The sequence below is a fragment of the Altererythrobacter ishigakiensis genome (assembly GCF_001663155.1).
Lineage (GTDB): Bacteria > Pseudomonadota > Alphaproteobacteria > Sphingomonadales > Sphingomonadaceae > Erythrobacter > Erythrobacter ishigakiensis.
Window position 1 is genome coordinate 1,140,001 of the sequence record NZ_CP015963.1, and the last position, 227,594, is coordinate 1,367,594.

Sequence of the window (227,594 nt, forward strand, 5' to 3'; positions counted from 1 at the left end):
AGGTAGAGCGTCAGATGTATGCCGATGGGGGTAGAGCACTGGATGGGCTAGGGCTGCGCGAGCGGTACCAAACCTAACCAAACTCCGAATACCATCGAGTCTTGTCTGGCAGACAGACGGCGGGTGCTAAGGTCCGTCGTCAAAAGGGAAACAGCCCTAACCTACAGCTAAGGTCCCCAAGTCATATCTAAGTGGGAAAGCATGTGGGAATCCCAAAACAACCAGGAGGTTGGCTTAGAAGCAGCCATCCTTTAAAGAAAGCGTAACAGCTCACTGGTCTAAATAAGGGTTCCTGCGGCGAAGATGTAACGGGGCTAAAGATATGCACCGAAGCTTAGGGTTGCAGTTTACTGCAGCGGTAGCGGAGCGTTCCGTAAGTGGTTGAAGCCGAAGGGTAACCGACGGTGGACATATCGGAAGTGCGAATGCTGACATGAGTAGCGATAAAGAGGGTGAGATGCCCTCTCGCCGAAAGACCAAGGGTTCCTGCGCAACGCTAATCGGCGCAGGGTTAGCCGGCCCCTAAGACGAGCCCGAAGGGGGTAGTCGATGGGAACCACGTAAATATTCGTGGGCCTGGAGATGTGTGACGGATGGCGGAAGTAGTGTGTCCTTATTGGATTGGGCATGCTGCCAAGTTGTTCCTGGAAATAGCCTCTCCGTATAGACCGTACCCGAAACCGACACAGGTGGTCAGGTAGAGTATACCAAGGCGCTTGAGAGAAGTATCCTGAAGGAACTCGGCAAATTGCCTCCGTACCTTCGGAAGAAGGAGGCCCTGGATCGAGGCAACTCTTTTCAGGGGGCACAGGCCAGGGGGTAGCGACTGTTTAGCAAAAACACAGGACTCTGCTAAGTCGGCTTCAAGACGACGTATAGGGTCTGACGCCTGCCCGGTGCTTGAAGGTTAAGAGGAGGAGTGCAAGCTCCGAATTGAAGCCCAAGTAAACGGCGGCCGTAACTATAACGGTCCTAAGGTAGCGAAATTCCTTGTCGGGTAAGTTCCGACCTGCACGAATGGCGTAACGACTTCCCCACTGTCTCCAGGATATGCTCAGCGAAATTGAATTCTCCGTGAAGATGCGGAGTACCCGCGGTTAGACGGAAAGACCCCGTGCACCTTTACTGCAGCTTCAGAGTGGCATTAGGAAAGAGTTGTGTAGCATAGGTGGGAGGCTTTGAAACTTGGGCGCCAGTCCGAGTGGAGCCATAGGTGAAATACCACCCTGCTGTTTTCTGATGTCTAACCAACTACCGTTATCCGGTAGTGGGACCCTCTGTGGCGGGTAGTTTGACTGGGGCGGTCGCCTCCTAAAGAGTAACGGAGGCGCGCGATGGTAGGCTCAGGCCGGTTGGAAACCGGCTGCGAGAGTGCAATGGCATAAGCCTGCCTGACTGCGAGACTGACGAGTCGAGCAGAGACGAAAGTCGGTCATAGTGATCCGGTGGTCCCTCGTGGAAGGGCCATCGCTCAACGGATAAAAGGTACGCCGGGGATAACAGGCTGATGATTCCCAAGAGCTCATATCGACGGAATCGTTTGGCACCTCGATGTCGGCTCATCACATCCTGGGGCTGGAGCAGGTCCCAAGGGTTTGGCTGTTCGCCAATTAAAGTGGTACGTGAGCTGGGTTCAGAACGTCGCGAGACAGTTTGGTCCCTATCTGCCGTGGGCGTCGATACTTGAAAGGAGTTGCCCCTAGTACGAGAGGACCGGGGTGAACATGCCTCTGGTGTACCAGTCATCCTGCCAAGGGTGCCGCTGGGTAGCTATGCATGGACGGGATAACCGCTGAAAGCATCTAAGCGGGAAGCCTCCCTTAAGATAAGGTATCTTCGAACCGTCATAGACCATGACGTTGATAGGCTGGGTGTGGAAGCGCAGTAATGCGTGGAGCTAACCAGTCCTAATAGTTCTGATCGCGCTTGAGAGTCTGCACTGTCAATGACAGGCCTGAAAAGGTCGGTCTCGGCAGGAGGAAATCTCTTCGGCCAGATCAAGCCCACTCTCTCAAACCCTGAGAGAACAAGGTGCATCGATTTAAACCCGCTTTCGCTGGCTCCATTGCTTGGTGGCCATAGCGCCTGTGACCCACCCGATCCCATCTCGAACTCGGCCGTGAAACCAGGTAGCGCCGATGGTACTAACGCTTAAGCGTTGGAAGAGTAGGTCGTCGCCAGGCATTGCAGCCAGCGATTGCGCGGTATGAAACCCATTCACAAGTCGAAGGGCTGACCCACTAGGGCGGCCCTTTTGGCGTCTTTAGCGACGCCGAAAATGCACGGTGACGCGGGGTGGAGCAGTCCGGTAGCTCGTCAGGCTCATAACCTGAAGGTCGTTGGTTCAAATCCAACCCCCGCAACCAGCAATACATTCCCAAGAATTCGTCTCTCCAGTGCTGGATGTCACATCGGTGGTCTCTGGACGTCGCTGTGTGATTAATACAAGATGAAGACAAGAGATCGGGTAGGGAGAGCTCTCAAAATGGAACGCATCCTTGGATTAGTTGCAACTATACTACCGTTGGTATTTGCCTTCGCTTTTCTGGTTCCAGTGATCGATCAGGGCATGCAGAAGACTGGTTTAGCGGCTCCATTTGGGCTTTCGACGTTGGGCTTTGCCTTGCTCATCGGAGGTGGGTGGGGTCTTTTTGCACAAATCAAGGGCCGCTGGATATGAGAGATCCGTCGCCAACCATTCCTGCTGACCTTTCAGGCCTTTCCGCAGCCCAACTACGTCGGCTCGAGAACAAGATCGCACGCAAGTACTCCGGGAAATTACCGTGGGTCGCTGTGTTCTGGGCTTTTGGTAATCTCGCTGTCTGGCTCAGCCTTTGGCCGGCGGTGTTTCTTGATCTCCTGCCGCTGTGGCTGGCCTTCCCTATCGCTACTGTTAATATGGCTTTGGTCTATCTTCCCACGCATGAGGCGCAGCACGACATTATTGCACGTCCCGGCACCAAACTACGCTGGCTGAACGAATTGGTTGGTCATGCCACGACCTGGATGTTGATCTATCCTTTCCAGGTTCTCCGCATCACGCACCTCGACCATCATCGACATACAAACGACCCAGAGCTGGATGTTGACATCACCAGCAAGGCGATCGGCCCTTGGCATGCCATCTGGCGGATCATCGAGGAGAGACAGCCCAATGCGAAGCGCAATCGCGACTATGCAGCGAGCCTCGCGCGGGCAGGGCGAATGGATCTTGCAGTACTGGCTTTGATGTACAAACTCACCTTCATCGCGTTCCTTGGCGTGATGGCCTGGAATGGGTATGCGCTCGAGGTGCTGTTCCTTTGGTGGCTGCCCTATCACATTGCGATGACCTACGTGATCTTCTTCCTTTCGTGGGCGCCGCACCATCCGGGTACGCATGTTGGTCGGTATGAAAACACCCGCAGTTGGAGATCAAAGCTTGGTAACATAGGGTCGATGGGTATGCAGTTTCACATCGTTCACCATTTGCATCCCTATATTCCATTACACCTGACCCCGGCGGCCTATCGCGAGATGCGTCCAATTCTTGAGGCGCGAGGGTGCAGGCTGGGTGAGATCTGAATAGGCCAGCCTTCGGAGTTGATGGTCCAAACCTCACCAGAGCAACCATCTTTGGGTTGCAATTCACGGGGAAATCGCTAATTGCGCGCGATCCCTAAAGGGAAACCCTGTGGGAGGCGTGCAAAGTACGCTGTCTGACCACTTAACATGAAGATGCGCTCGCGGGAGCTCCGCGTTTGCATCTGACAGTGTGAAAGGAGGCCATTCATGGCCAAGAAGATTGAAGGCTATATCAAGCTGCAAGTGCCTGCGGGCATTGCAAACCCATCACCCCCAATCGGCCCGGCTCTGGGTCAGCGCGGTGTGAATATCATGGAATTCTGTAAGGCGTTCAACGCCGCGACGGACACCCTTGAAAAGGGCGCGCCGATCCCGACAACGATCACCGTTTACGCAGACCGTTCGTTCAGCTTCGTCACGAAGACACCGCCTGCATCTTACCTGCTGAAAAAGGCAGCGAAGATCAAAAAGGGTTCAGGAGAGCCGAACAAGAACAAGGTTGGCAAGATCAGCCGCAGCCAGCTGAAAGAAATCGCCGAAACCAAGATGGCCGATCTCAACGCAAACGACATCGACCAGGCAATCAAGATCATCGAAGGCTCCGCACATGCGATGGGCCTCGAAGTGGTGGAGGGCTAAGGACATGGCAAAGCTGACAAAGAAGCAGAAGCAAGTCGCTGAACTCGACAGCGAGAAGCTTTACACGGTTGACGAAGCTATTGCGACGCTCCGCGCGCACAAGGCGAAGTTTGACGAGACTGTTGAAGTTGCCATGAATCTGGGTGTTGACCCACGTCACGCTGACCAGATGGTTCGCGGAATGGTTTCTCTTCCTGGCGGTACCGGCAAGGACGTCAAGGTCGCTGTGTTCGCCAAGGGCGACAATGCCGACAAGGCTGTAGCTGCCGGCGCAGACAAGGTTGGTGCAGAAGACCTGATGGAAGACATGCAGGCCGGCAACCTTGACTATGACCGCGTCATCGCAACTCCTGACATGATGGGGGTTGTGGGCCGTTTGGGTAAGGTTCTGGGTCCAAAGGGCCTGATGCCGAACCCAAAGCTGGGCACGGTTACACCGAACGTTGAGCAAGCGGTCAAAGATGCAAAGGGCGGCCAGATTGAATTCCGTGTCGAAAAGATGGGTATCATCCACTCAGGCATCGGCAAGCTGTCGTTCAAGGATGAGGATCTGAAAGTGAACTTCAAAGCACTGACCGATGCGATCGTTAAAGCGAAACCGTCTGGCGCCAAGGGCAAGTATGTGAAGAAGGTTTCTCTGACCTCCACAATGGGCCCGGGTCTGAAAGTTGACTTAGCTGAGGTTGAAGGAGCCTAGGCGCCTCACTCGGGAATCAATTCAAAAAGAGGGCCGGACGGAGCGATCCTTCCGGCCCTTTTATTTTGGCGCGAGCTAAAACCAGGCGCGCACTCCTATCAGTAGCTTGAACCCGTCGGAATCTTCACCTTCTGCGCGTGCAAGATCGGCTGTCTCGCCCAGTTTTGCTTCATACTCTACGCCAACATAAGGTGCGAACTCCGGCACAAACTCATAGCGTAGCCGCAGGCCCGGCTCGATCTTGGTAAGGCCAGCACCAATCTCACGCTCGGGAATATCTTGCGCTGACATTTCTAGCTCTACGCGCGGCTGCAAAATCAGTTGCTGAGTAATCTTCTGGTTGTATTCGCCTTCGATCCTTGCTGTCAGATCGCCTCGGTCCGACAGGAACAGCGCGCCATCTACATGAAACATGTATGGCGCGAGACCCTGAACGCCGACTACCAGATGCGAGCGCGTCTCGGGTTCGGGATCGAAACGGACACCGGCTTGCAGATCGAAGAACGGCCCAATTGCGCGGCTGTAGAGTGCCTGGACTTCAGCATCCTCCAGTTCGCCGCCAAACTCCCCTTCGCCTTCGGTCTTGAGGACGAAGCGATTGATGTCACCGCCATACCAGGCCTGCGCGTCCCAGACGTAGCCGGTCTCACCCCCTTCGGCAGGAAAACGCGCTTCGAGACGTTCGATTATGACCATTCCGGTCTTCATCGCACCGTTTTCTCGAGCGAGCTGCGCGCGGCTTGGAGCCATCGCAGCTTCCCCCCAGATAGCGTCAGCCGCGTGGCGCGGACCTTCTAACGCGCGGGGGGGAACTGCGCTTTCCGGCGCCGCCCCAGGTGCGGATTTGTCTTGCGCTTGCGTATGACCCGAGTGATCCATCTGACCGTGTCCGGAATGGTCCCCACCTTGAGCGCTATGATCTTGAGAATCATGGCCGGAATGGTCCATCGCCTGCTCTTTCGGCGGGCACTTCTCGGGCGGCAAATGCCCCATCGCGCAATGATCGACCTCTGCCTTGTCAGGCTCGGTCTGATGTGGCGTGTGTTCGCTATGGGCGCCATGGTGCTGATGCGCGGAATGATCTTGTGCCATGGCTGGCACTGCGATGAGTGTTGCACTCGCCAGGATGAGCCACCGCATTATGCGTTTCCTCCCGTTGGGAAGGGGCGAACGGTGACGACCCGCATCATCCCCGCGTGCATGTGGTAAAGCAGGTGACAGTGGAAAGCCCAATCGCCCGGTTCGTTCGCGGTCAGGTCAAACGTCGCGGTACCGCCAGGCTGCACCACCATCGTATGCTTTAGGGGCTGGTGCATGTGGTCTGCGCCATTGACCATCTCGAAAAAGTGGCCGTGTAAGTGGATCGGGTGCGCCATCATCGTCTGGTTGACCAGCTTCACTCTGACACGCTCGTCAAAGCCGAAGCGGATCGGGTCATCGGTAACGGCGGTGAACTTCTTGCCGTCGAAGCTCCACATATAACGCTCCATATTGCCCGTGAGATGGATCTCCATCTCGCGCTCAACTTCGCGATGTGGGTTCATCTGCGCCGCCTTGAGATCGGTGTAGCGCAGCACACGATGCGGAACCTTGTCGAGTCCTAGGCCCGGAAAATCCATCCGGTCCATCGGCATTGGTGCGACCATGTCCAATCCCGGGCCGACTTTCACGTCGTCCGGTAATTTTGAGGTGTCCCGCATGCTGTGATCCATGCCGGCGCCGCCATGCGCGCTATGATCCATCATACCCATATCAACCATGGCCAGTGTGGGCGTCTCGCGCAGTGGTGGCGGTGTCGCGATGTGCCCAGTATGGCTGGTTAGGCTGGCGACGCCCATCCCGCTGCGGTCCATCGCTTCGGCTACGATCGGATGGCTTCCGTCCTGTGGCTCGACGATCACGTCATAGGTTTCGGCAACTCCGATCTGGAACTCATCAACCTCGACCGGATCCACCGGTTGTCCGTCTGCTTCGATCACAGTCATTGGCAAGCCGGGAATACGGACATTGAAAAACGTCATCGCGCTGCCGTTGATAACGCGAAGGCGAATGCGCTCACCGCGATTGAAGTCAAGCTGCAAATTGTCCGCAGGGCCATGACCGTTGATCATGTAGGTGTAAGTTGAACCTGTCACGTCAGAGATATCGCGCGGGTTCATCCGCATTTCGCCCCACATGCGCCGCATTTGGCCAGACATTTCACCTTCGGTCGCAGTCATCATGCTGCGGTTGAAATAGTGTTCCCCTACCTTAAGCTTGCGCATGATCTCATGCGGATGAATGGGTGTGAATTCGCTCAACAGGACGACATAGTCGCGGTCATAGCGCGGGTCAGGCTCGTCGCTTTCAATGATGATCGGGCCGTAATGGCCCGCCTGTTCCTGAAGCCCCGAATGGCTGTGCCACCAATAAGTGCCCGCTTGGCGGATAGGGAATTCATAGGTGAATGTCTCACCCGGCTTGATCCCTGGAAAGCTGACGCCTGGTACGCCGTCAAACTGGAATGGCAGGAGAAGACCGTGCCAGTGGATTGAGCTGTCCTCTTCAAGTTTGTTGGTAACGTGCAGTCGCACATTCTGGCCTTCGGTGAGGCGGATCAATGGGCCGGGAACTGTGCCATTGACCGCAAAGGCGTGGCCCGTACGGCCGCCAGTCATGAAATGGTGGTCGGCGATTGTGAGGTTGATGTCTTCACCAGAAAGTTCGCCAAACCCGTTACGCGCGTGAGGCAATGACGTGCCCTTGGCCCACGCGGGAACGGGGAGCGATGCGGCGGCGGCTAGGCCAACCGTGCTGGTGATCAGGCGGCGGCGATTAATAAGAGATGTCATGTTTGTAGATAAGCTTGCTTGAACCGATTGGTTTCAGCCAGTATATACCCCCCATGGGTATATCAAGTGATTTAGGCTGCTCTTCTGATGCAGCTACCGCAAAGATCAGTCGTCTGAACCGCATTGCCGGCCAGGTTCGCGGCGTCGCACGTATGATCGAAGATGACCGGTATTGCATGGACATTCTGCATCAGATCCAGGCGATAAAGTCAGCTCTCGCCAAGGTAGAGACGCAGGTCTTGAAGGATCACGCCGCGTGCTGCGTCTCCGAGGCGATTGCCAGCGGCGACGAAGCTGAGCAACGCCAGAAGTTTTCCGAGCTGGTCGATCTGCTTGAGCGGACAAGAAAATAAGGTAATTCAGATGACAACCAGTAAGACAGCAACGCTTCACCGGATGGTGATGCCCGACCATTTGTGTCCGTCAGGGCTCAAGGCGAAATGGCTGCTTGAGAGCAAGGGTTACAAGGTGGATGATCATCACCTTAAGACCCGTGCAGAAACAGATGCATTCAAGGAAAAGCACGGTGTCGCCACTACGCCGCAGGCATGGATCGATGGTGAGCGGATCGGTGGTTGCACCGATTTGCGCGCGCATTTCGGTAAGCGTGTCCTTCAGAAAGGCGAGACAACCTATCGCCCGGTGATCGCCCTATTCTCGATGATGGCATTCATGGCACTGGCTGCATCCTGGCTTGCAACTCAACAGCCGGTTTCAATCCTGACCGTTGAATGGTTCGTCAGCTTTTCAATGTGCGGCCTCGCCTATTTGAAGCTGCGCGATGTCGAGAGCTTTTCGACCATGTTCTTGAATTATGATCTGCTCGCCCGCCGCTGGGTACCTTACGGTTACATCTATCCTTTTGCCGAGGGGCTCGCCGGCGTGTTGATGACCGCGCATGTACTCAATTGGTTGTCCATTCCGGTCGCCCTGTTCATTGGCTCCATTGGTGCAATAAGCGTTTTCAAGGCCGTCTACATCGATAGGCGTGAACTGAAATGTGCCTGCGTAGGAGGAGATAGCAATGTACCCTTGGGATTTGTCTCGCTGACCGAAAATCTATTCATGATAGGCATGGCGCTGTGGATGTTGGCGAAACCGAGCCTTGTCGGCTGATCGATTATATTCCGCCCGGAGTGAAATCGAAGCCCTCTTCGCCCAATGCCTCGCATAGAGTGTCAACGGCGCTTTTCAGGTCGTCCTTGCTAGTCGAACGCACCACGAAATTCGCGCCGACGCGACCTTCCCGAAAGAAGGGGTAGCTGCCGATCTGAATGTTCTCATGCGCACTCTCAACTTCGCGCAGCACTTCGGCGACTTCGCTTTCGGCGGTCCAGCAGCCGACCGTTTCGCTTAACAGTGGCGCGCCGCCTTCAAGCTGGCCGGTCAATGCATCAAGCATGCCTGCTGTTATATGCGGAACACCCGCCATCAAATGGATGTTGCCTAACTTGATGCCTGGGGCGCCTGACATGCGATTTGGAATGAGATCGGCGCCCTCTGGAACGCGTGCCATGCGCAAGCGCGCCTCTGTTAATTCCATATCGCGGCTGGCGTAATATTTCTCCAGCATTGCGCGCGCTTCAGGATGAACAATGACCGGAACACCCAGCGCCTTGGCCACGGCATCAACGGTTATGTCATCGTGCGTTGGACCGATGCCGCCAGTCGTGAAGAGATAGTCGCAGCTTGTGCGTAGCGCGTTCACCGCTTCAACGATCCGGTCAATAATGTCCGGCACAACCCGCACCTCGGCCAGCCGGATACCCTGCACCTGCAGCCAGCTGGCCACCTGCGCGATGTTCTTGTCATGCGTACGGCCTGACAGGATCTCGTCGCCAATAACGACAAGCCCTGCGGTCCAGATCTTTTCCGATGCGGTCATGCGCTTCGCGTTAGCCAAGCAGTGCGCGCGATGGAAGAACGATTATTCCGCCGCTTCCAATTGTTCGTCGGAAGCGCGCGCATTTGCACCCGCTTTCGTAAAGGTGAGCAGGCCGTCCCTGATATCGCCTTTTCGCATGATCTTGCGATCGAAAATGTACTCTTGATTGAGGCGCCAGGGGTACGCAGTCGCACTTTTGGGCATGATATGCTTGCCGCGCTGAATATAGCCGGAGGAGAAATCGAACAGGTCGTCCTCTTCCAGTTTGGCCTCGGCTTCCGGTGTGAGCACCGGTGTTGCCAGATCGCTTCCGGTTGCTTTCATTTCATTCAGTACGCGGCAGACAAACTCGGAATTGATGTCCGCCCGCAAAGTCCAGCTAGCGTTCAGATAGCCGAATACCACCGCAAGATTGGGCAGGTTCGAGAACATTACCCCTTTGTAATAATAACGCCCATCGAACTTGACCGGCTCTCCAGCCATACTGATTGCAATCTTGCCAGCGATAGCAAGGCTGAGTCCGGTCGCTGTGACAATGATATCGGCGTCGATGAGCTCGCCAGACTTGAGCCGGACCCCGCCAGCTTCAAACTTGTCGATATGCCCGGTGACCACCGAAGCCTTCTTGGCCTTGATCGCTTCGAACAGATCGTCGTCCGGAACAAGGCAAAGCCGCTGTTCCCATGGATTATAAGGCGGGGTGAAGTCCTTCAGGTCGAAGTCGTCGCCCATTGTCTTGGTGATCCGCTTATGCAGCGCGTCCTTCACCTTTTGCGGCTTGTTGCGCGCCGTCTTGAAGGTGAAGTCCTGCATCTTGATATTCTTGAAACGCGTGATTGCGTAAGCTACCTTTTCAGGAAGAATTTTGCGCAGGAAGTTTGCGATCGCGTCTTTCGCTGGGCGTGAGAACATCCATGTTGGCGTACGCTGCAACATTGTCACATGCGCGGCCTTTTCAGCCATTGACGGCACGATTGTTACCGCGGTTGCTCCGGACCCCACCACCACAACTTTCTTGCCGGTGTAGTCGAGATCCTCAGGCCAGAACTGCGGATGAATTACTTGTCCGCCGAATTCACTGAAATCAAAGCCGGCATCATATGGATTGTCATAATCGTAATAACCCGAGCCCAGATAAAGGAAGTTGGCCGTCAGTAGCTTTCTCTCGCCGTCTTCCAGTTCCACCGTTACGTGCCAACGAGCTTCGTCCGGGCGAAAGTCGGCAGAGATTACCTTGTGACCAAAACGGATATGGTCACGAATTCCGCGTTCATCAGCGATCCGGTTAAGATACTCGAGAATGGCAGGGCCATCGGCTATAGATTTTTCATGCTTCCAAGGCTCGAACACGAAGCCAAGTGTGTGCATGTCGCTGTCAGAGCGAATTCCGGGATACTTGAACAGGTCCCAGGTTCCACCGATATCTGCGCGGCGTTCAACTATGCCGTAGGTGTGGTTGGGGCACAACTCTTCCAAATGCGCCGCCATGCCAATGCCTGAAATGCCTGCGCCGACGATTAGAACGTCAAAATCTGGCGGTGTTGCGAGCATCGATTTCTCTCCCTTGCTTACATCCGTGTAAGCGATTCTGTGGGAACAATGCGTGAGCGAATGGCATTTTGCAACTGACTGCATTGAGAGGATCAGGTAAACCGCGCGCCCTATGCGAAATCATATTCCTTCCATTTCACTTTTGATCTCCACAGCCATGGCAACACCATTGGCCGCGCAAGAGGCTGAAACTACAGCCGAAGATGGTACGATTGTTGTGATCGGGGAAGGTTTGGAAACTGCCCCCTCTGTCGTTGCTTATTCTTCGACTGAGATCGAGCGCGAAGCAATTATTTCTGCCCCATCGGGCCGTATTGAGGATGCTCTTGCAAACGTGGCGGGGTTTCAACAGTTTCGCCGGTCCGATAGCCGATCTTCAAATCCCAGCGCGCAGGGTGTCACACTCCGGGCCTTGGGCGGCAATGCAACAAGCCGCGCCCTGGTATTGCTTGACGGTGTTCCCATCGCTGATCCCTTCTTCGGCTACATTCCGCTGAGTTCTGTCAATACCGATCAGCTTTCCCGGATTCGTGTTACGCGCGGGGGTGGCTCGGGACCTTTCGGCGCCGGCGCGCTCGCTGGCACGATCGAGCTGGAAAGTGCCGATGCAAACACGCTTGGTGGCTTCAGGGGAAGTGTGCTGGGAAATAACCGGGGCGAGACGGAAGCAACAGCAAGTTTGGCGAAGAACTTGGGGTCGGGATTTGGCGTTGTCAGCGGGCGTTGGGACCGTGGAAAAGGCTTTTTCACAACCCCCGCAGATCAGCGCGTGCCAGCAAGCGCGCGTGCGGCATTTGACAGCTGGTCTTTGGCTGTGCGTGGCGCTGCGCCGCTTTCCGATACAGTTGAACTTCAAGTGCGCGGGGCGGCTTTTCGCGATGAACGTACATTGCGTTTTGAAGGCGCCGATTCATCGAGTGAAGGGCAAGATGCAAGCATACGGATAGTGGGGCGTGGTGACTGGCAGTTTGATGCTCTCGCCTATCTTCAGGCGCGAAATTTTTCAAACGTGGTTATTAGCTCGACCCGCTTTGTGCGCGTGCTCGATCAACGCAATACGCCCTCGACCGGGCTGGGGGGCAAATTTGAACTTCGCCCACCGGTGGGCCAGGATCATACGTTGCGACTTGGCATTGATTATCGCCATGCGGATGGGGAGCTTCAGGAAGAAGCCTACAGCGCGTTCACTGGCGCATTGCGTGAGCGCCGCAGGGCGGGCGGGACCAACACAAACCTTGGGCTGTTTGTTGAAGATGATTGGCAGATTGATTCACTCACGCTGACCGGCGGGCTGCGCGCTGATCGTACCCGGATCAGCGGCGGTTTCTATCGCGCTGTTGATGCCAGCGGAGCATTGGTCAGCGAAACAATTGCGGATGACCGAAGTGATTGGGCGTTGTCCTGGCGCGCAGGAGCGGCATATGAAGTCAGCGATGCTCTGACGGTACGCGCGGCAGCATATACCGGCATGCGTTTGCCGACACTCAACGAGTTGTACCGACCTTTCGTGGTCTTCCCAGTGGTGACTCAGGCCAACGCGGCATTGGAGAATGAGCGGCTGAGAGGGTTCGAGGCGGGCTTCGACCTCTCGGCCACAGAAGACTTTCGCGTGTCTGTGACCGCATTCGACAATCGGGTGAAGAACGCAATCGCCAATGTCACTTTGGAGCCCAATTTGCGGCAGCGGCAAAATCTGCCTGCGATTGACGCGCAAGGTGTCGAAACCGTTATCAAGGCGCGGATCGGAGAATTCAGTTTCGATGGATCGCTAGCATACACCGACGCGACCATCGATGGAAAAGCAACTTCGTTGGCCCTTGATGGTAATCGTCCGCCGCAAACACCCCGTTGGGCCGCTTCAGCTACTTTGGGCTGGGCGCCGAGCCCGGATTGGGACCTTGCTTTAATACTGCGCCATGTGAGTACGCAGTTCGAATCCGATCTGGAAACTGATCCCCTTGAATCAGCGACGACCCTTGGAGCGTTTGCTCAGATTCCGCTTGGAGATGGCTTCAATTTCGTATTGAGGGGTGAGAATCTGACAGAGGAGCGGATCGTGACCCGGAATTCTGGTGGTGCGATTGATTTGGGCGTCCCGCGAACTGTTTGGGCAGGTTTCCGTTACGGATTCTGATATGTAGGCACCCAATATGCAGACGGGTGGATGCGACGCGATGTTGCATTTTTGCATCTCTGCTGCAGTCCATAACTACGCGCCTGCGCGCTACTCTTGTTATATGATTCAACTGATTGGTATTCTCCCCGCACAATAATAAGGTTCTTTGGGAGAGGAGACCTATGTCACGTAAACTAACCGCGCTCGCTGCGGGCCTGTTGGCTACAACCTTCATGGCCGCACCTGCTTACGCCCAGAATGCTGATGCACGCGCGCAGGCCGATGATACCATTGATGATAACGTCATCATCGTGACGGCAACACGCCGGGCCGAAGATGTTCAGGATATTCCGATCGCCGTTACCGCGGTCAGCCCAGCACAGCTTGAGAAGCAGGGCGTGGTGAACGTCCAAGAGATCACGCAAGTCTCCCCAAGTTTCTCGACTTCGCAAGCGCAGAACTCGTCCGGTACGGTAGTGCTTCGTATTCGCGGTGTGGGTACAACTTCTAACAACATCGGTTTCGAAAGCGCCGTCGGCGTATTTATTGATGGGGCATATCAGTCGCGAGCTGGCATCGCTCTGAGCGAATTTGTTGACGTAGAGCGCGTCGAGGTGCTGCGTGGTCCGCAGGGAACTTTGTTTGGTCGCAATACGTCCGCAGGTGCATTGAATATCACCAATAAGCGCCCAGAACTGGGCGAGTTTGGTGGCTTTGTGAACGCCACTTACGGCAACTTCGATCATATGAATCTGCAAGGCGCAGTGAACATTCCCTTGACCGAAGACACGGTCGCGCTCCGTTTGACCGGTGCATGGCGTGAGCGTGACGGTTTTGTGGATTGGGTAGATGCCAGTGGAGCCAAATTTGGTGAAGGCAACGATGCGGACCAGTATCTTCTCCGTGGCCAGATCGGCTGGGAGACCGATAGTGGACTTCGTGGGCGCCTGATCGGTGACTATTCCAAGTCGGAAGGTGTGTGCTGTTCAGCAGTCGAAGTTCTGCAATCCTCTGTTGAAACTGCTGGTGCGTTCAGTCTGGTAGGGCTTGGCGCCCGTGGCGGCATGGCAGGTCCTGACGTAGCTTTGGACCCATTTGATACTGCTAGCGCCCAAAAAGCGACAGATAATCAAATAGCGTCGATAAATACGCCTCACCTCAACAACACTGATCAATGGGGGGTTACGGCGGAAGTTGAATATCCACTCAGCGATGCCATCGACATGATCTACATCGGTTCATATCGGAAATATGAGTCTGCCGAGAGCTATGATTCCGACTTTTCGGCGATCGATATCTTCGATGTAGCGCCTGGTGGCGGCACCGAAATTAAGACCATGACACACGAGCTTCGCTTGCAGGGCGACGCAGGGCGTCTGCAGTGGATGATTGGTGGCTATTATTCTGATGAATCGATCGATCAGGAGGTCAATTTCCGCTTAGGCAATGACTATGACGGACTGGTCGGTGCACTTTTCGGTGGCGCGTTTGGACCTGCACCTTTGGCGCTTCTCTCAGGCGGTGTCGACGCGTCGGTCGTGACTGCCACAAATGCTTATTCGCAAGACTCTAAGAGTTGGTCGATCTTTACCCACAATACATTCGAGATAACCGACGATCTCAGCCTTACCCTTGGCGCTCGCTGGTCAGATGAAAGCAAGGACGGCAGCTTTACGCAGCCGGCTATCAACAATCCGCTTTGCCCAGCAATTCTGGGATCGATTGGTGCTGGTAACGTGCCGGGTTCGCTGGTGAACACGGTCTTCGTGCTTGGTTGTTTCCCGTTTGTGGCACCTGCGGTCGGTTCGGATGCCAATCCTTTCCCTCTTCCACGTACGTTCGATGGGAAGTTTAAGGACGATGAGCTGATCTATACCGCGAAGCTCGGTTATGATTTTGGTGATTTGAACACCTACGCGAGTTTTACGCACGGCTATAAGGCAGGTGGCTTCAACCTTGACTCGACGGCTGCCGCTGGCGGGGCTGATCCGCGCTTCGCTTCAGAGGAAGTCGATGCATGGGAAATCGGCATGAAGGGTCGTTTCATGGATGGTGCGATCACCGCAAACTTGGCGCTATTCCACCAGGAATTCTCGAACTTCCAAGTGCTTGAGTTTACCGGCGCGCAATTCCAGACCTTCAACGTTCCAAAGGCAGTGTCCCAAGGTTTCGAGCTCGAATCTCAAATTCGTCCGACCGATGGCCTCACCATTAATGCCGGTTTGACCTACGTCGATGCCGAGTATCCGGGCGACTGTGCCGACACAAGTGATGCTCTGCGAGTGCAGAACCTGTGCGGTAACTCGCTGACCAATGCACCAAAGATCGTGGCGATCATGGGCGCAACCTATGATGGCGAGATCGGGGATAGCCTATCGTTCTTCCTCAATGGTCAAATTCGGACCGAGAGCGATCGCCGAACTTCTACGCAAGCGCGTGGTGTTCCAACTACAGCTGCAGACCTAGGTAACACTCCGCTCAGCCCGTTCGATGTCCAAGATAGCAATGTGAAGATCAACCTGCGCGCAGGGATCGGCAGCATCGATGAGAGTTGGACGCTCGAGGGATGGGTGACCAACCTGACCAACGAAGTCACCCGCGGTGTTACATTCAACACTGTTCTTCGTGGAAGCTCGCGTTCTGCCTTTACGCAACAGCCACGTATGTACGGTATGACAGTGCGGACCAAGTTCTAAGTCGCATAGTCGGACGGCAAAAAGAAGGGGCGGTTCGCTATCACAGCGAGCCGCCCCTCTTCTTTTCTCATTGATGTAGCGGCTACATACCCCGAGCGATCACCATCTTCATGACTTCGTTCGAGCCGCCGAAGATCCGCGTGATGCGGCTGTCACGGTACATACGCGCGATCGGGTAGTCATTGATAAAACCTGCACCACCGTGGAACTGCAGGCATTTGTCGACCACTTCGCCTTGCAGCTCGGTCACCCAGTATTTCGCCATGCAGGCGGTATCAACGCTCAGCTCTTTCTTGAGGTGTTTCGCGATGCAATCATTGACGAAGACCCGCGCGGCAGTCGCGCGAGCTTTAAGATCCGCCATGACAAACTGCGTGTTCTGGAAATCCCAGATCGTCTGCCCGAAAGCCTTGCGGTTCTTGACGAAATCCATCGTTGTCTCAAGCGCTTTCTCAATGCCGGTCATTGCGCCCATGGCAATGATCAGACGCTCTTGAGGCAGCTCACCCATCAGCTGGTAGAAGCCTTTGCCTTCGACCCCACCCAGTACGTTCTCAGCCGGCACGAACACATCGTCAAAGAACAGCTCTGATGTATCGGCAGCATCAAGCCCGATCTTGTCCAGCTTCTTGCCGCGCTGGAAGCCTTCTGCGCCCTCGGTTTCAAGCAGCATGAGCGAAATGCCCTTGGCGCGCTCATTGGGATCAGTCTTGGCGACGACAATGATGAAGTCGGCAGTCTGACCGTTTGAAATATAGGTCTTCGCGCCGTTGATCTTGTATCCGTTGCCGTCTTTCAGTGCCGTCGTGGTGATGCTCTGCAAGTCGGAGCCAACACCTGGTTCAGTCATCGCAATCGCGCTGACCAGTTCGCCAGTGACGAGTTTGGGCAGATACTTTTTCTTCTGCTCTTCAGTGCCATGGCGCACGAGATAGGGCAGGATGACCGTGTTATGCAGCGACGCAGCAAAGCCTTCAACGCCGTGCTTTGCCTGCTGATCGATCACGACCATGTCGTGGCGGAAGTCACCGCCGTGACCGCCATATTCTTCCGGCACAGACACGCCGAGCAAGCCAGCTTCGCCCGCTTCGTTCCAGAATTCGCGCTCGACCTGGCCATTCTCGCGCCATTGGAGCACACGCTTTTCCGGCGCGTGTTGCTGGTAAAATTTGCCTACTGCATCGGCGAAGATCGAGATTTCCTCGTCTTCCATGAATTCGGGCTGGGGAACATTGAGTACGGACATATTACTTCCCCTTCCAGTTTGGCTTGCGTTTCTCAGCAAAGGCAGCGGCGCCTTCGCGTGCGTCTTCGCTCATGAATACCGGGCCGAGCGCCTCGCCTTGGCGCTTGTAGCGTTCATCCATTGGCCATCCGCGCGATTCCTTCATGATCTTCTTTGAGATGCGCACTGCCAGCGGGCCATTTTCTGCGATCTTTGCAGCCAGTGCTTTCGCGCCGTCCAAAGCAGAACCATCAACGACCTGGTTGATCAGGCCCAAGCTCGCCGCGCGTTCGGTGCCGATAAAGTCGCCCGTCAGGGCCAGCTCCATCGCCACGCGTTGCGGGATCTGATCTGGCAGCATCATCACGCCGCCAGCAGCCGCCACCAGCCCGCGCTTCACTTCAGGAATGCCAAACTTCGCGTCCTTGTTGGCAACGACGAGATCGCAAGCGATCATCAGCTCAAGACCGCCCGCAAGGGCGTAGCCTTCGACGGCCGCGATCAATGGCTTTTGCGGTGGTGCCTCAACCACGCCACCAAATCCGCGCCCTTCAACTGTCGGGCGTTCACCGCGCAGGAAACCTTTAAGATCCATACCGGAGCAGAATGTGCCGCCAGCACCGGTCAGAATGCCGACTCGCAGCGAGTCGTCAGAATCGAGCCGGTCCATCGCGGCCGCGATCCCTTCGGCTGCGGCCTTGGTCATGGCATTTTTGGCTTCGGGACGGTTGATCGTGACGATCAGGATACCGTCTTCTTCCTGCGTCAGAACTTCTTCGCTCATCAAGCGCTCTCCTATCACTTTTTGGCATTTCAGAATGCAACTGAAATCTTGTGCGAGTGGTGCAGGGGGTTTACGGAAACGTCAACCGCATTTTCGATAAGCGAGAGGATTCCCCATGGGCGAAGCATATATCATCGACGCAGTCCGCACACCGCGCGGCATTGGCAAACAAGGCAAGGGCGCGCTGGCTGCGGAACATCCGCAGCATCTGGCCGCGACCGTTCTGAAAGCCATTGCCGAGCGTAATCACCTCGACACGTCGACTGTTGATGACGTGATCTGGTCTGTTTCGACCCAAGACGGGATGCAAGCAGGCGACATGGGCCGCATGGCTGCGCTGGACGCAGGCTATGACATTACCTCCAGCGGGACCACGCTGGACCGGTTCTGTGGCGGCGGCATTACCTCGGTGAATCTCGCAGCCGCACAGGTTATGAGCGGTATGGAAGACTGCATCGTTGCCGGTGGTACGGAAATGATGAGCCTGACGGCACAAATGTCCAAGGAGAAGATGCAGGCCGGGATCAAGCCGCCAATGATGGGCAGCTACAACGAACGGCTTCAGCGCGTTCACCCGCAAAGCCATCAGGGCATTTGCGGCGATGCCATCGCCAGCATGGAAGGCTTTACTCGCGAAGAGCTGGACGAAGTTGGTTATCGCAGCCAGCAGCGCGCGGCGGCAGCAATTGAAGAAGGGCGTTTCGCGAAGTCTGTGATCCCGGTGGTCGACGGCGACGCCAATGTCATCCTGGATCATGACGAATATCCGCGTCCGCAAACTACGCTGGAAGGACTGGCACAGCTGGAGCCTGCCTTCACGAAGATCGCAGACGTGCCGCTGGATGCCAATGGCACCACATTCCGGGCGCTTGTGAACCAGAAATATCCCGATCTGGAGATCAAGCACTTCCATCACGCCGGCAATAGTTCTGGCGTGGTTGATGGCGCAGCTGCGGTGCTGGTCACCAGCAAGGAGTATGCGCAGAAAAATGGCCTCAAGCCGCGCGCACGGATCGTTGCGACCGCCAATATGGGCGATGATCCTACACTGATGCTGAATGCGCCTGTGCCAGCGGCAAAGAAAGTGCTCGAAAAGGCCGGAATGACCAAGGACGACATTGATCTTTACGAGATCAACGAGGCTTTCGCAGTGGTCGCTGCCAAGTTCGTGCGCGACCTTGACCTCGATTGGGACAAGGTCAACGTCAATGGAGGCTCCATTGCGTTGGGTCACCCGATCGGCGCAACCGGTTCGATCCTGATCGGCACCATCATCGATGAGCTTGAGCGTCAGGACAAGCGATACGGCCTAGTCACCATGTGCGCTGCAGGCGGCATGGCTCCGGCTATCATCGTTGAGCGCGTAGACGATTTCGTCGACTGAGTACTCGGCCATGATCGCTGACAACACGCCCGTCATCATCGGGGTAGGGCAAGCTTCGGAGCGCGTTGGCGAGCCGAACTATGAGGCGCTGTCCTACATGGATTTGGGCGGCCGGGCTTTGACCGCAGCCATTGGCAATGCGGGTACATCTGGCGATTTGGCGGGCTCGATTGATACGCTCGCAGCGATCCGGGCGTTTGAAATGTCGCGCCCCGGTAAAGAACCGCCCTTTGGCGGGCCGGACAATACTCCGGGTGCTTTGGCAAAGCGGGTTCAGGCTTCCCCGAAGCGGCTCATTCTGTCCCCTACAGGTGGCCAGACAAACCAGCAGTATGTTGGTGAATTTGCGACCGATATTGCGGCAGGTGACAGCCAGTGCGCAGTCATTGTCGGCTCGGAAGTGATTTCAACGGCGTTGGCGTTGGCTGCCAAGGGCGAGAAGCCTGACTGGTCCGAGAAAATTGGCGGCGAGTTCGAGGACCGCGGCTTTGGCTTGGATGGCATGATGGAGATGCAGCTTTTCGCGCATGGCGCGACCGGGGCGATCCCGCTTTATGCCATCGCCGAAAATGCGCGACGGGCGAAGCTTGGCAAGAGCTTGGAAGAGTACCGCCACGACATTGGCGAACTGTTCGAGCCATTCACCCGTGTTGCAGCGGCCAACCCGCATTCTGCCGCGCCCGTTGAACGCAGCGCTGAAGAGCTTGCGACAGTCACCGATCGCAACCGCATCGTGGCAGAGCCATACACACGAATGACTGTCGCGCGCGATCAGGTGAACCAGGCCGCAGCGATCATCATCGCCAGTGCTGGCCTTGCGCGAAAGCTAGGTGTGCCGGAGGACAAGTGGGTGCATATTCACTCTGTCACTGCTGCTACTGAACTGATGCTATCTGCGCGGCCTGACCTGTCCGCCAATCCAGCTTCAATTGCCTCGGTCGAAGCTGCACTGGATAGGTCGGGCAAAAGCATGGACGACATGCAATTCCTTGACTTCTATTCGTGTTTTGCGATCCCAGTTTTCAATCAATGCGATCACTTTGGGTTGGCTGCAGATGACCCGCGTGGTTTAACTTTGACTGGCGGCCTGCCGTTTTTCGGCGGGGCTGGGAATAACTATTCCGCGCATGCAATCTGCGAAGCGGTCGAGCGCGTGCGCGATAGCCGGGGTTCATATGCTCTGGTTGGAGCCAATGGTGGCTGGATGAGCAAATACGCCACCGGGATTTACTCGACTGAACCCGCAGACTGGTCTGCGAACGATCGGTTCGAGAAACTGCCGATGGCGGACAATGGCGTGCCGTGCAGCGATGCGCCGTTCGATAGCGCCACGGTCGAAAGCTACACCATCAACTTCAGCAAGACCGGCAGCGACGCCGTGTTCATCGGGCGAAATGCAGATGGTGAGCGCGTATGCGGCAACGCCGACCTTACCGACGAAGCCACCCGCGCCGCATTCGAAGGCGGTGAACCCTTCGGTGCGAAGCTGTCCGTCATACGGGACGAACGCGGGCGCAATATCGGCAAGCTTGCCTAATCGTTTTTGCGTTCGCCGCCGAGAAAATCGAGCGCGTCAAAGCCTTCGGGCGCTGGAACTTCCACTATCGGATCGTCGCGATCGTCGAATTCGGTGCGCAAGGCCCGGCTCATGATCGCATGCATATGATACATCGCGGTGGTGTACGTCAGCTCGAGGATTTCCTCGTCTGAGAATTGCTGTTTCAGCTCAGCGAATAAGACGTCGGGCACGCGCCCCTGATGCGAAACAAGACGGTCTGCGTATGCCAGCACGAGGCGTTCCTTCGCATCAAAACAAGTCGCAGTTTGCCACACCGGGATTGCTTCGATCTTGTCGTCGGGATAGGCGAGCCCGCGCAGGCTCTTGCAATGCTGCGAGAATACGAACTGGCTGCCCGTGGCCCATCCGGCCCAAGTCTGGCCTAGCTCGCGCAATACCGGATCCAGCTTGCGCGAAGGGTCACGGTAATAGGAAAAACCTTGCGCGGCGTGTTTCAATGTTGCGGGCGAATTAGCGAACACTGTCCACCAATCGCCCGGCGTGCCGGTTGCCGTGCCTGGCTCTGCCACTGGATCGCGATCCCCGAACAGCAATTGGTAAAGTGGCAATGCGACCTTTTCGTCAGCTTCAGCCTTGGGAACCTCTCTCAATCGGGGCATGATTCAGGCCTCCACTCTGTCGGCGGCTGTCGCGGGTTCATGCGCAACATCTTCTGGCCCGAAGTTTTTCGTCGTCGCCGCAAACTCCAGCATGATGCCATTGGGGTCAGTGAAATAGACGGAGCGGACGAACACGCCTGCGTGCTTTTCGCGCGCGACGCCCATCGGGCTATCGTCATGGTTTACGACAGCATGGGTGTGAGGGACACCGGCTTCCTCAAGCCGGACGAGCGCGGCTTCCAACTCGTCTTCTGGCATATCGAAAGCCAAGTGGTTCATAGACCCAACGGCGGTCTTCGCGTCCCCTGGAAAGCTTTTCACCGACGCAATTCCGGGGGCAGCGGGCGGGCCGTCCTCCCACCAGAAGAAAGCGACACTCGCGCCGCCGCCGCAGTCGAAGAAGAAGTGCTGTCCACCGCCCGGCAGTTCGACCGTTTTGAACAGCGGCATGTTGAGCACTTCGGTGTAGAAACGAACTGTTTCCTTCATGTCGCGACACACCAGCGCGATATGGTTGATACCCTTGGTCTTGATCATCTTGCTTTCTCCCGCCGTATTGGTGCACCGATCGGCATTGTCTTGCAATTGAGCAGATCAGATAGGTGGTGGCGCGTGCCTTGAGCCACGTCGGCCCCCGCTTTGACAAAACGGCCGAGTTCGCGTATTTAGTTACAAACGAAACTATATTGATTCTGACTGGACTAGGCCCATGAACACGCATCCATCTGACCTCTTCGACAACCCCGCTGGCCTTGATGGCTTTGAATTCGTGGAATTTTGTGCACCTGAGAAGGGGCAGCTTGAGCCGGTTTTCGAAGCGATGGGGTTCACGCATGTGGCTTCGCACCGTTCGAAAGACGTGCATCTGTGGCGCCAAGGCGGCATCAATCTGATCGCCAACTATGAGCCGCGCAGCGCCGCGTGGTACTTCGCGCGCGAGCACGGCCCCTCGGCATGCGGTATGGCTTTCCGTGTGCGCAACGCAGCGGCGGCTTGGGATCACCTGATGGAGCAGGGCGCAGAACCTGTCGCGGTCGAAACCGGTCCGATGGAACTCGCGATCCCGGCGATCCGCGGCATTGGCGGCGCGATCCTTTATCTGGTTGATCGTTACGAAGACGAGAATGGCGAGGGTCTGTCGATCTATGACATCGATTTCGAATATTTGCCCGGCGTTGAAAAACACCCTGAAGGCGCAGGCTTCAAGCTGATCGATCACCTGACGCACAACGTCTACACCGGCCGCATGAAGTACTGGGCCGACTATTACGAGAGCCTGTTCAATTTTCGCGAAATCCGATTCTTCGACATTAAAGGCGAGTATACCGGCCTCACGTCCAAGGCGCTGACTGCGCCTGACGGAAAGATCCGCATTCCGCTAAATGAGGAGGGCGAGGGCGGCAAAGGCCAGATCGAGGAATTCCTGCGAGAGTTCAACGGTGAAGGCATCCAGCATATCGCACTGATCTGCGATGATCTGGTCGCTTGCTGGGACCGTCTCAAAGACATGGGCGTCCCATTCATGACCGCGCCGCCTGCAACGTACTACGAGATGCTCGATGAGCGTCTGCCGGGCCACGGCGAGAATGCAGATGAGCTGAAGATGCGCGGCATTCTGCTCGACGGCACGACCGAGGGCGGTCAGCCGCGCTTGCTGCTGCAGATCTTCGCCGAAGCACAGGTTGGGCCGGTGTTCTTCGAATTCATTCAGCGCAAGGGTGACGATGGCTTTGGCGAAGGCAACTTCAAGGCGCTGTTCGAAAGCATAGAGCGTGACCAGATCGCGCGTGGTGTACTCGACACAAAGGCTGCGGAGCCTGCAGAATGACAGCAGCCATAAAGCCATCTGGCATCCATCATGCCGCCTATCGCTGCAAGGACGCGAAAGAAACCGTCGAATGGTATGGCCGCGTGCTGGGCATGGAATACACCACCGCCTTTGCCGAGGACCATGTTCCGTCGACAGGTGAGTATGATCCGTACATGCATGTCTTCCTTGATGCAGGGAACGGCAACATCCTTGCCTTTTTCGAGCTGCCTAATCAGCCGACCATGGGCCGCGATGAGAACACCCCGGCTTGGGTTCAGCACCTCGCCTTTCGTGTCGCATCGGAAGATGAATTGCTCGCTGCCAAGACGCATATCGAAGCACAAGGCATCGATGTGCTTGGCCCCACGCACCACGGCATCTTCAAATCGATCTATTTCTTTGACCCCAACGGCCACAGGGTTGAACTGGCGGCCGATATCGGCACGCAAGACCAGTACGATGAGCTGAAACGCGTTGCGCCCTTGATGCTCGACGAATGGAGCGAGACAAAGACAGCCCCGCGCCATGCCGATTGGCTGCATGAAATTGCGCGTGCGGAGCACGGCCTGGAATCTCGCGACTGAACTGAAGCCCAATCGGCTTCGCGATAAGACGAATCTTGTTGCGATACCATGCCTATGTTAACGTTCCCAAAACGAGTTTGGGAGCTCATGCACAATGTGGAATCCGACAATCGCTGTGGCGGCCTTGGCACTTATCGGCTTAAGCGCTGCTCCGCTATCTGCCGACCAGAATGTTCTTGCAGAACTTGATGCGCAACTTCCTGGAACGCTGGTCAACGACCCTACAAGGCTTGATTGGGAAAGTTATGGCAGCGATCTAGAGCGTAGCGTCGTTCAGGACGAGGCGATACCTGGCGGCGGCGTTGCTATCCGCTTCGATATCAAGCGGGCGGACGAGTTTATCTACGCTGCGGGGACCAATGTGCCTCTGACCAAAGCGGTTCGCCGTGGCGATACCATTACTATCGGGTTCTATGCCCGAGCGATTGGAGCACAGGCGGACGATGGCAAAGGCGTTCTGCGGGTTCGCTTCCAACAAAATGCGCCACCCTATCCCGGTTTTGGAGAAAAGACGCTTTCCATTAGCAACGATTGGGAATGGTACGAAGTAACCGCTGAGGCCGAGCAGACCTTGCGAAGGCAGGATGGAATCGTGGCTCTTCACTTCGGGCGCACACGCCAAGTGCTCGAAATTGGACAGACAATTGTGGTATCCGGGTCAGGTCGGATAGCTTCGGACGTCCCTGCAGCGCCAACTCAGCCCACAGCTGTGCCTGAGCCGAAGCCTGAGCCGACACCTATCCCTGTGGTTCGTGAAGAACCCTTGATCCCGGAAGCCTTGCAGGGTGCAGGCGAACTGCTCAATGATCCGCGGGGCAGCGATTGGCGGGTGGTTGGCGATATGGCGGCTGCAGAGCAGCGTGAAGAGCCAGCAATTTGGCTAAGCCGAGCAACCCGTTTCACCGTTTCTGCGCCAGCAGATGATCCTGGAGCGCTTTCTCTTGCGATTCCTCTGAATGTTTCGATTGAGCCTGGCGACAACCTGCTGATTGCAATTGCAGGACGCACGGAACAAGCGATCACGTCTGATCGTCTTGCGCGTGTTGATGCCAAGATTGACGACTTGGAACCGGGCCGTGGCAATTTCGCACAAGCTGTTTTCCCACTTGGCGAGGACTGGCAGCTGATCCGTCTGAGAGCCCGGTCACCGCGTGCTTATGCGCCCGGAAGCGCAGAGCTGGTGCTCAGCTTTGCTGGTTTTGCGCAAATCGTGGACATTGGTCCAGTCTACGTGTTCCGAACTGCTCCGACGAGCTAGGAACTCATCGCATTGTCCTATTTGGATTATTTGACCCGAATTTGAGAACGAGGCGCTTTCGGAAGACTAGTAATCGATCGACTGGCCGGGAGTCTGACAAATGATCATCATTCGCTCTTAGAAGCTATATTTTGTTGAGACCTGAATTTTCCGCATGTTGCCTGAACGTCCATCTTCCAGCGTGCGCTCCGCATACATATACTCCAGCCCAATGCTGAGAGGCGGGACAGGCGAATAGATGATGTTGGCCAGCGCATTCCAGCTTTCGTCTGTCACTTGATCGGTCGTCAAGAGGATCGGGTTATCCGCCTTGAAGTAAGAACCCGCGACAGTCGAACGCACCTTGTCACTCCAGAAGTGACGGTATGCGGCAAAGCCTGAGTAAGTGAAGATCGGATCAAGGTTACCGGCTGCGTCCAGCGCAGCGTCATTGACGATGTTCAGCCCGATATAGCGCCCAATTCCATCACCAGCTGTTGCCATGAAGCGTAGATCGTCGCGCGGACCAACCTTGAGTTTACCTGAAAGGCTAAGTCCGTAGCCTAGCGCGCTGTCGCTGCCCGTGCCGAAATCGTCATCGGTTATCCGCAAATTCCGAACAATGCCCGCGGCTGCCAGGCCACCCCAATCGCCGCTGAAGTTATATCGGGCCACTATGTCTGGCATGTTGTCATCGCCGGAAAGCACACGACCGCCGGTTGGTGAAGTGACTTCTGTTTCCGGTTGTTCGACTGCAATTTGCAGCCCGCCGTTTGTATAACGGATCATCGGCTGTCGGTCGAACACTGTGCCCGGCGTTGTCCCAATGAAATCAAGACTTTCTGGAAGCGAGCCTACGTTCTGGAACGTCGACCATGTTTGGCCGAAAAGCCAATTGTCGTAAGATATAAATGCCTGGCGAAGTCGCGGTTCGTAACTGTTCGAAACACGCTCGTTTCCGCCGCCCGTCACCATGAAATCGAGCTCGATCTGCGAATTCAGCGTGTGCTCTGCGCCTACATCAGTCGCAGTCTTGAAAATGAACCGCGTTTGCCGCGCACTGAAGTCTGTATCGAAGCCTGAAGATTCCCCGCCGATCGGGATCGCTCCGGGGATCAGGAAGTCGCGCACAATACTGCCGCTTTCAACGTCGCCGCCGCTGAACCTCTGAGCGATGGCATCAAGCTTCACGTACCCAGCGTATGAGACGGTCGTGTTGCCCACACGAAAGCCCTTGTCTTCCTGTTTCTTTGGTTCCGCGATTTGCGCGGCGAGCTCAGCCTGGCGTTGCTGTAAGGCCCGCGTTTCATTCAATGCTTGTTGAACCTGCGCTGTGTTCTCTGCTTGAGAGCTTTCCATCGCGCCTTTGTCCTGATCCATTCGCTCAAGCAGCGCCGAAACCATTGCTTCAAGCCGGTCGAGGCGTTCTTCGACAGAGGCCTCTTGCGCGGCTGCAGGGGCGGCAACAAGATAGCTCGCAGCGAGCAAAGCGATGCGAAAAGGCTTGCGGTAAGCGGCAATTGTCATGGATACTCCCTCCCATCCATCTATTTGCGAACAAGATGGCTGTAGAAAGAGCTGCCGCCCATCTGGACAATGGTCGTAAGACGTTTGTCTGACAGATCGGCAATAGAGAAAGGGGCTATAGGAAATGACTGGCAGGAGGATTCAAACCATGAACGGCACCGTCAATGATTTCGTTATGCGCCCCGATCAGTCGCACGCCACACACTGCATTTCAGAACAGTACGATGCAATGTATCAGCGATCGATCGAAGATCCCGATGGGTTCTGGCTTGGCCAGTCTGAACGGCTGAATTGGATACAGGCGCCAACCAAAGGAGGCGAATGGTCGTATGACCCTGTCGATATCAAATGGTTTGCCGATGGCTCACTCAACCTGTGTTTCAATGCAGTTGATCGCCATGTCGAAGCAGGGCGCGGCGACACGACAGCGCTGATTTTCGAACCAGACGATCCTGCAACACCGGGGCGCAGTCTGACGTACGGCGAGCTGCAGACCGAAGTGGTGCAGATGGCAAACGCCTTGAAGGCGCTCGGCGTAAAGAAAGGCGACCGTGTCACGATTTATATGCCGATGGTGATCGAAGGCGTGCTGGCTATGCTGGCGTGCGCGCGGATTGGCGCAATTCATTCTGTTGTGTTCGGGGGCTTCTCGCCAGAAGCCTTGGGCGGCCGTATTACCGACTGTGGCAGCCGTTTCGTCGTGACCGCCGATACCGGCCTGCGCGGGGGCAAAACTGTGCCGCTTAAGGCCAACGTTGATGCAGCGCTGGCTCTTGATGGAGTTGAAGTCGATGGCGTGCTGGTGGTCAAACATACCGGAACCGAGGTCGGCATGACCGCTGGTCGCGACCACTGGTACAGCGACCTCAAGTCTGATGCAGAATGTCCGTGCGAGGAAATGAACGCGGAAGATCCGCTGTTTATCCTCTACACCTCTGGTTCCACGGGTAAGCCAAAGGGCGTGCTGCACACCACTGGCGGCTACGGCGTTTGGACCGCGACCACTTTCAACTACATTTTTGACTACCAGCCAGGTGAGGTCTTCTGGTGTACAGCGGATATCGGCTGGGTCACCGGACACAGCTATATTGTTTACGGTCCGCTGATGAACGGCGCGACGCAGATCGTTTTCGAAGGCGTCCCAAACTATCCCGATCACGGCCGCTTCTGGGACGTGGTGGACAAGCACAAGGTCAATATTCTTTACACCGCGCCCACGGCAATCCGTGCCTTGATGCGCGAAGGTGATGATTTCGTAACCAGCCGGGATCGCTCTTCCTTGCGCTTGCTTGGTTCAGTTGGTGAACCGATCAACCCCGAAGCTTGGCGCTGGTACTTTGATGTAGTCGGCGATGGGCGCTGCCCGATAATCGACACCTGGTGGCAAACTGAAACCGGCGGTTGCATGATTACGACGCTACCCGGCGCGCATGACATGAAGCCTGGAAGCGCTGGCAAGCCGTTCTTCGGAGTTCAGCCACAATTGGTCGACAACGAAGGTGGTGTGCTGGAAGGCGCAACCGATGGAAACCTATGCATTACAGCCAGTTGGCCGGGACAGGCACGAACTGTCTACGGCGATCACGAACGCTTTGAGCAAACCTATTTCAGCACCTACAAGGGTAAGTACTTTACCGGTGATGGATGCCGCCGCGATGCGGATGGATACTACTGGATCACAGGCCGGGTAGACGATGTGATCAATGTCTCTGGCCACCGCATGGGCACAGCTGAAGTCGAAAGTGCGCTGGTGCTGCACGACCTTGTCGCTGAGGCCGCAGTGGTTGGCTATCCGCACGATATCAAGGGCCAGGGTATCTATTGCTACGTCACCTTGAATGCAGACGCCGAAGCCTCTGACGAGCTGGCGAAGGAACTTCGTCTGCACGTTCGCAAAGAAATTGGTCCTATCGCAACGCCAGACCACATCCATTTGACCCCCGCCTTGCCCAAGACTCGTTCTGGCAAGATCATGCGGCGGATCCTCCGGAAGATCGCTGAGAACGATTTTGGATCGCTTGGTGACACATCTACGCTTGCGGATCCGAGTGTAGTTGAGAATTTGATCGAAGGGCGGCAGAACCGCTGACCATGTCTGAGCGGATCATCATTGCGGACGACCATCCGCTGTTTCGGACCGCATTAAGTCACGCGGTGGGGAAGGTTTGGCCTGATGCGGAAGTGGTTGAGGCCAATTCAGCCGCCGCCGCGCGTCTCGAGCTGGAGCGGGGCGGTGATGGCCTGTTGCTTGATCTGCACATGGAAGATTCCAACGGGTTGAGCGTGCTGATGGACTTGCGTCAGGATTTTCCCGCGCTTCCAATTGTGATCGTATCCGCCAGCGAAGAACCGCGTGTCTATGCTGCCGCGAGCCAGCTTGGTGCGGCGGCATTCATCCCGAAATCAGCCAGCCTGGAGCAGATGCGAGACGCGCTCGCTGCGGTGAAAGAAGGGGACAATTGGTTCCCTGACACCGAAGAGGGGACCGATGATGACCTGGCCGCAATCGCTAGCCTGACTCCCGCCCAGCGACGTATTCTGGGGCAGATGAAAGCTGGTTTGCTAAATAAGCAGATTGCGTATGAGCTCGACATCAGCGAGGCGACCGTCAAGGCACACATTACGGCAATCTTCCGCAAGCTAGGCGTTGTCAGTCGCACACAAGCGGTCTTGCTTGCAACGAAACTCGATGTCGAACAGCCGACCGCCGAATCCGCTTCGCTCTAATCGACTGACGCGACTTTCCTTCGAGCCGCGCAGTCGGCAATCAAAGCGCGCAATGCGGCAGGTGACGATGGTTTGAGGAGCCGATTGGCCTGCATCCGTTCTGCTGCAGCCTCAGTCTCCTCTCCCGCTTCAGCGGTCAGGAGTATCGCCGGTGGACGATCTCCCCACGCACAGCAAAGTGTTTCGTAGACGGAGTCGCCGCGGTCCTCGCCATCAAGTCGGAAGTCCATTATGACAATATCCGGTGCTTGCGGGCTAACGTTTCGCGCCTCTTCTTCACCAGCTGCGACGGTGACGTCCAAGCCCCACTTGGCGAGCAAAGCAGCGGTCGCATTGAGCGCCGCAGGATCGTTGTCCACCACCAAAACACGCGCGCCCTCTAGGGTAGTGGATCGCGCGGCCTTGGACGGCTTCGGCCGTCTCGCGTGCCAGCTGTCGACTGGAACATGCAAGGCAAAGCGGCTTCCAATGCCAGGCTTCGATGTGGTCTCGATGTGGATGTCCAACAGATTTGCGATCCTGCGTACGATAGCGAGGCCGAGCCCTAAACCTTCGTGATCCTTTGATGAAGCGCGCTGAAATTCTTCAAAGATCTGATCAACATCGTCTTCCGCAATCCCCCGCCCCGAGTCGTAGACGCAAATCAATGCCTCACCTCCAACGCGCCGCACACCGATCAGAGCGCCGCCGCGCTCGGTGTAGCGGATCGCGTTGCTGAGTAGGTTGCGTAGTATGCTTGTAAGCAAGGCGCGGTCGGTCTTTATCCAAGCGCTGGTGTGCACACGGCGCAGCCGCAAACCCTTCGCCTCGGCCTGCATGGCAAACTCGCGGACAAGCTCGTCAAACACATCGTCCAGAGCGATCAGATCAATCTTGGGCTCAATGCCGCCGCCATCAAGCTTCGAAATATCCAGTAACGCCCGGATCAGTCTGTCCGCAGACGCAATCGATCCATCCAGATCCTTAACCAAGCGGCTTAAACCTCGCTTGCTGCCCACTTCCTCGCCCAGAGCAGAGGCAAACAATCGGGCTGCGTTCAGCGGTTGGATCAGATCATGGCTGGCTGCCGCAAGAAAGCGTGTTTTCGACCGTGTCGCCTTTTCAAGCGCCTCGTTAGCTTCGCTTAGCTGGGTCGTTCGCTCGATCACTTTCTCTTCGAGCGCCTGTTCAGCGCGCCGGTCAGCTGTGATGTCTGTGTAGGATGTCACATAGCCGCCGCCTGGGGCCGGATTGCCCATGATCCGCATGATCCGTCCATCGTGCTGCTCACGCTCGGCACGGTGCTTGCGGCCGGCGCGCATGTGATCAAGCCGACGCAACACATGCTCTGAAATCTCGCTCTCAGGCATTTCACTTTCGCGCATATTGTGTTCGATGAGTCGTGCGATCGGCGTTCCTACGCTGACCAGCTCATCGGGAAGGCCAAACATTTCCTGATAGCGATTGTTCCACGCCACCAACTTCATTTCAGCGTCGACCAATGCGACACCTTGGTCGATGTTTTCGATGGCGATTTGGAGAAGCTCGCCATTGAAAGACAAGCGCCGGTTTGTCTCGTCAAACATGGCCATGATGTGATCGAGCGGAACCGGCTCACCCTCACTCCATGAACTGACCAACATACGTGCAGACGAACTGCCGATCACGCCTGCGATCCTTCGCTCAGCCATTGCGACCACTTCGTCATTGGCCGGATCAGAATCTCGGTACGTTTGTCGAATCGCCTTCAATGCCTCGCGTGCCTGCTCCTGTCCGATAAACTGCGCCAACAGCAGCCGGATGTCGGCAATCCTCTTGCGCGTTGCCAAGGCAGTCGCTGCGCCGGGTGCCCGCGCGCCGGCAAAAGCAGCAGCTTGTGTCGCATCGACCAGCGTTGGTGGAACCAGAGCCGACCCCATCCAATACGCGCCCACGTTGATGCCAAGGCTGATCAAAACTCCGGAAACGAGGTTGTCAGGATGAATGGAAATGATCGGTTCAGACCCGGTCGCAGCGGGCACGATAAGCAATAGCAACCATGCAGCGAAACCAGCACTGAGCCCTGAAAGCATGCCAATGCGGTTGCCCGCGCGGCTGAGCACACCCAGCAGCAAACCAGGAGCGAATTGCGCAGCAGCAGCAAACGCCAAAGTTCCAAGACCCGCCAGACTCGTGACAGCACCAAATCCCAAGTAGAAGAGATAGGCCAGCACCAAGAGCACGCCGATTACGACGCGGCGAATGGTAACCAGCCTTTGCGCAAGGAAAGCTCGGTCGCGCGCTCCGCTCAGCTCTCTGCGAAAAACCAAGGGAGCGATAAGATCGTTCGTGATCATCGTTGACAACGCCACACTCGCGACCACGATCATCCCCGCAGATGCTGAGAATCCTCCGATGAACACCAACAACGCCATAGCTTCGTTCCCGCTCGCGAGAGGCAAGGCCATAACTATGGAATCCGGATTAGTTTCTGTTGGCAGGAAAGCAGAACCCGCGAGTACGATCGGAACGATGACGAGCGAGATTATCAGAAGGTAAGCCGGAAAAACCCAGCGCATGGCTGGGCTTGCGCGATCTTGATGCGCTTCGACGAAGGTCATGTGGAATTGGCGTGGCAGACATAGTACCGCGCACGCAGCAATCAGGGTGAGCACGGCGAAACGGGCGTCGAATTGATCGAGTGAGAAGACCGAGCCAGCTGCCATTTGCGCCGTTGGGTCCGAGGCACTCGACAAAGAGAAAAGAGCCAGTGCCGCGACCGCAAGCAGTGCCAAAAGTTTCACCACAGACTCGATTGCAATCGTAAGGACTAATCCCGTGTTGTCTCCCGCACGATCCGCGCGCCGTGAGCCAAACATGATCGCAAAAAGGGCCATCAACCCGGCAGTCAGCAGGACCATCTCATTGAGTGCAACGGCGGAGCGCAAACCGTCGTCCAGCATCAAGAGCGAGCTGCCAACCGATTGTAATTGCAACGCCATGTAGGGAAGCGAGCCGATCGTTGCGATGATTGTCACCAGTGCAGCGACGCTCGCGCTCTTTCCATACCGTGCTGACAAAAAGTCCGCGATCGACGTCGAATGCTGCACTTTCGCCTGTGCGAGAATTCTGCGCACCAAGCCGTGGCCTAGAGTGAAGATCAGGATCGGACCGAGGTAAATCGGAAGATAGTGCCAACCTGCAGTTGCCGCAGATCCGACCCCACCGAAGAATGTCCAGCTCGTGCAGTAGACCGCAAGCGAAAGGCCGTAGACCAGGCCAGAATTCCTGACCACCCACCCTTCAGTCTGTTTGTCGCGGCGCGCAGCGATCCAAAACAAGAAAGCCAAATACATCGTCGCGGCAGCGATCGCAGCCCCGAACAGCATGCGCATCTCCCCTCACCCAAAAGCAAAGCTACTGATATTGCATCGCCATGCAAGAGCCACCCGAATGCAAAAAGGGAGGCAGCGCGTGAAAGCACTGCCTCCCTCTTGCTTGAACCACCGTGCGGATCAGTGTGCGTGTGCGTCCCCGGCGCCGCGCGGTACCCGGATCGAGTCCACAAGCTTGCGGATTTCGATCGGCGGGCTTGCAGTCAATCTAGAGACCACGATGGCTACCGCGAAATTCAGCACCATGCCAATCACGCCGATGCCTTCCGGGGAAATGCCCAGCAGCCAGTTGTCCGCTACATTCGCAGCCGGGTTCATCAACTTGAAGTAGAAGATGTAGCTGAATGTGAAAGCAAGACCTGTGACCATGCCAGCAATCGCGCCTTCCTTGTTCATGCGCTTGGAGAAGATGCCCATGAAGATCGCTGGGAACAGGCTGGCTGCAGCCAGTCCGAAGGCGAATGCTACCACCTGTGCCACCCATCCCGGCGGATAGATGCCGAGGTAGCCCGCGATAACGATGGCTGCGGTAGCGGCTACGCGTGCTGCCAGCAGTTCACCTTTTTCGGATATATCTGGCTTGAAGGTGGACTTGAGCAAGTCATGGCTGACCGAGCTCGAAATCACCAACAACAGGCCTGCAGCAGTGGATAGCGCAGCGGCCAAGCCGCCAGCTGCTACCAATGCAATCACCCAGCCTGGCAAATTACCGATTTCCGGATTGGCCAGCACCATGATGTCGCGGTCAACATAGACTTCGTTTGCGCTGTCCGCGATCGGCGTATTGGTGACGATGCGCTCGCCTGAGGGGCCAGTTCCTTCGCCGAACGCCGGTGCGCCTTCAAACGCGTTGCCAGCGCGGTATTGCATCACACCATCGCCATTCTTGTCCTGAAACGCGATCAGATCGTTCGATTCCCAGTTCTTGAACCAGTCTGGCGCTTGCGAATACTCAGTCTCATTCACTGTATCGATGAAATTGATGCGAGCGAATGCGCCCACTGCTGGTGCCGTGGTGTAAAGCAGCGCGATGAAGATCAGCGCCCAGCCCGCCGATTTGCGCGCGTCCGATGCCTTTGGCACAGTGAAAAAGCGCACGATGACATGCGGCAGCCCGGCAGTGCCAACCATCAGGGCCAGCGTAATGCAGAAAACGTCGATCATGCTCTTCGAGCCGTCAGTGTATTCTCCAAAGCCCAAATCGAGCAGGACCAGGTTTAACTTCTCAAGCACGTATAGCCCCGAACCATCCGCGACTTGCGAGCCGAGGCCTAGCTGCGGAATAGGGTTGCCGGTGATCATGAAGCTTAAGAAGAATGCCGGTACCATGTACGCAAAGATCAGCACGCAATACTGGGCAACCTGCGTATAGGTGATACCTTTCATGCCACCCAGCACTGCGTAGATAAACACGATACCCATGCCGATGATGACACCCATCGTGATGGGCACGTCAAGGAAGCGCGAGAATACGATCCCGACGCCGCGCATCTGCCCGGCTATGTAAGTAAAGCTGATAAAGATCAGGCAAATCACCGCGACCACGCGCGCAGCCTTCGAATAGTACCGCGTACCAATGAAATCCGGCACAGTGAATTGACCAAACTTGCGAAGATATGGTGCGAGCAAGAGTGCCAACATCACATAGCCGCCGGTCCACCCCATGAGGTAAACCGAGGCATCATAGCCCAAGAAGGCGATAAGACCGGCCATGGATATGAAGCTGGCGGCGCTCATCCAGTCTGCAGCGGTAGCCATGCCGTTTACGACGGGATTGACGCCACCGCCTGCGACGTAGAATTCCTTTGTCGAGCCGGCCCGGCTCCAAAGCGCAATTCCGATATAGAGTGCGAAGCTGAGGCCGACGAAAATATAGATCAGTGTTTGGGTTTCCATGATCGCCTCCTCAATCGTCCAGATCGTATTTGCGCTCGATCTTCCGCATCTTGACGACGTAATAGAAGATCAGACCGATGAAGATGTAGATTGAGCCTTGTTGCGCAAACCAGAAGCCCAGCGGGTAACCGCCGAGCATGAACTGATCGAGGAAATCCCTGAACAGGATTCCCGCGCCAAACGAACACACAAACCAGATGCTCATGAGTGTCACGAGCAAGCGAATGTTCTCTTTCCAGTAGGCGCCTTCGGCCGCGCTTGTTTCCGCGCCTTCGGCATCATTCGGTGTTGGTTGTTCCATCACTCCCCTCCGTTTCTGCGCGGAACATTCCCGCAGCTTTGGCCCAGAGGCTAAGTCGGAGGTAAGGAATAGGCGAGAGCGACTTTAGTCTTAAGCGACTAGAGATAGCGCTCGAGCGATCCGAGTAAGGTATCTTCGCCCATCCTTGAGAGCTGTGCTTGGAAGAGTTCTGCGGCGGCGAGTGCATCGGTGAGCGCATCGTGCGCAGCGTATTCCGGCAGACCATAGCGCGCACGGCAAGCACCCAGGCGATACACACCCTGACCGATCAGGTTCGGTGCAAGTTTGCGCTCAAGCTCTAATGTGCAAATCGTACGGACAGGCAAAGCCACCCCATACAGCGATTTGGTAATCCGTTGCAGGGCGGACCGTTCGATTCCAGCCGCATGAGCCACAACAACACGGCCCGCTAAACTACTGATAAGACGAGAGACAACTTCGCGCGGGCGCGCACCTTCGCTAGCCCGATCCACGCCGATCCCGTGAACGGTTACCGCTTCACGATCAAGTTCGCGATAGCTTCGAATGTCATACACTTCCGCATTTGCCATCGCGATGTTCCGCCCCGCGAATGGTATCCAACCTGCCTGAAGCAAATGGGCTTCCCGTGTGAGGCCGTCCAGCTCAAAATCGAGTGCCAGAAGTGGTGCGTTCCGCACCGACATCGAAGGATCGGGCCAGTCCGATTCAGCATAACTTGCAAGCAATGGGTCATTCGCTTCGGTCAGCTTCCGCAATGCCCGCTCAAACCGCCATCTCGCTAACACTTCAAGCGATCCCGCCTGCAAAGTTGCGGCGGAGCGAATCGAGCCCGCTGCGAACCACTGAAAAAGCGTCCTTGAGATAATCCCGCTCAAGCGAAGAAAGATCGCCAGGCGCAATCAAATTGTCCGGCGTGTCGCCTCTCTGCACTTGACGCGCCTGATGGGCGATCCGCATTTCGTTGACGAGTAGCATCGCGTCTTCAAGGCTTTGCGCATCGTCCACATTCATCTTGCCCGCGGCGGCAAGCGCGCGAAGACGATCAATTGTGCTTACTTCACTTAGTCCGTTGGCCAGCGCGTGCGTGCGTGCAATATCTACGATTGGCATGATCGCTTGTCGTTTGGCATCGAAGACTTTCTGTCCGTCATCGGTGGTGTCGAGGACGAGATTCCTGAAGATGCCAAGCGGAATTCTGCTCCGTAGTGCGTCGCGCGCAAGATAGCTCACGAACAATGGGCTATCTTTGAAAATGTTGACATTGTCCTCCTGAACGCGGCGCGTCAGCGTTGGATCACCGTGTACATGCCGCATGTCGAAGAAGATCGTGGCGCGCAGTATGCGGTCTTCGTCAGGCCGCTCAATCCACGTGGCATAGCGCTCTTGCCAGGCGCTGGCTGTGCGGCGTTGCTCGGCATTTTTTGCCATGATCCCGCCTTTGCAATAGACGTAACCGCAGCCATCAAGAATGTCGGATATGCGCGTACCCAAACGTTCGAAGTAAGAAAAATCATCTTCCTTCGCCGCATCATCGATTACCAGGCCATTGTCCTGATCTGAACCGACCAATTGCTCGTTTCGCGCAAGAGAGCCAAACACCACCAGAGAGTACGGCACAGGAGGCGGGCCCAGCTCGTCTTCAGCGAGCTCTGCCGCACGGCGGTGCACAGCTTCACCCAGGGCGGATGTGAAACGCATCGCATGGCTGGCCTGAACACCAGAGGACACCATCGCAGCAAAGCTTTCCGGGATTTGTCGAGAGGCACTTTTCAGCTCCTCTGTGCTTCTCGCCCGAGCAATTGCCATACCGGCATCAATCGCGTTGTTGCCAAGGTATGCGAGTATGTCTGTCGCACTGAGGATTCCGGCTAACTTGCCATCTGCCGTCAGCAACGGAATGTGGCGAAAGCCGCCCGAGGCCATCATGGCCATCGCTTCTGCTACGCTCGCTTCCCCGGACAACGTTCGCGGATTTTCTGTCATGACAGCGCTGATCGATCGATCCAGCGGTGTTTCAACGGCGACCACTCGGCTTCGCAGGTCCTTGTCCGTAAAAATGCCAATCAACAGCTCACCATTGCATACGGCCAGAGTGCTGACATTACGTTCCGCCATTAATTGGGCCGCTTGGCGAATAGTTGTTTCTGGGGGACACGAGACAGGCTTGGCGTGTTTCACCAGATCCTGAAGCGATGCGCGGTCGAGTTGTAGCGACTGCGCTTTGCGTTGACGCTCCAGAGCATGTCGAATGCGGGTGTTCTCGTCCTGCGCATAGTACTCCCGAAACCGCGGGACCTGCTCACGCAAGCGGTGGAAGTGCTCCGCCGGAATTGCGTAAAGCAACGTATCTTCAAGCGCGATAGTAGTATTTCTGATGTCGCCGCCTCGCAGCAACGAAGGATACGCAAAACTTGCGCCTGCACTCAGGCGAGCGGTCAGTTCCTCGCCCGCGAGCCGCAGTTCGACCGCACCAGATCGCACGATATAGAGAAATTCATTTTGTCCTCCGCTCTCCAGTACCGTTTCGCCTGAGCGGAAATAGGTAACGCCTATGGAGCGCGACAGAATGGCGATATCGCTCTCATCCAAAGCATCAAATGGCGCGATGCCCCTCAAGAAGCCCGCAATCTCTAAAATCTCACCCACCATATGCCCGACTGTATCCGATTTGGTGCGTTATGTGTCTAAGACTTTCTGACAACATTGCATCGTCATCGATGCATGTCGTCTCTCCCTCCTTTTTTAGAGTCCACCATGACTGCTGCGAGCCAGCGGGTTTTCTGTGGGGCACTGCTGCGTATTGCTCGCCTTGTCATCGAGCGACTTACGTATTCTTCCGAGGCTGTGGATCTCGTGAAGCAAGGTTAGGATTGCCAAAACTAAGTGAGAGCATTCCTATGTCATTCGCAAAATTAGCCATAATTGCTGCACCGCTCAGTGCCCCTTTGATTGCCAGCGCGGCGATTGATGAAGGGTGGCAAGCAGAACGAATGATCGAAATTGCTCTACCGCCTTGTTCGGGAGAACTCAGTCTGGTGCAGGATGCCGGGGAAGGGCGCGTTCTTGTGATACGCTGCGCAGGTACGGACGGCTGGGAAAGGAACTTTGCCAGCTCCGACCCCAGCTGACTTTCCCTGCCACCCTCGCGACTGTCACATAGACGTATTCGTGCAGACTGTTATTGAGGCCTCCCGACTCAAAGGAGGCCATAGGCATCTGTATGACTGATTACCCCCAACTCGAACTTCTTATAGGCGGCGAAGCAATTGGCGCGGCGGCGCGTGACACCATTGAGGTGCTGAACCCCGCAACAGGCGAAGCCATGGCCGCTCTACCAAAGGCGACAGCGGCCGATCTCGATGCGGCGTTGGAGGCAGCTTCGAACGGCTTCAAGAGCTGGCGCGCAACATCAGCCGACGAACGCGAAGCCGTGCTGCGCAAGGGCGCTGCGCTGATCCGTGAGCGCGCCAAGGACATTGGCGCTGCGATTACGCGAGAGCAGGGCAAGCCGTTCAAAGAGGCGGTTGGCGAGACAATCTACTGCGCGATGCTGCTCGAATTCTACGCCGGGGAATGCAAACGACTGTATGGCCGCACATTGGTGCGTCCGGATGGGCAACGCGTCGAAGTACGGCATGAACCCGTTGGCCCGGTCGCCGGCTTCTCGGCATGGAACTTCCCTGCATTGAATGTGATGCGCAAGGTAGGCGGTCCGCTGGCGGCCGGTTGCTCGGTCATTGTTAAGCCGTCAGAAGAAACGCCGGCCGGCGGGCTTGGTATTGTCAAAGCGCTGCATGACGCGGGCGTGCCCGGTCAGGTGTTGCAATGCGTCTTTGGCGTTCCATCGGACATCAGCGAACACCTGCTGGCATCGTCTGTGATCCGCAAGGTCACCTTCACTGGTTCGACAGCGGTCGGCAAACATCTCGCGAAGCTTGCTGCAGAGGATCTGAAGCGCACTACGATGGAGCTGGGTGGTCACGGGCCAGTCCTGATCTTTAACGACGCTGATGTCGACAAGGCGCTGGATACTATGGCTGGCAACAAGTTCCGTAACGCTGGCCAGGTCTGCGTCAGCCCGACGCGTTTTCTGGTTGAAGAAGATGTGTTCGAACGGTTCCGCGACGGTTTTGTTGAACGTGCCAAAGCTGTAACAGTTGGCGACGGAATGGATGCCGATACGCAGATGGGCCCGATGGCAAGTCAGCGTGGTCCCGACGGAATTCAGGCCAAGCTTGCGGACGCGCTGGACAAAGGCGCGAAGCTTGAAACTGGCGGTAACCGCATTGGCAATCAGGGCTTCTTCCATGAACCGACAGTACTTTCCGAAGTGCCCTTGGGTGCGGAGATCATGAATGAAGAACCGTTCGGTCCGGTCGCGCTGATCAACCCAATGAAGGGTGAAGCGGCGATGGTCGAGGAGGCCAACCGGTTGCCCTATGGTTTGGCCGCATACGCTTGGACTCAGGATGCTGCGCGCCGCATGCGCATGGCAAGCGAGATCGAAGCGGGTATGATTGCTATTAATGGCGGCACGGTCAGCGCAGCCGATGCGCCATTTGGCGGCGTGAAGTGGTCGGGCTATGGTCTTGAAGATGGCGCCGAGGGCGTGACAGCCTGCATGGTTTCAAAAACTGTGCACGAAAGCGCTTAGCGCACCGCCGCAGGGGAGGGTATTATGAAGACGCGTGCAGCCGTAGCCTTTGAAGCGAAGAAGCCACTAGAGATTGTCGAGCTAGACCTTGAAGGGCCGAAAGAAGGCGAAGTGCTGGTCGAAATCATGGCGACCGGCATTTGCCACACCGATGCCTACACACTCGACGGTTTCGACAGCGAGGGCATATTTCCCTCAATCCTTGGCCACGAAGGCGCTGGAATTGTACGTGAAGTCGGCGCTGGCGTTACCAGTGTGGCTGTGGATGATCACGTTGTCCCTGCCTACATCCCTGAATGCCGCCAGTGCAAAAGCTGCCTAAGCCGCAAGACCAATCTTTGCACTGCGATCCGCGATACACAGGGCAAAGGTGTGATGCCCGATGGCACCTCTCGCTTCAGCTACAAAGGCGAGACGATCTATCACTACATGGGTTGTTCGACCTTTTCGAACTTCACAGTCCTGCCAGAGATTGCCGCTGCGAAGATCCGCAAGGACGCTCCGTTTGACACCGCGTGCTACACTGGCTGCGGGGTCACGACTGGCATCGGTGCTGTGATCAACAACGCTGAGGTTGAGCCCGGTTCAACCGTGGTGGTTTTCGGACTGGGCGGCATTGGGCTCAATGTCATTCAGGGTGCGGTACTGGCGGGGGCAACGCAGATCGTCGGCGTTGATATCAATTCGGACAAGGCCCAATGGGGCGAACGTTTTGGCATGACGCATTTCGTCAATCCAAAGGACGTGGGCAATCTGGTTGAGCATCTGGTCAATCTGACCGGCGGCGGCGCGGATTATTCGTTCGATTGCACCGGCAATACCGATGTGATGCGCGATGCGCTGGAATGCTGCCACCGGGGCTGGGGCATCAGTGTCATCATCGGCGTGGCCGAAGCGGGCAAGGAAATCAGCACGCGGCCGTTCCAGCTGGTGACGGGGCGCGTTTGGAAGGGCTCTGCCTTTGGCGGCGCTCGTGGTCGGACCGACATCCCCAAGATGGTCGATTGGTACATGAACGGGAAGATCGAGATTGATCCGATGATCACTCACCGGCTCAGCCTTGAGGAAATCAACAAGGGTTTTGATATGATGCATGCGGGTGAGAGCATCCGTAGCGTGGTTGTGTATTGATGACAGACAAGGTCAACTTGGAACAGAAATTCGGGCTGTTTCACGAACAGTGGTCACCCAAGATTGTAGCGCGCTTCAACGATAATGAGGTCCGACTTTGCAAACTTGAGGGTGAGTATCACTGGCATCATCATGCTGATACCGACGAGATGTTTCTGGTGGTTGATGGCGAACTGGAGATCGATTTCGAAGATCGCACAGAGACGCTGGCTGCCGGCGAAATGATTGTTGTTCCTGCCGGAACAGAGCATCGCCCGCGGGCCGCAAAAGGCGAAGCCAAAGTGTTCGTCATGGATGCTGAAGGGACGCCGAATAGTGGCGATGAAGCGACTGCGACAAAGGCGGTTGAGCTCTAGTTGATGCGCGGTGAGGCCGGGCTCTATGACGATCTTGCGACGCTGGGCATTGCTTACCAGGTGCATGAGCATCCAGCAGTGTTCACTGTCGAAGAAAGTCGGGCGATCAAGACCGACATTGCGTGTCTGCACACCAAGAACCTGTTCTTGAAGGATGCAGGCGGCGCATTCTGGCTGCTCACCGTGCCTGCCGAAGCTAGAGTTGACTTGAAAGCCTTGCCACAGGCCGTTGGGTGCAAACGTATAAGCTTCGGCAAGGCTGTGGACATGGTTCGCCTGATCGGAGTTGAGCCGGGATCGGTTACGCCGCTCGCAATGATAAATGCGGCACCAGATGCGATCACCTTGGTTCTGGACGCCGATCTTGCGGCAAGTGACCCTGTCGGGGTTCACCCGCTGCGCAACACTGCCACCGTCGTGCTCGCTGGCACTGATATAGTCCGGCTTGCCCAGGATTGGGGGCACAAGCCGGTAACTGCCACCATCCCGAAAAAGGAAATGTCATGAGCATCGAGACTGTCAGCGAATACAAGTCCTTCGGTGGGGTGCAGGGTGTGTATCGCCACGCCTCAAGCGAGACCGGCACCGAAATGACATTCTCCGTCTATGTTCCGCCGCATAAGGCGGGGCAAATGCTACCGGTGCTTTGGTATCTTTCCGGCCTGACTTGCACTCATGCCAATGTCACCGAGAAGGGCGAATATCGCGCCGCCTGCGCCCGGCATGGCATCGTGTTCGTAGCGCCGGACACTTCGCCGCGCGGAGACGATGTGCCGGACAGCCCTGACGAGTATGACTTCGGCAAGGGCGCTGGCTTCTATGTCGATGCGACCCGCGAGCCGTGGTCCAAGCATTACCGGATGCGCAGCTATGTCGAGCGCGAATTGCCGGAGGTCATTGCCGCGCACTTTCTCGTCGATATGGAGCGGCAGGCTATTACCGGTCACTCGATGGGTGGGCACGGCGCTCTCACCATCGGCCTGCGCAACCCTGAGCGCTTCCGCTCGATCAGCGCGTTCTCGCCCATCGTTGCACCTAGCCAGGTGCCATGGGGCGAGAAGGCGCTGGGGCGCTACCTTGGCGAAGATCGTACGGCCTGGCGTGAATATGATGCGTTAGCGTTGATCGAAGACGGTGCGCGGCACGAACACATTCTTGTCGACCAGGGCTCCGCGGATAATTTCCTAGACGAGCAACTGCAGACACACCGGATGGTCGAGGCCTGCAACGCAGGAGGGATCAACGCGACCATCCGCATGCAGGAAGGCTATGATCATTCCTATTACTTCATCTCGACCTTAATGGCCGAACATGTCGACTGGCATACCGCCAAGCTGAAGGCCTAGGCCTGCACAACCTTCTGCTCGATTGCGCCGAAGATCGAGTGGTTGTCCTTGTCGCGCATTTCCACCCGTACGGTATCGCCCGGCTTCATGAAGTCAGTCTTTGGCGCACCATCATAAATCGTCTCAATCATGCGGATTTCCGCGATGCAGCTATAACCAAGCCCGCCTTCGCTAACCGGCTTGCCTGGTCCGCCATCGGCGCCCTTGTTGCTGATGGTGCCAGAGCCGATGATCGCGCCAGCGCCCAGATTGCGGGTCTTTGCCGCATGCGCGACCAATTGCGCCATGTTGAAGGTCGCATCGACACCCACTTCCGCGCGGCCGAAGGCTTCGCCATTGTAATCGACCATCAATGGCAAGCGGATCAGCGTATCTTTCCACGCATCACCCAGCTCGTCAGGTGTTACACAAACCGGCGAGAAAGCGCTTGAAGGTTTCGACTGGAAGAAGCCGAAACCCTTGGCCAGCTCGCCCGGGATCAGCCCGCGCAAGGATACGTCGTTTACCAGCATGATCAGCTTGATGTGGCTGGCTGCATCCTCCACGGAAACGCCCATCGGTACATCGTCGGTGATCACGGCGACTTCGCCCTCCATGTCGCAGCCCCAGGCTGTGTCGCCCAGCGGGATGTCATCGCGCGGAGCCAGGAACGTGTCGCTTCCACCCTGATACATCAGCGGATCGTGATAGAAGCTTTCAGGCACTTCGGCATCGCGCGCTTTGCGCACCAGCTCGACATGGTTGATGTAGGCGCTGCCATCGGCCCATTGGTAAGCGCGCGGCAGCGGTGAATGCGCCTCACGTTCGTGAAAACGCTCGCAGGGTACCGCTTCGTGCTCGACATCCATGGCCAGCACTTCCAGCTTGGGCGCGATCTCGGCCCAGTTGTCGAGCGCGACCTGCAAGGTCGGCGCGATATTGTCCGCCGCGCAATAGCGGGTCAGGTCTTTCGAGACGACGACAAGCTTGCCGTCGCGGGTTCCGTCATTGAGCGTGGCGAGTTTCATGAAGACCTCTCCGGGTTGTCGATCTGATTGTCTGGGTGCGCGCGCTGGAATTCAGGCATGGCAAGGCACGCTTGCGCAATGCGAGCGATATGTGGTTTGTCGCTGAAATCGAATTGGAAGCGTTCCGCATTGTAGAACTGTGGCAACAGCACGACCTCAAAGAATCCGGGGGCATCGAACAGGAAATCGCCCGCTCCAAGCTGCGCCAGCCGTTCCTCTAGCGGGGTGAACGTACGCGCCAGCCAATTGCGATACCAAATGTCGATTTCTTCCTGCGAATGGCCCAGCGGGTCTTTCAGATACTTCAGCACCGGCAGGTTGTTCACCGCGTGGGTTTCCGTCGCGATGGCATAGGCAAGTTCGCGCGCGGTGTAGCGGTTTTCGAGATCGGCAGGTAGCAGAGGCCTGTCCGGATAGGCTTCATCCAGCCACTCGATCTGCGCCATGGATTGCGCACGATCACGACCGTCGGCCTCCAACATGGGCACGCTGCCAAAGGGGTTGCGGCTGGTGAAAGCTTCACCTTTCTGCTCGCTGGTGAGCAGGTTCACCGGGATATACTCGTATTCGATACCTTTCAGCTCCAGCGCGATGCGAAGGCGATAGGTCGTCGAACTGCGAAAATATCCGTAGAGCTTCATCAAAACGCGGCCAGCCCGGTTACGCCGCGACCCAGGATCAGCGCATGGACATCATGCGTGCCTTCATAGGTATTTACGGTCTCAAGGTTCACCATGTGGCGGATCACCTGATATTCCTCGCTGATGCCATTGCCGCCATGCATATCGCGGGATTGACGCGCGATATCGAGCGCCTTGCCGACATTGTTGCGCTTAACCACACTGATCATATCAGGAGCGAAGCGGCCTTCGTCCATCAGGCGGCCCACGCGAAGTGAGCCTTGCAAGCCCAGCGCAATGTCGGTCAGCATGTCTGCCAGCTTCTTCTGGTATAGTTGTGTTCCGGCCAGCGGGCGGCCGAACTGCTTGCGGTCCAGGCCATATTGCCGCGCGGCGTGCATGCAGAACTCTGCCGCGCCCATTGCGCCCCAGCTGATCCCGTAACGTGCGCGGTTGAGACATCCGAAGGGACCTTTGAGACCTTGCACGTTCGGGAGAAGCGCGTCAGGGCCGACTTTTACATCATCCATCATGATCATGCCGGTGGTCGATGCGCGTAGTGAAATCTTGCCTTCGATCTTGGGCGCGGAAAGCCCCTTCATGCCTTTTTCCAGCACGAAGCCGCGAATGCCGCCGCCGTGCTCCTCGCTTTTTGCCCAGACCACGAAGACATCGGCGAAAGGCGCATTCGAGATCCAGGTCTTCGAGCCATTGATCACGTAACCATCGCCGTCCTTGCGCGCGACAGTCTTCATGCCCGCCGGATCACTACCCGCATCGGGTTCAGTCAGGCCGAAACAGCCGATCAGATCTCCCGATGCCAGACCGGGCAGATATTTGCGGCGTTGTTCCTCTGATCCGTATTCATAGATCGGAAACATCACGAGCGAGCTTTGCACTGAAGCCATTGAGCGGTACCCGCTGTCGACGCGTTCAATCTCGCGTGCGATCAGACCATAGGCGACATAGCTCGCGCCTGCGCCGCCATATTCTTCAGGTATTGTTGCACCCAGCAGGCCTGCTTGGCCAAACATCGGGAAAAGCTCTGGTGCGTCGATCTCCTCAGCAAACGCTTTGATAACGCGCGGCTGTAGTTCGCCTTGCGCGAAGCCATGCGCGGCATCGCGGATCATGCGTTCGTCTTCGGTCAGCTGGGTTTCCAGATCGAAGGGATCTTCCCAGTTAAACGGCACCATTCCGGCCATTAGTTACTCCTGAAACTATCTTGCCGCCCCATTCGCAGGAATGGCGCGCGGCGACAAGAGGGGAGTAGCCCGAACTGTAGCTTTTCGAAAGCCCGAAGGCTTCAAATCAAGCGATGCCAAGAACCCCGTTCACCGCTTCCAGCATCTTTGCCGGCGGACACGGTTTTTGAAGGGTGGTTGCCCCGGGAAACTTCTTCGCGACTTCTTCATGCGTGAAGTGACCGGAGTGAAAGATGATCGGCACGTCCTCGTCAGCGAGTTTTTCGGCCAGTGCGAAAACCACGCCATCGTTGAGTTGAACATCGAGTATCGCAACGTCCGGTTTGTGCTTCTGAAATTCAAGCATTGCCGATGAAATCTTGCGATGGGGCCCGAGTACATTGTAGCCCGCTTCTTCCACGGTATCGCAAAGGTCGATTGCGATGATCGGTTCGTCTTCGGCGACGAGGATGCAAGGTTGAGTCATTCGGTGATCCCCTCTCCTGGATACCCTTGTAACCCAATTGTAACCCCGGATGGCAGGGATTGGTTCCCTGATCTATCCGTTGCGGCCGAATTTGTCGCTGAATTCGGTTTCATCGCCTGCACTCAGCATTTTGGCCTGCTCCACCCAATTGTCGCGCAGGATTCGCCCTTGAAACTTGCCGAGCTTGGCATCCACGCGATTGATGTCGGCATCGCTCCAGGCTGCGATCTCTCCGAATGTAGTCACGCCCATGCTGTTTAACATTGCCGCGATCTTGGGGCCCAATCCCTTTATGCGAGTAAGGTCATCACCAGCTGGCGATGCAGGCTTGTTGGGAGTGACCTGGGCACCGGCCTCTGCATCCGCCAACGCGCCTGCATGTGCAATCTCTTGTGAATTTGCGACCTGCGAAAGTTCGCCCGGACCCTGGCCTGCATCGATCAGCGCCTGATTGCGATGTGCCCGCTCAGCCCCTTCGTCGAGTACGTCCCTGATCGTGCTTTCCCGCACGACTGATGTCTTGCGATTAGCGCGCATGATGAGCCACGCGATGGCTATCAGCGCGACAAGTCCAATACCGATATAGAGACCATAAAGCTCGAAAAGTTCTGCCGCGGTCATGAAACTATATTTTCCCTAGCTGGTGGTTTCGCCGCCAATATTCTTGCGAAACAACAGTCGATCTTCCTCGCCGAATCCCTTGCGCCAGATCACAAAACCATAAGTGGCGAGGATTGCCGGAATTCCAATGAGCAATTCCGCCCATTCAGGCATGAACTGCGTGAAAAGAAAACCGACGAGCACGGCCGGTGCGCTCGCCCAAACGAGTCCCCAGCGCCAGTTACTGACTGGAGCCTTGAGCAATTTCTTTAGCACCAGTGCTTTGATCAGGCTTGAGGCGCCAAGAGCCAGAAACAACGCCAGCGCTGCGCCTGCGGCTTTAAACCCTTCGCCCATCTGGCAACGCTCGGCGAGCATTATAAGGCCGATTGTCAAAGCCGCTTGAAGTCCAATTACACCCACTGAGATCGCAAGGTTCCGTTTGCGCGCAATATAGACGAGCACGCTTTCCGAAACGACCGCCATCGATGCCACAACCTCTGCAGCTAACAGGATAGCCAACGCGCCGGTACCGCCGACTATTGCAGGGCCGCCTAGCCCCATCACCGCTTCGCCGGGGATGGCAAGCGCCAAAGCGATCGCAGCCTGCACTGCAATAATCCAGAAGCCGACTTGTCGGACTTGTGCGGCTATCGCGGCCATGTTCCCGACTTTGAGGTTTTTGGTAATCACGGGAGAGAGTATCGGCTCGAAACTGGACTTGAGCTTCTGCGGCAGCGTGACGACTTCCTTTGCAAAAAAGTAGATCCCAACCGCGCGCTCAGATGTGAATTGTCCCAGCAGGAATACATCTAACAGTCGCGTACTTCGCTCAATTACATCTGCGCCTGACAATGGCATCGCTCGCACCACCAGTTTGCCGAGATACCCAAGTCGCGGGCGCCAGTGATCGGGCAAACCGTATGTCCGCACGAATGACCACAGCGCGGTCAAAAGTGCGGCATAGATTGCCGCGATGAAAGCGAGCGCCAATCCGCTTTCGCGGGTTCCGGGGATGTAAAAGAACGCCAGCACTGCGATCGATTTGACCCAAGGCTCAACCAAGGCGCGTGCGCGCACGGTCGTAGCAATATCATAACGATAAGCCTGAGCAGCGAGCAGAATTTCGGTCAACGCGAATGCGGGGATGGCGGCCACCATCCAGATGTCGAGCGAACCGTTCATCCCGTTAGGGAACATGATCGCTGGGAATACCAGCACTAGAGCGGCGGCCAATGCGCAAACAACCAGCGATGCCAGCAATCCGTCGAAAACCAGATTGACCGGTTTCTGCCCCTCTTCATCTGTGCCCTCGGTCAGACGTTGTGCGAGGCCGCGCTTCTCACCCAGGGCGCAGAAAAGCGCGAAAATCTCGATAATAACAAAGGCGGAGGCAAAGCGCCCCATATCTTCCACGCCGTAGAGCCGATATCCGATGAAAAGGAACGGGATGCCGCCAGCCAACCTTAGAATAAAGCCTAAAGTATTGGTGCGCCCGCCCTTGGCGAGCGTTGCCATATCGTCCTGATGCGCGGAGGCACCGTCGTTCATACAGGCTCACCTTGTTCGGTGGTAAGCGGCCGCGCGAGCAATTGCGCAACGACCTTGGCTGGTTCGGCCCCACTCAGCAGCGTATTGACGGCGGCAACAATCGGCATGTCGATGTCGCGCTCTTGCGCCAATTTGTGCAGCACTGGCGCGGTGTGTGCACCTTCAGCGACTGTTCTGCGATCAGCCATCAATTGATCGGCGTCTTGCCCTTCGCCCAGCGCCTTGCCAAGAGAGAAATTACGGCTCGAAGTGCTGCTACAGGTCAGCACCAAATCGCCCAAACCGCATAGGCCCGACAAGGTATCGCGTTCGCCGCCTAGCGCCTGTCCAAAACGCAGCATCTCCGCGTAACCACGTGCGATCAGCGCCGCGCGAGCATTCTGTCCCAGCCCTAAACCGTCTACCACACCGCAAGCAATCGCGAGCACGTTCTTGATGGAGCCGCCGATCTCGGCGCCCGTCACGTCCTCGGAAAAGTAAGGACGGAATGTCGGGCGAGCGATGGCGGTGACAAGCCGATCCCATTGCGCCTTGCCGCCGCTACACGCCAAAGTAACAGCTGTTGGCAATCCATCGGCCACTTCATGGGCGAATGTCGGGCCAGATAGCACCGCAACTTTGCTGTCAGGCAGTGCGTCTGTCGCGACTTCATTCATCAGCCGGCCGCTGCCCGCTTCTATTCCCTTGCTACAGAGCACCAGATCGCTTGGTGCCGCCGGCATTTGGTTCAGCACGCTGCCCAAATGCTGTGCAGGCGTAACGGCGAGCACGATTTCGAATTCGTTGAATTCGCCAAGATTACCAGTTGCGCGGATTGTATCGGACAGATTAGCGGTAGGCAGATAAGTCGAATTGCAATGTGCCGAGTTGATCTCTTCGACGACGTCAGATTCAAGCGCCCAGATGAGTACATGCCGCCCGTCACTTGCGAGCATCTGCGCCAGCGCCGTACCCCACGCACCTGCACCCAGCACGCCGACCGGTCGATGTTTGGTCATGCCTTTACTCCTGCGCCTCGAGCTGGATCTGCTTGCGGGTCGAGCGGCCAACGTGGACGCGCTGCGACATCCAACGGATCGAATTTGTTGAGTGGCAGCCGTTCGCAGCCCGCCCATGCGATCATCGCAGCATTATCGGTACACAGCGCCATAGGAGGAGCAGTGAAGCCCATACCATGCTGTTGGGCAAGTGTTTCGAGCGCGGCGCGAATTGTTTGGTTGGCTGCGACACCACCAGCGACCACGAGGTTTGCAGGTGTATCGATGCGCACAAGAGCGGCTTCCAGCCTGTCGATCAAGCAATCAACCGCCGCTTGCTGGAAGCTGGCGGCGATATCGGCGTCATTGTGATTACCACTCTCTTTCGCCCGCAGGACGGCGCTCTTGAGCCCGGCGAATGAAAAGTGCGGCTCTTTCGAGGCCCTGAGAGGGCGCGGTAATGGAACCGCGTTCGCATCGCCTTCCTTCGCCAATCTTTCGATCGCAGGACCTCCTGGATATCCAAGGCTTAGGATCTTTGCGCTCTTATCGAATGCCTCTCCCAGTGCATCATCAATCGTGGTGGCCAAGCGACGATATTCGCCGACTCCTTCGACTTGCAGAATCTGACAGTGTCCGCCTGAAACGAGCAGCAAAAGGTATGGAAATTGCAGATCGGGATCGGAAAGACGAGGGCTCAGTGCATGTCCCTCAAGGTGATTGATAGCTAACAGCGGAGTGTCAGATGCCATCGCCAACGCCTTGGCTGTGACCAGCCCAACCATCACTCCGCCGATCAGGCCTGGGCCCGCTGTAGCGGCAATCGCGTCGCAATCGCTTAGAGTCAGGCCTGCCTCTGACATAACTGTCTCAAGCATGGGAGCCAACTTCTCTGCATGCGCGCGCGCGGCGATTTCCGGCACCACGCCGCCGTAGGGCGCGTGCTCTTCAGTCTGCGAGGCGATCCGCTCGGCCAGAATCTGACGCTCGCTCGTGACCAAGGCCACGGCGGTTTCGTCGCAACTCGACTCTATGCCCAGAACGATCCGCGGCTTTGTGCTCATGGCGCTTTCCCTTAGAGAATTACGGGGTTAGAGCAAGCATAGCGATGACAGATACGACACCAATGATCCGTTTGGGAACGCGCAACTCGCCACTGGCAATGGCGCAGGCATACGAAACTCGGCAGCGGCTGTGTGAGGCACATGGATGGAGCGAGGATCAGGTGGAGCTTGTTCCGGTGCTCGCGAGCGGCGACAAGGTACTTGACCGACCGCTGGCGGAAATCGGCGGCAAGGCTCTGTGGACCAAGGAATTGGACTTCTGGCTGCATGAGGGCAGGATCGACGCTTCAGTCCATTCGATGAAGGATGTGGAGACATTGCGGCCTGAAGCGCTCGTCATAGCGGCAATTCTCCCGCGCGCGGACACCGCAGATCGATTGGTAGGCGCCACGTCAGTTAAGGATATTCCCACGGGTTCGACTGTGGGCACCAGCGCGCCGCGCCGGGCTGCACAGCTTCTTCATGCGAGGCCTGACTGCAAGGTCGTTTCGTTTCGTGGGAATGTTGCGACGCGTCTATCCAAACTTGAGAAAGGCGAGGCCGACTGCACTCTGCTGGCCTCTGCCGGACTTGACCGGTTGGGCGAGGATGAAGTCGGCGTGCGATTGGATCCTGAATCCTGGCTACCAGCACCAGCTCAAGGCGCGATAGGCATTGAATGCCGGGCGGATGATGGCCAGACACGTAGCCTGCTTGCGGCGATCAATCACGCACCCAGCCATCATGCTTTGATGGCAGAACGCGCATTGCTGAAAGCTTTAGGCGGTAATTGCCACAGCCCCATTGCAATGCTGACAACAGCGCATGAAGATGTGTTGGCGTTGCGCTGTGCGCTGTTTAGTCCGGACGGCGTGGAGCGGATCGAAGCCACACATAGTGGTTTGGCAGAAGATTTGGCTTGGGTCGCGGCCATGGGTGAAGACCTGATGGCGCGCCTAACGCCAGGTATGGTGCCGCATTTCGGGCATCACGACAATTGACCAAGGTCTTCGCCATCCGGCCCGAGCCGGGGCTTTCAATGACCATCGCTGCAGGTGCTGCGCGCGCCCTGCCAATTTCAGGAGTGCCGCTTTCGAAAGTCATCCCTTGCGGATGGACATTGCCCGAAGTGGAGAAATTTGATGCTTTGCTGGTGGGGAGTGCCAATGCCTTCCGCCACGGAGGCGAGAAGCTTGAAGCGTTGACACATTTGCCTGTTCTTGCGGTTGGGCAGGCGACAGCACAGGCTGCACGCGATTCAGGCTTTAATGTTGCACTCTCAGGCGTCGGCGGACTGCAATCTGTACTCGATCAGTCAGCGGGTGAGTTTCAGAAGCTGTTGCGGCTTTCTGGCGAGGAGCATGTTCCCCTCTGCCCGCCAGACAATGTGCAAATCACAGACAGGATCGTGTACCGGATCGGAACGGTTGATTTGCCCGAAGAGTTCGCAGACGAACTTTCCATGGGTGCACTTGTGCTGCTCCACTCAGCCGCTGCCGCTGATCATTTTTCGAGCGAATGCAACCGCTTGGGTGTCAATCGTGAGAAGGTTTCTCTGTGTGCGCTTGGGCCACGTATTCTCGAGCCGGTTGGCGAAGGTTGGCAAGATGCGCGCGCGGCTGCTAATCCCAATGAGAACGATCTTTTGGCCTTGGCAATCCAGATGTGCCAAGGATAGGCATTAACGGGTACAGCTTGGCGAAAGCCAACGGGTTGCAGAACGGAAAATTATGGAATCTAGGTTTGGCAGCCGACGCAAAGGGCCTTCGATGCGCCCCATTTTCGGAGCAGCAGTTGGAGCATTCCTGCTCGGGGTATCCATCGTCGGCTATTTCTATTGGCGTGACATGCAGGATGAGGAGCCCGTCGCACTCTCGGATGGCATGGCAGAAGCTGATGCAGATCTTCCTGCATTGGTGGACGGAAGCGAAGATCCGCCAACGCCAAGCCCTGCGCCGATTGATGACCCTGCTGTCGCGGAAGCTGCTGTGGCAGCAGAAGAAGCCTCTGAAGCAGTAGAACGCGTGGCGGAACAACAAGGTGGCCTTGACCAACGTCTGGCAGCAGCTGAACAGCGTTTGGCACGGCTTGACCTTCAGGCTCAGGCCGCAGCAGGAAACGCCGCACGCGCGGAAGGGCTGCTGATTGCGTTTGCTACCCGTCGATATATCGAGCGCGGCGAAGAATTGGGATACCTTGCCGATCAGCTACGTCTGCGTTTCGGTGATAGCTGGCCCAACGCGGTGCGCACAGTTATCAGTTTTTCCCGAGATCCAATCACACTAAGCTCGCTGCAGGCCAGACTGGAAGGGCTAGGGCCCAAACTTCAGGAAGATGAAGGGATCAGTAGCTGGGCTGATCTGCGACGCGAGATCGGCGCGTTATTTGTTGTACGTCGAGAGAGCACTCCTTCACCGCAACCTGAGCGTCGCTTGGAACGCGCGCGTCAGTTCTTGGAGAGCGGACGGATCGATTCTGCTATTGGCGAAGTGCGCAATATGCCGGGTGTCGAGGCTGCAGAAGACTGGATCGTTGATGCAGAACGTTATGCCTCTGCCATGGCGGCACTTGAGACTATCGAAATGGCTGCGGTTCTTGATCCGGGCCGCCTGCGCGACGGAACTGGTACGCCTGTTGAGCAGCGGAGCCCGGTTGAGGGACCAGGAAGCGAGTAGACTCGTTAGCCGCGCAGCAATGCAGGCGCGTCGCCAGAGACCCCGCGGGCCTCGTCCATAAACCAATGCTTTAGGCTCGGCATGCGTTGTACGCCGGCCATTCCCATGCGCCGGATTGCAGAAGCTGCTTTGCCCGGTACACCGAACAACCGTGTCAATCCGTCGGTCGCTCCCATGACCATCATCGCATCAAGCGCGCGCCAATTCTCGTATTTCTTGAGCATTTCCTCATTGCCGATATCGAGGCCGAGGTGTCGTGCTTCTTCTAGCACTTCGACCAGCGCGCCGACATCGCGCAAACCAAGATTGAGGCCCTGACCTGCAATTGGATGCATGCCGTGAGCGCTGTCGCCGACCAGAACTAGCCGTTCACCTATGATCTTGGCAGTGTGTTGCAGGCTCAAGGGATATGATGATCGCTCGCTGTTCAGCGATACTTCGCCCAGCAGATCGTCCATGCGTTTGACGACCTCCGCCAGAAACGCGCGATCAGAGAGTTTGAGGATGCCCGCCGCATCCTTTTCGTCAACTGTCCAGACCAGAGAACTGCGGTGTGTACCGTCCTTCCCGTCCAGCATTGGCAGCAGTGCAAACGGCCCCGCCGGATAGAAGATTTCCCACGCAACGTTATTGTGCGGTTTGGTGTGGGTCAGGCCTACGATGATCGCGCGGTGGCCATAGTCCCACTTCGCCATTTTGAGGCCTTCCTCCTCGCGGCTAGGCGAAAAACGGCCTTCTGCGCCGACCATCAGATCGGCCGCCAGCTTTCGTCCGTCCTCCAGGGTGACCGAGACACCGAACTCGCCGCGCTCACGCGATGCGACATTCACCGGCGCATGCCAGCTGATCAACGGTTCCTGAGCCGCCGCTTCGAACAGTGCCAGGCGTAGCTGGCGGTTTGCAAACATCCGGCCAAGCGTGCCGTCATGCGGCTCTGGCGTGAAATCGAGCAGCCCAGGTTTCATCTGATCGCTTACCGCGATGCTGTCGATCGGGCTGCCGTATGGTTCCAGCGCATCTGCAATCCCGATATTGGTGAAAAGATTCCAGCTCGCGGTTGAGATGGCTGATGCCCGTCCGTCGAAGCCTTCGGCAGTCAGGCTGTCAGGATCGGCGCGGTCCACTACGTGGCTGGAAAATCCCTTGCGCGCGCCCGCAATCGCCAGCGTCATGCCAACCAGGCCGCCACCGATGATAAGTAGATCGCGTTTTTGAGGCTGTGGGTCAGGCATGGGAACTGTAACTCTCAGTATGGATTTGCGAACTGTATATGAGACCCCTAGAGGGACAGATGTGACCCAAGCAAGAATGTTCAACTCTTTTCGCGCCGTTTGGCTATTCTTGGCGCTGCTCGGCATGCTCTCGCTGGCCGTCGCTGCACGCGCGCAGGAAAACAATCTTGTCGGCAGCTTGCACGCAGAGAGTGTCGCGTCTGCGGGCGAGACACTGACGGTGGCGATACATTTTGAACCGGTATCCGATGAATGGCACGGCTATTGGTCGAACCCGGGCGACGCGGGTTTGGGTATGTCGCTTGAGTGGGAATTGCCTGAAGGCTGGGACGCCGGCGAGCCCCTGTATCCCGTGCCACAAAAGCTCTCGATCGCGGGGTTGATGAACCACGTCTATAAAGGCGCATACGCGGTCCTGGTGCCGATCAGTGTTCCCGCTGATGACGTTCTGACAGGACCTGTGCCGTTAGCGGTGAAAGGCGAATGGCTTGCCTGCACCGATGCGATCTGTGTCCCTGAACAGGGGCGGATGACGACCGTCATTCCGGTTGAAGGCAGTGCTTTCGCGCCGGATGAACGCTTTGCTTCTTGGCGCGCAGCGATTGCGCCTCCGCTTGATCGTGAGGGCGCATATGAACTTAAAGTGGACAGTTTGCGCGTAGCGATCCCGATCCCAGCGACCATGAGTTTGAGCGCGCCGCACGCCTTTGTGAGCAACACGCGCGTGGTCGACTATGCTGCAACCCAAACTTTTCGGCGCAATGGCGACGTTCTGGTAGCTGAGATTCCCCGCAAAGGCCGGGGCGATTTGGAGAAACTCGAAGGCATTCTAGCGCTTGGCGATGGCAATGGGATCCGCTTCACCGCGCAGGCGGGCGAAGTACCGACAGGTGGTGAGTTGATCGCCGGACAGCCAGCCAGCACGCCGCCGATGTGGACGCTGATCCTGGGTGCGTTGGTCGGCGGATTGATTCTGAATATCATGCCGTGCGTCTTCCCGATCCTCAGCCTGAAAGCGATCAGCCTGGCGCGCGCCGGTGAGAGTGAGGCACAGGCACGCAGCGAGGGGATCGCCTATACCGCCGGCGTGGTGCTGGCCTGTGTGGCTCTGGGCGCGGTCATGCTGGCTTTGCGCGCAGCGGGTGAGCAGGTTGGCTGGGCATTCCAGCTTCAAAGCCCGGGCGTTGTCATTTTCCTGCTGATACTTGCAGCGGTGATTACGGCCAACTTTGCCGGCGTATTCGAGTTGCCGTCATTTTCCTTCACCCGGGGCGGAGAGCCGGCAAGCGCCTTTGCAACCGGGCTTTTGGCTGCATTCGCAGCGACCCCGTGCACCGGGCCATTTATGGCGGTGGCATTAGGTGCAGCGCTGTTGTTGCCACCCTTGCAGGCATTGCTGCTGTTCGCAGCCTTGGGTCTCGGATTGGCTCTGCCGTTCCTACTGATTGGTTTCGTGCCTGCACTACGCCGCATGCTGCCAAAGCCCGGCGCATGGATGAACACTTTCCGCCGCGTGATGGCGATCCCCATGGGGCTAACCGCACTCGCACTGGTATGGCTCACTCAACAGCTCGGCGGACGCGGCTTTGCCATGTTCGCACTGGTTGTTGTGTTCGGAGTGATCGTGGCGCTGTGGGTGGTCGGCAAGTTGCAACAGCGCGGCAAAATGGCGTGGCCCGCCTTCGGGCTTATCTCGGCACCGTTCTTGGTCTTCGGTGCCTTCGCCCTGCCATCAGCTTATGTCGAGCAAAGCTCAAGCACGGCAGATTCGATCCTTGCCCCGCGAACATTCAGCGAGGCGGCGCTCGCTGAGGCGCGCAGTTCCGGTCAGCCGGTCTTCATCTGGTTTACCGCCGATTGGTGTGTGACCTGCAAAGTGAACGAAAGCGTTGCGATAGAGCGGGAAAGCACCAAAGCTGCCTTTGAAGAAGCGGGTGTAATCCCCATGGTTGGCGACTGGACGCGGCGCGATGCCGAGATCAGCATGTTCCTGAACAAGCAAGGCGCAGCGGGCGTGCCACTCTACCTATGGTATGAGCCGGGAGCGGAAGCGGAACAATTGCCGCAGGTTCTGACGCCGGACATGCTTATACAGAGGGCGAAGCGCGACAATCCTCAATAAACTCGCTCGGGCGATGACTCGGATTGAGCACCAGACGTCCGCCACCTGGGATCGTGACTGCAAATTCGCGCGTACCGGTTAGAACTTCCAGCTCTTCGCTGAAGGCCGAGATTTCGGCGCGCCAGTATGACCCACCATCAATCTCGGTCGCAGCGACCGGAATACGTGCAACGTGACCATTGCCGATAAAAGCTGCGACGCCTTCAGCGTCTTTGTCGGCCGTTGCATAGCGAGTGATGAGGATGCTTGGGTGATCGCCCATATCGCCGCAACCCAGCGCCAGCAGTGGCGGCTCGCCAGGAATGCCGTAAATGATGCGGCCTTTTGTGATCGGGCTATCAGACCAGACCGCACCTTCGGTATCGGGGCTGTCGATGGGATCGGACGGACCTTGCGAGGCGGCAACGTCACCTGCGACCAGCCCCGCATCTGTTGGCGGTGGCTTACAGGCGGCTGCCGACGCAAGCAAAGTGACAATCACGGTCGCGCGGATCACCGCATCTTCCTTTGTGTCTTCCCATAGCGCATCTTGCGTGTGCCGGGTCGGCCCTCGGTCGACTTTCCCTTGATCGGGGCTTGCTTCTCTTCAAGGCCCAACTCTTCGTTTTCCAGCCGCCGGATTTCATCGCGCAAGCGGCCTGCTTCTTCGAATTCGAGGTCAGCGGCGGCTTCACGCATGCGTTTCTCGAGGTCCTCGATATAAGCGCGTAGATTGTGCCCGACCAGATTGTTGACCTCTTCATCGCCGGTATCAACCGTGATGCTGTCCTTGTTCGAGGCATGCGCGACGATGTCGGCAATGTCGCGCTTGATCGTCTGCGGCGTGATGCCGTGTTCCTCGTTGAACTGGCGCTGTTTCTCGCGGCGACGCTCTGTCTCAGCCATCGCGCGCTCCATGCTGCCGGTAATACGGTCGGCATAGAGGATGACCTTGCCATCAACGTTGCGAGCTGCGCGCCCAATCGTCTGAATCAGCGAAGTCTCTGAGCGCAGGAAGCCTTCCTTGTCCGCGTCCAAGATGCAGACCAATCCACATTCGGGGATATCCAGACCTTCGCGCAACAGGTTGATCCCCACCAATACGTCGTAAACACCCAGTCGCAGATCGCGGATCAGTTCGATGCGTTCCAGCGTTTCGACGTCAGAGTGCATGTAGCGCACCCTAACGCCTGCCTCGTGCATGAATTCAGTCAGGTCTTCCGCCATCCGCTTGGTCAGCGTTGTGACAAGCGTGCGGTAGCCCTTTTCCGCGACTTCAAGGCACTCCTGAATGCAATCTTGAACCTGATCCTCGACCGGACGGATTTCGACTGGTGGGTCGATCAGGCCAGTGGGACGGATGACTTGCTCTGCAAACACGCCCCCAGTTTGCTCCAGTTCCCATCCGCCTGGGGTGGCCGAAACGCAGACGGTTTGCGGTCGCATCGCGTCCCACTCGTTAAAACGCAGCGGGCGGTTGTCGATACAGCTGGGCAGCCGGAAACCGTATTCAGCCAGCGTCAGTTTGCGGCGGTGGTCGCCGCGCGCCATAGCGCCGATCTGAGGCACGGTCTGATGGCTTTCGTCTACAAACAGCAGCGCGTTTTCAGGAAGATATTCGAAAAGGGTTGGCGGCGGTTCACCCGGAAGACGACCTGTGAGGAAGCGTGAATAGTTCTCGATTCCTGCGCAGCTACCGGTCGCTGCGATCATTTCCAGATCGAAATTGGTGCGCTGCTCCAGCCGCTGGTGCTCTAGCAGCTTGCCCTCGGCTTCCAGCTCCTTCAAGCGTTCTTGCAGCTCGAATTTGATGGCTTCGGTAGCTTGCTTCATAGTTGGGCCGGGTGTCACATAATGCGAGTTTGCGTAGACCCGCACTGTGTCGAGTGATGCGCCCTTTTTTCCGGTCAGCGGATCGAACTCGCTGATGTCTTCGATCTCGTCGCCGAAGAAACTGATGCGCCATGCCATGTCTTCATAGTGGCTGGGGAAGATCTCCAGATTGTCGCCACGCACGCGGAAGGAGCCGCGCGCAAAGGCTGCATCATTGCGCTTGTATTGCAGGCTCACGAGTTTGCGGATCAGTTCGCGCTGATCGACGACTTCATCCTTCTTGATGTCGAAGATCATCGCCGAATAGGTTTCTACCGAGCCAATGCCGTATAGGCAGGATACCGATGCCACGATGATGACATCGTCACGTTCAAGCAGTGCGCGCGTAGCGGAGTGTCGCATGCGATCAATCGCCTCGTTTACGCTCGATTCCTTCTCGATATAGGTATCAGAGCGCGGGACGTAGGCCTCTGGCTGGTAGTAGTCGTAATAGCTGACGAAATATTCGACTGCGTTGTTCGGGAAGAAGCTCTTGAACTCTCCATAGAGCTGCGCGGCGAGGATCTTGTTGGGCGCGAGCACGAGAGCAGGGCGCTGCATCTCTTCGATTACCTTGGCCATAGTGAAGGTCTTGCCTGAACCCGTGACACCCAGCAGTGTTTGCGTCTGCTCGCCTTCCTGAGCGGCTTCGACCAGTTCGTTGATCGCGGTGGGTTGATCACCTGCCGGCTGGTAATCGCTCACCAACTCGAACCTTTTGCCCGGCATCGATTTTTCCGGGCGGGCAGGGCGATGGGGAACGAACTCCTCACCTGTCTCGGGTTCGTCCAGCCCGCGTCTGATCACCAATTCGGCCATGGCAGAACATATGGGGGACAAGCCCAAGATTCGCAACGACGCTATCTGGCGATGCTGGAGACAATCCCAAGAATGTTCAGCTATACGGTCAATGGGACATGGACACCACGCTTGGCGCAAATCATTCAGCCGATGCAGCGCGGCTTAAGTTGGAGGCAAAGCTATAGCCAGATTGCTCAGCGACAGAAACCGCCTCCGCCAATTTCGACGTGGAAATGATCGCGATGGGCCGAATTGTAGTCGGGACCCAGAACGGTGCCGAAGCGCCGGCAGGCGCTGTTGTGCACGACGCGCAGAAACTCGCGCTCTTCGCGTGTTCCGCCCGACCAATCGCCGTAAACATTAATCCGGCGCCCATCTTCGAGAACGAATGCACCGATATCGATCGCCTGCGCCGTGGCATGGGCGGATCGGCGCGAAGTGCCCGCGACATTGCGGCATGAATAGCTGCCCATGGTCTCAATCCGATTGATGGGCGAACCCAGGATTTTACGTGCCGCGCGATCTACGCCAAATCGGGCCCAGGCGATGAAAATCTTAGCCGTTTCGCATTGCACCGGGCCGATATTGCTGATGCCCAGATCAGATGCATCTCCGCGCACCGCAGATAGCTGGATAGCGCGAGTAATGGCGCACCCGTTTCCCTTGTACTCATCAGGCAGGGGTGAATAGCGCGAACCTGTCTCGGTGATAGCAGCCAGGCACATTTGAGCATCCGGGCTGACAGCAACGGGCCGTGGCGCGGATTGCGGACTTCGGGAAGATGACGATCCGCCAGGCACAGCGCCGCAAGCTGCCAGGGCCAATGTAGAGAAAAGCAGGAGTGACGAGCGAGCGAACATGCCCGGGATTTTGAGGATATATGGTTAACCAAAAGTAAACGCGACGATGGACTTTTAGTCAGGCAGTGCTTCGTCCACCTGCTCCCAAAGCTCAATCTTTACCCCGTTGGGATCAAGGATCCAGGCAAACTTGCCATAGCCTTCGTCCACACTGTCCAGGATCTTCACACCCTTTTTCTTGATCTGTTTCACAAAGGCACCAAGATCGTCGACCCGTAGATTAATCATAAAGGCGCCTTTGCCCGGTTTGACGTAGGTGTCGTCCTTGAAGTGGCTGATCAGCGAATAGGGATTGGGCTTGCTTTCCTCCGACCACGCCAACTGCGGACCGTATTCGCCATCGATACCCAGCTTGTCCCGATACCATGCGCGTGTGGCCTCGGGGTCTTCAACCACATAAAATACGCCGCCCAGTCCGGTAATTTTGGCCATCATGCTCTCCTTACGGCAAGTCTAACACACTCGCTCGAAGAAGAAATAGCGCGTCAGAATCCCTGCGCTTGCCCGTCTTTGCGCATCTCTGTCGCGCCGGTGAGCACGCCGGTGTCCGGATCGCGCGCAATCGCCTGATACCCGCCGAACATGATGCCATTGGTCACCACACGGACATTGTGCCCCATGGCCTTCAGCGCTTCGACAGTCTCAGCCGGAATACCGGGTTCGACGTTAAGCGTGCCCAGTGGATCGGCCGCAGGGCCGCTCGCAGGCTCGGTCGGCTGGCGCCCGCCATCATGATTGATACGCGCAGCATCGCCTGCCTCCTGCAGGTTCATGCCAAAGTCGACGATGTTGATCAGCACCTGGACATGACCTTGCGGCTGCATACCACCGCCCATCAGGCCGAGCGTCATGAAAGGCTTGCCATCCTTCTTCACGAAAGCTGGGATGATGGTGTGGAACGGTCGTTTGCCCGGCGCGTAGGCGTTGGCATGATCGGGATCGAGACTGAACAGCTCACCGCGGTCCTGCAACATGAATCCCAGACCATCTGGCGTCAGCCCTCCGCCCATGCCGCGATAGTTTGACTGGATCAGGCTGACCATCAATCCGTCGCCATCGACAACGGTCATGTAGGTGGTGTCGCCGGGCCCCTCCAGCTTGGGTTCGGGCAGTGGATCGCCTGCTTCAAACTCGGGCGTGGCCTTGGTGGGATCGATCAAGGCGAACCGCGCCCTGCCATATTCTTCGGTTAGCAGGGCTTCGGGGAAGGGCGCAAAATCTGGATCCGCGTAGAATTTGGCGACATCGGCATAGGCCAGCCGCTTGGCTTCCGTGATGTAGTGGATCACTTCAGGGCTGCCGCGTTCCCACTGCTGCAAGTCAACGTTCTTCAGGATATTGACCATCTGCAGCGCGGCAAAGCCCTGTGTGTTAGGCGGCAGCTCGCACAGTTCGTAGCCGTCGCGATATTCGGCGCAGGCGGGCTCTACCCAGTCACTGCGATGCGCGGCGAAATCTTCCAGCGTGTAAGCGCTGCCTTGACGCTGAAGGTAATCGACCATGATCTGCGCCAATTCACCCTTGTAGAAGGCATCGCGGCCTTGCACGGAGATGGTTTCCAGCGTGTTGGCCAGATCAGGGTTCTTGAAGATCTCGCCTGCCTTGGGCGCACCGTCTGCGAACCAAGTTTCGCGGGCATTCGAGAAATCGAACAGGTCAGAGCGGCTTTCGTACGCGCGAAGGCTACGCGCGAGATACATGCCGATAATCGGCGCGATTGGGTGGCCTTCGCGCGCATACTTGATCGTCGGCGCCAACACGTCCGCCATGGGCATTTTGCCAAAACGCTCATGCATCTCAAACCAGCCGTCGACTGTGCCAGGGATTGTGACCGGCAAGTGGCCATAGGGTGGCAGGCTGTCTGCGCCACCGAGCTTTTCTTTCAGCTGATCCAATGTCTGGTTCATCGGGCTGCGGCCCGACCCGTTCAGACCATAGAGCTGGTTAGTCTTCGGATCGTAGATGATCACGAAGATATCACCGCCGATCCCGTTGCCGGTCGGCTCCATCAGCCCAAGTGCCGCATTAGCCGCAATCGCTGCGTCAACCGCATTGCCGCCGTCCTTCAGGATGTCGAGCGCGATCTGGGTCGCCAGTGGGTGCGCGGTGGCTGCCATGCCGTGCTGTGCATGGACCGGACTGCGTGACCATGGTGCACCAACCGGCCGGCCGCCTGCACCGATTTGCTCATACACGGGGCGTGTATTCTCAGCGTCACTTCCATGATCGTCTGCGGTGGCCGGTGTGGCTAGGGCAAGCGAGGCGAGGGCGGCGATGGCAAATTTGGTCGGGCGCATGTTTGTCTCCAGTCCTTGCAAGCTTAACCCTGCTTCGCGCCCTCGGTTCCGGTGGCCTTGCTCACCAGCACAATCGCAATCCAAGAAGCAACGAAGCCAGGAACGATTTCATAGAGGCCCTGCCCGGCAATGAAATCCGAATTAAGGCCAATAGCGATCCATGCGGCGACCACTGCTGCGCCTGTGACAAGGCCGGCAACGGCGCCTGCACCGGTCATCCGGTCCCATGTCAAAGAGAGGATGATAAGCGGGCCGAAGGCTGCGCCGAAGCCGGCCCAGGCGTTGGAGACCAGCCCCAGCACCTGACTATCCGGATCACTCGCAATCGCGATCGCGGCCAGCGCGACCAGTGCGACAGATATTCGTCCGACGTTCACGCGCTCGCGTTCGCTGGCACCTTTGTGCAGGAACAAGCGGTAGAAGTCTTCGGTCAGCGAACTGGAGGATACGAGCAGTTGCGAGCTGATTGTGCTCATGATCGCTGCTAGCAGGGCTGCTAACAGGAAGCCTGTAATCAGCGGGTGAAACAGCAACTCGGAAAGAACAATGAAGATCGTTTCGGGATCTTCGACCAAAATCCCGTTGCGATCCGCGTAAGCGCGTCCCGCAATACCGATCCCGATTGCTCCGATCAGCGCTACACCCATCCATGTCAGTCCGATATTTCGCGCGGTCTTGACTTGTTCGATGGTGCTAATAGCCATGAAGCGAACGATGATGTGCGGCTGACCAAAATAGCCCAAACCCCAGGTAACTGCGCTGATAAAGCCTAGCAGTGTCAGCCCCTCCGTCAGGCTAAGGAATCCGGGCTGTGATGCTGCGACGTCGGCGATCGAACCTCCTGCTTCGCCGCCGCTCCCGAACATGACGACGAGCGGCATCAGGACAAGTGCGACAACCATGATGCACCCCTGCACGAAGTCGGTCAGGCTGACTGCAAGGAACCCGCCAACCATGGTGTAGGCCAGCACGACGCCAGCGGTGATCCAGATACCAAGCATGTAATCGCTCATGGCAACATTGGGCAGAAGCCCAGCAAAGGCTGTTTCGAACAGCTTGCCTCCGCCAACCAGCCCGGCTGCGGTATAGACAGTGAAGAAAGCTACAATCACAATCGCGGAAACCACCCGCAGTGCCACCGCCTTATCGGGAAAGCGGTTAGCGAGAAATTCCGGGATTGTCAGAGCATTGCCGCGCGTTTCCGTCTGTTCGCGCAAGCGCGGAGCAACAACGATCCAGTTGACTACCGCGCCGACAAATAATCCGATCCCGATCCAGGCTTCGACAAGACCACTGGCATATAGTGCGCCTGGTAGGCCCAGCAGCAGCCAGCCGGACATGTCCGAAGCGCCGGCACTAAGCGCAGCCACAGCTGGCGGCAGATTGCGCCCGGCTAACAGATAACCTTCCGATGTGTCGGTCGATTTGCGCCAGGCGAACAGCCCGATGCCGATCATGAGGATGAAGTAGAGGGCGAGAGTTACAAGCGTTGCTGTTTGCATATCGCAGGAGCGGCTAACAAATCACGCAAGCGATGGCCACAGCCGGCCAGGAAATAGCAAGCTTTGCCACATCATCCTCCCGTTCACACAAAGACTGTTGCATGCCCGATGTGCAGCGCGCAACAATACTTCGCTCAGCTGAGTTAGGCCGCGTCTTTTTTCCGCTTCGCTTTCTTGCGTTCGTGCGGGCAAAGCAGCGTCTTGCGCAGGCGGATCGACTGAGGGGTCACTTCGACCATCTCATCATCGTCGATATAGGCAATCGCTTGCTCCAGGCTCATTCTACGCGGAGGAGTCAAGCGGATGCTTTCATCCTTGCCTGATGAACGGATATTGGTGAGCTGCTTCGACTTGAGCGGGTTCACTTCCAGATCATCGGGCTTTGCATTTTCGCCGATGACCATGCCTTCGTAGACCTTCACTTGTGCGCCGACGAACAGCTCGCCGCGCTCTTCCAGCGCGTTGAGGGCATAGGCAACTGTTTCGCCGTCGCTGTTGGAGATCAGAACGCCGTTGATACGGCCGCCGACCGCGCCTTTATACGGGCCATACTTCTCGAACAGACGGTTCATGATGCCTGTGCCGCGGGTATCGGACAGGAATTCACCGTGGTAACCGATCAGCCCGCGAGACGGGGCAGAAAACGTAATCCGGGTCTTGCCTTGGCCTGAGGGACGCATTTCGGTCATCTCTGCCTTGCGGCGCTGCATCTTCTCGACGACCGTGCCCGAGTGCTCATCATCAACGTCGATCACGACGGTTTCATACGGCTCCATGCGCTGGCCATCTTCTTCGCGGAAGAGAACCTTTGGACGCGAAATTCCAAGCTCGAAGCCTTCGCGGCGCATGGTTTCGATGAGCACGCCCAACTGCAATTCGCCGCGCCCAGCGACTTCAAAGCTATCCTTGTCATCGGCCTCTGTTACGCGGATCGCGACATTGGTCTCTGCTTCGCGCAGCAGGCGGTCGCGGATCATGCGGCTGGTAACTTTGTCGCCCTCGCGGCCAGCGAGCGGGCTGTCATTGACAGCAAAGCGCATCGCCAACGTCGGTGGGTCGATCGGCTGCGCGGCAATCGGCTGTTTGACCGATGGATCAGCGATAGTGTTGGCAACGGTGGCCTTTTCAAGACCTGCCAGCGCGATGATGTCACCTGCCTGCGCGCTCTCAACCGGAACCCGCTCCAGTCCGTCAAAGCTCATCAGCTTGGTTGCGCGGCCCACCTCAACGACGTTCCCGTCCATATCGAGCGCATGGATCGGATCATTGACCTTGAGAGTACCGGATTGGACGCGGCCGGTCAGTACGCGGCCCATGAAGTTGTCGCGGTCAAGCAGAGTGGCGAGAAAGCTGAACGGGCCCGAGGTTTCGAGGCCGGGTGCAGGGACATGCTCAACGATCTTGTTGAACAGCGGGGCGAGCGTGCCTTCGCGAGCATCCTGATCTTCGCTGGCATAGCCATCGCGGCCTGACGCATACAGAACCGGGAAGTCCAGTTGTTCGTCATTCGCATCAAGCGACACGAACAGGTCGAAAACCTCGTCGAGCACTTCCTGTGGACGGCCATCGGGGCGGTCGATCTTGTTGACAACCACGATGGGTTTGAGGCCCAGAGCCAGCGCCTTTCCGGTCACGAACTTTGTTTGCGGCATTGCGCCTTCAGCGGCATCGACGAGCAGGATTACCCCGTCGACCATGCTCAGGATACGCTCAACCTCTGCACCGAAGTCTGCGTGGCCGGGCGTGTCGACGATGTTGATGCGCGTCATCTCACCATCGTGATCCCACTCCACGCTGGTACATTTCGCAAGGATCGTGATCCCGCGCTCTTTCTCAAGATCACCCGAATCCATTGCGCGTTCTTCAATCCGCTGGTTCTCGCGGAAAGTGCCAGACTGGCGGAATAATTGGTCGACCAAAGTGGTCTTGCCGTGGTCAACGTGAGCGATAATCGCGATATTGCGAAGCGAGCGGGACATACAGGTTCTTTCGAAATCAGGGGTGTGCGCAATGTTGCGTCGCACAATTTCCCGCGCATCTAGCCGATGGGCGAAGACTTAACAAGCGGCTGACGTAACGGAACCTGTGTCGCGTCCGCAACACACTGTGGATTCACTATGTTAGTCAAATGTCAGCCGCTTGTGCGAATAGCATCATCGCGGTAATTATCTTGTAGAGACAAACTAAAAGCGCGGAAGAACAACTGCGTACCCCGTTTGTCGTTGAGAGAGGAGTATTCATGAAATTCATCAGGACCGGCTCTGCCGGATCGACCCGTATTGCTCTGTTGAGTGGCGCAGCGGCGCTCGCTTTCGCAATCCCTTCAGCGGCATTTGCACAGGATGCGGATGAAGAATTCGCTGAAGAAGAATTCGATAGTAATGTGATCGTCGTTACTGCGACCAAGCGTGAGCAAACGCTGCAGGAAACTCCGATTTCGGTATCTGTCACAAGTGGTGAAACGCTTGAGAACGCACAGATCCGTGACGTGCTTGATCTCCAGTCGGTTACTCCGTCGCTGCGGGTCAGCCAGCTACAGACCGCGTCGGCCTCGACGTTCATCATTCGCGGCTTCGGCAATGGTGACAATAACTTCGGCATCGAGCCATCGGTGGGCGTATTTGTGGACGGCGTGTTTCGTTCGCGCTCTGCCGGCGCGCTTTCGGATCTTCCGAACGTTCAGCGCATCGAGGTTTTGAATGGCCCGCAATCAACTCTGTTCGGCAAAAACGCCTCGGCGGGCGTTATTTCGGTTGTCACACGTGAGCCTCAGTTCACTTTCGGTGGCAGCGTTGAAGCAAGTTACGGCAATTTCAACGCCATCGTCCTGAAGGGCGACGTAACCGGCCCGATCAGCGATAACATCGCGTTTTCGATTGATGGCAGCTACAACCAGCGTGATGGTTTTGGAGAGATCGTAAATCTGGGCGAAGACATCAACGATCGCAATCGCTGGTCTGCGCGCGGTCAATTGTTGATTGAACCGACACCTGATTTACGTATCCGCGCGATCGCCGACTACTCGAAGATTGATGAAGTCTGTTGCACGGTAGGCAATCTTGTGAACGGCCCAACCGGCGGTGGGGTTCTTGCCGTCGGCGGGCAAATCCCGACCGATTTCTTCTCACGCGAAGTGTTTCTCAACTTCGTGCCTGAGAACGAAGTCGATAACTATGGTGGTTCCGTGCAGGTGGATTGGGAAAGTGGTCCACTTTCGGTCACTTCGATCACTTCCTACCGCGAACTCCAAAACTACTTCCTGACTGATATCGATTTCACCAGCGCGGACATCGCAACGGAGACGCGCGAACAGGACGTCGAAACCTTCACGCAGGAATTGCGTATCGCGTCCGACTTTGACGGCCCGATCAACTTTCTGCTCGGTGGTTTCTATTTCGATGAAAAGATTGACCAGGTCAGCGGTGTTCAGAACGGCACCCAGATCCGTAACTTCTTCGAGATTTTGGCTGGCGAAGATCCCGTAGCAGTCATCACAGGGCAACCGACACTGTTCAACGGTCTTGAAGCAGCATTCGGCTTCCCGCAAGAATCGATCTTTAATACTCCGCTGCTCACGTCTGAAGAATTTGGTATGGAGAATACCGCGTGGTCGGTGTTCGGCACAGTCGATTTCGAACCCGCTGACGGCCTCGTCTTCACTGCCGGCTTCAACTACACTGACGACAGCAAGGATTTTGCCCTTTCGCAAACGAGCTTTGACCCGCTTGCGCAGGTTAACTTCGCCGATGCATTTATCGCAGGCGCGATCGGTTCGGCAGATCCAGCAGTGATCGCCGCTTTTGCGCAGGCCAATCCGGCGTTGTTTGGACAGATCGCGACACTCGCGACGACGCCTTGTTCCATCACCGCTCCGCCGCCGGCTTGTAACGAATTGCTTGCTCTGCAGGCGTTCCAGTTCCAGCCACCATTCCTGGACATTCCAAACTCGGTCGAAGACGGCAAGACACGGGACGACAAGTTCACTTACCTGCTTCGCGCAGCTTATCAGGTATCAAACGAAGTCAATGTCTACGCGAGCTATGCGACCGGCTTCAAGGCAAGCTCGGTAAACCTGTCGCGTGACAGTCGGCCGCTGAACACTGACTTCGTTGCTGGACCTTTCGGCTCGACCATTCTGGCTCCGTCGTCGCCAATCCTCAGCGCAGGGCTTGCTGTACCAAACCTTGCTTCAGGTTCGCGTTTTGCTGGTCCGGAAGAAGCGGAGGTATATGAGATAGGCCTCAAAGCGCAATGGCCTGGTTTCGGGTTCAATATGGCTGTGTTTGACCAGTCGATTGATGGCTTCCAGAGCTTTGCCTTCACAGGTACTGGCTTTGCGCTTCGTAACGCTGGTAAGCAGTCGGTACGTGGCTTCGAAATCGACACCAATGTGCAGCCGACAGATGGTCTTATCTTGACATTCGCGGCAACTCATCTCGACCCGCTATTTGATAGCTTCCCTGGCAGTGTTTTGGGTGACCTTACCGGCGAGCGTCCGGCTGGCATTCCTGCCTGGGCGATCGCAACATCCGCAACTTACACTCACGAATTTGCAAGCGGTGACGCTCTGGTTACTCGCATCGACTATAACCATGAGAGTGCAACGGACATCAACAATGGTCTGCCGACTTTCAACACGGCATTGGGCAATACTCAGATCTTCCGCCGCGAGGTCAACCTGCTGAACGCGTCAATCACTTTCAAGATGAACAGCGGTCTTGAGTTCGGTGTTTGGGGACGTAACCTGACTGATGATGAGTTTATCACGACAGTTTTTGACAGCGTCGCTCAGTCCGGTTCGGTTTCGGGTTATCCGAACGCGCCGCGCACCTATGGCGGCGTTGTGCGCTTTAAATTCTGACGAATTCGATTGGATATAGACATTTAGGGGCCGGTGAAAACCGGCCCCTTGTTTGTTGATTTTGCCAAGTTTTTCGTCAAGTTTCATTCAATCATCAGATGGGGAGTTTGGTAATGACGAATTATGCCGGTTTCTGGATACGCGTAGCAGCGTATCTGATTGATTATGCGGTCCTCTTGATTGCGCAGTTTATCATTTATTCCGTGTTGGGAGTGAGTGTATTTGGCGCCACTTCACTTGATCCAGAGGCCGCTGAAACTTTTACGACCGGCGTTGGCATGATTGCCTATGGCGTCGTCATCCTTGGCTCGATCGCGTACTTTGTCGTCATGGAAAGCTCGTCCAAGCAAGGCACTCTTGGCAAAATGGCTGTGGGCATCATTGTGACCGATACCGACGGCAATCGGATTACATGGCTGCGCGCATTAGGGCGCTATTTTGCGAAGATCTTGTCAGGCATTATCCTGTTGATCGGGTATATCATGGTGGCTTTTACAGACCGCAAGCAAGGTCTGCATGACATGATCTGCGGTACATTGGTGATCAAGGGCCGCCCTGGCGAAGGCGCGGTTGACCCCACCGTCTTTGACTAAGTGATTGGGCGGGCCTCGGCTCGCTTTCTACAACTCTCTGAGCGCCTGGGCGGGCTTCGCTTTCAGCAATGGAAGCGACCCGCCGATGGCAAAGCCGAGCACCAATACCAGGCCGATTCCCAGGACGCTCAGCACTTCGGTCCAGTTTGGCAGCCAGTCGAACTCGAACAATTCGGTGATCACAAACCACGCCAGTGTTGAGCCGAGCGCTAGGGCGACAACCGCCAGCAGCAGCGCGAGCAGTCCATACTCGACCAGCTGAAGGCCCAGCACCTGGCGTTGGCTTGCGCCCATCACGCGCAGCACAACTGTGTCATAAGTCCGCGACGCTCGCGCAGCGGCAATTGCACCCATCAACACTGCAAGCCCCGCCAGAACCGCCACGGAGGCAGCAGCAAGCGTCGCGGCACCGACTTGTTCAAGGATCGTTCGCGCTTCGGTCAGCACCTGACCAATCTCGATGACAGAGCTCGACGGAAAGCGGCTGACCATCTGGCGCAACAAAACACCTGACTGGCTGTCATCCTGAAGCTCGATGGTCGCGGCCAGATTATGCGGAGCATCCGCAATCGCATTGCTTGAGAAAACCAGTGCATAGTTGAACCCCATGCTTTCCCAATCGATCACGCGCAGGTTTGCTATGCGTACGTTACGCTCGATTCCGAGCACACCTATTGTGATATAATCGCCTACTTCCAGTCCCGCTGCTCGCGCTGCGTCGGCTTCCAGCGATACGAGAGGTTCTCCCTCATAGCCCTCTGACCACCATTCTCCCTCGGCCAGCGAGTTCCCGGGTGGCAGGGTGTCGGCATAGGTTAGCCCACGCTCGCCCCGCAGAAACCATGCGCCATCGGGGATCTGCTCCAGATCGGCGACGCGGGTCATCTCATCACGAGGACCGAATGCCAAGACACTGCCGCGCAGAGCGGGAACTGTTCGGATAGCTGCTTCGCTATCGAGAGTGGTGACGAGATTGCGGAAATCCTCTTCGCCGTCGCGGGGGATGTCGAGTACGAAATAGTCCGGAGCCTCTTGGGGAACCCGGCTTTCGATATTCCCGTTGATGGCGGTCTGGATCGCTGCGAGCAGCACGAACGATGCCAAGCCAAAGCCCAGCGCCGTAACCAGTGCGCCAGTCGGGGCACCCGGGCGGTGAAGGTTGGCAACAGCAGCGCGCAAGAGCGGGTTGGACGTCCGCGGCGCGCGTCTTGCGAGGAAGCGGATTCCGAAGCCGATGAGCGCAAGCGCAATCAGCGCTCCGCCTGCGCCGACCAAGAACCCGCCAGACAGCATCGGCTGATTGGTTGTCAGCAATGCCAGCGCACAGATCGCGGCAATTCCAAGGCCCGTCCAGATCAAGGCGCGCAAGTCCCGCGCAAGCGGTGATACCCGCGCGCGCATCAGCGCCATCGCCGGGAAGGCTCGTGCCCGCAGCAGTGGTGTCGCGGCAAAGGCAAATGCAACTAGCAACCCGTAAGATGCCGCCAGAAGTAGAGGTGCAGGCTCGACCACGAAGCCACCTTCGACCGGCAGCAAGCCCTGCAGTGCGTATCCCAGCAGCGGGGTCACCAGCACACCCGTCGCAATGCCTGCGAGACTGCCGACCAGCGCCGCAGCGCCAATCTGCAATGCATAGATTTTCACGATGTCGCGGCTTGATGCGCCCAAGACTTTGAAAGTGGCGATCGAGTTGCGGCGCGCATCAAGATAGCTTGATACACCGCCGCCAATGCCGATCCCCGCAATCACTAAAGCGGCAAGACCGACCAGAGTCAGAAAATCGCTCATATTGCGCACAAATCGGTCTGCGCCCGGCGATGCACGGTCACGGTCGCGGAAATCAAATCCCGAGTTGGGAAAGCGCTCTTCCAGTTCTTCGCGAACTACATCCGGGTCTTGCCCGCCATCAAACGCAACGCGGTACTTGCTCTCATAAAGTGCGCCGGGCGCGATCAGGCCCGCGCGCAAGGGATACTCTGCCGCGACGATGACCGGTGGACCGAGTTGGAAGCCTTCGGATAAGCGGTCCGGCTCATTCTCGATCACGCCTGCTGCGGTAAGCTCGTTTGTGCCAACGCGAAAGCTGTCGCCCACTTCGATGTCGAGACGATCCAGAGCGCCTTGGCCCAACCAGGCTTCGCCAATTGCCGGAGCGCCGACTTCGCGTCCATCGGTTAGGGTAAGCACCCCATACAACGGCCAGCGTTCATCCACTGCTTTCAGTTGTACCGGCGCGGCAGCATCGTCGGTGCTGGCCATCGCCTGCATCCTCGTCCCGCCGGAGAGTGTGCCGTACTCGGCCAGCGCGATCTTCTCTTCGTCTGTCAGATCGCGTTGCCAGACCTCGACTTCCAGATCGCCGCCGAGCAGCTCTTGTCCGCGATTGTCCAGTTCACGTTCGATCGCGGCGGTCAGTGTTCCTATGGCCGCGAGAGCCGCTGTTCCGAGAAAGATACAAACCAACAGCAGGCGCAGACCTTTGAAGCGTGCATTGAGGTCGCGCTTCGCAATGCGCCAGGCCATCACCCAGCTCATCGGTTTGGCGGTGGCGGCGTTCATGCTGCGGCGCTTGTAGATGCCGTGTCAGAGACGATCACGCCATCCGCCATTGTCACAATACGCTCACAGCGCTCGGCCAATTTGCGGTCATGTGTGATCATAAGCAGTGTCGCACCGGTTTCAGCACGACGTGCGAACAGCAGTTCGATGATATCCTGTCCAGTCGTGGCATCCAGATTGCCGGTCGGCTCGTCAGCAAAAATCAGTTCGGGGCGCGGAGCAATTGCGCGCGCGATTGCGACACGCTGTTGTTCGCCGCCTGAAAGCTGTGTGGGGTAATGGTGCAGGCGGTGGCCCAAGCCGACCGAAGCCAGTTCTTCTTCTGCACGCTTGGTTGCGCCAGAAACGTCCGCGAGTTCCATTGGCGTGGCTACGTTCTCCGCGGCCGTCATGGTAGGCAAAAGATGAAACGCCTGAAGCACGATTCCAATTCGGCCGCGGCGCGCCTGCGCCAGTTGGTCTTCATCCATACGGGTGAAGTCTTCGCCCGCCACGGTCAGACTGCCGCCGCTAGCGCGTTCTAGCCCGGACAACACCGCCATCAGCGAGCTCTTGCCCGAGCCGGACGCGCCAAGCAGGGCAACAACTTCGCCTTGGGCGATATCGAGGTCGATCCCGCGAAGGATTTCAACCGGCGCAGCGTCGCTGCCCAATGTAAGGGTTAGATTTCGGGCGGAAATTGCGAGAGAGGGGTTGGTCACAGTGGTCGCATTCGCATAGGGATTGTTGTCGCACAAGGAGACTCGCAGATGCAAAAAGGCGTTTGGTCGATCATTTTCGCCCTTTCACTGGCGGCCTGTGGCGGGAATGCGCCCGCTGAAGAGGCAGCGGACACGGGTTCGGATATCAATGCTGCAGAAGCACCCCTGGTTCCCGTTATGGGGCCGCAGAGGGATATACTGGCTTTTGGTAACAGTCTGTTCGCCGGGTACAATGTCGACAAGGAAGATAGTTACCCCGCCAAACTGCAGAATGCATTGCGCGCCAACGGTGTGAACGCGCGCGTTTCAAATGCTGGAATTTCCGGCGATACCAGCGCAGCAGGATTACAACGTTTTGCCTTTACCCTTAATGCGCAGGATTATGAGCCGGATCTTGTCATAATCGAGCTGGGAGGCAACGATTTGCTGCGCGGACTGTCGCCGGATCAAACCCGTGCCAACATTGCTGCCATGATCGAAGAGGCACAAAAGCGGGGTATCAGGGTACTATTGATGGGTATGCGCGCGCCGCCGAACTATGGGCCGGAATATCAGGCAGAGTTTGATGCGCTATATAGTGACCTTGCGCGCGAATACGGCACCGCGTTAATCCCGTTCTGGCTTGAATCTATCTATCAAGACCCGACGCTGTTTCAGTCTGATCGAATTCATCCAACCGAAATCGGGATTGAAACGCTGGTTTCTGCGACAGTCGACGAAGTGCGGAGCGCGCTTCCTGAAGAGCAAAGCTAAACCCGTATCGCCGCGCCGTCGCTGATGCGCCAAACGGCCGCTTCGCCGAGAATATCCTCGAAGGGTGATGGCTCAGTTCCTGTCAGCCACACTTGAGCGCGTCCTAACCGAAGCCGTTCGAACAAAGCGGTACGCCGTACCGGATCGAGGTGGGCAGCGACTTCATCCAACAACAATACGCCGGGGCGGCCCTCCGCTGCCAGCACAGCGTGCGCCAGCGTCAGTGCGATCAGCATCGCCTTTTGCTCGCCGGTAGAACAAGACGCGGCAGCTTGACCGGTTCCGGCCATCACTACGTCCAACTCGTCTCTATGTGGGCCTGTGAGAGTGCGGCCTGCCGCGCGGTCACGTCCGCGGGTGCGGGCTAGCTCGGCGCGCAACTCTTCGCGATCTTCAGGACCACCAGGCAGATAGGTCAGGTTAGGTTTGGCAAAGGGCGCATCGGGCAGCGCAGTCAGTTCATCGGTTAGTGTCGCCACCAATGCTGCACGATTTACGCCAATCATAGTCCCGTGCTCCGCAACTTGTGCTTCGATCGCATCCAGCCAGGTGGCTTCCCGGTTCTCCTCCAGCAGCTTGTTGCGTTCGCGCAGCGCGGTCTCATAGCGCGATACATGCCGCGCATGATCGGGCCGCAGCGCGAGCGCGAGCCGGTCCATATACCGTCGCCGCGCTCCGGCGCTGTCCATAAACAGCCCGTCCATGGCAGGGGTGAGCCAACCGATAGCGATCCATTCGCTCAGCGATTGGGCGCTTGTTTCCGCGCCGTTGACCCGAACCAACCGCCGGCCCGGTCTTTCAGCATCGACATAAGTTCCAATACGCGCGCTTTCGTGACCTTGCTCGATCAGGCTGGCCCCAATCTGGAACCCACCTTGGCCGAGTGGACCGCACATTTCGCCAAGCGGCGCTCTGCGTAGCCCGCGACCAGGGGCCAGCAGGGAGAGTGCTTCCAGAATGTTGGTCTTGCCTGCACCATTCTCCCCCCACAGCAGATTGAGCTGAGCCGTGCCGCGCAGCTCAGTCTGGCGGTGGTTTCGAAAGTGGGACAGGGCAATGCGATCAAGCGCCATAAGATGCTTTATCGCTTAGCATTTTGCTTGGGATTAGCCATGCGGCCAACCGGAGAAATCACCAATCCCGAACATTGGTGAAAAATCCCAACCTTTCGGATTGATGAACGAAGGCTTTCTGAACGAATATTCAGAAAACCGCAGAAATCTGCCATTTTTCAAAACTGGCACGGTCTCTGCAATGTGTTGGGCGTCCGGCGAAATGGTTCGCCAAACAAATGAATGAAAGGAAATTACAATGTTCTTCACCACTGAAACGACCAACAAGATCTTCGCAGCCGCTTTTTCGCTTGTTCTGTCAACCGCAGTAATGGCCGCAACTATCATCCCAGCCAGCCCGGCATTGTTCGCCTGATTGCTGACATCAACACACAAGGTTCAAGTAAGGAGATTTAGAAATGTTTTCCGGTTCTGACATCGGTAACCGCCTCGTCGCAGCCGCTGGTTCGCTTGCACTGTGCGCCGTAATGATGATGACGATTATCGATTATGCCAGTCCGTTCACTGGAGGTATCGCATGAGCCAGATTGATCGTAGCACCGCAGGTGGCTCGCCCAGCAACGCTGGCTTCCATCTTGATAAGTACAATGGCAAGTTGATGGGCGTATGTTCGGGTATCGGCAATTACTTCGGAATTGATCCGCTGGTTGCCCGCATAGGTTTCGTCCTTGGCGCATTTGCCAGCTTTGGTACTGCCGCGCTGATCTATATCGCTATCGGCCTGATCGCTGATTGATGGTGTGCGGCCACAAGGAGTGTGAACCGGCAATTCGGTTAGACCACGCGACCAAACATACACACGCAAGCAGGTAAGCTCCCGGTTCAGTCGGGTAGATTACACAGCTCGCAATGGAAAAACCGGGAGGGGCCATTTGGCCCCTCTTTTTATTCCGGGCGGATTCGACGTGCAGCTACATCGCAGAAATGCCGCCATCCAGCTTCAGCTCAGCGCCAGTCATAAATCGGCTCTCATCACTGGCCAGATAAACCACTGCATTGGCGATATCATTGGGTTCACCCACAAACTTTAGCGGGATCTGCCGCGCCAGCTTATCGAGCAGAACGCCCTTCTCAATGTTGTGGTGTTGCGCGGTTCCGTCGAGAATTGGCGTATCGACGAAGGTCGGATGCACAGAATTGCAGCGGATCTGCATATTGTTCTTCGCACAATGAAGCGCGATCGACTTGGATAACATCCAGACCGCCGCTTTTGATGCGTTGTAGGCTGGCATGGTGTCGCTAGCGATCAAACCTGCGATCGAGCTGATGTTGATAATCGAGCCTGGCGCGTGTTCACGCATCAGCGGCAAGGCCTTCTGACACCCGTGAAATATGGAATCTACATTCACTGAAAAGCAGCGCTGCCAGTCCTCGAATGTGCAGGTCTCTATATTGCCTGCAACACCGATCCCGGCATTGTTGACCAGTACGTTGAGCCCGCCAAGCTCTGCATCCGCAGTGTCGACTGCGCGCTCCCAATCGTCCGGATTGGTGACATCATGACGAATGCCGTAAGCGTGACCTGCACCCATTTCTTCGACGATTGAAGCGGCGGTTGCTTCGGCACCATCCCCATTGATGTCGGTGCATAGGACGCGTGCCCCTTCTTCCGCCAGTCGCCGCGCGTGCGCTGCGCCCAACCCTTGAGCTGCGCCTGTTACCAAAGCGAGCTTGCCCGCACATCTTCCAGCCATTTGTTTCAATCCTCTCTTATAAGTCCGGTCGCAGCCATCAACATGGCGATGCGTACATCAACACCGTGGCCACGTTTGCGCCAATCCGCAACGAATTGCGGCAGTTCGCTCAATTTTACCCGATGGACGGTAATGTCTTCGCTGGCCGTACCGCCGCCTTCGCTGACCTTGGTCAAACCCCGCGCGCGCAAAAGCGTGAAACTTTCGCTCACCATGCCAGGGCTGGAATAGAACTCGCCCAGATTTTCCATCCGTTCGGCGCGATATCCGGTTTCCTCTTCCAACTCGCGCTTGGCAGCATCTTCGGCCGCTTCGCCTGCTTTGCCTTCATCGTCGCCGATCAGGCCAGCGGGGATCTCAAGACAGATCTTGCCCAGCGGCACGCGATACTGCTCGACCAAGATGACGTGGCCGTCATCGATCGCGATGATCGCAGCTGCTCGGATGCCGCGGGCGCGGGCGACATATTCCCAACGGCCGCGGGTCTTTGTTGTGATGAATTTGCCCTGCCATTCAACGCGCTCGGGCTTGTTGGCGTCTGGATCGCTCATGGAGCGGGGTCTTAAACTTCAATCAAGCGATCAGGCAACTCGTTCTGGTCATCTTCGTCGCGCGGAAAATGCTGAGCGAGCACCTCGCCAACGTCGCGAACGCCCGCTGCCATGCCTTCGGCGGTGCAACCGCGTTTGATCTGTTCGAGCATGTCCGCCATCGCTTCGCCCCAAACGTCCGCCGGAACTTTCTCTGCGATCGGTTGATCCGCCACAATCTCAGCGCGGTGTTCCTGCATCGACAGGTAAATCAGCACGCCGGTGCGGCCGTGTGTGCGGCGTTCCGCGCCAACCTTGAAGTGCTTGATCGCGGCATCGTGCGCGCGCGCCGTTTTAAGCGGAGCAGGGACAAATGCGAACTTGATAGGGTCCCATAATTGGATGAGCCACATAACCGCAAACGCAATCAGACCCAGCGCAATTGTCATGCTTGCAAGCTCGCCAGATGACCATTCGTGACCCCAGCCGCCAAAGATTGGACCAACGACAAGGCGATCCCACAGGTCCATGAACCATGCCGGGAACAGAGCGAAAATACTCATCGCGGTGAAGCCTGCGACCGCGCTCCACAGCAGTGTGACGTCACCATAGCTGTCCGAACGGTCGGCCAGGACAGTCACAATCTCACCACTGGTCGTGAGTTCAGCCGCGCCGACTGCGTCGGATACGATCTTATGCTGGTCTGGCGTCAGATAGCGTCCCATGTCTTACCATCCCCCGGAGGCGCCACCGCCCCCGAAACTGCCGCCGCCGCCTGAGAATCCCCCTCCGAAGCCGCCACCTCCGCCGCCCCAGTCATCGCCACCTGAAAGCGCGCCACGCACGATCGCGCTGCCCACTTCCCACAGAATGATGTCGCCAACCGTATCGCCGAAATCACGGCCTCTGCCGCGATAGCGACGCCTGCGACCGCGCCCGCGCATCATAGGGAGGATAAAGAAGAAGAATATGATCGCACCCCAAACGAACAGGCCAACCGGGAAACCGCTGTCGCGTTGACGCGATTGCGTGGCTTCCGCGGCAATCTGGCGCGCTTGGTCTTCGGGCAATTGGAGCTGTGTGATGATCGCGTTGGTACCCGCGACGATTCCGCCTTGCAGATCGCCTTCGCGCGCGCGCGGAAGAATGGCGTTCTGGATGATCAACGCGGAATATGCATCGGTGAGATAACCTTCCAAGCCATAGCCAACCTCGATCCGTACCTTGCGCTCATTCGGAGCAACAATCAGCAGCGCGCCGTCATTCCGTTCGGCATCGCCGATGCCCCATTCGCGGCCAAGCTGATAGCCGTAATCAGCAATATCGTAGCCTTGGAGGTCGGAAATCGTAGCAATGACCAATTGGCGTTGTGATTGCGCCTCAAGTGCGGCGAGTTCTTGAGCCAACTCGGCCTCAGTCGCATCGTCGATGATATTGGCCGCATCGACCACGCGCCCGGTCAACTCAGGGAAGTCCTGAGCTGACAGGGGCGAGGCCAGAAGCGCTGCGAATGCTGCAGCGAGAGTTAGGATCGAACGCAGCACTTCGGCTTAGTTCGATGTCATGTCGATTTCAGGAGCGACTTCAGCGCCTTCGGTAACCGCAGTGTACGGCTCCAATGGATCGGCCCCGTGAATGATGTTCGCTCCGATAATGTCGGGGAAGGTGCGGATCGTAGTGTTATACTGCCGAACGGCTTCGTTGTAGTCGCGAATAGCCACCGCGATGCGATTTTCCGTGCCTTCAAGTTGGCTTTGCAATGCAATGAAGTTCTGGTTCGATTGAATGGTGGGATACGCTTCAAAGCTTGCCAGCAAACGGCCTAAACCCTGACTCAGTTGGCCTTGTGCCGCAGCAAATTCCTGCATCTTGCTGGCATCGCCCAGATCGTCAGTAGAAATATTGACGCTAGTCGCGCGCGCGCGCGCTTCGGTTACTTCGGTCAAAATGGCGCGTTCGTTTTCAGCCGCACCTTGGGTAACTTCAACCAAATTGGGGATCAGGTTCGCACGGCGTTGATACTGTGCCTCCACATCAGCCCATTTGGCCTTGGCGTTCTCTTCGGCGGTTGGAACCGAGTTAATGCCGCAAGCAGACAAGGACAGCGCAAGACCTGCCGCCAGCGCCAGATTGCGGACAGTAGATACCAATGTCATAGAAAATCCCTCAAGAATAAGCGCCATTAGGGCGCAAGGTGACCTGTGTTACTTATGTAGGTCACTCTTGTGGAAATTCAAGGACTACGCGGGCTTGGCAATTGCTTGTCATAATGCGAGACCGCTTTGTCTTCATGGGGATTGGAGGAGTTGTAATGTTTTCGGAATTCAAGGAATTCATTGCCAAGGGCAATGTCATGCAGCTGGCCGTTGCGGTCATCATCGGCGGCGCATTTGCGACCATTGTGAAGTCAATGACTGATGAATTGATCATGCCGATTGTTGGTGCGATTTTCGGGAATGTCGACTTCAGCGACAAGTACACTGTTCTGTCCAGCGACGTTGATGTTGCGGGAATGAGTTTGGAAGCTGCGCGCGAAGCAGGCGCCAATGTGTTGGCCTGGGGCAGCTTTATTTCAGCTGTGATCAACTTCCTGATCCTGGCGTTCATCATCTTCATGCTGGTGCGCTATGCGAACAAGGCCATGGCGCAGTTCGAAAAGAAGGAAGAGGAAGCACCGGCAGAACCCGCAGGTCCGAGCGAGATCGATCTGCTGACCGAAATCCGCGACGCGTTGAAGAAATGATCCTGTGTGCCCGGCGCCAGATCGGTCGCCGGGTCACTCATCTGGTTCAAACGCTGCGGACTGGTCGTTTGTCGTGCGCATATGCGTGTTCGCATAGTGGCTGAGGCGTGCCCGACCACCTCGCCTAAGGCAGGCACATGACAAATATCGCAAACCCTCTCGCGAACGCATCGCGATCTGGCGCATTGCTTGATCTGGCTGTTGTCCTTGTCGTGTTGGTTGGAGTGAAGCAGAGCCTGCTTCCTTATACCATTGTGTACGCCGGGCCGGCCTCGACCTTCACTGCGATGTTGGTGGCCACTTTACTGCTTCACCGGCGCGGTTTCGGCTGGAGCGATCTGGGGCTGCGCTGGCCGGAAAGCTGGCTTAGGACAGCCGGGCTTACTGCAGCGATCTTTGCAGTGTTTCTGATAGTCGCAGGTGGCGGACAGGCAGTTGTGGGACAGTTTTTTCCGGACATCGGTGCAAGCGGCCGGTTTGATTTCGTCAAAGGCAATCTGGCCGGCTATCTGACCATCATGGCGCTGGTCTGGACCCACGGTTCATTCTTCGAAGAACTGCTGTTTCGCGCGTTCATTATTACGAAGGGCGAGGCTGCACTGGGTGGAATTCGAGCGGCCAGCCTCACTGCGGTGGTGCTTGCCGCAATTTTCTTTGGCTATCGGCATTACTATTATCAGGGGATGCATGGCGCGATCGTGACCGGCCTGATCGGATTGCTGTTCGGATTGATCTATATCTGGATCGGACGCCGTAACATTTTACCGCTGGTGTTTGCGCATGGCATCGCAAACTCGATTGCGCAGACATCGCGCTTTTTAAGCTGATCACTTCCCATTAAGGTGAAAGCGCTTATATGGAAGATGTCGGTTTCGGCCGACTATGGCGATAAAGTGCGCTGTGCAATAGGCACAAGGGACCCGGGGGCAGTACCCGGCGGCTCCACCATAACCCCCTGATTACAGGGGTTTTTGACGGGGCCGAACCAGGATCGACCTGTGTTGAAAGACAGTGTTTTTGCCCGGGCTGAGTAACCCGTAAAACTGTTCAAAACACACAAGTGCCAATGATAATGAAGCACTCGCTGTTGCAGCGTAATTTTACGGCCTAACGGCCTGAATTTACTAAGCTAAAGCGCGGTTGGACCCACCGGGCAACAGAAGCGGATTCCGGGGGCCCGGGGGGGCCTAGCAACAGAACCCCCCACCTTTCCTGACGGCTGTGAAATGGCTGATTTGGTCTACGCCGTGCGGCGGTCCTGCCCACCCCAAAAGACGCACGAAAGCGGGGCCTAGCAAAAGAGCCCGCCACCTTTCCTGTTACTCATTCGCCTTGACTGCGATGCCAATATCTGGCGCAAAGATGACGTTACATCGCCGGGAGGGGCAAATGAAGTTTCATCTCAAGTCCGTGGTTATCGCATTGCCAATCGTCGCCTTGGCGGCATGTACTGCGCCCGAAGAGGATATGAATGCCGCAGAAGCGGTCGACACAATGGCGGGTGAAGTTGGACAACAGGAAACCTCTGAAGGCGCATTCGAGGTTTGTGACGAAAACGGTAATCGTTACCCTTCCGAAGATGCGGCAAAGGCAGAAGGGCTTGAAGAAGCGCAGTACGGCGCGACTTACTGCCAATATTTTGACTAGGCTCCAGGATCAGCAGTCTCTTGCCAATTGCCTGGATCTGTACCAGTTTCCATCCGGGTTCGATGGCGCTCGCTGTTGGCTAGAGCGCGGGGAGAGGACATGAAAAAGATACTGATAATGATGGCTCTATCGGCTGCGCTTGCTGCTTGTTCCGCGCAGGAATCGGCCGATGAAATGCCGCTCGGCGATCCGGGCTATGAAGAAGAGCTCATGGCGCAATTGCTCGATGCGCAACCGGGCGACGTCATCACCATTCCTGAAGGCAAGTTTCCAATCACGCGCAGCCTTAGCCTGACAGTTGATGGCGTGACCATCCGCGGGGCAGGGATGGACAAGTCTATCCTGTCGTTCAAGGGGCAGGTAGCGGGCGCCGAGGGGCTGCTGGTGACGGCATCCGATTTCACAATCGAAGGCCTGGCGATCGAAGACACGATAGGTGACGCGCTGAAGATCAGCGAAGGCAACAATATCGTGATCCGCGGTGTGCGCACCGAATGGACCGATGGCTATAAGACTGAAAACGGCGCTTATGGAATCTATCCGGTGCAAACGACCAACGTGCTGATGGAGGACAATGTTGCCATCGGCGCGTCCGATGCTGGGATCTATGTCGGCCAGTCCGCTAATGTCATCGTGCGGCGCAATCGTGCCGAGTATAATGTGGCTGGTATCGAGATCGAGAACACGGTCGATGCTGACGTTTACGAGAACGTGGCTACCAACAACACTGGTGGTATCCTGGTGTTCAATATGCCTAATTTGCCACAAGTGGGTGAGCGCACGCGCGTGTTCAACAACACGGTGGTAGACAACAATACTGAGAATTTCGGCCACGAAGGCACGCCTGTGGCGAGTGTGCCAGCTGGCTCTGGCATCGTGATCACTTCTAATGACAAGGTTGAAGTCTTCGATAACGAAATCAGAAACAACCAGACAGCCAACATCATCATTTCAAGCGTCTATTCAACCAATTACGCGGGAATGAGCGCGCAGCCGAATTACGACGCCTACCCGGAAGGCATCTTCATCTACGGCAATACGCTGGAAGGGGGCGGAGATTCGCCCGACGGTTTAGACTTGAAGACTCTCAAGACGCTGATGTTCGGGATTAACGGCAGCTTCCCTGACGTGCTGTGGGACGGATACGTCAATCCTGACAAGCTGGTTGATGGCAAGCTGCCGGAAGATCAGCGGATCTGCATCGACAATGGCGATGCGGGGATCATCAATGTCGATGGTCCCAATGACTTCGCCAATCCGAATACCGAGGATGCGGACCACAAATGCACTCTACCCAAGCTGCCTGCGGTCGAGCTGGAGAGCGCCGACGCATGATTCAGTCCATGCGCGTTGTATTGTTCGCGGCTGCGGCTGGCGGAGCGTTGGCGCTGTCTGCATGCGGAGAGATCACGCAGAGTGCGCCGGAAGTGGCGACATCGACAGTGCCGGTTTTCCACGCCGAGGGGCGACCTGAGAAGTTGAGCGAGTGGAACTTGCTGCGGGTTGCGAATGGCGGTCTCGCACTAAACGACCGCGTAACACCCTATGATCTCAATTCCGCGCTGTTTACCGATTACGCGCATAAGCTGCGCACCGTCTGGCTACCCGTTGGCGAAGCGGCGAAGTACGATGGCGAAGAGACGTTTGACTTCCCTGTCGGGACCGTCATCTCGAAAACATTCTACTATCCGCGAAATGGTGATGCCGTGCTGTTGGCTGAAGACACAACGGCAGAGCGCTTGAACGCCGGTTTTGCGCTTAGCGATGTTCGGCTGATTGAGACGCGGCTGCTGATCCACCGTGAAGAGGGTTGGGTGGCTTTGCCCTATGTCTGGAATGCGGAGCAAACCGACGCCGTCCTGAAACGCACAGGCGACGCTCAGCAGTTAACGTTGCTAAACGACGACGGCGCGTCGCAGGATTTCACCTACATCGTGCCCAATGCAAACCAATGCGCCGGGTGTCACGCGACCAATGCGACGACGCGCGAAGTCATGCCGATTGGTCCGAAGGCGCGGCACCTAAATCGCGAGTTTGCTTATGCTGATGGTGAGGCCAACCAGCTGGAGCAGTGGAACAAGCTGGGCCTGCTAACCGGTGCGCCTGAGGCTAGCGAAGCCCCGCGCAATGCGGTGTGGAACGATGCTAGCTTGAGCGTCGAAACCCGCGCGCGGGCCTATCTCGATATCAACTGCGCGCATTGCCACAACCGTGTAGGCCCTGCCGATACGTCCGGCTTGCTGTTGGAACACAATGCGCCTGTCGGGCCATCGCTGGGGCTGTGCAAGCCGCCTATCGCGGCAGGCAAAGGCACTGGCGGACGAGTGTTCGGCATTGTGCCGGGCAAGGCCGATCAATCGATTTTCACCTACCGGATGGAGTCAACCGATCCTTCGATCATGATGCCGGAACTGGGCCGCGCACTCTCGCACGAAGAAGGCACGCGGCTGATCGCGGACTGGATCGCAGCGATGGATGGTAGCTGCGCTTAAACGCTATTCCTGAGCCGCAGCTTCTGCAGCTCTCGCAGCGCGTTTTTCGTCTTCATAGCGGATCGCGTCGAGGATCTTTGCGCCGCCCAGAAAAACGGCGCCTGCGGTCGCTGCCCACAACAGATATCCGCCGAAGCCGGGATATTCTAAAGTGTAATGAACGCCGCGTGTCATTGCACCAAGCGCCAGCGCATAGATGATCAGATACGCTTCCCAGCGTGTCTTGATCACAAACAACCGGCCAATCTTGCGCAGCATGCAGAACCTTTCGTTTCACCAGCGCGAGGCTGCGACTGGTTAATGAAAGGTTATCCTATGGATAGCGGCTACGCTGTAAAGCGCGTTAACCCAATTCGGTAAGATCAAGCGCATCCAGAAGTGCATAACGTGCCGATCTGACACTGTTTTTCAGTGTGTCACTGCCCAAATCAGCGGGATCGATTTGATCGGGCCAATTTGCCGCAATAACCGACTCGAGCAGATCGGCCTTGGCTTCATTGAGCATGAAGCGCGGGTTGACCGTTGTCGGGTCGCACACCACTCGCAGCCGCAAACACGCGGGTCCGCCGCCATTGGCCATCGATTGACGCACATCGACCGGGATGACTTCGCGGATGGGGCCGTTGCCGGCCATCATAGCCTCGCACCAGCTCCACACCGCTTTGCTCTCGCGGCATTCCTCCGGCACGATCAACGCCATTCCGCCGTCTGGCAGAGTGAGCAATTGTGCGTTGAACAGGTAAGTCTTGATCGCTTCGGCAAGGCTCACTGCGCTATCGGGCACTTCCACCACTTGCAGCGATGGAAAGGCTGCGCGCATCGCATCGTAGGCGCCTTGGCGATCAGCGAAAGCAAGCTCGTGCGCGAACACCACAGATTCATTGGCGACCGCCACGACATCATTGTGGAACGCACCAGCCTCAATCGCGGCCGGGTTCTGCTCGATAAAGACGGCGCGTGCGGGATCTAGCCCGTGCAGCCTCGCCACCGCGCGGCTGGCCTGTTCATGCTGGCGCGCAGGGAATTTGCCGCCCGGGCGCCCATAGACGAACACCTCCACACCCGCTTCGCCATGTTTCTCGCAAAGGCGCATATGGTTCGCTGCACCTTCATCACCGAACGTTGGTGGCACGGCGTCATGGACTGTGAAGTGGTTCGCATCGCCAAAGGCAATGTCGAGCTGCGCCTTGGTATCGGGCCATTCCTGGCCGCGATGGAGCATTGTCACAAGGTTGGCCGGGGTCAGGTGGCATTTGCCGTCGGCTGTATCCGCAGCCGGGCTGATCGTTGCCGCATTGGCCGTCCACATACTGCTGGCAGACCATGCCGCGGCGAGCAGCGCTCGCTCGGCAGTCTCGTCAACCGCCAGTGACCGGAGCAAGCCATCATTGGGGCGGGGCAGGGGAAGCAAGAATCCCTGCACACCCAGTCGCGCCAAGTTTCCGCGCATCTTGGCCACACCTTGAAGCGCCGCCGCACGCGGATAAGATGCGTCGCCCTTGTGGCTCGCGCTGGCGATATTGCCCAGGCTGAGGCCAGCATAATTGTGCGAGGGGCCAACGATCCCGTCAAAATTGATCTCGACGTGATGGCTCATCGCGCCACGCTCCAAACCTTGTCGCCCGCTTTCACGTCCAGCACATCGGCGGCTTGCGCATCGATGGAGATCGTGCCGTCTTCGTTGAGTGCACGTGCGCCATAGCAGGCACGGAAGTTACTGAGCTTGCCGGTCGCCAAAATTGCGCGTTCACCCTCGGGCAGATTGATATCGGCGATCTGGCGTTGCTCGCTCTCTTTCACGCTCTTGATGTCATCGGTGCGTGCGATCATCGTAGGGCCACCGTCGAAGATATCGACATAGCCTTCATACCGTAGCCCTTCGTTTTCCAGCATCCGCATGGCTGCACGGCCGGTCGGGTGCGGCACGCCGATCACGTTGCGCGCATCGTCGTTAAGCATCGCGACATAGACCGGGTGCTTGGGCATCAAATCGGCGATGAACTGATTGCCGTTGATCGCGTTGAAATAGTCAGCTTCTGCAAAGCCCATGCCGAAAAATCGGCCAGCGACTCCATCCCAAAAGGGTGAGCCGCCGCGTTCATCAATGATCCCGCGCAATTCGGCCAAGGTGCGCTCTGCAAATCGCGCCCTATGCATGGCGATAAAGAGATAGCGGCTGCGTGCAAGCAGCAGACCAAGCCCTCCGGCACGCTCATTCGGGTGCAGGAACAGCCCGCCGACTTCGCTTGAGCCCTCTAGATCGGTAACAAGGCTGAGCAACTCTGCCCGGACGGTACGGTCCAGTTCTTGCGAGTACTGTGTCAGCGTGTTCAATCGGTATGAGTAGAATGGCCATTGTTGGCCGACTTGCGTCATCAGTTGGCACGTGCCGCGGATCGCGCCAGTTTGCGCGTTCTCCAGCACCAGCACGAATTGTTCGTCGGCGATTTCGTCTTCATCTCGTGCAAAGGCTTCGCTGGCGCGGTCGAGCTTTGCGCCCAGAGCGGCACGATCGGGCGGGAGATTGGTAAATCCGCCCCCGGTTAGCTTCGCCATTTCGTATAGCGGCTCAAGGTCATCGGCGCGCGCGGCGCGCAAGCGGAAAGTCAATGCAATTCTCCGTTCGCAATACGGCTGATCACCAGCGCGCTGAGCGCTGCGCGCTCGACCAGACTTGGCACAATCAGAAATTCATCCGGGCTGTGGATCGCCCCTCCGCGCACACCCATAGTATCGACCACGGGGACGCCGCAAGCTGCGATATTGTTGCCATCGCAAACACCGCCGGTTGACTGCCATTTGATGGTTTGACCCAGTTCTTCGCCGCACGCTTTGACGAGGTCGAACAGAGCTTGCGCGCGGACATCAACCGGCTTGGGTGGTCGAGTCACGCCCCCGTGTCGATGGATGCCTACCTCGTGATCGTTTTCAATTGAAGCTAAGACACCAGCAAGATCTCGGTCGAACCCTTCCATCGCTTCGGTAGACTTGGGCCGGATGTTGAAGCGCAGCACAGCATGATCGGGCACGACATTGTTAGCTGCGCCTCCTTCCAGCTTGGCCGGATTGATCGTGATATCCTCTCGCTCCATGTCCTTGAGGCGCAGGATCAGATCAGCCGCCGCGACAATCGCGTTGCGGCCTTCATGCGGATTGCGGCCAGCATGCGCGCTCTTGCCGGTGAATGTGATCGAGTAATTGCCTGTGCCGCCGCGTGCATGCGCCAAAGTGCCATCGGGCAATGCGGCTGGCTCATAGGTCAATGCGGCGAGCTTGCCTTGAGCCAGCTCCGCAATCAGTGCCGACGACGCGAGCGATCCTGTCTCTTCGTCAGAATTGATCAGAACATCGTAGCCCAGCGATCCAATCGTTCCGCTGGCTTCCGCAGCCAGCAACGCATGCAGCATGACAGCGATCCCGCCTTTCATGTCCGCGACGCCTGGACCATTCAACGTTTCATCATCAAGCCATGTTTGACCCTGAAAGGCGTGATCGGCCGGAAAGACCGTGTCCATATGGCCGGTGAAGAGCAATCGTCGATTGGCCGTGGGGCGTACGCGCAGCACCATGTGCTGGCCATGCGGCTTTTCGAATTCGTTGCCCGCAGCATCAATCGCGGTCACGGTTGCCGGATCGACCAATTCGACCTCTCCAGGCAAAACGGAGAAAGCATCGGCCAATGCGTCAGCCTGTTTGGCGAGACCGTCTAGATTAGCAGTACCGGTGTTGGTTGAGCTCCAATCTTGAACCTGCTGAAGCATCACGGCGGCATCGATCTGATGTTTTAGAGCAGCAGCGGTGGCGGATTGATTTTGTTGCATATGAAACCGCTCTAGCCGTGCCGTAACGTCAGGCCAAGCCGTGTCTTCGGTTATCGCCAGCGCGCGGTTGCAATTGGTCTGAGCATTGGCCATAGGCGCGTTCGTCCTCCTCCCCAGGACACGATCACTCTATCGCGTTTATGAGGACCAAATGACCGATCATGTTTCCCGCGCTGGCGTTTCGATTGACGCGAAGCTTGCGACCTTCCTTGAATCCGAAGTGCTGACGCCGCTTGGCCGCGACGTTGATGCTTTTTGGCAGGGATTTGCCACGCTGCTGGAGATATTCGCACCGCGCAATGAAGCTCTGCTGCTGAAGCGTGAGGACCTGCAGGCCACGATCGATAGCTGGCATAAAGAGCATGCAGGGCAGCCGCACAACCCCGCCGAGTATAAGGCGTTTCTGGAGCGGATCGGGTATCTGGTTCCCGAGCCGGGTGACTTCACCATCGGCACTGAAAATGTCGATGCAGAGATTGCCACCATGGCGGGCCCGCAGCTGGTGGTGCCGGTGCTTAATGCACGCTTCCTTTTGAACGCCGCCAATGCGCGCTGGGGCAGCCTGTATGACGCATTCTATGGCACCGATGCGCTTGACGCGCCACCAGCCCGCCCGGGTGGTTATGATGAGGAACGCGGCGCGGCGGTGATCAAGAGCGGACGCGAATTCCTCGACGAAGCGCTTCCTCTGGTTGATCAGAGCTGGGCAGATCTTGCCGATGAGAACGACGGCAAGCTGCAGGATGAAAGCCAGTATGTCGGCAAGACTGAAAAGGGCTTGCTGTTCGTAAACAATGGCTTGCACATCGAAGTTGAGTTCGACCGTGAACATCCTGTCGGCAAGACTGACAAGGCAGGCATCGCTGACATCATTTGCGAGAGCGCGCTGACTACCATTTGCGATTGCGAGGATTCGGTCGCTGCTGTCGACGCCGAAGACAAGCTGCTCGCTTACACCAATTGGCTTGGCGTCATTCGAGGCGACCTGCAGGAAAGCTTTGAAAAAGGCGGCACCACTCTCACGCGCAAGTTGGCTGGAGACAAGGCGTACACGGATCGCGAAGGCAATGCGCAAAGCCTTGCAGGCCGCAGCCTGCTGTTCGTGCGCAATGTCGGCCATTTGATGACCAATCCGGCGATCATCCTTCCCAACGGCCGCGAAGTGCCTGAAGGCATTATGGATGCGGTCTTCACCAGCGCGATCGGCACGCTCGATGTTGAAGGGCACGCCAAATACGGCAACTCAAAGCACGGCAGCATCTATATCGTGAAGCCCAAGATGCACGGGCCGGAAGAATGTGCTTTCACCAATGACCTGTTCGATGCAGTGGAAGATCTGCTGGGCCTCAAACGCCACACGATAAAGGTCGGCGTGATGGACGAGGAGCGCCGCACCAGCGCGAACCTTGGCGCGTGTATCGAAGCGGTGAAAGACCGCGTGGTCTTCATCAACACCGGCTTCCTCGATCGCACGGGCGACGAGATCCACACCTCGATGCAGGCTGGCCCGATGATCCGCAAGGCGGAGATGAAGACCAGCAAGTGGCTGACGGCCTATGAAAAGCGCAATGTTGCAATCGGCCTCAAACATGGTCTTTCGGGCCGCGCGCAAATCGGCAAGGGGATGTGGCCTGCGCCCGATCTGATGAAACAGATGATGGTGGAGAAGATCGGCCATCTCAAAGCGGGCGCGAACACCGCTTGGGTCCCATCTCCGACGGCTGCGACGCTCCACGCGCTTCATTACCATCAGTGCGATATCTTTGCTGAGCAACCCAACGTTACTGAAGTGCCGCCGCTCGACGATTTGCTGGCAATTCCTCTGGCAGAAGGCACCAATTGGTCCGAAGACGAACTGCGCGAGGAGCTCGATAACAATGCGCAGGGCCTATTGGGCTATGTTGTGCGCTGGATCGACCAGGGTGTGGGTTGTTCGAAGGTGCCCGACATCAACGACGTAGGCTTGATGGAAGACCGCGCGACGCTTCGCATCAGCTCACAGCATATGGCGAACTGGCTGCACCACGGCGTTGTGACCAAGGATCAAGTTATGGATAGCCTGCGCCGGATGGCGGCCAAGGTCGATGCGCAGAACGCCGGCGATCCACTCTACACACCCTTGGTAGGTAACGAGGATGGCGAAGCTTTCCGTGCGGCCTGCGATCTGGTGTTCAAAGGTGTCGAGCAGCCTTCTGGTTATACCGAGCCATTACTGCACCAATGGCGATTGGAGAAGAAGGCGGGGTGACGAGGTTCAGGCAGAGCTGCTGCTGGCAACCTGCCGCCGGGAAATAATTCCGCTGCCGGATGGATGCGCTGATACCAGCAATCCGCTCCGCTTGCGGCCCATCTGAATGTTTCCAGCATTTGCGACAGGCCCGGCCTGTTTTACGCGTGAGCCAGCGATCGCCATCAACCGGTTCGCTCCGAGGCAACGCTCGAACTGAATTCCGCAAGCTGTATCGCTTGTCCAGATGACCTTGCAGAAGATTTCTTCGTCGCCCAGCACAAGCCAGCCTGTAACGCCTTCTTTGGGGACATTGTCTGCCTCCAGTTTGGCGCCATTATCTGAAATATTTGCCATCCGACAGGGTCGGTCGCCCGTTACCGTGCGCAAAATTGCCGGAATATCAATTGTAAAGCGGGCGGAGCGTCGGCGCTCCGTCGCTGCGGCCTGCTGCCGCGATTCGAGGAAACTCATTGCGTATCGGGCTCCCGTCCATTTTCTCAACGAGCTTTCTTGTGCGAAAATGAATGACGCCAGGTTGGCGCACATGTTTAATTGAAATTAACCAATTGCGCGGGCGAGCGCGACAAATTCGCTGACGCTGACCGTTTCTGCTCGGCGCGTTGACTCAATCCCTACCTTCTCCAATGCCTCAAGTGCTCCTGATACGGATTTAAGGCTTTGACGAAGCATTTTGCGGCGCTGTCCGAAGGCGGCTTCGGTCAAACGCTCCAATGTGCGGGCATTAACACCCTCAGGCGCTGTTTCGGGGGTCACATGGACGACCGCACTCATCACCTTCGGTGGCGGGGTAAAAGCGCTTCGATGTACCTTCATCGCCAGTTTGGCTCGGCAGCGCCACTGCGCCAGAACGGCTAGCCGTCCGTAGGCGCCGCTGCCTTCCTTGGCGGCGATCCGCTGTGCGACCTCCAGCTGGAACATCAAGGTCAGTGACTGCCATTGCGGGGGCCATCGGTCACTGGTCAGCCAATTTACGAACAAGGCGGTGCCGACATTGTAGGGAAGGTTTGCGACAACATGAAACGGTATACCTTCCATGAGATCACCATGATTGAGCTTCATGGCATCGCCTTCGACTACCGTCAGCTTGCCAGGATAGAATTCGCTAAGCTCGGCAAGCGCGGGTAAACAACGACTATCCATCTCAATCGCGGTAACTTGCGCACCTGCCTTAAGTAGCGCGCGGGTCAATCCCCCGGGACCGGGACCAATTTCGAGCACGCGCTGCCCTTTAAGGTCGCCCGGAATGGCTGCAATGCGGTCCAGCAGCTGCGCATCAAACAGGAAATTCTGACCCAGAGCTTTGGAAGCGCTGAGGCCGTGTTTGGCGATAACCTCGCGCAATGGAGGCAGATCACGCACCATGGTTGCGCCGCTCCGCCATTTCCCCCGCCATGCGGATCGCGGCGATCATTGCGCCGGGATTGGCGATCCCCTGTCCCGCGATATCGAACGCGGTACCATGATCGGGCGAGGTGCGGATAATCGGCAGGCCAAGCGTGACATTGACGCCCTGATCAAAGTCGAGGGTCTTGACCGGAATCAACGCTTGATCGTGATACATGCATAGCGCCACATCGAACCCATCGCGGCTGTGCGGGCTGAATAAAGCGTCCGCGGGATGAGGCCCGGTTGCATCGATACCTTCATTGACGAGCTGCCTGATGGCAGGGGCGATGATATCCTGATCTTCGCTGCCGAATTTGCCGTCTTCACCAGCATGTGGGTTCAAGCCTGTAACTGCAAGGCGTGGTTTTTCGACACCGAAATACCTTTGAAGCGCTGCGGCGACAATGCGACCGCGCGAGGCAATCAGGTCAACGCTGAGCAAACCGGGCACTTCGGCAAGGGAGCAATGCACTGTCAGCGGAACTGCGCGAAGGTTTGGTCCTGCGAGCATCATGACCGAAGCATCTGCTGGCAAGCCGCACGCAACGGCTAGAAATTCGGTCTGGCCGGGCTGTTCAAATCCCACGGCTTCGAGAAGCTTCTTTGCAATCGGAGCGGTCACTACAGCACTTGCCTCACCATTCACCGCTAAATGCGTGGCCTGGGTCAGAGATTGAAGGGCAAGCTGTGCACCATCGATGTCAGGCGAGCCGGGTCGATAGCTGACATCGGAATCGCCAAGCACAGCCAGAGCCGAATTGCATACCGTTGAGGCTTCACCAATCGAACCAATTTCTGCGATGGGGCAGCCGACGCCCAGCTTGGCCGCTGCTCCGCGTAAAATATCGGCACCGCTTGTCACCGCGAACGGTGGCAGGCCTGCCTCCGCACGCATAAGCCAGGCGCGGACGATGATTTCAGGGCCAATCCCTGCTGGATCACCCAGCGATATTGCAATCGGAGGTGGCTTACCGGCGTTGCTCAATTGTAGTCGATGTAGGCGTCATTGCGCAGATCGCGAAGGTAGCGCTGAGCGCGCTTGTTGATCCGCTCATCTTCCAGTTGAGTCATCATCTGGTCGAACGATGGTCCGCCAACAACCTCTGGATCATCACGACCACAAAGCATCAGAACGCGAACGCCTTCCTCAATCGAACCGAACGGCGGCGTTGATTGCCCGACCTGTAGGTTCAGCACGATATTCTGAAGCTGTTCAGGCAGAGAACGGGCGCGGATCTGGTCATTTGTGACTACTGACGCGCCCAGTGAACCGGCTACCGCATCAGCATCGCCGCAGCCGCGCATATTCTGCACGCCGGTGGCAAAAGTCTGAACCTGCTGCGCGGCAATCTCTTCAGTGATGCCCGGCGCGAAGTTAATAGATATCTGCTTCAGGCTAAGCACTGCATCACGCGGGTCGGCCATTAGGACCTGACGCTTGTCGATTAGATAAAGAATTGAGAAACCGCCCGGGATCTCTATCGGGCCTGCCAGCTGTCCGGCTTGCATGCCAGCCGCAACGCTGGCTAGTTCAGGCGGTAATTGCCCGAGCCTTACGAAGCCAAGATCGCCTCCAACTGCCGCAGTGGAAGCCTGCGAGAATTGACGGGCATAGGCAACAAAACTGCCGCCTTCGCGCAGCTGCTGCATGATCTGTTGTCCATTCTCTAGAACTGCGTTGCGGTTCTCTGGCGTTGCAGCAAGGAAGATCTCACCGAGACGATATTCTTCCGTGCCGCGCGATTCCTCCATCCTTTTGAGGACTTCGTTCACTTCCTCTTCGGACACGTTGACAAAGGGCGAAATGTTTCGGCGCAGCAGGTTTGACCAGGCGAGTTCGCCTTCGATCTGACGCTTGAGCGAAGCCGGCGACGACCCGATAGAGATCAGGTAATCGTCCATCGCACTTGGATCCTGGCCAAAGTTTTGCGCTGCCAGCGTGTTATAGCGATCGTCGACCTCGGCGCGCGTCACCTCGATTTCCTGGGCTGCGGCAGCCTGAATCTGCAGTGTCTCGTCAATCAGATTGCGCAGAACCTGCATCTGCAAACGCCTGAGCTCTTCTTCGGTCAGCTGATTGTTAGACGCCGACGTGACCAATGCGACCCGCTGATCGACATCGGTGCCCGTGATGACATGCCCGTTAACGATGGCCGTCGCGGTACGGACATTGGGGTTTGCTTCGCCCAGTAGAGATATATTTGCTGGTATACCCAGCGGATCATCTGCGGCTGGCGCATTCTGCGCATTTGCTGCAGTTGGGATCATTGCAAACGCAATGAATGAAAAAAGACAATTTTTCAATGTTTTACTTGTCACGTATTTAATCCATTTGCTGCGCGCTTGGCGCACCCACTTGATCTCGGCCATTTGGCAAGAACAGGCTTAACCCTAGCTGAGCCGGGCAAGACCCCCTTACGTCCATGCGCCAGATAACCACTTTGCGCGGCGCTGCCAACGGTTGAGGCGCGACTAACGTGTACTTATCGCAATCCCAGATTGCGAAGCGCGAAGGTGAGCTGGAATGTATCGCCGCGCTCCGCATCGCCTGCGGTGACATAATCGCGCCGCCAGGTTAGGCCGAACTCTAGGCACTCATCACGATAAGCGATGCCTAAACGCGTGCGGATCGGCTCAAAGCCGTCGCTTGAGAACGTGGGGTCTTCATTGCGATCGGTCAGGTTGACCACGCCTGATCCAAAGATGGACCAGTAGCGGGCAAATGCCACGCGCGCCGCGGCGCGAAGCTCTTCACGGTCTTGTAAATCTTCGAAATCTTCGATGTCGCGATTGAGGCGTAGATAGCCCAGTTCGACATAGGTTCGCGCGTTGCCAATCGTTGCGTCAAATTCATTGCGTCGGATCTGCAAATTGTCCTTATCGATGCGGAATCGGTGCGTGAGCTTGACAGTATCCTTGAAGCGAAGCTCAGTGCGACCAACGAAATCGGAAACACGTTCGGACAGGCCAGTCCCGTCAGGCAGGATCGTGCGTTGTGTGTCGAACCGATATGATTGCCCGACGGTGCTTTTTACCCGCCATCCCGGCCGCTGAAGCTCCCAATCAAGGCCATAGGTCAAGCGCACACCGTCTTCGACGCGATCATATCCCGGGAAACGGTTGAGCGCGAAAAGATTTGAGTCTTCCAGATCGATCGCGCGCGAATCCTCGTTGGGAATCTCAAGATTGCGGATCGCCGGACTTGCAACCAGCTGCAAGCGCGGCTTGATCACCTGTGTACCGCCGAAGGCTTTGCCTACGAACGGCCATTCGACATCAATTGCGCCAATTGCGATTCCGCGGCCCTGCCATCCCTCATTGCCGCGGTAGATTTCTGTAGTGGTGAAGCCATTCTCATCGCTGTGATAAACATCGCCGCGCGCGAGTGCACTGAAAGTCACTACCTGGCCAAGGCCCGTTAGGCGGCGCAAATCCCAACGCGCCCCCGCAAACGCCCGCTGGGTATCCTGACCCTCATCCCTCACCAGACTAAGCGTATTGGCTTGAAGCTCGACTGTCCCGCCCAAAACTGGGTCCGCCAGCCGGTGCCGAAAATCAATAATTGGAAGCGCCATCGGCACTTGCCCTTGCCGGGCCTCCAGCCGCAAGGTCTGCGTTGCCCATCCTGCGAGTGAGAAATAGGTCTGATCGTTGACGCGCTCTATATTGAAGGTCGAACGCAAACGATCATCACGGCTAATATCGTAACGGCGCAGGAAAGTCCGGTCGCTAGCAAGCCGCACCGATCCGCTAAGGCTCCATTCCGGGTCAAATTGAAACCGGCCATTGGCAAACAGATAACCGCGCAAATCGCGCTCAGTCGTTGGGTTGCCTGTGAAGGTTGAGATGCGGCGGCTATGCGTTCCGTAACCTTTGACCTGATAGGCACCCTTGCTGGTCAGGTGACGCCACTCCGCAGAAATCAGTGGTGTCGCTTGCGTGAAGAAACGGGCGCCGAGAGTAAGATCCTTGTTTTCGGCGAGCCTCCAATAATAGCTTCCGCTGACTTCGACGCCGTTTGATTCGGAGATCCGCAGGTCAGGGACCAGGAAGCCGGAAATCGCACTGCCATCAGTGCGAAAGGCCAGACCGGGCATAGGGAGGATACGCGCGCCAAAAAGTTCCAGTACCGCGCCGTCAAAACTCACCGTGCTGTCATCCGGATTATAGATGATCCGGCTGGCTGTGATCCGCCAGCTTGGCGTCTTGTTGCATCCTTCCAGCGTAGTGACAGGACAAGCTGTGTAGGCGGCATCGTTCAGGATCACATCACCATCCGAGCCGCGCTGGCCGCCACGTGCGGCCAAACGGCCGCCTGCACGCAGCGAGACCAACAATTCATCAATCGCACCTGCTTCAAACCGCTCTGTCAGTTCCAAGGAGTCAGTAAACAGCTGATTGCCGCTTGAATCCACCAGTCTGACATTGCCGCTTGCATAGATGGTTCGACTTTGCCGGTCCCAAGAGATCTGGTCTGCCCGCACCGAGTTATCTTCGCTAGACAGCAGCACGTTGCCGCTGGCAATGATGACTTCTCCGTCCCCCTCGTTGTCATATTCGAGGTTATCTGCCTCGAAACCGATGATCCGGCTGTTCACTACAGAAGGTAGAGCATCGGGATCGAGCTGCGTTACCTGCTCTTCAATCGGTTTTATCGCGTCAGGCGCTATGCTGGCATCATCCTGCGCAAGCGCCGGATGCGCGGCCAGCGCGAACGCAATGGCGGCCGCCAGCGCGCCCAGCGACAATTTTACTCGTGATCTGGCGGGCAGAAGAGACTGCGGCAGCGGGGACATGGCTTGCCTATCGCACTGCTCGCGCCTAATCGCAATCGCGATTGGCCGTACCGTTCCACAATGGTGTTCAATCGGCCACATAAGCACTCGCAGAAAACCTGTCCGGAGCCATCATGCAAATCCAGTTTTCCGATACTTCACCCGCAGATACCAGCCTGATTGCCTACATCGCAAACAAGGATGATCTGCCAACCCGGCTTGAACGTGCAATTGTCGAAGGTGCGGCGGCTGCTCGCTTCAAAGGTAGTCCCGGCCAGTTCTTTGAGGGGTTCGTTGAGCGCGAGGACAAGGTTGTGCGGGTCGCCTTGGCTGGAGCTGGAAATCCAGACGCGGAGCCGCATAGACGCGAGGAGGCATTGGAGAAAGCCGGTGCGGTGCTGGCGGCGAAATATCTAACATCTGGCGAACGCGATCTGGTGCTGGATTTTGCGAGCAGCGATCTGGATGCAGCGGGCGCAGCATCGGTGTTGTTGGGATTGCGCCTTCGTAGCTGGCGGCATGACGCATACCGCACAAAGCTGAAAGATGAGCAGAAGAAATCCTTGAGTCAGGTTACGGTGGTGAACGCTCCGGCTGGAACAGAGGGGGCATGGGAAGACGCGGCAGCTGTCGCGGAAGGCACAGAATTCAGCCGCCATCTCGCCGCCGAGCCACCTAACAAACTTTACCCTGTAAGCTTTGTTGAGCTGTGCAAAGATCGCTTTGCAGGCACCGGTGCCGAGTTGATCGTGCTTGATGAAGAACAGATGGCAGAACTCGGCATGGGCGCGCTGCTTGGCGTGGGTCAAGGCAGTGAACAGCCTTCGCGTATTCTCGCGATCAAGTGGGATGGCGGCAAGGAAGGCGAAGCGCCAATTGCATTCGTCGGCAAAGGTGTGACCTTCGATACGGGCGGCATCTCACTGAAGCCTCCTGTTGGCATGTGGGACATGAAATGGGACATGGGCGGCTCTGGCGCGGTCGCAGGCGCCATGCTCGCACTGGTCAAGCGTAAGGCCAAGGCCAACATTGTCGGCGTCGTCGGCCTGGTTGAAAACATGCCGGATGGCAATGCGCAGCGCCCCGGCGATATTGTAACTTCGATGAGCGGACAAACGATTGAGGTGCTCAATACCGACGCTGAAGGGCGGCTGGTGCTGTGCGACGCGCTGACTTGGACGCAGAGGACTTTCAAGCCCTCGCGAATCGTTGATCTTGCTACGTTGACAGGCGCGATGTTGATCGCCTTGGGCAAGGAACATGGCGGCATGTTCGCCAATGATGACGATTTGGCTGATGATCTGGCAGCGGCCGGTAAGCAGGTGGGCGACAAACTGTGGCGTCTGCCGCTGGGCGCGGAATATGACAAGCTGATCAACTCGCCGATCTGCGACATGAAGAACATCGGCCCGCGCGAAGGTGGATCGATCACAGCGGCGCAGTTCCTGCAACGCTTTATCGAGAATGATACGCCTTGGGCGCATCTGGATATCGCGGGCATGGTCTGGTCAGACAAGCCGGGTCGTACCTGGGATAAAGGCGCAACAGGTTATGGTGCGCGGTTGCTCGACACCTTCATTCGAAACACGGCTGAGGGGTAATTTGCCTGCCTTCAATTGACGGAGCGATGGTACTGAAGAATGGCACGCATGCGCAAAAAGTCTGAGCTGCCGAGCAAGATTTGTGCGCATTGCGGGCTGCCTTTCACGTGGCGAAAGAAGTGGGAGCGTGACTGGGAAAACGTGCTTTACTGTTCCGAGCGTTGCCGCAGATCCAAGGGATCGAGTTCTTGAGTACACGTGTCGACTTTTACCAGCTTAGCCGTGACCCGGTAGAACAGGTCGCTGTGATGCTTGCGCGAAAGGTGATGCAGGCAGGCAAGCGTTTACTAATCGTCAGCGAAAATCCAGGCCAGCGCGCCGCAATCAGCAGGGAGCTGTGGCGCGGGGGGGCGGAAGAGTTCCTCGCCAATGGCCAGGCTGATGCAGCGCATGCCGAAAATCAACCAATCCTGCTTTCGGGCAGCATGGATGCAGTGAATGGCGCAAGCATGGTGATGTTCGTCGACGGAAAATGGCGCGCGGATGCGTTGAAGTTTGATCGGGCGCTGCTGTTGTTCGGTGCTGAGGCGACGGAAGCCGCACGCGGGCTGTGGCGTGAACTGGATAGCGTCGAGGATGTTACTCGCGAGATACACAAGCAGGATGAAAACGGGCGCTGGCGCGCGGGCGCGTAAGTTTCCGCACGGCTCGCTAAAGCTTGCAGTTGACGCAACTCAGCGCTAGTGGCGCGCGCAACCAAAAATACCCCTCAATATTCGCAAGGAACACTTACCATGGCGGTTACCCGCACATTCTCGATCATCAAACCTGACGCTACCAAGCGTAATCTCACAGGCGCGATCACCAAAATGCTAGAAGATGCCGGCCTGCGCGTTGTGGCATCGAAGCGGATCCTCATGACCCGCGAACAGGCCGAAGGCTTTTACGCAGTTCACAAAGAACGCCCCTTTTTCGGCGAGCTCGTTGAGTTCATGATGAGCGAGCCGGTCGTCGTTCAAGTTCTCGAGGGCGAAGACGCTGTGAAGCGCAATCGCGACATTATGGGTGCGACAAACCCTGCCGAAGCTGCTGAAGGCACGATCCGCAAGGAACACGCGCTGTCGATCGGCGAGAACTCGGTCCACGGTTCGGACAGTGAAGAGAATGCGAAGATCGAAATCGACTTCTTCTTCAAGCCCGAGGAAATCGTCGGCTAAGCTCGCACGCAAGCGAATTGTTCAAGAGGCCTCGCAGCAGAAATGCCGCGGGGCCTTTTTGATTCAATGGTTTGAGATCCAGATTCGCGCTCCAATAAACAATCGGCTATCTCCGCAATGGGTCGCCTGAATGGTTCTGGGGGAGGGAATCATGGGCAGATTGCTGCTGATGCTGGTTTCTTTGACATTTTATGCTGCCGCCGTTGCAGCACTTCTATTTCTGATTGGTTGGGTCGGCGCGTTCGATTTCATGCCTCTTACGGTCGACAAGGGCAGAGAGGGGTCGCTGGTCACTGCTATTATGGTCAATACTGGCTTGATCGCATTGTTCGGCGTTCAACACACGGTAATGGCACGGCCCGGTTTCAAGGAAGGTTGGACGAAGGTAATTCCCGCGCCGGTAGAGCGTAGCTTTTACCTACTCGCCACCGTTTTGGTGTTAGGCGCACTGTTCCATTTTTGGCACCCGATAGATGGGACCATCTGGTCAATCCAGAACGAGGCCGCGCGGACCGCAATCTGGACTGTGTTCTGGCTTGGCTGGGCAATCCTTCTGCTGTCGACTTTCCTGCTCAATCATTTCGAATTGTTCGGATTGCAGCAAGCGTGGCACAATCTGACAGGAAAGAATGCGTCGCCACCTCAGATGCGTACGCCGTTATTCTATAAACTGGTTCGGCATCCACTTTACACCGGCTTCTTTCTGGGGCTGTGGGCAACGCCCGATATGACTTACAGTCATGCCTTCATGGCCGCTGGGTTCACGATCTACATCGTGATCGGGATATCCTATGAGGAGCGCGACCTGCTCGATGTGTTTGGCGAGCAATACGCCGAATACCGCAAACGGGTGGGGGCATTCCTTCCAGGCATCGGTAAGGTTTCCTAGGCCACCTCAGGCTGCCGCGTCGGATCGAAAGCCTTGTAACTGGGCGGCGTGTGTGCTGTGCGCGCCGCCTTCGCTGCTAGCCATTTCCTTAGCCATGGCGGCGCGTGCCTGTGGTGTCAGTTCGAGATCCAGTTCGTTGTAGATTCGCGCGATTTCGCTTTCCCAATCTGCGCCCAATTCGTCAAAGTGGACGTGCGCGATGGCGCCGTCAAAATCGGCTAGTGCTGCTTGAACGCGCGAGTGGCGAAGCTTCAGCTTGCGCCGCCACTCCGCCTCGACCCAATCCAGATCAACATTGTTGCTCTGGATCGTCATTTGATTGGCCACGACTGACATCGAGCTGTGCAAGACATCGTCGTCTTGACGGTTTGCCACCACTAGCCGGGCGTCCGGGAACTGCGCGAGCAGCGCCGAAAGTTCTTCGGCGAATTGCGGAACTTTCAGCACACGAGGTCTTTCGGCATTACCATGATGCGCGGCATCCGTCTTGAGAATGCGGGCAAACTCGCGATAGAGCGCCATCGCATCGCGCTCTTCGCAAAAACGGGTAAAGCTCGGCACGCGCCATTGCGTATCGTATGTGCTGTGGCCCAGCGCGCTCGCAAGCCAGCCCAGTTCCTCTTCAGCACGCTGTGAACCCATCGGGTGGAGCGAATCAATCCACGGGTCCAGTTTGCGAGCCATCGCCAGCATCATCCCGCCCCAAAGCGGGCGCATGTCGATCTTGCGTGGGACCGGATACCAGCTGTCACAGAACCGCGTGGCGCTATGCGCCGGATCAGCCGCCAGCAAGCGATGAATGCGGGTAGTCCCGCTGCGCATTTGTCCGACCACGATGATTGGCGGGGCTAGCTGTGTGTCGAGCAGGTCGGGCTTGTCCGACCAAAGCTGCCCTAATCCGAGCCTTTGCTTGATCACCCGCACGATCTGCCCGTGCGCCATGGTCTTGCCGAGCGCGTTAAGGCGCGCTTCGGTCAGAACCGCATCACAAAGGACATGCAACCGTTCGCGAAAATCAATGATGTCTTCCTGGCTGCGCCCGCCATGTTCAGCGGCGATGTTCGTGCCCTTGGCCGCGCGGCGCCACAGATCGTCCGGATCAATCAGCGGCGGCGGAATACCCTTGGACCATGCCTTTTCCAGCGCGGCGCATGCCTTGTCGATCAATGGCGTTCTTGCAAGGGGATGCGGGCGTTCGGGTGGGTGCGCAGCCATGTTCAATCGTGAACTGTCTCTTTGCTGGCCACATAAGCCGACAGCGCGCGGGGGTAGAGTTGATGCTCGGCCAGTTTGACCCGCTCGGCCAAGGTTTCAGGCGTGTCGCCTGGTACGATTGCCACTTTGACTTGCTCAAGAATTGCCCCGGAATCAAGTTCCGGCGTCACCAGATGAACGGTCGCGCCGCCATGGCTGTCGCCCGCGTCGATCGCCCTCCGATGCGTGTCTAGCCCCTTGTATTTGGGCAGCAGCGATGGGTGGATATTGATTATCTTGCCCGTCCAGCGCGAGACAAACTCTTCGGACATGATGCGCATGTATCCGGCCAAAACGATGTATTCCGCGCCCGCATCCTGCGCCGCGCGCTCCATCACCGCGTCGTGCTCGGCGCGCTCCATGCCTTTGTGCGAATGGGCAAATGTCGCGATCTCTTCGATCTTGGCCAATTTCAGCCCTGCGGCATCCTCCTGGTTGCTTGCGACCAAGACAACTTCGTAGTGGCATTCAGCCAAGCGGCTTGCATAGAGCAGCGCAGCCATATTGGTGCCGCCACCGGAAATGAAGATGGCAACCTTCGCCTTAGGCAAGGTGCGTTGCTTCCCAATCAGACATGGCGGACCATGTCCCTTGGCTGCCTTTGACGGTGCAACCCCGCTCGCCCGCTTCGATTGCGCCGATGACGAAGGCGGTCTCGGCTGCATCTGCCAGCCGTTCTAGGACCGTATCCTGATGATCCAGAGCGACCGCAAGGACCATCCCTGTGCCGCAATTGAATGTGCGCGCCATTTCAGCCGGTTCGATATTTCCCTGTGCTTGCAGGAAAGCCATCAGGCGCGGCTGATCCCAACTGTCAGCATCAACCATCGCATGTGCACCTTTGGGCAGAACGCGCGGGATGTTCTCTAACAATCCGCCCCCGGTGATATGCGCCATTCCGTCGATCAATCCTTCGCGCACCAGCGGCAAAAGCGATGCGACATAAATGCGTGTGGGTTCGATCAGCGTGTCGATCAGCAGGCGCTCTGAATCGAATAGCGCGGGACGGTCCAGCTTCCATCCCTTGTCGGCAGCAAGCCGCCGCACCAGCGAATAGCCATTTGAATGAACACCTGAAGAAGCGAGCGCGATAAGCACATGCCCGGGCGCGACCTTCTCACCGGTCAACTGCTCACCGCGTTCGACCGCACCGACACAGAAGCCTGCAAGATCATAGTCGCCCTGCGCATACATGCCCGGCATTTCAGCGGTTTCGCCGCCGATCAGCGCGCAGCCAGCTTGCTTGCAGCCCTCGGCGATGCCTGCGATCACACGCTCGGCCACGCCGTTCTCAAGCTTTCCCGTCGCAAAATAGTCGAGAAAGAAAAGCGGTTCTGCACCTTGTACGATCAGATCGTTGACGCACATCGCGACCAGATCGATACCGACGGTATCGTGCTTGTCATGGTCGATCGCCAGCTTCAGCTTTGTGCCGACGCCGTCATTTCCGGCGACAAGCAGCGGGTCCTTGTAGCCGGCCGCTTTCGGATCAAAGAAGCCTCCGAAACCGCCGATTTCGCCATCCGCACCGGTGCGCATAGTCGCTTTTACTAACGGACCGATGGCCTTTACCAGACGGTTGCCTGCGTCAATTGAGACACCGGCATGTTCATAGGTATAGCTCTCTGGCGGATTTTGATTGGCCATAATGTTCACCGCTTTAGCCTTTCGCGCTTGGAATTCCACTCGCCTTTAGGCAAAAGGCATCAGCTTTTCCCCGATGACTGCAACAAATGCCTTTATGCGACTGACGCCCCCGCTTTCGAGCCGCCGTTTTGTGCGTGGCGCATTGATACTCGCTGCGCTGGTTGCTCTTGCTGTGGGTCTTGCCACACTGACCGCGCAAATTACCGGAGATCGCGGTATCGCGCCGGTCGCTTCAAGCAGCGATATCGATGTAGCGGGAATTGACGTCGATGTACGTGGCAGCTCCGCAGAGGAAGCACGTGCGGCCGGGTGGAAATTGGCTCAACGTCTTGCGTGGCAGCGGCTGGACGGCCCTGCCTTGCCAGACGCAGAGATCGAAGCGATGGTCTCTGCTGTCGTGATTGAGCGCGAGCTTGTCGGGCCGCGCCGTTATCAGGCAAGTCTGGGGGTCATTTTCGACCGTAATCGTGCGGGCCAGTATCTGGGCGGCGGGGCTAACGGTAGGCCATCTGCACCGATGTTGTTGTTGCCGGTCACGGCCAGCGCGGGAACTTATACTATGTATGAGGTGCGCAATCCGTGGCAGCGCGCTTGGGCTGAATTCAATCCGGGAACGAGCCGGATAAACTATGTCCGTCCTGCAGGAGCGGGAGGTGATTCGCTGCTGCTCAACCATGGCCAGACCATGCGTCGCAGCCGTACTTGGTGGCGGGTTATCCTTGATCAGTTTGGAGCAGCAGATGTGCTGGTGCCTACTGCACGGTTGGCATACACCTATCCCGGTGGTCCTGTGGAAGGTACTTTCACAGCGCGATACGGGCCCGACAGTCGTTATCTGGACGGGTTCAGCATGACAGCCGATTCTCCGGAGGCATTGCCTGCGATGTTGAGTCAGGCGGTACGACGGTTTGATGCAATCTATGAGAATGCGTTGAGCGAAGGAATGTTGCGACCCGACCCGACGCTGGATTTCGACACCAGTGGTGAAATGGATCCCGCGCTCGCACGGCTGATAGAGATCGGTCGAGCCATAGAAGCGCGAGAGGCGGCGATCGAAGCAGGTGAGCTTGATCCTGTCATTGCTGTGCCAACACCTGCCACACCCGCCCCTGCGATTATCAATTCTTACATAGTGCAATTCGCCAGCCCGGATGCGGCATCGATTGATGCCACGCTTGCAGCCGTGCGTAGCGTCCCGGGAGTGCGTGGGGCGACCACCACCAGTCTGGCATTTGGCGGCACGTCGGTCATGCGAGTCAGTTTTGGTGGGTCAATCGATGCACTCGCCGCGGGACTTCGCGAGCGCGGGTACAACGTGACGCAAGGCGCCGACGCGCTCGCTATATCTCGCTAGGAGCGGCAAGGCCTGGCTATGCCGTCTCAGATCGCCCTTCCATTGACACTTCCCGGATCGGGAGAAGCAAGCCGGATCGTGATCGGCAACGCGAATCAACGCGCTTACAAGGCATTGGCCAACACCAAGGACTGGCCGTTCAGTACCGCGGTGCTGACTGGACCCGAACGGTCGGGCAAGTCATTGCTTGGCAAGTGGGCTGAAAGCCAGGGTATCACCGTTATCGACGGTGCCGATACACTGGACGAGGCGGAATTATTTCATCGCTGGAACCGGGTGCAGGAATCGCGCGAGCACCTGTTGTTGATCTCTGACAGTCAACCTTGGGAAATGGATCTGCCTGATTTGCGCTCACGGCTGGGAGGGTCGCTGCAGCTGGAGATAGGTGTCCCTGACGATGAAATGGCAGCGCATCTGATCGAGGCTATCGCAGAGCAGCGCGGCCTTGCTCTGGCCGACGGCGCAATCGATTATCTCGTCCCGCGGGCGGAGCGCAGCTTCGCCGGAATTGAGCGACTCGTCGTTGCAATCGACAGGCTGAGCCTTGAACGCAAGGTGCCAGCCACCATGTCGCTATGGCGGGACGCATTAGAAGCCACACGCGGTCCGGAGCAGGCACGCTTGCTTTGAAGGCCGTTTGGTGGGAGTATTTAATTATGTTCGACCGGCTCAAAGCCTATTTGGACTCAATCAAGGCGCGCGATCCTTCACCGCGTTCGCGTTGGGAAATCCTTTTTTATCCAGGTGTTTGGGCGCTCGGTCTGCATCGCGTTGCCCACTGGCTGTACGAAGCCAAGCTCTATTTTCTGGCACGGATGATCAATCATTTTTCGCGCTTTCTAACAGCGATTGATATCCACCCCGGTGCCGAAATCGGGCGCAATTTTTTCATTGATCACGGTTTCACAGTGATCGGTGAGACTGCGGAAATTGGCGACAATGTGACAATTTATCAGAACGTCACTCTGGGCGGCACAAACCCCACTAACGGTAAGGGTGGCAAGCGGCACCCGACCATTCGGGACAATGTGATCATCGGTTCAGGTGCGCAAATCATCGGTCCCATAACACTTGGCGATCGGGCACGCGTTGGCGCCAATGCAGTCGTGATGGAGGATGTACCAGCTGGTGCCACCATGGTGGGGGTGAAGGCGCGCTCAACTCTTGTGCCGGCAGAAGAGTGGATAAAGGAATTCATTCCATATGGCATGACGCCCGAGTGCGAAGATGCGGAAGGTAACCGGATCGACTGTATAGAGAAGCTGGAAGGCGAATTGATTGCCCTGAAGGCTGAACTGGACGCGTTGAAAGCTGAACGCCAACCGAAATCATTGCCGCCGCGAAGCGGGACTGACGATTGATGAATTCGGGAATGCGCTCCGGCCAGCCCGGCTCTGTTGTTGCATTCCCCGGGCGCGTTCCCAATCAGGTCGGCTTTGACCGCGAAGAACTTCAACGCATTCTGGATCTCTATGGCCGTATGGTCGCGGCCGGTGAATGGCGCGATTACGCGATGGATTTTACGAAGGACGTAGCGACGTTTGCGGCGTTTCGCCGCACTGCAGAGCACCCGCAGACCCTTGTCGAGAAACGCCCTGCGTTGCGAAACAAGCAGGGCATGTGGACGCTGTTTGGTGAACACGGTCAGGTGCTCAAACGGGGGCACGATCTCGCCAATGTTCTGGCTCCGGTTGAACGGCGGCTGGTGAAGGCAGTCGACAGCTAAACAATCTAGCTTATGCGAAAAGGGCCCGCGGCAATGCACGAGCCCTTTCCGGTCTAACCTCGAGAGTGCTCGAGTATTATGCTGCCGCTGCGGTAATTGGCAGCCTTGACTGTAGGTCTTGTGGCAGTGGGCGCACCACCGCGCGGCGGATCGGGGTCCAGAAAGCCGACAGTGTCAGCAGCGCTGAACCGATCACAAGCGCGGTGAGAGCCACATTCAGTTCCACGGCACCAAAACGATCGAAAAGGAATGTCAGCGCAGCAAGTACATAGGCGAGGGCCGAAACAAGCAGCGCGCGGCGATCAATCGCAAGCGCAACAATGCCCATCGCGATGTAAACGACCAACACGCCAATTGCGGCGCCAAGGCCAATATTCTCGCCGCCGGTCACGCCTAGCCAATGGAACAGTGGGTGCGCGATCATTGGCGCAGCCAGTAGATGTAGCCAGAAGGCGACATCGCTGCGACGGGTCTGACGTTCGCGGTCACTGGTGTCCCAGCGCATGGCAAAGCTGAAGATGACAAGGCCGGCGACGAATACCAGCGGGATCAAGACATTCTCGCCAACGGTGCCCGGACCAATCGCAGTCACGATCAGCGCAATCGCGGTAGCAGCAAGCGCAGCCGCGCCCGCAGCGACCGTGATTGGTACCATAAACCGCCGCCAGTGAATGTAGGCAGAGACAGAGGTTGCGAGTGTTGCACCGGAGATAAGTAGCCCGGCAAGCACTTGGTTCTGGCCGAAATTGTCGCCGCCAAAGGTGGCAAGAATGAGCCCGAGAAGTGTCGCAAACACGCCGCCAACAAAGGCGAGCAACAACACAATGCTGGGCAATGCCATACGGCGCTGACGTGTGAAATACTCGGCCATGCCCCATGCCGCTCCGGCAACTAGGAGGCCTGCAAGCGCTGAAGGCCCGTCATTGGATGGAATCAGCGCGTCCCCGATACCTGCCATGGCAACCAGCAGCAGCACCGCTGCGATGGTCACGAAGATATCGTTGAAGCTGTTGATCAGTCGGAAATGTTCTTCGTCAGTCGCAGGCGCTTCTCGCGTCTGCCTGACCGAGTTACGCAAGGCATCAGCAGCATCGGCGCTGATTGCGCCGCTCGCTACTGCCTGTCGCAGATCGTCTTCTGTATACATGAGGCGTACCTCTCCCTGTTGATCAGAGCGAGATAGGCGCACTGTGTTACTGTGTCAACACAGTGATGTCTTAAGCGGTGGAACGTCGTCTCTGCAAGACCACAACCAATCCGACGCCTACGACCACATCAAACCCGGCACAAAGCGGCGGATACCAGGCTGCCACGCCGCTCGCCGCTCCAAGAAACGCGTCGTACAATCCGTGCAGCAAAACAAACCCCCCAATCGCTGGAGGCCATCGCATCATGGCGATGCGAGCGAGAACGATCACAGCTGAAGTGACTGCTATCTCTGTTATGATCGAAGCGAGCGAACCAGTGACCAGCTCAGCCCCGATATAAATGGCCAGCATCGCCACCAATGCGATGTAGCCGCTATCGGCAATCGCCCGGTTCCCCATACGCGCAAAAAGGGCGAGCAGCGCCAATCCGCCGCCCGCCCCGATTGCTGCTTCAATGATCAAAGCGAATTATCCACGCGCGCTGGAAGGGCCCGTGCCCGTAACTTTCTGCATTGCCTTGAGAATGTTTGCGCTCTGCTCGCTGCCGCTCTGAGGCGCGACGAGGTTCGAAAAGTCGCTGATCTTGTCCCAATTTGCTGCGAAGCCTTCAACCGTGCGGTCTTCGTCCTTGAGCCAAACAGCGTCATTCATCACAGTCCAGCTGCTGTGGAAGCCGCCAGCGCCAGCGCCGACGATTGCATTGGTGGGCGAATCTTCGCTCACCAGGAAGAGCGCGGCAGGAACGACATTCTTCGGATCGAACAGTTTGAAGGCTTCTTCAGGGAACAAGTCTTCTGTCATGCGTGTGCCGGCCACCGGTGACAACGTGTTGACGCGGATGTTGTATTTCGCGCCTTCAAGCTGAAGTGTCTTGGTGAGACCCGCAAGGCCGAGTTTCGCTGCCCCGTAATTGGCCTGACCGAAATTGCCGAACAGACCGGTTGACGATGCAGTCATCAGGATGCGGCCGTAAGCTTGCTCACGGAAAGTTTCCCAACATGCCTTGGTGACGAAAGCCGAACCGGTAAGGTGCACCTTCAAGACAAATTCGAAATCTTCGGGGCTCATTTTGGCGAACGTTTTGTCACGCAGCACGCCCGCATTGTTGATCAGCACATGCACGCCGCCCCACTTCTGCTTGGCGTCAGCGACCATCTTTTCCATCTGATCGTATTCGGTGACCGAGCCACCGTTCGACATGGCTTCGCCGCCCATGGCTTCGATCTCCTCGACCACCTTCAGCGCCATGTCCGAATGACCTGTGCCGTCGCGTGCGCCGCCGAGGTCGTTGACTATGACCTTCGCACCGCGGCGTGCGAGTTCGAGCGCATATTCACGGCCCAATCCGCCGCCTGCGCCCGTGACGATGGCTACCTTGTCCTTGAAGTCGATGCTCATGGGGGTTCTCTCCTGCTTGTCAGGCCGTCTGTGGCCTTCCGTTTACGTAATGTGCCGACTGCGTGGCACTTTCTTTGCTGCGTTGCAACAGGCGCGTTGCATGGCCGCTATGCCGTAACGGCAATGCTTTACGCCTAAAGTGACTCCAGAGCCGGAATCAGTGCATCGAGCGAATCAATCACAGCATTGGCACCCAACTCCTGTGGGTCGCGATCGCAATACCCGTACGCGGCACCAATAACCGGCACGCCGGCGCCTCGTGCTGCTTTTACATCATATGTCGAGTCGCCAACAAACACGAACCTAGCGGCTTCGCAGCGTTTCTGCGCTTCGATGACTGGGTCGGGTGCGGGTTTGGCAAGAAACCTTCCGTCTTCGCCGCGGCCCATCGAATCCCCGCCGATGATCGCCACGAAATGGTGTGCCAAGCCGATTTCAGTCAGAATCTTGGTCGCAAATTCTTCAAATTTGTTGGTCACCACCGCCATTCTGACGCCGCGCATGGTAAGCTCGTCCAGAACACGCTCTGCATGCGGATATGGTGCCGTGTAGACTGCATTATGCTCGGCGTAATAACACAGCATTTCCTTATAGAGCGCACGGAAGTCGTCTTCTGGCATCCCGCCTTGCTCTTCGACAGCCTTGGCCAGCATTATCTTCGCACCGCCGCCGATCAGGTCTTTCGAACTATCTACGGGAACGGGCTTGAGCCCGCCAAGCTTAAGCGCGTGGTTCACCGCTGCGCCGAGATCGCGAAACGTATCGAGCAGCGTGCCATCGAGATCAAAGCCTACGCCATCAAAAGGAAAATCAGTCATGCACCGCGCCGTGGAGGATGGTTCTTCAAACCGCAAGCGTTTGGTGCCATATCGCCCACATGAGAGATATAGCAGCTATCGTTCTTGCCGCGGGCAAGGGTACTCGGATGAAATCTGACCTGCACAAGGTCCTGCACCCTATTGCGGGGCAGCCGATGCTCGATCATCTGCTCGGCTCGCTTCAAGAACTGGCGCCTGCCCACACAGTCGTGGTGGTGGGCGACAAGGCCGAACAGATAGAAGCCGCCTTGAAAGAACGTGCCGTAACGGTGAAGCAAGAGCCGCAACTGGGCACTGGCCATGCGGTCCAGCAAGCGGAAGTTGCGCTGGAAGGGTTCAGCGGCGACGTGTTGGTGTTGTATGGCGATGTGCCTTTCGTGCGGCCGGGCACTATGCGGGCAATGCTCGAGCGTTTGCATGCCAATGATGGCCCGGCTTCAGTGGTTCTGGGTTTCGAACCGAGTGACCCCGGGCATTATGGCCGCGTGATTGCGGATGAGGCCGGCAGCATTAGCAAGATGGTGGAGTTCAAGGACGCAAACGAAGCTGAACGTACTTGCCGCCTGTGCAATTCCGGGCTGCTTGCGGCCCGAAGTGAGGACCTGTTCGGTTTGCTTGCACGAGTCAAAAATGAGAATGCGCAAGGCGAGTACTACCTGCCTGATATCGTCAATATCGTGATCGCAGACGGGCGGACCTGCGCGGTGGTGGTATGCGATGATCCGGAAGAAGTAACCGGGATCAACAGCCGCGGCGAATTGGCAGCTGCCGAAGCTGCGTGGCAGGCTGCGCGGCGCGAAGCAGCGATGACCGCCGGAGTTACGCTAATCGCCCCTGAAACCGTCTTCTTCAGCCATGACACGCAGCTGGGCCGAGATGTCACGGTCGAACCGAATGTCGTTTTCGGCCCCGGAGTTTCCGTCGCGGATGGAGCGTGGATCAAGGGCTTCAGCCATATCGAAGGCGCCAAGATAGGGGAGGGCGCGCAAGTCGGTCCCTTTGCCCGGCTGCGTCCAGGAGCCGTGCTGGAAGAGAATGCCTTTGTTGGCAACTTCGTGGAAATGAAGAAGGCAACGCTTGGCCCAGGAGCCAAGGCTAGCCATCTCACCTATCTAGGCGATGCAACAGTGGGCGAAGGTGCCAATATCGGCGCGGGAACCATCACCTGCAATTATGACGGCTATTTCAAGTACAAGACCGAAATCGGGCCACGCGCTTTTATCGGTTCGAACAGCTCGCTGATCGCGCCGGTCAAGATTGGCGCGGACGCGATTGTGGCAGCGGGCAGCGCCGTCAGCCGCGATGTCAGTGAAGGCGATTTGCGCATGGTGCGTGGCGAGCAGATCGTCAAACCTGGCTGGGCAGATCGCTTTCACGACGCAATGAAGAAGAAGAAAGCGGCGAAGAAGGGATAAGCGGAAGTGAGCGAGACCTCTGATCTCGCTTGCTGGCTATGCGAGCGGCCGCTGGAAACGCGTATCCAGTGGCACCATCCCATACCCAAGTCGAAGAAGGGACGCGAAACGGTGCCGATCCATCCGATTTGTCACAAGGCGATCCATGCAAACTTCACCAATGCCGAGCTTGCAAGAATGGGCGCAGATCTGGGGGTGATCCGCGCCCATCCGGAGATTGCCAAGTTCATAAGGTGGATCAGTTCCAAGCCGCCTGACTTTCACGCGCCGACCAGGAAATAGCGCGCTGCGTCAGGCGGCCAGCGTGACGATCCGTACTCAAGCCTGTTCGAGCTCTCCGCCTCTGGAGAGTTCGCGATTTCGCAGCTCAAGCGGCTGCTTTGGCTCGACTTTGCGTGAATGGCGGGCATCCACCTGCTCTTCCCACTGGCGAAACTCGCTATGGCTGAGCAGATAGCGCCAACGCGCTTCGTCAAAGCTAATCAGCTTGTCACGCACCGCGCGGACCACTTCTTCTTTTCGGGCCTGAGACCAGTGAATATCATGCGATTCAGGTAATCCCGCGCGTTTGATTGCGTCGTTTACATTTTCGTGCGGGGCATAAGCCATCAACTTTCTCCAACATTCAATCATACCCCCCTGCGAAGAGAAAATTGGCGGCGAGACTTAATTTCGCCTTTCTAAACATGGTTGATTTTGGGCTCAGCCTATCGCCTGTGCCAGCGGTGCGATGAACCGCATCAGGTTACCCAGGTTAGCTTACGCAGTGATGCTTCTTGGGAACCACAACTGCCCGCAAACGCTGATTGGCAAAGCGAACAGGGATTTCGAAATGCGGAAGACAAAGCTGGGTCTTGGCCTTTGGGCGGCAGCTGCGATGAGCGCGCTCAGTGCGCCAAGCCTTGCAGAGGATGCGGACGAGCAGCCGACATATCAGACTGAAATGGAAGAAGGCCGCTTCGAGGTCCGCACCTACGATCCGATGCTGGTCGCTGAAGTTACCCATCGTGGCGCGCGCAGCCGCGCTCTGAATGCCGGGTTCCGGCGTTTGGCTGCTTATATCTTCGCGCAAGAACGGCCTGGCCGCGATCAGAGCGATACACAGAGCGAGCCGATTACGATGACATCGCCGGTTATTGTTGATGAGGCTGAAGAGATCGCGATGACATCACCTGTGATGCAAGACCCCGGTCGAGAGGGCGCCTGGCGCACACGTTTCGTGATGCCGCGCAAATACACGCTCGAAACATTGCCTAAAGCCGCGGAAGACATCACGCTGACCGAAGTTGCAGCCCGCCGCATGGCGGTGATCCGGTTTGCGGGTTATGGCAGCAATCGCAACTTGGCAGTTGCCGAAGAAGCATTGCGCGACTGGATGGCGGAACAAGGGCTCGAACCTATCGGAGCGCCCGAATATGCCTTTTATGACAGCCCGATGGTTCCACCTCAGTATCGCCGCAACGAAGTGCTCATTCCTGTTGCCGAGTAAGCCTGAAACGAAAAGGGCGACCCGAACAGGCCGCCCTTAATCATTTGGTTTTATTCGCTTATTCGCCTTCGTTGCTGTCCATCAGTTGTTGCATCAGGTAAACGAACTGCAGCGCCTGAAGCTTTGCCCGTTGCTCATTGTCGACGCCGCCTGAATGGCCGCCGGTCATATCTTCATAGTACCAGTAGGGCTGACCCAGCTCTTTGAGCTTTGCCGCGCCCTTGCGCGCGTGGGCGGGGTGTGTGCGGTCATCCGCGGTTGATGCCCATAGGAATGGAGTGGGATAGTCCACGCCTTCCACGATTTTCTGATAGGGAGAATACCCTTCGATCCATTCGCGCTGCTCTGGAATTCGCGGATCGCCATATTCGCCGATCCACGAGGCTCCGCGCCCGATCAGGTGATAGCGGAGCATGTCGAACAGAGGGATCTGTACGATAGCGCCGCCAAACAGGTCGGGGCGCTGTGTGAAAGCCGTGCCGACCAGCAATCCACCTTGGCTGCCGCCCTGAATGCCGAGATGCTGGGGTGAGGTGAAACCCTTGTCGACCAGATCCTGACCCACCGCGATAAAGTCATCCCAGGTGCGTTGCTTGTTCTCGCGGATCGCGGTTTGGTGCCAGCCGGGACCGAATTCACCGCCCCCGCGCAGGTTTGCGAGTACATATGCCCCGCCATTCTCAAGCCACAGCTTGCCTGTCGTACCGAGATAGCCGGGCAGGCGGGGAACCTGGAACCCGCCATAGCCAGTCATCAGCGTCGCGGTGGTACCGTCCATCTCCATACCTTCAGGCTTGACGATGAAATACGGAATCTTGGTCCCGTCTGCGCTGGTCGCCTCGTGTTGCTCCACTTCCATGCCTGTCTTGTCAAAACGGCTGGGCGATTGCTTTAGCGGAGCGGGAGTGCCGCCATCCGAATAATAGAGCGTGGTCGGGTTGAGGAAATCAGTGACGGTGAACATGATCTGGTCCGTCTCGGAAGAAGACGCTGCAATACCGACGGTTGCGTTGCCGGGAAGATCAACCTCTTTGCTGGTCCACTCACCGCCCTCAAAATCAAACTGGACTACCTTGCCAACGACATTGTCGAGCATGCCCACGAACAGTGAATTCCCAGTGATGGCTCCGCCACGCCTGGTCTGGCGTTCTTCGGGCGCCCATACCAACGTCTTCGAGGCACCATTCGGGTCGGCTTTCCACTCTTCAAGATCCATCGCGACGAGGCTATCCGCCGGGAAGGTCTCACCGCGGACTTCCCAGTCAACATCGGTCGAGTAGAGGATTTGACCATCAACGATGCCGTAGGGTGAGGCCTTCAACGGAATATCGAGGGGGAGCCATTCACCGTCCTTCTCGGTGTAATATTCGGTCTCGTGGAAGCTGACCGAGCGATAGGCGAGGCGGGCGTGTACCGTCGCTTCGTTATCGCGCAGCAGGTAAGCTCCTGATGACACGTCAGTGCGTTCGCCGCGGAAGATCTCTTCTGCCTCGTCGATCGACGTCCCACGCGCCCAGATGCGTGTGGTGAAAGGGTACTCGCTTTCGGTTTGCAGTTCTTCGCTGAAATTGCGCGATACCAGCATGGTGTCTTCATCGACCCATTGGATACCACCTTGGCTCTTTTGGTCGAGCACGAACCCGTCTTCGACAAATTCCTTCGTGGAAGTGTCAAACTCACGCAGGATGGTCGCGTCCTCACCGCCGTCAGACAGCGCGATCATACATTTATTGAGAGCAGGGGGCAGGCAGGTCGAGCCCTTGTATACCCACTCCTTGCCTTCTGCAGCGGCCAAAGCATCTACGTCCAGAACGGTTTCCCATTCGGGTTCGTCGGTCTGGTAGCTTTCAAGCGTAGTCCGGCGAAGCAGACCCTTCGGATTCTCTTTGTCCTGCCAGAAGTTGTACAGTCCGTCCGGGCGGAATGACACGTATGGTACGCGATCTTCGCTGTCATAAATCGCCAGCGCGGCGGACTTCAATGCTTCGAAGCGCGGGTCGGCTTCCATATGCGCCAATGTGCGTTCATTCTCTGCGCGGACCCATGCGAGCGCTTCTTCGCTGCGGGCTTCTTCCAGCCAGATATAGGGGTCCTGCTCAGGGCCGGGGATGCCATCATCGGCGACTTCAGGCTCGTGGTCCTTGTGGCCGTGGCCGTCTGCGATTGCGGGGGTAGCGGTCATGGCAAGCACACCAGCCAGGGCGATTGTCGAAACAAGTTTCAAATGTCCTCTCCTTGGGGGATTCCGTTGATGGTTATGTGGCGGTTGCAGCGTCGAATGTGAAGGAGATTTCAACGAAAAAGGGCGACCGATCGGCCGCCCCTTCAAAATCCTTCAACGAAGCCTGAGATCAAGCTTCGACATGTTCCGCAAGGACAGTCAAACCATTCTCGCCCACTTCGGCAAAGCCGCCGCGTACTTCGATCTTCTCTGCCTCTGCGCCTTCCTTGGCAAAGACCTGAACCGCGCCGTCGCGGATTGTCGACATGAAAGGAGCGTGGCCTTCCAACACACCGAATTCGCCCTCGCTGCCTGGGACAACGACCATGTGGACGTCTTCCGAACGAACCAGCTTTTCCGGTGTTACAAGTTCAAAGTGCAGTGGCATTTTCTGTTTCCTAGCCTGACTTAGGCTTCCTCAGCCAGCTTCTTGGCCTTCTCAACCGCCATGTCGATGCCACCAACCATGTAGAAGGCAGCCTCTGGCAGGTGGTCGTATTCGCCATCAACAACAGCCTTGAACGACTTGATCGTGTCTTCGAGCTGCACGAACAGGCCAGGGATGTTGGTGAAAACTTCAGCCACGTGGAACGGCTGAGAGAGGAAGCGCTGGATCTTACGCGCACGCGCAACGGTCAGCTTATCTTCTTCCGAAAGCTCGTCCATGCCGAGGATGGCGATGATGTCTTGCAGCGACTTGTACTTCTGCAGCGTTTCCTGAACGCGGCGAGCGGTCTCATAGTGCTCCTGACCCACAACGCGCGGCTCGAGAACGCGGCTGGTCGAATCGAGCGGGTCAACCGCAGGATAGATACCAAGTTCCGAAATGGCGCGTGACAGCGTGGTCGTCGCGTCCAAGTGAGCGAACGAAGTTGCAGGTGCGGGGTCGGTTAAGTCATCGGCAGGAACGTAAATCGCCTGAACCGAGGTGATCGAACCCTTAGTGGTCGAGGTAATGCGCTCCTGCAGGTTACCCATGTCGGTCGACAGCGTCGGCTGATAACCCACAGCCGAAGGAATACGGCCGAGAAGTGCGGACACTTCCGAACCAGCCTGCGTGAAGCGGAAGATGTTGTCGACGAAGAACAGAACGTCCTGGCCTTCCTGATCGCGGAAGTATTCCGCCATGGTCAGACCTGACAGAGCAACACGCGCACGTGCGCCTGGAGGCTCGTTCATCTGGCCGAAGACCAGCGCAACCTTGGAGCCTTCGCTGATGGCATTGCCATCTGCGTCCTTGGCGATAACGCCTGCGTCGAGGAATTCGTGATAAAGGTCATTACCCTCGCGGGTACGCTCACCAACACCGGCGAAAACGGACACGCCGCCGTGACCCTTTGCGATGTTGTTGATCAGCTCCTGAATCAGAACCGTCTTGCCCACACCAGCACCGCCAAACAGGCCGATCTTACCGCCCTTCGCGTATGGCGCGAGAAGGTCGATCACCTTGATACCGGTGACGAGGATCGATGCTTCGGTCGACTGGTCGATGAACTCAGGCGCTTCTGCGTGGATCGGCGCGCTCATATCGGCACCGATTGGGCCACGTTCATCAATCGGCTCGCCGACAACGTTCATGATACGGCCGAGCGTCTTTGGGCCAACTGGCACAGAGATCTGCGCGCCGGTGTTGGTCACGTCCTGACCGCGGGTCAGACCCTCGGTCGAGTCCATCGCGATTGTACGGACAGTGTTCTCACCCAGGTGCTGCGCAACTTCCAGAACCAGCGTCTTGTCGCCGTTCGTCGTTTCCAGTGCGGAAAGAATTGCTGGCAATTCGCCTTCGAAGGTCACGTCGACGACAGCGCCGATGACCTGGCTGATCGTGCCAGTGGTGGTTTTGTTCATTACGGGTGCGGTGGCCATTTGTCTTTCCTTAGCCTTTGACTTTAAAGCGCTTCTGCGCCTGCAATAATTTCAATAAGTTCAGTGGTGATCGCGGCCTGACGGCTGCGGTTGTACTGGATCGTCAGCTTGTTGATCAGTTCGCCTGCGTTGCGCGTCGCGTTGTCCATCGCTGTCATCGAAGCGCCTTGCTCTGATGCCTCACGTTCGAGCAGCGCTCCGAAGATCTGCGTTTTCACATAGCGCGGCAGCAGTTCTTCAAGAATTTCTTCTTCGCCTGGCTCATACTCCACCACAGCGTCACCGCCCGCGGCTTCCTCTGGTGAAGGAACAGGGATCAGTTGAACTGTGGTCGGGTCTTGCGCCAGTGCAGATTTGAAAGTCGGGTATACCAGATGCGCGACATCGAACGCACCGCTCTCGAACATTTCGATCAGTTCGTTTGCAGCAGCGTCTGCTTCTTCAAAGCCGACGTTCTTGACTGCAGAGGTGTCAAAATGCTTGGCGATCCTGTTCGCATAGTCACGCTTGATTGGCGCGCGGCCTTTCTTGCCGATCAGGTAGAACTGCACGTCCTTGCCTTCTGCGATCAGGCGCTTTGCCTGTGCCTTGGCTTCCTTGACGATGTTCGAATTCAAACCGCCGCACAGGCCCTTGTCCGTGTTGACAACGACAAGCAGGTGCTTCTGGTTGGAACCAGTGCCAGCCAGCAGTTTGGGCGCGCTATCACCGCTTACCTTTGTGGCGAGCGAGGCCATGACCGATGCCAGCCGCTCTGCGTAAGGGCGTGCAGCTTCTGCAGCCGACTGCGCACGGCGCAGCTTGGCCGCAGCGACCATCTGCTTGGCCTTGGTGATCTTCTGAGTCGACTTGACCGACCCGATCCGATCCTTGAGTTCTTTAAGCGAGGCCATATCGGCTCCCTTTGTCTCTCTCTAAGGCTCAGGCGAACTGCTTGGCGAAGGCTTCAAGTGCCTTGACCGTGCGGTCCTTCACATCGTCTTCGAACTTCGTGCTCTCGCGGATATCCTTCAGGATGTCTGCATGTTCCGCACGGAAGAATGCCAGCATCTGCTCTTCGTAATCGGTCACGCGATCAACCGGAACAGAGTCGATAAAGCCATTGGTACCAGCGAAGATCGAGACGGTTTGCTCTTCGAACGGCAGCGGCGAGAACTGGGGTTGCTTAAGCAGCTCAGTCAGGCGCGCACCGCGGTTGAGCAGTTTCTGTGTCGACGCATCCAAGTCCGAACCGAACTGCGCAAAGGCCGCCATTTCGCGGTATTGGGCCAGGTCCAGCTTCATTGAACCTGAAACCTTCTTCATCGCCTTTGTCTGCGCGGCGCCGCCAACACGGCTAACCGAAAGACCAACGTTAATCGCCGGGCGGATACCCTGGAAGAACAGGTCGGTTTCAAGGAAGATCTGACCGTCGGTGATCGAGATCACGTTGGTAGGAATATAGGCCGATACGTCACCAGCCTGTGTTTCGATGATCGGCAAGGCGGTCAGCGAACCGTGACCGTTTTCCTTGTTCATCTTCGCAGCGCGCTCAAGCAGGCGGCTATGAAGATAGAAAACGTCACCCGGATAAGCTTCGCGACCCGGAGGACGACGCAGCAGCAGCGACATCTGGCGATAAGCCACAGCCTGTTTCGAAAGGTCGTCATATACGATCACAGCGTGCATGCCGTTATCACGGAAGAATTCACCCATCGCGCAGCCGGTGTAAGGCGCGAGATACTGAAGCGGCGCAGGCTCAGAAGCGGTCGCGGCGACAACAATGGAATACTCCATCGCGCCGTTTTCTTCGAGCTGCTTGACGATCTGAGCAACCGTCGAACGCTTCTGGCCGACAGCGACGTAGACGCAGTAGAGCTTCTTGCTCTCGTCCTTGCTCTTGTTGACTTCCTTCTGGTTGATGAAGGTATCGATTGCGACTGCGGTTTTGCCGGTCTGGCGGTCACCGATGATCAGTTCGCGCTGGCCGCGGCCAACCGGTACGAGTGCGTCGATGGCCTTCAGACCCGACTGCACAGGCTCAGACACTGATTCGCGCGGGATGATGCCCGGTGCCTTAACTTCAACACGCTTGCGCTCTGCAGCTTCGATCGGGCCTTTGCCGTCGATCGGGTTGCCCAGTGCGTCAACAACGCGGCCCAACAGACCCTTGCCAACCGGAACGTCCACGATGGTTCCGGTACGCTTGACGCTGTCGCCTTCTTTAATCTCGGCGTCAGAGCCGAAGATGACGACGCCGACGTTGTCAGCTTCAAGGTTCAGAGCCATACCCTGAACGCCATTGGCAAATTCAACCATCTCACCGGCCTGAACCTTGTCGAGGCCGTGGATACGGGCGATGCCGTCACCAACGGAGAGAACAGAGCCCACTTCACTGACTTCAGCTTCAGTGCCGAAATTGGCGATCTGGTCTTTGATGACCTTGGAGATTTCTGCGGCGCGGATTTCCATGTCTTTAGTCCTTTAGGCCTTCATTGCCTGGGCGAGGGAATTCAAACGGGTGCGGATCGAGCCATCAATGCGCTGTGATCCGATGGTGACGACGAGGCCGCCCAGAAGATCCGGGTCAACACTCGAGTTAATCTTGACTGTCCGGCCCTGCCGAGCGGTCAGTTTATCTTTCAGCGCTGCGATCTGCTCATCGCTAAGAGCGTGCGCGCTGGTGACATCTGCTGTGACTTCGCCGCGTTGGGCCGCTGCGATCATCTGGAACGCGCGGATCATATCGCCGAGCGAAGACAGTCGGCGATTAGCGGCAAGAACACCGAGAAAATTCTTTGTCAGCTCACTTACACCCAGATGGTCAGCAACAGCTGCAATCGCACCGCCTTGTGCCGAACGGCTCAGTTCAGGGTTAGTGGTGACTGCCTGCAACTCAGCCGATTCGGCGAGCGCATCGGACAGATTCTGAAGGTCAGTTTCGACGGCCGTCACGGTCCCGCCTTCAGAAGCGAGATCGAACAGTGCAGAAGCATAACGCCCTGCTAGGCTGGCCTGTATACCGGCGGAAATATCCACGCGCTGGATGTCCTCTTGGATCTGCGAGAATAACGATGCATCGCTTAAACCGTTCCGGGCACGTTTGGGGGCACCCCGGCAAAGCTGGCGCGCGCCTAGCACTGAGGATGCTGTGATGCAACCCGATTACAGGGGATTCTCTGGACTCATTTCGCAGCTTGGGTAAAATCAATGCGAGAGGCCGCCTAATTGGCCGGGAGAGGACAAATGAAAATGACCCCTATGGCCCCCAAATGCGGGGTCGAGATAACGGGCGTTGAACTCGCAAATTGCAGCGATTCTGAAATGGATGCGATCAAGCAAGCCATTTATGAGCACGGTGTTGCCGTATTTCGTGATCAGGAGTTCACCCCGGAGGATCACATCCGTTTCGGTAAGCGTTGGGGCGGAATCGACATCAACAATTATTTCCCGCTTCAGGAAGAGTATGGCGAGATCGCCATCGTCAAGAAAGAAGCGAACGAGCAAACCAATATTGGCGGTGCGTGGCACACTGACCATTCCTATGACCAGATCCCGGCGATGGGCTCGGTACTGGTCGCCCGTGAGCTGCCCCCGAGTGGCGGCGATACCGAGTGGGCGCACATGGGTGCGGCCTATGATGCGCTGCCCGATGATCTGAAAGCGGAAATCGAAGGCCTGGAAGCGTTCCACACGGCAGACCACGTATATAAGGCCGATGGTCTTTATGCGCAGACCGATATGGGCAAGAATTTGCGCGGACAGGATTTGAAGACCGGTGCGGTCCACCCGGTGGTAATCCGACATCCTCATACAGGGCGCAGATTGCTATATGTGAACAGCGCTTTCACGATCCACTTTGTCGGACAGACGCGTGAGGAAAGCTTGCCGTTGCTGGAAAAGCTCTACGCCGCTGCGCTGACAGGCGACAATCAGTGCCGCTTGCAATGGAAGCCAGGAACGATTGCGATCTGGGACAATCGCACAACCTGGCACAATGCAATCAATGACTATCAGGGTTATCGCCGTGAGATGCACCGTATCACGCTTAGCGGAGAAGCTTTGGCGGCTTAGCCCTTCGCTTGATCAGGCCAGCTAAGGCTGATCCTGAGTACTTAATGGTGCCACGGGCGCGTTCTCTCGCGGGGCGCAGCTATAGACCAGCCGCTCGTTCGGGCGGTTTGGCAGCAGTGAGATCACGCTTTGCTGCTGCTCTCCCAGCACATTTGCTGCATCGCTGATACTGCAGGTTGGTGCTTCATACTGCGCACGGACATCGCGGGCCTGCGCCATATCATTGCGGCCGAGCAGATAGCGCTCGCTCAGGAATGTACGTGTGTCGGGGTCATAGCGATTGACCGACACGACTTCTTCGTCGTCTGGAACAAGCACGCGGGTCCATTCGCCGGCGTTGAGGCCATATTGCGTGCGCGTGTTGACGCATCCATCAGCGGCCCAGTCAAATTCAACATCATCGGTGCGCGCGCCAGTTACTCGACTGCGCTCTGGGACCAAAGTGCAAATCATCGTGCCTTCGCGCGCATTGGATGCAGTCTGCGGAGCATCACCATCACCGCCTTGATTGAGCGCAGTCTCCACCCGGCGATCAATCTCGTCGATACCCGGGCGGCTGATCCACAGAATAATCGCGCCCAGCAGCGAAACACCTGCTATCGCTGCAGCGAAAACAAAACGTCGCTCCATGCCTTCCTTGCCGCGCGAATTGACCGCGACATAGCCTGCCGCAATGGCAATCATCAGTAAGATCAGAGCCGCTGCCATCGCATTCTCACGCTCGCTTTGAACGGAAAGCTGCGCTTCCAATTGTGCGCGGTTGCGGCGATCGCGCAGTTCGGCTTCGCGCGCCTCAATACGTTCCCGCGCCTCCGCGCGTTGCTGTTCGATACGTGCTCGCTCGGATGCTTCGACCTCATCGATGCTGCGACACGGCAGCGCGTTGACGCTCGGTTCGATATCGTTTTCGCGAAGGAACGGCAGCAGTTCACGGATCGATACTGCGAAATAGAACTCGGCATCGGATCCATCGGAGTCCGCGCCGAAGCTGTTTACGCCCATGACCCGCCCGCAGCCATCTAGCAATGGCCCGCCAGAATTACCGCGCGCAATGGGTGCGGTGTGCAAGATCGTATCGAACTGACGGCTGGGCCGCGCGCCAGATAGAAACCCGCGGCTCTTGACCGGCGGCTGAGCGCGGAAGATATCGCCAATATCCAGTCCCTGCGCACGATCAACATTCATCGGATAGCCGACAGCAGAGACTTCACCCATATCGCCCACCAGACTGCCGGAAATCGTTAGCGGTGGCAGGCGCATGGCGTTGTCAATTATCTCGATCAGCGCCAAATCGTTGCGCGGACTGACGGAAACGGCGCGTGCGTAGGCAGCTTCGTCGCCCTCTGAAGGGACCACGCCGATGCGCAATGTGTCATCCTGCAGAGCTTCGCGGATCACATGCGCATTGGTCACTATTTGCGTAGGAGAGACTGCAAATCCCGAGCCGTGGCTGACCGGATAAACTTCCCGACCATCGCTGCCGACGATTACTACGCGCACAACGCCGCGTGCCGCCGCATCAATGTCAGCACTATCGGCCAAAGCGGCATGCGGCGTGACAAGTGCCAAAAGTGTGGCAAAAAGAGTGATTATCCGACCCATGGCGAAGCTATTTGACGCGGTGTCGCTTTGATCGCAAGCTTCGGGATGCAGTGAGTGGCGCATTACCCTAATAAACTGAACATGAGCGATGAACTGATCCCTAGCGAAACCGCATGGTCCGCCGTGAAGCGGCGTGACCGTAGCTATGATGGCCGCTTTGTTACCGGCGTACTGACAACCGGCATCTATTGCCGGCCCAGCTGTGCGGCGCGCCACCCGGATCGCAAGAACGTGCGCTTCTTTGCGACCGGTGCGGAGGCGAGGGAGGCAGGTCTGCGCGCATGCAAGCGGTGCATGCCTGACGATGTAGGCCGCGATGAAGCAGCTGTTCTGGCCGCGATTGAAGAGATCAAGGCTGCGGAAGGCAGGCCAACGCTGGATGAGCTCGCAGCCATTACCGACTACTCGCCAACCCATTTCCAACGGGTGTTCAAGCGCGCCACCGGTCTTTCGCCGGCAGCCTATGCACGTGCGCTTCGCGAAGAACGGGCGAAGGATGCGCTGAAGGGCGCAGCTAGGGTGAGCGATGCAATCTATGATGCGGGGTATGAATCGCCCAGCCGATTTTATGACGGAGTGGAAGGCAAGATGGGCATGACAGCCAGCGACTGGAAGAACGGCGGCGCTGGGCGTGTGATCCATTGGTCTATTATTGAGACTTCGATTGCGCCGATGCTTGTTGCCGCAACCGATAGGGGAGTGTGCTGCCTTTCATTCAACGAAGGTGAGGACGAGTTGCGCGCGCGTTTTCCTAACGCGGAACTCGCCCAAGGCAGCCCGGCATTTCGCGAACTGTTTGAACAAGTAGCCGCTGCCGTGGAGGACCCGTCGCTCGACAATTCGCACATTCCTTTGGATGTGAAAGGCACGGCGTTCCAGCAACGTTGCTGGCAAGCATTGCGCCAGATACCGGCTGGCGAAACGCGTAGTTATGGCGAGCAGGCAGCAATGCTGGGCAATCCCAAGGCGAGCCGCGCGGTCGGCAGCGCAAACGGCGCCAACAATATTGCCGTGCTGATCCCGTGTCACCGCGTTGTTCCGGCATCAGGCGGCGTGGGCGGCTATGCCTATGGACCCGAAATAAAGGCCGAACTGCTGAAGCGTGAGTGCAATGATTGAAACCTTTTGGCGGTTTGCTCCGTTGGCGATGTAAGAGAGTTTTTTGAAACAACGGAGCCAGGATTATGTGCGATGAAGAAAAGATCACCCGCTGGGCTCGCGAAGGGCTGACGCGACGCGAGTTTGGTGTGCTTGGCGCCACTGCGGTGGCCGCAGCCTGCGCTCCGAGTGATGGGATGGCTCAAGATCAGGTCGAGACGGTTTCTTCGCCGGGATTTCCCGCGTGGACCGAGCAGGAGGTCAGCTTCGCGACCGATGACGGCACAATGGATGGCTGGTTTGTTGCGCCCACGTCTGGCCCTGCGCCTGCGGTGATTATCTGGCCGGATATCGCAGGCCTTAGAGATAGCAAGAAGGCTATGGCCCGGCGGTTGGCTGACCGCGGATACACAGCGTTGGTGGTGAACCAGTATTACCGCGACACGCCTGCCCCTATTTGGCAGGATTTCGCCGACTTCGCGGGGAATGGTGGCTGGGGACGCGCCCGTGAAATGCGCGGCAAGCTGGACGCAGATGCAATCATGCGCGATGCAACCGCTGCCGTGGCTTTTCTCGACAGCCGTGCGGAAGTCGATAGCGAACGCGGCATTGGAACGCAGGGCTATTGCATGGGCGGCCCCTTCACAATGTGGAGCGCCGCTGCTGTCCCGTCTCGCATAAAGGCTGCCGCCAGTTTTCACGGCGGCGGGCTGGTGCGGGAGGACAACCCGAAGAGCCCGCACAGACTGTTTGGCCAGATGGACGCCAGCCTGCTTGTCGCGATTGCGCAGGATGACGATACTGAAGCGCCGGACGAAAAAAACACGCTGCGCAAGGCAGCTGCAGCCGTCGGCCGGGATGCAACGGTTGAAGTCTTTGCCGGTGATCACGGCTGGTGTGTGCCCGATAGCCCCGCCTATGCCGAAGCAGAAGCGGAACGCGCCTGGGCTGCATTGCTCAAGCTATACGAGGGCGCTCTATAAGCCCGCGCCTTCGTACGGTTCGGAGTCGACGGGAGTCTCGCCGTTCTTTCTGCGCGCTATTCCGCGTCAGCCAGCCTAACCATGACGTGGGCAAAGGGTGTGTCTTTCCACATGACATAGACCGGATCGGCAATTTCGCTGGACATACCCGCATAAGAGGCCGGATCGGGCAGGATCAGCATCAAATGCGGTCCGTCCTTGATCCACATATTGTCCTCGGTCGGCTCGGTTGCAGCCGGGTCCAGATTGCTCACGCCTGGAGCATCGCCTTCGCCCGCCAGCATGTAAGAGATGCCCATCTTGCCAGTCGGAAATTCTCCGCCTGACTGCATTGCTCCCAGTGCTTCCATCCAGACTGCATCATTGCACATCGGGCCCATGCCGGGCGTCTCTGCAATACATGTCCAGCCGTTTGTGCCTTCGCGTAAAACATTACCCTCTGCGTCGAGGATCGTCGCACCATCGGTCACGTCGCTTGGCCCGGCGGAAAGAGCACTCGCAATTGAAGCGTCATCGCCTTCCAAGGCAGTTGCTTCGTCGGCGGGAGCCTCTGTGTCATTGGCACCCCCGCATGCGGCCAACGCGCTCAATGCCGTCACGGTGAGCGCGGTCGTCAAAATTCTCATGGTTAGCCTCCCAATTCGTTTGCACGACCCCAACTGACCGATACGCCTCAGCCTGCGTGAGTGCAAATCAAGGAGGGCTTGGTTAATCCAGCTTCGGCGGCATCCCGGGCTCACATTTGGCCATAGCGCGCTGATACGCGTCGCGTGCGCCGATCCGCTGTAGATAGGCCTTCAGGTTGGGCTTGTCGTCGATGCTCATCCCGTTGAACGCGCGGCTGGTGGTTAGCTGGAACACCATCATGATGTCTGCCGTGGTCAGGGATGAGCCGCCTAAATAGTCGGCCTCGCCAAGTCGATGCTCGATCTGTGCCCATGCATTGGTCACGCGTTTGGCCAGCGGCGGCGGCATTTCCGCGCCAACAGCGCCAACCGCGATCTGCATCATGCCGTTGGTCATGAATGTCGCATTGGCAAAGTGGAACCAATAAAGGTGATCGGCGAAGTCCGGATGGTCGGGGCCGGGCACCAGATCAGTGTCCGGCGCATATTTCCCGACAATATACTCCACGATCGCGCCGCTTTCGCCCAGCACAAGGTCACCATCCTCGATAACCGGGGCGATTTCCATCGGATGGATCGCCTTCAGCTCCGGCGGAGCGAGCCGTGTCTCCGGATCACGGTTATAGAGCTTCAGATCATATTCGAGCCCCAGCTCCTCACACAGCCAGACGATGCGTTCGGATTGCGAAATTCGCAGGTGGTGGACGGTCAGCATGTCGTGATGGCTCCCTTAATCTTCGTTTCGCGCCCAGCCTTTGCTGGCGGGCTGCAGAGAGTCGAGAAAAATCTCTGCGCTATCAAGATATTCGCGCTGTTTTTCCTCGCCCATCCGATCCCAGGTTGAATAGATCCGCCCGATGCGGTGGTTGCTTTCGAGCCGGTCGCGATTGCGGTCAATGAAATGCCAATAGAGCGGGTTGAAGGGGCAGGCGCCGTCGCCGGTCTTCTTCGACATCGAATAGCGGCATTCCTTGCAGTAATCGGACATCTTGTTGATGTAGTTTCCGCTCGCCGCATAGGGCTTTGTCGCGAGCTTACCGCCGTCCGCATACAGGATCATGCCGACCACATTGGGCATCTCGACCCAGTCATAGGCATCGGCATAGACGGCGAGATACCAGTCCTGCACATCGCGGGGCTTGATGCCTGCCAGCAGAGCGAAATTTCCGAGCACCATCAATCGCTGAATATGGTGTGCGTGCGCGTTCTGATGAGTGGAGCGAATGCAATCCGCCATGCAGCGCATGTCCGTTTCGCCAGTCCAGTAGAACTCGGGCAGCGGGCGGTTCGCACCCAGCTCATTCGCGGTCTCGAGTTTCGGCATAAAATGCCAGTAGAACCCGCGAATATACTCGCGCCAGCCGATGATTTGGCGGATGAATCCTTCGACTGAATTGAGTGGCGCTTTGCCGTCTTCGTATGCCTGCTGTGCACGCCGGCACAGTTCCAGCGGATCGAGCAGGCCCAAATTGATGCTGGTCGACAGCATCGAATGGTAGAGGTCATCAGAGCCGTGCACTATCGCGTCCTGATAGGGGCCGAACTTCTCGATCCGGTCAGCGAAGAAGGCATCGGCGGCTTCTTCGGCCTGCGCGCGCGTAACTGGCCATTCGAAACGCTCTAGCGATCCAAAGTGATCGCCGAACCGGCTTTCGACCAATTCGATCACTTCGCGGGTGATATCGTCGGGCTCGAATTTCGGCCGCTCGGGCGGGTCCATCCCATCTTTGGGAGGCTCACGGTTTTCCTTGTCGAGGTTCCATTCGCCGCCGACAGGTTTGCCGTCACCGCGCATCAAAAGCCCGGTTTTCCTGCGCATCTCGCGATAGAAGTACTCCATCGTCAGATGCTTGCGGCCCTCGGCCCATTCTTCGAATTCGGCATGCGAGCAAAGGAAACGGTCGTCGGGCAGAACTTCGACTTCACAGGCAAACTTGTCGGGCCATTCGTCCTGCATTTGGCGCACACGCCATTCGCTCGCTTCGACAACATGGATTGCGCGCGGTTCGTGACGCTCCACGGCGCGCGCAACTTCCCCGGTGAAGCTGCTTGAGTTTTCTTGGTCCGTCAGTTTGACGTAGTCCACCGTCCAACCGTCGTCGCTAAGCTCGGCGGCGAAATGGCGCATTGCGGAGAATATCAACGCGATCTTTTGCTTGTGATGTTTGACGTAGGTAGCCTCGTCCCGAACTTCCACCATCAGGATAACGGTTTTGTCCTTCGCCCGCCCGCGCAGACTAGCCAGATCACGCGTCAGCTGATCGCCAAGAAGGGGGACTAGGATAGGGCCGGCGCGGTCATTGGGCATGCTTCACCAATGAGCGAGGGCAAGTTTGGTGCCTCAAACGAAACTATAGGGGTCAATATCGATACCAATGCGCACGCCGGGCGGAAAATCCTGCGCGGCGATCCACTCCGTGATGACCTTTTGCAGGTTCGCGCTGCGCCGCGCGTTGACTAGGAAGCGATAACGGTATCGCCCGCGCAGCATCGCAAGTGGGGCAGGGGCGGGCCCGAGGATTGCGACATCCTCAACATTTGGGCGAATGTCGCCCAGCCGGTTGGCTGCTTGCCGGGCCTCCGCATCGTCCTCTGACGAAATAATGATCGCCGCCCAGCGCCCGAACGGTGGCGCACCGACATAGCGCCGCGCTTCTGTCTCGGCCTCATAGAATGCGTCACGATTACCCTCTGCCAAGGCCGCGATCACTGGCGCTTCGACATGGCGCGTCTGGATCAGGACTTCGCCCGGCTTCGCGCCGCGCCCCGCTCGCCCGGCGGCCTGAGATACTTGCTGATAGGTGCGCTCGCCCGCGCGTAAATCCCCCCCTTCGAGGCCCAAATCCGCGTCGACCACGCCTACGAGCGTCAATTCGGGGAAGTGAAAACCTTTCGTGACCAGCTGAGTGCCGATGATGATATCGACCGCGCCAGTCTCTGCGGCGGCGATGAATTCGGCTGCCTTTTCAGGCGAATTGAGCGTGTCCGAAGTCGCGACTGCGATCCGCGCTTCCGGGAAGAGTTCGCGCACTTCGTCCGCAATTCGCTCGACACCCGGTCCGCACGCAACCAAGCAATCGGGCTCGCCGCATTCGGGACACGTCGCGGGCGGCGTTTCCTCATGTCCGCAATGATGGCACGCCAGCCGCTGAGACAGACGGTGCTCGACCAGCCACGCACTACAACTGGTACATTGGAAACGAAACCCGCAATTCCGACACAGGGTCAGCGGGGCATAGCCACGGCGGTTCAGGAACAGCAGCGATTGCTCATTCTTGGCCAATCGATCTTCCAATGCAGCGACGAGGCGCGGCGCGAGCCAGCGTTGCCTTTCAGGCGGCTCTTCTGTCAGGTCAATCGTGTCGATATGTGGCAGCTGGGCCCCGCCAAAACGACTGGGCAGATCGAGTTTCTCGTAAATCCCGCTTTCGGCCATTTGCAGGCTTTCGAGTGCCGGGGTAGCGCTGGCCAGCACCACCGGAAAGCCTTCAAACCGCGCGCGCATCACAGAGACATCGCGCGCGTTATATCGCACGCCGTCATCTTGCTTGAAGCTGACTTCATGCGCTTCGTCGACGATAATCAAACCAAGGTTCGCATAAGGCAGGAATAGCGCGGATCGCGCCCCTACCACGACTTGTGCTGTACCCTCGCTGATGGCGCGCCACGCACGGCGGCGTTCGGTCGACTTAAGCGAGGAATGCCATTGCACCGGCGCTGCATCGAAGCGCTGCTCGAAACGGTTCAGAAAATTTTCTGTCAGCGCGATCTCAGGCAGCAGGACCAACACCTGCTTGCCCCTGCGAATGGCGGCGGCGACAGGCTCGAAGTAGGTTTCGGTTTTTCCTGATCCGGTCACTCCATCGAGCAGGAAAGGCGCAAACTCTTCGGCCTTCACGGCTTGCACCAGCCGGTCTGCGACCTCGCGCTGATCGGCCGACAATTCAGGTACGGAAAAGTCCGGGTCAGCAGGCGGGAAAGGCCGGTCAATTGCGACAGAGACCGGCTCGATAACGCCTTGCCCGACCAGCCCGCGCAGGACGCCCTCGGACACACCAGCGATGCCGGCAAGCTCGCGGATCGTCGCTTGCTCGCCCTGCAATGCCTCAATTGCTTGTTCGCGCTGCGGCGTCATTCGTTCGGGCATGCCGCCAGACAGCCGGTATTCGGTCATTGTGGTCGGGCCGCTCAATGCGCCGCCGCTTGAGATCACCATGCGTGCGACTGAGCTTGGAGATGCGCAATAGTAGTCCGCTGTCCATTCGATCAGCCGCCTCAAGGGCGCGGACAGCGGGGGAACAGACAGCACCTCCAGTATCGGGCGCAGCTTTTCCGCAGCCACTTCCTGACCCGGCAGTCGTTCGGGTTCCCAAACGATCCCGGTGATCTGGCGCGGTCCTAGCGGCGCGACGACGATTGACCCCAGGTCAACTTGCATGCCGTCTGGCACACGATAGTCGAGCACTTCGAGCGCGCGATTGAAGACTAAAAGGCGGATGCGATTCATGACCAGAGCCAATATGGGGTGTCGCGTGGCTTGATCACAAGCACCGCCAGCATCTTGCCACCCACAATTTGCGCGTTGTGTGGTGTGGTCCGTACGGCAAAGACTGGTATGCGTAGGTCAACCAACACGAATCGCTCAAATGCCGGGGACAATCATGAAATTCTTTGCCGACACAGCCGAAATTGACGACATCAAGGAACTGGCCGCTACCGGTTTGCTCGATGGGGTGACGACCAACCCTTCGCTGATTGCCAAGTCGGGCCGCGATTTCATGGAAGTGACCAAGGAAATTTGCGGCATCACAGACGGCCCGGTCAGCGCGGAGGTTGTCGCACTTGATCACGAAACGATGATGAAAGAGGCCGAAGTCCTGCGCAAAATCGCGGACAATGTCTGCATCAAGGTTCCGCTGACGATTGACGGGCTGAAGACCTGCAAGGCGCTGACCGAAGATGGTACTATGGTGAATGTGACGCTGTGCTTCAGCGCCAATCAGGCGCTGCTCGCGGCGAAAGCCGGGGCGACCTTCATCAGCCCCTTTGTCGGCCGCCACGATGACAACGGCTTTGACGGTATGGAGCTGATCGAAGATATCCGGTTGATCTATGATAATTACGATTTCGGCACAGAAATCCTGGTCGCCAGTGTGCGCCATGTTACCCATGTGCTCCAAAGCGCGAAGATCGGGGCCGACGTTATGACCGCGCCGCCCAAGGTGATCAAATCGCTGTTTAATCACGTCCTGACAGATAAAGGGATTGAAGGCTTCCTGAAGGACTGGCAAGCCACCGGGCAATCAATAGTTTAATGTTCGGAGCCGTCTTTGGCGGAAGAAACACCTCTCGATAAGTTCAAGGCAGCGCTGACCGGCGCCAGCCGCGCTATTGCGCGGGAAGCAGAGGTGGAAGTTGCCTGGAGCGCAGACGCGCCATCTGCCAGCGGCAAGAATTTCCGCGTACCTTTGCCGGGCCGCGATCTGCCACCAGAACAGGTTGCAGAAGCCCGGGGCTTTGCAGACAGTTTTGCGCTGAAGCTGCGCCATCACGATACCGACCTGCACAGCAAGAACGCGCCGCCGGAGGCAACCGCGCGCGCGTGTTATGATGAGTTTGAGCGTGTTCGATACGAAGCGCTGGGTGCGAACAATTTTGGCGGCATCAAGGCCAATCTCGAAAGCGCGACCGAGATGCGTGTTCTGTCCGATCCGATTGCGCGCGCCCAAACGCGCGAGGATGTGCCGCTGCAGACCGCGCTAGGTCTAATGCTGCGAGAGAAGCTGACCGGAGAAGCTGTGCCAGAGGCTGCACAGCGCGGGGTGGAGTTGGTGCGCGAGTTTATCGAAGAGCGCGTGGGCGACAATCTTGAAGACCTGCTGGGATCGCTGGAAGATCAGGAAGCGTTCCAGTCGCTGAGCCTCGACATGTTGCAGCAGCTCGACCTGACCCAGCCGAGCGATTCCCCTGACGAAGCCGACAACGATCAAGGCGACGACGAGGAAGACGGTCAGGACGAAACAGATCAGGACGAGGGCGACCAGGATCAGGGCGAAAGCGGCCAGCAATCCGCCGAAATGGCCGGGGAGATGAGCGAAGGCGATTCCGACGGCGAAGGCGAAAGCGAGATGTCGTCCGAGTCAGAGATGCAGGATGGTGAGCCCGGCGAAGAGGGCGATGAAGGCATGATGCCTGTCCGCCCCAACCGGCCGCAAGGCGAGCTTCCGATGGATCTCGACTACCACGCCTATACCGAGGCCTATGACGAGGAAATTCCGGCCGACGAACTGTGCGATGCGGAAGAGCTCGACCGGCTTCGCGCTTATCTCGACAGCCAGCTTACCGGGCTGCAAGGTGTGGTCACGCGGCTGGCGAACCGGCTCCAGCGCCGCCTGATGGCGCAGCAGAATCGCAGCTGGGAATTCGATCAGGAAGACGGGGTGATCGATGCTTCGCGGCTTGCCCGTGTCGTGGTCTCGCCCGGCACGTCGATGGCCTACAAGACCGAGAAGGATATCGAATTCAAGGACACCATTGTGACCTTGCTAATCGATAACTCGGGTTCGATGCGCGGTCGGCCAATCAGCATCGCTGCGATCAGCGCGGATATCCTCGCGCGTACGCTGGAGCGCAGTGGGGTCAAGACGGAGATCCTCGGCTTCACCACCCGCGCATGGAAAGGCGGGCAAAGCCGCGAGCAATGGCTGGCAGATGGCAAGCCGCAAAACCCGGGGCGCCTCAACGATCTGCGGCACATCATCTACAAGAAGGCCGACGAGCCATGGCGGCGCGCGCGCCGCAATCTCGGCCTGATGATGCGCGAAGGCCTTTTGAAGGAGAATATCGACGGCGAGGCTCTGATGTGGGCGCATAACCGCCTGATCGGCCGCAAGGAAGATCGCCGCATCCTGATGGTGATTTCGGACGGTGCGCCGGTGGATGATTCAACGCTCAGCGTGAACAGTGCTGGTTATCTTGAGGCGCATTTACGCAAGGTGATCGACTGGATCGAGAGGGTCTCACCTGTACAACTGGTTGCGATCGGCATCGGGCATGATGTTACACGTTATTACCGCCGCGCGGTGACGATAATGGACGTCGAGCAGCTCGGCGGCACAATAATCGAGCAGCTTGCGGAGCTGTTTGAGGATGAGAAGGGACGCAGATGAACGTAACCGAAGCAGTTAAATCCCGTCGCAGTGTGCGCGAATTCCTCGACAAGCCGGTTGATCTCGAAACGATCCGCCGCGTGATGGACACGGCGCGCTGGGCCGCGTCGGGCTGCAACTATCAGCCGTGGGAAGCGACCATTGTAACAGGCGAACCGCTGAAAGAATTGCGCGCAAAGCTGTCATCCTCCCCCATGCAGCAGGCCGAATATGACTGGACTGCACCGGGACAGGAAGAAGCATACAAGTCGCGCCTTGATGCGGTTTCACGCGAGATGTTCGGCGCAATGAATATCGCCCGCGACGACACTGAAGGACGGACTAAGGCGATGATGCGCAATGTCACGTCGTTCGATGCGCCTGCAGTCATGTTTATCTATTTCCCGCGCCTGATGAAGGAGGCGCAATGGTCAGACACGGGCATGTGGCTGCAAACCGTGGCGCTGCTGCTGCGCGAGGAAGGGCTCGACAGCTGCTATCAGGAATTCATGGCGCTCTATGCGAATGTGATCCGCGACTTCCTCGGCCTGGATCATGATCGCTACATGCTGTTTTGCGGGATGGCGATCGGCTATCGCGACCCCGACGCGCCGGTAAACAATTTTGAGCGTGAACGTGTGCCGCTGGACGAGCAGGTGAAGTTTCTCGGCTTCTGATTGGTTGACCCGCGCGCGGCGGCTGGGCAAAGGCGCATGCGATGAGTGATACGCCGCCTCTAAAGCTGTTCAACAGCCTGACCCGCCAGCTGGAGGTATTCCAGCCTGTCCATGAAGGCGAGGCGCGCGTCTATACCTGTGGGCCGACGGTTTATAACTATCCGCATATCGGCAACATGCGCGCCTATGTCTTTGCAGACGTGTTGGGCCGCACGCTGAGCTGGAAGGGCTATAAACTCACCCACATCATCAACATCACCGACGTTGGCCACCTCACCGATGATGCCGATGCGGGCGAAGACAAGATGGAACAGATGGCGGCTGAGAAGGCGCAGTCCATCTGGGACATCGCGAAGCACTATACCGAGGCTTATTGGGAGGATGTGAAAGCGCTCAATATCCGCCAGCCTGCGAAGTGGTCGATTGCGACGGATTACATCGAAGAGATGCTGGAATTCGCAAGGAGCATTGCGGAAAAGCACTGCTATGAACTCGATAGCGGGCTCTATTTCGATGTCTCGACCATCGAAGATTACGGACGCCTAGCGCGGGCTGTTACCGAGGATGGAGAGGGCCGGATCGATACGGTCGACGGCAAGCGCAACCCTCAGGACTTTGCGATCTGGCGCAAGACTCCGGCGGGCGAAAAGCGCCAGATGGAATGGGATTCGCCGTGGGGCAAGGGCGCGCCCGGCTGGCATTTGGAATGCTCGGTCATGGGCGAGAAGCTGCTCGGCTTCCCGTTCGACATTCACACCGGCGGGATCGACCACCGCGAGATCCACCACCCCAATGAAATCGCGCAGAACCAGGCGTTTTGCGGTTGCGGAGGCTTGTCAGAAGCCACGAACAGCGGCGCGAAGATCTGGATGCACAACAACTTCCTGGTCGAGCGTAGCGGCAAGATGAGCAAGAGCGCAGGCGAATTTCTGCGCCTGCAATTAGTGATCGACAAGGGCTATAGCCCGCTCGCTTACCGCATGATGTGCCTGCAGGCGCATTACCGCAGCGAATTGGAGTTCAGCTGGGAAGGGCTGCAAGCGGCGCTGACGCGATTGAAACGGATCGTGATGGCGGTCGAGCGGCTGTCAGATGCGCCATCCCAACCAATGACTGAGCACCCCAAATTCGCCCCATTTCTTGCGAAATTCGAAGAGGCGATATCCGACGATCTTAATACGCCGATCGCGTTGACCGCGCTCGAAGATGCATTGGCGGTCAAAAAGGTTGATGCAGGGATCAAGCGCGCTGTCGTGGAGCACATGGATGCTGTTCTTGGCTTGGAACTCTTAAAGCTCACTCGCACCGACTTGCGCATCCGGCCCAAGGATGCGCAGTTCACCGAGGCAGAGATCGAAGACGCACTTTCACGCCGCAAGGCGGCGCGTGCAGAGACAGACTTCGCCACCAGCGATGCCATCCGCGATGAACTCGCAGCCACGGGCGTCGAGGTGATGGATGGCGATCCGCTCGGTTGGGAGTGGAAGCTTAATTGAGGCTGCCATCCATTGTGGGGGTAGCGTTCGCGCAACTGCCGATTTAACAAGCGCGGCATGACCATTCTCGCATTATCCGGCCTGATCCGCCCGCTGCTCGAACCGCGTTTGCCAGAGGGGCTCGACGTCCGCTGGTTCATGACCAAGGAAGAGGCTCTCGCCGCCGTGCCCGAGGCCGAGATCGGCTGGTTCGACATGTATGAGCAAGACGCGATGGCGGAAACGCTGCGCGCGGCGACCAGTCTCAAATGGCTCAATTCGATCTACGCGGGATTGGACTTCCTGCCGATGGATGTGCTGATCGAGCGCGGGATCACTGTTACCAACGGCGCAGGAATCAACGCGCTGACCATCGCCGAATATGTCGTGATGGGGATGCTCAACATCGCCAAGGGATATCGCGATGTTGTGCGCGCGCAGGAAAAGCGCGAGTGGCTGCAGGACAGCCCTGGCAAGCGCGAGCTGGCAGGATCAAAAGCGCTGCTGCTGGGCTATGGCGCGATCGGCAAGCTGATCAAGCCGCGGCTCGAAGGTTTTGATGTCGATGTGACAGTCGTGCGCCGCTCAAGCGGAGAAGGCGTGCTGACGCCGGACCAGTGGCGCGACAAGCTCGGCGAATTCGATTGGGTTATCCTAGCTGTGCCCGCAACGCCTGAAACTGACGGCATGATCGGTGCTGAAGAGTTGGCGGCGATGAAGTCGGACGCGGTGGTAGTGAACATCGCACGCGGCGCCGTGATCGATCAGCCCGCCTTGGTCGATGCGCTAACGGCCAAGAAAATCGGCGGAGCGTTCCTTGACGTCACGACGCCAGAGCCGCTGCCCGCCGATCATCCGCTTTGGGCGCTCGACAATGCGCATATCACCATGCACCTGTCCGGCCGCGCGCAGGACAAGATGTTCATGCGCAGCGCGGATCGTTTCCTCAATAACCTCGACAAATATCTGAAGGGCGAGCCTGTCGCGCCAATCTTCGATCCGAAGCTTGGTTACTGACGACGCTCTTCATCCTGAAAAGGCAACGCCGCCCCGGCCAGACCGAGGCGGCGCGTCAGGCCTAATAGGCTCAAAACATTCTTAGTCGTTGTGGTGATGCCCGATCATTCTGGTCGAGCGTGCGATCAATGATTGATACTCGTCCCAAAGCGCTTGAGCCTCTTCCTCACCGCCTGCAAGCTCGGTTAGTGCTGCGAACCATTTCGCTCCGTCGGGATTATTAGTGTAAGTCAGTTCAGCTGGGCCGTCTGCCATGTCCCATGCCACAAGAAAGTCCCAAGATCCCGTCTGCAAGTGGACCAGATAAGGCTCTGGAGTGCCTGCCGCTTTCGAAGCTTTGCTGAAGTAGTCGTCAATGATTTCCTCGGCGCGACCACGCTTTCCCGGCTTGAGGTCGATCATGATGATGTCGAGGTAATCGACATTCTCGCGGATCGTCGGTCCTTCCTCGTGGCCATCAGCCGACGCAGCCGCTGGGATTGCGGCCATTGCAATGGCTGCAGCGATAGAAGCAAATTTACGCATATTCTGGGTCCCCCAATACAAATTGCTTGGTGCTCAAACTGGGGCGACCCACACCAAGTATATTGATTAATAGAGGAAACCGGTGGCTTTGGCGAATCTGCGTTGAAATTGTCGCGCTTCAATTCTCTTCCAGCAGCAGCAGGACACAGGTCACCACCATGCGCGGGTAGGGCAAGGTGTTTTGGGTGACCTCGCTCACCGTCGCATCCGAGACCAATTGACCGGCTATGGCGACACGATCATGGTAAAGCGGGTCGCCTCGCAAGGGGCGGGGCCGCTGGCGCTGCTCTCGCAGAACCTCGCCTACCCGCCAGTGGAGGTCAGTGCTGACGAAGCCGAGATTATCGGCCGCGTGGTCTGGAAAAGCGGGCGGCTTTAGGCCCAGCCAAGCTCGCGCAAGGCAAATCCGTCGTTCCAGATTTTCACCATGTTGCTGATCTTGTCGCCGGTGAATTCGATCACATAGCAATATTCGGAAGAGGTTGATTTGCCAGTCGCCGGCACCGGTCCGCCATCGCCTGTATGGGTTGCCTTGAAGGTTGCTGCGGCGCAGACCGATCCGCGATCCTCATCCACCCCAAAGGACAGCATTTCGTAGCCTGCGTCAGGCAGCGGTGCGCCCATGCTGTGCATCCAGTTGGTATAGCCTTCCAGTGTCGTAACTTCTGCCAGCGCATCTGCTTGTGCGCGAAACGTCGCATTGGGCGTGCACCATTGCTTACACACTTCCCAACCCTTGCCGGTCTCGCACGCGTCGAAGAAATCTAGAGCTGCTTTCTTGATTGCCATGAGCAAATCCTTCCGAAAGCGACCCGGATACTCTTGCAATACCACGTGATGCCAGCCACATCCAGCGAATGAACGAGACACCCAAGCCCACGCCGCCCATGCGCGCAGCTATCTTGCCGGTTACGCCGCTGCAGCAGAACTGCTCGTTGATCTGGTGCACCAAGACGATGAAAGCTGCGCTGGTCGATCCGGGCGGGGATTTGGACAAACTGAAGGCAGGTGTCGAAAAGGCTGGCGTGACGCTGGAAAAGATCCTCATCACGCACGGCCATCTGGATCATTGCGGGCAGGCGGGCATGTTGGCGGATGAGCTGGGTCTTCCAATCGAAGGCCCGCATCAGGATGACCTTTTCTGGATCGAGAAGCTCGATGGTGATGGCGCGCGATATGGAATGGAGGCGAGGAGCTTCACTCCCACGCGCTGGCTTGAGCACGGCGATACGGTGACCGTGGGTGAGCTGACACTGGACGTGATCCATTGCCCCGGTCACACGCCCGGACATGTGGTCTTCTTCCACGAACCAAGCCGCTTCGCGATTGTCGGCGATGTGCTGTTTCAGGGATCAATCGGGCGCACCGACTTTCCCATGGGTAATCATCAGGATCTGATTGACGCGATCACCCAGCGCCTATGGCCGCTGGGCGATGATGTGATGTTCATCCCTGGTCACGGTCCGACCAGCACATTCGGTCAGGAACGCAAGACCAACGCCTTTGTGAGTGATTACGCGCTTTCTTAGTTAAACCCTCACATAACCCCCATCAGGATCAGAACAGCAACGACTGACAGACCCAGCAGCGTGAGCATGGTGATAAGCACGCCGATCATCCGCGGCTTGGTCGGGCTTTCGCCATCCATGCCGATCCCGTGCGCAATGCGACCCAGCATGTAGATACCAGCAACATAGGCAAGCCATGGCTGGCCGCGCCCGGTCAATTCGATCGCAGCAATAAGGAAGAGCACAAAGGGTGTGTTCTCAACGAAATTGAGCTGCGCCCGCATCCGGCGTGTTAGAGGGCCGCCTCCATCGTCGCCATGTGAAAGTTTCAGCTTGCCGCGCATTTGCCCGACGCGGATGGAAAGCCAGATATTGATAATTGCCGCCGCTGCGACGGCCGATAGCGTGACCGGTAGAATAATTGCCATGAGTACCCCTCTCAAATCTGTGTTTGTCGGTTTGCTATGCGTGTCTGCTACGGGTTGCAACCTTGGAAATTTGCGTTATAGCGCGCCGCTTCCCGCCAAAGCCGGGCCCGATTCTCGTGCACATGACTTGTGCGCCATCGGTTCCTGCCCTAGAGCGGCTCACGATTTGACTGATTTGCATTAAGGAACAGGTGCCGAGATGGCTGTCCCTAAGAGAAAAGTATCGCCACACCGTCGCGGCAATCGCCGTGCACATGATTCGCTGAAAGTGGAGGCATTCCACGAGTGCAACAACTGTGGCGAACTCAAGCGTCCGCACAATCTGTGCCCGCACTGCGGCTTCTATAATGGTCGCGAGGTCGTCGCGGTCAGTTTGTAATCACCGCTGATTTGGAGATTGTGGAATGAGCCTGCCGCGTATCGCGATTGATGCGATGGGCGGCGATGAAGGCGTGCGCGTGATGGTCGAGGGCGCAGCGCTTGCCCGCCGGCGTCATGACAAGTTCCAATTCCTTCTTGTAGGTGACGAAGAGCGCATTAAGGCCGCTCTCGAAACACACCCGCAAATGCGCGGAGCATCTGAAATCTTGCATTGCGAAGACGTGGTGGGCGGCGATGAGCTGCCCAGCCGCGCCTTGCGTCGTGCCAAGACCACTTCAATGGGCCTTGCGGTCAACGCTGTGAAGCAAGGCGATGCCGGTGCTGCGGTCAGTGGCGGGAACACCGGCGCGCTGATGGCGATGAGCAAGCTCGCGCTGCGAACGATGCCCGGAATTGATCGCCCCGCATTGGCTGCGTTGATGCCGACACTGGAAGAGAATGACGTAATCATGCTCGACCTAGGCGCCAACACAGATGCCGACGCGCGGAACCTTGTACAGTTTGCGGTTATGGGCGCGGCCTATTCGCGGATCGTCAACGGTTTTGAGAGCCCGCGAGTTCGTCTGCTCAACATTGGGACCGAAGAAATCAAAGGCACTGAAGCACTGCGCGACGCAGCGGCGGTGCTTCAGGACGCAGCGGGCACCCTTGCTATGCAGTTCGATGGTTTTGTCGAAAGTGACAAGATCAATCGCGGCGAAGTCGATGTCGTTGTGACTGACGGATTCTCCGGCAATATTGCGTTGAAAGCGATCGAAGGTACAGCGCGCTTCGTGACTGATTTGCTGCGCAATGCTTTTACCAGCTCGTTGCGTTCCAAAATCGGCTTTCTGGTTTCACGCCCCGCCACCGAGCTGCTTAAACACCATCTTGATCCAAACAATCACAACGGGGCTGTATTTCTGGGCCTAAACGGGGTGGTCGTGAAAAGCCACGGCAGCGCGAGCGCAGCTGGCGTTGCCAATGCCGTTGCAGTTACCGCGCGGTTGCTCGAAAACAATCTTACTCAGCGCATCGCGCAGGATTTGGCCGAACTGGGCGAAGATCGTTTGCGTACACAGCCAGCAAATGGAGGGGAAGCCAAATGAAACGCGCGGTGATCCGCGGCAGCGGTTCAGCGCTTCCGGCCCAGGTCGTAACCAATGCTGATTTGGCAGAGCGGGTCGACACTACCGATGAATGGATCATCGAACGCACCGGGATTCGTCAGCGCTATATCGCCGGCGAAGATGAAACCACATCCACGTTAGCTATTGATGCTGCGCGGGCGGCGCTGGACGATGCGGGGATTGACGCAAGCGACATCGATCTAATTGTGCTTGCGACCGCCACGCCGGACAATACGTTTCCCGCAACTGCGACCAAGGTTCAGCATGCGCTCGGCTGCAATGGTGGAATCGCCTTCGATGTAGCGGCTGTGTGCTCAGGTTTTCTTTACGCTTTGACTACAGCCGACTCGATGATGCGCACAGGGCTTGCGAGTCGCGCGTTGGTGATCGGCGCGGAGACCTTCAGCCGAATTCTTGATTGGGAAGACCGAACGACCTGCGTGCTGTTTGGCGACGGCGCCGGCGCGGTTGTGCTGGAAGCGGTTGACGCAGAAGACGCAGCGGGTGCGGGCGTACTCGCGAGCCGTTTGCATGCAGACGGCGCGCAGCACGATTTGCTTTACGTCGATGGCGGACCATCAAGCACCCAAACTGTCGGTCATTTGCGCATGAAGGGCCGCGAGGTGTTCCGGCACGCGGTCGTAAATCTCGCTGACGTTCTAGGCGAAGTACTTGAAGAAGAAGGCATTTCTTCCTCCGATATCGACTGGGTAGTTCCGCATCAGGCCAACAAGCGTATTCTCGATGCGACCGCCAAGAAGCTTGGTATTCCCGGTGAAAAAGTTGTCGTGACCGTGGACCAACACGCCAATACTTCGGCGGCATCTGTGCCGCTCGCATTCGATGTCGCGCGCAAGGATGGGCGGATCAAATCTGGCGATCTGGTGATGTTTGAAGCCATGGGTGGAGGCTTTACCTGGGGGGCATGCTTAGCGCGCATGTGAACAACTTTGATTGTCAAAACCCTGAAATTTGCCAAATTTCTGGCAAAATCATATCTTAGGAAAAACTGGGTTCGCAAAACCTAATTGGGGAGACAGCGTATGATGCGTTCGGTGGGCACGCTAACACGCGCAGATCTGGCAGAAACGATCAACCGCAAAATGGGATTGTCGAGAGCGGAATCGCTCGACATGGTTGAATCCATTCTTGGCAAGATGTCAGACGCCTTGGAAGCTGGAGAGAACGTAAAAATTTCAGGCTTCGGCACTTTTGTGCTGCGCGACAAGAGAGAGCGTATTGGCCGGAATCCCAAGACCGGAGTCGAAGTTCCGATCACACCGCGCCGTGTAATGACATTTCGCGCCAGTCAAATTCTCAAAGAGAAAATCGCGAAAGCAAGCTAGACAATGAGCGACTTCGCAGATGGCAAGGACGAGGGCGCGCTGAGGACCATCGGTGAAGTCAGTGATGCGCTAGGCATAAAGCAACATGTGCTGCGTTATTGGGAACAGCAGTTTCCTATGCTCAAACCTCTGAAACGCAGCGGAGGTCGACGTTACTATCGTCCCGCTGATGTCGAGCTGGTCGAAACTATCGACCGCTTGGTCAATAGCGAGGGCTATACACTTAAGGGCGCGAAAGCTGCGATAAGAGACGGTAAGCGGGCGGTCCCCCAACCATCGCGTGCGGAAAAGGCGGGTTCGCAGATCTCCGTAGTTGCGACTTCGGCTGGCAGTGATGTTTTGCCCCAGCTAAAGGCCATCCGCTCAAGGCTGGCAGCCGCGCTGGAAGCTTAAGCTTCGCGGAGTTACTCCGCAGCCATCAATTCCGCTTCGCCCAGATCAACGCTGACCAAGCGTGAAACGCCCTTTTCCGCCATGGTTACGCCGAACAGGCGATGCATGCGGCTCATTGTGACGGCATTGTGCGTCACAATGAGATAGCGTGTTGCCGTGTCGCGCACCATGGAGTCGAGCAGATCACAAAAGCGCTCGATATTGGCGTCATCCAGCGGCGCATCGACTTCGTCGAGCACACAAATCGGCGCCGGATTGGTCAGGAACAATGCAAAAATCAGCGCGGTCGCAGTCAACGCCTGTTCGCCGCCTGAAAGCAGGCTGAGTGACTGGAGCCGCTTACCCGGCGGCTGGGCGTAGATCTCAAGGCCCGCTTCCAGCGGGTCGTCGCTATCAACCAAAGCCAGATGCGCCTGCCCGCCTTCGAACAGACGGGTGAACAATTTGCGGAAGTGCCCGTCGACTTCCTCGAACGCCGCGCGGAGGCGCTCACGCCCTTCGCGGTTGAGATTGCCGATCGAGCCGCGCAGGCGGTTGACCGCTTCAGCCAGCTCGGCTTGCTCGGTCGCATTGGCGCCGTGCTCTTCTTCGATGCGCTTGAGCTCTTCGGCTGCAACCAGATTGACCGGGCCGATGCGCTCACGGCTGGCAGTCAGCCGTTCCATCTCGTCTGATTCCGCGCCCGCGTCCTTGATCTGCTCGGGCTCGAATTCGAACCGTTCGGCCAGCATAGGGGGCGGGCATTGGAAGCGCTCGCCTGAAATGCGCGCCATCTCTCCACGACGAGCCTCTTCATTCTCCGCGCGTGCGGCCAAGCCAGCCCGTGCTTCGCGCTGCGTCGATAGCGTTTCATTGGCCTCGCGGAACGCGGCATCAGCGGCGTCGAGCTTCGCCTGTGCTTCTGCAACCACGCCTTCCGCCGCGGCAAGCTCCTTGCCCAGCTTTTCGCGCATGACATCGCCTTGCTCGATCTCTTCCATCAAACCAGCCGGTTTGGCGGCGACGACATTGCGCTCTTCTTCGATCTCTTCAAGGCGGCGCGCGACTTCGGCCATACGGCGCTCGGCCTCGCCAGAGCGGGCTTCCCAATTGGCTTTGTCCGTCGACTGCGCGGTCAGACGTTCGCGCGCGACGGCAAGTCCCTGATCATGCGCAGCCAGCTCTGCAGCGGTCGCTTGGACAGCGCTTCGTGCCGCTTCATTGCGCGCCTGCGCCGCCTCTAGCGACGCTCGCCCTGTATCGGGGGAAGGCAATGCAGAGCGCTTCGATTCTGCGCTTTCAAGCTCTTTCTTCGCTGCAACCAGATCATCGGTAAGTCCAGCTTTCGCGGCATTAAGCTCTTCGCTGCGAGTGGCGTGCCGTTCGCGTGCGGCTTCCGCCTGATCGAGCGCACGCAGGGCTTGCCGCTCTAGATCTGAGGCTTCCGCCACTGCTCGTTCGCGCGCGACAAGATCGGTCTGCAACGCGGTTAGCTCTTCGCGGATCGTTTGTTCGGATTTCTCGGCTTTTTCAGCGGCCTCACGCAGCGCAGGAAGCTGTTTCTCAAGCTCTGCCAGACGGTTTGCCGCCTCGAGGCGAGCCGCCTCTGCCGCACCTTCACCGCGCGCGATAAACCCGTCCCAGCGGCGCAGATGACCGCCGCGCGTGACCAGCCATTCACCCGGATTGAGGCCGCGCCCGTCGTCGCTCTCGGCAAAGTGCACCAGTGCGAGCCGCGCATTCAATTCCGCAGGGCAATCCTTGATATGGGCGAGCAGGCTATCCGAAACTTCGTTGGGCGCATTACCTCCCGTCCAGAAACGTCCGTCACTGTCGCCATCGGGCTTTCCAAGCGGAGATTTGCCGTCGCGGCCCAATACCGCTGCGAGGGCGCGCTCATAGCCAGGCTTCACGCTAACTTTCTCAAGAGCAGCCGGAAGGCCCGCACGGTTTTTCGCCTGACGTTCGCGCGCATCGCGATCCCGCACCAAGGCGTTGTATTCACGTTCCACCCCAGCCAGTTCAGCTTTTGCGGATGCCGAAAGCGAGCTGGCTTCATCTCGCTGCTCTTGCAGCAAGGCCTTGCGCGCTTGCCCTTCTTCAAGGTCAGCGCGAAGTCTTGTGTGCGCGCCAGCTGCGCTTTGTGCGGCCTTTTGCGCAACTTCGACGGCGGCCACCGGATCGCCGCTGCCGGTCAGTTCTTCAAGCTGCCTTTCGATGCGTGCCTGATCTTCCTCAAGCCGCGAAAGGCGTGACATGGCCTGAGCGATTTCCGCTTCGGCGACACGCCATTCGGCTTCGACACCTGCATGATCAGCGGTTGCCTTGGCCAGCGCCAATTCAGCCGCGCGTGATGCGCGCTCCGCGTCCTCAGCCTTGCGGGCAATTTCAGGGCGGCGGGCTTCGTCTTCTTCGAGCGCAGCCTTGCTCGCGGTAATCTCACGTTCTAGCCGCGCCAGCGCTTCGGTTGCATCGCTGGTCACGCGCCCGGCATCGCCGCGATCTTCTTCAAGCCGCGTCTTTTGACGGTCCAAGTCAGCCAAACGCTGTTCTGCCGCTTCAAGCTGGCTGGTCAATGCAGCCATGCGGTGCCCATGCGCGCTGGCATCATCTCGGCGGTCCGCCAGCTCATCGCGGGCTTCCGCAACAGCATGCGCTGCTTCCGCTTGCGCCTTTTGCGCTTCGTCTGCTGCCTTCTTGGCTGCGGTTACGCGTTCATCGGCCTTTTGCGCGGCTTCGCGTGCTTCCTCCGCCATGCGCGCGGCATCGCGCCAGCGGGCAAAAAGCAACCGCGCCTCGGCCACTTTGATTTGCTCGGACAGCTTGGTGTAGCGCTCTGCCTGCTTCGCTTGCCGCCTGAGCGATGCCATCTGCGAATCCAGGCCCGCCATCAGGTCTTCAAGCCGTTCGAGATTCTTCTCCGTAGAGCGCAGCTTGCTCTCGGCATCCTTGCGGCGCACGTGCAGCCCGGCAATCCCGGCTGCTTCTTCCAACATTTGGCGGCGTTCAGTTGGTTTGGCTGCGATGACCTGTGCGATTTTACCTTGGCTGACCAGAGCAGGGCTGTGTGCGCCAGTCGCCGCATCGGCAAAGGTCAGCGCCACATCCTTCGCCCGCACGTCGCGCCCGTTTACGCGATACGCGCTGCCGGCGCCGCGCTCGATCCGGCGCGTGACTTCAAGTTCTTCGCTGTCGTCATCGCGCCCTTGCAGCACGACTTCGGCAAAGTCTCGCGGCGGTCGCGCTTCAGTGCCAGCAAAGATGACATCTTCCATCCCGCCTGACCGCATGGACTTAGGTGAATTCTCACCCATGACCCAACGGATCGCTTCAAGCAGATTGGATTTTCCGCAGCCATTTGGGCCGACCACGCCGGTCAGGCCCGGTTCCACACGCAATTCAGCCGGCTCTACAAAGCTCTTGAAACCACTGAGCTTTAGCCGATGAATTTCCATGCGTTAGTCTGTCCCTCCCGTTGCGGTTCTTACCGCGCGCCTGCCCGTTGTAAGATTGGCTCCAGGCCCTCCCACTGGTTCACGTTCAATGTTTGACCGTTGAGAATAAAGGTTGGGGTACCCGTCAGGCCAAGCTCGTTGACCTGCTCCTGTGATCGTGTGGCAATGGCCTGCACCGCCTCGGCATCCGCAAGGCAGGTGCGCGCCTGATCACTGCTGAGCCCGCGAGCCGCGAAGAAGTCGATCAGACCAGCCGCCTCTGCGATGGCGACAAAGCGCTGATCTTCAGGAAGGCTGGACGCCGCTTCAAAAGCAGCACCGTTCTGGTTCACGTTGGCGAAGATGTCATTGAGCGCAGTCCATGCCTGGGATGACAGCGGCTCCATATTTTCCGGCTGGCCGCAACGAACCAAGGTTGCAATGGTCAGATCGATCGGATCACGCACGAGATTGCGCAATTCCAGGCTCACAACCCCGGTGGAAACGTAGTTGTCCTTCAGCGGAGGAGCCCCGTTCTCGGAGAAATAGGCGCAGCCACCACAAGTGTGGCTGGCATATTCGATCAGTTTGAGCGGAGCATCCGGATTTCCGATCAAATAACCGTCAGCTTCGGTTACTGTGACGATATCGGTCCAGCTCTGCCCTTCCGGCGCTTCAATCGCTGCGATCGGCTCACCATCGAGCGATGCGGTTTCGGCATCTTCTGTTCCGTTACAGGCAGCAAGCGTCAACGCAAGGGTCGTGGCCAGCGAAGCGGATAGAATACGGCGCGAAAGTTTCATGTCTGTAACTGAGTCCTTTGTCTCGTACTGTGGAGGCTATACCAAGCCGGGGTAGGGGTGAAGCGCGTAAACCTGCTTTCCACAGGCGCTTCCACAAGAGTCTATAGTTAATCTGGAAGGTTCAATTGCCTTGGGTAGTGGCCGGCTTGGTGCGTGCATCGAGCTCACCCTGTAGCTGTTGCCAGCTATGGACGCCGCCAAGCAGCTGATCATCGATTGCGAAACTTGGCGTCCCACGCAACTGCAGGCGTGCTGTGTCAGCGCGTGAATATTGCAGTAGCTCTGCTTCCTTTGCGCTGTCCGCCAGGCACCGATCGACCTCTATTCGCTCATAACCGCGCGTTTCCATGATCTCGTAAAAATCCAGATCGCTGGCGATTGCGCGGCGCGCGGCGGCGCGGTCCGGATTACTCCACCGTTGCTGTTGTGCCGGGGTGGCAGCAGCCGCAACAGGCAACCACTCGCTCTGTTTCAGCATGAACACGGAATGGTTCTGGGCGAATTTGTCTGCGGGGCCGCAATGGGCCAACATCGCAGCAGTCAGATCGATTGGATCGCGCAACAAGTGGCGGACTTCCAGGGAGACCTGACCTGATCGAACGTAGACCAACTTTACCACAGGCTCACCCTCGCGCGCGAAGGTAGCGCAGTGCCCGCAAGTATAGCTGATATATTCAGACAACTTGGTTTCCGCTTCGGGATTGCCGATAAGATGTCCACCGGGTGTTTCCGCTACCGTGACTGCCCAATTGGTCGAAAATCCGGTGGTGCAAACCATTGCCCCGGCCAGCAGCGCTATTTTCATAGCCTTCATTCTGTTGAATCCTCTTTATTCGTCATCGTCTGCGCCAGAGACTCAAGCACAGCTCTTAATTCCGGATCGCCAATATCACGCAAGCTGTCACCCAATTCCATGGGAATTGGCTTTAGCGACGGCGGCGCTTTCACGGGCCCTTCTGCACGAAGCGGCTTAACCTCGCCTTGCCGAAGCTTGACCCGCGATACGGCTTTGTAGCCGAAAAATCGGTTCACCCGTTCCATAATCTCAGGGACCACCTGCTGGATCAGCGGCGCATTTGCGGGCACGACCACTAACTGCAAGATGCCCTCAGACTTTTCTCCCGGGGGAAACCGGATCGCTTCCGGCGCGCAAACCCTGGCATGGGTTGGACCAACGATTTCGGGCCAGCGTGTCACGATGGAACTTTGGACAAAGCCATACCGGCGAAAGGCCGTCCGCCCGATCTGCGGCATCAGCTCACCAATCGCTTTCGGTGTGCCGCCACGGCGCCGTTCGAAAGGCTTTGCGGCTTTCGTCTTGCTCCCTTTTGTGGGTTTGGAGGTTTTGTCGCTTCCCATTGCGCTGCTGCCAATGCCATAGCGCAGGCGTGACTGCCAGCACCAAGACCATCTCTGACGCATTGCTCCACTGGTATCAGCGTCATGCGCGCGAATTGCCGTGGCGCAACCCGCCAGGGAAAGTGCCGCCGAATGATTGCGCGTGGCCATACCGCGTGTGGTTGTCCGAAGTCATGTTGCAGCAGACTACGGTTGCGGCAGTGAAGCCATACTTCGCAAAATTCATTGAGACTTGGCCTACGGTCGAGGCTCTTGCGGCGGCTGATGACACAGATGTGATGAGCGCGTGGGCGGGGCTGGGCTATTATTCGCGCGCTCGCAATCTGGTGAAGTGCGCGCGCGAAGTGGCGAGACGTGGCGGCTTCCCGGAGACTGAGACTGAGCTGCGCGAGTTGCCGGGGCTTGGCCCGTATACGGCGGCCGCCATTGCCGCGATTGCCTTTGGTCAGCGCGCTGTCGTGGTCGATGCCAATGTCGAGCGGGTGGTTGCGCGGTTGTTCAAGATTGAAGAGCCATTACCCGGTGCGCGCAAGGCCATTCGCGAGCGAGCCGAGGAAGTCACACCCGTTCAAAGCTCAGGCGACTTCGCGCAGGCTATGATGGACCTGGGTTCTTCTATCTGCACTTCGCGCGATCCCAAATGCCTGCTGTGTCCACTGGCGGATATGTGTCAGGCCAAGGCGAGCGGAGATCCGGCGAAGCTGCCGATAAAGGCTCCAAAGAAAGCCAAGCCAGAGCGCAAAGGACGTGCCTTCTGGATCGAGCGGGACGATATGGTGTGGCTCGTTACGCGGCCCGGGACTGGCATGCTGGGCGGGATGCGCGCGCTGCCCGACGATGGATGGAGCGCGCAGGCAGACGGTTCAGGCGAAGCACCAGGCGAGGGTGAGATCAGAAACCTGGGCGCCGTGCGTCACGTGTTTACGCACGCATCACTAACGCTTGAAGTGGCGCGGCTGGACGCTCAGCCCATTGGTCATGGCGAATGGTGGCCGCTTCAAGAAATCGAAAGCGCGGGGCTGCCAACACTATTCGCCAAGGCCGCGCGACTGGCGCTGGCGCAGCGCTAGACGATTCCGCCGCCGAGAGACAGACGAAGAGCGGCGATCAGCAAAACCACGAGACAGAAGTTTCGGCCGCCGTCACTTGATGAAATCTGCCCGATCACCAAACCGATCACGATCAGGGGAAGGGCAATCCAGTTCGCCCACCCGAGAAAAGGGATAGTTGCGGGGATGACAATCACCAGAGAGATGAGGCCAATGATGTATGAGAGGACATTAAACATGTGTGTTATATGTATATAACACCTGTCGATTTCAAGCCCCGATTGACCAAGTGTGCTCATTCCCTCAAACACGCCCCTCAATCGATTTCGAAAAAGGACCCATGAATGGCATTCCGCGAGTTTGATTCCCCCCAACTTTCCCGTCGCGCCCTCTTCCGGACCAGTGGATATCTCGCAGCTGGTGGCGCACTTGCTGCCGTCCCTGTCGGGCGCAGCATGCTTCGCGCATCTGCGGCCACAACCAACTGGGCCAATGTTGCCGAACGCATTGAGCATTACGTGGGGACGGGCAAGGTCGCGAACATGGTTGCGAGCTTTGGCTGGGGCAACGAAGCGCCGCATTCGGTAGCGCGCGGAAATCTTGGCTTTGGCAGCACGACGGCAGCGGATCTCGATTCGCTCTACCGGATATATTCTATGACCAAGCCGATCACCGGCATGGCCACAATGATGCTGATTGATGACGGAAAGCTGGGCTTGGATCAGCCATTGGCCGATATCCTGCCTGCGTTTGCCGATATGCAGGTTCAGAAAGAATATGATGGCGCAATTACGCCAGACAATCTTGAAGCGGCAGAACGCCCGATAACTATTCGGCAGTTGCTGACCCATACTGCCGGCCTTGGCTACGGCATCATTCAGCAAGGTCCGATCAAGACCGCATATGAAGACAGGGGTCTGATCCCCGGGCAGGTTAGCCGCTTGCCGATCCCGGGGCTCGGTCGCGGCACGCCGGTCAGCAGCCTCGAAGCCTTTGCCGACGGGCTGGCGCAGATGCCGCTCGTCTATCAGCCGGGTGTCAAATGGAGCTATTCGGTCAGCCTGGATTTGCTTGGACGCGTGATTGAAGTTGTCGAGAAAAAGCCGTTTGATCAGGTGTTGCAGGAACGACTGTTCGATCCCTGCGGAATGGAAAGCACTTATTTCCGTGTGCCATCGAGTGAGCTGAATCGTTACACCGATAATTATGGCATTATGGCCGGCGTGCCGCTGCCAATCGATCCGGCAGCCAACTCGATCTATCTTGATGATCCGGCGTTCCCGTTTGGCGGAGCCGGACTGGTGTCCAGCCCACGCGATTATGACCGCTTCCTGCGGATGCTGCTCGGTTATGGCAAGATCGATGGCAAGCGGGTGATGGGTGAATTGGCGGTTCGCGTAGGTACATCAAACATCTTGCCGCGCGGGGTGCAGACAGAGGGCACCTGGGTCGCCGGGCAGGGATTTGGCGCGGGCGGCCGCGTTGTTGATGGCGCATTCGGCTGGGGTGGTGCAGCTGGCACGTTGGCCTCTGTCGACTTCAAATCCGGGCTTCGGGCTGGCCTCTACGTTCAATATATGCCGTCTGAAAGCTACCCAATCCGTAGTGATTTCCTGACCGCATTGGCCAAGGATCTGGGCCGCGAAGATGGAGCTTTCTCCATTGGCGGGTAAGATCAATATCGCTTTTGCCGGCTCGCCGATTGACCGTGCGGACAATTTGCGCGCGGATCCCGATGCACTGGCCGGGATGATGAACTGGAAGGCGCGGCTGCTCGCGCTCGACGAGTTGATGCCGTCGCTGGATGACAACAACCGGCTGGTCTGGGGCACACTGGCGGACGCGCCTGAAGATGCCGAGCTGGTGTTCCTGGGCATTGACCGCACCGACGGCGGAGAGAAGCCGTGCTTTGCCGCTGTCCCGGCAAAGGGCGATGCCAGCCCGCGTATGGCGAACCCTCAGCTTTGGGCGCTGATGGCGACGCTCGATGCGGGCGACCTTGCGCTTTATGGCGGGGCACGCAGCCTGATTGACTGGCACGCGCGCCATCGCTTTTGCGCTGAGTGCGGCGGGAATACCAAGATCGCCAAGGGCGGCTGGCAGCGCGGCTGCGAAAGCTGCAACGCGCAGCACTTCCCGCGCACCGACCCGGTCACGATCATGTTGGCCGAGCATGAAGGGCGGCTGATGCTGGGCCGCGGCAAGGGTTGGCCGGAAGGCGCGTTTTCCGCGCTTGCAGGCTTTGTCGAGCCCGGCGAAACCATTGAAGAAGCGGTGCAGCGCGAAGTGTTCGAGGAATCGGGCGTGCGCGTGCGCGATGTCTCTTACATTGCCAGCCAGCCATGGCCTTTCCCCAGCCAGCTGATGATCGGGTGCCACAGCTATGCTGACGATGATGCGCTGGTCATTGATGAGACCGAAATGGCAGAGATCATCTGGTTCACGCGCGAGCAAGTGGTCGCATCGCTTGAGGGTAACGGCCCGTTCCGCGCGCCGCCGCCGCATGCTATCGCACACAATCTGATGAAATGGTGGATTGAAAAATGACCGATACCGCACCGCAACGCATGACTATCGACATTTATTCGGATGTCATGTGCCCGTGGTGCCTGATCGGTTATGGCCAGCTGACGAAGGCGCTCGATCAGCTTGACGGCGAGATCGAAGCGCAATTGCGCTGGCGACCGTTCGAACTCAATCCGGACATGCCTCAGCAGGGCGAGGAACAGGAAGCACATTTGCAACGCAAATATCGCCGCAGCGCTGAAGAAGGCGCCGCTGTTCGCGGTCAGATGAAGTCGATAGCTGACAGCGCGGGCGTTTCGCTGAGCTACGAAGGTTCCGGTGAAGCGCCGCCGGCGATGATGTGGAACACACGCGCCGCGCACAATCTGCTGACATGGGCGCTGGAAGAGGCAGGGCCGAAAGTTCAAACCGATCTGAAGCTCGCGCTGTTCAAAGCGCACTTTAACGAGCGCAGGAATGTCTCTGACGAGACTGTGCTGCTGGATATTGCGGCAAGCGTGGGTTTGCATCGCCAAGCGGCGAAGGCCGCGCTGGCGGACGAGGATCTGGAAGCGCGAGTAATTGCTGAAGAGCGTCAGGCGTGGGACCTCAACATCTCGGGCGTTCCGGCGATGATTGTGAATGGCAAATTCATGATTCCCGGCGCACAGGCCCCGGAGACCTACGTCAACGCACTGCGCCGCGTCGCGGAAAAGAGTGCCGCGTGACTCAATTCAACCCTCGTACTGCGGTGATAACCGGCGGGGCGAGCGGGATAGGCTTTGCGATTGCGAAGGATCTTGCTGCGCGCGGTGTAAAGGTCATGGTGGCGGACTTGCCCGGCACAGGCCTTGATGACGCGGCGCGGCTGATTGACGGCGTGCTGACGCAGCCTTGCGATGTGAGCGATCTGGATCAGGTTGAAGCACTTGCAGAGGCGGCGTTTGACCAGCTTGGCGAAGTGCATCTGGTGCTGAACAATGCGGGGCAGGGCGGCGTTCGCGGCAAGATGTGGGAAGTCGATCCAGAGGCAGCGCGTAAGCATTTTGACGTCAATTTTTGGGGCGTTTGGCACGGCTGCAAGGTGTTCGCACCGCGCTTGATCGAACAACAAGCTCTATCAGCGATCTACAACACCGGCAGTGAGAACAGCTGGTTCTGCGCCGTGCGCCAGACCGCCGCGTACATCGCGGCCAAGCATGCTGTGCTGGGCATGACTGAAAGCTTGCGAGAGGATTTGCCCGAACACGTTCATGCCGGGTTGATCGTGCCCGGCTGGGTGTTCACCCCGCTTGGCCCGGAGCAATTCATGAAATTCGGCATGCCGGTTGAAGAGTATACCAAGATCGTTGTGCCGCAGTTGCTTGCGCGGCGGCGCTTTGTTGTCAGCCATGGATGCAACACGGTGCGCATCGCCGAACGGATGGACGAGCTGGCGGAAAGCTATGCCGAATATGCGCTACCCGCCGAAGAAGACGCGAAGCACGATGTGCAATTGGTGATGGCGCAGCTGCGAAAGATACAGAAGGAACAGGGCGCATGATATCGGCCCACGTCGGAATGTTTTATCCGGCAGATTGTTAGGATCGTGAATTCCGAGCTTTCTGATGTACACATTCCGTGGGTTCAGAATGAGGGAGGAGCAAGAGATGAAATTTTCGCTTATTTCAGGTTGGATTCCGGCACTTACGGGAATGCTGTTTTCTCCGGCGTTACAAGCCCAAGACACTTCGGAATTGCCTCAACAACTGCAAGACAAGATCGTTATTGCCAAGGAGGCTTGCGCAGCTTTCGATCAGGGGGAATTTGCGCTCGAATGGGGAGCAATAGAGCGAGTAGATTTAGACGGTGATCTATACGCTGACTGGGTCTTGAACGAGCGTGCCTTCGCTTGTTCTACCGCTGCCTCGCTGTATGGTGGAACTGGCGGTAGCATGTCCCACTTTCTGGTCGGCAACGAGCTTAACTCTCTGCTCAATCAGGGTTGGGATGTGATAAGCGTTGGTCGTTACCGGGTCGTAATTGCCGATGTCCATGGATCCCAATGTGGTGGTATCAACCCCACACCATGCGTCACCTCAAGTGTTTGGGATAGCGAGGCAAAAGAGTGGCGATCGACGTCTGCAGAATGGGAGTGAAACGTTCATCGGGACGCTTGCTTGATGAGGCAATGTCCGCTTAGCATCCTTTTTGCGGCAACAGTGCCGATCACTAAATCAATCCCAGCTTCTGCAGTTTGACCGCCATTTTTCCGGGCAGCGCGTCGCCAATATCTTCGCCGTCTTCCAAGTCACGCGGTGGCTCGCCCTTGAGATAGCGCCAGCCCTGATGCGCGCGCTTGGGCTGAGGGTGAACACGGATCAGCTTCGGCTCCAGCTCGATCAGCCAGCGCCCGCTGTCAGTTTGTGAAAAGCCGGTAATCTTGGATCGTGCGACCAGATTGTGCTGGTGAATCCAGTAGAGCGATCCGCCGATGCATTGCTCCCACTTGGTGGGTCGATATTTGGTTGTCAGGTGCGGGCTGCGACGCCCGGCATACCAGCTCTCGATATCGTCGAAGCTCTGAGCTCCAAAAGCAATCTTGGTCAAATTGAGCGGCATGTCTATGATCTGGCATATGGGGCCGCATATTCAAGCCCGCTGGGGCAGTTTTGCGAGGGGAGAGTTTCGATGAACATGAAGAATATCCAAGGCAGCGTGCTTGCCGGAGCGCTTTTGGCGGCGGCCGCTTGCTCGCAAGCTCCAACGCATGACGGGCCCGTCGCGGTTGGCGAACCTGATCCTGAGCTGGGCATGGTGACCACGATTACGCCTGAAATGACCGCGCGTGCTGCCAAGCTCGTGACAACCGGCAAGACCTATGCACTCGGAGTCATCACCGGCCCTGACACGGTTCCTTATCCGGGCCGGAGCTATTCGATCAGTGTTGTAGGCATCAATGAGCCGATGGGGTCGAATAAGGCAACCGCGCATGATGACCGGCTCGAAACGCATGTTGGGATCGGTAGTCAGATCGACGGATTCGGGCATATCGGGCGTGACGGAGTGCACTATGGAGGGGTCCGGCGCGAGGACATCTTTTCTGAAGATGGGTTGAAGGCTCTAGGCACAGAGCACATTCCACCAATCGCCACGCGTGGGATCATGCTTGATATGGCAAAGCATTTCGGAGTGGATCAGCTTGCTCCCATGCAGGGGTTCGGGCGCGAGGAGATTTCCGCCGCTGCAGAAGCGCAGGGCGTAACCATCGGAGCGGGCGATGTAGTGCTGTTCCATACTGGATGGCTCGCGATGGCTGAGGAGGATCCCGCAGCCTATATCGAGCAACAGCCGGGCATAAATATGGATGGAGCGGAGTACCTTGCAGAACTGGGCGTTGTGGCCATCGGTGGGGATAGCTCTGGGCTGGAAACGCAGGATTTCGGCGAAGGCCGTGCCTTTCCCGTCCACCAATTCCTGTTGGTCGATGCCGGCGTCTACATTCTAGAGACCATGAATACGAACGATCTTGCTGCTGATGGCGTACATGAGTTCTTCTTTGTGCTGGGTCAGCCGCGATTTGCGGGCTCGGTGCAGGCAGTGATCAATCCGGTGGCTATCCGGTAGTTCAGATACCCATCTTGCCGCAGAAAGCTTCCATTTCCGCGTCGATTGCGTCGGCTAGCACTTCGCTCTTAACGAAGAAATAGAGGTCCGGCGCGTCCAAATCGTCGAGATAGGCCGAGTATCTGACCTCAACCGGTTCGCCATCGAAAGTGACCTGAAAGGCTGAGCCGTTTGCCGTGTCGAGCTGAGTTGCTTCGGTGTGCTTGACCAGCCGGTCCACATTCAGACCGAGTGAGAGATTTGCCTCGACCTGCTCCAGGAACGGGCGAACATTCTCCATGTCGAAGTTCATCGAAGCTTCGAACCATCCGGCAAGTTCGGTTTCCTGAGCCATGTGTTAGACCGCTTCTCAGGCCAGGCCCGCCAGTACGGCAAGGCCCAGGAATGCGAAGAAGCCCATGCTGTCGGTGATCATCGTCACAAAGACTGATGACGCCACAGCGGGGTCCTGATCCAGACGCTCAAACATAACGGGCACCAACACGCCTGCCATACCAGAGACGATAATGTTTATCACCATCGCGGCAGCGATCACTCCACCAAGCTGAGGCGTGAACAGGATTGCGGTTGCTATCCCGATCAGCACAGCAATCGTCACGCCATTAAGCAGCGCAACACGCAATTCGCGGCCTACGATCTTCCATGTGTTGGCGCGCGTCAGCTGATTGGTCGCGATTGCGCGCACTGCCACGGCCATGGTCTGCGTGCCTGCATTGCCGCCAATGCTTGCGACAATCGGCATCAGCACCGCCAGAGCGACGAGTTTCTCGATCGCCGCACCGAAGAAGGCGATGATCGCGCTGCCAACAACCGCTGTGCCTAGGTTGGCGACGAGCCAGCGCACGCGGCTACCGTAGGCTTCGCGGATGGGCTCGTTAATGTCGCCATCGCCTGCACCGGACAGCAGCAGGACGTCTTCGCCTGCCTCTTCGGAGATGATGTGGACGATATCGTCAACGGTCATCTGCCCAACAAGACGTCCGTTTTCATCCACTACCGCGGCAGAGATCAGATTGTATTTCTGGAACATCAGGCCGACTTCTTCCTGATCGGCGTCGACTGGGATCAGTGTCTGATCGCGTTTCATCACATCCGTCAGCTTGATGTGACGCGGCGTGGTAAGCACCCAGCTGAGCGCACAAGTGCCGACCGGGTGGTGCCGCTCATCAACAACGAAGACTTCGTAGAATTCCTGCGCCAGATCGCCTTCGCGGCGCATGTAGTCGATCAGATCGCCGACATTCATGTGCTCGGGCACCGCCACAAAGTGCCGGCTCATCAAGCGGCCAGCGGTTTCTTCCGGATATGCGAGCGCGCTTTCAATCGCCGCGCGGTCTTCGGCTTCGACTTCTGCAAGGATCGCTTGCTGATCGTCCTCGTCCAGATCTTCGATCAGCTGAACCGCATCGTCGGTTTCGAGCTGCTCGACAATGGTCGCAACCGCTTCAGGCGGCAACGCTTCCATCATGTCTTCACGGACGTGGTCGTTCAGTTCTGCGACCACGTCAGAGCTCATCAGGTCGGTTATCGCTGCAGCGAGCTGTCCGCGCTCATCCTTGTCAAAGAGTTCCAGCAAGTCGGCGACGTCCGCAGGGTGCAGCGGCTCGACCAGGTCATACACCGCATTATTATCACCCTCTTCGAAGGCTTCGCGGACACTGCGGATATATTCGGGCTTCAGCCGGTTTTCTTCATCGTGCCGTTCGTCATCGATGCGGTCGTCAGGATGCGGACCTTCTTCTTCGATCACTTCTGGCGGCGTTTCCACCGTCAGCAGGTCTTCCTCTTCAAGGCGCGCGTCGTCTGACATGGCGCTTGGTCTAGGCAGGCAGGGGGAAAAGGCAAGGTGCAGGGTGACTCGCGCTCACAACTCTTTATAGCGCTGATCAAACAAAGGAGATTTACCCCATGGCTGAGAAGCTGACTTTTACCCTCGAATCCGGCGACGTTGTGATCAAATTGCGCCCTGATCTGGCCCCGGGCCATGTTGAGCGCATTACAGAGCTGGCAAAGGAAGGTTTCTATGACGGCGTGGTATTCCACCGCGTGATCCCCGGCTTCATGGCGCAGGGCGGTGACCCGACGGGCACGGGCATGGGCGGCAGCGACAAGCCGGACCTGAAAGCCGAATTCAACGCAGAGCCACACGTGCGCGGCACATGCTCAATGGCGCGTACTCAGGTGCCTGACAGCGCGAACAGCCAGTTCTTCATCTGCTTTGACGATGCGCATTTCCTTGACGGTCAATACACCGTCTGGGGCCAGGTAGAGAGCGGCATGGAGCACATCGACGCGCTGCCAACCGGAGAGCCGCCCGCAAGTCCGGGCAAGATCGTGAAGGCCACGGTTTCCTGATCTAGCCATTATGGCGCACCGCGGAGCAGCACCTGTCCTGCTGGCACTGCTGCTCAGCGGCTGCGCAACCTATCCTGACATCACCCAGTCGCGCTCACCGTGCCGAATGGAGCCAGGCGGGTGGTGCAGCTTTATCCGAGAGGCCGCGGTCGAGAGTTATCCCTATGTCCTCGCGTCGACTGAAGCCTATCAAGGGGACGACGACACCTATGGTGATGTTTCACCGGTCTTGAGGCGTTTGGAACGGCTGCCGATTGACGAGGATGATGCGGACAAAGGCTTCGACTATCAGGTCTTCGATCAGTTTGCGGGATTGGGCCGGAACCGACGCGTTGTGGCCCGTGTCATCGCATTTCGCGGTACAGATTTCGATGGCGCGACCGACATCTGGTTCGGTACAGTCAAGGATGATCAAATCGACATCGCGCTGCGCTATTTCGCGGCAGAGAAAGCTCGCTGGGGCGATGATGTGCCTTGGATCGTGACCGGGCATTCGCTGGGCGGTGCGCTCGCGACTGAAGTTTCGATCCAGCATCCGGGCGTCAAAGCCTACATGTTCAACGTGTCACCATTCTATCGTGGCGACAGTATGGCGAACGACACCTATCGGACCGTCATCAATGAGCGAGGCGAGGCGCTGCGCCAGTTCCGCAAATTTTACGCTTCCCCCGCTGCGGACACTTTTGTCGTGAATTGCGATCCAGAGGCGAGCAGCCTGACCAAACACAAGATCCGCCGATTGTCAGACTGCATCACATGGATTGCAGCTTACGATGATCCGCGCGCGCATCAGATTGTTCAGCGATATAAGATCCGCAAACCACCGGTTGAATGCGGGCCGGATGATAAGCCACATCCCGGCGTTGGGGTGCCGGTGACCGAGCCGTGCGTGCATGTGGCGCGGCGCGATGACAATAAGAGCAATGACGCCACCCAATGATCCGTATCTCTTCGCCACGCTCAAAGCGCTGGCGACGGTGATGGAGAGGAACGCATGCGATAACTGGTGGGTTATCGGCAGCGCAGCCGTGGCTCTGCACGGTGGCGATCCGGGGCAGATGGGCGATGTGGACGTGATTGTCTCGCGTCAAGATTTTTCCGAGCTCGAAAGCCATATTCCGCTTGCCGATACGCGCAAAGGCGCGGGCGCGGCCTTCCGTTCGGAATGCTTTGGCTGCTGGAGCGAACCGTCAATCCGCGTGGAATTCATGGCCGGCTTCAAGCTGCGCGTAGGCGATGACTGGCAACCTGTTCAGCCGCGAACGCGCGAGGCTATCACGCTTGACGAGCACAAGATCTTTGTACCTGAGCGCGGCGAGCTGATCGCCATCCTGCACAGCTTCGGCCGCGCGAAGGATCTTCGCCGGGCAGCAACTTTGCTGGGTGTTTGAGGAGTCTGGCGCGCAAGTTTGAATTGAAACTACACAGCTGACGCACCACGCGTCCGAGGAACATTTTCAGGCCGGTACAGTTATGCGGTTCGAGGGCCACCGGTCGAGCCGGTGTCTCTGTCTCTCATACTCGTACCAACCCTCGGCGCAATTCTTCACCAGTGAAACTCAGCTTAGAACCCCGTCTCTTGTACTGGCAGCCAGCGCAGGACCTCCGCAAATATGTAAGCGGCTATCACCTCTTCTGCGTCAGGCCGGATGTGAACGCGTTTCACGAAGATACATTCTGGCCCGGCTGGATGCACTTGCGGCTTAAGCTATTGGAGACGCAGCGCTGGCAATTGAAGGCCACGGGTCGCGATTGGTTCGAGACAGGCAAAGCAACAGTGTTTGGACCCACGAGCGGGGCAGTCAAGACCAGAGCCGAAAGCGGAGTTGTGGTCGGTGCTGGCATCACTCCGGTAGGCTGGCTCGCGCTCAATTTGCAGTCGGCCCGGCATTGGGCTGACCGTGTAGGTCCGGCCGACCAGGCGGGATTTCGTGCGATTGATGCTCTTCATTCGCGTGCCATGGAATTGGACGATGACGAAGATGTAAAAGACCTGTTTGACGAATATTTTCGCGAACAGATAAATACTCAGCAACGCGGACTGGAGATGGTCGAGAAGATCATGCAGGCGCTGCTTGATGCTAACCGCACACGAATAGGTGATCTCGCGCAAGGCGTCGCAGTTAGCGAGCGCACGTTCCAGCGCCTTTGCGCTGAAGCTTTCGGCTTTGCGCCGCGATTGCTCTTGCGGCGCGCGCGTTTCTTGCGATCTCTTGCAGCCATCCGCGAGGTTGATCCAGCTGAGCGGTCTGCTGCAATTGATGAGAGCTATACCGATTATTCGCACTTCATTCGCGACTCACATAAGTTCCTCGGAAAATCGCCGCGCGCGTTTCTTGAGGGCCAGAGCCAGATGGCGGTCAAATCGCTCGAGTACCGCAGAAAGGTGCTTGGTCAGTCAACGCAGGCATTGACTTCCGCAGGTGATTGAACCCGCGTCTCCTTCCCGCTAAAGGCGCGCCATCATGAAACCGACTGAGACCCCAAAGACCTATCGCGTCAAAAGCTTCGGCTGCCAGATGAACGTCTATGACGGCGAACGCATGGCCGAACTGCTGGCAGAGAAAGGCATCTCTGAGGCACCCGAGGGCGAAGATGCCGATCTTGTGGTGCTCAACACCTGCCACATTCGCGAAAAGGCGGCGGAGAAGATCTATTCGGATATCGGCCGCCTGACGAAGGGCAAGACGCAGAAGAAAGCGCCGATGATTGCGGTCGCGGGCTGTGTTGCGCAGGCCGAAGGCGAAGAGATCATGAAACGCGCCCCGGCGGTTTCCATGGTGGTCGGCCCGCAAGCCTATCACCGCTTGCCTGACATGCTCGACAAAGCGGTTGCGGGTGAACGCGCGACCGACACGGACATGCCCGCGATTGCAAAGTTTGACAGCCTGCCACAGCGCAAGCGTCGCTCGCCCACGGCTTTCCTGACCGTGCAGGAAGGATGCGACAAGTTCTGCACCTACTGCGTTGTACCGTATACACGTGGTGCGGAAATCTCGCGCCCGTTCAAAGACCTGATCGCTGAAGCGCAGAAACTGGTTGAAGCTGGCGCGCGCGAGATCACGCTTCTGGGGCAGAACGTAAATGCATGGAGCGGCGAGGATGATGCGGGCAGGGCGGTTGGCTTGGCCGGATTGATCCATGCACTCGCCAAAGTCGATGGGCTTGAGCGTATTCGGTATACCACCAGCCACCCCAACGACATGGATGACGCGCTGATCGCGGCACATGGCGAAGTCGACAAGCTGATGCCGTATCTTCACTTGCCAGTGCAGTCGGGCAATGATCGCGTGCTGAAGGCAATGAACCGCTCGCACACAGCGGAAAGCTATCTGCGTCTGCTTGAGCGCTTCCGTGAAGTTCGCCCCGACATTGCTCTGTCAGGCGATTTCATCGTCGGTTTCCCGGGAGAGACAGAGGCAGAGTTCGAAGACACGCTGAAGATCGTGGACGAGGTCCGCTATTCTCAGGCGTTCAGCTTCAAATACTCACCGCGTCCCGGCACGCCCGCCGCGACGATGGAGAATCAGATCGCCAAGGACGTGATGGATGACCGGCTTCAACGGCTGCAGGAACGGCTCAACCGCGATCAGTACGCTTTTAACAAGGCGCTGGTGGGCAAGACCTGCGACGTCTTGATCGAGCGCAAGGGCAAGCATGACGGACAATGGCTCGGCAAGGCGCCGTGGCTAACGTCAGTGTGGTTCGAAGGCGATGCGGCAATTGGCGATCTTGTAACGGTTGACCTGGTCGAAGCCGGGCCGAATTCGCTGCGCGGTGATGTGCGCGAATTGATTTCAGCTTGAACCGCTACATTTCCGGGAATGCAATCACCGTTGTGAATTCATCGGTGCTTGGCTGAGCTGGTGAAACCGTCGGGTTCGAAGAATAGACCGGGTCGGTATAGGGCACCTTAACCACCGCATATTCTGCACCGCCACCGCCGATTGTGATCGCTAGATCGCGCCAACCGTCGGTCGAAGTTTCAAACACGCCGACCGGCAATTGCACGACAGATAGTTGGCCCTTGGTCTCGATCCCATCCGGCGTCTGCTGGAAGATTCTCATCGAGCAACCGCCCGTGCCGCACGCGCCGGGGCCTGCAACATAAGCCATCCATTCGTCAGTGCCGTCGCCGTTCAGATCAAACCGGCCGGAATAATAAGTCAGACCGTCAAAATCGGCGAATTCCGCATCCAGCAGCGCAGCCATCTCTGCAGGTAGTTCGGGCGATGCTTCTGCCACTTCTTCGGTCGCTTCAGTGCTGATATCAGCTACATCATCCGGAACGGCTTCAGGATTGCCGCAAGCGGAAAGGAAGGGAAGAATGGCGAGCGCGAGCAGCTGATTTTTGGTCATTTTCACATGCTATCCATTCAAAACGGCAATTACAATCATGTGACTTTCCACCGCTTCGTGAAGGGGCGCAGCTTGCCAGCGGCAAATTCGCGCTTACATTTTCGACTCAGGAACACAGCTGGCGTAATCGCCAAAGGAGCGCATGGCACGTAAACCCGCCAATCAATCGCCCCGCGAGACCGGATCGAAGGTTTCGCCTTTTCCAGCAGCAGCCAGACCGCGCCGCGCGCGGATAGAAATGAGCTTTGAGGATCAGTCATTGCTGGTCCCTCTGTTCGGCGAATTCGATGCCAATCTGGTGCAGGTCGAAAACCGGCTGGGTGTGTTTATTTCGGCTCGCGGAGATCAGCTGCAGATCGAAGGGCCGCAAGACAGCGTGGCCCGCGCCCGCGATACATTGCAGGCGATGTATGACCGGCTGGCGTTAGGTCAGGATTTGGACGCCGGGGCAATTGAGTCGCTGATCGCCATGTCGAACGAGCCGACTCTGGAAGGTATAATCTCTGGCGATAAGGATGATGGCCCGCCGGTCATGATCCGTACACGCCGCAAGACGATTGTGCCGCGCAGTGCGGGACAGATTCCTTACATGCGCCAGCTGGCGAAAGATGACATCATCTTCGCGCTTGGCCCTGCTGGCACGGGCAAAACCTATCTCGCGGTCGCACAGGCGGTCAGCCAGTTGATCAGCGGCAGCGTGCAGCGCCTGATCCTCTCGCGTCCCGCTGTGGAAGCTGGCGAGAAGCTCGGCTTCCTGCCCGGCGACATGAAGGACAAGGTCGATCCTTATCTGCGCCCGCTTTACGACGCGCTGTTCGATTGCATGCCGCCTGAGCAGGTTGAGCGGCGCATTGCGTCAGGCGAAATTGAAATTGCGCCAATCGCGTTTATGCGCGGGCGCACGCTCGCCGATGCCTTTGTGATCCTGGATGAAGCGCAAAACACCACGCGTGAGCAGATGAAGATGTTCCTGACCCGTTTTGGTCAGAACAGCCGCATGGTGATTTGCGGCGATCCCAAACAGGTCGATATCCCGGGCGGGGACCGGATGAGCGGGCTGGCCGATGCCGTGACCAAGCTGGAAAATGTCGAAGGGATCGCGGTCTCACGCTTTACCTCGGCAGACGTGGTGCGCCACCCGATCGTAGGCCGCATCGTCGAGGCCTATGAAGGGACGGGTGAGTGAAACCGCTTGTCGGTGCCTTTCTCATATTTACGATTGCATCTCCGGCTTATGCCGACTGGGAGGGCATTGATTGGGGTATGACCGATGCACAGGTCGAAGCGGCGGACACCGAAGTGCAAGTTTATCGGTTGGAAGAGGTGAAGCGAAAAAGGGTGCGCCCGGTGACATCTACGCTTGGCGGCAAATGGACCCGCGATGGTCAAGACTACCAATTATACTTTTACTTCGGCACCGAAGGAAAGTTGCAGTTTATTGATGTCGAGCCGGTTGGAGTCGATTGCGCGGGGATGAACGATCTTTTGGCAGACCAGTTTGGTGACTTCGAAGAAGAGATCGACAAACTCGGTCCAGCGACCAGAACTGTGCGCCACTGGAGCCTCAAGCGTACCGTCGAGCTGAATTCGTTGGTTCTTCATTTTCCGGGCGACAACTCATGGAGTTGCAACGCTGTGATCAGGAACCCAGCCCCTTGGCTCGCTCGCTAGACACAGACATCGAAGGTTGGCCTTTGGGCGATTGGGAAGCGCTCTCTGAGCGCGCGGCAGAGGCATGTGCAGAGGTTGCGCCAGAACTCGCCAACCCGCGCCTCAGCACCAGCCTGCTGTTCACCTCGGACCAGGAAGTGCACACACTCAACCGTGAGTGGCGCGAGAGGGACAAGCCCACCAATGTGCTGAGTTTTCCGATGCTTACCCGCGAAGAATTGCTCGATCTCGCGCCTGATGGTCCGCCGGTCATGCTCGGTGATCTGGCACTTGCGTATGAAACTTGCGCCCGTGAAGCCGAAGAAAAGTCAGTCCCTTTAGACCATCACGCGACGCATCTGATCGTGCACGGTTTGCTCCACCTTGCGGGCTATGATCATGAAACCGGCGAGGAAGATGCGGACAAGATGGAGGCTCTCGAGATCGAGATACTTGCAAAAATGGGTATCGCAGACCCATATATGGACCGTGACTGACAGGAGTATCCATTAAGGGCCATGCCCGATTCCCCATCTACCGCGGGAGACGCGGACAGTACCGACGGTCTGATGACCGCTCTCAAGAACATGCTCAGGATCGGCACTGGCGATCGCAGCCTGCGCGCGCAGCTGGAAGAAGCTATCGACGAGCACGAGGATGGCAATTGCGATGCTGCGCCCTCGGAAGAGGGTAATGGTGACCTGTCGCCGGTTGAGCGGCAGATGCTGCGCAACCTGCTGCATTTCAGCGAGCACGATGCGGACGATGTCGCGGTACCGCGCAGCGAGATCATAGCGGTCGATGCCACTATCAGCTGGGAAGAATTGGTCGCTGCGTTTAGCGAGCACGGCCACTCGCGCATGCCGGTCTATCGCGAAACGCTCGATAATGTGATCGGCATGATCCACATCAAGGATGTGTTCCCGTTCCTGGCAGAGAAGAAAGAACCGCCGAAGGACTGGACCACACTGATGCGTCAGCCGCTCTATGTACCGCAGGTCCGCGGCGCGCTTGATGTGCTGGCGGACATGCGTGCCCGGCGCGTCCATCTGGCGGTGGTGCTGGACGAATTTTCCGGAACCGATGGCCTCATTACAATTGAAGACTTGGTTGAAGAAATTGTTGGTGAGATCGAGGACGAGCACGACGAAGCACCTGAGGCGCTGATTGTGCCGATCGGGGATGGAATGTGGGATTGCGACGCCCGGGCGGAGCTTGATGACATTGCAGAGATCGTCGATCCAAGACTTGCTGAGGTGGAGGAATCGGTCGACACTCTGGGTGGGCTGGCATTCATTCTGGCTGAGCAAGTGCCATCTGTGGGCACCATCGTAGAGCATGATAGCGGCTGGCAGATAGAAGTAACCGCCGGTGATGAAACGCACGTAACACGCTTGCGGCTGCATGCACCCAATGATGAGGAAACAGCAACCGAAGAGTAGCTTTTCTGCGTTTTTCTTCGATTTTTTGCATCTTTTCTTTCTCTCATGCGTATCTCTGATAGGAGATTGAAACGATGCCTGCACGCCGCTTACCCCCGCTTCGCGCTCTTGAAGCCTTCATGCGCACTGTGCGCTTGGGATCCGCGCGTGCGGCCGCTGAAGAGATTGGTCTAAGCCCCTCAGCATTATCCCGCAGGATCACCAATCTCGAAGAGTTCGTCGGCAAAAAACTGTTTACGCGGGCGCGGCAATCGATGCAGCTGACCGATGAAGGGCAGGCATTCTACGAGGCGGTAAACCCGCATATGGAAGCGCTCGCGCGTGCGGTGGAAAGTCAATCGGACAACATTTCATTGTTGCGTTTGCGCCTTGGGGTACTGCCACTGTTTGGCAGCCAACGTTTGTTCCCGCACTTGGGCGAATTGCGCAAGCGGCATCCGTTGCTGCATATCGACATTGATACCGGGCCCCATTTGGAGGACCGCGTTGGCGATACACTCGACGCGGCGATTATCCTTTCGCAAGGGCCCGAGCAGGGCCTGCATGCAGTTCGGCTAGACCACAACATGGTCCACGCTATCTGCAGTAAAGAAATGGCCGGCATGCTGGGCGACGAAGTGGATGTCGATAAGCTCGCCAAGCAGACATTCTTGATTCACAACGAGCTACCCTTCAGCTTCGAAGCTTGGAAGCGTGCATTGAATCTGGATAGCCTGGAACCCGCAGCAATTGACCATTATGATTCTGGCCAACTGATGCTGGAAGCTGCCGCACAAGGGCTTGGCATTGCAATCATGCATGATGATCACTTGCGGCGTGCAGCCGACAACCGGTTGACCGACCTTTATGGCGTAGAAGTGGAAAGCCCTTACAGCTACTGGTTCGTGTGCAAGCCCAAGGCACTGGAAGAACGCCCGGTACGGTTGTTCCACGATTGGCTGGTTAGCGCGGGGCTATAGACTGACGGATCATTCGATCGGGAAGCTCTTTTCCGGTGCCTGATAGCGCACAGGATCAACCGAATATTCATAGTCACGCAGAGGCTTGCCCAACGCATTCACCAACGCGCTTTCGATCTCTTCGCGTGCCCTGGCCGCGATGGCCTTTCGCCCGTGATAGTCTTCAGGACTGAACGGTTCGAGAAAATGTATCTCCAGCGGGAAAGAGCCCTTTCTGGCGAGCACCCGCTTGGCACTATTCAGCCCGCTTTCATCGCCCACCCAGCCAATCCATTCAGCAATGTCGCCGTAAAAGATCATGACTGGCTGAACCAAAACTTCTGCCGGCGGAGGTTCCAGCACGCGCAGCATGCTGGTCTTGAAAGGCAGCAGTGATTGCCCATCCGTGACTGTGCCCTCGGGAAAAACAGTTACTGACCAGTTGTCTGACAAAGCTTCGCGCAGAGAGTTGATTTGCGCTGCAACCCCCATGCGGTTCTCCCGCTTGACGAATACAGTGCGGTTGAGGCTGGCAAGCCATCCGACGACCGGTACTTCAGCCAGTTCCGCCTTCGAGACAAATGCTGTGCCGCTTGCGCCAGCCAAGGCGAGAATATCGAGCCAGGAGATGTGGTTTGAGATGAAGAAGACATCTCGTCTTAGAGGTGTGCCAATGACCTTTACTCTGGCGCCTGAAACCCATGCGGCATAGCGCAAGAAATACATCGGGAAAGGGGAGCCGTAAGCCAAGGCCCGGTAGAGATAGTGCAATGGCAAAAGCACGATTAGCGAGAGCAGCATCAAAAAAACGCGCCAGCAAATGCGCACCCAACCCATCAACGGTATTGGAGTTGGCTCACCGCGGGCCGCGGCCGCCCGCAGTTCGGCCTCAATCTTCGCGCGAGATGCGGACGCCATACAATTCCATCCGGTGGTCAACCAACCGGTAGCCAAGCTTCTCCGCAATTACTTTCTGCAGCGCCTCAAGCTCAGGGTCGACAAACTCGACAACCTTGCCGGTCTCGACGTCTATCAAGTGGTCATGATGGGCCTCTGGAGCGGCTTCATATCGTGCGCGGCCATCGCCAAAATCGTGCCGGTCAAGAATACCCGCTTCTTCGAACAGACGAACAGTACGGTAAACGGTCGCAATCGAAATCTTCGGATCGATCGCCGAAGCGCGTTCGTGCAGCAATTCGACATCAGGATGATCATCGCTGTCAGACAGGACGCGCGCGATCACGCGGCGCTGTTCAGTGATGCGCAGCCCCTTGTCGGTGCAAAGTTGTTCGAGATCGATCTTTTGCGGCAATTCGGTCTTCGTTCCTGAGTTCGGATCATTGTGCGGACGCCCTGTATAACCGCAAGCCGCAGCTATACAAGGCGCACGTCAACAGTGATCAGCCCGCAATATCAGGCCGCTTTTTTCCGGCGTCCGCGCTTCTGCCCAGGCATGCGGCCAAGGCCGATTTCCTTTGCAAGCTTGCGACGTGTCTCAGCGTAATTTGGCGCTACAAGCGGATAGTCAGGCGCAAGATCCCATCGCGCGCGATATTCCTCTGGCGTCATATTGTGTTCAGTCGAAAGATGACGCTTCAGCATCTTCATGCGCTTGCCACAATCAAGGCAAACGATATGATCCTTCTTGATTGAAGCCCGTACTGTAACAGCCGGCTCAGGCCGCTCTTCTTGTACACCCGTCGTTCCCCCCAGTGATGAGAGGGCCGAATACACATTGCTAATAAGTGAAGGCACGCTTTCGACATCAACATCATTGTTGCTCACATGAGCTGCGACGATGTCAGAAGTTAACGTGATCAACGTTTCCTTCATGTCCACTTCGCTCGTATCCATTGAGTTCCTCGCATTTTTTAGTTTGTATGCTCGGAGTGTATCCCCCCGATCTATTCATCATGCACCTAATTCACGAGAAATACAAGGCAGAGTCATGTAAAATTCGAACAATAAAAGTAGAGTATATATCTAAATCGAGACACCGTAAGTAATGGCGTCCATTCTATTTCCATCGGAAAGCAAATAATAGGACTTTCGCCTGCCAATTGGTTCAAACCCGAACTTCACATATAATTCAGCGGCAGGATTGTTCTCCCGCATCTCAAGGAAAATGCGAGAAGCTCCTCGTTCGCGTGCATCCTTGGCAAGTTGAACGAGCATTTGGTGGGCTATACCTTGCCTGCGATACTTGGGGTGAACAGCGATGAGCAATAGCTCTTCTTCACCCGGAGCATGGCGAGTAACCAGGAATCCGGCTGTCTTTTGTTCGTCCTCCCCGGTGTAATTGACGATTGCAAATGTGTTGGGCAGGGCCAAAGCATCGGATACCTGACGCCTGTTCCAGGCTTCACCCCATTGCGGATCAAATGCAGCCTGCATGACCGCCATGATCGCATCGATTTGCGACGTATCGTTCATGAGCCGGGCAGCTTTGCGTCCGGCTCGCGGCCGTAGATGGGTGATAGATCTGCGACGAACAGATCCTGTGGGAGACTCAGCACTCCACCGGCATCAGGCAGGCGCTCTATGGCGGTCTTTGCTCCCGCCCCATACATTCCCGCAAGTTCATGCGCGCGATTGCCGACGATCACATTATGTCGGCACGCGTCCGCAGCATCCGCAGGCGCAAGCGAGCGGACCGGATCTTGAGGCAGCGCCTTGGCAAAGTTCTGCAGAAACCACTCGCCGTGACCGCCATTCATGCAAACAGTGAGCGGTTCGTTCTTGCGCTCTACCTGTTCAATCGCGGCGACCAATGCCAGCGTCGGGTACCCCAACACCTGAGCGCTCCATGCAAAACCCAGCGCGCGGGCAGTGGCAATACCAATCCGAACCCCTGTAAAACTGCCCGGTCCCACCGACACAAGGATACGCTCTGCCAGACCTTTGTCAGGCAGTGCTTCGATCATCGGCACGAGACGTTCGGCATGACCGCGGCCGAGAACCTTGTGATCTCTGGCAAGCAGCTTCCCGTCCTCGAAAAGGGCAACCGAGCAAGCTTCCGTGGCGGTTTCTATTGCGAGTATACGCATGGATATGCGTTGCCGCACAACCGAGCAGTCTTCAAGTCAGACAATACTATTGAATTTGCTGAATTCTGGTCGAGGGCTGCGCTCGAAAATGCTTTCCGGATCGCCATAGCCCACAGAGCAGATGAAATTGACCCAGTGGCGCGGCTCGTCGCCGAAGAACGCGGCATTGACCGCATCCGTGTCAAAGCCGGACATCGGACCGCAATCGAGGCCAACAGCGCGTGCTGCAAGCATCAGGTAGGCACCCTGCAGCGAGGAGTTGCGGAATGCACCTTCCTTGCGTCCTTCTTCGTCGCCTTCAAACCAGCTTTTTGCATCGGTGTGCGGAAACAGCCACGGCAATTCTTCGTGAAAGTCGATGTCATACCCGATCACCGCTGTCACAGGCGCGGCGAGGATCTTGGCCTTGTTTCCTTCCATCGCGCAGTCGGCGAGCGCTTGCTTCTGCGCGTCCGATTTGACCCAAACGATCCGCACCGGCTGCATATTGGCGGAGGTGGGCGCCATCTTCATCAGATCCCAGACCGCATGCAACTGTTCATCAGTAACCGGCTTGTCGAGCCAATCATTGTATGTCCGAGCTTCGTTGAATAACTGGTCGAGCGCGTCGGCGGACAATGTCTGCCCATGAAATTGCTTGGTCATGGAAATCCCTTGGTTCTTATGCGGCTCTGACTTCAACGACTTCAGGCACATAATGTTTCAGGAGGCCTTCGATGCCGTGCTTGAGCGTGGCCGTGCTGGAAGGGCAGCCGGAGCACGCACCTTGCAGTGTCAAATACACAATCCCGTCCTTGAAACCGCGATAGGCAATATCGCCGCCATCGCCAGCTACAGCCGGACGCACCCGCGTTTCGAGCAGTTCGTTGATCTGTGCCACGATCTCCTCATTGGCGGGATCTTCATCAACCAACAGTGTTTCACTGTCGTCCGCAGGAACGGAGAACCCCGACGCGTCACCGCCAGCAAATAGCGGCGCCTCAGAAACGAAATGATCGAGCAAGATCGCGACGACTTGCGGCTTCAGCTCGTTCCAGCTGACACCTGGTGCAGCGGTTACGCTGATGAAATCGCCGCCAAAGAACACGTTGGTAACTTCGCCTGTGTCAAAAATCGCTTGCGCCAGCGGGCTTGCTTCGGCGGCCTCGGGCGTTGCGAATTCTCGCGTTCCGGCGCTCATTACTTGCCGTCCAGGCAGGAATTTGAGGCTGGAGGGGTTAGGGGTGGTTTCGGTCTCGATGAACATGGGGGTCATGTAGGCGTCGTGCCGCTCGCCGACAAGGCAGCATTGCTTGTCGATCATTCACTATCCCTTCACTTGTTGCGCCCCTATAGTGGTTCCCATGAACTTTCTTGTCCGCGCATTCGGCGCGCTCGCCCTCCTTTCAAGTCCCGCTCTTGTCGCGACCGGCCTGTTCGCACAGGGTATCGAGCCGCTACCTCAAGCCAGCGAGCCGGCGCCGCTGCCGGATCCACAATTTCTTCAGTCGGATGACGAAACGCCGTGGCTTTATGAGGGCAGCAATGTCCCCGTCGATCGCGAATGGAAGTTCGGCAAGATCGATAACGGACTGCGGTATGCCGTGCGAAACAACGGTGTTCCGCCCGGGCAAGTTTCGCTGCGGGTGCGGATTGATGCCGGATCGCTGCACGAGGAAGATAGCGAACAAGGCTATGCGCACCTGTTGGAGCATTTGCTTTTCCGGGAAAGTAAATACCTGGATGTAGGCGAAGCGATCCCGCGCTGGCAGCGGCTGGGGGCGACTTTCGGCCACGATACGAATGCGACGACCAGCCCGACTGCTACGGTCTACAATATCGATCTGCCCGCGATCACACCGGAGTCTCTGGAAGAGAGCTTCAAGCTGCTTTCGGGGATGATCCAAGAACCCGTCTTAAGCGATACCAATGTTCAGGCGGAGGTGCCGATTGTTCTTGCCGAGATGCGCGAGCAGGGTGGGGCCAATCAACGCGTCAATGAAGCAACGCTGGAGACGCTCTTTGCGGGTCAGCGTCTCGCTAACCGCCGTCCAATCGGAACACCGGAAACATTAGGCGCTGCGACGGGAGCCACTGTCGAAGCCTTCTATTCGCGCTGGTACCGCCCAGAAAACACCGTGGTCGTTGCGGTGGGCGATGTTGATCCGCTGCGCCTGGCGGAGCTGGTCGAGAAGTACTTCGGCGATTGGCAGGGCGAGGGTGCCTTGGTGTCAGCGCCCGATTTTGGTGATCCGGTGCCACCTGCTGGCTCAGATGGCGGTACACCAGTGGGCGAACTCGCCGTACTTACCGAACCAGATATGCCGCGCAGTTTAAACTACGCATACATGCGTCCGTGGCGACCGGTGCAAGACACAGTGGTCTACAATGAAGGACTGATGATTAAAGCGATTGCACAATCGATCATCAATCGCCGTTTGGAGACCCGTGCGCGCAGCGGCGGCAGTTTCCTGTATGCGCAAGTGCAGCAAGATGACATTTCGCGCTCTGCCGACGCGACAATTGTAAGCTTTGCACCGCTAGGCGGCGACTGGGAAGCAGCTCTTGCCGACGTTCGCGGGGTGATCGCTGATGCTTTGGCTACTCCGCCCAGTCAGGAAGAAATCGACCGCGAAGTGGCTGAATTCGATACTGCGTTTGCCAGCGAAGTCGAACAGCGCAGCGTGATCGCCGGAGGACGGCTGGCGGACAATATCGTGCGAGCGATCGATATTCGCGAAACCGTTGCAGCACCAGAAGTGGCCCTTGATATATTCCGCGGTACCGGCCCGCGTTTCAATCCAGAGGAAGTTTTCGCCGCAACACGCAAGCTCTTCGAAGGCGATGTCATACGCGGGGTCTATGTCACTCCACAGGCTGGAGAAGCGCAAGAAGCAGCCTTGCGATTGGCGCTCGCGCGCGAGGTTTCCGCGGACCCCGACGCACGTCTTGCCAATCGTGCGGTTTCTTTTGATGAACTTCCCGCGATTGGCCCTGCTGGCACCATCGTAGAGCGCAAGAATATCGGCTTGCTGGATATCGAGCAGGTCGAGTTCGCGAATGGCGTGCGCGCAGTCTTGTGGTCAAACACTGATGAGCCGGGTCGGGTTTCAGCCAAAGTCCGCTTTGGCGCCGGCTATCGCGCCTTTGAGCCGGAGGACGCGCCCTATGTAACCGTGGGCGAGATTGCGCTTGTTGCATCGGGTCTCGGCGAAATCGACGAGAACGATCTCGACCGGTTGGCAACAGGTCGCAAGATGCAGTTTGACTTCGGAATCGATGAAGCGGTGTTTACCTTTACCGCGCAAACCCGGTCTGCGGATATTGAGGATCAGCTTTATCTGTTTGCTGCAAAGCTTGGCATGCCGCGCTGGGATCCAAACCCGGTCTTGCGCGCGAAGGCAGCGGCAGAGATCGGTTACGCGTCATACTCGTCCAGCCCCGCGGCGATGATCGCGCGCGATCTAGAATATTATCTGCGTAGCGCAGATCCGCGATGGGTCACCCCCACCCCTGAAATGATGGCTGACGTCACGCCGCAGGGTTTTCGCGAGGTGTGGGAGCCGCGTCTGAAGGAAGGTCCGGTTGAAGTGCTGGTGTTCGGCGAGTTCGACCGCGAGGCTGTGATTGAAACATTGCGCGAAACGTTCGGTGCGCTTCCTCCGCGTCAACCTTTGGTTCCGGAAATCGCCAATCGCTTGCCTCAGTTCCCTGCTTCTGATGCACCGACCAGGGTACTGACGCATCGCGGCGATGCCAATCAGGCCGCCGCGGTGATCGCATGGCCAACAGCGGGCGGGACAGTGCGACTGCGCGAATCTCGTCAGCTGGAAATCCTCACCGAACTATTCAGCAATCGCTTGCTTGACGCACTGCGCGAACGGCTGGGCGCAAGCTATGCGCCTCAAGCCATTTCGCGGTGGCCGACCGATATTCCTCAAGGCGGTACGATTATGGCTTTGGCGCAGTTGGAACCGGAGAATGTACCCGTCTTCTTTGAAGAGGCCGAGCGCATTGCGAGCGATCTGGCAACCAAGCCGATCCCGCAAGACGAGATTGATCGGGCGGTGCAACCTTTGGCACAACGCTACAGTCGTGCAGCGACCAGCAATTTCTTCTGGTTGTTGCAACTGGAAGGCGTCAGCACTGATCCTACGCGTGCGCAATTGGTGCGTTCTCTGATCGGCGATTATTCGCAAACCCGCCCGGAAATCATGCAATTGCTCGCGCGGCGCTATCTCGCTGCGCGTCCGGGCTGGCAATTGGCAGTGATCCCTGAAGGACAGGAATTGGCACAAGGCCAGACGCACGAGCGGCCGAGTTTTGAGCCCACTGCGCCTGCGATGATGGGGCGCTGAACAAGCAAAACTTGGGCTAACCCGCGAAATTTTGTTATCTGTAACCTATATTCTGCTTTGTATTTCTTAGGCGGGGCGTGTTAACGGCACCGCTGTTTTGGATAGATTGAGACTGTGACTGTGGCGCACAATTGGAAACCGGACGGGTGGAAAGCCCATGAAGCGCGGCATTTGCCGCACTACGAAGACGCAAACGAGCTTGCGCAAGCAGAGGCAACTTTGGCTGCCTATCCGCCGCTGGTGTTTGCTGGCGAAGCGCGCGCGCTGAAGGCGGATTTGGCGGATGTAGCCAATGGCCACGCCTTCCTGTTGCAAGGCGGCGATTGCGCGGAAAGCTTTGCGGAATTCCACCCGAACAACATCCGCGACACCTTCCGCGTGTTGTTGCAAATGGCGGTCGTGATGACCTTTGCCAGCAAGCGCCCGGTGGTGAAGGTTGGCCGGATGGCGGGCCAGTTTGCCAAGCCGCGCAGCTCACCAACAGAAACGCAAGGCGATGTAACACTGCCAAGCTATTTCGGTGACAATATCAACGGTATCGAATTTGATCCTGTTGAGAGGCGCAACGACCCGATGCGGATGGTTAAGGCATATTCGCAGGCTGCGGCGACGCTCAACCTGCTGCGCGCCTTTGCCGGCGGTGGATATGCGAACCTGCGTCAGGTGCACCAATGGACGCTCGATTTCATGGGCCGCACGCCGTGGGCAGACAAGTTTGCTGAGACGGCGGACAAGATCGGAAACGCGCTCGACTTCATGGAAGCGTGCGGCGTTGATCCGGCAACCGTACCGCAGCTGCAGGGCACCAGTTTCTACACCAGCCATGAAGCGCTGTTGCTTCCATATGAGCAAGCTCTGACGCGGCAGGATTCGCTGACCGGCGATTGGTATGCCACCAGCGCGCACATGGTCTGGATTGGTGACCGCACGCGCTTCCCGGGCAGTGCGCACATCGAGTTTGCGCGCGGTATCGGTAACCCGCTGGGCATGAAGTGCGGGCCTTCGCTGGAACCGGACGCGTTGCTGGAATTGCTTGATGTGCTCAATCCGGCGCGTGAGCCTGGGCGGATCACGCTGATCAGCCGCTTTGGCCATGACAAGGTTGAAGAAGGTCTTCCCAAGCTGGTCCGCGCGGTGAAACGCGAAGGGCATCCGGTGGTGTGGAGCTGTGACCCGATGCACGGCAATGTCATCAAGTCGGACAGTGGCTATAAGACGCGCCCGTTTGATCGCATTCTCACGGAAGTGAAGGGCTTCTTCAACGTGCACCGCGTTGAAGGCACACATCCCGGCGGCATCCATATCGAGATGACCGGCCAGGACGTGACCGAATGTGTCGGCGGCGCCGTGGCGATCACGGACGATGCGCTCGGAGATCGTTATCACACACATTGCGACCCGCGTTTGAACGCGGCGCAGTCGATCGAGCTCGCGTTCCTGATCGCGGAGATGCTCAACCAGCAAGTGAACGAGCAACAGGCCAACGCGGCCTGACCAGCATTTGCCACCTTCAGTCGCGGAGCATGCCTTTCAATTGTCATGCCTTTCGGGCATGAAACCGCCAGCACAAGCTGACGCGGGAGAAGTGACGTGCCAGAACTGCTTGCCGGTGCAGCTGATAAAGGTGCTGTTGGGCTCGCCGATAGATTTCGCGCAACACGGCGATTGAGCGAAGCGCTGGTCGCGCCGCTCAGCGATGCTGATGCCACTATCCAATCGATGGAAGATGCGTCACCCGCCAAGTGGCATCTGGCGCACACGACATGGTTCTGGGAGACATTCCTGCTGCGCGATCATGCGCGTGGGTATCAGCTATTCGACGATCAATATCCGTTCCTGTTCAATTCCTATTACGAGGCTGAGGGCGAACGGATTGCGCGCTTTTCCCGCGGGATGCTCTCACGTCCAACCTTGGAGCAGATGCTTGAATGGCGAGCGCATGTTAATGCCGCGATGGAGCCGCTACTAGATGACCCGGCGCACACCGACTTGATTGAGCTGGGCGTCGCGCATGAGCAGCAGCATCAGGAGCTGCTGCTCACTGATATCAAGCATGCGCTGTTTCAGAACCCGCTTGGCCCGGCGATGTTTGGCCGAGCGCCGCAGCAAGCGATTGCGCTTCAGGAGGGATGGGACGAGCATCCCGGCGGTATCGCGATGATCGGGCACGACGGCAGTGGCTTTGCCTTTGACAATGAAGGGCCACGCCATCGTGTATTATTGGAACCCTTTGCGCTGTCGAAACGCCTCGTGACCAATCGCGAATGGTCCGAATTCATCGCCGATGGCGGCTACGCGAACCCTGCGCTGTGGCTGTCTGACGGATGGGCATGGGTGCGCGAAAACGGCATCTGCGCACCGCTCTATTGGCGCGATGAGCAATACTTTACCCTTCAAGGCTGGCAGGATCGTGATCCTGAAGCGCCCGTGACGCATATCTCATACTTCGAAGCCGATGCCTTTGCGAGCTGGGTCGGTAACCGATTGCCGACCGAGTTCGAATGGGAAGCTATGGCACAAGCTCATGATTCTGCGGCGGGTAACCAACTGGATGAGGCACGCGGAGTGCAACCCATGGGCAACGCCAGTCTGTTCGGCGATTGCTGGCAGTTCACTCGCTCGGCCTATTTGCCTTATCCGCGCTTTCGACCCGCCGCAGGAGCAGTGGGCGAGTACAATGGCAAATTCATGAGCGGGCAGTTCGTGCTGAAAGGCGCCAGTTGCGCCACGGTCCGCGGCCATTCGCGCGCTTCTTACCGCAACTTCTTCTATCCGCATCAGCGGTGGCAATTTACCGGTCTCAGGCTGGCAAAGGACATTTGATTTCATGGCATCGAACAAGGGTATTGCCCTCGTCAATCTGGATGAAGACGGCGTCGACCGCGCCTTTCGCGCTGACGTGCTGCAAGGTCTATCCGAAGCGCAAAAGGCGATCCCTGCGCGCTGGCTTTATGATGACGCTGGATCGCAGTTGTTCGAGGATATTACGCGCCTGCCCGAATACTATCCAACGCGGTCGGAGCGTGAAATTCTGGAGGCACGTGGCGCTGAATTTGCCGATCTGATCGGGCCGGATCGGGCCGTGGTGGAGTTCGGATCGGGTAGCTCGGTCAAGACCCCGCTTTTGCTGAGCGCGATCGATCCAGCGGCCTATGTACCGCTCGATATTTCCGGCGACTTCCTGCGCGCATCGTCGGGAGAGCTTTCTGCGAAGTTTCCCGGCCTGCCGGTCTATCCAGTTGAGGCGGATTTCATGCGCCGTGTGGAGTTGCCCACGGAAGTTGCCGGGATGCCCAAGCTGGGGTTCTTCCCCGGATCAACCATCGGAAACATGGTCGCGCGCACGGCGGTCGATCTGCTGCGGACCATGCGCGAAACACTGGGCGAAGGATCGAAATTGTTGATCGGGATGGACCTGATCAAAGACCGCAAAGTCTTGATTGCAGCCTATGATGATGCGGCCGGAGTGACCGCCGAATTCAATCTCAATCTGATCCGGCGTATCAATCGTGAACTTGATGCGGATATTCCGTTCGATGCCTTGCAGCATGTGGCGCGATGGAACGATGAGTTTGCACGGATTGAGATGCATCTTGTGGCAACACGCGACCTTCAATTCACCGTTTCCGGGAAGTCTTTTGCGATGCGCGAAGGCGAGAGCATCCACACCGAAAACAGCCATAAATTCAACCGTCGGACGGGGAATACCTTATTACTCGCAGGCGGATGGACTCCGGTGCAGCGCTGGACCGACAGCGAAGAGCGTTTCTCGCTGGTGCTGGCGGACGCGACGATCCCGCGCAGCGCTCCTTGAGATCGCAGAAAGAATTGAAACCATTGCGGTAAGCGGGCGTTGAAGCCCGCATGGACGCTCAGCAGAAACATATCGCCGTGATCGGGGCCGGAATGGCCGGGCTGACATGTGCGACAGAGCTTCAGGCTGCTGGTTACAATGTCACTGTGTTCGACAAGGGGCGCGGGCCAGGTGGCCGAATGGCCGCACGCCGGGCAGAGCTCGACGGTGTGACGATCTCTTTTGATCACGGCGCTCAATACTTGACTGCCACGACAGATGCCTTCTCTGATCAGATCGCCGAGTGGTTAGCCGCAGGAGTGATTGCGGCGTGGCCTGCTGCATCAGAGGATGCCTGGGTCGGCGTTCCGGGAATGAACGGACCTATCCGTTTTCTGGGGCTGCAAGCTAATGTGCATTGGGCCACCCAGGTCGACCGCATAGACCGCGATGCGGAGCACTGGCAGCTTCACACGGAAGAAGGCACGCATCAATTTGATGCGGTGATCGTGGCGGTTCCCGCAGAACAGGCCACGGAATTGCTCGGCAGCGTTGCGCCAGCGCTGGCTGCCGTTCCGGCCCAAGTGCAGTCCCTCCCATGTTGGGCTGTGATGGCGGCATGGGAGAGGCGGTTAGACATTGAGCGCGATTGCCTGTGTGAGCCGAGCGACGCGATTGCATGGACGGCGAGAAACTCGACAAAGCCGGAGCGAGCGGGTGCAGAGACCTGGATTATCCATGCTGGCGCTGATTGGTCACGTAAGCACCTTGAGCTCTCTCAAGAAGAGGCAGGGACCAAATTATTGGATGAATTCTTCACCGCTACGGGCACGACCGCAACAGCGCCGATCCACCTTGCGGCGCATCGCTGGCGATATGCCTTTCCAAAAGTCTCGTCACCGGAAACAGCGATATGGGATCCTGATCAGTCGATCGGCCTATGCGGTGACTATCTCGTTTCGCCAAGAGTAGAGGGCGCGTGGACTTCCGGCCGGGAGCTTGCGAGAAAAGTGACCGGTGGGATTTAGCGCTCAATCATCGAACTCGCTCATGGATTAAATCGATGAATCCACCTATATCTATGTGATGTCGATCAAGGGCATCTGGGAATATCTGGCGATGACAATCGCGGCGATCCCGCGTTCGGGCTTGCTGCTTATGGTGGTCGCGGCGATTGCCGTTAGCGCGATCGGATCATTGATGGTTCGCCGAAAGGTTCCGCTCGGTTTTTTTGTGCGTCGGGCAAGTACTGTGGTTCTTGGCGGGGTACTGTTGGTCGTCGTGTTGCAATTGTCGCGCTTTGACTCCCGACTGGAAATCGCTGTCCCGCAATTTGGGTTGCCTGAACAAATCGTTGAAGGCGGCGAGACGCACATTCCGATGGCCTCAGACGGACATTTCTGGCTGCGCGCTCAGATAAACGGGGTTCCAGCGGACTTTCTGGTCGATACAGGGGCCACGCTAACCGCGGTGTCCCAAGGCGTAGCTGATCGTGCGGGCCTGTTGCCCCGCCGGGGTGGATTGCCGGTCACCGTAAACACTGCCAACGGTCCCGTTTCGGCAGAACTCTCGACCATCGGTGAGTTGCGGTTCGGTAACGTCGCCGTTCGCGGGCTAGATGTGGTGATCGCACCCTCGCTTGGTAAGACAAACGTTGTGGGTATGAATTTGCTTTCTCGGCTTGCCTCGTGGCGAGTCGAAGGCAATACGATGATTCTGGTTCCCAATAATCCGCAGCCTCAACTGGGGACTGAGTAGATCCCTTGGAAGGGATGAAACTGGTCCGGTTAAGGTAATAAGCCGATCAGAAATTTAGTCGCCCACCCTCTTCGTTCCACTGACATTTGATTAGTAGACTGTGAGGTGTCGTCCTCTTAGCTCTCAGCCTTGTTTAGTTGGAGCGCGCGAATGAAGGAACTGTTCGACCTTACTGGTAAAGTCGCCGTGGTGACGGGGGCGGGACGTGGTATCGGTGAGGGTATTGCTACCCTGCTGGCTGAAGCTGGCGCCGATGTTGTTTGTGCCGCGAGGTCAGGCGATCAGATCCAAAGCACAGCAAAGTTGATTAACGAGAGCAGTTCTGGAGGTCGCGCGGTTGCACATATAACCGATGTCTCAGACGAAGAAGATATGGAGGCGCTTGGCCAGCGAGCTATCGATGAATTCGGTCGGCTCGATATCTGGGTTAACAATGCGGGAGGGTCGCTTGTTTCCGCACCGCTTACGGAGCTTGAGCCAGCGGAATGGCACAAGACGATGGCCGTAAATCTAACCTCAGTATTCTATGGCGTGCGGGCCGCGGCGAAGCGCATGAAGGACGGCGGCAGTATCGTGAATACATCGTCGATGGCTGGACGCGATCCCTTCCCAGGTAGCGGGCACTACAGCGCTGCTAAGGCTGGCGTGAATATGCTGACCAAGACACTTGCTTTGGAGCTAGGGCCGCAAAAAATCCGCGTCAACGCGATCCTGCCCGGGTTTGTCCCTACCGATACGGTGAAGAAGGCGCTCGACATGAAGGACGAGGATTTTGGGCCTTTGCTTGAGCAGCTGAACCTGCCTGCGGGTCGGTTAGGCACGCCACGCGATATCGCCGCATGTGTGCTCTATCTCGTCGGTAACTCAGGCGAGTGGGTTACTGGCCAGAACCTATGTGTGGCCGGAACGGTCTGATCTTTTCTTAACGCAATACATGGAAGGTTGGCTGGGGTGGCAGGATTCGAACCTGCGCATGCCGGTACCAAAAACCGGTGCCTTACCGCTTGGCTACACCCCAGCAGACCCGCTTTTTGATGGCGGGGCGCTCCCTATAGCGGCTCTGACTGCAATGTGAAGAGGGTTCAGGCAGGCAATTGCCGCCTTTGCGCAAGCTCGGCCTCAATCTTGGCAATCGTTTGCCGATCAATGCGGTAAAACAGCATGGCAACCGCGCCCGGGACCAGCACAATGGCGGGAATGATCGCAAAGGCAAGGTTGATTCCCCTGACCGCCGCTTCGCTTTGTTCCTGGCCTGCTTCAAAGCCCGTCATGCTCATGACAAGGCCAGGTAGGGCGAGCCCAAAGGCGACACCCGTCTTCACCGCGAAGATCGATGCGGCGACCACAAGTGCGGTCATCTGTTTGCGCGAGCGCCAGTCAACATACTCCGCGATATCCGTGAACATCGCGTAGGCCAGAACCATCAGCATGCCGAAGCCAATCCCAACTCCATACTGTACAAATGTTTGCGGCCATACAGCATCCAAGGGCATGGCGTAGAATAGCATGATTGCCGAAGCCTTTAGTGCCCCCGCAAAGATGACGAGATGCGACTTTTCAAACCGCCGTTGTAGGAAACTGGCGAGGATCACACCGCTGATCTGCCCCAGCGCCAGCGCGGTCAGGAACAGCGCCGGACGATCCATAAAGGCAAGAACAGGCGTCCCATCGTCTCCCGCGACATATTCAAAAAAGAACAGGGCGCTGGCTTGGCGCGCTGCAATGGCGGTGACGCCCAAGATCGCGGCTATGGCCACTGCTATCCAGGGCCCGGTCACGACCAGTTCTTTGAAATCACCAAGGATCGAACCGTTTTCCTGTGTCGGCTCGATACGTTCCTTGGTGGTGAAGAAGGTTGCCAAAAGGCAGAAGAAAGACAGTCCGGCAATACACGCCATTGTCCACATAATGCCGCGTGCCTCGTTGCCTCCGCCCAACTCTCGCACCAGCGTGGTGCCAAGAACACCTATCAAGATCCCCGACAAGGCGGAGAAAAACATGCGGTACGCGGTGACACTGCCACGTTGTTCGGCACTGGGAGAGATAACGCCCAGCAAGCCGCCGTAGGGTACGTTCACAATTGTGTAGACCAGCATCGCAAGTGTGTAGGTGACATAAGCCCAGATCAGAAGGCCGGTTTGGCTCAGGTCTGGCGCCGCGAAGACCATTACCCCAAAAAAGCCGAAGGGCACCGCTCCAAACAGCATGTAGGGCCGGTATCTCCCCCAGCGGCTGCGTGTGCGGTCGGATATGGCGCCCATCATCGGGTCAGTCACTGCATCGACCAGCTTGGTCAGGAGCAACATCAGGCTGATCGCCGCTGGCGCCAAGCCGTTCAAATCGACCAGAAAATAAAAAAGGAAGAAGCCAAAGAAATTGAGGTACAGGCCAGAGGCTAGGTCGCCCACGCCGTAGCCCAGCTTTTCCTTCAGCTTTATGCGCTCAGGCGGGGTGTGGTCCAATCAGCACTCCAATAATGGCTTGGTGGCCCAAGCGATACTTCTGAGCCACCAAACCGTAAAGCACTGACCGCGTCAAATATCCCGGATCAGATATCCTTACCTTCGAAATCGGCTGCCGAGTGGCGTTCCGCCAATTGCTGGTTCTCTTCGCCCCATACCTTATTGACGATGCGGCCACGCTTAACCGCGGGGCGAGCCGCAATTTCCTTCACCCAACGTCCAACGTTTTCATATTCATCGATCGAGAGGAAGGTCTTCGCGTCGTTGTAGATATCGCCAGTGGTGAAAGGTGCGAGCCAGGGGAAGTTGGCCATATCAGCGATGGTGTATTCGTCGCCTGAAAGGAAACGGCTTTCCGCCAGGCGCTTATCCGCAACGTCGAAGATGCGCTTTGTCTCCATCGCATAGCGATTGATCGGGTATTCGAACTTCTCCGGCGCATAGGCGTAGAAGTGACCAAAGCCGCCACCGATGAACGGGCCTGTGCCGACTTGCCATGCGACCCAACTCAGCGTCTCAGCACGAGCGGCGGGATCGGTTGGCAGGAACTCGCCGAACTTCTCTGCCAGATGGATCAGGATTGCTGCCGATTCAAAAACGCGGAAGGGTTTGTCACCGCTGCGATCTTCCATTGTTGGAATTTTCGAGTTTGGGTTGAGAGCCACGAACCCGCTGGTGAACTGCTCACCCTGGCCGATGTTTACGGTGTAGGCATCGTATTCTGCGCCTTTGTGGCCCAGCTCAAGCAGTTCCTCGAGCATGATCGTGACCTTTACGCCATTGGGCGTTGCAAGCGAGTAGAGCTGGAAGGGGTTCTCGCCGACCGGCAAATCTTTCTCTTCGCGCGCGCCGGCAGTCGGGCGGTTGATATTGGCAAAGCGGCCGCCGCTTTCGGTGTCTACTGACCATACTTTGGGCGGGGTGTAGGTGGGGTCTGCCATGTTTGTTGGTTCCTGTATCTTGAAGCTCTCTCTGAGTTCGAGAGGTGGGGCATCGAAGTTACGAGTGCAAGAAGCACCTTTGCGATCATCCGTCGCGAATTGCTTTTCATAGGAGTAGCGAAACTTGCCATTTATATCATAAAAGGATACTCAATCTTCTATGCACTTGGCAGGATACAAGATTCGCGCTTGGCGTGAGGCGCACAAACCGCCGCTGTCAGCAGAGGAGTTTGGCATTCGGTTTGGCGATCCCTGGCCAAGCAGGACTGTGTACGGCTGGGAATCCAAAGGGAAAGTTGCGCGTCCCCCGGTGCAAAGACGTTTGGCTGACCTGGGGATATGTTCGCCCGCAGACTGGCTTGAGCCCGCCCCTGAACAGGATACTGAAGGCTCCTCGACAGTATCACAAAATGATCAATTAGATCGGGATACTCGCGAGCATCCCTTCTTCGACATGCGCCAGCACGGGATGGTTCGTGTCGCAACGAGTACGCCCAAAACCCGCACTGCGGATATAGACTACAACGTAGAGGGCATTCTGGCCGAGGCGGAACGCGCGCACGATGCAGGCGTCGATCTGGTGGCATATCCAGAGCTTTGCGTGTCATCTTATGCAATCGATGATCTGCATTTGCAGTCCGCTTTACTGGATGCAGCGGAAGCAGGCATTGCGCGTATTGTCGCGGCAAGTGCAGACATTGATCCGGTTTTGCTGATCGGAGCGCCACTGCGTCACAATGGGCGGGTGTACAATTGCGCGGCGGCTATAGCGGGCGGACGGTTGCTGGGCGTTGTGCCGAAAAGCTTTCTGCCCAACTATCGTGAATATTACGAGAAGCGCTGGTTCGCTCATGGCCGCGAGATCAAGGGGCTGGAGATCACTGTCGCAGGGCTGACCGTACCTTTCGGCGTCGATCTGATCTTCGCTGCATCAAACCTGTCTGGGTTCAAGCTGCACGTCGAGATTTGCGAGGATTACTGGGCGCCGACGCCGCCATCGACACAAGGTGCGCTGGCAGGCGCAACCGTGCTCGCCAATCTTTCAGCCAGCAACATCACAATCGGCAAGTCGGATGAGCGGCATTTGCTAGCCCGTGCGCAAAGTTCGCGCGCGGTCGCGGCCTATCTCTATTGTGCCAGCGGACATGGCGAAAGCACCACCGATCTCGCGTGGGACGGCCAGGGCATGATCTACGAACTGGGCGATCTGCTGGCTGAAAGCGAACGCTTCAGCCTCAATGCAGAGCTGTGCATCGCTGACGTGGACTGCGAGCGGATTCTGGCAGAGCGCGCGCGGATGCAGACCTTCAACGACGCCGCCGAGGCAGCCGGGCGGCCCGAAGACAGCTTCCGAACTGTCGCCTTTAACTTTGCCCCGAGTGAAGGTGATCGCGGTCTGGTGCGCCCGATACGGCGCTTCCCCTTTGTACCCAATCGCCAGCACAAACTCGATGAGGATTGCTACGAAGCGTTCAACATTCAGGTCGATGGCCTGATGCGCCGGCTGGAGGCGACGCATGCCAAGAGCATGGTGATCGGCATTTCTGGCGGTCTCGATTCAACGCATGCTTTGATCGTTGCGGCCAAATGCTGTGACCGGCTGGGTCTGCTGCGCAGCTTCATCCGCGGCTACACCATGCCGGGCTTTGCGACGTCCGATCACACCAAGTCGAATGCGTGGAAACTGATGAAGGCGCTGGGCATCACAGCGGAAGAGATCGACATCCGTCCTGCGGCGACGCGCATGCTGGATGATATGGATCACCCCTTCGCTGATGGAGAGCCGGTCCACGACGTCACTTTCGAGAATGTCCAAGCCGGACTGCGCACCGATTACCTGTTCCGGCTGGCGGGGCATCATTCGGGCTTTGTGATCGGGACGGGCGACTTGAGCGAGCTGGCGCTTGGCTGGTGTACTTATGGTGTTGGTGACCAGATGAGCCATTATGCGGTAAATTCGGGAGTCCCCAAAACGCTGATCCAGTATTTGATCCGTTGGGCGGTGAGCACCGAACAGTTTGATCCCCAGACCGACGAAGTGCTGCTTTCAATCCTCGATACGGAGATTTCGCCCGAGCTGGTACCTCCGGGCGAAGGCGGTGAGATCCAGAGCACAGAGAGTATCATTGGCCCCTATGAGTTGAATGACTTTTTCCTGCATCACACCATTCGCTGGGGTCAGCGGCCGAGCAAGATTGCCTTCCTTGCGTGGCATGCGTGGAAAGATACGCAAGCAGGGTTGTGGCCGGCTGAATTCCCCGATGCGAAGAAGAATGAATATGAGCTCGTCACAATCCGCGAATGGCTTGAGAAATTCATCAAGCGTTTCTTTGCATTCAGCCAGTTCAAACGCAGCGCCATCCCCAACGGCCCAAAGGTAAGCGCGGGCGGCGCTCTATCCCCGCGCGGCGATTGGCGAGCGCCGTCAGACGCGGTTGCCGATGTGTGGTTGAAAGAACTGCGCGCAAAAACGCCGAAGCTGTGAGCAAACGCCAGTAATCGCTATGATTTGTAAAATGTAGCTGTAGGTTGGCGAAGGTGGTCGCGCACTGGATCCGGCATCGTCGGGCAGGGGATTAGATGGCGACCAATCCTGATACGAGCGGCTTGATACTGGCGCGCAGCCAGAAGCTGCGTCTTTTCACACTTTTCATTCTCTATGTCGGGCAGGGGCTACCGATCGGGCTTAGCTGGTTTGCAATTCCAGCATGGATGGCTGCGAATGGTGCAAATGCCGAAGACGTTGGCTCAGTGCTGGCGCTGACAGCGCTTCCCTGGTCGCTCAAGCTCGTCAACGGCTTCATCATGGACCGGCATACGGTTCTGTCATTGGGGCGGCGCAGGGTTTGGCTGGTCGGCGCGCAATCGGCCATGATCCTGGTGCTGCTGATTGGCATGGCGCTCAATCCCTCGTCTTCACAGATCGCCATATTGGGAGCGATAGGGTTCGCTCTCAACACAGCCACAACGTTTCAGGATGTCGCTGTCGACGGGCTGGCGGTGGACATCATGGAGGAAGACGAGCGCTCCCGCGGCAGCGGGATGATGTTCGGTGGGCAGTCGATCGGGATCGCGGCCGGTACCGCGCTGACCGGCGCTGTGATCGGCAGCTATGGAGCCCCAGCCGCATATGCCTTGGTCGCTCTGCTTGTGTTGTTGCTGTGTCTTTACATTGTTTCGTTTCGTGAGCGTGAAGGCGAACGGCGTTTGCCATGGCACCCCGGTAATGCGCATCCGAGAAATCTGGAAATTCAGGCTGAGGCGTGGTGGCCGATCCTGAAGAACACGCTCGTATCACTGACACGTTTGGTCAGCCTGCTTTGGGTGCCGGTTTTGTTTGGACGCGGTATACTCTACGGCGGACTGACGGGCGTGACTCCCTTGATCGGCGCGAATGATGTGGGTTGGAGCGAGGCGCAAATCGCGGCAGCAACTTCGACCGGAGGGTTGATCGCTGGCATTCTGGGCCTGTCGCTGGGCGGATGGCTGGGCGACAAATTTGGCGCGAAGAAGACAGCTATCGGATGGATGCTGGTGCAGATTGCAATGTGCGCCGTGATGTATTTCAGCATCCCCTACTGGTCGAACCCCACGCTGTTCGTCACGTTCGTGTATGCCTGGATCTCGCTGGATATCCTGCTCACCGTTGCGTGTTTGCCGATTTCGATGCGGCTTTGCGATCCTACAGTCGCGGCAACACAGTTCGCGATCTACATGGCAGTCTCTAACTTCGGGATTTCATTTGGCGCATTCGTGTTGAGCCAGATTGACGGTTTAGGCGGATTACCATCGATATTCCTGGTAGTGGGGGGCGGCATTCTGATGGCGCTGATATTGATGGTGATGGTGCAATATCCACGCAGACCGGAATACTATGCCGCACTGGAAGCTAAACTGCCGCATGATGACAGGGTGAAGCCGCGTATCGACTAAAGCAAAAGTGCCAGAGAGCGTATTGCTCTCCGGCACTTTTTTGCCTGCCAGCGGCAGCCAGCCTGGGCGGGTGTGACGTTACCCTTTGTCGAGCGAGTAACGGCCCGGTCCAAATGCGGCGACCATGAACATGCCGCCACCAATGGCGAGGTTCTTGAGGAATGAAGTCATCTCGCTTTGCTGTGCAAAGTCATTGTGGAAGATGATCGCGGCGAGGATGCTAAACACACCCAGAGCAGCTGCTGCATAGCGGGCCTTGAAACCGACCGCGAGCAACAATCCGCCGCCAATTTCCAAGGCAACAGTGCCGAAGTACAGGAGTTCGGGGAAGGGCAGACCCTTGGAGCCGATATAACCCACCGTGCCTTCCATACCGCTCAGCTTGCCTACGCCTGCTAGTATGAAAAGTGCGGCTAGCAACACTCGGCTGATCAGCATCACTGTGTCCTGTTTAGCGTTGATTTCTTGAGTCATTTCCCTGTCCTTTTTGATGATCTGATCTGAATTAGGCTGCCAAACGCTCAACAGTTTCATGAGCTTGCTTGATCTTCTCTTCGCCGCCAGCACCCATGATGCCGTCTGCAGCGATCACATCGACATCGGTGATGCCGAGAAAGCCGAGGAAGAATTTGAGCCAGGGCGTCATGAAGTCGATTTCGCTTCCCACCGTCGTGCCGCCGGATGCTGCCGTGATATAGGCCTTCTTGCCGGTCAGCAGGCCTTCAGGACCGTTCTCGGTATATTTGAAGGTAGTGCCTGCGCGCGCAACCAGATCGGCCCAGGCTTTCACTGTGGCGGGTACGCCGAAGTTGTATATTGGCGTGCTGAATACGATGGTGTCGGCAGCTTGCAGCTCCCCGATCAGCGTGTCGGCAATAGCTGCCAGTTCGGACTGCTCGAGGGTACGCTCTGCATGCGGCGCAAGGTTGGCTGCAAAGCGGTCTGTATCGATGAATGGCAGATCATTTTGCGCCAGGTCGCGGCGCGTGACGCTGGCTTGGTGCTGCGCTGCGAGGCCTTCAACAAGCTTGATGCCCAGGCCTTTGGAAACGCTTTCTTCTCCGCGAATGCTGGCGGTGATGTGGAGGATGTTGGTCATTGGAATGTCCTTTGCTGAGAGAGAAGGGGGTGCCGACCGGGCGGGGGAGAGAGGGGGATGCCCGGTCGGCTTGGGGTCAGGCTGCGTCGACGAGCACAAGCTCGCTGTCTTCCAGCGCAGTGATGGTCACGCTCTCACGCTGAGTGATGGCCACACCATCGCGGGCGTTTGCTTCGACCTCTTCCACCTGAACCTTGCCGGTTGCAGGCACGAGATAGAGGTGACGCGAGGCATCACGCGGTGTGTATGTCACGCTTTCGCCGGCCTTCACCGTTGCGCCGAGCACGCGGGCATCGGTGCGGATCGGCAGCGCGTCATCATCATTCGCGACACCACTGGCGAGCGGAACGAATTCACCTGCGCGGTCTTCCTTGGGGAAGGGACGGGCGCCCCAATCGGGCTTGCCGCCGCGCTCTTCCGGGATAATCCAGATTTGGAAGATTTGCGTTTCTTCGTCTTCCAGATTGTACTCCGAATGCTGGATCCCAGATCCCGCGCTCATCACTTGAACGTCGCCCGCTTCGGTGCGGCCCTCATTGCCCATGCTGTCGCGGTGCGTAATCGCGCCGCTGCGGACATAGGTAATGATTTCCATGTCGTTGTGCGGGTGAGTGGGGAAGCCTGTCTTCGGAGCGATTGTGTCATCGTTCCAGACACGCAGCGAGCCCCAGTTTACCCGCGACGGATCGTGATAACCGGCGAATGAAAAGTGATGGTGCGCGTCAAGCCATCCGTGATTGGCGGCACCGAGAGAGTTGAAAGGGCGTAGTTCGATCATTTCTGAGTCTCCTGTTGGAGTGACGTTGTGAGCTGCAGATAGCCCTTGCGAATGAACAGGAAAACTGAGATAAAGCTGCGCATAATGTTCAGATTATCCGAACATATGACGTCATGCGGTTAGGCGAACCCAGCTTGGACCAGTTGCGCATCTTCCTCAGCGTGGAGGAAGAGGGCAGCTTTGGCGGTGCAGCGCGCAAGATGGGCCGCACAGTGTCCGCAATCAGTTACGGCGTGCAACAGATGGAAGCGCAACTGGGCGTGACGCTGTTCGCGCGCGAGGGGTCACGCAAGCCCGTGCTGACCGAAGCGGGGCAGGGCCTGTTGGCCGAAGCGCGTGCGATTGCAGATGCGACCGATGCACTGCTTGCCAAGACACAAAGCTTGCACGCCGGGCTTGAGAGCGAAGTCAGCCTGGTGCTGGATGTGATGATACCGGGCGCGGTTATTGCACGGGTACTGGAAGAGTTCCGGCGGATGTTCCCGACTGTGGCGCTGCGGCTGAATATAGAGGGGTTGGGCGCAGTGGCGGCTTGTCTATTGGACGGCGAAGCTCAACTCGGGGTGGCCGGCCCGGTCGTGAGCGATCATCCCGATCTGGAAAGGCAGGTTATCGGCGAGGTCGAACTGATCCCGGTGGCCGCACCTGCGCACCCGCTCGCGCAATCAGGCATCAAACCGGGTGAAAGTCGCAAGCACCTGCAAATTGTCCTGTCCGACCGTTCATCAATTACGCAGGGGCAGGAATTTGCCGTACTTAGCCCGCAGACGTGGCGGCTCGGGGATCTGGGCGCGAAGCATATCCTGCTGAAGCAAGGGATCGGCTGGGGCAACATGCCGCGGCACCAGGTTGCCGATGATCTGCGCGACGGCTCGCTGGTTGAGCTGGACCTGCCCGAGAAACCCGGTGCGCATTATATGTTGAGCGCCACATGGCGCCGCGATGCGCGCCCGGGACCGGCGACGAGTTGGCTGATTGATGCGCTGCGCGATGCGCTGGCGCAGTGCCCAGGTTAAGCCGCGCTGGCGGGACCAAACTTGATCACGTAATCGCCCGCTTTCCAGGGCGCGAACTTGGGCATGATGCTCTTGAACAGATCGCTCTCAAGATGCCCTGCCAGCCAGCGCTGCAAATGCGGAATAGGCTGCGCGTCGAACCACGCGCGATCAGTGTTGGCGAACTGCCGGATAAAGGGAAACAGCGCGATGTCCGCCAGCGTGCGTTTGTCGCCGCAAAGCTGGGCCTGAGCCGCCAGCCGCGCGTCTAGATCGCGCAGAATTTCATACGCCGCCTCGCGGTGGTGCAGGCGAAATGCCTCTTCACCACCGCCCGCCTCATCGGGATAACGCGTCGGGTATTTGTAGCGGTCCAGATGATGCTTGAACGGGCCATCATTGCGCGTGATCAGCGCGTCGTCATCACCTGAAAGCCAGCCCTCCGGATCATTCTGGTGCAAGGCCCAGCGCATGATCGCGATGCTTTCATCGATCACTGAACCGTCCCGGAAATCGAGCACAGGCACTGTCGCCTTGGGCGAAGCTTCAATCAATTCAGCCGGCTTGTTGGCGAGTTTAACCTCGCGCAGCTCTACGTCGATCTCCGCGCTCCACAGGCCCATCCGGCCGCGCATCGCATAGGGACAGCGGCGGAAGGAATAGAGGATCGGCGTCTCAGTCACTTGCACTACGGCTTTCTGGGTTCAGCCCGCGCACCGACATGGATTTCACCGCGCTTCTTTGCCAATTGTTGCTGCTTCTGCCGTTCGCGATAGCGTGCGCGCTGTTCTTCGCTGCGCTCGTCAATGCAATGCGGGCAACTGACGCCGGGAACGAAATCTTCAGAGGCTTGCTCTTCTTCGCTGACCGGGCGGCGGCAAGCGCGGCACATGCCGTAATTGCCTTGCTCCAGCCCGTGGCGGACAGTTACGCGCTCATCGAAGACGAAGCATTCGCCGTCCCAAAGGCTTTCGTCCTTTGGCACGGTCTCTAGGTATTTGAGGATGCCGCCTTTCAGGTGGTAGACGTCCTCGATACCTTCCTTGCGCAGGAAGCTGGTCGATTTCTCGCAACGGATCCCGCCGGTGCAGAACATCGCGACCTTCTTCTTGCCTTCCAGCAGTTCATCGCGGTGTTCGCGGAACCATTCGGGAAATTCGCGGAAAGAGGTGGTGTGCGGATCAACCGCACCTTTGAAGGTGCCGGTCGCAACTTCATAATCATTGCGCGTATCGATCACGACGGTGTCAGGATCGCTGATCAGGTCGTTCCAGTCTTGCGGAGCGACATAATGACCGACGCTAAGGCGCGGATCGATATCAGGCTCGCCCATGGTCACGATCTCGCGCTTCAACCGCACCTTCATTCGTGAGAAGGGCGGTTCGGTCGCGGTCGAGAACTTGACGTCGAGGTCCGCGCAGCCGGGAATAGAGCGGATATGCGCGAGCACTTGCGCGATAGCATTCTCCCCGCCCGCGATGGTGCCGTTGATGCCTTCCTTCGCCAGCAACAGCGTGCCCATCGTGCCCACTTCCTCACACTTGGCGAGCAGCGGCCCTTTAAGCGAAGCAGGGTCCTCAAAGCGCGTGAACTGGTAAAGCGCAGCTACGGTGAAGGGGGCGGGTGCCGTCATGGCAATCAATCCAGCTTCATCACCCAGCCATGGGTGTCGCTTACTGTACCGCGCTGGATACCGACCAGCTTTTCACGCAGTTTCGCGGTGGTCTGCCCGATGCCGCCGGCGCCGATGGTAAATTCGCCGTCTTCGCCAGCGACCTTGCCAACCGCCGTCACAACAGCAGCTGTGCCGCACGCCATGACCTCAACAAGCTTGCCGCTTTGCGCATCCTCGCGCCACTGGTCGATCGAATACATGCCTTCTTCGACGGTCAGGCCCTCTTCGTGCAGCAGCCGGATCAAGCTGTCACGGGTAATTCCGGGCAGGATCGTACCGGTCAGCTTTGGCGTAATCACGCGGCCATCGTCCATCACGAAGAACAGGTTCATGCCGCCCAGTTCCTCGACCCATTTGCGTTCGACCGCATCCAGGAACAGTACCTGATCATGCCCCTTGGCAAAGGCTTCTCCGGTAGGGACCAGACTGGCCGCGTAATTGCCGCCGCATTTAGCCGCGCCGGTGCCGCCCGGCGCCGCGCGGGTATAATTCGACAGCCAGATGCTGACCGCTTTCGCACCCGATTTGAAATATCCGCCAGCGGGGCACGCGATCAGCACATATTTGTACTGCTTGGCCGGGCGCACGCCCAGAAATGCCTCGGTCGCGATCATGAAGGGGCGCAGATACAGCGATCCGTCTTCTACGTCGGGATACCAATTGCCATCCACGCTTAGCAATTCGCGGATCGAAGCGAGGAACATCTCTTCCGGCAGGTTCGGCATGGCCAGCCTGTCAGCCGACTTGTTGAACCGCTGCGCGTTCGCTTCAGGGCGGAACAGGCCAAGGCTGTCGTCCGGATGACGATAGGCCTTCATGCCTTCGAAGATTTCCTGCGCATAGTGCAGCACGCTGGCCGCCGGATCGAGCGCGATGGGTTCGCGCGGGCCGAGCACGGGGGTCTGCCAGCCGCCCTTTGCTTCATCATAGTCGATTGTGACCATGTGATCTGTGAAGACCGTGCCGAAACCGGGATCGGCAATCTTCGCGTCGCGAACGTCGTCAGCCGTCGGGGCCGGGTGTGGGATGCGCGTGAATTCCATGGAGGTCGCGATTAGTGCGCGTTCTTGTTTTTCGCAAGCGCATCCGCGCTCGCGATATCCTCGCTCACGCGACCTAAAGGTCGCGTCGCTGCGGGCGGGCGCCCAAAAATCCTGGCGCCCTTGCGGCTCACTGTTCGCTCGCCGTTTGGTGATGATAGCCACCTGGTTGCGGCAGCCAGAGCGCGACTGCGCCTGGGGCTAAACAAAAAATGAAAAGGGCCGAACCTCGCCCGTAGGAGGTTCAGCCCTTTCATGGTCAGCGGCGGTAAGCGCCGCTCACGAAGTCTCTATAGGTATCGAACTTACCTATAGTACCTCGCGCGGAAACTTGCCGACCTCTCTACTGAACCATGAGACATCGGATCACCTCCTTTCGCGCTTGTAAGCCAAGACCCAGACCGTATCACCGGGGGCCGAGAGCCGCGTTCGCCGCTGGCCTCAAGTGTCAATTTGATTCAACCGAATCGCGAAAACAAGTCTTGAATTTTAGTTTTCCCACGTCAGAATGGAGCGCCTTGGTCAGGAGCCGCTTGAGGCTCCTTTTTTGTTACCTGCAATCCTCAATCACGCGGGTCACTTCGGCCCATGCGGGGATATAGAGCGGCTCCATCCCTTCAACCTCGATGGCAAAGCGGCCCTTGGTGATGGCCATCGCGTCCAGCAGCGGGTCATTCGCAGGCAGATTGGCCGCGACCAGTCCATATCCGGGCACTTCACTTGCGTTTAGCAAACGCTCGGCAGTCTCGGTGCGAACGCGCATCATCAACTCGCTCTGAGATTCGCCGCGTCGGGCAATGCCGATCTGCCGCGATTCCTTGTCACAGCGCAGCACGAACAGATGGACCGGATTGGCGTCACCGAACAGGCCGAGCGATTCGCCCGGCTCGTTGACATATGTCCATGTGCCCGGAGTTTGTGGTTCATCATTCCAGCTGAGATCCGCTGCCTCTTCGAAGACAACTGGTTCGGATCCGTCATCCTGCTGCTGAGCGCATGCCGAACTGGCCCCGATCGTGAAAGTCGCGGCGAGACCGGCGGCCATTTGCAAATAGATGTGTTTCATACGCGCTTAATGCGCGCTAACGCCTTGCTCGTCCATGACCAAGAGCATTGCATGAGCAAAAAACGCCGGATCGATCAGCTGCTTGCCGAGCGCGGGCTCGCCGAGAGTCGCGCGCGTGCGCAGGCGCTGGTGATGGCGGGGCTGGTCTTCAGTGGTGAGACCAAGATCACCAAGCCGGGTCAGCAGATGGCCGAAGATGTACCGATTGAGGTTCGCGGGCGCGATCACCCATGGGTCAGCCGCGGCGGGATCAAGCTTGCCCACGCGATAGAGCACTTCGGGCTCGACCCGGCAGGGGCAGTGGCGATGGATATTGGCAGCTCAACCGGCGGCTTTACCGATGTGTTGCTGCAGGGCGGTGCGGAACATGTCTTCGCAGTCGACAGCGGCACCAACCAGCTGGCGTGGAAGCTGAGGCAGGATGCCCGAGTCACAGTGCTGGAACAGACCAGCGCGCGTATTCTCACGCCGGAACTTATCGATCGCCCGTGCAACTGGGTCGTGTGCGATGCCAGCTTTATCGGGCTTGCCAAGGTACTTGAGCGACCGCTCGAACTGGCTGCGCCCAATTGCCAGCTTGTCGCACTGATCAAACCGCAGTTCGAAGTGGGGCGAGAGGAAGTTGGCAAGAAAGGCGTGGTCAGCGATCCGGCCTTGCATGCGCGCGTGTGCAACGAAGTGCGCGATTGGCTGGAAAGTAACGGCTGGACAGTCGAAGGGATTGTCGAGAGCCCGATTACGGGGCCGCAGGGGAATGTAGAGTTTCTGGTTTCCGCTACGCGCGCTTAGCGGTCTATTCCAAATCCAGGCTGCTGATCTTTGCATCAAGATCGATGGGAATTTGCGAGAGCACTTCGACACCGCTTTCCTTTTCGTATCCCTTCTCGCCGTGCTTGGCGACCAGCTCTGCATGCCGTGCATCGCGTTGGCGCAGAAGCTCCGCAATTTCTTCACGGTACAGCGCGACCATTGCCGTGACAAAGCGGTTGACCAGATCGTCTTCCTTGGTCTCATCCACGTTGAAGTCAGGCAAATGCTCGATCATGACATCGGCCGGGAAAAGAAACTCATTCGTGACGAAGCGGTTTACGGTGAACCATGCGCGCGGGATGCCGACGGTGTCGATCGACAATCCGACCAAATGGGTAACATGCGCTTTGCAATCTTCGCCTTGAGGTGGCCAGACCTTGGGCTCAAGCCCCTTTGGCAGCTGCGTGCGGTGCAGGAACAGGTGAAAATGCCCGTGCTCGCCCTCGTCGCGCGATCCCGGCGCGTGGACGTGGTAATACCAGCGCGATCTGGTCTTGGCATCGCGTGCATCACCTTTGGGATAATGCTTCCAGAAATGGCTTTCGCCACCGTCAGGCAATACGCGAAGCATCAACGGGCGCTGTTCTTGAGCCATCTGTGTGATGGTTTCGATGACGGTATGGGCGGCGTCTGTGGCGTTCATACTTGCGTGCCTAGAAAACGAAACGGCCGACGGCAACACAGTCACCGTCGGCCGAATTGTCTGTTCAGAACAGCTAAAGCTTATTCAGCTGATTCTTCTTCAGCAGCTGCACAGCAGCCTTCTTCAGCAGCAGCACAGCAACCTTCAGCTGCGCAGCAGCCTTCGTAATCTGCCGTTTCTTCAGCAGCTGCTTCTTCAGCCGGAGCTTCTTCAGCAGGAGCTGAACATGCTGCAGTGGCTACAGCGAGACCACCGGCGACTGCCAGCATCGATGCCAGATTCTTCTTCATTACAAAAGTCCCCTTGTGGGTTGGGCGCCCCAAATGACGACCCCACGCCGCTATTGCGCCCAATCGCACGACGCGGAAGCGGGTGGCTTAGCAGAAGATTTCCTTTTCGCTCAATTTCTTTTTCCACTTCTTTCACGAGACTCGGAGTTGAGGTTTTTTCTGACCTTTCCCTGTTTGAGACAGTGATTGGCGGGCAATTGCGCAAAGTGTATCGCGTGGCAGGAGACAGGAGGGGCGATTCGCCCGACCTTTTGCCGGGAGACAAGATGAACGTTATCGCCTCACGCAGCCAGTTGCGCGCCAGCTTCTTTCGCTGGGGGCTGTTCACGGTGCCGCTGATTGTTTTGCTGGGCTTTGTCGCAGGCCAGTTGGGTAGCCCGAACACTTTGTGGTTTCAGAGCTTGGTCAAACCCGACATCTACCCGCCGCCCGCAGCCTTCGGCATCGTGTGGAGCATCCTCTATGTGATGATAGGCATCGCTTTGGCCCTCGTTTGCAGCTCATGGGGGGCACGTGGTCGCGGGATCGCAATCGGTCTCTTCGCACTGCATTTCATCTTCAATCTGGCCTGGACTCCGGTTTTTTTCGGCAATCAGAATATTGAAGGTGGTCTGATTGTATTGGCGATTGTGGTTGTGACCTTGCTGGCGGTGATCGCGGCATTCTGGAGAGTCCGGCGGCTCGCAGCGGTATTGTTGTTGCCTTATCTGGCATGGGCAAGCTTCGCGACTTTGTTGAATTACGAATTTCTGCAAGCAAATCCCGATGGCGGGCAGGATGTACCGAACAATTCGGTCCAGCGCATTCAGCTATAGGTAGAGCTTGCCTTTTGCGGTGAGCATCTCCATTTCAAGCCCATGCAAAGCAAGAACCCGATGATCGCCGATATCGTGAAGATGGCAAACAGTGCAGCAGGCACATTTGCCGGCATGACGCGTGAAGCGCGCGAAAGCGCTCGCGAGCGCCTGAAAGAAGGTATGGCGGGAATGGATTTCGTCTCTCGCGAGGAGTTCGAGACCGTGAAGATGATGGCCCAGAAAGCGCGCGAAGAGAATGAAGCGTTGAAGGCACGGCTGGAAGAGCTGGAAGCAAAGCTCGCTGGCAAGTAAGCGCTGCGCGCGATGAATCTGCGCGCACCGGCCATACTCGTTGCATCAAGACATCACGGCGAAACCGCCAGCATTGCGCGATTCCTGACTGAAGATTTTGGCCTTGTCGCGGCTTATGTCGCGGGTGGGCGAGGGCGGCAGCTACGACCGGTAATGATCCCGGGAAATCGGGTGGCGATTGATCTGCGCGCGAAATCGGATAGCCAATTGCCATTCGCCAAGGTCGAACTGACCGACAGCCGCGGGCCCTGGATGACCGAACCTTTGCCTGCTGCTGCTATTACATGGGCCTGCGCCCTGACAGCCACTGCCTTGCCTGAACGAAATGCCTATCCCGCTTTGTTTGGTGCGCTTGATGGCCTGTTGAGCGCGGTGTGTCAGGCCCCGTCTGCGCGCGGTTGGCTACCTGCGATGATCGCTTACGAGACACTTTTGTTGCGAGAGCTTGGCTATGGCGGGGCGCGTCCGGATGCGGACTCCGATCTGTCAGCGCTGATAGCTGCGTTTGACCGGCTTGAACAACCTCTTGCCCGCTACCTGCTTGCCGACAAGCGCGGCGATGTTATGGCATCACGGAAGCTATTGAGGGAGCGGCTTGGCCGCATGCTGACGCAATGAAGATCGCAGTTTTGCCCGGCGACGGGATTGGCCCGGAAGTAACGCGCGAAGCGCTGCGTGTTCTGGATGAATTGAGATTGCTTGATCTGTCGCTGATGGAAGGTGACGTCGGCGCGGCTGGATATCGCAATCGCGGGCATCCACTGCCACCGGAGACCCTCCAGATGGCGCGCGAAGCCGACGCGGTGCTGTTCGGCGCGGTCGGCGATCCCTCGTGCGATAATCTGGAGCGACATTTGCGCCCCGAACAGGCTGTGCTGGGGCTGCGCAAGGAGCTCGACCTGTTTGCGAATCTGCGCCCGGCGAAGGGGTTTGACGGGCTGGAAGAACTCTCTGCGTTGCGGCCCGAGATCGCGCGCGAGATCGACCTGGTTATCGTGCGCGAACTGACCGGGGATGTCTATTTTGGCGAGAAACGGCGGGAAACTCTGCCCGATGGGCGGCGTGAGGGTTGGGATCGCATGGCCTATGCTGAAGATGAGGTTCGCCGCATCGCGCACATCGCGTTCCGCACCGCGCAAACGCGCGACGGACGAGTAACCAGCGTCGACAAAGCGAATGTGCTGGAGACGAGCCGGCTTTGGCGCGAAGTGGTTGAGGAAGTTGCAGCCGAATATTCCGATGTCGCGCTTGATCACATGTATGTCGATAACGCCGCGATGCAGTTGGTGAAGGCGCCAGGCGCGTTCGACGTGGTTCTGACCGGCAATCTGTTTGGCGACATCCTGTCCGATCAGGCGAGCATGTGCGTTGGCTCGATTGGCTTGCTGGCCAGCGCTTCGCTGGGTGAGCGGCAGACGGATCATGGCACTTTCGGACTATATGAACCGATCCACGGCAGCGCGCCGGATATCGCAGGACAGGGCAAGGCCAACCCGATGGCTACGATCCTGTCCGCGGCCATGATGCTGCGCCATTCATTTGGCATGGAAGATGAAGCGAACCGTATCGAGCGCGCCGTCGCGCGCGCCTTGAAGGACGGCATTCGCGGCGGAGATCTGGGTGGCGACATGGGTTCCGAAGCGATTGGTAAGGCTGTGTGCCAACGCCTTTGACGTGTCGGGCGAGAGTCCAGCGCTCGTCCCAATATGTGTCCTACCTGCCTTACAACAGCGATAGGACGCCTTCAGCAAGGGCTATTATCCGGATCGTTCGGTGACCGTACTCAGCCGGAAATACCAGCCAACGAAGCAGCGGCATAGATCAGCAAGGGAACCACACCGAGCCACACAATTGCTTCGATCAGCGAGATACCGGGAACAGGAATACCCCGCTTGCTCGTCATCAATCGCCTGCGCCCTGCCGATAGACGCGCGACAAAAAACGCGGCAACAGCCAGAAAGACCATGGAAATCGCGACCCAATTCACCCCCATGGCCAGCCCGAAATATACGCCAACAGCTGCCAATCGCCAGCGGCCCTGTTCTGGCCGGCGGATCGCAGCCGAAAGCTGCCAGGCCGCGAGCGAGAGCAAACACACCAAGTATATGACCGGCACCAGGCTGCGCGACTGGGTCATTAAGATGAGTCCCGCCGCCAGTAATAAGCCGGAAACCAAGGTTACAGCTCGCGTGCGCGTTACGTGCCAAATTGCCCGCATGCTGGCTATCAGTGTCACCATGCCTGCCAGAATCTCGAGCGCTGCCGGCAAATAGTGGGTGTCCGTGACAAGCGGGTCCGGTTGGACGGTCAGCCAGAACGCGCAAAACAACCCGACGACGCAACCCAGGGTTAGCGTCAACAGAATTGGATCGGTGTCATGCTCGGGGGCTTGGCTCATTGATTTGAGCGATTAGTGCGAGCTCAATTCCCCCGCAAGCACAAACCAAATCAAGCATGGTCAGTTGATCGTTGCTCCAGCCAGAACAATCTACCGATCATGGCCAATAGCCCGATGCTGGCTGTAAGCGCGACAAAAAGCGCCCATGGCCAAAGGTTCATTCCCACCGCTCGCGCGCGGGGCGCGATAAAGAACAACGCAACGCTGGCGGCGATGATCAGATCATACCAGACCTGTGTCCCCCAGTAATTGACAGTGTGATTCAAGATCACTTGCTCAACACCCTCGGACGCAATTGTGATTACGGTGAACGCTCCAAACCCAAGCGCGGCCGCTCCTGCAAGCGTAGGCGATCCAATCTGCTGATTGCGCACAACAATCGAGATCATGATGGGGACGATTAAAGCTGCGCCGATTAGAAATAGAATTGTGAAGATGTCCACTGGTGCCTCCGGGTCTCTCGCAATCGAATCATGTAGCAGTCGCTACACATGGCTTGTAGCGCGATGTAGCGACTGCTACAAGGGGTCATGACCGGCATTCAAAAGAGCCAGCAGAAACTATCGAGAGAGGCGCTGCTTCCGCTGATGGCGAACCACGTCCTGACGCATGGCATGGGCGGTGCGAGCCTGCGACCGCTCGCCAAGGCCGCAGGGACCAGTGATCGGATGCTGATTTATCATTTCGGGAATAAGGAGCGGCTGATTGCTGATGTGCTGGCGTATGTCGCCAGGGCATACTCCGAAGTGCTTGATGCGTCGTTGTCGGGCGAACGATCAACGTCGCGGCGCGAACTGCTTGATCGGATCATTAAGCGCACGAGCGGCTCTGACATGGAGCCATTTCTGGCGCTCTGGTGGGAAATTGTTGCTGGTTCTGCGCGCGATCTGCCGGGGTATCGCGCCGCTGCGCAGAGTGTGATGTCTCAGTTACTGGCGTGGCTGACCGAACAGATGCCGGAAAACGATCCTGACCCTTCGGGTGGCGCTACCTATTTGCTGACAATGATTGAAGGTGCCCAGATGCTGTCAGCGATCGGTCATGACGCAATCGGGATGCGGGGCCTCGAAACCGCACCCTTGTGATATCCGCGCAACAAGTTGTTGAAATAACGCCTTGTCGCGGAATCAGGGCGGCTTGCCTGTACCTAAAGGCATTGACATCAGTCGTCTGTCCGACGATTATTAGAACAAGTTTGCGTTGATTCAAATGTTCAATGGGGAATACTTTATGTTGAAGAAGTTTGGTCTTGCTGCCGGTGCTTTGGCACTGGTCGGTACACCGATCGCACTGCAGGCAACCGAGCGTGCTTCTGCACCTGTTTCGGGTGAGCAGGAGCTGGGCGGTTCGGGCGCTCTGATCGGAGCAATCGCTGCTGCGGTTCTCGTCGGTTTCATCGTTCTTACCGCAACCGATGATGATGAGCCGGTTAGCCCCTAAGGCGATCTGTTTAATCTAAATTCGAAAGCGGGGCCTCAGTGCCCCGCTTTTTGATTCTGGCGCTGTCGAGTTTTTCCCTGCTTTTTTATTGCCTGTCTGGGTGGCAAGCGACTAACCCTCGACAGCGATGAAAAAGACAACAGGCATGGATCGCGCGACGACGCGCAATTGGCGACCGGCCACCCGCGCGGTGCGCGGTGGAACATGGCGCAGCGAACATGGGGAAACAAGCGAAGCGCTATTCCTCTCTTCTGGCTTCACCTATGATGACGCACAAACTGTAGCAGACCGCTTTGCGGGCGACGCACAGGGTATGACTTATTCGCGTCTGCAAAACCCCACTGTGGCTATGCTGGAAGAACGCATTGCATTGCTGGAAGGAGCAGAGGCTTGTCGCGCGCAGGCGAGCGGAATGGCGGCTATGACAGCGGCGCTTTTATGTCAGCTGTCGGCTGGCGATCATTGTGTCGCTGCGCGCGCCGCATTCGGGTCATGTCGTTGGCTGGTGGACCATCTGCTCCCGCGTTTCGGGATTGAGACCACAGTGATTGACAGCGCGGATGATGCGCAATGGAAAGCGGCCATTCGTCCCAACACAAAGGTATTCTTTTTCGAAACGCCGGCAAACCCCACGCTTGATATCGTCGACCTGCGGCACGTGTGCGACGTTGCCCAGGCGCACGGCATCACAACGGTCGTCGATAATGCCTTCGCTACCAGCGCGCTGCAGCGCCCGATGGATTTTGGCGCAGATGTCGTGGCCTATTCGGCAACGAAACTGATGGATGGACAGGGCCGTGTGCTCGCAGGAGCGATCTGCGGCAGCGAACAATGGATCAATGATGTCCTGCTACCCTTCCAACGAAACACGGGGCCGAATATTTCGCCGTTCAATGCCTGGGTGGTGTTGAAGGGGCTGGAGACCTTGGAATTGCGTGCGATGCGGCAGAGTGAAAATGCGATCGCGCTGGGTGCGTTTCTCGAGCCGCGGATTAATGCGGCCGGCGGACGCATGTTGCATCCAGGTCTCGCAAGTCATCCTCGTCACGAGCTTGCCAAGGCCCAGATGCGCGCGACCGGACCGATCTTTGCGTTTGATGTCGGTACGCGAGAGCGTGCATTCGCGATCCTGGATGCGCTACAATTAATTGATATCTCGAATAATATTGGTGATGCACGATCACTCATGTGCCATCCAGCGTCTACTACGCATGCAGGCATGGAATCTCAGGATCGCGAAGAGATGGGCGTCACGGAAGGTCTGTTGCGCATTAATGTGGGCCTTGAAGATATCGAAGACCTTAAAGAGGATTTGGATGCAGCATTGCGGGCCGCTGGAATCTAGGGAGAGCAAGTCATGTCAAAGCGCGTTGAACTGATTTTCGACTTTGTTAGCCCCAACGCCTATCTGGTGTGGTGGCCGCTGCGCGATCTTGTCAAACGTACCGGGGCTGAGCTGGACGTGTTCCCGGTCTTCCTGGGCGGAATGCACAAACTCACTGGAAACGCGCCGCCGATGATCCGGGACGCGGATGTTAAGGGCAAGGTCGAGTATTCCATGCTTGAAATGCGTCGCTTCATCGAGAAACATGGCCTCACCAAGTATAAGTTGCACCCACAGTTTCCGTTCAACTCGATCACGCTGCAGCGTATGCTTTACGCCGCTGATCAGGATGGGCGCGGGGTCCAATTCGTTGAAGCGATGCTGCCCGCCATCTGGGAAGATGGTGTCGACGTACTCGATCAGGCAGCTCTGGGTGCTGCAGTTACTGCGGCTGGTTTCGATGCGAAGGACTTGTTCGAGCGCAGCCAGACAGACGAAGTGAAGCAAGGACTGATCAAGAACACCGAAAACGCGGTCGCGCGCGGTACATTCGGAATTCCGACAATGTTTGTTGGTCCCAAGGGGAAGGACGAAATGTTCTTCGGCAAAGAGCGTCTGGATCAGATCGAAGAAGAGCTGACGGCTCATTGAACCTCGATCGCCGGTAAAGGTCAGCTATGCACGCCGAAGTGGATTATTCTTCCGCATAGTCTTGAGGCATTCGCATTAATCGCTACCTTCCAGGTGCTATGAAAGAGCTGTTCCAACACGCTGCCATTACAGAAGGTGTTACCGTGCGGGTCGCGGTCAACTTCCTGCCCGAACAATCGCAACCCGATGCAGGGAAGTGGTTCTGGGTCTACCACATCCGTATCGAGAACGGCAGCCACGAGGCGGTTCAGCTGCGAACCCGACATTGGCGGATCACTGACGCCCGCGGCATGGTAAACCATGTTGACGGCGAAGGGGTGGTGGGTGAGCAGCCCCTGCTCAGGCCCGGCGAAAGCCACGATTATGTCTCTGGCTGCCCGCTCGCGACGCCGCACGGGTCGATGGAAGGCTTTTATGTCTTCCACCGCGAAGATGGTACGCCGCTGGAAGTTCGGATTCCATTCTTCCCGCTTGCCGCGCCCGAAACGGCCGAACGCTAAGCGAAGCTTGCGGTCCGGCTTGGACCACCCTAAATCGCCCTCACCATGAAGCGGACTCACCTGCCTTTGAACGCCTTGCGCGTATATGACGCGGCTGCGCGACATCTGTCATTCACCCGCGCCGCGGACGAGCTGGCGGTTACGCCTGCCGCAGTCGGCCAGCAAATCCGCGCATTGGAAGACCATTTGGGTGTCGTCTTGTTCCGCCGCACCAGCAAGGGACTGGAGCTGACAGGGGAAGGCAGCGCGGGCCTTGATGCATTGCGCGAAGGCTTTCTCAAATTTGAGGAAAGCGTTCAGGCGATGCAGGCGGGCCAGGCGTCGGATCGCTACACCATCGCCGTGCCGCGCGAATTCTACGCGCAATGGCTGGGTGTGAAATTAGCTGAGTTCAAGTCTGGCAATCCGAATATCCAGTTTCACATCGTTGCCGATGAAAACGCCGATTTCACTGAAGCCAACCTTGATCTGGCGGTCCGGTTGGTCGACGGGCCGGGAGAGCTGGAGGGAGTGCAGCTGGCCGAAGCGCAGCGCGTGGTTGTCGCAGCACCCGAAGCTCAGGACAGCTGGATCAGCTGGCCGGGCGTTGCACTGCCGGATGGTGAGAAAGCCTGCGTCACGACAGGAAATCCGGGCCAAGCGCTAAGCTCAGCCATTTCAGGGCTGGGCAAGGCGATCTTGCCCTATCCGCTGGTTAAGGAAGCGGTTTCGGCGGGTAAGCTGAAGATCCTTGAAGGACCGGATCCGGGCCGCAGAGCCTACTGGCTCGTCGCGCCGCTGCCGCAGTGGCGGCAAAAGAAAGTGAAGGCGCTGGTCGCGCATTTAACCGCAGAGTGAGTGCTTCACTGCCAACACCGACGCTGGAAACACCGCGTTTCACGATGCGCAAGCTTGTACGCGAAGACACAGCGGCTCTATTCCCGACGCTCTCTGATCCTGAGCAATGCAAATACATGCTGAACGTTGCGTTCGAGACGGAGGAGCAACTCGGCGATTGGCTATGTGATACCGATTGGAGTGGCCGTAGCTGGAGCGTGATCGAGCGTTCGTCGGGAAAGCTTGTCGCGCGCATTGTCGCGGTGCCATGCGAGCATGACACTGCGGAAATAGGTTACATCACTGTAAAGGACCGCCAAGGCGAAGGCATAGCCTTTGAATGCACGCAGCGCTTGCTCAAACAGCTGTTCGAGGTGGAAAATCATCATCGAGTGTTCGCTATCACCGATCCGCGCAACACCGGCTCAAACCGGTTGGTCGAGAAACTCGGGTTCCGCCGCGAAGCGCATTTTGTTGAGAACATCAAGACGCATATCGGTTGGTGCGACGAGTATTATTGGGGTTTGCTCGCCAGTGAATGGCGCGAGCGGCTTGGTTGATTTACGCGCCGGCTGGCATCGATAAAGACACCCGATCCGTTACGGGATCATATTCCACCGCAACCCCCGCGCCGCGAAGTTCGTGGAACGGGATGAACCCGGTGCCGGTCTCGATCGCATTCGCAACCCGGGACGGCAATGCCTGCGCGCGCGGTCCGAGCGCATCTGCCACCGCCGATGTCGCAATGAATATCTGCGCACCTTCTTCGATCCGAATTGTAGCGCGACCTTTGCTTTCACCGTCCACCATAAGCGGCTTTGTTACAGTCAGACTGCCGTCAGACGCATTATAGCTGGCCGGGCCGCCGCTGCCGCCACTTGCAGGCTGGCTAGGCGCGAGCGTCGCTAGGTCATAATCAAGGTTGAGAAATGCGCCGGGCTCCAACCCCTCTGCCGCAGCGAGAGCTGCTGCTGCGCGCGCATCGGAACGTTGCGATGCGGGTAGCGATGCTGTGAAATCCGCAAATGCATCGGCAAAGTTGCGTGAGCTGCCTTGCGCAACTTCACCCACCGATCTTGCAGGGGCCGCCGTCAATGCAGATGCCTCAGTCGTCGCTTCATTCACTGGCTCCGGAACAAGACCTAGCGCAGCGATCGCTGGATGAATCTCGCTTAGAGCGATCAATTTCTCGACAGAGACAGTACTTCCGGAGTTCGGTAAGTCGACGCGCAGAGGGTAACTACCCGCAGGGATGCTCTGCGTTCCGCCTTCAACAAGAGGACCATCGCTTACCGTTGGTGGCCATGCCAGCGTCAACGACCAGGCCATCGCGATTAGCGCGAGGACAGAAAGCCGCGGCGCGCTGTCTGCAAGACGGTCGATCCAATCGCCCGTATTCAAAAGAGGTGCCTGATCATGCTCCATTGGATAATTATGCAGAGCAGCGGTTAACATGTCACGCACTGACGCCTGACGGCACAACCCCCGTCCAAGCGACGAGAATACCGCCGATAGCAATCGCCACACCATATGGAAATTTGGCATGCAGGCTGCCTTCTTCAGGCTTCTTGAAAGGAAGGATCCGACGCAGAATCATCCAGCTCAAGATGGAAACGATACCGGCAATAGACACCCAAAGCAGCAGATTGAGGCCCTCTGAGAGCGGAAAAAACGCGGCAAGTCCGGCGTAGAACTTCGCGTCGCCAGCCCCCATTATTCCCGCTGCAAAAATGCCCGCGCCGATTACCATCGCGATCATGGCATGCGCAAAGTGCCAGCCTGTGAGAGCGAAACCACCGAGATAATAGGCATAAGCCAGTCCCAGCACGAGCAGCGCGAGACACAACCAGTTCGGCAATCGGCGGGTTCGCATGTCACTGACGGCCCCTATGACGAGGAGCGCAGTCAGTGCTGCTGGCCAAAGCAGCGCTGTATCCAAGGATTAGTCCTCGCTACCGCGGCGCAATGAAATCCGCACAGGATAGTTGCGCGAACGAGGGCTAGCACTCCAGCGTGGACCACCGCGAGAGACGGTGATGCGCGCGCGGCGTGGCTCTGCGATTGCCGTTTGGCTATCCTGACTGACCCGCGATGCAGCTGCTTCAGGCTGAGGAGCGCTGCGAATCTGGATTTCCGCCTGACGAACCGGTTGACGTGCAGCAGGAGTATCGGTCTTTGCTGCAGGCGCAATCGCCACTTCGTTTTCGGATACACGTTCAACCTGAGCCGGAGCAGGGGTCGAGATAGCGACCGCGCCCCGATCATCGATCTCCGGTTCGATCAAGCCTTCTTCAACCGCAGTTTTCTCTGCCTGCGCAAGCAATGCCTGTGTTTTTGCTTCGCGCATTGCCAGCGCGCGGGCAGAATTGCCAAGCGGCGACTGGTAAAAGCGCGAGAGATTGGCGGCATACTTCGGATTGCTCGGGTCAACTTTGACCGCAGCCTGGAAGTAACGTTCTGCCAAATCGGCCCGGCCAAGCCGTGCATAGGAAACACCAAGGCCATTGAAGGCATCGGCGGCATGGCTCTCATTCAAGGCGGCCAAACGGAATTGCTGGATGGCGCTGGCGATATTGCCTTGCTCAAGCGCCAGTCTGCCTTTCTGCAGTTCTTCACTGCCAAAAACTTCAGCGCGCTGTTCAGTCTGAGCTGGCTTTGGTCCGAAACCGAGGGCGTTCACGAAGCTTTGACACCCCCCCAATGCGAGTGCTGCGGCGATGCAGCACGATGTGCGGTAGATCTGTTTCATATCAAGAGCCTCCCTGCAGGGCTGGTAGTACTTCACGGATCGACATGACAATGGCTGGAAGAATGATCACGCCTATCATTGTCGGAAGCATAAAAACAACTAGTGGGATCGAAAGCAAGACAGGCAGCCGGTGTGCCTTTTCTTCAGCTCTCAGGCGGCGTGCCTCGCGCATTTCTGACGAATAGACACGTAAAGTAGTCGCTAAGCTCGTTCCGAGTTTGTCCGATTGGATGAGCAGTGTGGCGAAAGACTTGATCTCGTCGACGCCGGCGGTTTCACCAAGTTTGCGTAAGGCGTCTTCTCTGCTCGCACCCGCTCGCATTAGTAGAGTCGTTTCCGTCAGCATTTCAGAAATTCGCGGATGAGTTGTCGCGAGTTCACGACCGACGCGATCGAGGGCTGATTCAAGCCCTAAACCTGCCTCGACGCAGACCAGCATCAAATCCAGACTGTCCGGGAACCCATTGACGATTTCTTCGCGGCGCCGATCAGCCTTTGCACGAATAAATAGATTGGGCAAATAGGCGCCCATGACCATTAGAACAGCACTGCCGATGTAGAGTTGCCAGAGAGTTGGTGGCTCAGTTCGCAGCCACGCAGCCAACAGCCAAAGACCCGGCAACGCAAATATCATGATCAATCGGACGAACGTATAAACCCGTGGCGCAGACTCTGATAGATAGCCTGCCGCCTTGAGCTGTTTGGATATTTCCGATTCCGCCGTGTCAGAAAGGTTGAAACCGGCCTCTTCAATCCGTTTGACCATTCTGGCCCAAGCGCCTTCGCTGCGCTGTCGGGTCAGTGTCTCTTGCGCTGCACCGCCGTCACCGCCAAGCGAAGCGAGTTGGCGGGACACACGCATCCGGCTCGATGTAGCGCTGGATACAAACAGGACTACAGCTGCGACGGCGCCGAAGATAAGCAGCAGGATGAGCGCCCTTATCACCCAGTTGGAAGTTGCAAACTCTAACATGCTAAACCTTTAGATCGACCATGCGGCGAATAATGTAGACGCCAAGGAAATACATAATTATCAAACTAATGGCCCCGTAGAGAAAAATTGGATCCTCAGCATTCTCAAGATAGTACTGGGGGGTCAGAACAAAGATCGATACAAATGCAAAGATCGGTAGTACGGTCAGCATCCAGGCCGTCATCCGGCCCTCAGAACTGAGAGCCTTAACCTTTAGGAACATCTGGTGGCGATCACGGATAACCTTTGAGATGTTCTCCAGTATCTCTGCGAGATTACCACCAGTCTGGCTTTGAACCGAGAGTGAGACAACAAACATCTTCATGTCCTCGAGCTCCCAGCGATCTGCCATATGTTCCAGCGCGCCAACAAGATCGGCGCCATATGCCACTTCGTCACTAATCAAGCCGAATTCGGACCCGATCGGGTCTTCCATTTCTTTGGTCAAGAGATCAATGGCCGAGGCGATCGGGTGCCCGGAGCGCAAGGCGCGGACGAATATGTCAAGCGCAATCGGGAACTGATATTCCATTCGTTTGCGGCGCGATTGCGCTATTCGGCTGATCACCAGCAGAGGAATTCCCACCGCAACCGCCAACGAGAATAACAGGCAAATCAAGACCGATCCGACACTAACCGGTAGACCAACGAGCGTCGATCCGAAGACGCTAAGTAGGAACACTCCGATCAGTCCAATGACCATAAAGAAAAGCAACTGTGTTGTGGTCAGAGATATCCCGGATGTGAATACCATCCGCTGCATCTTCACGATCGAGCTATCAAGAAACGCGGGCAGATTGGACGAACTTTGCGGGCGGTTCTTGATCAGTTGCCCGATGATCTCCTCACGGTCCTGACCAGAGCTGATCAATTCCAGCCGTCGGTTGATCGCACCTTTGTGGCTTCTGCTTTTGGCGTAGCTGGTCGCAAAGAATTGCGTGACCAGAAATACGCCCGCAAACAGCGCGACAAGGATTAGGATACGAATTATCTCTGTTGTCATTGCTTAGCCAATCTTCAGCTCTGGGCGGAACAGTTCGGCTGGCAGTTTGATGCCATGCGCCTCTGCATCGAGCAGGAACTTCGGACGAATTCCGGTCGCTTCGAAGTGACCGATCACCATATTGTTTTCGTCAATACCTTCCTTCTTGAAACGGAAGATTTCCTGCATCGTGATTGTGTCACCTTCCATCCCGGTGATTTCCGAAAGGCTGGTAACGCGGCGGCGGCCATCACTAAGGCGCGATACCTGGAGGACAACATTTACGGCGGAGGCGATCTGGTTACGTGCGGCGCGCTGCGGCATGTCGATCCCGCTCATGCCGATCATCTGTTCAACACGGCTTAAGGAGTCGCGCGAAGAGTTAGCGTGCACGGTCGTCATTGAGCCATCATGACCGGTATTCATTGCCTGCAACATGTCAAAAGCTTCGCCTGCGCGAACCTCGCCCACGATGATCCGGTCCGGGCGCATTCGTAGCGCGTTCTTGACCAGATCACGCTGGCTCACCTCGCCACGGCCTTCGATGTTTGGCGGGCGTGTTTCGAGACGTGCTACGTGGGTCTGCTGCAACTGAAGTTCAGCCGAGTCCTCGATAGTAACGATGCGCTCACGTTCGTCTATATAGGAAGACAATGCGTTAAGCATGGTCGTCTTACCCGAGCCTGTACCGCCTGAAATTAACACGTTACGGCGCGAACCCACGATCGCATGGAGTACTTCGGCCATGGCTTCCGGCACAGATCCCAAAGCCACAAGCTTGTCCATGCTGATCGGTACCTTGGCAAATTTCCGGATCGAGAGCAGCGATCCATCGAGCGCAAGCGGTGCGATGATCGCATTGACACGGCTGCCGTCTTTGAGACGCGCATCTACGAAAGGCGAGCTTTCATCAATGCGGCGGCCAACGGCGCTGACGATTTTCTGGATGATGCGCATCAGGTGCTTTTCATCCTGAAAACGGGTGGCCATGCGTTCAAGAACACCTTGGCGTTCAACGAAAACGGTATCGGCACCGTTGACCAGGATATCGGTGATCCCCTCATCCTTGAGCAAGGGTTCGAGAGGGCCGAGGCCCAAGAGCTCGTCCATTACTTCATCAATCAGCGTGGCGCGCTCTTCACGGTTCAGCGGCTGGTCAAAAGTGACCAGAAGTTCAGGAACTACTTGCGCGATTTCGGCCTTGATTTGCTCTTCCGGCAGTTTGTCCAGCATCGAGAGATTGATGCGGTCTAACAAACCCTGGTGGATTGCCATCCGCATTTGCAGCAAGGTTTCCTGCCGCTCGCTGGTCTGCGGGTGCAGGGAAACCACCTCAGCGGGTGGCTGATCATTATGCTCCAGTTCGTGCTGTTCTTCGACAGCGTTTTCGCCCTCAGGACGTTTAATCTTCCACATGTTATTCTGCCTCCGCCAGACGCTCTGCCACCAGATCGCTCAGCTTCATGATATCCTTGCTGAACTTGCTGCGTTTCTGGACTGCGTAAATCAGCTGGCCTTGGTCTTGCGCTTCGCGCAACAGGCTTTCTTCTTCACTCAGAGTGGCTAGCACAGGATGCTTGAGGGCTTTCTCTGCGTCGTTTGCGTCGATGCTCTTGAACAGCTTCTTCTCGACCTGGTTTAAGACAACATGGATTGAATCCTTACTTATGCCCATCGATATGAGGAAATCGAGCTGGCGTTTGGCATGGCGCAGGCTGGGGATCGTCAACATTCCAACTAGAATTGACATGTCGGCTGCGTATACAGTCGAAAGGGACCAATTGGTGAATGATGCAGGCAAGTCGATTAAAACAACATCATACTCGCGTCGCGCCAGAGTAATGACGCGCATCAATTGTTCGAAATCAATCGATTCAATCGGAACGATGTCGGTAGGTGGCGAGATCACATCAACCAGATCGTGACCCTTCGTGGCGACTGACCGCAGCAGTTCACTGTCAAGACGATCGCCCGCCTCAATCAAGTCCATCAGCGACTGGCGAGAGCTAGCGCCGAGGTACTGCGAAACGTCTCCGGACTGAAGATCAAGATCAATGATACAGGCACGATGGCCTTCGCCAAGATCATGGGCCATCTGTGCGGCCAGGTGTGTTGCCACAGTTGTAGAACCCGCACCACCGATGCTCTTGATTACAGTGATGAAAGGCGCGAGAGCCCGTTCACCTTCAACTTCAGGATCGATCTGTTGCGCTGTGTCGACAATTGACGTGACCAGTTCGTCGAGAGTGAAGGGCAGGGCAACAATGTCACTGACACCGCGGCGCAAAAGAGTGCGCGTCGTCGCGATGTCCACGTCAGCGAGACCCGCAATTACCTTGATGCTCGGCAGTTGCGCCCGCAGCACGTCAACACGCTCAAGCGAATTGCGTGATGCAGGATCTACTTCGATCACAACAACAGAAGCCGCTGCAAGGTCAGCAATCGGCAGCTTGTCCTCGATGCCGCAGGCGATCGCTTTCACCTGGCTCGCAAGTCCTGCTAAACCCGACAACATGCCGGGCTGTGCGACAACCATCACCCCTTTAGGTAAGTTGCCAACCGTCTCTCCGGCTGAATTTTGAATGTTGTCCATTTTACTCATGCTACTTCTCAAAAAGCTCAGTTCGATCTCGAACCATTCGCATCTTCTGCGGTAATAGAATAGGCAAAATCCGGCAAATCTACTGACGTCCCGATGGGAGACAAAGTGACCGGAGTGTATTGAAGGTTAACGAGGCGCACTGTGATCAATGGGGCCGCGTCCGGGCCATTTGGGTCGCCAGCATAGCCGAGCCCGCTGCCGCGATATTCGACCCTAATATTAGCGTCTTGCACACCAGGATAGTAGGCCCGCATTCGATCCGCGAGGTTGCCAAATGCGATTGATTGGAAAGCAATTGGCCCAAGCGTGCCGCAATCCGTCCCTTGGCATGGATCGCAGCCGGTTGAGTCGCACCTCACATAGAAGTCGAGTTGAGGCAGGCGGTCACCCTGCTGAATTTGCGTGCCGCCAATCGTCTGGTTCACAAAACTTACGTCGAGACCAGAGGTGACCGGATCCGTTACAGCGGCGTAACGGGCGCCGGCCTGCGTCGCTTTTTCCAGCTGATTGATCCGCCACGAATAGATGCCAACGTCAATCGTGCCGAGCAGCAGGAGGAGGAAGAGCGGCAGGACCAGAGCAAACTCTGCTGCGAGTCCGCTCTCATCGCGGGCAAAACGATCAAGGAAAGAATGGATGCTCATATGCCCATTACCGTGGCTTGCTGGGATGCGCCGATACTGTAGCTATCGGTGATGATACCCAGCCCGTTGAAAAGCGAGTCATAGCTAATCCGCGTCTCAACGGTGACCTGCGGCGCGCGCTCAGTACCATCATAGATACCCGTTTGCGATTCAGCTCCGGTCGGACAGGTTACAGTGACAGTCACCTGACCATTGCTGTTCCAGTTCGCAATTCGTGGCGTTGTTCCGTTGATCTGACCTGTGCGCGTCAGACTCTGGATTTCAGTCAGGACAAGTCCTTGGAACTGCTTTGCCGTACCGTCGCGGCAGTTGGCCTCGTCAAAGCTCTGGCGCGCCGCATACCGCGCGCCATCGCGCAGCGCCTTTACGATCTGGTGCTGCTGGTAAAAATAGTGGCCGGTCTCAAACCCGGTAAACAGCAACAGGATAGAGATCGGCAGGATCAGCGCCATCTCGGCAGCTGCTCCGCCGCGCGTGTCAGAAAGGAAGCGCCGAACAAACATCATTATTTCACCAAGTAGGGCACATCACGGCGAATGGTGATGCCGGCGCCGGCACCAGTCGCTCTTGTGGTGTTCTCACGGACAATCTCAACATAGAGCTCATCTTTGCTGGTGAAGTGATTGCCATTGTAATTCCGGTCAGCCGCGACCTGCGGCAGGAATACGTCGATCCATTGCGTAACGAGCACGTTAGTTGAATTCCCGCTGACGCCTTCTGCATTGCAGTTGACGATTGCAATCGACATCAAGCGGCGATCGGGAACCGACACGGGAGAATAGCCGTGTTCAATGCTGCAGATCGACTCCCCCTTGTGCTGGACGCCGTCACCACCAGTCACTTCGGTGTAGTTGATATCCTCAAGGACATACAGGCCGTCAACCGGGTCGCCCAGATTGGCTTCTTCCCATTTATAGACTTCGTATCGGGTTATCTCATCGATGGTCCGCTCGATGGTTCCGTCGCCATCAAGATCCTGAAGTGCGCCGGCAAGGTTTGCCCGCCATTCTGTGGGTGACCAGCTCGTGCCTACGTCATCGGCTGTACCAATCACTCCATCCTGATCAAAAGTGCGTACGTAATGTACCCGAAAATAGGTGTCGCGATCCCATTCACCGTCGCCAAACCCACCATTTAAAACTTTGCAGCTGCCCGGATCGCCGTCAGCCACGGCATGGCATTTGTCGCGCGGATGGCCCATGCTCTTTGGAGTATGCGTGTATGACACATTGGCGTTGCGCGGAAGGTATGCATCGCCGAGATAGTCCGGGTTTGCACCCGGTTTGGGCAGTCGCCAGCCACCCTGATTGTTATTGACTTGGCACGTGGCGCCAGAACCCGGTGCCGATGTTTGCGGCCGGATCATATCCTTGCGCACATTGACGGCTGATGGGCAAGGGCGTGCGCCATTATCGTCCACTTCACAGGCGTTGTTCTCGTAAACATCAAAGCGCGTGTTGGCAGATCCGGGCGCATTGGCGATGTTGCCGGTCTGTGTATCGACGGTCGCAGGGCCAGCTTGCGCGATGCAGTTGCCAGCCGAACCCCAGCCCAGTGCTTGACGTACACCGACAGCGCCATTGGCAAGACCTACGTCGAGATACCCATAGTTTCCCGGCACCCATTGGCTGCCGCCGCCTGGCTTGGCTAAAAAACCAACGCCCTTTCGTCCACGAGCCGGATCTGCCGCAGTTGAATTAATGTCCATTTTAGAATTCGTGGCTTCATCCGGATTGCAGATCATGAGAGGAGGGACGCGGCAAAGGGCGGAACCAAGGCCAGCCACAGCTGACGCGTTAAGGCTACCCGTGATGGCCCCGACAATGGGCGTCAGCGCATAGTTAGCATCGCGTGTATCGACGTCCACCTGCACGAAACCGGCCCTTTGATCGGCGTCGCTGGCGGTAATGTCGATCGGGTTCGTGCCAGCCTCTGCATCTGCTTTGGTTTCATAAAAGGTAAGCTGCACCACGTCAGTAATGGCAACAGTTGTGCCTGCGCCATCATTGGAAAACAGAGTGTTATTGGTGACCAGCCCACCCTGAACTGCGTTGGTGGCGCGGGTAATGGCGCCAGTCTCTCGGTCTAGCTGGGTCGCGCCCGCCAGTGCCGCCTGATCCGCCGCGTTCTGCAATTCGGTATCAAGGCCAACCGCACGGGTATAGTCAAACGCCAGGCCGGCAATCGCGATCAGCGGAATGAGCGCAAGGGCATAGGTCGCTGCGACCGCGCCGTCTGCGTTCTTCACAAATCGCTTATGCCGTTCCTGTGTCATGGCTGGTCATCCCCTTGACTGCCTTCTTAATTGTTGCCGCCGCTACCACCGATGCTCTCGGTAGTTGAGATACGCTCAGGCTGCTTGACCTGGTCATTGCGGTACCGTTCAATCGCCTGTGCGGCTTTCTCTGCACTCGTCGCCGGAATCGGAGTATCATACTCGGGTTCAGGATTGACAACCATCGCAGCATAGGTGGCTCGATTGGCCTCACCAAATCCCGGGTCTTGATAGCCGATCCATTCTGCATCCTCGACTGTAGCGCAAGCACTGACGCTGATTGCCATAGCGAGAAGGACGCCGGTTTTGATCTTAAAGCTCATAGTCGCTCTCCTCATTATTGCCATCAGCTTCGTTTGGCTCAACCGGAACTGGCGTATATGCGTTACCACCGAACAACGTTTCCATTGCATTTGGATCTGCGACCCGATCGGTTGGCAAACGAACTTGCTCAGGCTTGATCGGCTGAACCAGACGCGGTGTCACGATGATCAGAAGTTCCGTCTCGCCCTTTCGGAAGCCGGATGAACGGAACAGCGCGCCAATGATTGGCAGCGAGCCAAGCAGTGGAACCTGATCAACAGTCGTTTCAAAGTCCTGCTGGATCAGGCCAGCGATCGCAAAGCTTTCACCATCGCGCAGCTCCAGAACCGTGCTTGCGCGGCGTGTCGAAAGACCGGGGATGGAAAGACCACCCACCGTGATTGATGCCGAGGGGTCAATCGAGCTGACTTCCGGTTCGACGATCAAATTGATCGTATTGTCGCTTAGAACGGTGGGCGTGAAGCCCAGGCTTACGCCAAAGGGCTTGAACTCGACGGTCAAGCCATTATTGCCGCCGCCGGTTGCACCGCCCTGACCGCCGTTGCCTTGCAGCACGGGCACAGGAAATTCACCGCCAGCAAGAAACGATGCGGTTTCGCCTGAGAGTGAAATCAAGGTCGGCTCGGCCAAAGTCTTTGAAAGGCCTTTCGCCTCAAGCGCATCGAGAGCGAAATCAATATCCAGCCCCAAAACGTCTGTGAACGAGCGTGTTACGACACCGAACGCACCACTCGCGCTGTCAACGCCAACGGTTGCGCCTGGAATTCCGCCAGTTTCGCCTGGCGTTATGCTCGCGCCTGGGCCGGTTGCTCCGCGGAATGATGTGTCGTTCGAACGGAAGAACGAACGCACGCCCAAATCTCGACCTACACTGCGTGACACTTCGGCAAAACGGACTTCCAGCATAACCTGCTGGCTGCCACCCATCGACATAAGGTTGACGACATTGTCGCCTGCGTATGCCTTCGCCAATTGCACTGCCCGGTCAGCTGCGCCGGCGCTGCTGACAGTGCCTGACAGGACGATAGACTGGTTCGAGATTGTAGCTTCGATGGCTTCGTCCGGCATCAATGTTGCGACTTGTTCGCGCAGACCGATGACATCGGGGCCTACCGCGACATCCATCACCGCGAGGACATTGTTGTCGCGATCATATAGCGTGAGGCTGGTAGTGCCGGTCGCTTTGCCCAGCACGTAAACCGAACGATCCGAAATCGGGAAAATATCCGCAATCTCGTCATTGCCGATCATGGCGCGGGAAATCGGGCGGTCAGCCGTGATTACCTGGCTCTTGTTGACCGGCACTTCGATCGATCCTGCGTGGATGCCGTAGTCATCCTGTGCAGCAAGGGGAGCCGTGACGGCAGGGATAGCCCCACCGGTCATGCCGATTAGCGCCGCTGCGCCGATTGTTTTCAGGCTCTTGCGCATGGCTCAGTTCCCCCCCTTGCGCTTAACTTCATAGGTCTGTGATTCAGTGCCGCGCACAATCGCCATAGTCGGCCCGGTTGGGCGACGTGGAGCAGCTGTGCCACCACTTGTCGCTGCCTGTTGGCCGCGCTCACGCTCTGGAATGTAGAGTCCGGCTGCGCCCAGATCGTTGCGAGTTACTACTCGGGTTCCGCCGACGTCCTGGTTTTCGACATTGCGCAGAACAAGGCTGAGTGAACCGACCTGACGGGCCAGCGTCAGCTTCTGTGCGCCGACAATATCGGTCTGAACGGTTGCGGTCTGGCCGACTTGCGGCTCGGTCGCGTTTTCATTAGCGGTCTGGTTGATTGCCAACACGTAGACATTTTCAAGGACGACATTTGTCATTTGGTCCTGACTGTCTGCTCCATCACCAGGGATCTGACGGGTCAGCAGAACGTCCACTACGTCTCCGGGACGTATAAAGCCTGCCACACCCGATACCTGGTTGACCGGAATAGTAACCGCGCGCAGCTCTTCAGGAATAATGGCGGAAAGGGTTGCTCGCCCTCCTTCGCCGCTGACTTTGGATTGCAGGATTGGTTCGCCGATTACGATCGGGCGAAGTGCCACGCGACCATCGCGGGTCGCTTCCTCGACCGATGTAAACGCGCCTTGCGGCACGGAATTCGCTGGCCAGTTGGCCATGCGGATGTTGGTGGTTGCCAAGGGTGTGCCGAACTGGAAGTCTTGCGAGGCAACGACGATGCGCGCCATGCGATTTTCTTCCGCTTCGCGGGCTTGCTGTTGGTCAACTCCCGAAAAATAGGAATTTGCGAAATAGACCGCGATCAAGCCGAGAAAAACGGCCAAACCGATGATCAGGAGATTACGCCCCCTCATATTTACCCCCAATGCCCAATCCGGGCGATCCAAACAAACCCCATATCGCTGAAGGACGTATCCCCCTCAGAAGTTAATTTTCCTGCGGTACCATCTGGTACCGCAGGAAAACCTAAAGGCAAAAAACGTGACGTTTTAAGCTGAGCAACCACTGGTGTTGCCAGCCGAGCAAGTGTTAACCTGCGTGGTAGCATTGCCGATCGACGAACTGATTGCCTGGCCCAGAGCGAAAGCAGCAAACGCGATACCAGCGCCAACAACAGCAAGGATCAGAGCGTATTCAGCAGCTGAAGCACCTGATTCATCACGAATAAAAGTTTTTACAAAGGTCATTTCATTTACCCCAATTAATGCACCAAAACTCGGAAGAGTGAGCATCGGTACTGTCCAAATCATGGCATCTGACTTTTTTGTCAGCTTACCCGTGCCGAGGGGGTAAATGCGATCGGAACCAGCGCGACCCGTTATCTTATTGACCGGCTCGCGCCGGATCATCACGCTTTGGCTCCCCTCGGAACGCCAATAATGATCTTCAGTTAACCCCCATTGGTCAACGAAACTGACCTAACAATAAATTAAGTCCAAAAATCAGTTTGTTAAACGCGAAATTCGGTAAGAAACTCGGTTAACATGAAGGCATTGTGATGCAAGCGAGTCCCCGAATCAATTAAAAAGCGACCAAAAGTCGCGAAATAGCTAAACAACTGATTCTTTGTCGTGTTTTTACAATTCGCGCGTTAACATATGCAAACGCCAGACATGTAAGTGGGGAATTTGCAACGCCTGTGCTTGACAAGTCTGCCTCTTGTTTAGGCCAATGCTTCAACTGCCAGTGCAAAGATCGCTGGGCACTATATACAGCGAGAACGCCATTTATTCGGTTGATCGCTCATCCGGGGCGGTGACGCGATTGATTGTGGTATCCACTAACAGCGCCACCATTATACGCGACAATTTGGCCGCCAGGCAGCTGTTGATTGCCCGCTGGAGCGGCTTTGGCAAAATCTGTCGGCCTTCGCTTTACAGCCCGATTTAGCCGTGAATCTGTAACTTTGCCTAACGAACTGTACCACATTCGGACAGGGCGCTCCTGGCATTGGTTAACATGAGATTTTTTAGTGATTTCGGGCGGATCGCCGCGAACAAAATATGGTTACCGGCCTTGCAACCAATGCGATTCACTGTTCTGATCTAACTAACAAAAAGCCCAGATTCCGAGTCGCGCACAGGCGCATCGGACTTCGACAAGGGCAGAATTTCGGGCCGCAAGACATGATGTATCTGCTTTGCAGGTGATCCCGAACCGGGAGATCTGCAAAGGCCAGTTTTGTCATGACTTGCTAACGGGGATGGATGGTCTGTCCCGCATAAAGAGGTCTATAAAGATGGTTGATTTCGAAGGCGGAAAACGCGGGGGTTTCGAACTGGAAAATGGCGTTGAGGACAGCCTCAACCCAGGCTCGAATTCACTTCAGGAAACCACGGCAAGTGGCTCAAACGGAACAAGAGTTCTGGCAGCGGATGCAAATGGCGTCGTTGTACTTCCTGAAGGTGTTTCGCTTGACGATATCACCGTCGTCGGGCGCGATCTGGTCATCAATCTGGCCGACGGTTCGCAGATCGTCATTCCTGATGGCGCGATCATTGTTCCTCAGCTTGTTATTGACGGCGTAGCGGTTCCGCCACTCAACCTCGCTGCGCTTTTGAACGATGCTGAAATCAATCCTGAGGCCGAGCCGACACAGGTTCCCAGCTCGGGCGGTAACTTCGCTGGTGATGTAGGCCCCATCCAGGACGCTTTCGACCTTGGCGACCTGCTGCCCTATACCGACCTTGCTCGCGTGGTAGAGGAAGAAGAGGAAGTCCTTCCCGATATCGTTAACCGCGAACCGGACGTAGTCATCGAAACGCCTGACAACCCGGTTGGTGTTGAGAATGCGATTGCAACCGTCGCAGAGCGTGGCTTGCCCGAACGTGGCAGCGAACCGGAAGGTACAGCGTCGGAAACCGATGCCGAAACCACTTCGGGAACGATTGTCTTCAACGCGCCTGATGGGCTTTCTGCTATCCTTATCAATGGCGTTGAAATTTCTTCCGTTGGACAGGTATTCAGTTCTCCGTTCGGTGATCTAACGATCACCTCAATCGATCTCGCCAATGGTGAGATCGGCTTCAGCTACACTTTGGCCGACAACCTCGTGGGTGAAACTGTCGATGGTTTCTTTGAGGCCACTGTAATCGATAGAGACGGCGATACTGCGAATGCAAGCCTCAGTATTATCGTTGAAGACGACAGCCCGATCGCAGCCGATGACATCGGCATTGTTCCGGCCGGCACGCATGATCCGATCACGGGCAATGTACTCGATAATGATGAATCGGGTGCAGATGATTACTCGCTCGACGGTGCAGTATCTGGATTTACCAATGCAACTGGTTCGGCGGACGCCGGTGAAACGCTGCAAGGCGAATACGGCACGCTGACGCTAAATGCTGATGGCAGCTATACCTATACGCGTGATGTCAATACGCCAGGCGGTGTCGAAGAAAGCTTCGATTATACTATCGTCGATCAGGATGGCAGCACGTCAACGGCTACGTTGACCATCACAATTGAAGACGCTCCCGATACAATTCAGATCCCAGATGTTGGTGATGGCACGATCGTTAACGAGGGTGGTCTTCCTCCACGCGGCGAAGAACCGGTTGGCTCAGGTGAAGGCGCCGACGGAGATCCTGACGATAATTCGGACACCAGCGAGACGACCGGCTCGACAATCACATTCAATTCGCCTGACGGCGTAGACAGCATCACAATCAACGGTGTTGAGGTTAACCTCGACAATGATGCCGGAAACGATGCTGATGACCAGGTCATCATCGACGACGCAACTGGCACGCTCGTGATTACTTCGGTCACCTATGATCCGGTCACCGGCGACGGTACTATCGTCTACGAATACACATTAGGCGACAATACTAATGGTGATGACACCTCGGTCTCGTTCGACGTTGTTGTAACTGACCTTGATGGTGACGAAGCTGAAGACACGCTCACTATCACTATCATCGACGATGTTCCGACAGCTGCTGATGATGCTGCACAGAGTGTAGCTGAAGATGCGGTTGGCACTATTGGTGCGAATGTACTGGCGAATGACACGCAGGGTGCTGATGGCGCTACAGTGACATCGTTTACTGTTGGTGGTGTTGAGACGGCTGTTCCGCAGGACGGTACGGATGCGTCTTACAGCAATGCCAATGGCACTTACACGATGGATATGGACGGGAACTGGACCTTTGATCCTAACCTGAACCTTGACCAGTCTGGCGGCGATATTGACGCTTCGTTCGATTATACGATCACCGATGGTGATGGCGATGAGAGCAGCGCGACGCAGCCGATCAGCATTGAAGACGGCCAGGACCCTGTAGCTGGTCCTCCGATCAGCCTGACGGTTGATGATGAGAACCTGGCTAATGGTTCTAACCCGAACCCTGCAGCTCTGACCGATGGCGATGACATCGTGTTCACTGCTGGCTCGGATGACATTGCTTCGATCGTGTTCGGCGATGTGTCTGGTCTGGGCGGTGGTCTGACCTGGGTACGTGTTGATGACGACACGATCACTGGTTCGGATGGCGGCGACCTTATTGTGACGCTGCAGTTGACCCGCACAGGCGACACGGCAACGGTAGAGGCGACCCTGTCGGATAACTACGACAGTCACCCGACCTTTACCGCTGACGATCTGCAGGCTCTGGGCAGCGTAGATGTTATTGCAACCGACATCGATGGCGACACCGCCACTTCGAGCGTTGCAGTCTCTGTCTCTGACGATGTTCCGACAGCTGCTGATGATGCTGACAGCGTAGGCGAAGGCGAAACCGCTGATGGCAACGTCGTCACAGGTTCGGGCGGAAGTGACGCCAACGCAACCGACGGTGTGGCAGATGCCTCAGGTGCTGACGGCTACGCAGCGAGCGGAGCAGTCGTCGATGCTGATTTTGTCAGCGGCAACCAGGGAATTACATTTACGAGCAAGGATGTAGCACCTGACGGCACAATTACTCTCGTCACTTCGGCCGGCACTCTGACCCTGGATTCAGACGGTTCTTATACCTTTGATTCTGCGTCAGATTCGATCAATGGCGATGCGGAGATTGTATTCAGCTATACGATTGAAGATGTTGACGGCGACCAAGCGGTGGCAAACCTGACAATCGATATCGACAATGTCGGCGGCGAAGTGAGCGACAACGATGTTGACGTAAACGAAGCAGGGCTGCCGTTTGGCAGCGACCCGACGTCGGATAGCGAAATTGATTCAGATGGTCAGATCACTGTTACCGGCGCGTCAGGCACACTCGTTTATTCGCTTACTGGCCTGAATTCTGACGGCGATGGCTTCTTTGGAACGCTTGTCCTCGATGCAAACACTGGCGCTTATACATATACGCTGGATACCGAGTTTGATCACGATCCGGTTCAGGGCACTAATGTTGAGAATGCCGCGGAGAGCTTCACCTACGAGGTCCGCGACACCAACGGTAACCTGATCGGCACCGGCACAATCAACGTCAACATTACCGATGATATTCCAAGCATAGAGCTGGATTTCAGCGGAAATGGCGGCGCAACGCTGCTGACACAGGATGCCGAAACCGAAGGCGCGGCTTTTGATACTGCAACCGGTCAGTTTGCCGGCGCATTTGCGATCACAAGCCAGGTTTACGGTGCAGACGGTCCGGGAAGTGTCGACACAACCTATGATCTGACGCTGCTCGCTGCGGCGGGCACGGACACCGGCCTCAACAGCAACGGCGCGGACATCTTCGTCTATGAGCTGGCCGACGGCACAATTGTGGGCTCGACATCGAATGTTGCACCGGCTTCTGTCGACGCAACTGTCGTGTTCTCTCTCACAGTTGATACGAACACTGGCGCAGTTACACTGACTCAGTTTGACGAGATCGATCATCCGATTGCGGACGATCCAAGCGCAACCGAAGCTCCGTTTGAAGATCAGATTGCCGCTTTGGCGGACGATCTGGTTGGTCTGACAGCTACAGCAGACATCGAAGATTTCGATGGCGACACTGACAGCTCGAGCGAAACGCTGGATCTGGGCGGTCTCGTCCAGTTTGCTGACGACGGTCCGGTGGTATCGATTGATGACCAGTTCTCCGAACCGCAGCTTGAAGTCGATGAGACTGACTTTGCGACAGATGACAGCGGTTCCTTCGCTGGCGCGTTCAGCACGGACTTTGGTGCAGATGGCGATGGCGGCGTGGTGTACACGCTAGCAACTGCCGGGGGCGCATCAGGCCTGGTTGACACTCTGACTGATCAGCCAGTGACGCTAAGCCTCAACGGTTCGGTTGTTGAAGGCCGCAATACCGATGGAGATCTGGTCTTCACCGTCTCGGTCGATGCATCGACCGGTGAGGTGACGCTGAATCAGCTTCGTGCGGTCGTTCACGCTGACACCAATGATGATGACGACGCGACCGGCCTGACAGGTTCTGACCTGATCACGCTGACAGCGACGGCAACCGATGGTGACGGCGACACTGACTCTGAAACCATTGATCTGACTGATAATCTGTCGTTCCGCGACGATGGTCCGTCTGTAACGCCGACAGGTGCAGATCTGCCAACCGGTCTGGTTACCGATGACAGTGATACGCCAAACGATACAGCTGGCCCGGTAGACTTCTCTGGCCTGTTCAATGTCGACTTCGGCAATGACAGCTTCAAGGACGCCGACGACAACGATGTCGAGGATGCCGATGCGGTTGCGTACTCGCTTTCGATCACTGGCGGTAATGGCACCGACAGCGGTCTGGTAGATACCCTGACCGGCGATGCGATCCTGTTGCGCATGGTGGGCACCGACACGATCGAAGGCTACCTTGAAAACTCGACAACTACGGTCGCTTTCACGATCACGGTTGACGCCGATAATGGTGGTGTAAGCCTGGAACAGGATCGTGCGGTTCAGCATGATGATCCGGCCGATCCGGTTGAGTCTGGAGCTTCGGCTGCAGTAATGACCGGCAGCCTCATCAATCTGACTGCTGAAGTGACCGATGGTGATCTAGACAGCGATGACGCGACCGTCGACATCACCGCTGCGTTCGCATTCGAGGATGATGGTCCGACGATTGATGTGACGAAGGGTGATGATGCTGGTGTGGTTCTGGAGACGCAGGATGCCGAAACAGAAGGCGTTCTGACGGATACGGACAGCTCTTCAGCCAACTTTGGCGGTGTTTTCGGCCTCACGTCTGACGGCGGTGCTGATGGTGCGGTTTCACCGGTTCTGAGCTATGCTCTGGCGGTTACAAACAGCACATCTGAGCTGACTAGCGGCGGTGATGCGATTAACCTGTTCCTGGTTGGCGGGGTTGTTGTCGGTTCGACCGCAGCTGATGCGGGCTCGATCAATGATGGTAACACGATCTTTGATATCTCGGTTGCTGCCGATGGTACGGTTACACTTAACCAGTACCAACAGATCGATCATACGAACACCGATCCAAGCCCGACAGAAACGCCGTTTGAAGATCATGTCATCGCGCTTGTCGATGGCAAAGTAACGCTGACTGCCAGCTCGACGATCACCGACGGTGACGGCGATCAGGCGACCGACAGCGAAACCATTGATCTGGGCGGAAACATCCGTTTTGCCGATGATGGGCCGTCTGTTTCTGCTTCGAATAATGACAATGACAGCGTTGTTGCAGTCACTTCTGACGCGGATATTACCGATAGCGATACGCTCGAGCTTTCAAGCTTGTTGGGCTACACCCCCGATTATGGGGCTGACGGCCAAGGCGGAGCGGACTCTGTCGCCTACGGTCTTGACGTAGTCAGTGGTACTGACAGCGGCCTGACTTCAGGCGGAAACGCTGTCTATCTCTATAAGGTCGGTGACGACGTAATCGGATCGACACAGACTCCGGGCGGCGGCGATATTGATGGTACAAACATCGTCTTTATCATGGATCTAGATACAGCGACCGGCACTATCACTGTTACCCAGTATATGGTGCTCGATCACACTGACGATGGTTCGTCTACCGATACTCAGTTGGTTCTCGATGACAATTTGATCGACGGCACAATTAGCGTCACGATCACAGACGCTGATGGCGATACGGCCACAACGACCGAGACAGCCGACCTTGGTGGTAACATTGCGTTCAACGACGATGCTCCTGCTGCGCAGGATGCTGACATCACGCTCAATGTTGACGAAGACGAGCTTACAGATGGCATTACCGATAATGACGGCGTCAACACGACCGACAGCGGATCTCTTGCGAGCCTGTTTGACACCGGCAATGATCTTCCAGGAACGTACAGCTTTGACCTGTCCAACTTTATCGATCCCAACTGGACTTCTGGTGGAGAAACGATTGAGTGGACAACTGCTTTTGATGGCAGCTTGTTGATCGGTTATGTCGGTGATCCGGACACTGGGCGTGTCATTGCGGTAGCTATCGATAACACCGAAACTGGTGAATTCTCGGTCCAAATCTTCGAACAGATCGATCATCTGCCGAACAATCCGGCTAATGATGATGATCAGACGCTGACGCTGGATCTGAGCGATATTGTTAAGTTCACCGATTTTGATGGTGATCCAGCAACAGTATCGGCTGGTTCAACGGTTGAGGTTGTTGTTGAAGACGACATCCCGACGATTGATGTGACGAAGGGTGATGATGCTGGTGTGGTTCTGGAGACGCAGGATGCCGAAACAGAAGGCGTTCTGACGGATACGGACAGCTCTTCAGCCAACTTTGGCGGTGTTTTCGGCCTCACGTCTGACGGCGGTGCTGATGGTGCGGTTTCACCGGTTCTGAGCTATGCTCTGGCGGTTACAAACAGCACATCTGAGCTGACTAGCGGCGGTGATGCGATTAACCTGTTCCTGGTTGGCGGGGTTGTTGTCGGTTCGACCGCAGCTGATGCGGGCTCGATCAATGATGGTAACACGATCTTTGATATCTCGGTTGCTGCCGATGGTACGGTTACACTTAACCAGTACCAACAGATCGATCATACGAACACCGATCCAAGCCCGACAGAAACGCCGTTTGAAGATCATGTCATCGCGCTTGTCGATGGCAAAGTAACGCTGACTGCCAGCTCGACGATCACCGACGGTGACGGCGATCAGGCGACCGACAGCGAAACCATTGATCTGGGCGGAAACATCCGTTTTGCCGATGATGGGCCAAGCATCGCAAGCGTTTCAAAAGGCTTTGGCGTCAATGTTGACGAAACTGATGCAGGAACGCCGGCCGGTTTCCCGATCAGCGACACATCTCTTGCGGCTGTGATTACCTATGTTGGCGACTTCGGGGCCGATGGTGCAGCATCTTCGGACAGTGTTGTATATACAATCGACATCGTTGGTGACGGTTCTACACCGCTTGCTACTGCCATTGGGGACTATTCTGTATCTCTGGTACAGACTGCCGCAAATGTCATCACGGGCGTCTACAATGACGGCACCGAAAAGACGGCGTTTACCGTTACGATCAATGCCGACGGCACGGTAACTCTACAGCAGAATGTTCCGCTTGAGCACTTAATCGACGGCGACAATTCTTCTGGCGAGCACAACGACACCCTCGACCTGACAGGTCTAATTAGCGCTACAGTCACATTGACTGATAGCGATGGTGACACCGCTGAACAGTCAGCTGGAATTGGCGATCAGCTGTTCTTCTCGGATGATGGCCCAACGGCTGTAGACGACACCAATTCGATCGGTGAAGATACAGCATCGGTTGGAGGAAACATCCTGACCGATGGCACTGACGACGATTTTGGCGGTGACGGACAAGGTTCTATCCAGTCAATTTCGGGCTTCGGCGGCGCAGGTTCTGTAGATGGCAACACAACCGGCGAATGGGGTACGCTTACTCTTAACGCCGATGGTAGCTATACGTACAACCTGAACACTGCTGCAGTGCAGTTCCTCGATGTGGGCGAAACTGAAACAGACACCTTCACCTACACTATCGTCGACTCGGATGGTGACACCTCCGAAGCGACGCTTGTGATCACCATAGATGGGGCGAATGATCTCCCAGTGGTTGGCACCGACGCTGTGGCAGTCTCGGACGAAGGTTTGTCTGCCGGTAACGCCGATACTGTTGGTAACCCAACCGACACTACCAATTCAGCGACTGCAACTGGTTCATTCAGCGTGTCTGACGCAGACGCATCTGATACGAGCTTTAACTATCTTATTGGTATTCCAACTGACCCATTGAGTTCAGGTGGAGAAGCGATCACTTGGGACAATACAACTCCGAACACGCTGATCGGTTCGACGACCGCAGGCGAGGTTATTCGCATCACGATTACGGATGATCCGGCAAATGGCGAAGCGGACTATACGGTTTTGCTGTCCAAACCGATTGATCATTCGGATACCGCGAGCGAGGACATAACAACTCTTACTTTGGATGTTGTGGTTGCTGATGGCACCGCCGGCACGAACAAGGTGGATGCGATCACGGTGACAATCGAAGACGATAGTCCGGTCAATTTCACGCCGGTCGACTTAACCGACACCACGGGAGCGCTGCCCACGCAGGACGATGCTTTGGTAAACAGCGGATCGGCAACTGCTACGCGGCTTATCAATGACCCAGACAACGATGGAATTGGAACCGACTTCATTGGAGCGGATGGGTTTGGTACGCTGACCTTTGTTGGCGGCATGGATGGTGTGACAACGCTTCAGACGACGGGCGGCGATCCGATTACAGCAGGTGGCGATATCATCTATCTGTTCGGTTTCGGTACAGGCACGCTGACGGCGAGCACTGATCAAACCAATACCGACGCCAGTGCACAAGTGTTCACTGTAACGTTGAATACGGGCACCGGAGCCGGTGACGATGCGACTTACACGATCGACTTTGATCGCCCGCTCGACGATGGCTCTGGCTTTGTTTTCGATGACTTCTCATCTGCGCCAGCTGGTCAAAACGATTGGGTTGGGTTGGATTCAGATCTCAACGATATCGACGTTGACAACAATGACAGCGAAGACCTTCTGATCACACCAACCAATGGCACGGTGAACACTAGTGCGACTGACATTGGTAACGCCAACCAGTGGATCGATAATGGCGAAGGCCTAAGGCTTGATTTCGTTGTCGATGTACGTCGTGCGCCTGGTCAGGACGAGAAAGATGTCGACGGCTTTGATTTTGACCGACACTATGACGTTGACAATGCGTCGTTCACAGTCATGCAAGTCGGTGGCGGTGGTACCGATGCTCGAGTAACTATAACTTTGTTCGATGACACTGCTACATTACCGAATGGCTTGGCCGCCCTTCCTGTGGCCGTCGATGCTTCCTCGATCGTCGTGAAGGACTCAGGAGGAAACGTCCTCATTCTTGGCGCTGACTATGACGTGGTGGCTAACGTCAACGGTACTGTTACGGTAACGGGCCTTGAAGTTGGCGATCAGGTGAGCTTCGGCGCAGTCGGTGGAGCATTCTTCAACGGAGTATCATATTTCAATGGCGGAGGAGGCGACCGCTTCGCTCTCGGCGTTTTTGGTAGTGAGTCCGCATTGTCTGGAAACGATCTGACATTCGACTTTGATGTTCAGGCGACCGATGGCGATGGCGACACGTCAACTGGAACGATTGACATCACCGTGACACCAGACGACGGATCAGCTTCGCTGAGTCTTTCAGACAGCGGCAGCGGTGGCGCTTCGCTTCAATCTTTCAGCACCGAAACCAATCTATTGGATGATGGAACTAGTGGTTCCGGGAACGGCAAGGGCAATGGCAACGGCGGATCGAAGGATTTCTTCGATGGAGGAACATGGGGTGTCGGCACTTTCAGCTCATCTAACGATAGCTTGAATGACCAGCTTGGCATGCGCAGCTTCACCACTTCGATGACCGCGACGGCAGCCTTTGGCGCGATGATGGTTAATTCTGGTGAAATGACCAGCTTCTTCGGTAATGCTTCGGTAAGTTCTTCGGATGCTTACACATTTGCCGGAATGTCGAGCTTTGAAATGGTGTCGATGGACAGCCTGGGCAACTTTGAAAGCGCCGCTTCCATGGAATGGGCGTCAAACATCGAAACGCCTGTTTCGGTAAACTCGAATGGTAAATTTGGAAACCATGATACGTTTACCTTTGACGGCATGACTGACCTTGCAGACTTCGGCGCCAATGGCATCGAAGCGGGCGGCTTCAGCGAATTCCTGGCCGATGGCCCGGCGTTCGATGCGGCTCCGTCAATGATGGGCATGATGGACGCAAGCGGTTCGATGATGGAGGCGCTGATGGCGCTGACTCCACAGGCAGGCGGCGAAACGCAGCTTGCCGAGATGGCAGGCCTCGACACCGGGGCGCATGTTCCAGAGCTGGCAGCCATCATGGATGACATCATGGCCGAGCATGCCATTGACGGCCTGCTTGACCAAATTGCAGGCCCGGCGAACGAAATCGTTGGTATGGATGGCGAAATTGGTTATCTTGGCAACGACGCTTTGGCGGCAATGATTGATACGGGCGCGTTTGCCTTTGACGGCAACGCTATGGCTGACATGACCGAAGAGGCAGCAGCTTTGGCAACTATGAGTGCTTAATCCGATCCTGATCAGGGGGAATACTATGCGGTTGACTAGGGTGATGGCGACAGGAGCTTCCTTGGTGGTGGCTATGGCCACGCACCAGGCGGCCATGGCGCAAAGCAGCGATGCTGACACGCTAATGGCAATGGATCGTGACACGCTTCGCGGTGAACTCACGATGCGGTTTGACGAGGCGCTGGCCGCCACGAAGAACCCGGCGATCATCAATGCCGATGATGCGCGCCATGTCTGGGCTAACGAAGCGAAGGCGCAGTGCGGGATCGCGCTCGGCTATCTGAAATCGAAGACAAAGGATCCGGTTTCGATCGGCAAATGCGCGCGTGCGTATGAGCTGATGAAGTTGGTGCCGCAGCCGCCGGCTCCTCCTCCGCCGCCGCCACCTCCACCGCCGCCGCCGGTTTGCGAAAACCCGGCACTGGTGTTCTTCGAATGGGATAACCCGGTTCCGCCGGCTCTCGAAGCGCAGCAGGTGGTAGATTTTGTCGCGGCTAACTACGAGATTTGTAACTGGGGCGATCTGACCGTCGTCGGCCACGCCGACAAGTCCGGCGGCAATGATTACAACCTTCGCCTGTCAGAAGCTCGCGCAAACAACTTTGCCGACATGCTGCGTCCGGCGGTGCCGAGTGCGAACGTAACCGTTGAATTCCGTGGCGAAGAAGAGCCGCGCGTACCGACAGAAGACGGTGTGCGTGAGCTGCAGAACCGCCGTGTTGAAATAATCGTCCGATAAGGGAGGGCAAAATGAAGAAGACACTTACAGGCTTCGCTGCTGCCGCCCTGCTGGCCACGGCATCGCCGGCGGTCATGGCGCAACAAACCAGCGACGGTAACTATTCGCTTCAGGAAGCGATTGAAGCTGCGATCATGTCCAATCCTGAGATCATGCAGGCGCAGTACAATACAGAGGCGATCCAGTTCGAACGCGAACAGGCCCAGTCGCTGTATTATCCGACTGTAGATATCGAAGCTTCGGCTGGTATCCGCCGTCTGGAAAACAACACGCGCCGAAATCTGGGCATTGCCGATAACGAGCTTTATCCGGTGGAAGCACAGGGTATCGTTGACTGGACTGCGTTCGATTTCGGTCGCCGCCGCGGTGAAGTCCTGCGTCAGGCTGCACGCGTGGATGGTGCATCGCTGCGTGTTGTTGAACGGTCAGAGTTCATCGCTTTGCAGGTCACACGCCAGTATCTCGATATGCTGCTTCAGCAGCGCATCGTGGCTGCGAGTGAAGATAACCGCGCCTTTCACCAGGCTCTGGTGAATGATCTTGCTCAAGGGGTTGAGCAGGAATCGATTTCTGTTGCCGATCTGCAGCAGGCTGAGGAGCGCTTGCAGTCCGCTATTGTACGCGAAGAAGAGGCCAAAGAGTCTTTCGCGGTCGCACAAAACTCGCTTCGCCGTCTGGCAGGCCTGACTGTCTACAATGGCACCTTGCCAGCCGACATGTCATCGTCATTGCCCAGCTCGCGTGAGCAGGCGATCGGTATGGCGCGCACTGACAATCCGCTGGTGCGTGAAGCACAGGCAGATGTTGATGCCGCGCATGGCCTGATCATGAGCGCCAAGGGTGAATACTACCCGACGATCGGCGTCGATTTCCGTGGCCGAATCGGTGACGATATCGACGGCTTCTCAGGCGAAACAAATGATCTGCAGGCGCGCGTATATATGCGCTGGAATCTTGCTGATGGCGGCCTGAAACGGGCACGTTATCAAGAGATGGTCCACCGTGCATCGCAGGCGCGCTACGCCCTGCATGAGCGGACCCGCCAGGCAGAAGAAGATGCCGCCAATGCGTGGACTGCGCTGGAAGCACAGCAGAATATCGGCCGGGCACTGGCTCGCCAGTCGGAAGTTACCGATGATCTGTTGCTGAGCTATCGCAGCCAGTTTGACGTAGGTCGTCGTTCGCTTCTGGACGTGCTTGATGCGCAGAACACGCGGTATAATACGCAAGTTCGTTTGGAAACTTCACGATTTTCTCAACTTTTTGCGCAATACCAGGTTCTGGCGGCTACAAACCGTCTCCTGAGCTCGATGAATATCGCGCCAGGGGCTGGTGCGGGCAAGAACGAGCGTGATCGGTTTGAGTATGGTCCTTCGAAGGACGCGGAAACCGAATATCGCCGTTACGCCAACTGAGTTTGGTTGAAACAAATGCGAGGTTTTCGTGCTGCAGAACAGGAACCAGGACGCCCTGCAGGCGCGTGACCCGCTGATTCAATGCATTGGGGAATTGGCCCGCCGCTATGGCGTGGCCTTTTCCCCTTTGCTTTTTGACTCGCTGGCACGTGATGCAACGGGCCGTCTGCCTTTCCATCAGGTGGAAGCCGCGGTGGAGCTCGCCGGGCTCGACTTTGACCGCGAAGATTTCAAGAAACTACCGATCCGCGACGGTGTGTACCCTGCGCTCGTCACGATGCAGGATGGCAGCGTTGCAGTTGTACAGGAAGCGCGCGAAGGCGAATTGCTGCTTTGGACGCCGGGTGATGGTGAAGCCAGATGGTTAGCGCGGGACGAGGTTCAGGCTGAGTACGCGGGACAATTCCTGAGCGTTTATGGTGACCCTGACAGTTTGCGTGAACAAGAGGCGCCCTGGCACAAGAAGGCACGTCATCATTGGTTCTGGGGTGAACTGCGCAAGGAACGCAAGGCGTTTCGGGCGGTCCTGGTCGCGTCGCTGATCATCAACTTGCTGGCGCTGGCGCTGCCGTTGTTCTCGATGAATGTTTACGACCGCGTCATTCCAAACCGTGCGGTCAGCACGCTATGGGTGCTTGGCGTTGGTGTTTTGCTGGCCTTTGCGATGGAATTTGCGCTGCGCACTGCGCGAACCAATGTGATCGACGAGATTGGCCGCAGGCTGGATATCAAGCTTTCTCAAAAACTGTTCGGGCGGGTCATGGGGCTGCCCCTGGCTGCCCGGCAAGGCAGCACCGGAGCGTTGGCGTCACGCGTGAGCGAGTATGCCACTGTGCGCGATTTCTTTGCATCGACCACCATCGTGCTGATCGTCGACATGACATTCCTTGTGCTGTTCGTTGGCGTGATAGCCTATATCGCTGGATGGCTCGCGCTGGTTCCGATTGTCGCCATGGCACTGATGGCGACTGCGGGCTTCTTCCTGCAGAGAAAGGTGAGCGATGCCGCGCGCGATGCGCAGTCCGATCACGGGTTGCAGCAGACTT

The 227,594-nt window shown here is 57.3% G+C and carries 219 protein-coding genes, 2 tRNA genes, 2 rRNA genes and 1 other RNA gene (2 of these 224 only partly in view); 110 read left to right on the forward strand and 114 right to left on the reverse strand.

Annotation, left to right across the window (positions count from 1 at the left end):
• The 7 genes from A6F69_RS05325 to rplA all read left to right on the forward strand — a co-directional run.
• Positions 1-1,931: ribosomal RNA gene (locus A6F69_RS05325) — 23S ribosomal RNA — on the forward strand; it begins 857 nt to the left of the window's first position.
• A 137-nt stretch (positions 1,932-2,068) separates the two neighbouring features.
• Positions 2,069-2,183: ribosomal RNA gene (gene rrf, locus A6F69_RS05330) — 5S ribosomal RNA — on the forward strand.
• 106 nt (positions 2,184-2,289) lie between these two features.
• Positions 2,290-2,366, forward strand: a tRNA-Met gene (locus A6F69_RS05335).
• A gap of 119 nt (positions 2,367-2,485) precedes the next feature.
• Positions 2,486-2,680, forward strand: a complete 195-nt coding sequence (locus A6F69_RS05340; RefSeq protein WP_067598313.1) for a hypothetical protein — start codon at positions 2,486-2,488, stop codon at positions 2,678-2,680.
• A complete protein-coding gene (locus tag A6F69_RS05345) occupies positions 2,677-3,564 on the forward strand; it encodes a fatty acid desaturase (protein ID WP_067598316.1) in 888 nt (295 codons plus the stop codon). Before A6F69_RS05340 ends, A6F69_RS05345 begins: the two co-directional genes overlap by 4 nt.
• Positions 3,565-3,771: 207 nt before the next feature.
• Positions 3,772-4,203: a 50S ribosomal protein L11 gene (rplK, locus tag A6F69_RS05350; RefSeq protein WP_067598319.1), complete on the forward strand. Its 432-nt coding sequence runs from the start codon at positions 3,772-3,774 to the stop codon at positions 4,201-4,203.
• Between the two features lie 4 nt (positions 4,204-4,207).
• A complete protein-coding gene (gene rplA, locus A6F69_RS05355) occupies positions 4,208-4,900 on the forward strand; it encodes a 50S ribosomal protein L1 (protein WP_067598322.1) in 693 nt (230 codons plus the stop codon).
• A gap of 75 nt (positions 4,901-4,975) precedes the next feature.
• Here the strand turns inward: rplA and A6F69_RS05360 are convergent, their stop codons facing one another.
• Positions 4,976-6,040 (reverse strand): copper resistance protein B, encoded by a 1,065-nt coding sequence (locus A6F69_RS05360; RefSeq protein ID WP_067598325.1) that lies wholly within the window; start codon positions 6,038-6,040, stop codon positions 4,976-4,978.
• Positions 6,040-7,731: a multicopper oxidase domain-containing protein gene (locus A6F69_RS05365; RefSeq protein ID WP_067598328.1), complete on the reverse strand. Its 1,692-nt coding sequence runs from the start codon at positions 7,729-7,731 to the stop codon at positions 6,040-6,042. The genes A6F69_RS05360 and A6F69_RS05365 overlap by 1 nt, the downstream gene beginning before the upstream one ends.
• A gap of 53 nt (positions 7,732-7,784) precedes the next feature.
• Here A6F69_RS05365 and A6F69_RS05370 point away from each other — a divergent pair, with 53 nt between their 5' ends.
• Complete coding sequence (locus A6F69_RS05370) at positions 7,785-8,084, forward strand: metal-sensitive transcriptional regulator (RefSeq protein ID WP_067598331.1); 300 nt, start codon at positions 7,785-7,787, stop codon at positions 8,082-8,084.
• A 10-nt stretch (positions 8,085-8,094) separates the two neighbouring features.
• Complete coding sequence (locus A6F69_RS05375; protein ID WP_067598334.1) at positions 8,095-8,847, forward strand: MauE/DoxX family redox-associated membrane protein; 753 nt, start codon at positions 8,095-8,097, stop codon at positions 8,845-8,847.
• A gap of 4 nt (positions 8,848-8,851) precedes the next feature.
• Here the strand turns inward: A6F69_RS05375 and A6F69_RS05380 are convergent, their stop codons facing one another.
• Both A6F69_RS05380 and A6F69_RS05385 read right to left on the reverse strand, forming a co-directional pair.
• Entirely contained in the window at positions 8,852-9,616 is a 765-nt protein-coding gene (locus A6F69_RS05380) for a competence/damage-inducible protein A (RefSeq protein WP_067598337.1), read from the reverse strand.
• Between the two features lie 42 nt (positions 9,617-9,658).
• Positions 9,659-11,167, reverse strand: a complete 1,509-nt coding sequence (locus tag A6F69_RS05385) for a flavin-containing monooxygenase (protein WP_067602557.1) — start codon at positions 11,165-11,167, stop codon at positions 9,659-9,661.
• Positions 11,168-11,324: 157 nt separating this feature from the next.
• On the opposite strand from A6F69_RS05385, the gene A6F69_RS05390 reads away from it, so the two are divergent.
• On the forward strand, positions 11,325-13,301 hold the full coding sequence (locus tag A6F69_RS05390) for a TonB-dependent receptor (protein WP_245638299.1): 1,977 nt from the start codon (positions 11,325-11,327) through the stop codon (positions 13,299-13,301).
• A gap of 164 nt (positions 13,302-13,465) precedes the next feature.
• Positions 13,466-15,979 (forward strand): TonB-dependent receptor, encoded by a 2,514-nt coding sequence (locus tag A6F69_RS05395; protein ID WP_067598345.1) that lies wholly within the window; start codon positions 13,466-13,468, stop codon positions 15,977-15,979.
• Between the two features lie 82 nt (positions 15,980-16,061).
• Here the strand turns inward: A6F69_RS05395 and A6F69_RS05400 are convergent, their stop codons facing one another.
• Together A6F69_RS05400 and A6F69_RS05405 are read right to left on the reverse strand one after the other, a co-directional pair.
• Positions 16,062-17,225 (reverse strand): acyl-CoA dehydrogenase family protein, encoded by a 1,164-nt coding sequence (locus tag A6F69_RS05400; protein WP_067598348.1) that lies wholly within the window; start codon positions 17,223-17,225, stop codon positions 16,062-16,064.
• Position 17,226: 1 nt separating this feature from the next.
• A complete protein-coding gene (locus tag A6F69_RS05405; protein WP_144573751.1) occupies positions 17,227-17,988 on the reverse strand; it encodes a crotonase/enoyl-CoA hydratase family protein in 762 nt (253 codons plus the stop codon).
• Positions 17,989-18,103: 115 nt separating this feature from the next.
• Here A6F69_RS05405 and A6F69_RS05410 point away from each other — a divergent pair, with 115 nt between their 5' ends.
• Together A6F69_RS05410 and A6F69_RS05415 are read left to right on the forward strand one after the other, a co-directional pair.
• Positions 18,104-19,372, forward strand: a complete 1,269-nt coding sequence (locus tag A6F69_RS05410; RefSeq protein ID WP_067598351.1) for an acetyl-CoA C-acetyltransferase — start codon at positions 18,104-18,106, stop codon at positions 19,370-19,372.
• Between the two features lie 10 nt (positions 19,373-19,382).
• Positions 19,383-20,909 (forward strand): acetyl-CoA acetyltransferase, encoded by a 1,527-nt coding sequence (locus A6F69_RS05415; protein ID WP_067598354.1) that lies wholly within the window; start codon positions 19,383-19,385, stop codon positions 20,907-20,909.
• Here A6F69_RS05415 and A6F69_RS05420 read toward each other — a convergent pair.
• Entirely contained in the window at positions 20,906-21,550 is a 645-nt protein-coding gene (locus A6F69_RS05420; protein ID WP_067598357.1) for a carboxymuconolactone decarboxylase family protein, read from the reverse strand. The genes A6F69_RS05415 and A6F69_RS05420 overlap by 4 nt on opposite strands.
• Before the next feature lie 3 nt (positions 21,551-21,553).
• Entirely contained in the window at positions 21,554-22,087 is a 534-nt protein-coding gene (locus tag A6F69_RS05425; protein WP_067602563.1) for a VOC family protein, read from the reverse strand.
• Positions 22,088-22,259: 172 nt separating this feature from the next.
• Between A6F69_RS05425 and hppD the strand changes: the two genes are divergently transcribed.
• The 3 genes from hppD to A6F69_RS05440 all read left to right on the forward strand — a co-directional run bounded on the left by hppD (position 22,260) and on the right by A6F69_RS05440 (position 25,202).
• Positions 22,260-23,378: a 4-hydroxyphenylpyruvate dioxygenase gene (gene hppD, locus A6F69_RS05430; RefSeq protein WP_067598360.1), complete on the forward strand. Its 1,119-nt coding sequence runs from the start codon at positions 22,260-22,262 to the stop codon at positions 23,376-23,378.
• The gene (locus A6F69_RS05435) at positions 23,375-23,944 is read left to right on the forward strand and encodes a VOC family protein (RefSeq protein WP_067598363.1); all 570 of its coding nucleotides are present in this window, start codon (positions 23,375-23,377) and stop codon (positions 23,942-23,944) included. The genes hppD and A6F69_RS05435 overlap by 4 nt, the downstream gene beginning before the upstream one ends.
• A gap of 94 nt (positions 23,945-24,038) precedes the next feature.
• Positions 24,039-25,202, forward strand: coding sequence for a hypothetical protein (locus tag A6F69_RS05440; protein ID WP_067598366.1), 1,164 nt, complete (start codon positions 24,039-24,041; stop codon positions 25,200-25,202).
• A 117-nt stretch (positions 25,203-25,319) separates the two neighbouring features.
• Here the strand turns inward: A6F69_RS05440 and A6F69_RS05445 are convergent, their stop codons facing one another.
• A complete protein-coding gene (locus tag A6F69_RS05445) occupies positions 25,320-26,708 on the reverse strand; it encodes a DcaP family trimeric outer membrane transporter (RefSeq protein ID WP_067598370.1) in 1,389 nt (462 codons plus the stop codon).
• 148 nt (positions 26,709-26,856) lie between these two features.
• Between A6F69_RS05445 and acs the strand changes: the two genes are divergently transcribed.
• Both acs and A6F69_RS05455 read left to right on the forward strand, forming a co-directional pair.
• Positions 26,857-28,797, forward strand: coding sequence for an acetate--CoA ligase (gene acs / locus A6F69_RS05450; RefSeq protein ID WP_067598373.1), 1,941 nt, complete (start codon positions 26,857-26,859; stop codon positions 28,795-28,797).
• Positions 28,798-28,799: 2 nt separating this feature from the next.
• The gene (locus A6F69_RS05455; RefSeq protein ID WP_083984702.1) at positions 28,800-29,435 is read left to right on the forward strand and encodes a response regulator transcription factor; all 636 of its coding nucleotides are present in this window, start codon (positions 28,800-28,802) and stop codon (positions 29,433-29,435) included.
• On the opposite strand, the gene A6F69_RS05460 is transcribed toward A6F69_RS05455, so the two are convergent.
• The 5 genes from A6F69_RS05460 to A6F69_RS05480 form a co-directional block, all read right to left on the reverse strand.
• Complete coding sequence (locus A6F69_RS05460) at positions 29,432-32,782, reverse strand: hybrid sensor histidine kinase/response regulator (RefSeq protein ID WP_083984842.1); 3,351 nt, start codon at positions 32,780-32,782, stop codon at positions 29,432-29,434. The two genes, A6F69_RS05455 and A6F69_RS05460, sit on opposite strands and share 4 nt — an antisense overlap.
• Before the next feature lie 126 nt (positions 32,783-32,908).
• Positions 32,909-34,684 (reverse strand): sodium:solute symporter family protein, encoded by a 1,776-nt coding sequence (locus A6F69_RS05465; protein WP_067598382.1) that lies wholly within the window; start codon positions 34,682-34,684, stop codon positions 32,909-32,911.
• Between the two features lie 10 nt (positions 34,685-34,694).
• Positions 34,695-34,985, reverse strand: a complete 291-nt coding sequence (locus A6F69_RS05470) for a DUF4212 domain-containing protein (protein ID WP_067598385.1) — start codon at positions 34,983-34,985, stop codon at positions 34,695-34,697.
• A gap of 98 nt (positions 34,986-35,083) precedes the next feature.
• Positions 35,084-35,722: an exonuclease domain-containing protein gene (locus A6F69_RS05475; protein WP_144573752.1), complete on the reverse strand. Its 639-nt coding sequence runs from the start codon at positions 35,720-35,722 to the stop codon at positions 35,084-35,086.
• 31 nt (positions 35,723-35,753) lie between these two features.
• Positions 35,754-37,616: a DUF294 nucleotidyltransferase-like domain-containing protein gene (locus A6F69_RS05480; RefSeq protein ID WP_067598391.1), complete on the reverse strand. Its 1,863-nt coding sequence runs from the start codon at positions 37,614-37,616 to the stop codon at positions 35,754-35,756.
• A 248-nt stretch (positions 37,617-37,864) separates the two neighbouring features.
• Here A6F69_RS05480 and A6F69_RS05485 point away from each other — a divergent pair, with 248 nt between their 5' ends.
• The 6 genes from A6F69_RS05485 (at position 37,865) to fghA (ending at position 42,454) form a co-directional block, all read left to right on the forward strand.
• Positions 37,865-38,095, forward strand: a complete 231-nt coding sequence (locus A6F69_RS05485) for a hypothetical protein (RefSeq protein WP_067598394.1) — start codon at positions 37,865-37,867, stop codon at positions 38,093-38,095.
• A 92-nt stretch (positions 38,096-38,187) separates the two neighbouring features.
• Complete coding sequence (locus tag A6F69_RS05490) at positions 38,188-39,621, forward strand: NAD-dependent succinate-semialdehyde dehydrogenase (RefSeq protein WP_067598397.1); 1,434 nt, start codon at positions 38,188-38,190, stop codon at positions 39,619-39,621.
• Positions 39,622-39,645: 24 nt separating this feature from the next.
• Entirely contained in the window at positions 39,646-40,752 is a 1,107-nt protein-coding gene (locus A6F69_RS05495; RefSeq protein WP_067598400.1) for an S-(hydroxymethyl)glutathione dehydrogenase/class III alcohol dehydrogenase, read from the forward strand.
• Complete coding sequence (locus A6F69_RS05500) at positions 40,752-41,108, forward strand: cupin domain-containing protein (protein WP_067598402.1); 357 nt, start codon at positions 40,752-40,754, stop codon at positions 41,106-41,108. The genes A6F69_RS05495 and A6F69_RS05500 overlap by 1 nt, the downstream gene beginning before the upstream one ends.
• A gap of 3 nt (positions 41,109-41,111) precedes the next feature.
• The gene (locus A6F69_RS05505; protein ID WP_067598405.1) at positions 41,112-41,615 is read left to right on the forward strand and encodes a prolyl-tRNA synthetase associated domain-containing protein; all 504 of its coding nucleotides are present in this window, start codon (positions 41,112-41,114) and stop codon (positions 41,613-41,615) included.
• A complete protein-coding gene (fghA, locus tag A6F69_RS05510) occupies positions 41,612-42,454 on the forward strand; it encodes an S-formylglutathione hydrolase (protein ID WP_067598408.1) in 843 nt (280 codons plus the stop codon). The genes A6F69_RS05505 and fghA overlap by 4 nt, the downstream gene beginning before the upstream one ends.
• On the opposite strand, the gene A6F69_RS05515 is transcribed toward fghA, so the two are convergent.
• The 8 genes from A6F69_RS05515 to tsaD all read right to left on the reverse strand — a co-directional run bounded on the left by A6F69_RS05515 (position 42,451) and on the right by tsaD (position 49,944).
• Positions 42,451-43,461, reverse strand: coding sequence for a fumarylacetoacetate hydrolase family protein (locus A6F69_RS05515; protein WP_067598411.1), 1,011 nt, complete (start codon positions 43,459-43,461; stop codon positions 42,451-42,453). The two genes, fghA and A6F69_RS05515, sit on opposite strands and share 4 nt — an antisense overlap.
• Complete coding sequence (maiA, locus tag A6F69_RS05520; RefSeq protein WP_067598413.1) at positions 43,458-44,102, reverse strand: maleylacetoacetate isomerase; 645 nt, start codon at positions 44,100-44,102, stop codon at positions 43,458-43,460. The genes A6F69_RS05515 and maiA overlap by 4 nt, the downstream gene beginning before the upstream one ends.
• Complete coding sequence (locus A6F69_RS05525) at positions 44,102-45,277, reverse strand: acyl-CoA dehydrogenase (protein WP_067602567.1); 1,176 nt, start codon at positions 45,275-45,277, stop codon at positions 44,102-44,104. Before A6F69_RS05525 ends, maiA begins: the two co-directional genes overlap by 1 nt.
• Positions 45,278-45,392: 115 nt before the next feature.
• Positions 45,393-45,752 (reverse strand): response regulator, encoded by a 360-nt coding sequence (locus A6F69_RS05530; protein WP_067598416.1) that lies wholly within the window; start codon positions 45,750-45,752, stop codon positions 45,393-45,395.
• 72 nt (positions 45,753-45,824) lie between these two features.
• The gene (locus A6F69_RS05535) at positions 45,825-46,373 is read right to left on the reverse strand and encodes a hypothetical protein (RefSeq protein WP_067598419.1); all 549 of its coding nucleotides are present in this window, start codon (positions 46,371-46,373) and stop codon (positions 45,825-45,827) included.
• A 15-nt stretch (positions 46,374-46,388) separates the two neighbouring features.
• Positions 46,389-47,903, reverse strand: a complete 1,515-nt coding sequence (locus A6F69_RS05540) for a lipopolysaccharide biosynthesis protein (protein ID WP_067598422.1) — start codon at positions 47,901-47,903, stop codon at positions 46,389-46,391.
• Entirely contained in the window at positions 47,900-48,901 is a 1,002-nt protein-coding gene (locus A6F69_RS05545; protein WP_067598425.1) for an NAD(P)H-dependent glycerol-3-phosphate dehydrogenase, read from the reverse strand. Before A6F69_RS05545 ends, A6F69_RS05540 begins: the two co-directional genes overlap by 4 nt.
• Positions 48,898-49,944, reverse strand: coding sequence for a tRNA (adenosine(37)-N6)-threonylcarbamoyltransferase complex transferase subunit TsaD (tsaD, locus tag A6F69_RS05550; protein ID WP_067598428.1), 1,047 nt, complete (start codon positions 49,942-49,944; stop codon positions 48,898-48,900). The genes A6F69_RS05545 and tsaD overlap by 4 nt, the downstream gene beginning before the upstream one ends.
• A 98-nt stretch (positions 49,945-50,042) precedes the next feature.
• Here tsaD and hemC point away from each other — a divergent pair, with 98 nt between their 5' ends.
• From hemC to A6F69_RS05565, 3 genes are read left to right on the forward strand one after another with little or no spacing between them, the layout of a single operon-like run.
• On the forward strand, positions 50,043-50,924 hold the full coding sequence (gene hemC / locus A6F69_RS05555) for a hydroxymethylbilane synthase (RefSeq protein WP_067602569.1): 882 nt from the start codon (positions 50,043-50,045) through the stop codon (positions 50,922-50,924).
• A gap of 38 nt (positions 50,925-50,962) precedes the next feature.
• Positions 50,963-51,601 carry a uroporphyrinogen-III synthase gene (locus tag A6F69_RS05560; protein ID WP_067602572.1) on the forward strand — a complete coding sequence of 213 codons (639 nt, stop codon included), beginning with the start codon at positions 50,963-50,965 and terminating at the stop codon, positions 51,599-51,601.
• A gap of 52 nt (positions 51,602-51,653) precedes the next feature.
• Positions 51,654-52,598 (forward strand): MICOS complex subunit MIC60, encoded by a 945-nt coding sequence (locus A6F69_RS05565; protein ID WP_067598431.1) that lies wholly within the window; start codon positions 51,654-51,656, stop codon positions 52,596-52,598.
• Between the two features lie 5 nt (positions 52,599-52,603).
• On the opposite strand, the gene A6F69_RS05570 is transcribed toward A6F69_RS05565, so the two are convergent.
• Positions 52,604-53,830, reverse strand: coding sequence for a UbiH/UbiF/VisC/COQ6 family ubiquinone biosynthesis hydroxylase (locus A6F69_RS05570; RefSeq protein WP_067598434.1), 1,227 nt, complete (start codon positions 53,828-53,830; stop codon positions 52,604-52,606).
• Positions 53,831-53,891: 61 nt separating this feature from the next.
• Between A6F69_RS05570 and A6F69_RS05575 the strand changes: the two genes are divergently transcribed.
• Entirely contained in the window at positions 53,892-55,952 is a 2,061-nt protein-coding gene (locus A6F69_RS05575; RefSeq protein WP_245638301.1) for a protein-disulfide reductase DsbD family protein, read from the forward strand.
• On the opposite strand, the gene A6F69_RS05580 is transcribed toward A6F69_RS05575, so the two are convergent.
• The 7 genes from A6F69_RS05580 to typA all read right to left on the reverse strand — a co-directional run bounded on the left by A6F69_RS05580 (position 55,918) and on the right by typA (position 65,242).
• On the reverse strand, positions 55,918-56,448 hold the full coding sequence (locus A6F69_RS05580; RefSeq protein ID WP_067598440.1) for a hypothetical protein: 531 nt from the start codon (positions 56,446-56,448) through the stop codon (positions 55,918-55,920). The two genes, A6F69_RS05575 and A6F69_RS05580, sit on opposite strands and share 35 nt — an antisense overlap.
• Positions 56,445-58,622, reverse strand: coding sequence for an excinuclease ABC subunit UvrB (gene uvrB, locus A6F69_RS05585; RefSeq protein WP_067598443.1), 2,178 nt, complete (start codon positions 58,620-58,622; stop codon positions 56,445-56,447). The genes A6F69_RS05580 and uvrB overlap by 4 nt, the downstream gene beginning before the upstream one ends.
• A gap of 176 nt (positions 58,623-58,798) precedes the next feature.
• Positions 58,799-59,329, reverse strand: coding sequence for an extensin family protein (locus A6F69_RS05590; protein WP_342669873.1), 531 nt, complete (start codon positions 59,327-59,329; stop codon positions 58,799-58,801).
• A gap of 189 nt (positions 59,330-59,518) precedes the next feature.
• Positions 59,519-59,896 carry a VOC family protein gene (locus A6F69_RS05595; RefSeq protein ID WP_067602575.1) on the reverse strand — a complete coding sequence of 126 codons (378 nt, stop codon included), beginning with the start codon at positions 59,894-59,896 and terminating at the stop codon, positions 59,519-59,521.
• A 53-nt stretch (positions 59,897-59,949) separates the two neighbouring features.
• A complete protein-coding gene (ggt, locus tag A6F69_RS05600; RefSeq protein ID WP_067598449.1) occupies positions 59,950-61,761 on the reverse strand; it encodes a gamma-glutamyltransferase in 1,812 nt (603 codons plus the stop codon).
• Between the two features lie 23 nt (positions 61,762-61,784).
• On the reverse strand, positions 61,785-63,263 hold the full coding sequence (gene putP / locus A6F69_RS05605; protein WP_067598452.1) for a sodium/proline symporter PutP: 1,479 nt from the start codon (positions 63,261-63,263) through the stop codon (positions 61,785-61,787).
• Positions 63,264-63,406: 143 nt separating this feature from the next.
• Entirely contained in the window at positions 63,407-65,242 is a 1,836-nt protein-coding gene (gene typA, locus A6F69_RS05610) for a translational GTPase TypA (protein ID WP_067598454.1), read from the reverse strand.
• 260 nt (positions 65,243-65,502) lie between these two features.
• Between typA and A6F69_RS05615 the strand changes: the two genes are divergently transcribed.
• Both A6F69_RS05615 and A6F69_RS05620 read left to right on the forward strand, forming a co-directional pair.
• A complete protein-coding gene (locus A6F69_RS05615; RefSeq protein WP_067598456.1) occupies positions 65,503-68,124 on the forward strand; it encodes a TonB-dependent receptor in 2,622 nt (873 codons plus the stop codon).
• 113 nt (positions 68,125-68,237) lie between these two features.
• Complete coding sequence (locus A6F69_RS05620; RefSeq protein ID WP_067598459.1) at positions 68,238-68,717, forward strand: RDD family protein; 480 nt, start codon at positions 68,238-68,240, stop codon at positions 68,715-68,717.
• A 27-nt stretch (positions 68,718-68,744) separates the two neighbouring features.
• Here A6F69_RS05620 and A6F69_RS05625 read toward each other — a convergent pair whose 3' ends face one another.
• Entirely contained in the window at positions 68,745-71,276 is a 2,532-nt protein-coding gene (locus tag A6F69_RS05625) for an ABC transporter permease (protein WP_067598462.1), read from the reverse strand.
• Positions 71,273-72,013: an ABC transporter ATP-binding protein gene (locus A6F69_RS05630; protein ID WP_067598465.1), complete on the reverse strand. Its 741-nt coding sequence runs from the start codon at positions 72,011-72,013 to the stop codon at positions 71,273-71,275. The genes A6F69_RS05625 and A6F69_RS05630 overlap by 4 nt, the downstream gene beginning before the upstream one ends.
• A gap of 12 nt (positions 72,014-72,025) precedes the next feature.
• Between A6F69_RS05630 and A6F69_RS05635 the strand changes: the two genes are divergently transcribed.
• Positions 72,026-72,730 (forward strand): arylesterase, encoded by a 705-nt coding sequence (locus A6F69_RS05635; protein WP_067598468.1) that lies wholly within the window; start codon positions 72,026-72,028, stop codon positions 72,728-72,730.
• On the opposite strand, the gene recF is transcribed toward A6F69_RS05635, so the two are convergent.
• Together recF and A6F69_RS13130 are read right to left on the reverse strand one after the other, a co-directional pair.
• The gene (gene recF / locus A6F69_RS05640) at positions 72,727-73,803 is read right to left on the reverse strand and encodes a DNA replication/repair protein RecF (protein ID WP_067598471.1); all 1,077 of its coding nucleotides are present in this window, start codon (positions 73,801-73,803) and stop codon (positions 72,727-72,729) included. The genes A6F69_RS05635 and recF overlap by 4 nt on opposite strands.
• A gap of 33 nt (positions 73,804-73,836) precedes the next feature.
• The gene (locus A6F69_RS13130; RefSeq protein ID WP_067598474.1) at positions 73,837-74,178 is read right to left on the reverse strand and encodes a hypothetical protein; all 342 of its coding nucleotides are present in this window, start codon (positions 74,176-74,178) and stop codon (positions 73,837-73,839) included.
• A 23-nt stretch (positions 74,179-74,201) separates the two neighbouring features.
• On the opposite strand from A6F69_RS13130, the gene A6F69_RS13250 reads away from it, so the two are divergent.
• Both A6F69_RS13250 and A6F69_RS05650 read left to right on the forward strand, forming a co-directional pair.
• Positions 74,202-74,324: a hypothetical protein gene (locus A6F69_RS13250; protein WP_281179661.1), complete on the forward strand. Its 123-nt coding sequence runs from the start codon at positions 74,202-74,204 to the stop codon at positions 74,322-74,324.
• Positions 74,321-74,539: a PspC domain-containing protein gene (locus tag A6F69_RS05650; protein WP_067598477.1), complete on the forward strand. Its 219-nt coding sequence runs from the start codon at positions 74,321-74,323 to the stop codon at positions 74,537-74,539. The genes A6F69_RS13250 and A6F69_RS05650 overlap by 4 nt, the downstream gene beginning before the upstream one ends.
• A gap of 175 nt (positions 74,540-74,714) precedes the next feature.
• Here A6F69_RS05650 and A6F69_RS05655 read toward each other — a convergent pair whose 3' ends face one another.
• Genes A6F69_RS05655 through A6F69_RS05675 form a run of 5 tightly spaced genes read right to left on the reverse strand, consistent with a single transcriptional unit; the run spans position 74,715 to position 78,183 of the window.
• The gene (locus A6F69_RS05655) at positions 74,715-75,497 is read right to left on the reverse strand and encodes an SDR family oxidoreductase (RefSeq protein WP_067598480.1); all 783 of its coding nucleotides are present in this window, start codon (positions 75,495-75,497) and stop codon (positions 74,715-74,717) included.
• 5 nt (positions 75,498-75,502) lie between these two features.
• Entirely contained in the window at positions 75,503-76,048 is a 546-nt protein-coding gene (locus A6F69_RS05660; RefSeq protein ID WP_067598483.1) for an NUDIX hydrolase, read from the reverse strand.
• A gap of 11 nt (positions 76,049-76,059) precedes the next feature.
• A complete protein-coding gene (locus tag A6F69_RS05665) occupies positions 76,060-76,752 on the reverse strand; it encodes a TPM domain-containing protein (protein WP_067598486.1) in 693 nt (230 codons plus the stop codon).
• A gap of 3 nt (positions 76,753-76,755) precedes the next feature.
• Entirely contained in the window at positions 76,756-77,571 is an 816-nt protein-coding gene (locus tag A6F69_RS05670) for a TPM domain-containing protein (RefSeq protein ID WP_067598489.1), read from the reverse strand.
• A gap of 6 nt (positions 77,572-77,577) precedes the next feature.
• Positions 77,578-78,183 (reverse strand): LemA family protein, encoded by a 606-nt coding sequence (locus A6F69_RS05675; RefSeq protein ID WP_067602578.1) that lies wholly within the window; start codon positions 78,181-78,183, stop codon positions 77,578-77,580.
• A 155-nt stretch (positions 78,184-78,338) separates the two neighbouring features.
• Between A6F69_RS05675 and mscL the strand changes: the two genes are divergently transcribed.
• The 6 genes from mscL to A6F69_RS05705 all read left to right on the forward strand — a co-directional run bounded on the left by mscL (position 78,339) and on the right by A6F69_RS05705 (position 82,909).
• Positions 78,339-78,770, forward strand: coding sequence for a large conductance mechanosensitive channel protein MscL (gene mscL / locus A6F69_RS05680; protein WP_067602581.1), 432 nt, complete (start codon positions 78,339-78,341; stop codon positions 78,768-78,770).
• 137 nt (positions 78,771-78,907) lie between these two features.
• Positions 78,908-79,597, forward strand: coding sequence for a CPBP family intramembrane glutamic endopeptidase (locus A6F69_RS05685; RefSeq protein WP_067598492.1), 690 nt, complete (start codon positions 78,908-78,910; stop codon positions 79,595-79,597).
• Positions 79,598-79,941, forward strand: a transfer-messenger RNA (tmRNA) gene (gene ssrA, locus A6F69_RS05690). It begins immediately after the preceding gene.
• A 218-nt stretch (positions 79,942-80,159) separates the two neighbouring features.
• Positions 80,160-80,417 carry a hypothetical protein gene (locus A6F69_RS05695; protein WP_144573753.1) on the forward strand — a complete coding sequence of 86 codons (258 nt, stop codon included), beginning with the start codon at positions 80,160-80,162 and terminating at the stop codon, positions 80,415-80,417.
• A 99-nt stretch (positions 80,418-80,516) separates the two neighbouring features.
• Positions 80,517-81,752 carry a parallel beta-helix domain-containing protein gene (locus tag A6F69_RS05700; protein ID WP_067598498.1) on the forward strand — a complete coding sequence of 412 codons (1,236 nt, stop codon included), beginning with the start codon at positions 80,517-80,519 and terminating at the stop codon, positions 81,750-81,752.
• Positions 81,749-82,909 carry an SO2930 family diheme c-type cytochrome gene (locus A6F69_RS05705; RefSeq protein WP_083984704.1) on the forward strand — a complete coding sequence of 387 codons (1,161 nt, stop codon included), beginning with the start codon at positions 81,749-81,751 and terminating at the stop codon, positions 82,907-82,909. The genes A6F69_RS05700 and A6F69_RS05705 overlap by 4 nt, the downstream gene beginning before the upstream one ends.
• 3 nt (positions 82,910-82,912) lie before the next feature.
• Here A6F69_RS05705 and A6F69_RS05710 read toward each other — a convergent pair whose 3' ends face one another.
• From A6F69_RS05710 to A6F69_RS05725, 4 genes are all read right to left on the reverse strand, one after another.
• A complete protein-coding gene (locus A6F69_RS05710; RefSeq protein WP_067598501.1) occupies positions 82,913-83,167 on the reverse strand; it encodes a hypothetical protein in 255 nt (84 codons plus the stop codon).
• An 85-nt stretch (positions 83,168-83,252) separates the two neighbouring features.
• Positions 83,253-84,506, reverse strand: coding sequence for an N-succinylarginine dihydrolase (locus tag A6F69_RS05715; RefSeq protein ID WP_067598504.1), 1,254 nt, complete (start codon positions 84,504-84,506; stop codon positions 83,253-83,255).
• Positions 84,503-85,519: an arginine N-succinyltransferase gene (locus A6F69_RS05720; RefSeq protein WP_067598507.1), complete on the reverse strand. Its 1,017-nt coding sequence runs from the start codon at positions 85,517-85,519 to the stop codon at positions 84,503-84,505. The genes A6F69_RS05715 and A6F69_RS05720 overlap by 4 nt, the downstream gene beginning before the upstream one ends.
• Positions 85,516-86,670 carry a hydrolase gene (locus tag A6F69_RS05725; protein WP_425388079.1) on the reverse strand — a complete coding sequence of 385 codons (1,155 nt, stop codon included), beginning with the start codon at positions 86,668-86,670 and terminating at the stop codon, positions 85,516-85,518. Before A6F69_RS05725 ends, A6F69_RS05720 begins: the two co-directional genes overlap by 4 nt.
• Before the next feature lie 211 nt (positions 86,671-86,881).
• On the opposite strand from A6F69_RS05725, the gene A6F69_RS05730 reads away from it, so the two are divergent.
• Positions 86,882-88,978 carry a malate synthase G gene (locus A6F69_RS05730; RefSeq protein ID WP_067598510.1) on the forward strand — a complete coding sequence of 699 codons (2,097 nt, stop codon included), beginning with the start codon at positions 86,882-86,884 and terminating at the stop codon, positions 88,976-88,978.
• Between the two features lie 6 nt (positions 88,979-88,984).
• Here the strand turns inward: A6F69_RS05730 and A6F69_RS12940 are convergent, their stop codons facing one another.
• The 5 genes from A6F69_RS12940 to A6F69_RS05755 form a co-directional block, all read right to left on the reverse strand.
• On the reverse strand, positions 88,985-89,431 hold the full coding sequence (locus A6F69_RS12940) for a PilZ domain-containing protein (protein ID WP_169816556.1): 447 nt from the start codon (positions 89,429-89,431) through the stop codon (positions 88,985-88,987).
• A gap of 87 nt (positions 89,432-89,518) precedes the next feature.
• Positions 89,519-90,340 carry a 16S rRNA (adenine(1518)-N(6)/adenine(1519)-N(6))-dimethyltransferase RsmA gene (gene rsmA, locus A6F69_RS05740; RefSeq protein ID WP_144573766.1) on the reverse strand — a complete coding sequence of 274 codons (822 nt, stop codon included), beginning with the start codon at positions 90,338-90,340 and terminating at the stop codon, positions 89,519-89,521.
• Positions 90,333-91,352 (reverse strand): 4-hydroxythreonine-4-phosphate dehydrogenase PdxA, encoded by a 1,020-nt coding sequence (gene pdxA, locus A6F69_RS05745; RefSeq protein ID WP_067598519.1) that lies wholly within the window; start codon positions 91,350-91,352, stop codon positions 90,333-90,335. The genes rsmA and pdxA overlap by 8 nt, the downstream gene beginning before the upstream one ends.
• Positions 91,349-92,635, reverse strand: coding sequence for a peptidylprolyl isomerase (locus A6F69_RS05750; RefSeq protein ID WP_245638302.1), 1,287 nt, complete (start codon positions 92,633-92,635; stop codon positions 91,349-91,351). The genes pdxA and A6F69_RS05750 overlap by 4 nt, the downstream gene beginning before the upstream one ends.
• 215 nt (positions 92,636-92,850) lie before the next feature.
• Positions 92,851-95,163 (reverse strand): LPS-assembly protein LptD, encoded by a 2,313-nt coding sequence (locus A6F69_RS05755; protein ID WP_067598522.1) that lies wholly within the window; start codon positions 95,161-95,163, stop codon positions 92,851-92,853.
• 113 nt (positions 95,164-95,276) lie between these two features.
• Here A6F69_RS05755 and A6F69_RS05760 point away from each other — a divergent pair, with 113 nt between their 5' ends.
• The 5 genes from A6F69_RS05760 to mddA all read left to right on the forward strand — a co-directional run bounded on the left by A6F69_RS05760 (position 95,277) and on the right by mddA (position 98,789).
• A complete protein-coding gene (locus A6F69_RS05760; protein WP_067598525.1) occupies positions 95,277-96,743 on the forward strand; it encodes a leucyl aminopeptidase in 1,467 nt (488 codons plus the stop codon).
• A gap of 39 nt (positions 96,744-96,782) precedes the next feature.
• On the forward strand, positions 96,783-96,935 hold the full coding sequence (locus A6F69_RS12945; RefSeq protein ID WP_083984706.1) for a DUF2256 domain-containing protein: 153 nt from the start codon (positions 96,783-96,785) through the stop codon (positions 96,933-96,935).
• Positions 96,932-97,378, forward strand: coding sequence for a DNA polymerase III subunit chi (locus A6F69_RS05765; RefSeq protein WP_083984707.1), 447 nt, complete (start codon positions 96,932-96,934; stop codon positions 97,376-97,378). Before A6F69_RS12945 ends, A6F69_RS05765 begins: the two co-directional genes overlap by 4 nt.
• Positions 97,379-97,477: 99 nt before the next feature.
• Positions 97,478-97,900, forward strand: a complete 423-nt coding sequence (gene ndk, locus A6F69_RS05770) for a nucleoside-diphosphate kinase (RefSeq protein ID WP_067598527.1) — start codon at positions 97,478-97,480, stop codon at positions 97,898-97,900.
• 151 nt (positions 97,901-98,051) lie between these two features.
• Positions 98,052-98,789, forward strand: a complete 738-nt coding sequence (gene mddA, locus A6F69_RS05775) for a methanethiol S-methyltransferase (RefSeq protein WP_067598531.1) — start codon at positions 98,052-98,054, stop codon at positions 98,787-98,789.
• A 6-nt stretch (positions 98,790-98,795) separates the two neighbouring features.
• On the opposite strand, the gene A6F69_RS05780 is transcribed toward mddA, so the two are convergent.
• The 3 genes from A6F69_RS05780 to purM are packed head-to-tail and all read right to left on the reverse strand — an operon-like array spanning position 98,796 to position 101,690.
• Positions 98,796-99,956, reverse strand: a complete 1,161-nt coding sequence (locus A6F69_RS05780; RefSeq protein WP_245638303.1) for a sulfotransferase family protein — start codon at positions 99,954-99,956, stop codon at positions 98,796-98,798.
• A gap of 50 nt (positions 99,957-100,006) precedes the next feature.
• Positions 100,007-100,594, reverse strand: coding sequence for a phosphoribosylglycinamide formyltransferase (purN, locus tag A6F69_RS05785; RefSeq protein WP_169816525.1), 588 nt, complete (start codon positions 100,592-100,594; stop codon positions 100,007-100,009).
• Entirely contained in the window at positions 100,587-101,690 is a 1,104-nt protein-coding gene (purM, locus tag A6F69_RS05790) for a phosphoribosylformylglycinamidine cyclo-ligase (RefSeq protein ID WP_067598536.1), read from the reverse strand. The genes purN and purM overlap by 8 nt, the downstream gene beginning before the upstream one ends.
• 73 nt (positions 101,691-101,763) lie before the next feature.
• Between purM and A6F69_RS05795 the strand changes: the two genes are divergently transcribed.
• From A6F69_RS05795 to A6F69_RS05810, 4 genes are read left to right on the forward strand one after another with little or no spacing between them, the layout of a single operon-like run.
• On the forward strand, positions 101,764-103,044 hold the full coding sequence (locus tag A6F69_RS05795; protein WP_245638304.1) for a heavy-metal-associated domain-containing protein: 1,281 nt from the start codon (positions 101,764-101,766) through the stop codon (positions 103,042-103,044).
• Positions 103,045-103,062: 18 nt separating this feature from the next.
• Entirely contained in the window at positions 103,063-103,674 is a 612-nt protein-coding gene (locus A6F69_RS05800) for a P-loop NTPase family protein (RefSeq protein ID WP_067598540.1), read from the forward strand.
• A gap of 26 nt (positions 103,675-103,700) precedes the next feature.
• A complete protein-coding gene (gene epsC / locus A6F69_RS05805; RefSeq protein WP_067598542.1) occupies positions 103,701-104,405 on the forward strand; it encodes a serine O-acetyltransferase EpsC in 705 nt (234 codons plus the stop codon).
• The gene (locus tag A6F69_RS05810; RefSeq protein WP_144573756.1) at positions 104,405-104,770 is read left to right on the forward strand and encodes a DUF2794 domain-containing protein; all 366 of its coding nucleotides are present in this window, start codon (positions 104,405-104,407) and stop codon (positions 104,768-104,770) included. Before epsC ends, A6F69_RS05810 begins: the two co-directional genes overlap by 1 nt.
• Positions 104,771-104,846: 76 nt before the next feature.
• On the opposite strand, the gene A6F69_RS05815 is transcribed toward A6F69_RS05810, so the two are convergent.
• The 4 genes from A6F69_RS05815 to A6F69_RS05830 all read right to left on the reverse strand — a co-directional run bounded on the left by A6F69_RS05815 (position 104,847) and on the right by A6F69_RS05830 (position 108,134).
• Entirely contained in the window at positions 104,847-105,917 is a 1,071-nt protein-coding gene (locus A6F69_RS05815) for a hypothetical protein (RefSeq protein ID WP_067598545.1), read from the reverse strand.
• A 70-nt stretch (positions 105,918-105,987) separates the two neighbouring features.
• Positions 105,988-106,380, reverse strand: coding sequence for a hypothetical protein (locus A6F69_RS05820; protein WP_067598548.1), 393 nt, complete (start codon positions 106,378-106,380; stop codon positions 105,988-105,990).
• A gap of 6 nt (positions 106,381-106,386) precedes the next feature.
• Positions 106,387-107,316 carry an SDR family NAD(P)-dependent oxidoreductase gene (locus tag A6F69_RS05825; RefSeq protein WP_067598550.1) on the reverse strand — a complete coding sequence of 310 codons (930 nt, stop codon included), beginning with the start codon at positions 107,314-107,316 and terminating at the stop codon, positions 106,387-106,389.
• A gap of 134 nt (positions 107,317-107,450) precedes the next feature.
• Positions 107,451-108,134 (reverse strand): HAD-IA family hydrolase, encoded by a 684-nt coding sequence (locus tag A6F69_RS05830; protein WP_067598552.1) that lies wholly within the window; start codon positions 108,132-108,134, stop codon positions 107,451-107,453.
• 59 nt (positions 108,135-108,193) lie between these two features.
• On the opposite strand from A6F69_RS05830, the gene glmU reads away from it, so the two are divergent.
• Positions 108,194-109,549: a bifunctional UDP-N-acetylglucosamine diphosphorylase/glucosamine-1-phosphate N-acetyltransferase GlmU gene (glmU, locus tag A6F69_RS05835; RefSeq protein ID WP_067598555.1), complete on the forward strand. Its 1,356-nt coding sequence runs from the start codon at positions 108,194-108,196 to the stop codon at positions 109,547-109,549.
• 6 nt (positions 109,550-109,555) lie between these two features.
• Positions 109,556-109,831: an HNH endonuclease gene (locus tag A6F69_RS05840; RefSeq protein ID WP_067598558.1), complete on the forward strand. Its 276-nt coding sequence runs from the start codon at positions 109,556-109,558 to the stop codon at positions 109,829-109,831.
• Positions 109,832-109,867: 36 nt separating this feature from the next.
• On the opposite strand, the gene A6F69_RS05845 is transcribed toward A6F69_RS05840, so the two are convergent.
• A complete protein-coding gene (locus tag A6F69_RS05845; RefSeq protein WP_083984844.1) occupies positions 109,868-110,158 on the reverse strand; it encodes a DUF1153 domain-containing protein in 291 nt (96 codons plus the stop codon).
• 223 nt (positions 110,159-110,381) lie between these two features.
• Between A6F69_RS05845 and A6F69_RS05850 the strand changes: the two genes are divergently transcribed.
• The gene (locus tag A6F69_RS05850; RefSeq protein ID WP_067602605.1) at positions 110,382-111,038 is read left to right on the forward strand and encodes an SOUL family heme-binding protein; all 657 of its coding nucleotides are present in this window, start codon (positions 110,382-110,384) and stop codon (positions 111,036-111,038) included.
• 58 nt (positions 111,039-111,096) lie between these two features.
• Here A6F69_RS05850 and A6F69_RS05855 read toward each other — a convergent pair whose 3' ends face one another.
• From A6F69_RS05855 to A6F69_RS05880, 6 genes are all read right to left on the reverse strand, one after another.
• On the reverse strand, positions 111,097-113,262 hold the full coding sequence (locus A6F69_RS05855) for a prolyl oligopeptidase family serine peptidase (protein WP_342669874.1): 2,166 nt from the start codon (positions 113,260-113,262) through the stop codon (positions 111,097-111,099).
• A 127-nt stretch (positions 113,263-113,389) separates the two neighbouring features.
• On the reverse strand, positions 113,390-113,647 hold the full coding sequence (locus A6F69_RS05860) for an ATP synthase F1 subunit epsilon (protein ID WP_067598567.1): 258 nt from the start codon (positions 113,645-113,647) through the stop codon (positions 113,390-113,392).
• A gap of 20 nt (positions 113,648-113,667) precedes the next feature.
• Entirely contained in the window at positions 113,668-115,125 is a 1,458-nt protein-coding gene (atpD, locus tag A6F69_RS05865; RefSeq protein ID WP_067598570.1) for a F0F1 ATP synthase subunit beta, read from the reverse strand.
• Positions 115,126-115,148: 23 nt separating this feature from the next.
• Entirely contained in the window at positions 115,149-116,018 is an 870-nt protein-coding gene (locus A6F69_RS05870) for a F0F1 ATP synthase subunit gamma (protein WP_067598573.1), read from the reverse strand.
• A gap of 28 nt (positions 116,019-116,046) precedes the next feature.
• A complete protein-coding gene (atpA, locus tag A6F69_RS05875; protein WP_067598576.1) occupies positions 116,047-117,576 on the reverse strand; it encodes a F0F1 ATP synthase subunit alpha in 1,530 nt (509 codons plus the stop codon).
• 12 nt (positions 117,577-117,588) lie between these two features.
• A complete protein-coding gene (locus A6F69_RS05880; RefSeq protein ID WP_067598579.1) occupies positions 117,589-118,143 on the reverse strand; it encodes a F0F1 ATP synthase subunit delta in 555 nt (184 codons plus the stop codon).
• A gap of 207 nt (positions 118,144-118,350) precedes the next feature.
• Here A6F69_RS05880 and A6F69_RS05885 point away from each other — a divergent pair, with 207 nt between their 5' ends.
• The gene (locus A6F69_RS05885) at positions 118,351-119,178 is read left to right on the forward strand and encodes a TauD/TfdA dioxygenase family protein (RefSeq protein ID WP_067598582.1); all 828 of its coding nucleotides are present in this window, start codon (positions 118,351-118,353) and stop codon (positions 119,176-119,178) included.
• A 21-nt stretch (positions 119,179-119,199) separates the two neighbouring features.
• Here the strand turns inward: A6F69_RS05885 and A6F69_RS05890 are convergent, their stop codons facing one another.
• Positions 119,200-120,780, reverse strand: coding sequence for a S1C family serine protease (locus A6F69_RS05890; protein WP_067598585.1), 1,581 nt, complete (start codon positions 120,778-120,780; stop codon positions 119,200-119,202).
• A gap of 81 nt (positions 120,781-120,861) precedes the next feature.
• Here A6F69_RS05890 and A6F69_RS05895 point away from each other — a divergent pair, with 81 nt between their 5' ends.
• The gene (locus tag A6F69_RS05895; RefSeq protein ID WP_067598588.1) at positions 120,862-121,899 is read left to right on the forward strand and encodes a bifunctional transcriptional activator/DNA repair enzyme AdaA; all 1,038 of its coding nucleotides are present in this window, start codon (positions 120,862-120,864) and stop codon (positions 121,897-121,899) included.
• Positions 121,900-121,964: 65 nt separating this feature from the next.
• Complete coding sequence (locus tag A6F69_RS05900; protein WP_067598590.1) at positions 121,965-122,861, forward strand: dienelactone hydrolase family protein; 897 nt, start codon at positions 121,965-121,967, stop codon at positions 122,859-122,861.
• A gap of 56 nt (positions 122,862-122,917) precedes the next feature.
• On the opposite strand, the gene A6F69_RS05905 is transcribed toward A6F69_RS05900, so the two are convergent.
• From A6F69_RS05905 to A6F69_RS05920, 4 genes are all read right to left on the reverse strand, one after another.
• Positions 122,918-123,487 carry a hypothetical protein gene (locus tag A6F69_RS05905; protein WP_067598593.1) on the reverse strand — a complete coding sequence of 190 codons (570 nt, stop codon included), beginning with the start codon at positions 123,485-123,487 and terminating at the stop codon, positions 122,918-122,920.
• An 82-nt stretch (positions 123,488-123,569) separates the two neighbouring features.
• On the reverse strand, positions 123,570-124,202 hold the full coding sequence (locus A6F69_RS05910; RefSeq protein WP_067598596.1) for a glutathione S-transferase family protein: 633 nt from the start codon (positions 124,200-124,202) through the stop codon (positions 123,570-123,572).
• Between the two features lie 15 nt (positions 124,203-124,217).
• Positions 124,218-125,795 (reverse strand): cryptochrome/photolyase family protein, encoded by a 1,578-nt coding sequence (locus A6F69_RS05915; RefSeq protein ID WP_067598599.1) that lies wholly within the window; start codon positions 125,793-125,795, stop codon positions 124,218-124,220.
• Positions 125,796-125,828: 33 nt separating this feature from the next.
• Positions 125,829-127,994: a primosomal protein N' gene (locus A6F69_RS05920; RefSeq protein WP_067598602.1), complete on the reverse strand. Its 2,166-nt coding sequence runs from the start codon at positions 127,992-127,994 to the stop codon at positions 125,829-125,831.
• 154 nt (positions 127,995-128,148) lie between these two features.
• Here A6F69_RS05920 and fsa point away from each other — a divergent pair, with 154 nt between their 5' ends.
• Genes fsa through A6F69_RS05945 form a run of 5 tightly spaced genes read left to right on the forward strand, consistent with a single transcriptional unit; the run spans position 128,149 to position 133,804 of the window.
• Positions 128,149-128,802: a fructose-6-phosphate aldolase gene (gene fsa, locus A6F69_RS05925; protein WP_067598605.1), complete on the forward strand. Its 654-nt coding sequence runs from the start codon at positions 128,149-128,151 to the stop codon at positions 128,800-128,802.
• Positions 128,803-128,817: 15 nt separating this feature from the next.
• Positions 128,818-130,656 carry a cobaltochelatase subunit CobT gene (gene cobT / locus A6F69_RS05930; RefSeq protein WP_067598608.1) on the forward strand — a complete coding sequence of 613 codons (1,839 nt, stop codon included), beginning with the start codon at positions 128,818-128,820 and terminating at the stop codon, positions 130,654-130,656.
• Positions 130,653-131,312, forward strand: a complete 660-nt coding sequence (locus A6F69_RS05935; RefSeq protein ID WP_067598611.1) for a nitroreductase — start codon at positions 130,653-130,655, stop codon at positions 131,310-131,312. The genes cobT and A6F69_RS05935 overlap by 4 nt, the downstream gene beginning before the upstream one ends.
• A 41-nt stretch (positions 131,313-131,353) precedes the next feature.
• Positions 131,354-132,808: a cysteine--tRNA ligase gene (cysS, locus tag A6F69_RS05940; protein ID WP_067598614.1), complete on the forward strand. Its 1,455-nt coding sequence runs from the start codon at positions 131,354-131,356 to the stop codon at positions 132,806-132,808.
• 57 nt (positions 132,809-132,865) lie between these two features.
• On the forward strand, positions 132,866-133,804 hold the full coding sequence (locus tag A6F69_RS05945; RefSeq protein WP_067598617.1) for a D-2-hydroxyacid dehydrogenase: 939 nt from the start codon (positions 132,866-132,868) through the stop codon (positions 133,802-133,804).
• A gap of 81 nt (positions 133,805-133,885) precedes the next feature.
• Here the strand turns inward: A6F69_RS05945 and A6F69_RS05950 are convergent, their stop codons facing one another.
• A complete protein-coding gene (locus A6F69_RS05950) occupies positions 133,886-134,329 on the reverse strand; it encodes a hypothetical protein (protein ID WP_067598620.1) in 444 nt (147 codons plus the stop codon).
• 181 nt (positions 134,330-134,510) lie between these two features.
• Here A6F69_RS05950 and A6F69_RS12950 point away from each other — a divergent pair, with 181 nt between their 5' ends.
• On the forward strand, positions 134,511-134,708 hold the full coding sequence (locus A6F69_RS12950) for a S24 family peptidase (RefSeq protein ID WP_245638305.1): 198 nt from the start codon (positions 134,511-134,513) through the stop codon (positions 134,706-134,708).
• Here the strand turns inward: A6F69_RS12950 and A6F69_RS05955 are convergent.
• The gene (locus A6F69_RS05955) at positions 134,705-135,118 is read right to left on the reverse strand and encodes an ester cyclase (protein WP_067598623.1); all 414 of its coding nucleotides are present in this window, start codon (positions 135,116-135,118) and stop codon (positions 134,705-134,707) included. The two genes, A6F69_RS12950 and A6F69_RS05955, sit on opposite strands and share 4 nt — an antisense overlap.
• A 98-nt stretch (positions 135,119-135,216) precedes the next feature.
• Here A6F69_RS05955 and A6F69_RS05960 point away from each other — a divergent pair, with 98 nt between their 5' ends.
• Positions 135,217-135,858 (forward strand): MBL fold metallo-hydrolase, encoded by a 642-nt coding sequence (locus A6F69_RS05960; RefSeq protein WP_067602608.1) that lies wholly within the window; start codon positions 135,217-135,219, stop codon positions 135,856-135,858.
• Between the two features lie 8 nt (positions 135,859-135,866).
• On the opposite strand, the gene A6F69_RS05965 is transcribed toward A6F69_RS05960, so the two are convergent.
• Entirely contained in the window at positions 135,867-136,265 is a 399-nt protein-coding gene (locus A6F69_RS05965) for an MAPEG family protein (protein ID WP_179946170.1), read from the reverse strand.
• A gap of 199 nt (positions 136,266-136,464) precedes the next feature.
• Between A6F69_RS05965 and rpmF the strand changes: the two genes are divergently transcribed.
• The 5 genes from rpmF to A6F69_RS05985 all read left to right on the forward strand — a co-directional run bounded on the left by rpmF (position 136,465) and on the right by A6F69_RS05985 (position 139,494).
• Complete coding sequence (gene rpmF / locus A6F69_RS12955) at positions 136,465-136,644, forward strand: 50S ribosomal protein L32 (protein ID WP_083984709.1); 180 nt, start codon at positions 136,465-136,467, stop codon at positions 136,642-136,644.
• A gap of 25 nt (positions 136,645-136,669) precedes the next feature.
• Entirely contained in the window at positions 136,670-137,734 is a 1,065-nt protein-coding gene (gene plsX, locus A6F69_RS05970) for a phosphate acyltransferase PlsX (RefSeq protein ID WP_067598626.1), read from the forward strand.
• Positions 137,731-138,699 carry a beta-ketoacyl-ACP synthase III gene (locus A6F69_RS05975; RefSeq protein ID WP_067598629.1) on the forward strand — a complete coding sequence of 323 codons (969 nt, stop codon included), beginning with the start codon at positions 137,731-137,733 and terminating at the stop codon, positions 138,697-138,699. The genes plsX and A6F69_RS05975 overlap by 4 nt, the downstream gene beginning before the upstream one ends.
• Positions 138,700-138,801: 102 nt before the next feature.
• The gene (locus tag A6F69_RS05980) at positions 138,802-139,101 is read left to right on the forward strand and encodes an integration host factor subunit alpha (protein WP_067602614.1); all 300 of its coding nucleotides are present in this window, start codon (positions 138,802-138,804) and stop codon (positions 139,099-139,101) included.
• 3 nt (positions 139,102-139,104) lie between these two features.
• Positions 139,105-139,494: a MerR family transcriptional regulator gene (locus A6F69_RS05985; RefSeq protein ID WP_067598632.1), complete on the forward strand. Its 390-nt coding sequence runs from the start codon at positions 139,105-139,107 to the stop codon at positions 139,492-139,494.
• Positions 139,495-139,505: 11 nt separating this feature from the next.
• On the opposite strand, the gene A6F69_RS05990 is transcribed toward A6F69_RS05985, so the two are convergent.
• The 4 genes from A6F69_RS05990 to A6F69_RS06005 form a co-directional block, all read right to left on the reverse strand.
• Complete coding sequence (locus A6F69_RS05990) at positions 139,506-142,928, reverse strand: chromosome segregation SMC family protein (protein ID WP_067598634.1); 3,423 nt, start codon at positions 142,926-142,928, stop codon at positions 139,506-139,508.
• Between the two features lie 29 nt (positions 142,929-142,957).
• Positions 142,958-143,710, reverse strand: coding sequence for a thioredoxin domain-containing protein (locus A6F69_RS05995; protein ID WP_067598637.1), 753 nt, complete (start codon positions 143,708-143,710; stop codon positions 142,958-142,960).
• Between the two features lie 121 nt (positions 143,711-143,831).
• On the reverse strand, positions 143,832-144,524 hold the full coding sequence (locus A6F69_RS06000) for a DsbA family protein (protein ID WP_083984710.1): 693 nt from the start codon (positions 144,522-144,524) through the stop codon (positions 143,832-143,834).
• Entirely contained in the window at positions 144,521-145,069 is a 549-nt protein-coding gene (locus A6F69_RS06005; RefSeq protein WP_067598640.1) for a DUF721 domain-containing protein, read from the reverse strand. Before A6F69_RS06005 ends, A6F69_RS06000 begins: the two co-directional genes overlap by 4 nt.
• A gap of 29 nt (positions 145,070-145,098) precedes the next feature.
• Between A6F69_RS06005 and A6F69_RS06010 the strand changes: the two genes are divergently transcribed.
• Complete coding sequence (locus tag A6F69_RS06010; RefSeq protein ID WP_067598642.1) at positions 145,099-146,139, forward strand: A/G-specific adenine glycosylase; 1,041 nt, start codon at positions 145,099-145,101, stop codon at positions 146,137-146,139.
• Here the strand turns inward: A6F69_RS06010 and A6F69_RS06015 are convergent.
• The gene (locus A6F69_RS06015; protein WP_067602620.1) at positions 146,136-146,357 is read right to left on the reverse strand and encodes a hypothetical protein; all 222 of its coding nucleotides are present in this window, start codon (positions 146,355-146,357) and stop codon (positions 146,136-146,138) included. The genes A6F69_RS06010 and A6F69_RS06015 overlap by 4 nt on opposite strands.
• A gap of 105 nt (positions 146,358-146,462) precedes the next feature.
• Between A6F69_RS06015 and A6F69_RS06020 the strand changes: the two genes are divergently transcribed.
• The 5 genes from A6F69_RS06020 to A6F69_RS06040 all read left to right on the forward strand — a co-directional run bounded on the left by A6F69_RS06020 (position 146,463) and on the right by A6F69_RS06040 (position 150,761).
• Positions 146,463-147,791, forward strand: a complete 1,329-nt coding sequence (locus A6F69_RS06020; protein ID WP_067598645.1) for a serine hydrolase domain-containing protein — start codon at positions 146,463-146,465, stop codon at positions 147,789-147,791.
• Entirely contained in the window at positions 147,766-148,665 is a 900-nt protein-coding gene (gene nudC, locus A6F69_RS06025) for an NAD(+) diphosphatase (protein WP_083984711.1), read from the forward strand. Before A6F69_RS06020 ends, nudC begins: the two co-directional genes overlap by 26 nt.
• The gene (locus A6F69_RS06030; protein WP_067598648.1) at positions 148,662-149,351 is read left to right on the forward strand and encodes a DsbA family oxidoreductase; all 690 of its coding nucleotides are present in this window, start codon (positions 148,662-148,664) and stop codon (positions 149,349-149,351) included. Before nudC ends, A6F69_RS06030 begins: the two co-directional genes overlap by 4 nt.
• Positions 149,348-150,166 (forward strand): SDR family NAD(P)-dependent oxidoreductase, encoded by an 819-nt coding sequence (locus A6F69_RS06035; protein ID WP_067598651.1) that lies wholly within the window; start codon positions 149,348-149,350, stop codon positions 150,164-150,166. Before A6F69_RS06030 ends, A6F69_RS06035 begins: the two co-directional genes overlap by 4 nt.
• A 106-nt stretch (positions 150,167-150,272) precedes the next feature.
• Complete coding sequence (locus tag A6F69_RS06040) at positions 150,273-150,761, forward strand: hypothetical protein (protein ID WP_144573757.1); 489 nt, start codon at positions 150,273-150,275, stop codon at positions 150,759-150,761.
• A gap of 73 nt (positions 150,762-150,834) precedes the next feature.
• Here the strand turns inward: A6F69_RS06040 and A6F69_RS06045 are convergent, their stop codons facing one another.
• On the reverse strand, positions 150,835-151,224 hold the full coding sequence (locus tag A6F69_RS06045; RefSeq protein WP_067598657.1) for a DUF1489 family protein: 390 nt from the start codon (positions 151,222-151,224) through the stop codon (positions 150,835-150,837).
• A gap of 69 nt (positions 151,225-151,293) precedes the next feature.
• Here A6F69_RS06045 and A6F69_RS06050 point away from each other — a divergent pair, with 69 nt between their 5' ends.
• Positions 151,294-152,229 carry a cyclase family protein gene (locus A6F69_RS06050; protein WP_245638306.1) on the forward strand — a complete coding sequence of 312 codons (936 nt, stop codon included), beginning with the start codon at positions 151,294-151,296 and terminating at the stop codon, positions 152,227-152,229.
• Between the two features lies 1 nt (position 152,230).
• Here the strand turns inward: A6F69_RS06050 and A6F69_RS06055 are convergent, their stop codons facing one another.
• The gene (locus A6F69_RS06055; protein WP_067598660.1) at positions 152,231-152,563 is read right to left on the reverse strand and encodes a hypothetical protein; all 333 of its coding nucleotides are present in this window, start codon (positions 152,561-152,563) and stop codon (positions 152,231-152,233) included.
• Positions 152,564-152,578: 15 nt separating this feature from the next.
• Complete coding sequence (mgtE, locus tag A6F69_RS06060) at positions 152,579-154,039, reverse strand: magnesium transporter (RefSeq protein WP_067598663.1); 1,461 nt, start codon at positions 154,037-154,039, stop codon at positions 152,579-152,581.
• 98 nt (positions 154,040-154,137) lie between these two features.
• Between mgtE and A6F69_RS06065 the strand changes: the two genes are divergently transcribed.
• From A6F69_RS06065 to miaB, 5 genes are all read left to right on the forward strand, one after another.
• On the forward strand, positions 154,138-154,584 hold the full coding sequence (locus A6F69_RS06065) for a peptidylprolyl isomerase (protein WP_067598666.1): 447 nt from the start codon (positions 154,138-154,140) through the stop codon (positions 154,582-154,584).
• A gap of 10 nt (positions 154,585-154,594) precedes the next feature.
• Entirely contained in the window at positions 154,595-155,524 is a 930-nt protein-coding gene (locus tag A6F69_RS06070; RefSeq protein ID WP_067598669.1) for a Tle-like phospholipase domain-containing protein, read from the forward strand.
• Complete coding sequence (locus tag A6F69_RS06075; protein ID WP_144573758.1) at positions 155,493-155,975, forward strand: hypothetical protein; 483 nt, start codon at positions 155,493-155,495, stop codon at positions 155,973-155,975. The genes A6F69_RS06070 and A6F69_RS06075 overlap by 32 nt, the downstream gene beginning before the upstream one ends.
• A 188-nt stretch (positions 155,976-156,163) precedes the next feature.
• Positions 156,164-157,015 carry a helix-turn-helix domain-containing protein gene (locus A6F69_RS06080; protein WP_067598673.1) on the forward strand — a complete coding sequence of 284 codons (852 nt, stop codon included), beginning with the start codon at positions 156,164-156,166 and terminating at the stop codon, positions 157,013-157,015.
• Positions 157,016-157,049: 34 nt separating this feature from the next.
• Positions 157,050-158,390 carry a tRNA (N6-isopentenyl adenosine(37)-C2)-methylthiotransferase MiaB gene (gene miaB / locus A6F69_RS06085; protein WP_067598676.1) on the forward strand — a complete coding sequence of 447 codons (1,341 nt, stop codon included), beginning with the start codon at positions 157,050-157,052 and terminating at the stop codon, positions 158,388-158,390.
• A 4-nt stretch (positions 158,391-158,394) separates the two neighbouring features.
• On the opposite strand, the gene A6F69_RS06090 is transcribed toward miaB, so the two are convergent.
• Positions 158,395-158,943, reverse strand: a complete 549-nt coding sequence (locus tag A6F69_RS06090) for a hypothetical protein (protein ID WP_067598678.1) — start codon at positions 158,941-158,943, stop codon at positions 158,395-158,397.
• Between the two features lie 142 nt (positions 158,944-159,085).
• Between A6F69_RS06090 and A6F69_RS06095 the strand changes: the two genes are divergently transcribed.
• From A6F69_RS06095 to A6F69_RS06115, 5 genes are all read left to right on the forward strand, one after another.
• A complete protein-coding gene (locus A6F69_RS06095; RefSeq protein ID WP_067598681.1) occupies positions 159,086-160,129 on the forward strand; it encodes a PhoH family protein in 1,044 nt (347 codons plus the stop codon).
• Entirely contained in the window at positions 160,126-160,614 is a 489-nt protein-coding gene (locus A6F69_RS06100) for a hypothetical protein (RefSeq protein WP_067598684.1), read from the forward strand. Before A6F69_RS06095 ends, A6F69_RS06100 begins: the two co-directional genes overlap by 4 nt.
• On the forward strand, positions 160,599-161,090 hold the full coding sequence (gene ybeY / locus A6F69_RS06105; protein ID WP_245638307.1) for an rRNA maturation RNase YbeY: 492 nt from the start codon (positions 160,599-160,601) through the stop codon (positions 161,088-161,090). Before A6F69_RS06100 ends, ybeY begins: the two co-directional genes overlap by 16 nt.
• Before the next feature lie 72 nt (positions 161,091-161,162).
• A complete protein-coding gene (locus tag A6F69_RS06110) occupies positions 161,163-162,035 on the forward strand; it encodes a hemolysin family protein (RefSeq protein ID WP_245638320.1) in 873 nt (290 codons plus the stop codon).
• Between the two features lie 74 nt (positions 162,036-162,109).
• Positions 162,110-162,994, forward strand: a complete 885-nt coding sequence (locus tag A6F69_RS06115) for a LysR family transcriptional regulator (protein WP_083984713.1) — start codon at positions 162,110-162,112, stop codon at positions 162,992-162,994.
• 9 nt (positions 162,995-163,003) lie between these two features.
• Here A6F69_RS06115 and A6F69_RS06120 read toward each other — a convergent pair whose 3' ends face one another.
• The 7 genes from A6F69_RS06120 to A6F69_RS06150 all read right to left on the reverse strand — a co-directional run bounded on the left by A6F69_RS06120 (position 163,004) and on the right by A6F69_RS06150 (position 167,266).
• Positions 163,004-163,891 (reverse strand): lysophospholipid acyltransferase family protein, encoded by an 888-nt coding sequence (locus A6F69_RS06120; protein WP_067598695.1) that lies wholly within the window; start codon positions 163,889-163,891, stop codon positions 163,004-163,006.
• Positions 163,863-164,285 carry a Fur family transcriptional regulator gene (locus A6F69_RS06125; RefSeq protein ID WP_067598698.1) on the reverse strand — a complete coding sequence of 141 codons (423 nt, stop codon included), beginning with the start codon at positions 164,283-164,285 and terminating at the stop codon, positions 163,863-163,865. Before A6F69_RS06125 ends, A6F69_RS06120 begins: the two co-directional genes overlap by 29 nt.
• Before the next feature lie 101 nt (positions 164,286-164,386).
• On the reverse strand, positions 164,387-164,827 hold the full coding sequence (locus tag A6F69_RS06130; RefSeq protein WP_067598701.1) for a Ros/MucR family transcriptional regulator: 441 nt from the start codon (positions 164,825-164,827) through the stop codon (positions 164,387-164,389).
• A 129-nt stretch (positions 164,828-164,956) separates the two neighbouring features.
• The gene (rimI, locus tag A6F69_RS06135; RefSeq protein WP_067598704.1) at positions 164,957-165,406 is read right to left on the reverse strand and encodes a ribosomal protein S18-alanine N-acetyltransferase; all 450 of its coding nucleotides are present in this window, start codon (positions 165,404-165,406) and stop codon (positions 164,957-164,959) included.
• Entirely contained in the window at positions 165,403-166,020 is a 618-nt protein-coding gene (gene tsaB, locus A6F69_RS06140; RefSeq protein ID WP_067598707.1) for a tRNA (adenosine(37)-N6)-threonylcarbamoyltransferase complex dimerization subunit type 1 TsaB, read from the reverse strand. Before tsaB ends, rimI begins: the two co-directional genes overlap by 4 nt.
• Positions 166,021-166,056: 36 nt before the next feature.
• The gene (locus tag A6F69_RS06145) at positions 166,057-166,665 is read right to left on the reverse strand and encodes a malonic semialdehyde reductase (protein ID WP_067598710.1); all 609 of its coding nucleotides are present in this window, start codon (positions 166,663-166,665) and stop codon (positions 166,057-166,059) included.
• 16 nt (positions 166,666-166,681) lie between these two features.
• Positions 166,682-167,266, reverse strand: a complete 585-nt coding sequence (locus A6F69_RS06150) for a NifU family protein (RefSeq protein ID WP_067602635.1) — start codon at positions 167,264-167,266, stop codon at positions 166,682-166,684.
• 97 nt (positions 167,267-167,363) lie between these two features.
• Here A6F69_RS06150 and A6F69_RS06155 point away from each other — a divergent pair, with 97 nt between their 5' ends.
• From A6F69_RS06155 to A6F69_RS06185, 7 genes are all read left to right on the forward strand, one after another.
• Positions 167,364-170,357 carry a M16 family metallopeptidase gene (locus tag A6F69_RS06155; protein ID WP_067598713.1) on the forward strand — a complete coding sequence of 998 codons (2,994 nt, stop codon included), beginning with the start codon at positions 167,364-167,366 and terminating at the stop codon, positions 170,355-170,357.
• A gap of 120 nt (positions 170,358-170,477) precedes the next feature.
• Entirely contained in the window at positions 170,478-171,851 is a 1,374-nt protein-coding gene (locus A6F69_RS06160) for a class II 3-deoxy-7-phosphoheptulonate synthase (RefSeq protein WP_067602637.1), read from the forward strand.
• A 96-nt stretch (positions 171,852-171,947) separates the two neighbouring features.
• Entirely contained in the window at positions 171,948-173,180 is a 1,233-nt protein-coding gene (gene egtB / locus A6F69_RS06165) for an ergothioneine biosynthesis protein EgtB (RefSeq protein WP_067598716.1), read from the forward strand.
• A gap of 4 nt (positions 173,181-173,184) precedes the next feature.
• Entirely contained in the window at positions 173,185-174,171 is a 987-nt protein-coding gene (gene egtD / locus A6F69_RS06170) for an L-histidine N(alpha)-methyltransferase (protein WP_067598719.1), read from the forward strand.
• A 50-nt stretch (positions 174,172-174,221) separates the two neighbouring features.
• Complete coding sequence (locus tag A6F69_RS06175) at positions 174,222-175,178, forward strand: NAD(P)/FAD-dependent oxidoreductase (RefSeq protein WP_067598722.1); 957 nt, start codon at positions 174,222-174,224, stop codon at positions 175,176-175,178.
• A gap of 58 nt (positions 175,179-175,236) precedes the next feature.
• Positions 175,237-175,908: a retropepsin-like aspartic protease family protein gene (locus A6F69_RS06180; RefSeq protein WP_083984714.1), complete on the forward strand. Its 672-nt coding sequence runs from the start codon at positions 175,237-175,239 to the stop codon at positions 175,906-175,908.
• Between the two features lie 150 nt (positions 175,909-176,058).
• The gene (locus tag A6F69_RS06185) at positions 176,059-176,823 is read left to right on the forward strand and encodes an SDR family NAD(P)-dependent oxidoreductase (RefSeq protein WP_067598725.1); all 765 of its coding nucleotides are present in this window, start codon (positions 176,059-176,061) and stop codon (positions 176,821-176,823) included.
• Between the two features lie 28 nt (positions 176,824-176,851).
• Here A6F69_RS06185 and A6F69_RS06190 read toward each other — a convergent pair.
• The 3 genes from A6F69_RS06190 to yghU form a co-directional block, all read right to left on the reverse strand.
• Positions 176,852-176,926 (reverse strand) — tRNA-Gln (locus A6F69_RS06190).
• 64 nt (positions 176,927-176,990) lie between these two features.
• A complete protein-coding gene (locus A6F69_RS06195) occupies positions 176,991-178,370 on the reverse strand; it encodes an MFS transporter (RefSeq protein ID WP_067598728.1) in 1,380 nt (459 codons plus the stop codon).
• Between the two features lie 86 nt (positions 178,371-178,456).
• The gene (gene yghU / locus A6F69_RS06200) at positions 178,457-179,311 is read right to left on the reverse strand and encodes a glutathione-dependent disulfide-bond oxidoreductase (protein ID WP_067598731.1); all 855 of its coding nucleotides are present in this window, start codon (positions 179,309-179,311) and stop codon (positions 178,457-178,459) included.
• Positions 179,312-179,765: 454 nt separating this feature from the next.
• Here yghU and A6F69_RS06205 point away from each other — a divergent pair, with 454 nt between their 5' ends.
• Together A6F69_RS06205 and A6F69_RS06210 are read left to right on the forward strand one after the other, a co-directional pair.
• On the forward strand, positions 179,766-181,796 hold the full coding sequence (locus tag A6F69_RS06205) for an NAD(+) synthase (protein WP_067602643.1): 2,031 nt from the start codon (positions 179,766-179,768) through the stop codon (positions 181,794-181,796).
• Between the two features lie 95 nt (positions 181,797-181,891).
• Positions 181,892-183,244: an MFS transporter gene (locus A6F69_RS06210; protein WP_067598734.1), complete on the forward strand. Its 1,353-nt coding sequence runs from the start codon at positions 181,892-181,894 to the stop codon at positions 183,242-183,244.
• 78 nt (positions 183,245-183,322) lie between these two features.
• Here the strand turns inward: A6F69_RS06210 and A6F69_RS06215 are convergent, their stop codons facing one another.
• From A6F69_RS06215 to A6F69_RS06225, 3 genes are all read right to left on the reverse strand, one after another.
• Positions 183,323-183,718 (reverse strand): DoxX family protein, encoded by a 396-nt coding sequence (locus A6F69_RS06215; protein ID WP_067602646.1) that lies wholly within the window; start codon positions 183,716-183,718, stop codon positions 183,323-183,325.
• A gap of 31 nt (positions 183,719-183,749) precedes the next feature.
• Positions 183,750-184,343, reverse strand: a complete 594-nt coding sequence (locus A6F69_RS06220) for an FMN-dependent NADH-azoreductase (RefSeq protein WP_067598736.1) — start codon at positions 184,341-184,343, stop codon at positions 183,750-183,752.
• Between the two features lie 76 nt (positions 184,344-184,419).
• The gene (locus A6F69_RS06225; protein WP_067598738.1) at positions 184,420-185,121 is read right to left on the reverse strand and encodes a pirin family protein; all 702 of its coding nucleotides are present in this window, start codon (positions 185,119-185,121) and stop codon (positions 184,420-184,422) included.
• Positions 185,122-185,234: 113 nt separating this feature from the next.
• Here A6F69_RS06225 and A6F69_RS06230 point away from each other — a divergent pair, with 113 nt between their 5' ends.
• Positions 185,235-186,137, forward strand: a complete 903-nt coding sequence (locus A6F69_RS06230; protein ID WP_067598741.1) for a LysR family transcriptional regulator — start codon at positions 185,235-185,237, stop codon at positions 186,135-186,137.
• Here the strand turns inward: A6F69_RS06230 and A6F69_RS06235 are convergent.
• The 4 genes from A6F69_RS06235 to A6F69_RS06250 form a co-directional block, all read right to left on the reverse strand.
• The gene (locus A6F69_RS06235; RefSeq protein WP_083984845.1) at positions 186,134-186,799 is read right to left on the reverse strand and encodes a glutathione S-transferase; all 666 of its coding nucleotides are present in this window, start codon (positions 186,797-186,799) and stop codon (positions 186,134-186,136) included. The genes A6F69_RS06230 and A6F69_RS06235 overlap by 4 nt on opposite strands.
• Before the next feature lie 5 nt (positions 186,800-186,804).
• The gene (gene trhO, locus A6F69_RS06240) at positions 186,805-187,749 is read right to left on the reverse strand and encodes an oxygen-dependent tRNA uridine(34) hydroxylase TrhO (protein WP_067598747.1); all 945 of its coding nucleotides are present in this window, start codon (positions 187,747-187,749) and stop codon (positions 186,805-186,807) included.
• Positions 187,750-187,754: 5 nt separating this feature from the next.
• Complete coding sequence (locus A6F69_RS06245) at positions 187,755-188,834, reverse strand: branched-chain amino acid aminotransferase (protein ID WP_067598750.1); 1,080 nt, start codon at positions 188,832-188,834, stop codon at positions 187,755-187,757.
• Positions 188,835-189,381: 547 nt separating this feature from the next.
• Entirely contained in the window at positions 189,382-189,897 is a 516-nt protein-coding gene (locus A6F69_RS06250) for a hypothetical protein (RefSeq protein ID WP_067598753.1), read from the reverse strand.
• 51 nt (positions 189,898-189,948) lie between these two features.
• Here A6F69_RS06250 and A6F69_RS06255 point away from each other — a divergent pair, with 51 nt between their 5' ends.
• Positions 189,949-190,686 (forward strand): TlyA family RNA methyltransferase, encoded by a 738-nt coding sequence (locus A6F69_RS06255; protein WP_067602649.1) that lies wholly within the window; start codon positions 189,949-189,951, stop codon positions 190,684-190,686.
• Between the two features lie 4 nt (positions 190,687-190,690).
• On the opposite strand, the gene A6F69_RS06260 is transcribed toward A6F69_RS06255, so the two are convergent.
• Positions 190,691-191,350, reverse strand: coding sequence for a DUF6969 family protein (locus A6F69_RS06260; protein ID WP_067598756.1), 660 nt, complete (start codon positions 191,348-191,350; stop codon positions 190,691-190,693).
• An 80-nt stretch (positions 191,351-191,430) separates the two neighbouring features.
• The gene (locus tag A6F69_RS06265) at positions 191,431-191,640 is read right to left on the reverse strand and encodes a hypothetical protein (protein WP_067598759.1); all 210 of its coding nucleotides are present in this window, start codon (positions 191,638-191,640) and stop codon (positions 191,431-191,433) included.
• A 266-nt stretch (positions 191,641-191,906) separates the two neighbouring features.
• Here A6F69_RS06265 and A6F69_RS06270 point away from each other — a divergent pair, with 266 nt between their 5' ends.
• From A6F69_RS06270 to leuB, 4 genes are read left to right on the forward strand one after another with little or no spacing between them, the layout of a single operon-like run.
• Complete coding sequence (locus A6F69_RS06270; protein ID WP_067602651.1) at positions 191,907-192,455, forward strand: TspO/MBR family protein; 549 nt, start codon at positions 191,907-191,909, stop codon at positions 192,453-192,455.
• 42 nt (positions 192,456-192,497) lie between these two features.
• Positions 192,498-192,749 (forward strand): accessory factor UbiK family protein, encoded by a 252-nt coding sequence (locus A6F69_RS06275; protein ID WP_067598762.1) that lies wholly within the window; start codon positions 192,498-192,500, stop codon positions 192,747-192,749.
• 12 nt (positions 192,750-192,761) lie between these two features.
• Positions 192,762-193,367, forward strand: coding sequence for a DNA repair protein RecO (gene recO / locus A6F69_RS06280; RefSeq protein WP_067598765.1), 606 nt, complete (start codon positions 192,762-192,764; stop codon positions 193,365-193,367).
• Positions 193,364-194,422, forward strand: a complete 1,059-nt coding sequence (gene leuB / locus A6F69_RS06285; RefSeq protein ID WP_067598768.1) for a 3-isopropylmalate dehydrogenase — start codon at positions 193,364-193,366, stop codon at positions 194,420-194,422. Before recO ends, leuB begins: the two co-directional genes overlap by 4 nt.
• Positions 194,423-194,532: 110 nt before the next feature.
• Here the strand turns inward: leuB and A6F69_RS06290 are convergent, their stop codons facing one another.
• Complete coding sequence (locus A6F69_RS06290) at positions 194,533-195,147, reverse strand: dolichyl-phosphate-mannose--protein mannosyltransferase (protein ID WP_067598772.1); 615 nt, start codon at positions 195,145-195,147, stop codon at positions 194,533-194,535.
• A gap of 50 nt (positions 195,148-195,197) precedes the next feature.
• Complete coding sequence (locus A6F69_RS06295) at positions 195,198-195,590, reverse strand: hypothetical protein (protein ID WP_083984716.1); 393 nt, start codon at positions 195,588-195,590, stop codon at positions 195,198-195,200.
• Positions 195,591-195,677: 87 nt separating this feature from the next.
• Here A6F69_RS06295 and A6F69_RS06300 point away from each other — a divergent pair, with 87 nt between their 5' ends.
• The 7 genes from A6F69_RS06300 to A6F69_RS06330 all read left to right on the forward strand — a co-directional run bounded on the left by A6F69_RS06300 (position 195,678) and on the right by A6F69_RS06330 (position 200,438).
• Entirely contained in the window at positions 195,678-196,232 is a 555-nt protein-coding gene (locus A6F69_RS06300) for a TetR/AcrR family transcriptional regulator (RefSeq protein ID WP_067598774.1), read from the forward strand.
• A 145-nt stretch (positions 196,233-196,377) separates the two neighbouring features.
• A complete protein-coding gene (locus tag A6F69_RS06305) occupies positions 196,378-196,587 on the forward strand; it encodes a hypothetical protein (protein WP_067602656.1) in 210 nt (69 codons plus the stop codon).
• Positions 196,588-196,714: 127 nt separating this feature from the next.
• Positions 196,715-197,932 carry a trans-sulfuration enzyme family protein gene (locus A6F69_RS06310; protein WP_067598777.1) on the forward strand — a complete coding sequence of 406 codons (1,218 nt, stop codon included), beginning with the start codon at positions 196,715-196,717 and terminating at the stop codon, positions 197,930-197,932.
• A 12-nt stretch (positions 197,933-197,944) separates the two neighbouring features.
• Positions 197,945-198,562 (forward strand): 2-hydroxychromene-2-carboxylate isomerase, encoded by a 618-nt coding sequence (locus tag A6F69_RS06315; RefSeq protein ID WP_067598780.1) that lies wholly within the window; start codon positions 197,945-197,947, stop codon positions 198,560-198,562.
• A 98-nt stretch (positions 198,563-198,660) separates the two neighbouring features.
• Positions 198,661-199,062 (forward strand): Co2+/Mg2+ efflux protein ApaG, encoded by a 402-nt coding sequence (gene apaG, locus A6F69_RS06320; RefSeq protein ID WP_067598783.1) that lies wholly within the window; start codon positions 198,661-198,663, stop codon positions 199,060-199,062.
• 45 nt (positions 199,063-199,107) lie between these two features.
• Positions 199,108-199,899: a LysR family transcriptional regulator gene (locus tag A6F69_RS06325; RefSeq protein WP_067598786.1), complete on the forward strand. Its 792-nt coding sequence runs from the start codon at positions 199,108-199,110 to the stop codon at positions 199,897-199,899.
• The gene (locus A6F69_RS06330) at positions 199,896-200,438 is read left to right on the forward strand and encodes a GNAT family N-acetyltransferase (protein WP_211352822.1); all 543 of its coding nucleotides are present in this window, start codon (positions 199,896-199,898) and stop codon (positions 200,436-200,438) included. Before A6F69_RS06325 ends, A6F69_RS06330 begins: the two co-directional genes overlap by 4 nt.
• A gap of 1 nt (position 200,439) precedes the next feature.
• Here A6F69_RS06330 and A6F69_RS06335 read toward each other — a convergent pair whose 3' ends face one another.
• The 14 genes from A6F69_RS06335 to A6F69_RS13270 form a co-directional block, all read right to left on the reverse strand.
• Positions 200,440-201,333, reverse strand: a complete 894-nt coding sequence (locus A6F69_RS06335) for a hypothetical protein (protein WP_067598789.1) — start codon at positions 201,331-201,333, stop codon at positions 200,440-200,442.
• A 1-nt stretch (position 201,334) separates the two neighbouring features.
• The gene (locus A6F69_RS06340; protein WP_067598792.1) at positions 201,335-201,817 is read right to left on the reverse strand and encodes an A24 family peptidase; all 483 of its coding nucleotides are present in this window, start codon (positions 201,815-201,817) and stop codon (positions 201,335-201,337) included.
• A gap of 3 nt (positions 201,818-201,820) precedes the next feature.
• On the reverse strand, positions 201,821-202,627 hold the full coding sequence (locus tag A6F69_RS06345) for a tetratricopeptide repeat protein (protein WP_067598796.1): 807 nt from the start codon (positions 202,625-202,627) through the stop codon (positions 201,821-201,823).
• 1 nt (position 202,628) lies between these two features.
• Positions 202,629-203,393, reverse strand: a complete 765-nt coding sequence (locus A6F69_RS06350) for a type II secretion system F family protein (RefSeq protein WP_245638197.1) — start codon at positions 203,391-203,393, stop codon at positions 202,629-202,631.
• A 208-nt stretch (positions 203,394-203,601) separates the two neighbouring features.
• Positions 203,602-204,603: a type II secretion system F family protein gene (locus A6F69_RS06355; protein WP_067598801.1), complete on the reverse strand. Its 1,002-nt coding sequence runs from the start codon at positions 204,601-204,603 to the stop codon at positions 203,602-203,604.
• Positions 204,604-204,606: 3 nt separating this feature from the next.
• Positions 204,607-205,998 carry a TadA family conjugal transfer-associated ATPase gene (locus tag A6F69_RS06360; RefSeq protein WP_067598805.1) on the reverse strand — a complete coding sequence of 464 codons (1,392 nt, stop codon included), beginning with the start codon at positions 205,996-205,998 and terminating at the stop codon, positions 204,607-204,609.
• A gap of 1 nt (position 205,999) precedes the next feature.
• Complete coding sequence (locus A6F69_RS06365) at positions 206,000-207,175, reverse strand: CpaE/TadZ family protein (protein ID WP_067598808.1); 1,176 nt, start codon at positions 207,173-207,175, stop codon at positions 206,000-206,002.
• Between the two features lie 26 nt (positions 207,176-207,201).
• Positions 207,202-207,828 carry a TadE/TadG family type IV pilus assembly protein gene (locus A6F69_RS06370; protein WP_067598811.1) on the reverse strand — a complete coding sequence of 209 codons (627 nt, stop codon included), beginning with the start codon at positions 207,826-207,828 and terminating at the stop codon, positions 207,202-207,204.
• Positions 207,825-208,334, reverse strand: a complete 510-nt coding sequence (locus tag A6F69_RS06375; RefSeq protein ID WP_067598814.1) for a TadE/TadG family type IV pilus assembly protein — start codon at positions 208,332-208,334, stop codon at positions 207,825-207,827. The genes A6F69_RS06370 and A6F69_RS06375 overlap by 4 nt, the downstream gene beginning before the upstream one ends.
• The gene (locus A6F69_RS06380) at positions 208,334-210,103 is read right to left on the reverse strand and encodes a TadE/TadG family type IV pilus assembly protein (RefSeq protein WP_067598817.1); all 1,770 of its coding nucleotides are present in this window, start codon (positions 210,101-210,103) and stop codon (positions 208,334-208,336) included. The genes A6F69_RS06375 and A6F69_RS06380 overlap by 1 nt, the downstream gene beginning before the upstream one ends.
• A 26-nt stretch (positions 210,104-210,129) precedes the next feature.
• Positions 210,130-210,426 carry a hypothetical protein gene (locus tag A6F69_RS06385; RefSeq protein WP_067598820.1) on the reverse strand — a complete coding sequence of 99 codons (297 nt, stop codon included), beginning with the start codon at positions 210,424-210,426 and terminating at the stop codon, positions 210,130-210,132.
• Entirely contained in the window at positions 210,416-211,858 is a 1,443-nt protein-coding gene (locus A6F69_RS06390; RefSeq protein WP_083984718.1) for a type II and III secretion system protein family protein, read from the reverse strand. Before A6F69_RS06390 ends, A6F69_RS06385 begins: the two co-directional genes overlap by 11 nt.
• 3 nt (positions 211,859-211,861) lie before the next feature.
• On the reverse strand, positions 211,862-212,740 hold the full coding sequence (gene cpaB / locus A6F69_RS06395) for a Flp pilus assembly protein CpaB (RefSeq protein ID WP_067598823.1): 879 nt from the start codon (positions 212,738-212,740) through the stop codon (positions 211,862-211,864).
• A gap of 135 nt (positions 212,741-212,875) precedes the next feature.
• A complete protein-coding gene (locus A6F69_RS13270) occupies positions 212,876-213,235 on the reverse strand; it encodes a Flp family type IVb pilin (protein WP_342669846.1) in 360 nt (119 codons plus the stop codon).
• An 890-nt stretch (positions 213,236-214,125) separates the two neighbouring features.
• Here A6F69_RS13270 and A6F69_RS06410 point away from each other — a divergent pair.
• The 4 genes from A6F69_RS06410 to A6F69_RS06425 form a co-directional block, all read left to right on the forward strand.
• Positions 214,126-224,394: a beta strand repeat-containing protein gene (locus A6F69_RS06410; RefSeq protein ID WP_067598829.1), complete on the forward strand. Its 10,269-nt coding sequence runs from the start codon at positions 214,126-214,128 to the stop codon at positions 224,392-224,394.
• A 25-nt stretch (positions 224,395-224,419) separates the two neighbouring features.
• Entirely contained in the window at positions 224,420-225,133 is a 714-nt protein-coding gene (locus A6F69_RS06415) for an OmpA family protein (RefSeq protein WP_083984719.1), read from the forward strand.
• 11 nt (positions 225,134-225,144) lie between these two features.
• Positions 225,145-226,548 carry a TolC family protein gene (locus A6F69_RS06420; protein WP_067598835.1) on the forward strand — a complete coding sequence of 468 codons (1,404 nt, stop codon included), beginning with the start codon at positions 225,145-225,147 and terminating at the stop codon, positions 226,546-226,548.
• A 112-nt stretch (positions 226,549-226,660) separates the two neighbouring features.
• On the forward strand, positions 226,661-227,594 hold the beginning of the coding sequence (locus tag A6F69_RS06425; protein WP_245638198.1) for a type I secretion system permease/ATPase. The gene runs 1,130 nt beyond the window's last position; 934 of the gene's 2,064 nt are visible here — the first part of the coding sequence; the start codon lies at positions 226,661-226,663; the stop codon falls past the right edge of the window.

Bases quoted from the DNA above. Each gene is read 5' to 3' on its own strand.
- A6F69_RS05725 (WP_425388079.1), bottom strand. From the start codon at position 86,670: ATGCTTCAGCAGGTTCAAGATTGGAGCTCAACCAACACCGGTACTGCT.
- A6F69_RS05695 (WP_144573753.1), top strand. From the start codon at position 80,160: ATGAAGTTTCATCTCAAGTCCGTGGTTATCGCATTGCCAATCGTCGCC.
- A6F69_RS05460 (WP_083984842.1), bottom strand. From the start codon at position 32,782: ATGCTGTTCGGGGCTGCGATCGCTGCCGCGACGATGTATTTGGCTTTC.
- A6F69_RS05530 (WP_067598416.1), bottom strand. From the start codon at position 45,752: ATGACTCAACCTTGCATCCTCGTCGCCGAAGACGAACCGATCATCGCA.
- fghA (WP_067598408.1), top strand. From the start codon at position 41,612: ATGAGCATCGAGACTGTCAGCGAATACAAGTCCTTCGGTGGGGTGCAG.
- A6F69_RS06225 (WP_067598738.1), bottom strand. From the start codon at position 185,121: ATGATCGAACTACGCCCTTTCAACTCTCTCGGTGCCGCCAATCACGGA.
- A6F69_RS06335 (WP_067598789.1), bottom strand. From the start codon at position 201,333: ATGTTAACCGCTGCTCTGCATAATTATCCAATGGAGCATGATCAGGCA.
- A6F69_RS05830 (WP_067598552.1), bottom strand. From the start codon at position 108,134: ATGACTGATTTTCCTTTTGATGGCGTAGGCTTTGATCTCGATGGCACG.
- A6F69_RS05660 (WP_067598483.1), bottom strand. From the start codon at position 76,048: ATGAGCGATCCAGACGCCAACAAGCCCGAGCGCGTTGAATGGCAGGGC.
- A6F69_RS06360 (WP_067598805.1), bottom strand. From the start codon at position 205,998: ATGTGGAAGATTAAACGTCCTGAGGGCGAAAACGCTGTCGAAGAACAG.
- hemC (WP_067602569.1), top strand. From the start codon at position 50,043: ATGGCGCAGGCATACGAAACTCGGCAGCGGCTGTGTGAGGCACATGGA.
- apaG (WP_067598783.1), top strand. From the start codon at position 198,661: ATGAAAGAGCTGTTCCAACACGCTGCCATTACAGAAGGTGTTACCGTG.
- putP (WP_067598452.1), bottom strand. From the start codon at position 63,263: ATGCAAACAGCAACGCTTGTAACTCTCGCCCTCTACTTCATCCTCATG.
- A6F69_RS05890 (WP_067598585.1), bottom strand. From the start codon at position 120,780: ATGGGTCGGATAATCACTCTTTTTGCCACACTTTTGGCACTTGTCACG.
- A6F69_RS05975 (WP_067598629.1), top strand. From the start codon at position 137,731: ATGAAACGCGCGGTGATCCGCGGCAGCGGTTCAGCGCTTCCGGCCCAG.
- A6F69_RS06370 (WP_067598811.1), bottom strand. From the start codon at position 207,828: ATGAGCATCCATTCTTTCCTTGATCGTTTTGCCCGCGATGAGAGCGGA.
- A6F69_RS06245 (WP_067598750.1), bottom strand. From the start codon at position 188,834: ATGGAATTCACGCGCATCCCACACCCGGCCCCGACGGCTGACGACGTT.
- A6F69_RS05885 (WP_067598582.1), top strand. From the start codon at position 118,351: ATGAAAATGACCCCTATGGCCCCCAAATGCGGGGTCGAGATAACGGGC.
- A6F69_RS05700 (WP_067598498.1), top strand. From the start codon at position 80,517: ATGAAAAAGATACTGATAATGATGGCTCTATCGGCTGCGCTTGCTGCT.
- A6F69_RS06315 (WP_067598780.1), top strand. From the start codon at position 197,945: ATGTCAAAGCGCGTTGAACTGATTTTCGACTTTGTTAGCCCCAACGCC.
- A6F69_RS06390 (WP_083984718.1), bottom strand. From the start codon at position 211,858: ATGCGCAAGAGCCTGAAAACAATCGGCGCAGCGGCGCTAATCGGCATG.
- mddA (WP_067598531.1), top strand. From the start codon at position 98,052: ATGGGCAGATTGCTGCTGATGCTGGTTTCTTTGACATTTTATGCTGCC.
- miaB (WP_067598676.1), top strand. From the start codon at position 157,050: ATGAAACCGACTGAGACCCCAAAGACCTATCGCGTCAAAAGCTTCGGC.
- A6F69_RS05590 (WP_342669873.1), bottom strand. From the start codon at position 59,329: ATGTGCCTGGCTGCTATCACCGAGACAGGTTCGCGCTATTCACCCCTG.
- A6F69_RS05655 (WP_067598480.1), bottom strand. From the start codon at position 75,497: ATGGCTGGAAGATGTGCGGGCAAGCTCGCTTTGGTAACAGGCGCAGCT.
- A6F69_RS06420 (WP_067598835.1), top strand. From the start codon at position 225,145: ATGAAGAAGACACTTACAGGCTTCGCTGCTGCCGCCCTGCTGGCCACG.
- A6F69_RS05710 (WP_067598501.1), bottom strand. From the start codon at position 83,167: ATGCTGCGCAAGATTGGCCGGTTGTTTGTGATCAAGACACGCTGGGAA.
- trhO (WP_067598747.1), bottom strand. From the start codon at position 187,749: ATGACGGCACCCGCCCCCTTCACCGTAGCTGCGCTTTACCAGTTCACG.
- A6F69_RS05440 (WP_067598366.1), top strand. From the start codon at position 24,039: ATGTGGAATCCGACAATCGCTGTGGCGGCCTTGGCACTTATCGGCTTA.
- cpaB (WP_067598823.1), bottom strand. From the start codon at position 212,740: ATGAGGGGGCGTAATCTCCTGATCATCGGTTTGGCCGTTTTTCTCGGC.
- A6F69_RS06300 (WP_067598774.1), top strand. From the start codon at position 195,678: ATGACCGGCATTCAAAAGAGCCAGCAGAAACTATCGAGAGAGGCGCTG.
- A6F69_RS05405 (WP_144573751.1), bottom strand. From the start codon at position 17,988: ATGAGCGAAGAAGTTCTGACGCAGGAAGAAGACGGTATCCTGATCGTC.
- A6F69_RS05760 (WP_067598525.1), top strand. From the start codon at position 95,277: ATGCAAATCCAGTTTTCCGATACTTCACCCGCAGATACCAGCCTGATT.
- A6F69_RS05485 (WP_067598394.1), top strand. From the start codon at position 37,865: ATGTCATTCGCAAAATTAGCCATAATTGCTGCACCGCTCAGTGCCCCT.
- A6F69_RS05935 (WP_067598611.1), top strand. From the start codon at position 130,653: ATGAACGTAACCGAAGCAGTTAAATCCCGTCGCAGTGTGCGCGAATTC.
- A6F69_RS05595 (WP_067602575.1), bottom strand. From the start codon at position 59,896: ATGGCCAAAATTACCGGACTGGGCGGCGTATTTTATGTGGTTGAAGAC.
- yghU (WP_067598731.1), bottom strand. From the start codon at position 179,311: ATGGCAGACCCCACCTACACCCCGCCCAAAGTATGGTCAGTAGACACC.
- A6F69_RS06310 (WP_067598777.1), top strand. From the start codon at position 196,715: ATGAAAAAGACAACAGGCATGGATCGCGCGACGACGCGCAATTGGCGA.
- A6F69_RS06345 (WP_067598796.1), bottom strand. From the start codon at position 202,627: ATGAAACAGATCTACCGCACATCGTGCTGCATCGCCGCAGCACTCGCA.
- glmU (WP_067598555.1), top strand. From the start codon at position 108,194: ATGAGAGATATAGCAGCTATCGTTCTTGCCGCGGGCAAGGGTACTCGG.
- A6F69_RS06210 (WP_067598734.1), top strand. From the start codon at position 181,892: ATGGCGACCAATCCTGATACGAGCGGCTTGATACTGGCGCGCAGCCAG.
- A6F69_RS06365 (WP_067598808.1), bottom strand. From the start codon at position 207,175: ATGGACAACATTCAAAATTCAGCCGGAGAGACGGTTGGCAACTTACCT.
- mscL (WP_067602581.1), top strand. From the start codon at position 78,339: ATGTTTTCGGAATTCAAGGAATTCATTGCCAAGGGCAATGTCATGCAG.
- A6F69_RS06175 (WP_067598722.1), top strand. From the start codon at position 174,222: ATGGACGCTCAGCAGAAACATATCGCCGTGATCGGGGCCGGAATGGCC.
- A6F69_RS05755 (WP_067598522.1), bottom strand. From the start codon at position 95,163: ATGTCCCCGCTGCCGCAGTCTCTTCTGCCCGCCAGATCACGAGTAAAA.
- A6F69_RS05565 (WP_067598431.1), top strand. From the start codon at position 51,654: ATGGAATCTAGGTTTGGCAGCCGACGCAAAGGGCCTTCGATGCGCCCC.
- atpD (WP_067598570.1), bottom strand. From the start codon at position 115,125: ATGGCCACCGCACCCGTAATGAACAAAACCACCACTGGCACGATCAGC.
- A6F69_RS06305 (WP_067602656.1), top strand. From the start codon at position 196,378: ATGTTGAAGAAGTTTGGTCTTGCTGCCGGTGCTTTGGCACTGGTCGGT.
- A6F69_RS05995 (WP_067598637.1), bottom strand. From the start codon at position 143,710: ATGAAACTTTCGCGCCGTATTCTATCCGCTTCGCTGGCCACGACCCTT.
- A6F69_RS06145 (WP_067598710.1), bottom strand. From the start codon at position 166,665: ATGACCAAGCAATTTCATGGGCAGACATTGTCCGCCGACGCGCTCGAC.
- A6F69_RS06155 (WP_067598713.1), top strand. From the start codon at position 167,364: ATGAACTTTCTTGTCCGCGCATTCGGCGCGCTCGCCCTCCTTTCAAGT.
- A6F69_RS06270 (WP_067602651.1), top strand. From the start codon at position 191,907: ATGAACGTTATCGCCTCACGCAGCCAGTTGCGCGCCAGCTTCTTTCGC.
- A6F69_RS06000 (WP_083984710.1), bottom strand. From the start codon at position 144,524: ATGAAGGCTATGAAAATAGCGCTGCTGGCCGGGGCAATGGTTTGCACC.
- A6F69_RS06260 (WP_067598756.1), bottom strand. From the start codon at position 191,350: ATGAACGCCACAGACGCCGCCCATACCGTCATCGAAACCATCACACAG.
- maiA (WP_067598413.1), bottom strand. From the start codon at position 44,102: ATGAAGCTCTACGGATATTTTCGCAGTTCGACGACCTATCGCCTTCGC.
- A6F69_RS06020 (WP_067598645.1), top strand. From the start codon at position 146,463: ATGGCATTCCGCGAGTTTGATTCCCCCCAACTTTCCCGTCGCGCCCTC.
- A6F69_RS05825 (WP_067598550.1), bottom strand. From the start codon at position 107,316: ATGAGCATCGACTTCAAGGACAAGGTAGCCATCGTCACGGGCGCAGGC.
- hppD (WP_067598360.1), top strand. From the start codon at position 22,260: ATGAACACGCATCCATCTGACCTCTTCGACAACCCCGCTGGCCTTGAT.
- cysS (WP_067598614.1), top strand. From the start codon at position 131,354: ATGAGTGATACGCCGCCTCTAAAGCTGTTCAACAGCCTGACCCGCCAG.
- A6F69_RS06120 (WP_067598695.1), bottom strand. From the start codon at position 163,891: ATGGCGTCCGCATCTCGCGCGAAGATTGAGGCCGAACTGCGGGCGGCC.
- A6F69_RS05900 (WP_067598590.1), top strand. From the start codon at position 121,965: ATGTGCGATGAAGAAAAGATCACCCGCTGGGCTCGCGAAGGGCTGACG.
- A6F69_RS05615 (WP_067598456.1), top strand. From the start codon at position 65,503: ATGAAATTCATCAGGACCGGCTCTGCCGGATCGACCCGTATTGCTCTG.
- A6F69_RS06150 (WP_067602635.1), bottom strand. From the start codon at position 167,266: ATGTTCATCGAGACCGAAACCACCCCTAACCCCTCCAGCCTCAAATTC.
- A6F69_RS06380 (WP_067598817.1), bottom strand. From the start codon at position 210,103: ATGACACAGGAACGGCATAAGCGATTTGTGAAGAACGCAGACGGCGCG.
- A6F69_RS05810 (WP_144573756.1), top strand. From the start codon at position 104,405: ATGAATTCGGGAATGCGCTCCGGCCAGCCCGGCTCTGTTGTTGCATTC.
- A6F69_RS06075 (WP_144573758.1), top strand. From the start codon at position 155,493: ATGACAATAAGAGCAATGACGCCACCCAATGATCCGTATCTCTTCGCC.
- A6F69_RS05625 (WP_067598462.1), bottom strand. From the start codon at position 71,276: ATGAACGCCGCCACCGCCAAACCGATGAGCTGGGTGATGGCCTGGCGC.
- A6F69_RS05895 (WP_067598588.1), top strand. From the start codon at position 120,862: ATGAGCGATGAACTGATCCCTAGCGAAACCGCATGGTCCGCCGTGAAG.
- A6F69_RS05360 (WP_067598325.1), bottom strand. From the start codon at position 6,040: ATGCGGTGGCTCATCCTGGCGAGTGCAACACTCATCGCAGTGCCAGCC.
- A6F69_RS06180 (WP_083984714.1), top strand. From the start codon at position 175,237: ATGTCGATCAAGGGCATCTGGGAATATCTGGCGATGACAATCGCGGCG.
- typA (WP_067598454.1), bottom strand. From the start codon at position 65,242: ATGTCCCGCTCGCTTCGCAATATCGCGATTATCGCTCACGTTGACCAC.
- ndk (WP_067598527.1), top strand. From the start codon at position 97,478: ATGGCGGTTACCCGCACATTCTCGATCATCAAACCTGACGCTACCAAG.
- acs (WP_067598373.1), top strand. From the start codon at position 26,857: ATGAACGGCACCGTCAATGATTTCGTTATGCGCCCCGATCAGTCGCAC.
- A6F69_RS05870 (WP_067598573.1), bottom strand. From the start codon at position 116,018: ATGGCCTCGCTTAAAGAACTCAAGGATCGGATCGGGTCGGTCAAGTCG.
- A6F69_RS05345 (WP_067598316.1), top strand. From the start codon at position 2,677: ATGAGAGATCCGTCGCCAACCATTCCTGCTGACCTTTCAGGCCTTTCC.
- A6F69_RS06275 (WP_067598762.1), top strand. From the start codon at position 192,498: ATGCAAAGCAAGAACCCGATGATCGCCGATATCGTGAAGATGGCAAAC.
- A6F69_RS05560 (WP_067602572.1), top strand. From the start codon at position 50,963: ATGACCATCGCTGCAGGTGCTGCGCGCGCCCTGCCAATTTCAGGAGTG.
- A6F69_RS05845 (WP_083984844.1), bottom strand. From the start codon at position 110,158: ATGGCTTATGCCCCGCACGAAAATGTAAACGACGCAATCAAACGCGCG.
- A6F69_RS12940 (WP_169816556.1), bottom strand. From the start codon at position 89,431: ATGAGTTTCCTCGAATCGCGGCAGCAGGCCGCAGCGACGGAGCGCCGA.
- A6F69_RS05435 (WP_067598363.1), top strand. From the start codon at position 23,375: ATGACAGCAGCCATAAAGCCATCTGGCATCCATCATGCCGCCTATCGC.
- A6F69_RS05545 (WP_067598425.1), bottom strand. From the start codon at position 48,901: ATGACCAAACATCGACCGGTCGGCGTGCTGGGTGCAGGTGCGTGGGGT.
- A6F69_RS05815 (WP_067598545.1), bottom strand. From the start codon at position 105,917: ATGTATACAGAAGACGATCTGCGACAGGCAGTAGCGAGCGGCGCAATC.
- A6F69_RS05860 (WP_067598567.1), bottom strand. From the start codon at position 113,647: ATGCCACTGCACTTTGAACTTGTAACACCGGAAAAGCTGGTTCGTTCG.
- A6F69_RS05465 (WP_067598382.1), bottom strand. From the start codon at position 34,684: ATGGAAACCCAAACACTGATCTATATTTTCGTCGGCCTCAGCTTCGCA.
- A6F69_RS05490 (WP_067598397.1), top strand. From the start codon at position 38,188: ATGACTGATTACCCCCAACTCGAACTTCTTATAGGCGGCGAAGCAATT.
- A6F69_RS05375 (WP_067598334.1), top strand. From the start codon at position 8,095: ATGACAACCAGTAAGACAGCAACGCTTCACCGGATGGTGATGCCCGAC.
- A6F69_RS05390 (WP_245638299.1), top strand. From the start codon at position 11,325: ATGGCAACACCATTGGCCGCGCAAGAGGCTGAAACTACAGCCGAAGAT.
- epsC (WP_067598542.1), top strand. From the start codon at position 103,701: ATGTTCGACCGGCTCAAAGCCTATTTGGACTCAATCAAGGCGCGCGAT.
- A6F69_RS05635 (WP_067598468.1), top strand. From the start codon at position 72,026: ATGCAAAAAGGCGTTTGGTCGATCATTTTCGCCCTTTCACTGGCGGCC.
- A6F69_RS05570 (WP_067598434.1), bottom strand. From the start codon at position 53,830: ATGCCTGACCCACAGCCTCAAAAACGCGATCTACTTATCATCGGTGGC.
- A6F69_RS05535 (WP_067598419.1), bottom strand. From the start codon at position 46,373: ATGACCGCGGCAGAACTTTTCGAGCTTTATGGTCTCTATATCGGTATT.
- A6F69_RS05455 (WP_083984702.1), top strand. From the start codon at position 28,800: ATGTCTGAGCGGATCATCATTGCGGACGACCATCCGCTGTTTCGGACC.
- A6F69_RS05960 (WP_067602608.1), top strand. From the start codon at position 135,217: ATGCGCGCAGCTATCTTGCCGGTTACGCCGCTGCAGCAGAACTGCTCG.
- A6F69_RS05990 (WP_067598634.1), bottom strand. From the start codon at position 142,928: ATGGAAATTCATCGGCTAAAGCTCAGTGGTTTCAAGAGCTTTGTAGAG.
- A6F69_RS05420 (WP_067598357.1), bottom strand. From the start codon at position 21,550: ATGCCCCGATTGAGAGAGGTTCCCAAGGCTGAAGCTGACGAAAAGGTC.
- A6F69_RS05665 (WP_067598486.1), bottom strand. From the start codon at position 76,752: ATGGGACGCTATCTGACGCCAGACCAGCATAAGATCGTATCCGACGCA.
- A6F69_RS06350 (WP_245638197.1), bottom strand. From the start codon at position 203,393: ATGGTCAAACGGATTGAAGAGGCCGGTTTCAACCTTTCTGACACGGCG.
- A6F69_RS05470 (WP_067598385.1), bottom strand. From the start codon at position 34,985: ATGGAACAACCAACACCGAATGATGCCGAAGGCGCGGAAACAAGCGCG.
- A6F69_RS13270 (WP_342669846.1), bottom strand. From the start codon at position 213,235: ATGATCCGGCGCGAGCCGGTCAATAAGATAACGGGTCGCGCTGGTTCC.
- A6F69_RS05685 (WP_067598492.1), top strand. From the start codon at position 78,908: ATGACAAATATCGCAAACCCTCTCGCGAACGCATCGCGATCTGGCGCA.
- A6F69_RS05715 (WP_067598504.1), bottom strand. From the start codon at position 84,506: ATGAGCCATCACGTCGAGATCAATTTTGACGGGATCGTTGGCCCCTCG.
- A6F69_RS05950 (WP_067598620.1), bottom strand. From the start codon at position 134,329: ATGCGTAAATTTGCTTCTATCGCTGCAGCCATTGCAATGGCCGCAATC.
- A6F69_RS06375 (WP_067598814.1), bottom strand. From the start codon at position 208,334: ATGATGTTTGTTCGGCGCTTCCTTTCTGACACGCGCGGCGGAGCAGCT.
- tsaD (WP_067598428.1), bottom strand. From the start codon at position 49,944: ATGAGCACAAAGCCGCGGATCGTTCTGGGCATAGAGTCGAGTTGCGAC.
- A6F69_RS05340 (WP_067598313.1), top strand. From the start codon at position 2,486: ATGGAACGCATCCTTGGATTAGTTGCAACTATACTACCGTTGGTATTT.
- A6F69_RS06220 (WP_067598736.1), bottom strand. From the start codon at position 184,343: ATGACCAACATCCTCCACATCACCGCCAGCATTCGCGGAGAAGAAAGC.
- purM (WP_067598536.1), bottom strand. From the start codon at position 101,690: ATGGCCAATCAAAATCCGCCAGAGAGCTATACCTATGAACATGCCGGT.
- A6F69_RS06385 (WP_067598820.1), bottom strand. From the start codon at position 210,426: ATGAGCTTTAAGATCAAAACCGGCGTCCTTCTCGCTATGGCAATCAGC.
- A6F69_RS05905 (WP_067598593.1), bottom strand. From the start codon at position 123,487: ATGAGAATTTTGACGACCGCGCTCACCGTGACGGCATTGAGCGCGTTG.
- A6F69_RS05750 (WP_245638302.1), bottom strand. From the start codon at position 92,635: ATGATCCCAACTGCAGCAAATGCGCAGAATGCGCCAGCCGCAGATGAT.
- A6F69_RS06015 (WP_067602620.1), bottom strand. From the start codon at position 146,357: ATGTTTAATGTCCTCTCATACATCATTGGCCTCATCTCTCTGGTGATT.
- A6F69_RS05415 (WP_067598354.1), top strand. From the start codon at position 19,383: ATGATCGCTGACAACACGCCCGTCATCATCGGGGTAGGGCAAGCTTCG.
- A6F69_RS06045 (WP_067598657.1), bottom strand. From the start codon at position 151,224: ATGCCGCTCAATTTGACCAAGATTGCTTTTGGAGCTCAGAGCTTCGAC.
- A6F69_RS05540 (WP_067598422.1), bottom strand. From the start codon at position 47,903: ATGAACGACGGTGCCTCCGCGCATCAGGACGATATGGCAACGCTCGCC.
- A6F69_RS05620 (WP_067598459.1), top strand. From the start codon at position 68,238: ATGACGAATTATGCCGGTTTCTGGATACGCGTAGCAGCGTATCTGATT.
- recO (WP_067598765.1), top strand. From the start codon at position 192,762: ATGAATCTGCGCGCACCGGCCATACTCGTTGCATCAAGACATCACGGC.
- A6F69_RS13250 (WP_281179661.1), top strand. From the start codon at position 74,202: ATGTTTTCCGGTTCTGACATCGGTAACCGCCTCGTCGCAGCCGCTGGT.
- A6F69_RS06265 (WP_067598759.1), bottom strand. From the start codon at position 191,640: ATGAAGAAGAATCTGGCATCGATGCTGGCAGTCGCCGGTGGTCTCGCT.
- A6F69_RS05800 (WP_067598540.1), top strand. From the start codon at position 103,063: ATGCCGTCTCAGATCGCCCTTCCATTGACACTTCCCGGATCGGGAGAA.
- A6F69_RS06115 (WP_083984713.1), top strand. From the start codon at position 162,110: ATGCCTGCACGCCGCTTACCCCCGCTTCGCGCTCTTGAAGCCTTCATG.
- A6F69_RS05425 (WP_067602563.1), bottom strand. From the start codon at position 22,087: ATGATCAAGACCAAGGGTATCAACCATATCGCGCTGGTGTGTCGCGAC.
- A6F69_RS05445 (WP_067598370.1), bottom strand. From the start codon at position 26,708: ATGACAATTGCCGCTTACCGCAAGCCTTTTCGCATCGCTTTGCTCGCT.
- A6F69_RS05515 (WP_067598411.1), bottom strand. From the start codon at position 43,461: ATGAAACTCGCCACGCTCAATGACGGAACCCGCGACGGCAAGCTTGTC.
- rplA (WP_067598322.1), top strand. From the start codon at position 4,208: ATGGCAAAGCTGACAAAGAAGCAGAAGCAAGTCGCTGAACTCGACAGC.
- rpmF (WP_083984709.1), top strand. From the start codon at position 136,465: ATGGCTGTCCCTAAGAGAAAAGTATCGCCACACCGTCGCGGCAATCGC.
- rimI (WP_067598704.1), bottom strand. From the start codon at position 165,406: ATGAACGATACGTCGCAAATCGATGCGATCATGGCGGTCATGCAGGCT.
- A6F69_RS06110 (WP_245638320.1), top strand. From the start codon at position 161,163: ATGACCGCTCTCAAGAACATGCTCAGGATCGGCACTGGCGATCGCAGC.
- A6F69_RS05980 (WP_067602614.1), top strand. From the start codon at position 138,802: ATGCGTTCGGTGGGCACGCTAACACGCGCAGATCTGGCAGAAACGATC.
- A6F69_RS05410 (WP_067598351.1), top strand. From the start codon at position 18,104: ATGGGCGAAGCATATATCATCGACGCAGTCCGCACACCGCGCGGCATT.
- ggt (WP_067598449.1), bottom strand. From the start codon at position 61,761: ATGCGCCCGACCAAATTTGCCATCGCCGCCCTCGCCTCGCTTGCCCTA.
- A6F69_RS05495 (WP_067598400.1), top strand. From the start codon at position 39,646: ATGAAGACGCGTGCAGCCGTAGCCTTTGAAGCGAAGAAGCCACTAGAG.
- A6F69_RS06050 (WP_245638306.1), top strand. From the start codon at position 151,294: ATGAACATGAAGAATATCCAAGGCAGCGTGCTTGCCGGAGCGCTTTTG.
- A6F69_RS06185 (WP_067598725.1), top strand. From the start codon at position 176,059: ATGAAGGAACTGTTCGACCTTACTGGTAAAGTCGCCGTGGTGACGGGG.
- A6F69_RS05395 (WP_067598345.1), top strand. From the start codon at position 13,466: ATGTCACGTAAACTAACCGCGCTCGCTGCGGGCCTGTTGGCTACAACC.
- A6F69_RS06065 (WP_067598666.1), top strand. From the start codon at position 154,138: ATGGCTGAGAAGCTGACTTTTACCCTCGAATCCGGCGACGTTGTGATC.
- A6F69_RS05365 (WP_067598328.1), bottom strand. From the start codon at position 7,731: ATGACATCTCTTATTAATCGCCGCCGCCTGATCACCAGCACGGTTGGC.
- A6F69_RS06325 (WP_067598786.1), top strand. From the start codon at position 199,108: ATGAAGCGGACTCACCTGCCTTTGAACGCCTTGCGCGTATATGACGCG.
- recF (WP_067598471.1), bottom strand. From the start codon at position 73,803: ATGGCGCTTGATCGCATTGCCCTGTCCCACTTTCGAAACCACCGCCAG.
- A6F69_RS05985 (WP_067598632.1), top strand. From the start codon at position 139,105: ATGAGCGACTTCGCAGATGGCAAGGACGAGGGCGCGCTGAGGACCATC.
- tsaB (WP_067598707.1), bottom strand. From the start codon at position 166,020: ATGCGTATACTCGCAATAGAAACCGCCACGGAAGCTTGCTCGGTTGCC.
- A6F69_RS06415 (WP_083984719.1), top strand. From the start codon at position 224,420: ATGCGGTTGACTAGGGTGATGGCGACAGGAGCTTCCTTGGTGGTGGCT.
- A6F69_RS05385 (WP_067602557.1), bottom strand. From the start codon at position 11,167: ATGCTCGCAACACCGCCAGATTTTGACGTTCTAATCGTCGGCGCAGGC.
- A6F69_RS06095 (WP_067598681.1), top strand. From the start codon at position 159,086: ATGGCACGTAAACCCGCCAATCAATCGCCCCGCGAGACCGGATCGAAG.
- mgtE (WP_067598663.1), bottom strand. From the start codon at position 154,039: ATGTCAGACGACGCGCGCCTTGAAGAGGAAGACCTGCTGACGGTGGAA.
- A6F69_RS05400 (WP_067598348.1), bottom strand. From the start codon at position 17,225: ATGTCCGTACTCAATGTTCCCCAGCCCGAATTCATGGAAGACGAGGAA.
- A6F69_RS05945 (WP_067598617.1), top strand. From the start codon at position 132,866: ATGACCATTCTCGCATTATCCGGCCTGATCCGCCCGCTGCTCGAACCG.
- A6F69_RS06250 (WP_067598753.1), bottom strand. From the start codon at position 189,897: ATGAAACACATCTATTTGCAAATGGCCGCCGGTCTCGCCGCGACTTTC.
- A6F69_RS06070 (WP_067598669.1), top strand. From the start codon at position 154,595: ATGGCGCACCGCGGAGCAGCACCTGTCCTGCTGGCACTGCTGCTCAGC.
- A6F69_RS06410 (WP_067598829.1), top strand. From the start codon at position 214,126: ATGGTTGATTTCGAAGGCGGAAAACGCGGGGGTTTCGAACTGGAAAAT.
- A6F69_RS06040 (WP_144573757.1), top strand. From the start codon at position 150,273: ATGAAATTTTCGCTTATTTCAGGTTGGATTCCGGCACTTACGGGAATG.
- A6F69_RS05675 (WP_067602578.1), bottom strand. From the start codon at position 78,183: ATGACATTGGTATCTACTGTCCGCAATCTGGCGCTGGCGGCAGGTCTT.
- A6F69_RS05910 (WP_067598596.1), bottom strand. From the start codon at position 124,202: ATGCTGACCGTCCACCACCTGCGAATTTCGCAATCCGAACGCATCGTC.
- A6F69_RS05915 (WP_067598599.1), bottom strand. From the start codon at position 125,795: ATGCCCAATGACCGCGCCGGCCCTATCCTAGTCCCCCTTCTTGGCGAT.
- A6F69_RS06255 (WP_067602649.1), top strand. From the start codon at position 189,949: ATGAGCAAAAAACGCCGGATCGATCAGCTGCTTGCCGAGCGCGGGCTC.
- A6F69_RS06230 (WP_067598741.1), top strand. From the start codon at position 185,235: ATGCGGTTAGGCGAACCCAGCTTGGACCAGTTGCGCATCTTCCTCAGC.
- atpA (WP_067598576.1), bottom strand. From the start codon at position 117,576: ATGGAAATCCGCGCCGCAGAAATCTCCAAGGTCATCAAAGACCAGATC.
- egtD (WP_067598719.1), top strand. From the start codon at position 173,185: ATGGCATCGAACAAGGGTATTGCCCTCGTCAATCTGGATGAAGACGGC.
- A6F69_RS06290 (WP_067598772.1), bottom strand. From the start codon at position 195,147: ATGAGCCAAGCCCCCGAGCATGACACCGATCCAATTCTGTTGACGCTA.
- A6F69_RS05920 (WP_067598602.1), bottom strand. From the start codon at position 127,994: ATGAATCGCATCCGCCTTTTAGTCTTCAATCGCGCGCTCGAAGTGCTC.
- A6F69_RS05505 (WP_067598405.1), top strand. From the start codon at position 41,112: ATGCGCGGTGAGGCCGGGCTCTATGACGATCTTGCGACGCTGGGCATT.
- A6F69_RS05525 (WP_067602567.1), bottom strand. From the start codon at position 45,277: ATGGTGCCGTTTAACTGGGAAGATCCCTTCGATCTGGAAACCCAGCTG.
- uvrB (WP_067598443.1), bottom strand. From the start codon at position 58,622: ATGGCCGAATTGGTGATCAGACGCGGGCTGGACGAACCCGAGACAGGT.
- A6F69_RS06030 (WP_067598648.1), top strand. From the start codon at position 148,662: ATGACCGATACCGCACCGCAACGCATGACTATCGACATTTATTCGGAT.
- A6F69_RS05370 (WP_067598331.1), top strand. From the start codon at position 7,785: ATGGGTATATCAAGTGATTTAGGCTGCTCTTCTGATGCAGCTACCGCA.
- A6F69_RS05730 (WP_067598510.1), top strand. From the start codon at position 86,882: ATGACCGATCATGTTTCCCGCGCTGGCGTTTCGATTGACGCGAAGCTT.
- A6F69_RS05480 (WP_067598391.1), bottom strand. From the start codon at position 37,616: ATGGTGGGTGAGATTTTAGAGATTGCGGGCTTCTTGAGGGGCATCGCG.
- A6F69_RS05380 (WP_067598337.1), bottom strand. From the start codon at position 9,616: ATGACCGCATCGGAAAAGATCTGGACCGCAGGGCTTGTCGTTATTGGC.
- plsX (WP_067598626.1), top strand. From the start codon at position 136,670: ATGAGCCTGCCGCGTATCGCGATTGATGCGATGGGCGGCGATGAAGGC.
- nudC (WP_083984711.1), top strand. From the start codon at position 147,766: ATGGAGCTTTCTCCATTGGCGGGTAAGATCAATATCGCTTTTGCCGGC.
- A6F69_RS06205 (WP_067602643.1), top strand. From the start codon at position 179,766: ATGCGCCAGCACGGGATGGTTCGTGTCGCAACGAGTACGCCCAAAACC.
- A6F69_RS05795 (WP_245638304.1), top strand. From the start codon at position 101,764: ATGACTGCAACAAATGCCTTTATGCGACTGACGCCCCCGCTTTCGAGC.
- A6F69_RS12945 (WP_083984706.1), top strand. From the start codon at position 96,783: ATGGCACGCATGCGCAAAAAGTCTGAGCTGCCGAGCAAGATTTGTGCG.
- A6F69_RS06055 (WP_067598660.1), bottom strand. From the start codon at position 152,563: ATGGCTCAGGAAACCGAACTTGCCGGATGGTTCGAAGCTTCGATGAAC.
- A6F69_RS06090 (WP_067598678.1), bottom strand. From the start codon at position 158,943: ATGACCAAAAATCAGCTGCTCGCGCTCGCCATTCTTCCCTTCCTTTCC.
- A6F69_RS05955 (WP_067598623.1), bottom strand. From the start codon at position 135,118: ATGGCAATCAAGAAAGCAGCTCTAGATTTCTTCGACGCGTGCGAGACC.
- A6F69_RS05850 (WP_067602605.1), top strand. From the start codon at position 110,382: ATGCGGAAGACAAAGCTGGGTCTTGGCCTTTGGGCGGCAGCTGCGATG.
- A6F69_RS05705 (WP_083984704.1), top strand. From the start codon at position 81,749: ATGATTCAGTCCATGCGCGTTGTATTGTTCGCGGCTGCGGCTGGCGGA.
- fsa (WP_067598605.1), top strand. From the start codon at position 128,149: ATGAAATTCTTTGCCGACACAGCCGAAATTGACGACATCAAGGAACTG.
- A6F69_RS06215 (WP_067602646.1), bottom strand. From the start codon at position 183,718: ATGACTCAAGAAATCAACGCTAAACAGGACACAGTGATGCTGATCAGC.
- A6F69_RS05650 (WP_067598477.1), top strand. From the start codon at position 74,321: ATGAGCCAGATTGATCGTAGCACCGCAGGTGGCTCGCCCAGCAACGCT.
- rplK (WP_067598319.1), top strand. From the start codon at position 3,772: ATGGCCAAGAAGATTGAAGGCTATATCAAGCTGCAAGTGCCTGCGGGC.
- A6F69_RS06130 (WP_067598701.1), bottom strand. From the start codon at position 164,827: ATGGATACGAGCGAAGTGGACATGAAGGAAACGTTGATCACGTTAACT.
- A6F69_RS05500 (WP_067598402.1), top strand. From the start codon at position 40,752: ATGACAGACAAGGTCAACTTGGAACAGAAATTCGGGCTGTTTCACGAA.
- A6F69_RS06005 (WP_067598640.1), bottom strand. From the start codon at position 145,069: ATGGGAAGCGACAAAACCTCCAAACCCACAAAAGGGAGCAAGACGAAA.
- A6F69_RS06355 (WP_067598801.1), bottom strand. From the start codon at position 204,603: ATGACAACAGAGATAATTCGTATCCTAATCCTTGTCGCGCTGTTTGCG.
- A6F69_RS05965 (WP_179946170.1), bottom strand. From the start codon at position 136,265: ATGGCAATTATTCTACCGGTCACGCTATCGGCCGTCGCAGCGGCGGCA.
- leuB (WP_067598768.1), top strand. From the start codon at position 193,364: ATGAAGATCGCAGTTTTGCCCGGCGACGGGATTGGCCCGGAAGTAACG.